General features: G+C 45.2%; 167 protein-coding genes, 2 tRNA genes, 1 other RNA gene and 1 riboswitch (1 of these 171 cut by a window edge). Of the genes, 99 read left to right on the top strand and 71 right to left on the bottom strand.

The features are described 5' to 3' along the window. Positions 1–56: 56 nt before the first annotated feature. The 19 genes from H5T88_03940 to ffs form a co-directional block, all read right to left on the bottom strand. Positions 57–374: a hypothetical protein gene (locus H5T88_03940; GenBank protein MBC7329490.1), complete on the bottom strand. Its 318-nt coding sequence runs from the start codon at positions 372–374 to the stop codon at positions 57–59. 69 nt (positions 375–443) lie between these two features. Continuing rightward, on the bottom strand, positions 444–2,513 hold the full coding sequence (locus H5T88_03935) for a beta-galactosidase (protein ID MBC7329489.1): 2,070 nt from the start codon (positions 2,511–2,513) through the stop codon (positions 444–446). Positions 2,514–2,536: 23 nt separating this feature from the next. Then, positions 2,537–3,982 (bottom strand): alpha-N-arabinofuranosidase, encoded by a 1,446-nt coding sequence (locus H5T88_03930; GenBank protein ID MBC7329488.1) that lies wholly within the window; start codon positions 3,980–3,982, stop codon positions 2,537–2,539. A 6-nt stretch (positions 3,983–3,988) separates the two neighbouring features. Then, complete coding sequence (locus H5T88_03925; protein MBC7329487.1) at positions 3,989–4,537, bottom strand: epoxyqueuosine reductase QueH; 549 nt, start codon at positions 4,535–4,537, stop codon at positions 3,989–3,991. Then, positions 4,534–6,081, bottom strand: coding sequence for a tetratricopeptide repeat protein (locus H5T88_03920; GenBank protein ID MBC7329486.1), 1,548 nt, complete (start codon positions 6,079–6,081; stop codon positions 4,534–4,536). Before H5T88_03920 ends, H5T88_03925 begins: the two co-directional genes overlap by 4 nt. Beyond that, positions 6,065–7,135 carry a tetratricopeptide repeat protein gene (locus H5T88_03915; protein ID MBC7329485.1) on the bottom strand — a complete coding sequence of 357 codons (1,071 nt, stop codon included), beginning with the start codon at positions 7,133–7,135 and terminating at the stop codon, positions 6,065–6,067. Before H5T88_03915 ends, H5T88_03920 begins: the two co-directional genes overlap by 17 nt. Then, positions 7,113–7,613: a Holliday junction resolvase RecU gene (locus H5T88_03910; GenBank protein ID MBC7329484.1), complete on the bottom strand. Its 501-nt coding sequence runs from the start codon at positions 7,611–7,613 to the stop codon at positions 7,113–7,115. Before H5T88_03910 ends, H5T88_03915 begins: the two co-directional genes overlap by 23 nt. Before the next feature lie 323 nt (positions 7,614–7,936). After that, on the bottom strand, positions 7,937–9,100 hold the full coding sequence (locus H5T88_03905) for a DUF1343 domain-containing protein (protein MBC7329483.1): 1,164 nt from the start codon (positions 9,098–9,100) through the stop codon (positions 7,937–7,939). A 6-nt stretch (positions 9,101–9,106) separates the two neighbouring features. Then, on the bottom strand, positions 9,107–12,136 hold the full coding sequence (locus tag H5T88_03900; GenBank protein ID MBC7329482.1) for a beta-galactosidase: 3,030 nt from the start codon (positions 12,134–12,136) through the stop codon (positions 9,107–9,109). Further along, positions 12,133–15,378 carry a beta-galactosidase gene (locus H5T88_03895; protein ID MBC7329481.1) on the bottom strand — a complete coding sequence of 1,082 codons (3,246 nt, stop codon included), beginning with the start codon at positions 15,376–15,378 and terminating at the stop codon, positions 12,133–12,135. Before H5T88_03895 ends, H5T88_03900 begins: the two co-directional genes overlap by 4 nt. Before the next feature lie 474 nt (positions 15,379–15,852). Then, a complete protein-coding gene (locus H5T88_03890) occupies positions 15,853–17,166 on the bottom strand; it encodes an alpha-glucosidase/alpha-galactosidase (protein MBC7329480.1) in 1,314 nt (437 codons plus the stop codon). An 18-nt stretch (positions 17,167–17,184) separates the two neighbouring features. Further along, positions 17,185–17,853 carry an adenine nucleotide alpha hydrolase gene (locus tag H5T88_03885; protein MBC7329479.1) on the bottom strand — a complete coding sequence of 223 codons (669 nt, stop codon included), beginning with the start codon at positions 17,851–17,853 and terminating at the stop codon, positions 17,185–17,187. Continuing rightward, positions 17,850–19,325, bottom strand: a complete 1,476-nt coding sequence (locus H5T88_03880; GenBank protein ID MBC7329478.1) for a rhamnulokinase — start codon at positions 19,323–19,325, stop codon at positions 17,850–17,852. Before H5T88_03880 ends, H5T88_03885 begins: the two co-directional genes overlap by 4 nt. A 400-nt stretch (positions 19,326–19,725) precedes the next feature. Further along, positions 19,726–21,462 carry a DNA polymerase III subunit gamma/tau gene (gene dnaX, locus H5T88_03875; protein ID MBC7329477.1) on the bottom strand — a complete coding sequence of 579 codons (1,737 nt, stop codon included), beginning with the start codon at positions 21,460–21,462 and terminating at the stop codon, positions 19,726–19,728. After that, the gene (locus tag H5T88_03870) at positions 21,449–21,640 is read right to left on the bottom strand and encodes a tautomerase family protein (GenBank protein ID MBC7329476.1); all 192 of its coding nucleotides are present in this window, start codon (positions 21,638–21,640) and stop codon (positions 21,449–21,451) included. The genes dnaX and H5T88_03870 overlap by 14 nt, the downstream gene beginning before the upstream one ends. A 16-nt stretch (positions 21,641–21,656) precedes the next feature. Continuing rightward, the gene (locus H5T88_03865) at positions 21,657–22,763 is read right to left on the bottom strand and encodes a Gfo/Idh/MocA family oxidoreductase (GenBank protein ID MBC7329475.1); all 1,107 of its coding nucleotides are present in this window, start codon (positions 22,761–22,763) and stop codon (positions 21,657–21,659) included. Positions 22,764–22,768: 5 nt separating this feature from the next. Continuing rightward, on the bottom strand, positions 22,769–23,533 hold the full coding sequence (locus H5T88_03860; protein MBC7329474.1) for a sugar phosphate isomerase/epimerase: 765 nt from the start codon (positions 23,531–23,533) through the stop codon (positions 22,769–22,771). A gap of 67 nt (positions 23,534–23,600) precedes the next feature. Beyond that, on the bottom strand, positions 23,601–24,608 hold the full coding sequence (locus tag H5T88_03855; protein MBC7329473.1) for an exo-alpha-sialidase: 1,008 nt from the start codon (positions 24,606–24,608) through the stop codon (positions 23,601–23,603). 93 nt (positions 24,609–24,701) lie between these two features. Further along, positions 24,702–24,968: signal recognition particle sRNA large type (ffs, locus tag H5T88_03850), an RNA gene on the bottom strand. Between the two features lie 129 nt (positions 24,969–25,097). Here ffs and H5T88_03845 point away from each other — a divergent pair. Genes H5T88_03845 through recO form a run of 7 tightly spaced genes read left to right on the top strand, consistent with a single transcriptional unit; the run spans position 25,098 to position 32,126 of the window. Next, on the top strand, positions 25,098–26,261 hold the full coding sequence (locus tag H5T88_03845; protein ID MBC7329472.1) for an N-6 DNA methylase: 1,164 nt from the start codon (positions 25,098–25,100) through the stop codon (positions 26,259–26,261). Positions 26,262–26,287: 26 nt separating this feature from the next. Further along, entirely contained in the window at positions 26,288–26,878 is a 591-nt protein-coding gene (locus H5T88_03840) for a TaqI family restriction endonuclease (protein MBC7329471.1), read from the top strand. Between the two features lie 51 nt (positions 26,879–26,929). After that, positions 26,930–29,113 carry an FAD-dependent oxidoreductase gene (locus tag H5T88_03835; GenBank protein MBC7329470.1) on the top strand — a complete coding sequence of 728 codons (2,184 nt, stop codon included), beginning with the start codon at positions 26,930–26,932 and terminating at the stop codon, positions 29,111–29,113. A gap of 5 nt (positions 29,114–29,118) precedes the next feature. Continuing rightward, positions 29,119–30,159 (top strand): hypothetical protein, encoded by a 1,041-nt coding sequence (locus tag H5T88_03830; GenBank protein ID MBC7329469.1) that lies wholly within the window; start codon positions 29,119–29,121, stop codon positions 30,157–30,159. Positions 30,160–30,162: 3 nt separating this feature from the next. After that, entirely contained in the window at positions 30,163–30,627 is a 465-nt protein-coding gene (locus tag H5T88_03825; GenBank protein ID MBC7329468.1) for a PTS glucose transporter subunit IIA, read from the top strand. A 40-nt stretch (positions 30,628–30,667) separates the two neighbouring features. After that, the gene (gene deoC / locus H5T88_03820; protein MBC7329467.1) at positions 30,668–31,375 is read left to right on the top strand and encodes a deoxyribose-phosphate aldolase; all 708 of its coding nucleotides are present in this window, start codon (positions 30,668–30,670) and stop codon (positions 31,373–31,375) included. A 4-nt stretch (positions 31,376–31,379) separates the two neighbouring features. Then, positions 31,380–32,126 carry a DNA repair protein RecO gene (recO, locus tag H5T88_03815; protein MBC7329466.1) on the top strand — a complete coding sequence of 249 codons (747 nt, stop codon included), beginning with the start codon at positions 31,380–31,382 and terminating at the stop codon, positions 32,124–32,126. On the opposite strand, the gene H5T88_03810 is transcribed toward recO, so the two are convergent. Together H5T88_03810 and H5T88_03805 are read right to left on the bottom strand one after the other, a co-directional pair. Beyond that, positions 32,123–35,500: a hypothetical protein gene (locus H5T88_03810; protein ID MBC7329465.1), complete on the bottom strand. Its 3,378-nt coding sequence runs from the start codon at positions 35,498–35,500 to the stop codon at positions 32,123–32,125. The two genes, recO and H5T88_03810, sit on opposite strands and share 4 nt — an antisense overlap. A gap of 4 nt (positions 35,501–35,504) precedes the next feature. After that, the gene (locus H5T88_03805) at positions 35,505–36,998 is read right to left on the bottom strand and encodes a hypothetical protein (protein ID MBC7329464.1); all 1,494 of its coding nucleotides are present in this window, start codon (positions 36,996–36,998) and stop codon (positions 35,505–35,507) included. A gap of 137 nt (positions 36,999–37,135) precedes the next feature. Here H5T88_03805 and H5T88_03800 point away from each other — a divergent pair, with 137 nt between their 5' ends. The 3 genes from H5T88_03800 (at position 37,136) to H5T88_03790 (ending at position 43,649) form a co-directional block, all read left to right on the top strand. Next, positions 37,136–41,035: a hypothetical protein gene (locus H5T88_03800; GenBank protein MBC7329463.1), complete on the top strand. Its 3,900-nt coding sequence runs from the start codon at positions 37,136–37,138 to the stop codon at positions 41,033–41,035. Between the two features lie 177 nt (positions 41,036–41,212). Continuing rightward, complete coding sequence (locus tag H5T88_03795) at positions 41,213–41,785, top strand: hypothetical protein (GenBank protein ID MBC7329462.1); 573 nt, start codon at positions 41,213–41,215, stop codon at positions 41,783–41,785. Continuing rightward, positions 41,757–43,649 carry a hypothetical protein gene (locus H5T88_03790; protein ID MBC7329461.1) on the top strand — a complete coding sequence of 631 codons (1,893 nt, stop codon included), beginning with the start codon at positions 41,757–41,759 and terminating at the stop codon, positions 43,647–43,649. Before H5T88_03795 ends, H5T88_03790 begins: the two co-directional genes overlap by 29 nt. A gap of 2 nt (positions 43,650–43,651) precedes the next feature. Here the strand turns inward: H5T88_03790 and H5T88_03785 are convergent, their stop codons facing one another. Further along, positions 43,652–47,002 (bottom strand): DUF5110 domain-containing protein, encoded by a 3,351-nt coding sequence (locus H5T88_03785; protein ID MBC7329460.1) that lies wholly within the window; start codon positions 47,000–47,002, stop codon positions 43,652–43,654. Between the two features lie 128 nt (positions 47,003–47,130). Here H5T88_03785 and H5T88_03780 point away from each other — a divergent pair, with 128 nt between their 5' ends. The 15 genes from H5T88_03780 (at position 47,131) to H5T88_03710 (ending at position 60,284) form a co-directional block, all read left to right on the top strand. After that, a complete protein-coding gene (locus H5T88_03780; GenBank protein ID MBC7329459.1) occupies positions 47,131–47,448 on the top strand; it encodes a winged helix-turn-helix transcriptional regulator in 318 nt (105 codons plus the stop codon). 137 nt (positions 47,449–47,585) lie between these two features. After that, complete coding sequence (locus tag H5T88_03775) at positions 47,586–47,735, top strand: hypothetical protein (GenBank protein ID MBC7329458.1); 150 nt, start codon at positions 47,586–47,588, stop codon at positions 47,733–47,735. Further along, positions 47,720–47,986: a hypothetical protein gene (locus tag H5T88_03770; GenBank protein MBC7329457.1), complete on the top strand. Its 267-nt coding sequence runs from the start codon at positions 47,720–47,722 to the stop codon at positions 47,984–47,986. The genes H5T88_03775 and H5T88_03770 overlap by 16 nt, the downstream gene beginning before the upstream one ends. 75 nt (positions 47,987–48,061) lie before the next feature. Continuing rightward, positions 48,062–50,719, top strand: a complete 2,658-nt coding sequence (locus H5T88_03765; GenBank protein MBC7329456.1) for a discoidin domain-containing protein — start codon at positions 48,062–48,064, stop codon at positions 50,717–50,719. Positions 50,720–50,941: 222 nt separating this feature from the next. Further along, positions 50,942–51,664: a DUF1638 domain-containing protein gene (locus tag H5T88_03760; GenBank protein MBC7329455.1), complete on the top strand. Its 723-nt coding sequence runs from the start codon at positions 50,942–50,944 to the stop codon at positions 51,662–51,664. Positions 51,665–51,676: 12 nt separating this feature from the next. Further along, the gene (locus tag H5T88_03755; protein ID MBC7329454.1) at positions 51,677–52,264 is read left to right on the top strand and encodes a DUF5317 domain-containing protein; all 588 of its coding nucleotides are present in this window, start codon (positions 51,677–51,679) and stop codon (positions 52,262–52,264) included. Next, positions 52,245–53,825 (top strand): glycosyltransferase family 39 protein, encoded by a 1,581-nt coding sequence (locus tag H5T88_03750; protein ID MBC7329453.1) that lies wholly within the window; start codon positions 52,245–52,247, stop codon positions 53,823–53,825. The genes H5T88_03755 and H5T88_03750 overlap by 20 nt, the downstream gene beginning before the upstream one ends. Before the next feature lie 35 nt (positions 53,826–53,860). Continuing rightward, entirely contained in the window at positions 53,861–55,990 is a 2,130-nt protein-coding gene (locus H5T88_03745; GenBank protein MBC7329452.1) for a sigma 54-interacting transcriptional regulator, read from the top strand. 25 nt (positions 55,991–56,015) lie between these two features. Beyond that, entirely contained in the window at positions 56,016–56,816 is an 801-nt protein-coding gene (locus H5T88_03740) for a hypothetical protein (GenBank protein ID MBC7329451.1), read from the top strand. Positions 56,817–56,823: 7 nt separating this feature from the next. Further along, complete coding sequence (locus H5T88_03735) at positions 56,824–57,432, top strand: hypothetical protein (protein MBC7329450.1); 609 nt, start codon at positions 56,824–56,826, stop codon at positions 57,430–57,432. Between the two features lie 96 nt (positions 57,433–57,528). Beyond that, a complete protein-coding gene (locus H5T88_03730) occupies positions 57,529–57,903 on the top strand; it encodes an NADH-quinone oxidoreductase subunit A (protein MBC7329449.1) in 375 nt (124 codons plus the stop codon). Further along, positions 57,894–58,373, top strand: a complete 480-nt coding sequence (locus tag H5T88_03725) for an NADH-quinone oxidoreductase subunit B (protein MBC7329448.1) — start codon at positions 57,894–57,896, stop codon at positions 58,371–58,373. Before H5T88_03730 ends, H5T88_03725 begins: the two co-directional genes overlap by 10 nt. 126 nt (positions 58,374–58,499) lie before the next feature. After that, complete coding sequence (locus tag H5T88_03720) at positions 58,500–58,835, top strand: NADH-quinone oxidoreductase subunit C (GenBank protein ID MBC7329447.1); 336 nt, start codon at positions 58,500–58,502, stop codon at positions 58,833–58,835. Continuing rightward, positions 58,819–59,925, top strand: coding sequence for an NADH-quinone oxidoreductase subunit D (locus H5T88_03715; GenBank protein ID MBC7329446.1), 1,107 nt, complete (start codon positions 58,819–58,821; stop codon positions 59,923–59,925). The genes H5T88_03720 and H5T88_03715 overlap by 17 nt, the downstream gene beginning before the upstream one ends. A 285-nt stretch (positions 59,926–60,210) precedes the next feature. Then, positions 60,211–60,284, top strand: a tRNA-Gln gene (locus H5T88_03710). A gap of 115 nt (positions 60,285–60,399) precedes the next feature. Here H5T88_03710 and H5T88_03705 read toward each other — a convergent pair. From H5T88_03705 to H5T88_03695, 3 genes are all read right to left on the bottom strand, one after another. Then, positions 60,400–60,885, bottom strand: coding sequence for a hypothetical protein (locus H5T88_03705; protein MBC7329445.1), 486 nt, complete (start codon positions 60,883–60,885; stop codon positions 60,400–60,402). A 322-nt stretch (positions 60,886–61,207) separates the two neighbouring features. Beyond that, a complete protein-coding gene (locus H5T88_03700) occupies positions 61,208–61,657 on the bottom strand; it encodes a hypothetical protein (protein MBC7329444.1) in 450 nt (149 codons plus the stop codon). Positions 61,658–61,693: 36 nt separating this feature from the next. Beyond that, on the bottom strand, positions 61,694–62,188 hold the full coding sequence (locus H5T88_03695) for a hypothetical protein (GenBank protein ID MBC7329443.1): 495 nt from the start codon (positions 62,186–62,188) through the stop codon (positions 61,694–61,696). Positions 62,189–62,502: 314 nt separating this feature from the next. Here H5T88_03695 and glmU point away from each other — a divergent pair, with 314 nt between their 5' ends. The 4 genes from glmU (at position 62,503) to H5T88_03675 (ending at position 65,710) form a co-directional block, all read left to right on the top strand. Next, positions 62,503–63,891 carry a bifunctional UDP-N-acetylglucosamine diphosphorylase/glucosamine-1-phosphate N-acetyltransferase GlmU gene (gene glmU, locus H5T88_03690; protein MBC7329442.1) on the top strand — a complete coding sequence of 463 codons (1,389 nt, stop codon included), beginning with the start codon at positions 62,503–62,505 and terminating at the stop codon, positions 63,889–63,891. Between the two features lie 27 nt (positions 63,892–63,918). Continuing rightward, the gene (locus H5T88_03685) at positions 63,919–64,884 is read left to right on the top strand and encodes a ribose-phosphate pyrophosphokinase (protein ID MBC7329441.1); all 966 of its coding nucleotides are present in this window, start codon (positions 63,919–63,921) and stop codon (positions 64,882–64,884) included. Further along, positions 64,880–65,449, top strand: coding sequence for an aminoacyl-tRNA hydrolase (locus H5T88_03680; GenBank protein MBC7329440.1), 570 nt, complete (start codon positions 64,880–64,882; stop codon positions 65,447–65,449). Before H5T88_03685 ends, H5T88_03680 begins: the two co-directional genes overlap by 5 nt. Before the next feature lie 186 nt (positions 65,450–65,635). Further along, a tRNA-Asn gene (locus H5T88_03675) sits at positions 65,636–65,710 on the top strand. 194 nt (positions 65,711–65,904) lie between these two features. Here the strand turns inward: H5T88_03675 and H5T88_03670 are convergent. Continuing rightward, positions 65,905–66,528 (bottom strand): polysaccharide deacetylase family protein, encoded by a 624-nt coding sequence (locus tag H5T88_03670; GenBank protein ID MBC7329439.1) that lies wholly within the window; start codon positions 66,526–66,528, stop codon positions 65,905–65,907. 27 nt (positions 66,529–66,555) lie between these two features. Between H5T88_03670 and H5T88_03665 the strand changes: the two genes are divergently transcribed. The 3 genes from H5T88_03665 to H5T88_03655 all read left to right on the top strand — a co-directional run bounded on the left by H5T88_03665 (position 66,556) and on the right by H5T88_03655 (position 69,744). Then, positions 66,556–67,362: a ZIP family metal transporter gene (locus H5T88_03665; protein MBC7329438.1), complete on the top strand. Its 807-nt coding sequence runs from the start codon at positions 66,556–66,558 to the stop codon at positions 67,360–67,362. A 15-nt stretch (positions 67,363–67,377) separates the two neighbouring features. After that, on the top strand, positions 67,378–68,871 hold the full coding sequence (ppcA, locus tag H5T88_03660; protein ID MBC7329437.1) for a phosphoenolpyruvate carboxylase: 1,494 nt from the start codon (positions 67,378–67,380) through the stop codon (positions 68,869–68,871). Between the two features lie 219 nt (positions 68,872–69,090). Next, positions 69,091–69,744 (top strand): hypothetical protein, encoded by a 654-nt coding sequence (locus H5T88_03655; GenBank protein ID MBC7329436.1) that lies wholly within the window; start codon positions 69,091–69,093, stop codon positions 69,742–69,744. Positions 69,745–69,786: 42 nt separating this feature from the next. On the opposite strand, the gene H5T88_03650 is transcribed toward H5T88_03655, so the two are convergent. Beyond that, positions 69,787–70,278, bottom strand: a complete 492-nt coding sequence (locus H5T88_03650; GenBank protein ID MBC7329435.1) for a hypothetical protein — start codon at positions 70,276–70,278, stop codon at positions 69,787–69,789. Between the two features lie 119 nt (positions 70,279–70,397). On the opposite strand from H5T88_03650, the gene H5T88_03645 reads away from it, so the two are divergent. From H5T88_03645 to H5T88_03450, 40 genes are all read left to right on the top strand, one after another. Next, positions 70,398–74,735 carry a translocation/assembly module TamB domain-containing protein gene (locus H5T88_03645; GenBank protein MBC7329434.1) on the top strand — a complete coding sequence of 1,446 codons (4,338 nt, stop codon included), beginning with the start codon at positions 70,398–70,400 and terminating at the stop codon, positions 74,733–74,735. A 2-nt stretch (positions 74,736–74,737) separates the two neighbouring features. Beyond that, complete coding sequence (locus H5T88_03640; GenBank protein ID MBC7329433.1) at positions 74,738–75,298, top strand: sigma-70 family RNA polymerase sigma factor; 561 nt, start codon at positions 74,738–74,740, stop codon at positions 75,296–75,298. Between the two features lie 11 nt (positions 75,299–75,309). After that, positions 75,310–76,965: a BamA/TamA family outer membrane protein gene (locus H5T88_03635; protein ID MBC7329432.1), complete on the top strand. Its 1,656-nt coding sequence runs from the start codon at positions 75,310–75,312 to the stop codon at positions 76,963–76,965. Between the two features lie 2 nt (positions 76,966–76,967). Then, on the top strand, positions 76,968–78,134 hold the full coding sequence (locus tag H5T88_03630) for a hypothetical protein (GenBank protein ID MBC7329431.1): 1,167 nt from the start codon (positions 76,968–76,970) through the stop codon (positions 78,132–78,134). Then, a complete protein-coding gene (locus H5T88_03625; GenBank protein MBC7329430.1) occupies positions 78,131–79,258 on the top strand; it encodes a hypothetical protein in 1,128 nt (375 codons plus the stop codon). The genes H5T88_03630 and H5T88_03625 overlap by 4 nt, the downstream gene beginning before the upstream one ends. 414 nt (positions 79,259–79,672) lie before the next feature. After that, on the top strand, positions 79,673–80,332 hold the full coding sequence (locus tag H5T88_03620; GenBank protein MBC7329429.1) for a hypothetical protein: 660 nt from the start codon (positions 79,673–79,675) through the stop codon (positions 80,330–80,332). Positions 80,333–80,802: 470 nt separating this feature from the next. Continuing rightward, positions 80,803–81,672, top strand: coding sequence for an RHS repeat-associated core domain-containing protein (locus H5T88_03615; GenBank protein MBC7329428.1), 870 nt, complete (start codon positions 80,803–80,805; stop codon positions 81,670–81,672). A gap of 112 nt (positions 81,673–81,784) precedes the next feature. Then, positions 81,785–82,861 (top strand): hypothetical protein, encoded by a 1,077-nt coding sequence (locus tag H5T88_03610; GenBank protein MBC7329427.1) that lies wholly within the window; start codon positions 81,785–81,787, stop codon positions 82,859–82,861. Positions 82,862–82,869: 8 nt separating this feature from the next. Then, positions 82,870–84,174, top strand: coding sequence for an RHS repeat-associated core domain-containing protein (locus H5T88_03605; protein MBC7329426.1), 1,305 nt, complete (start codon positions 82,870–82,872; stop codon positions 84,172–84,174). 148 nt (positions 84,175–84,322) lie between these two features. Then, positions 84,323–85,546, top strand: coding sequence for a hypothetical protein (locus H5T88_03600; GenBank protein ID MBC7329425.1), 1,224 nt, complete (start codon positions 84,323–84,325; stop codon positions 85,544–85,546). A 1,015-nt stretch (positions 85,547–86,561) separates the two neighbouring features. Further along, on the top strand, positions 86,562–88,625 hold the full coding sequence (gene recG / locus H5T88_03595; protein MBC7329424.1) for an ATP-dependent DNA helicase RecG: 2,064 nt from the start codon (positions 86,562–86,564) through the stop codon (positions 88,623–88,625). 40 nt (positions 88,626–88,665) lie between these two features. Beyond that, a complete protein-coding gene (gene rsmD / locus H5T88_03590) occupies positions 88,666–89,184 on the top strand; it encodes a 16S rRNA (guanine(966)-N(2))-methyltransferase RsmD (protein MBC7329423.1) in 519 nt (172 codons plus the stop codon). Continuing rightward, positions 89,181–89,675, top strand: a complete 495-nt coding sequence (gene coaD / locus H5T88_03585) for a pantetheine-phosphate adenylyltransferase (protein ID MBC7329422.1) — start codon at positions 89,181–89,183, stop codon at positions 89,673–89,675. Before rsmD ends, coaD begins: the two co-directional genes overlap by 4 nt. After that, a complete protein-coding gene (locus tag H5T88_03580; GenBank protein ID MBC7329421.1) occupies positions 89,656–90,132 on the top strand; it encodes an ATPase in 477 nt (158 codons plus the stop codon). The genes coaD and H5T88_03580 overlap by 20 nt, the downstream gene beginning before the upstream one ends. A 1-nt stretch (position 90,133) precedes the next feature. Beyond that, complete coding sequence (gene pta / locus H5T88_03575; GenBank protein ID MBC7329420.1) at positions 90,134–91,147, top strand: phosphate acetyltransferase; 1,014 nt, start codon at positions 90,134–90,136, stop codon at positions 91,145–91,147. Next, entirely contained in the window at positions 91,144–92,382 is a 1,239-nt protein-coding gene (locus tag H5T88_03570) for an acetate kinase (protein ID MBC7329419.1), read from the top strand. The genes pta and H5T88_03570 overlap by 4 nt, the downstream gene beginning before the upstream one ends. Position 92,383: 1 nt before the next feature. Continuing rightward, positions 92,384–92,914, top strand: coding sequence for a DUF177 domain-containing protein (locus H5T88_03565; protein ID MBC7329418.1), 531 nt, complete (start codon positions 92,384–92,386; stop codon positions 92,912–92,914). Further along, positions 92,907–93,095: a 50S ribosomal protein L32 gene (rpmF, locus tag H5T88_03560; GenBank protein ID MBC7329417.1), complete on the top strand. Its 189-nt coding sequence runs from the start codon at positions 92,907–92,909 to the stop codon at positions 93,093–93,095. The genes H5T88_03565 and rpmF overlap by 8 nt, the downstream gene beginning before the upstream one ends. Positions 93,096–93,103: 8 nt before the next feature. Continuing rightward, positions 93,104–94,045: a phosphate acyltransferase PlsX gene (plsX, locus tag H5T88_03555; GenBank protein MBC7329416.1), complete on the top strand. Its 942-nt coding sequence runs from the start codon at positions 93,104–93,106 to the stop codon at positions 94,043–94,045. Positions 94,046–94,052: 7 nt separating this feature from the next. Further along, the gene (locus H5T88_03550) at positions 94,053–95,033 is read left to right on the top strand and encodes a ketoacyl-ACP synthase III (GenBank protein MBC7329415.1); all 981 of its coding nucleotides are present in this window, start codon (positions 94,053–94,055) and stop codon (positions 95,031–95,033) included. Between the two features lie 7 nt (positions 95,034–95,040). Continuing rightward, the gene (fabK, locus tag H5T88_03545) at positions 95,041–95,997 is read left to right on the top strand and encodes an enoyl-[acyl-carrier-protein] reductase FabK (GenBank protein MBC7329414.1); all 957 of its coding nucleotides are present in this window, start codon (positions 95,041–95,043) and stop codon (positions 95,995–95,997) included. After that, positions 95,990–96,901, top strand: a complete 912-nt coding sequence (gene fabD, locus H5T88_03540) for an ACP S-malonyltransferase (protein ID MBC7329413.1) — start codon at positions 95,990–95,992, stop codon at positions 96,899–96,901. Before fabK ends, fabD begins: the two co-directional genes overlap by 8 nt. A gap of 7 nt (positions 96,902–96,908) precedes the next feature. Then, positions 96,909–97,652: a 3-oxoacyl-[acyl-carrier-protein] reductase gene (fabG, locus tag H5T88_03535; GenBank protein ID MBC7329412.1), complete on the top strand. Its 744-nt coding sequence runs from the start codon at positions 96,909–96,911 to the stop codon at positions 97,650–97,652. 48 nt (positions 97,653–97,700) lie between these two features. Beyond that, positions 97,701–97,817, top strand: coding sequence for a rubredoxin (locus H5T88_03530; protein ID MBC7329411.1), 117 nt, complete (start codon positions 97,701–97,703; stop codon positions 97,815–97,817). After that, the gene (acpP, locus tag H5T88_03525; GenBank protein ID MBC7329410.1) at positions 97,817–98,056 is read left to right on the top strand and encodes an acyl carrier protein; all 240 of its coding nucleotides are present in this window, start codon (positions 97,817–97,819) and stop codon (positions 98,054–98,056) included. Before H5T88_03530 ends, acpP begins: the two co-directional genes overlap by 1 nt. A gap of 3 nt (positions 98,057–98,059) precedes the next feature. Next, positions 98,060–99,301 carry a beta-ketoacyl-ACP synthase II gene (gene fabF / locus H5T88_03520; GenBank protein MBC7329409.1) on the top strand — a complete coding sequence of 414 codons (1,242 nt, stop codon included), beginning with the start codon at positions 98,060–98,062 and terminating at the stop codon, positions 99,299–99,301. Positions 99,302–99,324: 23 nt separating this feature from the next. Continuing rightward, entirely contained in the window at positions 99,325–101,265 is a 1,941-nt protein-coding gene (locus H5T88_03515) for a cellulase family glycosylhydrolase (protein MBC7329408.1), read from the top strand. A gap of 18 nt (positions 101,266–101,283) precedes the next feature. Further along, the gene (locus H5T88_03510) at positions 101,284–102,048 is read left to right on the top strand and encodes a hypothetical protein (GenBank protein ID MBC7329407.1); all 765 of its coding nucleotides are present in this window, start codon (positions 101,284–101,286) and stop codon (positions 102,046–102,048) included. A 36-nt stretch (positions 102,049–102,084) separates the two neighbouring features. After that, entirely contained in the window at positions 102,085–104,730 is a 2,646-nt protein-coding gene (locus tag H5T88_03505) for a hypothetical protein (protein ID MBC7329406.1), read from the top strand. A 32-nt stretch (positions 104,731–104,762) separates the two neighbouring features. Then, positions 104,763–105,401 carry a ribonuclease III gene (gene rnc, locus H5T88_03500; protein ID MBC7329405.1) on the top strand — a complete coding sequence of 213 codons (639 nt, stop codon included), beginning with the start codon at positions 104,763–104,765 and terminating at the stop codon, positions 105,399–105,401. Beyond that, a complete protein-coding gene (locus H5T88_03495; protein MBC7329404.1) occupies positions 105,394–105,693 on the top strand; it encodes a hypothetical protein in 300 nt (99 codons plus the stop codon). Before rnc ends, H5T88_03495 begins: the two co-directional genes overlap by 8 nt. A gap of 7 nt (positions 105,694–105,700) precedes the next feature. Further along, a complete protein-coding gene (locus H5T88_03490) occupies positions 105,701–106,525 on the top strand; it encodes a sugar phosphate isomerase/epimerase (GenBank protein ID MBC7329403.1) in 825 nt (274 codons plus the stop codon). A gap of 4 nt (positions 106,526–106,529) precedes the next feature. Beyond that, positions 106,530–107,378: a 3-methyl-2-oxobutanoate hydroxymethyltransferase gene (gene panB, locus H5T88_03485; GenBank protein MBC7329402.1), complete on the top strand. Its 849-nt coding sequence runs from the start codon at positions 106,530–106,532 to the stop codon at positions 107,376–107,378. Positions 107,379–107,392: 14 nt separating this feature from the next. After that, a complete protein-coding gene (locus tag H5T88_03480) occupies positions 107,393–108,223 on the top strand; it encodes a pantoate--beta-alanine ligase (protein ID MBC7329401.1) in 831 nt (276 codons plus the stop codon). 2 nt (positions 108,224–108,225) lie between these two features. After that, on the top strand, positions 108,226–108,714 hold the full coding sequence (locus tag H5T88_03475) for an MGMT family protein (protein MBC7329400.1): 489 nt from the start codon (positions 108,226–108,228) through the stop codon (positions 108,712–108,714). Continuing rightward, on the top strand, positions 108,711–109,553 hold the full coding sequence (gene nadC, locus H5T88_03470; GenBank protein ID MBC7329399.1) for a carboxylating nicotinate-nucleotide diphosphorylase: 843 nt from the start codon (positions 108,711–108,713) through the stop codon (positions 109,551–109,553). Before H5T88_03475 ends, nadC begins: the two co-directional genes overlap by 4 nt. Then, the gene (locus tag H5T88_03465) at positions 109,550–110,104 is read left to right on the top strand and encodes a biotin transporter BioY (GenBank protein MBC7329398.1); all 555 of its coding nucleotides are present in this window, start codon (positions 109,550–109,552) and stop codon (positions 110,102–110,104) included. The genes nadC and H5T88_03465 overlap by 4 nt, the downstream gene beginning before the upstream one ends. Next, the gene (locus H5T88_03460; protein MBC7329397.1) at positions 110,083–110,874 is read left to right on the top strand and encodes a biotin--[acetyl-CoA-carboxylase] ligase; all 792 of its coding nucleotides are present in this window, start codon (positions 110,083–110,085) and stop codon (positions 110,872–110,874) included. The genes H5T88_03465 and H5T88_03460 overlap by 22 nt, the downstream gene beginning before the upstream one ends. 6 nt (positions 110,875–110,880) lie before the next feature. Next, a complete protein-coding gene (locus H5T88_03455) occupies positions 110,881–111,867 on the top strand; it encodes a Gfo/Idh/MocA family oxidoreductase (protein MBC7329396.1) in 987 nt (328 codons plus the stop codon). Between the two features lie 43 nt (positions 111,868–111,910). Beyond that, a complete protein-coding gene (locus tag H5T88_03450; GenBank protein MBC7329395.1) occupies positions 111,911–112,687 on the top strand; it encodes a flavodoxin family protein in 777 nt (258 codons plus the stop codon). Positions 112,688–112,956: 269 nt separating this feature from the next. Here H5T88_03450 and H5T88_03445 read toward each other — a convergent pair whose 3' ends face one another. The 3 genes from H5T88_03445 to H5T88_03435 are packed head-to-tail and all read right to left on the bottom strand — an operon-like array spanning position 112,957 to position 118,875. Further along, a complete protein-coding gene (locus tag H5T88_03445; GenBank protein MBC7329394.1) occupies positions 112,957–115,971 on the bottom strand; it encodes a hypothetical protein in 3,015 nt (1,004 codons plus the stop codon). Between the two features lie 14 nt (positions 115,972–115,985). Then, positions 115,986–117,638: an alpha-L-fucosidase gene (locus H5T88_03440; protein MBC7329393.1), complete on the bottom strand. Its 1,653-nt coding sequence runs from the start codon at positions 117,636–117,638 to the stop codon at positions 115,986–115,988. Between the two features lie 16 nt (positions 117,639–117,654). Next, on the bottom strand, positions 117,655–118,875 hold the full coding sequence (locus H5T88_03435; protein MBC7329392.1) for an MFS transporter: 1,221 nt from the start codon (positions 118,873–118,875) through the stop codon (positions 117,655–117,657). Between the two features lie 367 nt (positions 118,876–119,242). Here H5T88_03435 and H5T88_03430 point away from each other — a divergent pair, with 367 nt between their 5' ends. After that, positions 119,243–119,647 carry a response regulator gene (locus tag H5T88_03430; protein ID MBC7329391.1) on the top strand — a complete coding sequence of 135 codons (405 nt, stop codon included), beginning with the start codon at positions 119,243–119,245 and terminating at the stop codon, positions 119,645–119,647. Next, positions 119,644–119,811, top strand: coding sequence for a hypothetical protein (locus tag H5T88_03425; protein ID MBC7329390.1), 168 nt, complete (start codon positions 119,644–119,646; stop codon positions 119,809–119,811). Before H5T88_03430 ends, H5T88_03425 begins: the two co-directional genes overlap by 4 nt. Here the strand turns inward: H5T88_03425 and H5T88_03420 are convergent. From H5T88_03420 to H5T88_03300, 25 genes are all read right to left on the bottom strand, one after another. Next, a complete protein-coding gene (locus tag H5T88_03420; GenBank protein MBC7329389.1) occupies positions 119,798–120,562 on the bottom strand; it encodes an SAM-dependent chlorinase/fluorinase in 765 nt (254 codons plus the stop codon). The genes H5T88_03425 and H5T88_03420 overlap by 14 nt on opposite strands. A gap of 19 nt (positions 120,563–120,581) precedes the next feature. After that, entirely contained in the window at positions 120,582–121,550 is a 969-nt protein-coding gene (locus tag H5T88_03415; protein MBC7329388.1) for a hypothetical protein, read from the bottom strand. Between the two features lie 53 nt (positions 121,551–121,603). Next, positions 121,604–122,314 (bottom strand): hypothetical protein, encoded by a 711-nt coding sequence (locus tag H5T88_03410; protein MBC7329387.1) that lies wholly within the window; start codon positions 122,312–122,314, stop codon positions 121,604–121,606. Then, positions 122,311–127,350: a hypothetical protein gene (locus H5T88_03405; GenBank protein ID MBC7329386.1), complete on the bottom strand. Its 5,040-nt coding sequence runs from the start codon at positions 127,348–127,350 to the stop codon at positions 122,311–122,313. The genes H5T88_03410 and H5T88_03405 overlap by 4 nt, the downstream gene beginning before the upstream one ends. Before the next feature lie 17 nt (positions 127,351–127,367). Beyond that, positions 127,368–128,468, bottom strand: a complete 1,101-nt coding sequence (ftsZ, locus tag H5T88_03400; GenBank protein ID MBC7329385.1) for a cell division protein FtsZ — start codon at positions 128,466–128,468, stop codon at positions 127,368–127,370. After that, entirely contained in the window at positions 128,465–129,679 is a 1,215-nt protein-coding gene (gene ftsA / locus H5T88_03395; protein MBC7329384.1) for a cell division protein FtsA, read from the bottom strand. Before ftsA ends, ftsZ begins: the two co-directional genes overlap by 4 nt. Before the next feature lie 22 nt (positions 129,680–129,701). After that, the gene (locus tag H5T88_03390; protein ID MBC7329383.1) at positions 129,702–130,124 is read right to left on the bottom strand and encodes a small basic family protein; all 423 of its coding nucleotides are present in this window, start codon (positions 130,122–130,124) and stop codon (positions 129,702–129,704) included. Further along, complete coding sequence (locus H5T88_03385) at positions 130,075–130,791, bottom strand: DUF881 domain-containing protein (GenBank protein MBC7329382.1); 717 nt, start codon at positions 130,789–130,791, stop codon at positions 130,075–130,077. The genes H5T88_03390 and H5T88_03385 overlap by 50 nt, the downstream gene beginning before the upstream one ends. Next, complete coding sequence (locus H5T88_03380) at positions 130,788–131,525, bottom strand: FtsQ-type POTRA domain-containing protein (protein ID MBC7329381.1); 738 nt, start codon at positions 131,523–131,525, stop codon at positions 130,788–130,790. Before H5T88_03380 ends, H5T88_03385 begins: the two co-directional genes overlap by 4 nt. Next, the gene (locus H5T88_03375) at positions 131,512–132,456 is read right to left on the bottom strand and encodes a D-alanine--D-alanine ligase (protein MBC7329380.1); all 945 of its coding nucleotides are present in this window, start codon (positions 132,454–132,456) and stop codon (positions 131,512–131,514) included. The genes H5T88_03380 and H5T88_03375 overlap by 14 nt, the downstream gene beginning before the upstream one ends. 13 nt (positions 132,457–132,469) lie before the next feature. Then, on the bottom strand, positions 132,470–133,360 hold the full coding sequence (gene murB / locus H5T88_03370; protein ID MBC7329379.1) for a UDP-N-acetylmuramate dehydrogenase: 891 nt from the start codon (positions 133,358–133,360) through the stop codon (positions 132,470–132,472). Next, positions 133,348–134,706, bottom strand: coding sequence for a UDP-N-acetylmuramate--L-alanine ligase (locus H5T88_03365; protein MBC7329378.1), 1,359 nt, complete (start codon positions 134,704–134,706; stop codon positions 133,348–133,350). Before H5T88_03365 ends, murB begins: the two co-directional genes overlap by 13 nt. Continuing rightward, positions 134,703–135,785 (bottom strand): undecaprenyldiphospho-muramoylpentapeptide beta-N-acetylglucosaminyltransferase, encoded by a 1,083-nt coding sequence (gene murG / locus H5T88_03360; protein MBC7329377.1) that lies wholly within the window; start codon positions 135,783–135,785, stop codon positions 134,703–134,705. The genes H5T88_03365 and murG overlap by 4 nt, the downstream gene beginning before the upstream one ends. Next, positions 135,782–136,876 (bottom strand): FtsW/RodA/SpoVE family cell cycle protein, encoded by a 1,095-nt coding sequence (locus H5T88_03355; protein MBC7329376.1) that lies wholly within the window; start codon positions 136,874–136,876, stop codon positions 135,782–135,784. Before H5T88_03355 ends, murG begins: the two co-directional genes overlap by 4 nt. Before the next feature lies 1 nt (position 136,877). Then, entirely contained in the window at positions 136,878–138,227 is a 1,350-nt protein-coding gene (gene murD / locus H5T88_03350; GenBank protein MBC7329375.1) for a UDP-N-acetylmuramoyl-L-alanine--D-glutamate ligase, read from the bottom strand. Next, entirely contained in the window at positions 138,218–139,165 is a 948-nt protein-coding gene (locus H5T88_03345; protein ID MBC7329374.1) for a phospho-N-acetylmuramoyl-pentapeptide-transferase, read from the bottom strand. Before H5T88_03345 ends, murD begins: the two co-directional genes overlap by 10 nt. After that, positions 139,150–140,520 carry a UDP-N-acetylmuramoyl-tripeptide--D-alanyl-D-alanine ligase gene (murF, locus tag H5T88_03340; GenBank protein ID MBC7329373.1) on the bottom strand — a complete coding sequence of 457 codons (1,371 nt, stop codon included), beginning with the start codon at positions 140,518–140,520 and terminating at the stop codon, positions 139,150–139,152. The genes H5T88_03345 and murF overlap by 16 nt, the downstream gene beginning before the upstream one ends. Continuing rightward, on the bottom strand, positions 140,501–141,994 hold the full coding sequence (locus H5T88_03335) for a UDP-N-acetylmuramoyl-L-alanyl-D-glutamate--2,6-diaminopimelate ligase (GenBank protein MBC7329372.1): 1,494 nt from the start codon (positions 141,992–141,994) through the stop codon (positions 140,501–140,503). Before H5T88_03335 ends, murF begins: the two co-directional genes overlap by 20 nt. A gap of 44 nt (positions 141,995–142,038) precedes the next feature. Then, positions 142,039–143,799, bottom strand: a complete 1,761-nt coding sequence (locus H5T88_03330; GenBank protein MBC7329371.1) for a penicillin-binding protein 2 — start codon at positions 143,797–143,799, stop codon at positions 142,039–142,041. Continuing rightward, complete coding sequence (locus H5T88_03325; GenBank protein MBC7329370.1) at positions 143,796–144,146, bottom strand: hypothetical protein; 351 nt, start codon at positions 144,144–144,146, stop codon at positions 143,796–143,798. The genes H5T88_03330 and H5T88_03325 overlap by 4 nt, the downstream gene beginning before the upstream one ends. 6 nt (positions 144,147–144,152) lie before the next feature. Further along, positions 144,153–145,028: a 16S rRNA (cytosine(1402)-N(4))-methyltransferase RsmH gene (rsmH, locus tag H5T88_03320; protein ID MBC7329369.1), complete on the bottom strand. Its 876-nt coding sequence runs from the start codon at positions 145,026–145,028 to the stop codon at positions 144,153–144,155. After that, positions 145,029–145,487, bottom strand: coding sequence for a division/cell wall cluster transcriptional repressor MraZ (gene mraZ, locus H5T88_03315; protein MBC7329368.1), 459 nt, complete (start codon positions 145,485–145,487; stop codon positions 145,029–145,031). It lies immediately after the preceding gene. Between the two features lie 257 nt (positions 145,488–145,744). Then, positions 145,745–146,818, bottom strand: a complete 1,074-nt coding sequence (locus H5T88_03310; GenBank protein MBC7329367.1) for a GHMP kinase — start codon at positions 146,816–146,818, stop codon at positions 145,745–145,747. A 4-nt stretch (positions 146,819–146,822) separates the two neighbouring features. Further along, complete coding sequence (locus tag H5T88_03305; GenBank protein ID MBC7329366.1) at positions 146,823–147,989, bottom strand: MFS transporter; 1,167 nt, start codon at positions 147,987–147,989, stop codon at positions 146,823–146,825. After that, positions 147,962–152,203: a beta-galactosidase gene (locus H5T88_03300; GenBank protein ID MBC7329365.1), complete on the bottom strand. Its 4,242-nt coding sequence runs from the start codon at positions 152,201–152,203 to the stop codon at positions 147,962–147,964. Before H5T88_03300 ends, H5T88_03305 begins: the two co-directional genes overlap by 28 nt. 208 nt (positions 152,204–152,411) lie before the next feature. On the opposite strand from H5T88_03300, the gene H5T88_03295 reads away from it, so the two are divergent. Genes H5T88_03295 through H5T88_03285 form a run of 3 tightly spaced genes read left to right on the top strand, consistent with a single transcriptional unit; the run spans position 152,412 to position 155,875 of the window. Beyond that, the gene (locus H5T88_03295) at positions 152,412–153,212 is read left to right on the top strand and encodes a DUF72 domain-containing protein (GenBank protein ID MBC7329364.1); all 801 of its coding nucleotides are present in this window, start codon (positions 152,412–152,414) and stop codon (positions 153,210–153,212) included. Further along, positions 153,205–154,428, top strand: a complete 1,224-nt coding sequence (locus tag H5T88_03290) for a methyltransferase (protein MBC7329363.1) — start codon at positions 153,205–153,207, stop codon at positions 154,426–154,428. Before H5T88_03295 ends, H5T88_03290 begins: the two co-directional genes overlap by 8 nt. Position 154,429: 1 nt before the next feature. Continuing rightward, positions 154,430–155,875: a radical SAM protein gene (locus H5T88_03285; protein MBC7329362.1), complete on the top strand. Its 1,446-nt coding sequence runs from the start codon at positions 154,430–154,432 to the stop codon at positions 155,873–155,875. Here the strand turns inward: H5T88_03285 and H5T88_03280 are convergent. The 9 genes from H5T88_03280 to H5T88_03240 form a co-directional block, all read right to left on the bottom strand. Further along, positions 155,801–158,011, bottom strand: a complete 2,211-nt coding sequence (locus H5T88_03280; protein MBC7329361.1) for a hypothetical protein — start codon at positions 158,009–158,011, stop codon at positions 155,801–155,803. The two genes, H5T88_03285 and H5T88_03280, sit on opposite strands and share 75 nt — an antisense overlap. Beyond that, positions 158,008–159,576, bottom strand: a complete 1,569-nt coding sequence (locus tag H5T88_03275; protein MBC7329360.1) for a hypothetical protein — start codon at positions 159,574–159,576, stop codon at positions 158,008–158,010. Before H5T88_03275 ends, H5T88_03280 begins: the two co-directional genes overlap by 4 nt. Then, positions 159,576–160,688 carry a rod shape-determining protein RodA gene (gene rodA, locus H5T88_03270; protein ID MBC7329359.1) on the bottom strand — a complete coding sequence of 371 codons (1,113 nt, stop codon included), beginning with the start codon at positions 160,686–160,688 and terminating at the stop codon, positions 159,576–159,578. Before rodA ends, H5T88_03275 begins: the two co-directional genes overlap by 1 nt. Positions 160,689–160,814: 126 nt before the next feature. Beyond that, a complete protein-coding gene (locus tag H5T88_03265) occupies positions 160,815–162,476 on the bottom strand; it encodes a DUF4091 domain-containing protein (GenBank protein MBC7329358.1) in 1,662 nt (553 codons plus the stop codon). An 8-nt stretch (positions 162,477–162,484) separates the two neighbouring features. Then, entirely contained in the window at positions 162,485–163,096 is a 612-nt protein-coding gene (locus tag H5T88_03260) for a protein-L-isoaspartate(D-aspartate) O-methyltransferase (GenBank protein MBC7329357.1), read from the bottom strand. Between the two features lie 59 nt (positions 163,097–163,155). Continuing rightward, on the bottom strand, positions 163,156–164,277 hold the full coding sequence (locus tag H5T88_03255; GenBank protein MBC7329356.1) for a radical SAM protein: 1,122 nt from the start codon (positions 164,275–164,277) through the stop codon (positions 163,156–163,158). Positions 164,278–164,286: 9 nt separating this feature from the next. Then, positions 164,287–166,176 carry a methionine--tRNA ligase gene (metG, locus tag H5T88_03250; protein ID MBC7329355.1) on the bottom strand — a complete coding sequence of 630 codons (1,890 nt, stop codon included), beginning with the start codon at positions 166,174–166,176 and terminating at the stop codon, positions 164,287–164,289. Continuing rightward, on the bottom strand, positions 166,176–166,391 hold the full coding sequence (locus H5T88_03245) for a zinc ribbon domain-containing protein (GenBank protein MBC7329354.1): 216 nt from the start codon (positions 166,389–166,391) through the stop codon (positions 166,176–166,178). The genes metG and H5T88_03245 overlap by 1 nt, the downstream gene beginning before the upstream one ends. Positions 166,392–166,454: 63 nt before the next feature. After that, complete coding sequence (locus H5T88_03240; GenBank protein ID MBC7329353.1) at positions 166,455–167,243, bottom strand: stage 0 sporulation protein; 789 nt, start codon at positions 167,241–167,243, stop codon at positions 166,455–166,457. A 121-nt stretch (positions 167,244–167,364) separates the two neighbouring features. Between H5T88_03240 and H5T88_03235 the strand changes: the two genes are divergently transcribed. Genes H5T88_03235 through H5T88_03215 form a run of 5 tightly spaced genes read left to right on the top strand, consistent with a single transcriptional unit; the run spans position 167,365 to position 171,863 of the window. Next, entirely contained in the window at positions 167,365–167,562 is a 198-nt protein-coding gene (locus H5T88_03235; protein MBC7329352.1) for a hypothetical protein, read from the top strand. Positions 167,563–167,564: 2 nt separating this feature from the next. Continuing rightward, positions 167,565–168,335 (top strand): nucleoside triphosphate pyrophosphohydrolase, encoded by a 771-nt coding sequence (gene mazG, locus H5T88_03230; protein ID MBC7329351.1) that lies wholly within the window; start codon positions 167,565–167,567, stop codon positions 168,333–168,335. After that, complete coding sequence (locus tag H5T88_03225; GenBank protein ID MBC7329350.1) at positions 168,316–169,380, top strand: DUF763 domain-containing protein; 1,065 nt, start codon at positions 168,316–168,318, stop codon at positions 169,378–169,380. The genes mazG and H5T88_03225 overlap by 20 nt, the downstream gene beginning before the upstream one ends. Further along, positions 169,361–170,893 carry a GGDEF domain-containing protein gene (locus tag H5T88_03220; GenBank protein ID MBC7329349.1) on the top strand — a complete coding sequence of 511 codons (1,533 nt, stop codon included), beginning with the start codon at positions 169,361–169,363 and terminating at the stop codon, positions 170,891–170,893. The genes H5T88_03225 and H5T88_03220 overlap by 20 nt, the downstream gene beginning before the upstream one ends. A 1-nt stretch (position 170,894) precedes the next feature. Further along, positions 170,895–171,863, top strand: coding sequence for a tetratricopeptide repeat protein (locus tag H5T88_03215; protein MBC7329348.1), 969 nt, complete (start codon positions 170,895–170,897; stop codon positions 171,861–171,863). Here H5T88_03215 and H5T88_03210 read toward each other — a convergent pair. The 3 genes from H5T88_03210 to H5T88_03200 all read right to left on the bottom strand — a co-directional run bounded on the left by H5T88_03210 (position 171,853) and on the right by H5T88_03200 (position 181,182). After that, positions 171,853–172,845, bottom strand: coding sequence for a hypothetical protein (locus tag H5T88_03210; protein MBC7329347.1), 993 nt, complete (start codon positions 172,843–172,845; stop codon positions 171,853–171,855). The genes H5T88_03215 and H5T88_03210 overlap by 11 nt on opposite strands. Further along, on the bottom strand, positions 172,842–176,402 hold the full coding sequence (locus tag H5T88_03205; protein ID MBC7329346.1) for a hypothetical protein: 3,561 nt from the start codon (positions 176,400–176,402) through the stop codon (positions 172,842–172,844). Before H5T88_03205 ends, H5T88_03210 begins: the two co-directional genes overlap by 4 nt. An 88-nt stretch (positions 176,403–176,490) precedes the next feature. Then, positions 176,491–181,182, bottom strand: a complete 4,692-nt coding sequence (locus H5T88_03200) for a carbohydrate binding domain-containing protein (protein MBC7329345.1) — start codon at positions 181,180–181,182, stop codon at positions 176,491–176,493. Positions 181,183–181,318: 136 nt separating this feature from the next. Here H5T88_03200 and H5T88_03195 point away from each other — a divergent pair, with 136 nt between their 5' ends. The 8 genes from H5T88_03195 (at position 181,319) to H5T88_03160 (ending at position 199,783) form a co-directional block, all read left to right on the top strand. Beyond that, on the top strand, positions 181,319–184,225 hold the full coding sequence (locus tag H5T88_03195; GenBank protein ID MBC7329344.1) for an alpha-mannosidase: 2,907 nt from the start codon (positions 181,319–181,321) through the stop codon (positions 184,223–184,225). A gap of 47 nt (positions 184,226–184,272) precedes the next feature. Next, on the top strand, positions 184,273–187,239 hold the full coding sequence (locus tag H5T88_03190; GenBank protein ID MBC7329343.1) for a hypothetical protein: 2,967 nt from the start codon (positions 184,273–184,275) through the stop codon (positions 187,237–187,239). A gap of 690 nt (positions 187,240–187,929) precedes the next feature. Further along, positions 187,930–188,742: a prepilin-type N-terminal cleavage/methylation domain-containing protein gene (locus tag H5T88_03185; GenBank protein ID MBC7329342.1), complete on the top strand. Its 813-nt coding sequence runs from the start codon at positions 187,930–187,932 to the stop codon at positions 188,740–188,742. Positions 188,743–188,856: 114 nt separating this feature from the next. After that, positions 188,857–191,685 (top strand): hypothetical protein, encoded by a 2,829-nt coding sequence (locus H5T88_03180; GenBank protein MBC7329341.1) that lies wholly within the window; start codon positions 188,857–188,859, stop codon positions 191,683–191,685. A gap of 3 nt (positions 191,686–191,688) precedes the next feature. Continuing rightward, positions 191,689–193,536: a hypothetical protein gene (locus H5T88_03175; GenBank protein MBC7329340.1), complete on the top strand. Its 1,848-nt coding sequence runs from the start codon at positions 191,689–191,691 to the stop codon at positions 193,534–193,536. A gap of 34 nt (positions 193,537–193,570) precedes the next feature. Further along, the gene (locus H5T88_03170; protein MBC7329339.1) at positions 193,571–194,641 is read left to right on the top strand and encodes a hypothetical protein; all 1,071 of its coding nucleotides are present in this window, start codon (positions 193,571–193,573) and stop codon (positions 194,639–194,641) included. Between the two features lie 18 nt (positions 194,642–194,659). Beyond that, entirely contained in the window at positions 194,660–197,761 is a 3,102-nt protein-coding gene (locus H5T88_03165; GenBank protein MBC7329338.1) for a hypothetical protein, read from the top strand. Positions 197,762–197,902: 141 nt separating this feature from the next. Beyond that, complete coding sequence (locus tag H5T88_03160; protein ID MBC7329337.1) at positions 197,903–199,783, top strand: TonB-dependent receptor; 1,881 nt, start codon at positions 197,903–197,905, stop codon at positions 199,781–199,783. Between the two features lie 326 nt (positions 199,784–200,109). Here H5T88_03160 and H5T88_03155 read toward each other — a convergent pair whose 3' ends face one another. Then, positions 200,110–200,613, bottom strand: coding sequence for a hypothetical protein (locus H5T88_03155; GenBank protein MBC7329336.1), 504 nt, complete (start codon positions 200,611–200,613; stop codon positions 200,110–200,112). A 511-nt stretch (positions 200,614–201,124) separates the two neighbouring features. Here H5T88_03155 and H5T88_03150 point away from each other — a divergent pair. The 9 genes from H5T88_03150 to galT all read left to right on the top strand — a co-directional run bounded on the left by H5T88_03150 (position 201,125) and on the right by galT (position 210,161). Beyond that, positions 201,125–202,120: a dTDP-glucose 4,6-dehydratase gene (locus H5T88_03150; GenBank protein ID MBC7329335.1), complete on the top strand. Its 996-nt coding sequence runs from the start codon at positions 201,125–201,127 to the stop codon at positions 202,118–202,120. Between the two features lie 233 nt (positions 202,121–202,353). Continuing rightward, positions 202,354–203,049, top strand: coding sequence for an N-acetyltransferase (locus H5T88_03145; GenBank protein MBC7329334.1), 696 nt, complete (start codon positions 202,354–202,356; stop codon positions 203,047–203,049). Further along, on the top strand, positions 203,046–204,158 hold the full coding sequence (locus H5T88_03140; protein MBC7329333.1) for a DegT/DnrJ/EryC1/StrS family aminotransferase: 1,113 nt from the start codon (positions 203,046–203,048) through the stop codon (positions 204,156–204,158). The genes H5T88_03145 and H5T88_03140 overlap by 4 nt, the downstream gene beginning before the upstream one ends. A gap of 36 nt (positions 204,159–204,194) precedes the next feature. After that, a complete protein-coding gene (locus H5T88_03135) occupies positions 204,195–205,112 on the top strand; it encodes a Tat pathway signal protein (protein ID MBC7329332.1) in 918 nt (305 codons plus the stop codon). 44 nt (positions 205,113–205,156) lie between these two features. Beyond that, a riboswitch (cobalamin riboswitch) is annotated at positions 205,157–205,343 on the top strand. A gap of 94 nt (positions 205,344–205,437) precedes the next feature. Next, positions 205,438–206,151, top strand: coding sequence for a DUF1559 domain-containing protein (locus tag H5T88_03130; protein MBC7329331.1), 714 nt, complete (start codon positions 205,438–205,440; stop codon positions 206,149–206,151). A gap of 38 nt (positions 206,152–206,189) precedes the next feature. Continuing rightward, positions 206,190–207,068, top strand: a complete 879-nt coding sequence (locus tag H5T88_03125) for a cobalamin-binding protein (GenBank protein ID MBC7329330.1) — start codon at positions 206,190–206,192, stop codon at positions 207,066–207,068. A gap of 110 nt (positions 207,069–207,178) precedes the next feature. Beyond that, a complete protein-coding gene (locus tag H5T88_03120) occupies positions 207,179–208,420 on the top strand; it encodes an ABC transporter ATP-binding protein (protein ID MBC7329329.1) in 1,242 nt (413 codons plus the stop codon). 95 nt (positions 208,421–208,515) lie between these two features. Beyond that, entirely contained in the window at positions 208,516–209,151 is a 636-nt protein-coding gene (locus H5T88_03115; protein MBC7329328.1) for a hypothetical protein, read from the top strand. Then, positions 209,148–210,161 carry a galactose-1-phosphate uridylyltransferase gene (galT, locus tag H5T88_03110; protein MBC7329327.1) on the top strand — a complete coding sequence of 338 codons (1,014 nt, stop codon included), beginning with the start codon at positions 209,148–209,150 and terminating at the stop codon, positions 210,159–210,161. Before H5T88_03115 ends, galT begins: the two co-directional genes overlap by 4 nt. Before the next feature lie 46 nt (positions 210,162–210,207). Here the strand turns inward: galT and H5T88_03105 are convergent, their stop codons facing one another. The 3 genes in view from H5T88_03105 to H5T88_03095 are tightly spaced (at most 3 nt apart) and all read right to left on the bottom strand, a layout consistent with a single transcriptional unit that may run on beyond the window. Further along, positions 210,208–210,387: a hypothetical protein gene (locus H5T88_03105; GenBank protein MBC7329326.1), complete on the bottom strand. Its 180-nt coding sequence runs from the start codon at positions 210,385–210,387 to the stop codon at positions 210,208–210,210. A 3-nt stretch (positions 210,388–210,390) separates the two neighbouring features. Continuing rightward, positions 210,391–211,086, bottom strand: a complete 696-nt coding sequence (locus H5T88_03100) for a hypothetical protein (GenBank protein ID MBC7329325.1) — start codon at positions 211,084–211,086, stop codon at positions 210,391–210,393. Further along, positions 211,083–211,575, bottom strand: the 3' portion of a protein-coding gene (locus H5T88_03095) for an SLBB domain-containing protein (GenBank protein MBC7329324.1). Its footprint extends 602 nt past the window's final position; only the last 493 of its 1,095 coding nucleotides appear in the window; the start codon falls outside the window, past its right edge; the stop codon is at positions 211,083–211,085. Before H5T88_03095 ends, H5T88_03100 begins: the two co-directional genes overlap by 4 nt.

Below are 211,575 nucleotides of genomic sequence, written 5' to 3'. Positions count from 1 at the left end.
CATATTGCCGACATCGGCAATCTGCCCACCCATATTATGCTCCTCTTCTTAACTCGCTACTGTCTGCCTGGTCCAAACTGACCACCGCCGGGTCCAAATTGACCGCCACCCATACGCGGCATCTCTGGGCGTGGCAGCTCGACTTTGTTTTTCTGCTGGAGCGTCTTGGCATCGAACTGGTAGAGAGTGCCCATCCAAACGATGTAAACATAGTCGGCATTAGCTGTCATCGCTGTCCCGCTGAGCATAGGCATCATCGGCATCCGGGGTTGCTGTTGGGCAGGTTGGGCGAGGGCATGGGTAATGGCGAGAACCCCGATGGCGAGGAGCACAGCCAACAAAGCTCCATAAACTGCCCAGCGCTTCATCTTCATCCCTCCTTTCTTTTAAGTTTTTTGATATATCATATATTTAGACGAAATGGACAATGATTTTGTTCACTTTCAAAAAATCTCGTATATGTGTCTCTCGTATCCCCTGAAGGAATCCCTCAAAACGCCATCTTCCACTTTTACCTCTCGTTCCTCAAACCACACTTTCCCTTTCTTTTGCCCTTTCAAGAAGGGCAAAAGAATCTTAACATCGCTCTGCGATTCCCTGCTTGCGTTTATGGAAATGAGGTAGTATTTGCCTTTATATTCTTTCAAGAGAATGTGGATGTTTTTGTTATTCACTTCTATCGTCTTATTGCTATCTGATGCGGTTAGAATGGGGGTTAATGCCTTTATCTCCTTTCCAATTCTTAGCATCGTTTCCCAGATGAGAGGATTTCGCCTTGCGTCTTCGTAGTTCCAATAGAGGATGCCATTCGCACCATGAGTAATGGCAAGATATGTCATAACATATTCCTCTCCCGGTGTTGCCTGGGCTGATGATTCAGTCACTATAAATACCGGTCTTTGCCATTTTACAGCTCTTCGCAAAACATCTGTAGCTTGCCCCACCCTTATAACCTCCCTATGGACATCCATTATAGGGTAGATATCGGTTGCGATTATATCCACTGTGTCCGCATATTGATAAATGTTGCTATCAGCCCAAGGCATTACTACTGTCCAAGTGGGATGATTGGGGTCAACTTTATGGATTAATCGGGTAGCTAAACGCATCTCTGGAGGTGGAACATTCCATTTTGAATGGTCTGGTTCATCGCAGGTATACCAGGCGAAAACGGCGGGATGGTCCATAAGGGGTTTTATGGCTTCCGGAACCTGCCAGGGGAGATGGGCTCTTAAAACTCCCTCTAAATTAACGGATACGAAAATACCGTTTTTCTCACAGCGGTCAAGAAAATCCCTCCCAGGTATGCCTGGTCCTGGGTCTCGGCAAATCAGATTAAAACCAGTGTCCTTTAAAGCCTCAGGCTCGGCGTTATAGAAGCCGAGGGGAAAGAAGGGTTTGCCATTTAAAAAGACGCGTCCCTCTTTAATTTCCACCTTGTTAGGTTTTCTCTTTAGGGTAATTTTCTCTTCTGTGGGCTTTTCTCCTTCCCTTATGAGCGAAACTCCATCTATGAATAGAGTGCCGTCTCCCACATTGAAGAAATACAGGGCAAGGGGACCAATCTCTTTGACGACCTTTACATCGTATTCATATTTAGTCCATTGAGAAGGAACATCAAATCTTTCGGAACGGGCATTTTCCGTTATAGCTTCATCAAGGCTGACTCCATCTTCCCGCATTTTGAGAAATATCCAGAACATCCGCACTCCTTCTCCCTTTCCTTTTGCATGAAAAGTTAGTTTATAGTTTCCTGGCTTCAAGGTGAAGAATGCGGAGGGCGATGTATAAATTCCACCCCTTCCTATCTTCTGGCATATTATCGCTGCTGATGCTCGACCGGAGAAGGCGTCTTCTCCTATACCGCTCCCGAAAATGTATTCGCCACCATCCCATTGCCCCCAGGAGCCCCAATAAAGAAGACCGAGCTCAAAATCTCCGTTCTTTATCATGTTCCCGGGTGTTTGGAGGAGGGGTTTAGGAGGTGTTTTGGGGATGAGCCAGCTGTCATCCTCTTCTCCGCTCACGAGGCGAATATTGTCAATAAAAAGCGTTCCGCTTGGCTCTTCAGAATAGAAAGTCAATTCCCTTATCTGGGAAATATTTAGGGAAGAACTCATCCCCCAGATTGAATATTCAACGACATTGAAGCCGGGACGAAGTAGATAATACCAGCAATTGTAGCGATTGCCAGCTTTGTCAAATATGCGCAAGTTAATCGTTATCGGCTTCCCCTCTCTATACACATCAAGCCTTAGCTTGTCAAAATCTTGAAAATTAAAGGGTTTTTCCTTTGCGGTGAGTGTGAAATAAGGGTTGTCTGACGAAAGCTCTATTTTAAGGCTTTTGTTTCCTTGTGTGGCATGCTCTGAAGAGATTTGGTGAGGTGCCCCGATTATGAACTGGAGTTCTTTTTCGTTTTCAAACGAAAAAAGGAGCTCGCTTTTCTTCGCTTCTTTATCCATCCCCAAAAGGAGGAAGGCGAAGACGAAAACCAGGGGAATCCATCTCATGTTGATGCTCACTAAATTTCTGCTCAGAGGTTCAGCTTACATTCTATAACCGTGAGGGAGTGGGCGGGAGCGGTATATTTGAAGGTAGGTGTAATGGTGATTTTGCCTTTTTCTTTGACTTCTACCTCATCGCTTTCTACATCCTTCCCATTAAGCTCCCAAACCTGTCCCTCCGCTTTCCCCTGCCAATCCCTAATCTTTATCTCGCAATCCCTGCTTTTCTCTTTATCTCTATTTAGGATGAAAATCGTCAATTTAGCCGAGCTTTTATCTAAAGTAGCGGAGACATCTACAAATGGAACCTGTATCTCTCCTCCCCAAGCACGGGATGTATAGCTTTCACCAACCACATCAACTCTCAAAGCGAGGGGACCGGCGTGTTGGCGGTAGAGTTGGAAGACGAAGTAGGAGGGAGTAGGTCTTTCGCCCTTTTCATCAGCGACTATCAAAGGTAAGACATTTACCAGTTGAGCAAGGCAGGCGATGTGGACATCCTTGCAGAGTCTGTGGAGGCCATTGAATATACCGGCGGAGAAGAGGGCGGAAACCAAACCATGGGGACGCCATAAATTCCACTCGTCAAAGGCAATCTTTATCCTGTTGTCTCCCGTTGCTGCGAGAATGGTCGCCGCTAATCTCTTGAGGCTTCTCTCGGCAGCCAGAGGGGAGGCAACTCTCTCGTAATAATCGGGATGGTCGTAATACTCGTGAAGAGAGATATAATCTATGTAGGGACCGGCGATTCTCAATACCTCCCAGTTCCATTGAGGGTCATCGCATCCCACCGCTATTGTCTTAATTGATGGGTCCACCCATTTCATCCTCTTTGAGAACTCCCTTGCGTTGAGGGCATAGGTATGGGCATCGGTGTGACCTATTTGCCAATCGCCATAGACCTCGTTTCCCAATCCCCAATATTTCACGCCGTAGGGCTGTTCGTTGCCATTTTTAACCCTTAAGTCGGCGTAATAGGATGCTCCCGCAGGGAGATTGCAATATTCAACCCAATTAGCTGCTTCCTCTGCTGTTCCAGAGCCCATATTGACACATATATAGGGTTCGCAATTGACCATTCTACAGAGCTTGATGAATTCATCTGTTCCAAAGGTGTTGGGGTCGGTGGTGCGCCAGGCGAGGTCGTATTTCTTTGGTCTATTTTCAATAGGTCCGATTCCATCCATCCAATGATAGCCGGAGGCGAAATTTCCCCCAGGCCAGCGCATTATGGGAGGATTCAGCCCCTTTATTAAATCTATGACCTTGTAGTTGAAATCGTTTCCCTTCCAAATCCCTCCATAGATGCATTTATCCAAGTGCTCAATGAAATGACCGTAGATGTTGGGGTTTATCTCCCCGATGATGTTCGTTAAATCAATCCTCACTTTCGTCTCATCTCCTTTCTGTGCAAATGATAATAGAATTGAGGAGAAAATAGCAAAGAGAATCTTTGAATAAGGTGGTCTAAACATACTATTTCACCTCCCTTTTTTCCTTTCCATTCTTTGTTTCAAAGCTTCTTCCTCGCTGTAAATGCATCCGCAATACTTTTGCCTGTATAGCCCGAGCTCCTTTGAAAGCCTTATTGATTCATAATAGCCGGGACGAAAGTCTCTGTAAAGAAATTTCACACCTGTCTCTTTCTCTAACTCTTCGCCTATCTTCCTTATCAGCTCCTGATTTTGATAGGGGCTTAAGAGGAGGGTGGTGGTGAAAATAGGAATTCCGTGTTCTTTTGCGTAATTGGCGGTTCCCTTCAGCCTGATGAAATAGCAGATTGGACAGCGGTTATCCTCTTGGAAAACAACCTCCCTGAGAAATTGGCGTAAACCGTAACCTTCATAAATCGCCTCTAATCCTTCTTTTTCCGCAAAAATCTTAACAGCCTCTTCTCTTAAAAGGAACTCACCATAAGGATGAATATTTGGATTAAAGAAATAGAGAACGGGTTCGTATCCTTCTTCTCTCAGGGTTTTAACCACATAGGTTGCACAGGGAGCACAGCAAGTATGAAGGAGGACCTTCATTTTGTTTCAAGGAATTTAGCCAATGCGAGGTCTCTTTTAGCGCTATCTATTAGTATATCAGAGAGCTGGAGCTTGTCATCTCCCAAGCCTTCCACATAGGAGTGGAGGGCTACAAAGGCACTTTGTATGCTTGTTATGGCAAATAGGCGGGATGAAAAAGATTTCTTGAAGTCCGAAGGAGGATTGATTTGCTCTATGGAGTTTTTCAATATCCCTATCTCGCTTTCCTCCTCGGTCAAAATCTCCGTTGCCTTTTCTCTCGTTATCTTCCCCGCAACTAACCCGTTTCTGACATTTGTCCAAGTTTTGAGCTTCTTATCAAGAAATTCATCAACGCAGTTCATAATCTTTATGTAGGCGCTATGCGTCATTTTATCCTTCGCAATTCCAATCCATTTCTTCAAGAGGGAAAGAGCTTCCTTGTATCTTTCCAAAGTAAGTGACAATTTGACAACAGTTTCAGCTTTCTCTAAGGAGGGCTCGTTGCTAAAAGAGGCTTTTAGATAAGCATATGCGCTTTGTAATTGTCCTCTACCCAAGTAGCTTTGCCCTAACTCCCAAAGCAATTGAGGGTCATCGGGGTAATCCCTCGCCAATTCTTGTAGCAATTGATTAGCCGCTTCAATATCGCCTTCTTCCCGCAGATATTGGGCTAGCAAGAGCTTCCCATCCTTGCTCTTGGGGAAAAAGTAGAGGAGAAGCCTGAGCTGGGCTATCGCGGCGCTGCTCAAATTCCTCCCCTTTAATGCCTTTGCCAATCCGATATATGCCCTTTCATCTCGCCTGTTCAAGCTCAAAGCAATTCTGAATTGTCTATCAGCTCGCCTGTAATCACCGATTTTTAAATAGCAGTTGCCCAAAGCCACATAAATTTCCTCGTTGCCGGGGTCTATGAGAGAGGCTTCATCTAATTTCGCTAGCGCCTCCGTTTCCTTTCCCACGGAGATGAGCTTCTCAGCTTCTTGCAACATATCTTTTGCCTTATTCTGCCTCTCTTCAGATATAGACCCTATCTCCCTTCCAATCAATCTATCTTGCAGGAAGTAGCAGGCACTGAGGATTGCCCTTTCCAATACCACTCTTTTCGCCGTATTCTCTTCCCCTTTTGCCTCTCCCTTCAATTTAAAGTTTTCCTTTTGCTTCGTTTTTACTTCTAATATGTTCACATCTATTTCAATGCTAGCCTGAGGAGGCGCATCTTTCTCCTCTATTTTCGTTATTTTACCCCATAAAACCATATCCACACCGAAGAGTTCCCCTATTTTTTGGGGGTTTTTCTCCGGATTTCTTGCCTCAATATCCTTTATAACCCCCTGGTCCACCGCTTGCGTAACCTGGGGAGAGTATTGATTGAAAAGGGTAACGGAAAACCATCCAGATGAAAGGAGGATTTGACGAATATTCTGGGTGGTGATATAAGCGGACTCTAAGCCACCCGCTTTTCCCCAAGGGGAAATAGGGATGAGTAAAAGGGAAACAGGCTCTTTTGCCAGTAGGGGGAGGGAGAAAAGTACGAGCAGAAGGGTTTTAAAGCCTTTCCTCACAGAAGCGCCTCCCTTCTTTCGCCAGTTCCAGAAGTTGACGGGAATATGGGTCGTTGCGACTGGATAAAAGGTTCTCGGCTGTCTCGAACTCTGCCTTCGCCTCCTCCAATTTGCCCAGCTCTTTCAGAGAAAGCGCCAAATAAAGGTGAACTTCTCCCTTCCTATCCGCTGGAGCAAGTGCAAGTGCTTGACGGAGGAGTTTCTCGCTTTCGTCAAAAGCCTTTTCGTTCATCTTCCGTATGCCCTGAGAAAAGAGCCCCTCAAAGGAAGGAGGAACTTTCTTAACGCTGACGATTATCTTGCTTTTCCTTTCGGATGGCAGGTTTGTTGGAGGCGGTGAGGTCGGCTGAATGATAATGTTAACTGGAGGATTATAGGGTTGGTTGGTGATTTGCTCCTGAGGAGGCGGAGGCGCAGTTGAGTTTGGGGATTTTCTCGTTGGGGAAGCGGAGGGACGAGGGGTGGTGAGTTGAGCTGGTAGATTAACAGTTTGGGGGATATTTGGTTGGGCGAGGACATTCTCGCTTTGGGGAAGATTCGGGTAGTAAGAGTAGGGCATCTCAAATTGATTATAGGGTGGATATTGCCATTGATTTGTCATCAGTTGATTGTTTAGAGAAGAAGGGATTTCTCTCTTCCTGGGGAGTGAGGTGATTATCAAGACTATGAATAGAACTCCCAGTAGAGCGAGGGCGGGGGGTAGGAGGGGAAGGCGAGAGGGAGTGAATTTCTCTCCCGTGAGAAGCTCAAGCTTCCTTTTCTCTGCCTCGCTTTCCGGGTCTATCTCCACGGCGCGGCGATAGTGGTAAATGGCGGAGGGATAATCCTTGGCTTCCTCATAGAGGGAGGCGAGAAGGGAATGGGCTGAAGCGTTATTAGGATAGCGATTCAGCACCTCCTTGAGAAACTCCGTTGCTTCATCTCTTCTCTCCTCGTCAATAAGCGTTATCGCCCTCTCCAAGCAGTCTTCTACGGGGGAGTTAATCTCTCCCCCGCAGAAGGGGCAGGAGAGCAGTCCTCTATCAATTTCCTTATCGCAGTGTGGGCAGTGCATTTCTCTCCAAAAAATGTTGGAAAAGGAGGTCAACCCTCCAGATATATCTCTTTCCCTCTGGCTTCTCCCTTAAGAGTTGGTAGCCGGAAAGTAGATAATCCTTGGGAATAGAGGATTTGCCATTTAAGATGAGGCTTTCTATTTCCTCTATGTCAAAGGCATAAGCGGAGATTTTCCTGGGATTTCTTTGTCTTATGTTTATGACGATTATAGCTAATCCACCATTTTCCTTTGCCTCTTTGAGGGCTTTTAGTTGATAGGGTTTGAATTTAACGAGAGGGAAGGAACTTTCTTTATTTGTATATTTCAATTCAATGGCGCAGAAGACGCCATCTTTGAGAAGGAAAAAGTCGTAGGGACGGGGAGTATAGAAACGAGTAAAACGATTGCGAGGTGGTGGCGAGGGAACCTTGTAATAATGGCAAAAGGACAGGGTTTTCAGAGAATAGAGAAACTCTTTCTCAAAGATATTCTTCATCTTAAGTTTATTATAACACGCTTTTTATTGATTTGTCTATAAAGTGTATAATTCCATAACATATAGGATTTATTAATGACAAAGGCGCGAATTTCTGAAAATCTCACGGATGAGCCTGCCCGCGGTGTGTGGTAATCTCGTATTTAATCGTAGCTAAGGAATGAAATTGCCAGACCCTCCTTTGTCGGACTCACATTCATGGGTATAGATTTTTCTATGAGCCATTGTTAATCTGATTCATCATTTTTCTTCATTTTTTCAAAGACCTTTATCCATACCAGCAACGACAAGAAGGTTCAGACCTCGCAATTTCGCCTTTTAAATCATTCGTAAAGGAGTATGGGCTTAATTGCTTTAGAAAAACTCTCCAATTTTTCTGACCAAGTCTCTAATATATTGGAGAAACTGCCGAATTTTTCAATTGTTTTTCTCACTTCGTCCGTTCCCGCAAGGAAATCAATAACATATTTCTCCTCGCTCTTTATCCATTCAAGCTTCTCTGGGTACATAACCTTTATAGTTTGCAGGATGAATATATAGAGGGTGAAAACATCCATCTTTGGGTCCAAAATGTGAACCTCTACGCCTTGACATAGCTCCCCTCTATATTTTGAGAAAGTGGGAACGAATCTCACTTCCCGAAAGAACACCCCCTCACTGTTTGAGTTAAGCTCCATTGCCAACTCATAGCCCCTTATCCAAGGAGCTCCCAATATTTTAAAGGGCTTTGTCGTGCCTCTACCCTCGGAAACATTGGTTCCCTCAAGAAGGCAAGCGCCTGGATAATGCCAAACATTTTCTAAATTGGGAAGATTCGGAGACGGATTTATCCAAATTAGACCCGTATCATCGTAGAACATTCGCCTTCTCCAACCTATCATAGGGATAACCAAAAGCTCCAAATCAACAGAATAAACCTCTCTCGCAAGTATAGCTAACTCGCCTGGTGTTAGTCCATGCCGATTGGGTATGGGGAGGGAACCTACTGGAGAACGGAATTTTATATCCAATACATTACCTTCTCGCTTACCGCCTATGGGATTTGGTCTATCTAAAACGATAAAGGGTATTCCTTTCTCAGAGGCGGAGTGCATAGCGAGAATCATGGTTGCGATGTATGTGGAGTATCTCGCTCCTATCTCGGGCAAATCATAGATGAGAACATCAACATTCTCAAGCATTTCCGGCGTTGGCTTCTTCGTATCACCATAAAGGCTATAAACTGGTATGCCGGTGGCTTCATCAATGGAAGAAGAAACTTTCTCTCCCGCCTGTGCTTCGCCGAACAAGCCATGTTCGGGCGTAAATACTGCCGAGACATGCATCCCCCTCTCCAAGAATGCCCACAAGGTGGGCATCAGAGTCGTCGTAACGCTTGCTTGATTTATTATCAAGCCAATTCTTTTTCCCTTCCACTTTTCCGCGTCCTCCTCAAGGAAAACATCCACTCCAAGTGCAACTTTCGGTCGGTGGCCGCGAGGTGCCAACTTTAATCACATCCTTTCCAGTAATAAAAGGCGAAATTCAAGGGGAGATAGAACGAGATTGGAGGGAGAGATTTTCTCTCCAGTTATGAGGTCAATAGCCCTATCTCCAGCCTTCCTTAATTTTATCATCACTTTTTCGTTTTTGTAATTGCAAATATTAACGAGGATTCCCTTCTTGCTGGGCGCGCATAGCCAGGCGACACCCCAGATTGGCTTGCCGCTATTATCAACGACTTCCACTAATGGTTCAACTCCCCAATCCTGTAACTTTGGGCGGAGGTTAACCCAGAGGTCAAGCCAAGTCGTCTGACCATAGCGGTAGGCTATTCTTTCACCCTCCAATCGCTCGCTTCTTTGCCGATTGTATTCGTTAAATTTCAGGAGTTCCCCTTCGCCGAGCAAAACGATTTTGCCCTTAAATTTCTTCAAACCTTCAAAGGCTTTATCCGATATATGAAGCATATCCGGAATAAAAATTATATTCGCTGAGGGAAGCTCTCCTCTTTCCAGTTGTCTTTCGCTGATGAATCCGATTTTAACACCCGAGAAGGTTAAGGCGGTGTAAAGCTTGCCGAGACAATCTGAATAACGACCCATATCCCAGACTTTCGCCGAATTGCTCATAATGATAAAGACTTTTGGCTTGATGTTCTGAATATCTCGGACATACTCGGCGAGGCGATTCAAGTCGTGATTCACTATTCCCACAGCCTCGGCACATAAAGGGCGATGCATAATGCTACCAGCGAAATCGCTTCTTGGGTCAAATGTTCTCTCCCAGACCCAAATCGTCGTTGCAGATTGTCCGTAGATTGCCTCCTGCCAAAGAGCGCATCTTATGTGCTCGGGCGGCACATAGCGGGTTTCCCTATCAGGGATTATGTGGTTCTCGCTATTAAATATGGGTACATTCTTCATAGAGCGCTGGAGGTCGTAGGGAAGGAGGTTGCCAATCCATCCCTGAGCGAATTCCCCCTGAGAGTGGGAATAGAAATTGACGCTGTCGTTCCCGTTTATCTGGCTGAAATGGGAGAATAGCTCTGCATCCACGCCATAGCGAACATCCACATCGTTAACCAATGTCCAGGTCATGGCTTTGGCGTGGACAGGCAAATCGGGGGCTATTTTGTGAATGGCATCAGCTAACATCTTATGCCAGCCGGCAAACCATTCTTGGTTGAATAAAACATAATCCATACCTATGGGGGTTTGGAGATTGAAATCTGGAGAGAATGGATTTGGCAAGGGTATTTCCTCAAAAGAGGAATAGTTTGCGTTCCAGCGTTTATTCAAAGTTGCAATATCTTTATGTTTATTCACCAGCCAGTTATGCCAGTCCCTAATCGCATACTCGCAGGGCTCCTCCAGATTGACGGGCTCGTTTGTGAGGCAAATGCTGTGCAGGGCAGGGTGGTTCTTTAAGGGAGGAATTATCGTCTCAATATAGCGAAGAAGGAGCTCCTTGCTTTCGGGAGCGTGTAAACAATATTGTAAGAACCCACTTCTTCTTTTCCGCAATTCGGGATATTTTTCCAACATCCATCCGGGGAAATAATGGGGGCTGATGAGAAGATTGACCGCCACTCCCGCCTTTTTAGCCCTATCCAAGACCGCCAGGGTTTCCTTTATTGGGGCATCGGAAACCTCGTTTTCCCTTGGAAAGATGCTGCTTGGACCAAATTCTATTTGGATTATGTTTATCCCGTAGTTGGGAAACTTCTCAATGTCCGCTCTAACTTGCCCAAAGGCTCCGTAGCCGGTGAAGAAAACCGGTCTTCTCTGGATGGATTTAGAACCGGTAATTCTCGTGGCAGCGACGAAAGAACTCCCCTCTATTTTCGGTCTTTCCTCTCCCGTCCAGCGAGGGACTTTCGGGAAACGAAGCCTTCCTTTTTCTGCCTCGGATAGCTGATTCCTCAATCTCTCGCTCATCTTCTCCATATCATCTATCGCATAAAGAAGCCTCTTTAAAACCCATTCAACTTTGTTTTGGTTATAATAATTCAAGTCATCCCATGCGTATTTAGTGAAATTCTCAAGAACAGTGTAGGTTACAAGTGGATAAGATATATCCTCTCCCTTGGATTTCAGTCTCTCAAGCGATTGCTTGAAGTTGGGAAGCATTTCCTCAACCTTCTTCAATCGGGATTCAGCATTGGAAGAGGAAATGAATGAGAGGGGGAACTCGGAAGCGGTCAGCGTTTTATCTCCCTCCAAGAAGCCGATACGCAAACTTTTCCTCCCACTCACTCCCTGGGCATTTCCCGATAGAGTAAGAAGAGAGGTCCCTTGGGGGATGGTGATTTCCTGTTTGAATAAAGGAGAATCTCCCATCTCCACAAAAAGGAAAGATTGCTTATCATCTGGTGAATAAACGATAAAAGGAAGGGAGAATTCACCATCGCCAGAGATATCCTTGGAGGTATCAAAGGCAGGCTCAATACCGAGCTCGCTGATTTGAGATGCGGGAGTTGGTTGTTCTCCCTCCTCCAATTTCACATCATCCACCCAGAATCCTTCCGTTGGGCTATCGGTGTTAATGCGGAGAATGAAATCGCTATCCGCTTCAGAGGGCGTGAAGGTCATCCAGATTCTCTTCCATTCACCATTTGTGCTGGAGGGTAGATAGAGGCGAATTTGCCAGTTATGTCCTCCTCCCAGCCATGCAACCCCTGGGTTATCGGATAGGACATAGGCGCTCAAGGTATATGTTTTCCCAGGGGTCAGGCGGATAGGCTGGGAAGTCCAAATCGTGCCATAGATGTGGGCGCCGAAGGGTGTCCCATTAGTGAACTTGAGGGAGAACTTTCCGCTATGAGAACGGCTGTCGTCCATCTCGCAGGTTGCATTAGTGTTTCGCTTATCCCAAATCCATCCAACGGGGATTTTCGTTCCCGGTTGAGCTTCTTCAAAGCTCGGGTTCGGAACGAGATTTTCCCTTACTTGAATTTTCTCCAGTTTGTAGGAAAGAATTCTCAACTCGCTACCGAAGCCTAAAAGATAGAAAAAGGGGAGCAAAATCATAATTTTCTTCATTTCAATTCAGCTCCTTCTTTTAATGTGAGGTCGTAGAAATCGGTGGGATTTTTCTCCAAGCCGATGCCTCTGCCCCATTCCATCCATCCCTTCCTCCCGTTCCCATCGTTATCGTTCACAAGGAAAGAGAAGCCGATGGTTAGCCCACTTGTTGGTTTAATCCCCAGTTCCTTCCAGGGAATGGCGAAAAGATAGACGGCTCTGTTCCCCTCAATCACCATCGTTCCCTTCGTCTCTATTACTCCTTCCTTCAAATCCATACCGAAAGCTCTTCTAAACACGATGTCCTTTCCGTTTGACTTTCCTATATCTATCTGAACGAAAGGCTCATCCTTCATATGCTCGCCTTTGGGAGCGATAGCGAATTGGACACTATCCCCTTGCCAAATACCCTCAGGAGGGTAATTGTTGAAAAACACATCATCAATGACGGCAAGCTTAATGTAGAAGTTCTCCTCATCCCACAGGAACTTTCCTTCTACCCAGAGGTCATTTTGCCCTTTCCAATCCTGGTTTAGCTTCTGATAAAAATCCTTTTTATCAAGCACTATTCCCGTGATTTTCTCCCATTGGGGATTGGAGGGGTCGAGGGGATTGCTCTCTGCTTTCTCAATCGTGAAGAACGAAACCTTTCTTTGATAATGCATAGCTACGCTGTTCTTATCCTTCAGATTAACGCTTATATTGAAAGCCGATGGAACATCCGAAAGGTCAAGGAACAGGGGAACGCTCTGAGTTGATTCCTCGCCAGGCTTCATTATAGGGAAGTAGGCGGAGAGATATTTCAAGATAGCCGATGGGGTTTGCAATGAGGCTACAAGTCCTTCCGCTTTATTTTTCTTGTATAGATTTTTCACCTTTATCTTCAGGCTTTGCTCAAGAGGGGAGGGGATGAGCCAAAGTCTGTAAGGAGAGATAACGGTTAGCTTCTTGCTAAGCTTAAAGGTCTGTCCGCCGACCTTTATATTTGCTATTACTTCATAATTCCCAAACGGAACTGCCTTGACCAAGAAATTGAAGCTCTTTTTCCATTCGCCCTTCTTGAGATTAGCACTCCAAGAAGAAGGCGAGACCTCAATTCCTTTGGGTGTTGTGAAGGAAACGGAAATTTTGAGAGGTGAGCTTAACTTGATTATCAGAGCATCGGAAGTCGGTTCAAGTGGCATAAGCTCAATAGCGCTCTTTTCCCAGCGAAATGCTACGCTGGGTAAGTTATCGCCCTTACATATGAGGAAGACGGGGCTAGGGGAAAGTTTTACCTTAAATAGTCCATCGGAGGAAACCGGCTTTTCGTTCCCCATCAAATCCACTAATCTCCCTTTCCCCTTCCAATTAAATGCGACCTCCTTTTCCTCCATAGCCCACATGACTATTGTTTCCTCTTTGTTTTTTGATTGAAAGACATAGGCGTAACAATCCTCTGGCATATCCAGTTTCTTGAGAAATTTTTTCCCTTCCAAGAGGCGAGTCATTGTTGATAGTGAGACATAGCAGGGTTTGGGTATATCTCCCATATAAACAATCCCGAAGTTATGCTCATTGTAATATGGGTCAGGACCGTTCTGGTAATCATACCAGAATATCTTCTCTACGCCCGCTCCCAAGGCAATCACGAAAGCCCTCACAATATAATTAGCTTGAGTAATTATATCAACTCCGTTTGGAGCGATGTGGTTAGGCCAGCCGTATTCCGTTATCCAAATTGGCTTTTTCTCGTCTCCGTATTTCCTCATAAGCTCCCTGCAGGCATTAATCTGCCCCTCTAGGAATTTCTCCGGTGGCGTTGGATAGCCATAGGGATGGATGTTAACAATATCAAAGGGAACATTTCTCTTGTAAAGCTCCTCAATGTAGCGGAGGTCTGTGCCCGCTGTTCCTCCCATGGCCACTTTTGCTTCTCTATCTACCTCCTTTATCGCTTTATAAGTTTCCCTCAAAAGTTCGGCGTATTCATCCAAAGTTCCCGTCCAAAAACCTATGTTAGGCTCGTTCCAAACCTCCCAGAATTTAACGAAATCCTTGTATTTTCTCACAGATTCCTTTACATACGGAATCCAGTTATTCAAATCGGGAACCGTCCCACTTCCATTTTCTGACTTCTTGCTTCCCCAAGAGGAATTGTAGCAGAGGATAGGGAGAGGATAGACAGAGTGCTTTTTCGCATTTGCAAAGACCTCATCAAAGGTCTTCCAATTGAATTTATCCTTCTCGGGCTCGTTAATCTCCCAGAGGAAATCCATCCTACACCATCTTATCCCCGCCCTCTCCATCATATAGAGCTCTCGTTCGTTGGGGATGTGACCATTTATTCCAAAAGGAGAGGTGATATCCAACTTACCTTTGCGAAAAGGAGGGAGGACGCTCAAAACAATCTGTTTTTCCCAACTTCCACCTTTCTCCTTCGCATTTACAATATAGCTACCGAGTTTATGTAAGGGAATTTTAAGAGAAGAGCTCCTCAAAGATTGGGGAGGGACGCTCAAATTAACATCCTTCAACAATATCGGAGTCTTGAAGAAATCCCTTGCCTCAATGGTTAGAGAAATATTCCTTGTCTCTTCACCCCTATTTAAGGCTATTAAAGAAAGAACAGCGGATTCGCCAGACTTATAAATCATTTGGGGTTTATCAGCTTTGATATCTATTAGGAAGAGCTCTTCAGCCTTTACATCTTCCGTCTGGATATAAAAATCGCCAAGATAGATTTCCCCTTTCAAGGGTAGGGAGTTGGAGTTTTTGTCTATTATCAATTGGGAGAGACGGATTGGATAATCTATTTTATGGTCGTTATTTCCACCCCAAGAGAAGGTCGCCTGCTCGGTTAGTTGGAGGTTTACTTCTTTCCATCCTTTCCAATTTATTGCTCCAATGCCACCCTGAAAGACCTCTCCCGTTTTATCAACGAAGCGATAAGCAAATGTATGTTGGGAAGCATCGCCATAAATGGGGATGATGAGAGCTATGGGCTTACCGGGCAGGGGGATGGCGCAGTTTATGGGGGCGTAAACATAGCCTATTTCCTCTCCCGTGCTGGAGAAATCATAGGAGAATTTCCCCACGGGCTTGCCGTTATAGGATGGCTTTGAAACGATGGAGAAGTTCCCTTTCCCACCCCTATCGCCTCTACCTTCCGAAAAAGAGAAGAAAGGGTGCTCAAAATTGAACAATAAAAACCTGCGCGATTCTCCGCTGAACAGGGAAAAGGAAAGGAGAATCAAGAGGATAGGGACAAATCTTCTCATATAAAACCCTCCTTTTTCTGAGTGCTTTTGAACGAGCATTAAAAATTATCAAGGTTTAAAAGGGGTATGTCAATTAGTGTATAAACCTATGACGAATTTCAATATCAACAATAGTTGCGAGCCCGCCGAAGGCGAGTTCGCAATGAAATGACAAGCCGTCATGTTGTCATTGCTGGCATGGGTAAAAGTTATTGAAAAATAAATAAAAATGATGAATCAGAATGTCTCATATAAAAATCTATATCCAAAGACGCGAGACCGACAAAGGATGACTTGCCAATTTCATTCCTGCCATGATTAAATACGAGATTCCCACGCCTTCTGCTTCGCAGAAGACTCGCAATGACAGTGGGGTTCTTATCCCCCTACGGAAGGAATTGTAACTAAAACCTATACCCCTAAATGTGAGGAGCGGAACGAAGAGGCAATCTATTCGGGATGATACGACCTATCGCCAGATAGTAGGTATTGCCATTACGGAGCAAAAGTAGGGAGCAAATCACTATGGGCTTCGTAGAGGGCATCAAAGACTAACTCCGCTGTGCGGGCGTTAGGGATTACGGGGTCTATGAGCAGAGCTTGAATTGCCAATTTCCTTGAACCCGTTACTGCGGACTCAACAATCAATTCCTGGATGTCCATCTGCCTCTGGCAGAGGCTTGCTATCGCCCTGGGAAGCTTCCCGATATTCAACCCTTCGGGACCATCTCTCCCCACAACCGTAGGCACCTCAACTATGCCATCTGGGAGGTTGTCAATGAACCCTTTGTTGGGGATGTTAACAGCTATCTCAAATTCCCTTTTATCCTCAACTATTGCCTCAACAATATCAATCGCCCTCTCGCCAGACCTATGCTGGAGCAGAACACTTGGGCTCTCTTCCCCAGCGATTATTTTATTTATCAGGGAGTTTAGCCTTTTCCTTCCCTCCTCGTCTCCCTCAAAGTTGAAACGCCAGAATGTATCCCTTGTCTCCTCCCAAGGGTAGCATTCCTCAACCAAGGAGTTAGGTAAATATTCTCCTATGTGGTTATCGCCGGGCGATGGATATAGTCCGAGCTTTTGGAAGAGGAGGTATGATAAAGGTTGAGGAGGGTGGGGGAGTTGGGAAAGTTTCTCTTTCAATAGGGGGTAGGCGTCCTTATTGTTTTCCTTAAAGCGAAGCTCCAGAATCCAGGTGAAGTGATTGAAGCCACCGGCGATAGCGGAAAGTGACTCATAGGGAACGCCCATAACATCGGAGAGCTGATAGAGGACCCCGCGTAATCCGTGGCAGAGTCCAATTGCTTTAATTTTACTGTAGCGATAGATAGCGAGCATATTACAGTGGAGGGGATTGGAGAAATTTATTAGCCAAGCGTTTGGGCATTTCTCCTCCATAGACTTTGCGATATCCAAGAGGATGGGGATAGTACGGAAGGCGTGGAACATACCGCCTGGTCCGCCGTTTTCTCCCAGCACCTGCTTGACGCCGAATTTTTGGGGAATTTCCCAATCTTTTTTCCAAGATTCTATTCTCCTTTTCTCAACAGAAGTAATCACGAAATCGGCGCCATCAATAGAGGTTTTATAATCGGTTGTGGAAGTTATTTTGCACTGAAAGTTGACTGTTTCCTTGAGGCGTTTTGCGAGCTCACTCATAAGATTCAATTTCTCCTCATTGATATCACAGAGAACGAGCTCAGCATTTCTCATTAATGGCGATTGAAAGAAATCGGAAAGCGTGCTCAACCCAAACGACGCGCTTCCCGCTCCAATAACAACGATTTTCAGCTTCTTATCTTTCATTTACAATCCTCCTCCTTTTTAAACTGGCACTAAGTCGCAGAAATAGAAGCGGTTTTCACGGAAAACGATTTCGCCTTTCTGGAAGGCAATCGCACTTTTGAAGAGTGGTCCTGAGTAGACGAAGGTATGGAATTCGCCGTTCTCTCCCGAGGGGTCTATGTCGGAGGGTAGGGAGGAGAGGAAATCCTCGTCAAATTCCCTTCCCACAAGTTCACCCGCTAATCTCTCTCCATCTACGCAGGTTATCACTGCCTTGAAACCCAATTTGATGAATCTCCTCGCCAGCTCTCCGCTATCCCTTCCCCAGATTGGAAATTCCCCTTCCATCCCCACCTTCGCAAGATTCCTTTCTCTATACTCCCTCACATCTTGAAGAAAGATGTCGCCGAAGGCGACTTTTCTAATTCCCTTTTCCTTGAAGAAAATCATCTTCTCTCCCATCCGCCTTTCGTATTCCTCGTTCGTGCAATTTTGGGGTATGAAAACTATGTCAAGAGGGAAGCCAAGAGCGCTCGCCTGCCTCTCCAGCAGCTCTCTTCTCACTCCGTGCATACTCACTCTGTCATAACCTTCCGTAATCGTTGATAGAAGGGCTACGATATCGTATTCTCCCTCTTGGACGAGCTCGTAGAGGGCTAAGGTGGAATCCTTGCCCCCGCTCCAAGCGAGGACTATCCTCTCTTTCATTGGATTTGTTCCATCAGCTTGAGGAAACGCTCGTATGCTATGTCCCAATCGCTGGTATGGACTGGTTCATAGGGTTTGACCTCAAATGAGTTCCTCACTATCGTCCTCATTTCCTCGTGGGACTTGATGTAGCCAAGGGCAAGGGCTTGGACCAGGGCGTTGCCGGTAGCCGTGGCTTCCACTGGTCCTGCATAGACGAGCCTGTTCGTGGCATTGGCAATCAGCTGGCAGAGCAAAGTGTTCTGGGAGCCGCCGCCAAAGATATGGATTCTGTTCAATCTCCTTCCCAGCATATCCTCCAGCTTCTCCAACACCCATTTGCATTTCAGGGCAAGGCTCTCCAATACGCAGCGCACAAGCTCTCCCTTCGTTTGGGGAGGTTCCTGACCCGTCTTCTTGCAGTATTCTGCTATGCGGGCGGGCATATCTCCCGGCGGAAGGAAGACGGGATTGTCGGGCTCTATTATAGCCGAGAAGGGACGAGCTTCCTCCGCCATCTTCGTCAATTCGCCATAGGTATATTCCTCCCCTCTGCTCGCCCAAGTTCTTCTTGATTCCTGAATCAGCCAGAGCCCCATAATATTCTTGAGGAAGCGAAAGGTTCCACCCACGCCTCCCTCGTTTGTGAAGTTCAATTCAAAGCTCTTTTGATTTATTATGGGCTCCTTTACCTCTACCCCCATAAGCATCCATGTGCCAGAGCTTATATAAGCCCAATCGTCGCCCTCTCCAGGAGCGGCTGCGACTGCGGAGCCCGTATCGTGGCAGGCGACCGCGACAACAGGAACGCCCTTCAAACCTACTTCTTCGCTAACGGAGGGAAGAAGCTCTCCTAAAACCGTTCCTGAGGGGACGATTTTTTGGAGGAAATGGCTCGGTATATCCATCCTCTCAAGGAGCTCTCTATCCCAATCTCCCTTGATTGGATTATAGAACTGGGAGGTAGTGGCTTCGCTGAACTCGTTTGCCTTTACGCCCGTCAACCAGAAGTTGAAGAGGTCGGGCATCATAAGGAATGTCTCAGCGATATCAAGGATAGGAGAGTTCTCCACCCTCATCGCCAATAGTTGGTAGAGGGTGTTGAGCTGGATGAATTGGATTCCCGTGCGGAAATAGATTTCCTCTTTTGGAACTCGGTTGAATGCTTCTTCAAGCATTCCATTGGTGCGTTTATCCCTATAGTGATAGGGATTGGAGAGGAGAACATCTCCTCTACCGAGGAGGGCGAAATCCACGCCCCAGGTATCAACTCCGATACCGCTTAATCCTCCATATTTTTGACCAGCAAGTTTTATGCTCGTTTTCACTTCCTCCCAAAGGCGAAGGACATCCCAGAAGAGGCTATCTCCAACCCTCACAGGACCGTTGGGGAAGCGGTGGATTTCCTCAAGCCTAAACTTTCCCTCCTCAAGGAAACCGAGCATACCTCTTCCGCTTTCCGCTCCTAAATCAAGGGCGAGAAATGGATACATAGCCAACACCTCCAGAGATTTGTTAGAAAATATATAAAAGAAAAGCTGGTTTAAATCAAGGGATTTTAAAAACCTTTAGTACAGAATGACATCATTGGCGATACCTTAATAAGTTCATAACTACTGAAAGCAGGATTCTGAAAGACGAAATCGTCTCAGAATGGTGAGCCCTTGGAAAAATGTTATGTAAAACGCTTATAGATTTGCTCCACACCCTCTATGAAGGGTATTTAACTTTTTTGCCGGCTTAGATTTCCACCGAAGCAACCGTTGTTCTTAAGAACACCTAAAAATTAGGGTGTGTTCAAACGGATAACGGAGGTGAATACTCCATTGGGCTGTATAGTCAAAGCAATATGAGAGAGCTCCTGGGGAGTCTCAAATGTTATGGAATTATACATCAGCGGATTCGCCGTGCTTCGGGAAAAACGCTGCGGAAAAGTTTACCTTCCTCGCTTTCCTGCCTTTTGCTTCTCTCTTTTCTCTCCGCCTTTCTTCTCTCTTCCTCCACCTTGCCCTCTTCGCCCTTCTCTTCTTCCTCCTCTACAAGCACAGCCTTTATCTTCTGCGAGAAGCCAGGAAATACAGTCCGCAAAATAACCAATAACTTTTCTTGCTTCTCTCCGTTTCTTTCCAAGTTCTTCTTCAAAAACTCCTTGCTTTTAGGGAAGCCTATTGTGAAGAACTTATCGTCTATGGAAATAGGCTTTACTTGACTCAAGATGACGCCCAACTGCGTATGCTCTTCCTCCGCCATCGCTGTATCCACTACCTCATCCCACTTTTGCTTTATCGTCTCAATATCTATACTTTCAACTACCTTTGGTGCTGGAACTTCCTCAAGCTCTTCTTTTTCCTCTTTTTCCAGCGCTACACCTTCGCTTACGCCTTCCTCTTCCGCACCTATTCGCTCTTCTTCCCCCAATTCTTCCTCCGATACCTCCTCAGTGGAGACCTCTTCAGGGGGAACTTCCTCAGCCTCCTCTTCCACAGCCAACCTCCCTTCTTTGATTTCCTCCCACTTCCCACCTATCTGGATGAGCCTTACCAAGAGCATCTCCAAAGGGAGGCGAGGAGAGGGGGAAAGCCTGAGCCAGCTCTCGCTTGAAAAACATTCCTCCAACATTTTAATGAGAACATCTGGGGAGAAATAGCTTGCTTCCCTTCGCAGTTGGCTTCTCTTCTCGGTCTCCAAAAGGGATTCCGCTCTCATATTTATCAAAAGAAGTTCCCTCAAGCGATTGGTGAGAGCTTTCAAGAACTCTTTCGGGTCCCTTCCCTTATTTAGCACTTCCTCAATTATTTTTACTCCCTCCGCGAACCTTCCTTCGGCAACGGCACGAAGGAAACGAGACAGCGTTTCCGCCTCAACAATCCCCAATACCTCTTCCACATCCTGAACATCTATCTTCTTATTCTGGGTATACGCCCACACCTGTTCCAGAAGTGACAAAGCGTCTCGCCAGCTTCCCTCTGCTTGCTCGGCGAGGAGGGAGAGGGCGGAATCCTCAATTTCTATGCCCTCTCCCTTACATACCCTATTAAGGTAATCCTTTATTTCCTTATCGCTTCCTCGTCGGAAATCAAATCTCTGACAGCGGGAAACAATCGTGGGAGGCACCTTGTTCGGTTCCGTTGTGGCGAGAACGAAAATGACGTTGGGAGGAGGTTCCTCTATCGTCTTTAAGAGGGCGTCAAAGGCGGAACGGGAGAGCCTGTGAACTTCGTCTATTATGTAAAACTTGTAGCGCGCATGGGCGGGAGCGAGCTTGACAGTTTCCCTTAGTTCCCTTACATCATCAACGCTTGTGCTTGAAGCAGCGTCCATCTCTATTACATCCATCGTTGCCCTTCCCTCGTGGATTGCTCTACACATCTCGCATTTACCACAGGGCTCGGGAGCAGGACCTTGCTCGCAATTAAGTGCCATAGCTAAAAGGCGAGCAGTGGTAGTCTTTCCGCTCCCTCTTGGACCACAGAAGAGATAGGCGTGAGCGATGTTCCCGCTCGCTACGGCGTTTTTCAGCGTTTGAACTATGTGTCTCTGCCCAACTACTTCCTCAAATCTTTTTGGGCGATACTTCGTGTAAAGTGCCTTGTGCTTTTCTTCTTTTTCCTTTTGATTATCTGCCTCTATCTATGATCAACCTCCCTCCGATGGCGACATTCTCGGGGAGATTCTCCCTTATGGTGACTATTATCGCTTCCTTTGGCAAGCCAAAAGCCTCAGCTGCCGCATCCGTTATCGCAGCGACCAATTTCCTTTTCTTATCCAAATCCTTTATAGGTGGACCCTCTATGTAGATATTCGGCACTCGCTCACCTCCTTTCCTACACCTTTAAAGCGGTTGATTTAGAAAGCTGCCTGACTTCCTCGGCGGTTACCTCTCTCCCCAAATCATTGGAGAGGTAAATCCCCTCGGAGATAAGCATAGTATTTAGGGCGAGCTCGGCTGTGGGAAGGAGAGGCACTCTTCCCTTAAGGGCTGCTACCCAGTGCTGTTGAGGGCTATCATAAGCGTCGGCGTTTTCCCTGAGTGTGTGCCAGCGCCAATCAGCCTCTCCTAAATCTACTGAGAAGTTGAACGATAGGTCGCCCTCGCTTGTGAAGAAGCCGAAGGGATGAAGCCTTATCCCTCCCGAGCTTCCTACGATAAATGAGCTCTCAAAATTGTCAAGATGAATAGCCCATGCCTCAATTATATCCAAAGTGAATCCGTCCTTACATTTCACCAATCCAACGGCGAGCTCTTCCACATCATATCCGCTAATCTCTCTTCGTTTCTCGTCCATGGGTGTCTCTTGGAAAATCTTCCCGGAGATTCTCTCAACGACTGGGTTTCCGGCGAGATAGAGGATGTTGGCTATATTGTAAACGCCGGTATCGTAGAGGGCGCCGCCACCAGCGTATTCCTTCTTAACGAAATAATATGTTCCATAGCCATCAACATAGGGGCGTCCTCTCCTCCGAAAGCCTGTTGAGCGGGCGAAGTATATTTTACCGAGCTTCCCTTCATCTATGAGAGTCTTCGCTACCTTCGTTTCCCGGGAGAAGAGGGTGGAAAGCTGAATGCTCAACATCTTGCCCGTTTCCTGAGAAGCTTGCCACATATATTCTGCGTCTCTATAGGAACCCGCCATTGGTTTCTCGCAGTAGACATGCTTGCCCGCCTGAAGGGCTTCCACGGTCACTGGCATATGGAGGTTATTATGGAGGCAAACATCAACAGCGATTATATCATCCCTTTTAAGGAGCTCGCGGAAATCGGTGTAATAATAGGGTATTCCATAGACCTCCGAGACCCTCTTCGCTTCCGCTTCGTTTATATCCGCTATAGCTACGATTTCAACATCAGGAATCCGCTTGTAATTCTCTATATGATGCTTTCCGATTTGTCCAACGCCAATTATACCAATTTTTACCTTCTCCTCAGCCATATAGCTTACTCCTCCATTATCTTCTTCAAGTTCTTTAGGCAGAGCTCAACGCATTGGAGGGGTGGGTAGGCGTAGCTCTCCTGCTCAATTATATACCATTCCGTTCCGCCAACGGTCTCGCAGAGGGAGAGGAACTCCTTCCACTTCATATCCCCTTCACCTATGAGAGCCTTATCGTTCGTTGCGGAATATTCCTTCAGATGGACGGTTATCGCTCTTCCGGGATATTTTCTTATGAACTCAATAACCTCATCGGCACTCACTCCTCCATGCATAGCATTGCCCGTATCCAACTGCATAATCACATCGGGGGAGGTGGCTCCGAAGAAGATATCCCATATCATCTCCCCATCGATTCGTTGAAACTCGGCGGAGTGATTGTGATAGCCAGTTCTCATTCCCTCTGCCTTCAGCTTCTCTGCCAACTCGTTGAAGAGCTTCGCCGTCTCCAGAATCGCTTCCTTCGTGCTGAATTTCTCGGGTGGTATCCAGGGAACAATAAGGTTTTTATTCCCCAATATCTTGTGGAACTCCACCGTCTTCTTGAATTCATCCCCAAGAAGGGAATCCAGAGGGATATGAGCCCCCGCTACAACCAAGCCGAGGCTATCCAGTAGCTTTCTCCATTCCTCGGCGCTCCTATCGTAGTAGCCTGCCAGCTCTACTCCCTCATAACCCATCTTCGCTACCGCTTCAATCGTCTTCTCCCACTCCCTTTGACAATCATCACGCACGGAATAAAGCTGAAGTGCAATCCTTGGTTTAGACATCTTACATCTCTCCTTTCTTGAAATTTTTATCTCTCATAGTTTTAAACTCGCTAAAGAATTTTGGCAACTAATTTTTAATATCCTCTTCCTCATAGCGAACGCAAATAGCGTATTCTTTTAACTCGGGATAATCAATATGCTCTACCCCATAATAAATCGTCGCTATCTTTCCATCATCCAGTTGAACTGAACTGGGATATCCGCAGTCCGCGTTCTTCGCTCCCCATTCCAGGAGAAAAACCCTTTCCTTATCCCAGGTTTTCCCTTTATCGTAGCTTATCATTCCTTCAACCCCATAGGGAGGGATACGTCTTCCATAGACCAGCAAAATGTTCCCGCTTTTGAGGAGGATGGCATCGGCGGGAAGCCTTGGACCCTCTGTTAACCTCACTGGCTCGCTCCAACTTTGCCCGCCATCATTTGATACGCTCTGCCAAAGACCAGAGCTTTTCTCATCTCTTAGGAAAGCTAAAACTCTGTTATCTGGCAAAGGAAGGAGGGCGGTTTCATCGTAATGAGGGGCAATCAATGTCGGTTCACCCCAAGTCCTTCCATTATCTTTTGAGCGGAAGACATAGCTGTAAACCTCTTTCATTTCATCATTCCATGCGTAAATATTCATAAGGAGAGTGCCATCGGATAATTGGACTATTTTCCCATAGGGTGAACCGTATTGGAGGGGAGAAATGTCGAGCTTTTGGGGCTTCTCCCAAGTTTCCCCATTATCAAAGGAGCGCGTAATCCAAACGGAATATTCCTGTGTTTTGGTTGTGAATTGACCGTTTTCATAGGGACCTGTCACAGCGAAGGCGAGGATTAAAGTGCCATCCCTGGCTTGTCCGAAGGCGGGATTGCGGGAATCGGGAGGGATATCTGCGATTGTTTTCGGCTTAGACCAACTTTTACCTCCGTCCTTTGATTTAATCAAATCAAGCCTTCCACCTACGCCGAGATGGGGAGCGCCGCCTCTAACGACTGCTGCCAGTTCACCGTTTTTCAACTTTATCAAAACAGGGAAATATCCTCCTCCCCTTACGGCGATTATCTTTTCCCCCTTTATCATCTTCTCTTGCATTGGGAACGCCTCCCTTCCTTGAGAGGGCAGAATTGCAAGGACGAACAGATAGAATAGTTTAAAGGAAAAGCTTTTCATTTTAAGAGCCCTCGGCTGCGCACCCACCTTCGCTACTTCCTTTCCAGCAGGATATTCCTCCCTTCTGGCTCCAGCCAGGTTTGCCGAGCGCGCTTTCCCATCTCCTTACCGTTGCTTCCTTCCGGACCTGGCGGGGTTTGGAGCGGGAACTCGCCATCGGGACCCGACCTTCATCGCCTCTGGAAAGGACCCTTACCACAAAGGAAGAGCTCTTGGTGGGAATTCAGCCCCGCATAGGCGGATTTCGGGTTCAGGGCACCGCCGGCTCCCCGCCTAGCGCAGCCGAGAGCATGAAAATTATAGCCATCAAGAAAAGGTCAGTCAAGGCTGATGGATATTCAAATCACCTTTAATAACATTCCCAATTTATTGCTCTCGTTGGGCTTTTATGGTATGATTTATCATAACAATATGGAAGAAAAGGAATACGAGCTATCTTCTGATGAATATATTTTGATAAAGGAGGAAGCGATCAGGCATTATCTTTCTTCTCAAACTACCTTCCCTGATAGGCTTAAGTCCATCAGAAAGGATTACGGGATATTCTTCACCCCCCAATACATTGTTGATTTGATGGTGAGCTTGATAGACAGAGAACGATTTTCTAATAGAGAAATAAACATCCTTGAACCAGCCTGTGGCTTAGCTCAATTTCTAATAGGGATTAAGAGAAATTTTCCTTTGCTTTATGAGAAGGCGAGGCTTTTTGGCGTTGAAATAAACAAGGAAATAGCCGATTATCTCTCTGCACTTATAAAGAAATCCCTGAAACTTCTCAGAGAGAATGGACAACTTATTTTCATCGTGCCGGCTACATTTATGATATTGGATGAGTTCAAAAAGTTGAGGGGCTTTCTCTCCCAAAATGGTGGAACCGCCATTATTTATCTCGGAGCAGAGGTGTTTAAGCCGGAAGCAGATGTCGCTTGCGTTATTCTAAACTACATTAAATCCCCCAAATTCGCCCATAGATTGGAGCTTTTCGAATACGAAGACGGGGAGATAAAGCAGATAAAATTAAGGACGAATTGGCAGGGCGAGGTTATCACTTTTGAGACAGATTGGACGAAAAAAATGGAAAGCTTGTGTAAATATCGCTTAGGGGAGATATATGATGTCCGTATATCACCTCGCACGCCCGAAATAAAAAACAATCCCTTGATAGTCAAAAGCGATAACCCACCTTCCCCGGATTTTCTCCCCATATTAAATGGGAGAAATCTAAAGCGTAATCAAGTTATTTACGAGAACTATACAGGTTATTGGATAAAAGCGAATGAAATACAGAAATTAAGGGCTTTCTTCGGCTTGCCTCATATTGTTGTGGGATTGGGCTTCCGGGAAGGCGGGAAGGTGGCTGCTGGCTACGACCATAAAGGCTATCCCTGGATGGGAGATGTCTACCATCTCATAAGAAAAAACAGTCTCTTTACATTTGATATGAATGAAAGAGAAGTTGTGGAATATTTAAACTCCGAATATGTATCAAGATATGTCAAAGAAGTGTATAGGGAAATAACTTACCATCTAAGCATAACCCAATTGGAGAACATCCCTTTGCCTACTAGGAATTGATGGGAGGAGATAAGGAAAGTGCTGAGATGATTGACAATTTAACCGACTTCGAGAGGTTTCGCAGATTCTTAGAGAGCATCCCGTTGGATAAATACAGGGAAGAGTTAAGGGACGTTAAATGGGTGGAACAAAACCTTTATAAAGAAATCCTTCCGCTTGAATCAATCTTTAAATATTATTGGGAAAAGAGAGAATTTCTCAGCTTTGAGGATTGGTTTGAAAATTTCTGGACCGAGATAAACACCATTCCTGAGAAAAAAGAAGCTTTAGAGAAATTTAAAAGATACTATTTTAACAGACGGCTGGAAGAAAACGATTGGTTCAAGAAAGGATTTAAGGCGAGGATGTATAGAACTTGGGTTTCTCTTCTCACCCAGCTCGATTTTTGTTATGTTTTTGAATATGTAGCCTCAAAAAAGAATTTGAACTTGCCATTGATATGCGATGCTGAGCTGGATGCGAGAGGAATAGATGCGATGGTTAACGACATATGCTTTCAGATTGCTAAGATAAGCGAGAGGAAAGAAGCAAGAGCTGGTAAAACGAAAAGGAAAATCGTTCCTATCCTTTATGCGGTTTACGATTTGGAGAAAATGAAGAGATCGATCTGGAATTGACATAACGAGAAATCAATTCTTGAAGCAAATTAATTGAGGAGGTATTTTGATATGAAAGAAAAATATGACCTCGTTGTCGTAGGAGGAGGGCTCGCGGGAGTTTGCGGAGCTCTCGCAGGCAGGAGACATGGGCTCTCGGTTTGCATAATTCAGGATAGACCGGTCTTTGGGGGAAATGCCAGCTCTGAGATAAGGGTTCCTATAGGAGGCGCCGCTTCTTTCAACGCTTGGGCAAGGGAAACGGGCATCATCGCGGAACTCTTCTTGGAGGAGCGAAGGAGGAATTTCCAATTTCACAACAGTTCGCTCGCCAACTCCATCTTGGACCTCGTCCTCTACGATGCCTTAAGGGAAGATGGGGTTGATATGTTCCTCAATACCTCCTGCAGAAAAGGAATAATGAAAAGCAAGGATTTAATCGAGGCGGTTTATTGCGTTCAGCTCGGCTCAGAGAAGGAGTTGATAATAAAGGGCGATTATTTCCTTGATGCCTCGGGCGATGGCACCCTCGCCTTCTCCGTGGGAGCGGAATTCAGGATGGGGAGAGAAGGAAAAAAGGAGTTCGGTGAGGAGCTTGCTCCAGATGAACCTGATAACGGGATTATGGGGAACTCCTTGATGTTTCTCGTAAGGGATTGCGGGAAGCCGGTTCCTTTTGAACCGCCCTCTTGGGCTATCAAATACCCCGAGGGGGATATCGCCTTGAAACTTCGTCCCCACAATTATATGCCGGGCTATTGGTGGATTGAAATCGGCTATCCCTACGACACAATCTACGACAACGAGGAGATAAAGCACAATCTCCTCGCCCATCTTTTGGGAATCTGGGACCACTTGAAAAACGAGGGTAATCACGGTTTTGAAAACTTCTCCCTTGAATGGGTTGGAATGGTGCCGGGAAAGAGGGAATCAAGGCGTTTCATGGGTGATTATATTTTGAAGGAGCAGGACTTAAAGGAGAGAAGACAATTTCCCGACGCGGTTGCTTATGGCGGATGGTTCATAGACCTTCACACGCCTGGAGGAATCCTTGCAAGGGAGGATTATCCTGAGCCCTGCACGAGCGGGAGAATTGAGGAATGGGAAAAAAGATTCGTCTATATTTACCAAATTCCCTTCAGATGCCTCTATTCCAAAAACATAAAAAATCTTTTGCTCGCTGGTAGAAATATCAGCGTAACCCATGTAGCCTTAGGGAGCACGAGGCTTATGGGAACCTGTGCCCTTTTGGGGCAGGCGGTAGGAACCGCTGCCGCAATTTGCAAGAAATATGCCATCTTCCCAAGGGATATATTCCCTAATCACATAAAAGAATTACAGCAAGAGCTTCTCAAAGATGGTTGCTTCATCCCGGGAGTGAAAAACGATGATGAAGATGACCTTCTGAGAACAGCGAAAATAACCGCTTCCTCTTCCCTCCCTCTCCTCTTCAAAAATCCGAATAGCGAAGTGGAGTTGACAAATCCAATCGGACAGAAATTGCCCCTTCAAGACTATGTGGAGAAGTTGATTTTGCATATCCGCGCGGAAAAGCCCGCAATCATTTCTTTCCATCTTAAAAGTTCCTCTGACCTCTGGGATTTCACGGCAAGCGAAAGCATAATACAAAAGGAGATACATTTGAAAGAGGGAGAGCAGGAAGTGGAGATAGAACTTAAAAGAGAATTTGAGAGGGGAATTTATTGGTTCTATCTCGAGCCAAAAGAGGGGGTTTATATAAAGGAGACTAACGAGCAGCTTCCCGGTTTGACTGAGATTTATAAAACTGGCGATCTATGGCGTTTCAGGATGGGGAAGAATCTCTTTTTCAAACTCGTTCCCACGCTTTGTCCCTTCACTCCTGACAACATCGTTTCGGGGGTCTCTCGACCGGAGAAATGGACGAATGTCTGGATATCGGATGGGAGGAAAGGATTTCCCCAATACTTGGAGATGGATTTAGGGGAAGAAATGGAGTTCAACATGCTCCAGTTTATCTTTGACGCATCAATTGAAAAGGAATACAGCCAGCTGCCTCCATTTTACATCCCACCTCATATCCCGAAGGATTTCAAAGTCTACGCTCTATTAGAGGAACAATGGAGAGAAATCTTTGAGGTGAGTAAAAATAAAAAATATTTCCTTAGGCTGAGGTTTCCAAATGTGAAAGCGAGGAAATTGAAAGTAGAGTTTCTTTCCTCAAACGGAGGAAGCGAGATTTATGTTTACGAGGCGAGGTTGTATTTGGTAAAATAGTGGATATGATTGCTCTAAAGGGAAAAGCTGAAGAAGTAGGATATTTATTTGGGGAAGTATCTAAGCAAAGCATAGAGGAGATTCTTTCTTCCTTTCATCTTCCCGAGGAATGGGAGGGAAGAGCAGAAAGGTTCAGAAAAATTGTAGAAGAGGTAGCTCCCCACTGGTTGGGGGAAGGCGAGGCTATTGCTAAGGCTTCGGGCATTGATTTCTCCGTTCTCCTCGCCTACAATTTACCCTCTTTTAAAGAAGATTGCACTTCCTTCATAGCCCTATCAAGCAAGGATGGATTTCCCATTTTGCATAAAAACAGGGACTTCGCAATTCAGAGACAGAGCTTTTATATAAAGAAGATAGAGGGCTTTTTTAAATACATCGCTGGCGCTTCTCCTTTGGATTTGGGAGTTGCCTATTTCCTCAATGAGGCTGGTCTGGCTGGCGCGTGCAACACTGGTGGATATTGCGATATTCCTCCCTCCGATGGTTTGTTAGACCGCCATATCCTCCGCCTGATAGCGGAAAGGGCGAGGAATAGAGAAGAGGCGCTAAAGATAGTTGGGGACCATTTAAATAAAGGTTTTCTCTCTACTGAGGGAGAAAATCGTGGCTTCATTCTTTTATTATTGGATGCAGAAGGTGGAATGATAATTGAATACACTCCTAATGAACTCAAATGGACGGAGACGAGGGAAGGATTGCTAATAAGAAGCAATTCTTTTTTGCTGTTAAACGATAAAAAAGAGGATGCCTCTTCTCAGCAGCGCCTAAGAAGAGCGCAGGAGCTTTTGGGAGGGAAGGGGAAGCTTGGATTGGAGGATATCTGGGAAGCGGCAAAGGATAGAAGCGGCAGCTACCCCATCTGTGGTCATCATACTGTGAGCGCCTTCACTGTCCTTCTTCATCCCCAGCTCCCTTCCCTCTCCACAGCCTTTTGTTTTCCCGGTCCTCCCGATCAAGCCATTCCCTTTCCCCTCTCAATAGTCGCTGACGAAACTCCCGAGGAGCTTTTGAGGGGGGACTTCTGGATAAATCCCCGTGGAGAATGAGGGATGGAAAAGATAATATATTCTCCCCTCACTGGAAAGGTCCTGCCATTAGAGGAAGTTCCCGACACCGTCTTCGCCCAGAAAATCGTCGGAGATGGCACTGCAATAGAGCCTTCATTCAACATCGCCTACGCCCCAATTGATGGGGTTGTTTCCGCAGTGGTAAAGGGTGGGCACGCTTTAACAATAAAAGATGAAGATGGATTGGAGATTCTCGTCCATATAGGGATAGACACCGTCAAGCTGAAGGGGGATGGATTTAAATGCTTTGTTAAAGAAGGGGATAAGGTAAAGAAGGGGGAGAAGATAATAGAATTTGATATGGAAAAAATTGAACGTGCTGGGTTGCCGCTCGTTTCTCCAATTGTGGTGATAACGCAAAATTGTGAGATATTGCCTCTTAATCACTTTGGACAGTTGGTTCAGGCAGCTGAGACGCCCATTATCAAAGTGACAATAACCAATTAATTTGACCTTTTTATTGAAAAGTTTAAAATTCAATTTGATTATGGCTTATCCACCTATTGAGGAACTCGGGAAGATGATAGATTACGCAATCCTTCGCCCCGATGCGGGCGAGGAGATGGTGATTAAGGCTTGTGAAGAGGCAAAGAAATGGCATTTCGCTGCGCTCTGCGTCAATCCTTGTTGGCTTCCCATTGCGAAGGAAAAACTCCGAGGGTCGGATGTTAAACTCTGCACAGTGGTGGGCTTTCCCCTTGGCACGAGCACGAAGAGCGTGAAGATAGCAGAAGCTAAAAACGCTATAGCCTTGGGAGCGGATGAGCTTGATATAGTTTCCAATATCGGTCTGTTCAAATCGGGCAAGGAGAGGGATTTTATTGAGGAGATAATTGCGGTTGTGGAAACAAGCAAAATGCACTCACGGACGATTAGGAGAGGGGATATCATAACGAAGATAATCGTGGAATGTGGGTACTTATCAAAAGAGGAAATAAAACAAGCGGCTATTCTTCTCTTGGAAAGCGGAGCCGATTTCATAAAGACCTCCACCGGCTTTGGACCTCGGGGCAGCTCCCTTGATGATGTGAGGATAATAAGAAGCGTTGTGGGAGGAACTTTGAGGATTAAAGCTGCGGGAGGAATAAAGAGCTTGAACGATGTGATTGCCTTCTTGGGAGCAGGAGCGGATAGGATAGGCACGAGCTCGGCGGTGCAGATAATGGAAGAATATAGGAAAATGGTCGGCACTTAGATAAATGCGATTTCTTTCCACCAATGCGATTGTCCTGAGAAGCCTTAACCAGGGAGAAGCAGACCGCTTGGTAATTATTTACACGGAGGCAAGGGGAAAACTCTCTGCGTTAGCCAAGGGAGCGAGAAAACCGAAAAACAGCCTCGCCCCACTCACCCAGCTATTTGCCTATTCCCATTTTCTCTTAGTTAAAGGCAAAACATTCTATATAATCACTCAAGGCAGGCTCAAACATAGCTTTCTCTCCATCATAGAGGATATGGAGAGATTCGCCTTCGCTTCCTCAATCGTTGAACTGATTGATAGGATGACGGAGGAAGGGGAAGCGGATAAAGATGTATTTGATAATTTGCTTGCTCATCTTTATGTTATGGAAAGAGCCAAGGACCCGGAGCTAATTGCTCGCTCTTGGGAGTTGAAGCTTCTTTCGCATCTCGGCTATAAGCCAGAGCTGGAGAATTGCATCATCTGTGGTAGAAAAGTTGAGGGCAACATCTTCTTCTCTCCTTCAAATGGAGGAGTGATTTGCTCTAAATGCACAATTTCCGCGCCAGATTGTCTGTTTATAAGGCAAAAACCATTGGAATATTTAAAGAATCTTCTAAAAACACCCGTTCATCTCCTAAAGGGAGAAGAGCTCCCTTCGGACATCAAGGAAGAACTGCGTTCCATTATCCTCCCTTATATAGACCTAAGAGCGGGCAAAAAAGGCAAAACGGAGAGCTTTTTAAGGGAGATAAGCGAAAGTTAAAAGGGATTCAGTTCTTCTTCCACATTCCACTCTATCCTCTTTACCTCCCCGGGATTGAGGGAAATCTGTCTCTCTGGCAAATTCCCCCAGCTCCAATAGAGAGAACTCTTCAATTTCACATTCTTTTTCTTTGAAGTAGGATTGTGAATATATATTGTGAACTTGTTGTCTTCCGTTTGAACTACATTTATGAACACTTCCTTATCGTCGCAAACGATGGGATGCCCAACGAAGATGTCCTTATCGCCTTCTCGCAGGTCTATCGTTACATAGGCGCTATCTCTTAGCTGACCCACTGGTCTTGCTTTCCTTTCCCTTTCCAAGAGGAAAACGCTCCAACGTTCATTTAATCCCCTGACGACTATGGGAAGAGCTAAGGGCAAATCCGCTTTCCCTATTCTCCCAGAGAATCCTTGACCTTTTCCATCAACTTCCAAAATATATCCCTGCCATCTTATCTCTCCTCCCTCTATCTCCAGACGATATCCCGGTATTCCCGTCAATCCCATATCCTTTCTCACTTTCTCAATCCACCTCTCATCTGGCTCCACTGTGAAAGGAGTTCCCACGACTAAAAGCCTTGCTCTCAACTTATCTCCCTTATTGAAGACCTTCCCCTCAACGGGAAAGCGGATTTCCCAGCTTCCGCTGTCCTTTTGGGCGTAAACATTCAGTGGCTCAGAACCTAAATTGAAGACCGCAACAGAGCCCAGCGGAGAACCGCAAAACGCAATGTATCCCTGCATATCCAAAGTTATCTTCCGCCAATCCTTTAATTCGTCGGGATTTTGCTCGCTTGATAGCAACTGCCCCTCTGAGGTGCGAATGAACCATCTTTTCGCGCCGGCTTTTTGAAATTGTCCTAAAACAAGCCTCTCAACTTTCAGCTTTTCTTTGAAATTTATTTCCAAATCTACAAGGATGGGGGAGAGAAGACCGGGTCTTATGTTGAAGTAAGTGCGAGTGATTTGCGCGGAAATGAGTTTTGAAGGGGTTGCGGGCGCCAATGTGTTCCAGACATTAAGGGCGGGAACACCTGGTGGATAAAGACCGTCGCTTATACCATAGCCCATCATTAAATCGGCGCTGTGCAGGAGCCTATCAGTCCAAATCCTTCCCTGACTTAAATCTTCCATTCCTTTGTCGCATTTTATGGAGGGATTTATCCAAAGGGTTGGGTCGCCACCGGGCGCTCCATCAAAACCGGGAATCATCCCGCCAAGGCGATTATCAGGTTTATAAGTTGAAGAGGGAGCGATTTGACCCGCTCCATTCCAAGGTCCCTTGTTGGGTGTCATTCCCCAGACGAATCCACTCTGCGCTCCCGTTCCATCCTCCCTCTTCTGCATGCTGTAAGAGAGTTGGTTCATCCTATCACCGCACATAAACTCCTCGAGAAGTGGTTGGGGACGGTCGAAGAGCTCCATTGATATGGCTTGCCTTCCCTTTACATCTTTAACGATTACGAAAAGATTGTGTTGTTGCCCGTGATTGAAATCCTCCTCCCAAAGGAAGCGTTTTTGTCCTTTGGGATAGAAATGTCTTATCAACTCCTCTCCATCGTAAACCATAATCTCCTGTAAGCCGACATCCGATTCCGCGACGAGCCTCAATCTCCAACGCCAATGCGTCCAATCAAACCAATCATAATTTTCATAGTCCCTCGGACCTATGAATCTCCATTCCAATATGAGCGGACCGTTTGAGACATAACGAAGATGGCAATAAGGAGGCATAGAAGGATGCCAGGTGGAGAATTGCTCCCTCAAATCGTTTAAATCTGAAGCCTCAAAGAAATTCACATACCCTTCCCTCAACGCTTTTCCCAATTGTTTTGGCTCATTTATCAGGCTGATGGCGAAAGGCCAGAGCGATTCTCCCCTGTTCTGAAGATGCTTGTAGCCCTCAACGAGTTCATCCAGGAGCTTAGCCTTTTCTCCTCTAAAATCCGAACTGAATATAGCCACTGAATCATAAGCCCTGAATTCGTAATAGGGACAGGGATTTTGAGAGTGCAGCCAAGAGCCAATCGTGAGATTCATTCGGTTAAGGTTGTGCATCCAATCCAGTATGACGAGTCCTGCTTGACCCGGTTGCTTTATATCTGGATGGGTTGTTGCGAAACGTCTCTTATCGTCAAGGAGGTAGTCATCGGGATAGCGAGTGCGATAACCGCAGGAGAAATAATGATTTCCATAGCCGTCCTCGAAGCGAAATCCCGGCACGGCTAAGAAATCCTTGCCTGATACAGCTTCGCACTCCTTAACGAGCTTCTCCCAGCCCTCCCTTGGGAGATTCGCGAAATCCTCCAAAAACACGATGAAATCAAGCCCCAAAGAGCGGGCAACCTTAGCATAATCCTCTACCTTTCCCTTTCCTCCCGATAGCTCCGTTTGCACTCCTACTATTCCCTTATAGACTTTCGGAGGCGGAGGGAACCGGGTATTGCTCCAATCCCAGGGAGGGATTGGAGGAAGCTTGGGCTCTTGAAGCAGTTGAGCAGGAGTCTTCGCTCCACCGAATTTTCCGCTCTTCAAAGTTGGCTCAGCGAGCCAATTGAGGGTATTGAGAAGGAGGCGAAGGAAATTGCTTGGTTGATTATTTAACCCGGTCTCCATAACTATTCCCCTTAAAGCTGTTGCATATCCACCCCAAAAATGATAAGATGAATTTATTGAACATAGGGCTATCCTTCCCTCTCCGAAAAAGCGGATAGCGAAGATTGGTGGAGCGGATAGCCCTTCCTCTGGTATTCTTTCCTCGGGAAGCCCTCTCGCATTGCTCTCCCATAAAATGCTTTTCGCGGAAGTCTCTCCTCTTACCACAATTTGCCATTCATTTCCTACATCAAAAGTAAGAGTCGAGGAGGCACCTCCTGCTCCCTCGCTGACGGGATACCAAATGAGATGAACGCCATCGCTGACTGGAGAAGGGGAGATATTGCTCGTAGAGGCGAAGATTATTCCCCAAGGTGTTCCGCCATCTTTCTCCCTTTCCCTATCGTGCACGGTCTCGGGGCGAAGGCGAGCATTTATCTGGTCAAGAAGGCGGAATTGCCCCTCCCAATCCTCCAAATGCTCCCCCTTCCACAGGCTGATGAAGAGACCTCCTCCTTCCTTGACAAAGCGAAGGAGGATTTCCCTCTCCTTATCTCCCAAATATGCTCCTCCTCTTTGTAAAACCACCACATTGAACTGCCTGATATAGCTTTCATCGGGAAAATCCCAGCGGAAGTCAAACTCAAAGCCTGCCTCCATAAGTTTTCTCGCCACGACCCTATCCTCCAATCCCGTCTGGAGGAAGAGGACAGCCGGCTTCTGTTGGGCAAGACAAAAGCTCAAAGAACTAGCGAGCAAAAATAAGAACCTTCTCATACTCTCACCTTTCCTTTGTAGGGTAAACCGAGGGATACATACCATCTAGGTCTATTAATCTAAGCAATGGTTTGTCCTTCACCAACTTCGCCCTATAAACGCTTCCGCATTTTCTCGCCAAGAGGTTGACTCGTCCCAGCTTTGGTATCTCCACGCTAACTTCCTTATCCTTGTCATCAGTTGACCAAGCGGTTATAAGCCACTCGTCCCGCTGGCGATGCTTCCTCACCAAAACTCGGGAATCGGGAACGTTGGTGGGAAATTCGTAGGCGGGCAAATCCTTTGACCAGCGATGTTTATTTGGTCCGGGCAGCAAATCGCCAGAGCGGAGGAAATCCTCAAGATAGGAGAAAAGAGCATGGACATAGGATAAAGCCATCACCTGTTTCAACCAATGCGGTGGCTCGTCTCCCAAATCTCCTCCAAAGCCTCCCTTGGGATAGGCGAAATAGCCAGCAACAGCGCCAATCATCCCCGCCGTATAACAGCACTTCAAGAAACCCATATAATGCTCTATGTCGCTGAAAGCGGATTCACCTAAATGCGCCCTCTCCCATCCTCCGTTTACCCAATTATAGGAGAGGGCGTCGCCGAGACTTATCTGCTGAGCAACTGCGTTGAGGAATTGGGTGAGGAGGTCGTTATCCCCGCTCCAACCGCTGTTGAAATCTCTATAATAGAGGGAACTACTGGGCAGGTCGGAAACCTTGCGCATGTATTTGTAGTCAAAACACCAGTGCCACCATTCGGGATAGCTGTTTCTATTTAGAACTCCGTTGCTGTAATAGATGTAAAGAGCTTTGGGAACGCCCTCGCGAATAATATCGGCGAAGATTGACTCCTGATGCGCCTTTCTTTGGGAGATATAATCAAACCAACTTTTCCCATCCTTCGCTTTGAGCACACGCCCATCCGATTCCCAGATTTTCCCTCCGAAACCGTAAACGGTAAGTGCATATTCCCCGCCATTTAAGATTACCGCTATATAGGCCTTCTTCTCCAAAATCTTTTTCAAAGGTTCAACCGCAAGCTTGCCTGCCCTCTCAAATACCTCATCTGGAGCTTCAGGACTCCAGATTTTCTCCCCGTTTTCGCCCACGCACCAGGTCTCTTTGGGGAGGCTTTCAATGAAATCCTTGTCGTAAAATGGACGATGGAGGATGATGAAGAGAGGATACCTTTTGGGATTGGAAGCGGATAGAGTGAGGATGCGAGATTGGATGCTGTTGGGGTCATCCAATTGGCGAACTGCCTCAGGACTTGCAGAACCGAACTCAAGAGCATAGCCCCAGTTCTCCGCGAGCTCAACTCTCACCTCAAAAGGCATTTCCCAACCCCATCTCGTGAGAGGGGGCAGGGTATGTCCCTGGCGAAATTTCGGCTTGGGAGCTTCCTGGAGGAATTGGAGTGCGGTCTTCGCCTCGCTAAGATGGGGGAGAATCAAGAGGATTGTCGTAAAAGCACAAAATCGAGCTAAGGTTAATCTTTCAGTAGACATATTTTTATTATAATCCTGCGATTCATTTTATGTTATGTTAATTTCGTTATACAAAAAGCGATCATAATCTCCTTTGCAAAAGAGGATGATTTCCTTTAAAATTATTTAAAAAGATTGACGAAAAGGAGGAAGCGAATTTGAGAAGGACGACTTTCAGAATTTTCGCTTTGATTTTTTTATCCCTGACCTGCTTTGCCATTACCTTCAATCCCCAGACCATGATGCGGGTGAAGGATATAAAGCCGGGGATGAAGGGATATGGCTTGACCGTGTTCAAGGGGACGAAGATAGAGAAATTCGATGTGGAAATCCTCGGTGTTTTGCCGAAGGATAACATAACTGGGGACATCATCCTCGCTCGCCTCTCTGGTGGTCCGATAACTCAAAGGAATGCCAAAGTGATAGCGGGGATGAGCGGAAGCCCTGTCTACATAAATGGCAAGCTTATTGGAGCCGTTGCTCTAACCTGGCGATATTCCCTTGAACCCCTTGCGGGAATAACTCCCATAGAGAACATGATCGCCTCGGCAAACAAGATTGTGCCAATCGGCGGTGCTCCAGTAACCATCAAGAGCTCCATATTGAGGGGTATGGGGTTGAAGAACTTGGGTGATGAGGATTCCATAACGATGGTGCCGATTGCCGTCCCCTTGATTGCCTCTGGCTTTCATCCCAAAGTTCTGGAGAAAGCATCCTCTTTCTTCCGGGAAAGGGGGTTCATTTTTATGCAATCTCCCGGTGGTGGGAAGATGAATGTCAAAGTCCCACTAGTCCCCGGTGCTGCTTTTGGTTGTCAATTAATGAGCGGAGATATGCAGATTACGGGCATTGGAACCCTCACCTATATAGACGAGAACGGAGAATGGCTCGCGTTTGGACACTCTATGATGGATATGGGTGATGCCCAGCTGCCAGCGGTAACAGCCTACATCCACGATGTCATACCAAGTGTGAATTTCTCCACCAAGCTTGGCTCACCAGCTGAGACTGTCGGCTCCCTCACTCATGATGGATATTTCGCCATAAGCGGGAAACTTGGTATGGCTCCAAAGATGGTTCCTGTTTCCATTACCGTTGTGAACGGCGATAAAAATCAGAAATTCAATGTGGAAGTTGCTAAGCACCCATCCCTCACCAATTCACTCATTGGAACGGCGATTTCAAACGCGGTATTTCTCTCCTGTCCTGACCCAGTTGATGTTATGACGAAGGTCTCGTTTGATTTACAATTGGAAGGTGGTAAGCACCTAAGCAAAAAGGATGTATTTTATTCCCCTATAGGGGCGGGGATTGAACCAAGCTTCTTTGTAGAGGACATCCTTTCCCTTCTTAGCGATAACATTTATCAAGCAGTCTATCCGGAGAGGGTGAATGTGCAAATAACCGTAGAGAAAGGGAGGAAGGTAGCGAGGATTGAAAAGCTGGCAGTTGATAAAAACATTGTCAAACCGGGAGAAACCCTCTCCCTTACCGTTTATTTGAAGAAGTATGGAAGCGATGAACAAATAACTATGCCAATATCCCTGACCATTCCCTACCAAGCTCCCGAGGGAAGGGCAAGCATCTATGTGGGCGGTGGAAACTATATTTCTCCTCAGGTGATGGGATTTAAATCTCCCACGAACCTCTCTGACCTATTGGAATTCATAGAGGATATACCACAGAGCAATCAAATCGTTGTTTCGCTCGTTATGCCTCGTTCCCGCATTCAGTTAGAGGACAAGCTTCTCTCCCCCTTGCCCTCCGGAATTGAGGAGATGATAACTACGAGCAAGGAAACCGCTCTCCGCCGTGTCCCTTATGTTTCCCTTTCTACCTTTGATACAGAGTGGTTTGTATTGGGCGTTAAGAGAATAAGCATAATAATCTCTAAGACGGGGAAGGTTCCCGCATTTGCCCCTTCCCCAGAGGCTCCCCAGCCCGAGGCACAGCCAGCAGGTGAGGTACCATCGGAGGAAGAAGGGGCCTTCTTCTTCGCTAAAGCTTCTACCTTCCTTTCCTCTCTATTGAAGACAGCCACGCCACAGCAACAAGCACAACCTCCTCAAGCTCCTGCTCAGCCGCCTTCCGAAGCACCCCAGATGCCTCCGAGTCCGCCCACTCCACCCTCAAAGCCTTCAAAGAGGATATGGATACAATCAAAATATGAGGATTTCTCCCAGGGTGACACAGACAACACGGTCTTAACTCGTGGTGGCGAGATAATCCTCGCACCTAAATGGAAGAAAATCGCTACCCTCCCAGGTTCCCTTCTTCTATCAGTGTTGGACGAGGGAGATTATTACCTCGCTTCCACGCTTGGCACCGGCGCCATCTACAAGATTTCCCAGGATGGTAAAGTGGAGCAGGTCATCAAGGCGAAGGAGATAGGGCTTAAATTGCTAAATTGGCAAGGCAAAACACTCGCTATTTCCTTCCCTGGCGGAAATATCTACACGGTTGACATATCTAACCGTAGCCTTTCCCCCTTCGCTAACTTACCAGTTGATTATATATGGGATTTTCTCCCCAAAGGTGACAGGCTTTTAATAGCAACGGGAGGTGAAAAGGGCTTTCTTTATTCCCTTTCTCCAGATGGAAGAGCCGATATCCTATATATCGCTCCCGACCAACATATAGTGAAAATCGGGGAGAAAGAGGATGCCTTGATTTTAGGCACATCGCCCCAAGGGCTTGTAATCTTCTATAAGGAAAATGGTAGCTCCTTTTATTCCTCTAATAGCCAAACCGTTAGCGCTATCGCCTATATAAATGGCGATGTTTATATAGGTTGCGCTCCGGGAGGGAGAGTTTTAAGGATTAATAGCAAGGGAATTTCCGAGATAGTTGATACAAAGGAGCGAGCCATATATAGCCTAACTGGGGGTTCTAATTATATCCTTGCTGGAACGGGAAGTAGGGGAAGGATTTATTTGATTGACCCCTCACAGCAGGATAGATGGGGCTTCGCCTTCCAAGCAGATAGCTCCGATATAACTGGTTTCCTAAAAACAAATAAGGGAATAATCGCATTGGGAAGCAATCCCCCCACAATCTTTCTTTCAACTTCTACCTATTCCGAAGAGGGCACCTTCATTTCCTCCGTATTTGACGGCGCTATTACCTGCCAATGGGGGAGAGTGGTGGTGGATGCGAATGTTCCCAATGCCTGTAAATTGGAGATAGAAACGAGGAGCGGGAATTCCCCTCTACCCGATGAAGGATGGAGCCTCTGGACGCCGCTCGGTCCTCAGGGTGAAATCCTCAGCCCTCCCGCTCGCTATCTACAATATAGAGCTAAACTCTCAACAACCGACCCTTCTCAATCTCCCTCCCTTCGCAGGGTCACGGTCTATCTCCTTCCTCAGAATCTTCCCCCTTCCCTCACGATTTCCTCTCCAAATTGGGGAGACATCCTTTCTGGCACTGTGGATATTAAATGGTCTGCGAGCGACCCAAACAACGATAGCTTGATAACGACGATTTATATCTCGGAAAACGGTAAGGATTGGCAGAAAATCGGGAAAGTTGCGGAGAAAAAACAGCATCAGTTGAACACGAAGGATAAAAAGGATGGAAGATATCTGCTCAAACTCGTTGTGTCCGATGCGGGAAGCAATCCACCACCAATAGCTCTTTCAACGGAGAAAACGGTGGGAGTTACAATTGATAACACGCCGCCTCGCATCACTATATTCAAGGATAGCACTAAGATAGAAGGAGGGAAAATTTATCTTGAGGGGATTGTGGAGGATAGCCTCAGCTCTATAACGGAGGTAGTTTACAGCGTTGGAGACAATATCTTCTACTCCGCTACTCCTACAAAAGGGATTTTCTCCACCACTTCTGAGCCCTTCACGATTTCAGCGACGATTCCCGAGGGCAATCCCTCTCAGGTGAGAATTAAGATAAAGGCGAAGGATTTCGCAAGGAACGAGACGACCTCTGAGCTGATGATAACGATAAGCAAAGAGGGGAAGATAGAGAAAATAGAGGAGGTAAAACCCGAAAAGAAGGAAGCCCAGCCCCCTCAAGCTCATAACGCTAACAAAACATAAGAAAGGGATAACGAGATGAAGAAAATGTTCTTGGTTTTTAGATAGGTACTTGCCCCAAAAAGAGAAACTAATGGTTGTCGTGCTAAAAGGGTTAGTGAAGCGAAATGGACAACGAATTTACCTATATAGAGGCAATATCTACTCCCGCTAAGAGTGCATGGAGAGTTTAAAGAAATCTTGCACGGTAGCTTGCCGGGCTTTGCTGTGAGAGCACACCGCTGGGAAGCTAATCTGCAAGATGCTGAGCAATTGTCGTCCTATGAGACAGTACTCATAGTTACAACGAAGGGATTGAACATAGAGGATAATGGTGAGACTGGCTTTTGCTTCATTGTGCAACCCTTGCGAGTTGACTTGAACGAATTCACAGGGTTGGAGCTATTTGTCTCGGACTTATCTTCAGCTGAAGATAATAAACCAATGGGGTTGCTGAATTTTTACGAGCCAGCAAGTGGATTTAAGTCAAAGATTTCCGGACCGCGATTTCGTCCACACATAGTTTTGCCCTCGCGACAGCAGCTAAAAGATAAAATCAATAATTCTTGCCTATCTCCGCTTTCTAATTGGCGAGTTGTCGTTGATTTGACAGCTAAAGAACGGGGCAGTGAAGACAGTGCTTACTGCTACGCTATTATGGAAAGTGCCTTCTCAGAACAAGTAAGAAGAAAGAAAATAAGGGATATAAGTGTTGTGGGCAACCGCATGAAATTAATTCTAAAAAATGGAGCGGAGAAAAGCTGTAACCTTTAGGGCTGTTTTTATTGGCATCTGCTTCAGTATCTTCGTCAATACCCTCTCTCCTTTAACGGAGAGCAGGGCTTTCAGCAATTTCTCCTGGAGCTATCTGCCCGAGGGTGCCGTCATTCCCTTCCTCTTTCTCCTCTTTTTAAACTTTATCTTATCTCGCATTAAGCCTAAATTGACTTTAACCTCTGGCGAGCTCCTCGTTATCTTCGCGATGGGGCTTGTCGCAAATTCCACTCCCATTTTCCTCATTTATATGTTCCTCTCCGCTGTCGCATCCCCTCTCTATTTCGCCTCTCCCGAGAATAAGTGGCATAAGGACCTCATCCCTTATATTAAGCCGAATTTGTTCCTCAATGACAAATTAGCCGCTAAATGGTTTTTTGAAGGGTTGCCAGACGGAGAGAAGATTCCCTTCAAAGCCTGGCTCACGCCTCTCTCCCACTGGCTTCCCTTTTTCTTCGTTCTCTTCCTTTGTTCCTACATAGTCATCATCCTCCTCCGGAAATATTGGATGGAAAACGAGAAACTTTCCTATCCATTGATGCAAGTTCCCTTATTCCTCGTTGAAAGGGGAAGAGAGGGATTTTTCCGCAAACCTCTCTTCTTCATAGGAGCGAGCATTCCTTTTCTGATAATGGCTGAGCAAGCTCTCCACCTTTTCATACCCGCCCTTCCCTCCCTGCCCGTGGACCACATAGGTTGCCTTGATTGGGGTTGGACGCCTGTCCGCAGCCAACCACTTCTTTGCTTCAATTTTCTTGCCTTCGGGGTGGGCTTCTTTGTCCCTACTGATGTGCTTTTCGGGATTTGGTTCTTCTATGTCCTCACTTTAATAGAGGAAGCGCTTTTCCATCGTTTCGCCATAGCATTAGGCTCGGGTGGTATGTTCGTTTGGGGAAATGCTGCAATAGCCTGGCAATCGCTCGGCGCTTTCCTCGTCTTCACCATTTCCTCCATCCTCCTCGCCAGACGCCACATCCTCAATCTTCTTCTAAGCACATTTAGAAAGGATATTAGAGAAGATGAGCTTATACCTCCACGCTTAATCCTTCCTCTTCTCCTTTTATCCTTCTTCTATCTCCTCCTGTGGGTACATCGCTCGGGAATGCCCCTTCTCATAGCCTTTTTCTTCTTGATATTCGTTCTCCTCATCTATATCGGGCTCGCACGCATCGTCTGCCAATCTGGAATCTTCTATATCGTCCCACCAGTAATTGCCCAAAATATCTGCATTTTCGGATTCGGCAGCAAATTCATCGGTCATAAGGGGATGGTTTCCCTCGGCTTATCCTATTCCTGGCACGGTGATACCCAAGATGTCTTCTCTGTTTTCGCAAGCGAGGGAGCAAGGCTTTGGGATAGGGGAAAGGCAAAGGGCTGGCATTTCTCCATAGCCCTCCTTCTAACAGCTGCCGTAGGCTTGATAGTCGCTCCCCTCTTCATCATCTACACAGGATATAAGCAGGGCACCCTTACTTGGAACACTTGGATATTCAAGAGCTGGGGACCTAGCACATATGGACAAGTGCTTAGCCAAATCAGAAATCCCTTCGGCTTCAAGACGGATTATTTCCTCTGGGCTTTGGGTGGAGCGGCGATGATGCTCCTCTTCACCTTTCTCCATCTGCGATTCGTCTGGTGGCCCATCCATCCCATCGGCTTGGCAATCGCTTCTTCCTTCACGCTCTACGCCGTTTACCTCGGCGCCTTCTTCGCCTGGCTCGTCAAACTGGCTCTCCTTCGCTGGGGAGGGCTCAGGGCCTTCAATAAGGCTGCCCCTTTCTTTATAGGTCTGATAGTTGGGCACTACTTGGGGAGAACAATCTCTCTTATACTTTACTCCACGCTCGGCATAGGAATGATGTGATTTCACATAGGCTCATACCAGTTTAAGAGCCCCTGAAGGGTTTTTCCATCTTTTCCAAGGATTCTCATATAGAAGCCCCAATCTCCGCCTACCTGTCCAACCTTCAAAACCAGCTCGTTCCATCCCTTCTTCAGATGAACGGGAACCTTGTCCTCATCGGGTCTCGCAATGCGAGGAGAAAGATGGGCATGGACTTTTTGCCCATTCACCCAAAGGACACAGCCATCATCGCTTCCCACAAGGATTTGGACGTCAATCTCCTTCGGCGAATACACATATGTGAAGGCATAAGCTACGCTATTGTTTACCCTTCCGAAATGGCTTAAGAGGTCAATATAAACAGGGGCTGAATTTGTCGCTAAATCAAATTTGGGAACCTGCCAATTGCTTCGTTTTTCCTCGGCTCCCTCTATCTGGTTGGGGATTCCCTTCCCAATCCATTCCTCGGGTGGATAAGCTCTTTCCATCCCTTGATTATTTGTATTGTCGTAAACCCCAAAGAGGCGAAAAGCCTGAACATAGGAGCAATCTATAAGCCATTTTTCCCTTATCTTCAATGCTCTTTCGGATGAGAACCTCAATTCAGCTATGACTGAGCCAATGGTGCCTCCAAGAGGAAAATACTTTCCCGTCCATTTCGCCTCAAATTCTCCACTTAAAGGAGAGCCCTTCCCTTCAAACGCGTATTCCCTTTTCCCCAATATCTGCCATCCTTCCTCGCCATCTTCAATCAATATTCGGGCAGATTTTAGATTAAGAGAATCGGGAATTGCCAATCTGAAACCCATTTTTAATCCTTGGTTGAATGTTTGGAAGGAAATCCCAAGCATCTGCATCAATATTCTGTCTCTTTCCTCGCTTTCCTGCATCCTCCAGAGGGCACCAGCTAAACTCTCGGAAAGCTCCTTTCCCTTTTTCAAAGCTTCCTCAACACCGGCGAAATCGCCCACCGATAACAGCTTATTTCCTGTCTCATAGGTATTCTCCAATTTCCTTAAATATCCCAAAGCGAGAGTGGACAGAAAAGAGGAATAATCCTTTAAGTAAGAGACCCTTTCCCCAAGGTCGCTTAACTCTCTGTTAAGCTCGGCAACCTTGCTAACTTCTCCACCCATTTTGACGCTTATCTCCAATCCCTTCCTTATGGAGTAGCGAGGAGTTTGAATGTAAAGCCTCATCAATTCGCTATCGTAGAACCAGCCACCCTTATCCAACTCTTTCACATCTCTTACCTTTTGCACATTTTTCCCTTCTATCTTAACCTCCAAAGGATTTGCTACCCCGTTTACTTGCACAAGGTAGGAACGCATATTGATTTGCCCTGAGTATTCTCCCTTTGTAGCCCCAATTTTAACTATAATATTTTTCCCTTTTTCTCTATATTCGATCTTCGTCGTTGCGAACTTTCCCTTTAGATAATCCAAGCTCAAGCCATCATCCTCATAAAGTTCAAATTCCCCATTCGCTCCCGCATAGATGTTCAATATCAGGGGGTCAATCGGCTTCTCCCCTATGTATTGCATCTCTGGCTGCATAGGAATTATTGCCCCAGCCTTTGCGAAAACAGGCATCTCATCCAGCTTAGCCCGATAAATAAGCTTGCGTGGTCCTTTATAGACTTTATTTTTGAAGAAGTCATACCAGGTTCCAGGTGGCAAATAAACCTCCTTTAGGGCGTAGCCATCATTTGCTGGTCGGTCAATTGGCGCTACGAGCAGATTCGGACCGAACATATACTCGTATTCATACTCGTAAGCCTCGTTTAGCTCAGGGTAATGGATGTAGAGCCCTCGGCAGAGGGGAACACCGGTATCGTGGACTGTGCGTGAGACGGTGTAAATATAGGGGAAGAGGCTATAGCGAATCTGGAAATATTTCTTGGCAATCTCCTCCGCTTCGGGGCTGTAATCCCAAGGAAGACGTCTTCCGTGGTTGCTGTGGAGGCGAAGAATCGGGCTGAAGGCGCCGAACTGCACCCAACGAACATATAGTTCATCGGGGATTTTATCTCCTATAAAACCTCCGATATCATGCGACCAGTAAATGCCGACGTTTCCTCCCTTCACGGTGAAGGGAATCTCGTATCTCAAAACCTCCCATTGTGAGTATGTATCGCCGGAGAAGCCGACGGGATAACGGTGAGTTCCCGAGCCAACCAATCCCTGTCTGCCGAAGATGAGCGCACGCATTTTCTTGAAGTTCTGCTCCGTTTCATAATAGACCTTGTTCGTCCAAGCAAAGTGGTCTATTCCGGGTGCACTCGCTCCCGCCCCATCTATCCAGAGGAAATCAACTCCCTGCTTCAAAACAGAACACAAGAGCACCTTGCCGAAAGCCTCCGCATCCCTTTTGTTCGCCAAATTGTATCCTACCGATTGCCTTCCCTCGGGATTTACGCCGAGCGCTTCGCAGAAATCCTTGAAATGGCTATCCTGAGCGGGAATGGGTGTGCCTGGATGGGTGTTGAGAGTGACCTTTATCCCCTGCTTATGACACCAGTCTATGAACTCCTCGGGACGGGGAAAATATTGGGGATTCCAATCGTAGCTTTCCCAACCGTACAAATGCCAGTCGACATCAATCACTAAGACATCAAGGGGTATCCTCTTCTGGCGAAATGTATTTATAATATCCCTCTCCTCAATGTCGCTATAGGGCCAATAGCGGGAATACCAGGCGCCGAAGGCATAGCGAGGAAGCATAGGGATGCGTCCCGTGAGGCGAGTGTATTCCGTCAGAGCGAGGGGATAGTTATGCCCATAGCAGAAGAAATACCAATCCTGCTGGGAAGTTGGAGGGCGAGGTTTCCACCACTCCTCTTTGACATCCCACAAGGGATGGGGAGTGTCGTCAAGGAAGAAATAGCCCGAGCGACTGAGGATTCCAGGTGGGAAAGGAGGGAGATTGGCTCGGGAAACTCCATCAAGGGCAGCAACCGTGCCTCCCAGATTCTGCTCATCCTTATCCCCGGGACGCCAAATCATCTGTTGATTCCCAATTCGCCAGGATATGTTTAGGTTATCCCTATTGAATGCTCCGCTTCCCAATTTGTATCTCAAGGTCAACATCTTAGTCTTAAGTAATAGCCAACCGTTTTCCTTCCTTACTTCGTAATCCGCCTTCCCCCAATCCCTGTTTTGGACAAGGATGCTCGGCTCATCAATGAATTTCCCTTGTGGAGAATATTCCAACCTTATAAGGGAGGGAGAGATGACGGTGAAGCGAACATCATTAGCTATAACCTTTTGTCCTACTTTTTTTATCTCTACTCCCGCTTTTGTTGGAGCGATGATAAAGGGGAGGAGCAGGAATGTGAGGATAAGATGAGGAAGAGGAAATCTTGACCTTCTCAAAGCCAATACCTCCTTTCTTGTCAGCTTTTAGAAAATGATAACGAAAAGTTAAAAAGTAGAAAAGTTTAAAAAATAAATTGAAGTTAATAAGTTTATAATTATAATCTTATAATTTGAGGTGAGGTTCAATGAAATGCACGGAAGCTTTTAAAGTCTTGAGCAATCCTCTAAGGATGAGAATCCTTGAGGAGCTCCTCAAGGGGAGCAGATGTGTTACGAAGATAGCGGAGAAGTTGGGAGTTAGCCAGCCTGCTATCACCCAGCACATAAGAGCCTTGGAGAGGTTGAATTTGGTGATAGGGGAAAGGAAGGGCAATCGCATTCACTATTCCATAAATGTCAGTGGGTTGGAGGAGATGAAGAAGGTCATCTTCCAGCTTTTAAGCGGGTTAGAGCCAAGGGAAGAGAAATGTGGATATAGGGAGAAATGCGAATGCGAGGAATGAAGGATGACGAATGAGAATGTGAGCCGATTTCCTCGCCGTGAACCATCTTTCATTTACCATCAAAGAGGAGAATAGGTGTTGCTCCCGAGGAATCCAACCTCTACGATGAGCTCACAGCTATAGATAACCTAATCTTTATGCCTCAGCTTTACGGTGCTCCGAGGAAGGAAAGGGCGAAAAGGACTGAGGAACTCCTCAAAATGTTTAATCTCTACGAGAAGAGAAATAGCTCCTATCCCGGAACGAATTCACATATTGGCGAGATTATGGGGTGGACCCCGGAGTAGATGCGGATGTGGATATGACCGTTGCTGATTTTCAAGCAGGGGTTAATCCGGACCAACATGGCGCAAACTACAGTTTCAATACCCGCACGGGCAGAATAAAAACACTGTCCGCCATTGAGGCACCATCACAGCTCAATCCTCAGAAGCTCACCCAAACTTTAACCCCAGTTTATATGTGGGATAACCCAAGCAACGCAAATCCCGACTTCGTCGTAAATCTTTTCGCCAATATTTATCCCGACTTCCGTTGATGTCGTAAAAAGAATGGGGAAATTTTCCTTAAGTAAAACTTCTCCCATCCTCTTCTATACACTATAATTTAGAAAATGAGGCGGAGAGAAGGGTTTAAACTTATCATCTATTCGTTGTTGACCTTAATTTTACTACCTCTCACCTTTGCTGAACAAAGAATACAAGGGGCTCTTTATATAGCTACAATAGATGACAATGGCTTGCTCTCCTCTCTCAAAATCGGGGATTGCGAGGTTATTCGCAATCAACTTGAATTCTGCCCGGTGGTAAATTGGGAAGTGGAAAGTGTTGAGAAAAGCGAAGAGGGGATTGCCTACAAACTTCAAAGTGAAAAAGGAGGGGCGGAAATCAGCTACAGCTTCACTGAAAATCGGATAAAAATCACACTTACCCATCGTCTGGGTGGATTTCAGACCTGGCGCCTGAATTTCAATCAAGATGTGCTCGCCCTGGAGAACCTGCAAAACAACACCGTTAAAGGAGCGGAGGCTATCCAATATTTGGATGAGGGGGAGATTCGCCCCTTGCCCGTACCTCGCCTCTCCCGAGTCCAAAGGGCACGCCTTTACTTGCGAAACGGGGCGCAAATCCTCTTCTGGCATAGTGGTTGGGGGGCACCCTTCAATCTTGATGAAATCGGAAGCTTCTTCGGTTACACCTATCAGAGAAATCTCTTGGAAAGCAATCAGCCGATGAGCATTTACTTTCAAATTGAGGCAAAACCCTCCAAGCCTTTAGAAGCTTCTCCCTCTTTCATCCCCTACGGTGATGCAGGGCATAATCTCTTTTACCAGGGAGAACCGATAAGCTTTACTATAAAATTCCCAGATGATGTTCTGGATAGATTGAGGAAAGCCCAGAAGTGGCGAATTGCTTGGGAAGTAAGGGATTTTTGGGATAAGAAAATAGGGGAAGGCAAAAAGGAATTTGATAGCTCCTTTGCTTTGGAGAATAAATCCGTGAAGATATCTTTTAATATCTATCAGAGAGGATGGTTCAGTGTCCTCTTCTCCCTAATGCCAGTCTCTAAAACAAAGATTGACTTCCTTCCATCTCAATTCAGGGCGAGATTCGCCGTCGTAAGGGATTTGCCCATCTTTCCAAAGAGGGTCTCGCCATCGGAGCAATATAATATGTCTGACTACTATTATTCCTCCCTTCTGGGATTAAGATGCGTTAGGGAAAGCCACAATATCTCGGATTATTTCCCGGAAAAGGGGAAGGCTCGCTGGGATGACTTGGATAGAATATTTGAAAATGCCAATAGGGAGGCGAAGAGGTGGAGTGTGAAGTGGTTCTTCCAAGCCAATTCCCGCCCAAGTTGGTGCAGTGAAGAGGATTATGAACAAATAGCTTTTCAAATCGTCAATCGCTATAAGGATAAATGCAAGATATGGGAAGTTGAGAACGAGCCCAATTTCTCTTATTCCCCTCAGGATTATATCCAAAAGGCTCTTATCCCCTTCTCAAAGGGGGCGAAGAGGGCTGACCCTACCTGCCAAGTGATAGCCCCAGCTTGTGTTTCCGTCCATCACACCCTCCGCTTCCTTGAAGCTATGAGGGAAGTTAATGCCTTGGATTATGTGGACGGAATATCCACCCATACCTACCACGGTCCTGGCGAGCCCTGGGAGATGTTTGGCAATCCTTATCACTTAAATCAAATGAAACGCATTGCGCCCGATAAACCCATCTGGCAAACTGAACAAGGTTATTGGTGGGATAATGTGAGCAAACAAAGATTCGCAAGATATGTCGTTCGCCAGTTTCTCAATGCCCTTGCTGTGGGAATCCCTTTGGAGCGCCATTTTTACTATTATGTAGTGCATCACGGATTTGAGCCGATGTATCTCGTTGAGATGGGTTCAAGCGAAGGATATAATGGAACGCTTGAACCGGGAGGGGTGGCAGTGAGGATAATGAATGAGGAGATAGGTTCCCGCAAATTAGCTTCTTTTAAAGAACCCCTTTTTGGCGTTTATCTTTTGAGATTTGAGGGGAAAGATGAAGATGTTATAGCTATTTGGACGCTTGACTTCAAAGTCAGATTGAAGATAAGGGGCAAAATCTTGTATGCGAATGATTTTATGGGCAATAGAATGGAGCTCAAGAAAGAGGGAGACATATTCTCAATAGATGTTGATGGCTATCCTTGTTATCTTCATTTGAGAAGAGGGGAAATGTTGAGCGTGATTGAGCCCCATCTGGGGAGGAATTTGACGAGCGAGGAGGGATGCAAAGCCTTTGCTTCCTCAAGCGATGAACATCATCCCCCGGAAAACGCCATTGATGGGAAATGGTCCACTCTTTATCCAACTCCACCAGGTCAAGAGGAATGGATTGGGACATTCTGGCAAGCGGGAACGGAGGGAGCGTCTGAATCCAGTCCCGTTTGGTTAACGGTCCAATTCCCCAGGTTGCACACCTTACATTATGCAATCGTTTTGACGCCATTGCCGGCTATCACAGCGGTTCCAAGGGATTTCCTGCTTCAGATTTCCTTGGATGGAAAGAGCTGGAAAACGATTAGTCAAGTGAAAGATGGAGAGGAATGGGCATATTTCTTCTCCTTTCCAAAGACAAAAGCGAGATTCCTTCGTCTTTTGATAACGAAATTGAACGATGGCTGGCACCTGGATGGACGCTGGATGTTTATGGTGAACGAGAATTTCAAAAAATACACAAATATGAAAGCCTCCGTTTTGGAGCTAATGGTTTTCGGAACTCCCTAATCAAATTCCTATTAAAATTATAGCTTTGTTGTAAATTATTATAGCCACATTGGGACCGCTCTCTTTTGACTAAACTCGCTCAAAACATTTACAAAGATTTATAATCAATTACTTTGCTCTTTTTAATGACCGCTATCTGAAAAGGACACCTTTTAATTTCTTTATATAAACAAAACCGAAATTCCCTTTGCCATTCATGATTTCATCCCTATACTTTTTATTATGAGATTAAAGCTGATAGCTTGTGAGGTTTTGGCGAGAGAATTCTATCATCTCTCCGCTCTTTCATCCCATATTATTGATATAGAGCTCGTGACCAAGGATTTACACGATTATCCTGAGCTCCTCCGTCATGAGCTTCAGGAGAGGATAAATAGGTCAAACGACGGCTACGAGTACATCCTTTTGGGATATGGTCTATGCGGAAACGCAACAGCTGGGCTTTCCTCCTCCATCCCCCTCGTCATCCCTCGTGTCCACGACTGCATCTCCCTTTATCTCGGCTCAAAAGAGCGATATCTTGAACAGTTTCTCTCCCATCCCGGCACATATTACTATTCCCGTGGATGGTTGGAGAGGAGAGGAAACAAGGAAAGAAAGGACAGCATCCAAGACGCCTTCCTGCAAGAGCTCCAGTTTCAGGATTTGGCGATGAAATATGGAGAGGATAACGCAAGATATCTTATGGAAGTTATGGGAGGATGGCAGAAGAAATACAATAGAGCTGTCTTCATCTCAATGGAGATTGGGGATGAGGAAGAATTTAAAAAATATGTCGCCTCCTTAGCGGAGGAAAACGGCTGGAGCTATGAAGAATTAAAGGGTAGTTTCTCCCTTTTGGAAAGATTTTGCAATCTAAATCTTGATGAGGAGGATTTTCTCATCGTTCCTCCGGGAAGGCAGATACATCCCTCCTACAACGAAAAGGTTATTATCGCGAAGTAACAGGGGAAAGATATGTCCATTCAGATGCTCTTTCTTTCCCTTATCATAGGTTGGCTGAGAAAGGGAAGCCTAAGGAATTTCATTCATATCCACCTGCGCGCCTATTATCTCCTCTATATCGCCTTCTTCCTCCAGTTGCTCGCCTTCATTATCCACCGCATTAAACCCTCTACTGTCGTCCCTATCCTTTACACCGTCTCCTTCCTCCCTCTCATCCTCTGGCCTATTTTCAACCGCCACTATTGGGAAATGTATCTTCTCGCTATCGGATTGTTTATGAATTTCCTCGTTATCTGTGGGAACGGAGGGAGGATGCCCATATACCGTCCCGCCTTGCAATACATTCACGCAGAGGAGAAGTTCCTTCAGGCGGCGAAAAGAGGTGGATATTTTAGGTATAAGCTATCAAATGGAGAAGAGCGTTTTTTCTTTCTCTCCGATTACATCCCCTTTCCACCTCATTTCCTCGGAGAGGGCGGAATATCATATGCGTTACTAAGGAGAAATATATTCAGCCCGGGAGATTTGATTATGAGCTTGGGGATATGCTTTTTAATCCAAAGGGGGATGCTCGCAAAAGATGAAGGCAAGAAGGTTTAATTCGGTTCTCTTCGGCATCTTCATTATAGCTATAATCCTGCGCCTTTTAGGCATAAGATGGGGATTGCCGAACAGCGAGCATTATTTCTCCTATCATCCCGATGAGATTCTCATCATCGGCGCTTCCTCCAATGTTGATATATTTCGCCTCCAGCTCGACCCCAAATTCTATAACTATGGAAGCCTTTACATTTTCATCGTATCCTTGCTAAATACTCTTGCCCTTGCTTGGGGCTTAATAAATGGCGGTCCCTCTTATATCGCCCTTTCCCAGATGATTTTAGTGGGGAGGATAGCCTCTGCATTGATGGGTGGAGCAACCGTCTTGATTGTCTACCAAATCGCAAAGAATCTTTATAACGAGGATGTCGCCAAGGCGAGCGCCTTCCTTTTAGCAATTGCTCCCCTTCATATGGTCCATTCCCATTATGCAGCGGTGGATGTCCCAACCACATTCTTCCTTACCCTTTCCTTTCTCTTCTCCGTCCTTCTCCTCAAGAGTGGGAAGGATATCTATTTCCTATGGGGAGGTTTGTTTACTGGGTTCGCTACAGCGACGAAATACAATGCCCTACTCATTTCCCTCCCTTTATTCTATCTCCTTTTCAAGAAGGGCTTTTCATACAAGAGGTTAGCACTTTTAGGCTTAGGCATAATCGCTGGATTTCTCATTGGCTGTCCCGGGAGCCTAATTAATTTTCCCAAGTTCAAGAATGATTTCCTTTACGAGCTTCATCATACGAGGCTTGGACACGGAGACCTCTTCGTCAACACCGGTCCGGGTTGGCTCTACAATTTACGAACTCTCTTCTTCACCCTTGGCATCCCCCTTTTCCTTGCCCTAATCCTCGGCTTACTCGTTGCCCTTGTTTCCCACTCCCATGGCGATTTGCTCATCTTCTCATTTTTTATACCCTATTTTTTACTCATCAGCTTCTCCAATGTCCGCTTCGCAAGATATCTCATCCCCCTCCTTCCTTTCATAATCATCTTTGCTTCCCGTCCCTTCTTTCCCGCAAAGAAGAACCTCTTTAGAGAAATAGCTATCTTCACTTTTATATTGATTTCAATCTATACTTCCCTGCTTTCCATCGCTTATCTCAGAAGCCTTATGGGCAAGGACCCAAGGGATTTGGCGGGAGATTGGCTGAGGAGGAATTTGAGAAGAGGAGATAAAGTAGGTTTGCTTCAGCTCCCTTGGTTTTACTCTCCTGCCTTTATCCCCTACAACGGTGGAAAGATGAGCGAGCGAGATTTCTATGAATGGGCTTTGAACTCTCCCTATAAGTTCAGCGTTATAGGTTGGGATAGAGCGAGACTTCTTGAGGAGAGACCGGATTATTTCGTCGTCTCAAATTTTGAGTTCATACATCCCCTTAGGTTGAGGCGTCCCCCTGCGGTTGAATTCTGGAGGGCATTAGAAGGGAAGTATAAATTGGAAAAAGTATTTAAAAGAGAGCTTTGCTTCTTGGGAATCTCCTTCCCCTTCATTCCCCAATTGATTCCCGAAGATGTCCTCTATACTTTCCCAGAAATAAGGATTTACAAAATAAGGAGATAGCATTATACTTTTGTTACAAATGGAGGTGAAAAAAATTGGGTAACAAATTGACGACAAGAAACGCTGAAGAATATTGTAACGAGTTAGAGTTAGTGGCTTATGGGTGTAATAGAAGAGTTTATAAAAAGTTGGAGGAAAAACTAAGCGAGTTAGGAATCCATTCTTTTACTTTTTGCGAATATTTCCCTGTTGAACCGGTCTCTCTTATAAGTGACTTTAAGGCAGGGGCGCGCGCGAAATTTCTATTCCCCTTTGCTCGAAGATATAATTTAAGGCCTGTGTTTCCAGCAATGGTTGAAATTGATGAATTTAATGGGAGCTGGTGGGAACGAATAACGGCGGAACTCCGCCTCAAAAAAAATATCGCCGATTTTTATAAACCTTTAGAAATTTATATGCCTTTAACTGCTAAGGGAAATTATAAACTTCCATTCGATACGCCCAAATTAATAGACACACTCCGTTCTATTATAAGGGAAAAGAAGAAAAAAATACATTCGCAGGAACCCCTAGAAGTAGCAAGTGCTGAAGAAATTTATCATTTTGATAAAAAAGATATAAAAAAATTTGCAAAATATTTAAAGTATAAATATGACAAAGCTGGCCTAGATACGAACCAAATTAAAAAAGAATGGTTAACAATGGATAGGGAATGGTGGTGGTATTTGCAAGGGGATGTAAAAAAAAGGAGGGCAATTTATTATTATATTCCAATTGCATCCAATATTTTTCTTTACGGTATTCTCCAGTTAACAGTGGCGATGGAAGAGTTTGAGATTCCAAGTGGACCCGAATCACAAACTGAAGAAAGCAAGAAAAATATAGCAAAAAAGAAAAGAAAAGAAATAGAAAAGGAAATAGTGCATTTGCTTTGGGAAATTTCAAAGGAGGAATATTTGCCATTACTCATTATCTTTCATAATTATATAAGAGAAAAAAGATTAAAGGACCAACTAAATAAACGCACTCAACTATGCATAAATCAACTTAAAGATATACTGGATGACATAACAAAAAATTGGTTACCAATCTTAGATGATGGAAACAAAAACGATTTACTTCCACTAGAAAAAGCCTTTTTTGACATGTGGGATTTTAGGAAGGAAACCTGTAATAGACATGCAACTAATATAGCAGGTATAAAAGAGGTTATTGAGAAAACACTAATTATGCCGGAATACCTTGTAGCTTCCCCTGGAATGATAAAGCAGTTAGAGACTGCTCTTTCTTTCCAGAGAACTTCTCAACCCGCCGCTGGGGCGGTCCCTTGTGTATTGATAGTCGGTGGCTCCGGCACAGGAAAGGAGAAAATGGCCAAGCTAGTAGCTACGTATGCTCCCCCTTTTAGAGACGCTTTGTTCGAAACATTCAATCTCGCGGAGGGTTTCTACGCCCACGAGCCGCATGCATCACAGCGTCTCATTGAACGCCTATATGAAGTTTTTAAAAAAGCTAAAAAAGAAGGGAAGAAATCCGTTGTATTAGTGTTTGACGAACTCAACAGTCTACCTACAGAAGTGCAAGGCACGCTACTTCGTTTCATAGAAAACAAAGAGCTGCCACCCTTACAAGACCAAAAGCTATTGACTTACAAAATACCATTATTAGAAGCAGTGCTACGGCGGACAACTTTACCCTATCGCCCGACCGATTACGAGAATATAAACAAGTGGTTGAGAGAAACAAACGTATTGATCCTTGGGCTTACAAATGAGGACCCTGAAAAATTAACGAAGGTTGAATATATTTATGATGTCCTTCGTTCCGGCGGGGGTCTATTTGCTGGTTTCCTTGGCGATTTTATATATGAACAGCTTAGAAAGTTAAGGAGAATGAGAGAGGATTTATATTTCAGGATGATTAGAAATGGCAAGATTGTTATACCTGAGCTGAAAAAGCGTAGGGAAGACCTTCCCATCCTTTTTTATTCATTTCTTAAAAGAGAATTAGGAGAGAATGCAACGCTCGTTATTGAATATGAGGCTTTTGACGAGCTGATGGACGAAAGAATAGAATGGCGAGGAAATATAAGAGAATTACAAGCAATCTGTAAAACAGTGGCTCAACTGCTTACAAAGCGTGAGGAGCTAAAAGATGGCGGATATATTGTTAGCAGGTTTAAAATAAGAAAGGCATTAAGAAAACACAATTTGTTGGAAGATTGAAATCAGCGGGATCTCGTGAGGAGAAATGCCGAGAAAGTTCAAGGAGAGGATAAAGAAATTAGGACTTCCGCCGGGAAGTTCCGTTTACCTTGGAGAGAAAAAAGGAGAAGCAAAAATCGGGATAACCACCTATGATAAGGAAAATTTTAAAGAGGAAACTTTAAAGGAGTTTCCAGATTGCTCATCCCTAAAAGAGCTTAATGGAAATGCTTGGCTTGAGATAATCGGCATCCACGAAGTAGAAACAGTTGAGAAGATAGGCAAGTGCTTTGGGCTTCATCCCCTCGTCATTGAAGACATCCTCGAAACAGACCAACGCCCCAAAATTGAGGAATTTGAAGATTATCTTTTCACGACTTTTAAAGTCTTCCACATCGCTAAAAAAGGAGATGATTTGGAGCCAGAGCAGATAAGCTTGATTCTCCTCCCCAACTCCCTCTATTTCTTTATCTTGGATAAATTGGGAGAAGGTTTGGAAAACCTTGAAGAGAAAGCCATAACTTCTCCCGTCCCTCAAACCATCCAATCCATAGACCATATATTCAACCTTAGGGAGACGCCTGAGACAATGAGGGAGATTTTAGCCAGCATATTGGACATCTACCTCTCAAGCGTGGGCATTCGCCTCAACGAAGTTATGAAAGTCCACACCATTATAGGCACGATATTTATGCCCCTCACTTTCATCGTCGGTATCTATGGAATGAATCTCAAAAATATGCCCGAGGTGAACTGGCCTTGGACATATCCAATTGTGTGGGCAGTGATTATTATCACGGCGGGCTCTATGTATTATTATTATTTCAAACGCAAAGGCTGGCTTTAAAGGAAAATTGAAGGGAACTTTTAAATACATCTGTCTCTTATCATTCGCCATAATCCTTCTTTTCCCTAATAGGTGGTTCTTTTCATTTATCAGGCAAATCCACTTTCCTCCTTTTATGACAAACCTGATAACCAGTTTGATGGTTGCCCTAATCCTCTCAATCCTTTTATTTGCGGTCAAGCTTTTCAATATAAGCGAGACGAGAAATATTCTGCTTTTCGCCCTTTCCTCCTGGCTTATCATCTCCCTTCTACCTCCTTTGGTCTTCAGGCTCTTCGTATTGATTTCTCCCAGTGGAAGCGCCATACCTCCCAACCTCATCAGCTATGCAATCCTTTTCCAACCTTATTTGGCTTATTTTTTAAGCGGATTTTTGGGAAGTTTGATTTTAATTTATGCTAAACTCTCAAAAAGATGGATTTACAGCGGGCTCTTGGGTTTTCTCTCTTTCCTTTACTTCTCCCTCTCCGACTATATCCATATTTACGAAAATAAACCAGATTTAATGAGTTTGATAATTATCTTTCTATTTTCTCTCGCTACGGGTCTGGGCGGGATTTTGGGAGGATTACTCGGAGACAAGTTCGCAAGGAAGCGCCACCAATGGATTTTATAGTCAAGCGATGTGGGAAGTTTCCTGATGAGTCTCAAATGTTACGGAATTATACAATGAATTGACTTTCAAGTGGAAGCCATTATAATTAAAAAGAAAATGAACGCACAATTCTTCGGCTATGTAGCCTTTTTCACCTTCGTAGGAATAGTATTCGCCGTTGCCGCTATAATAACCTCCTGGCTTCTTCGCCCTTGGAGGGCAAGAGGAGAGAAGCTCACAACTTATGAGTGCGGTGAGGAACCAATCGGCTCGGGTTGGCATAGATACAATGTCCGCTACTATACCTTCGCCCTTCTCTTTCTCGTCTTTGATGTTGCCGGAGTCTTTCTTCTTCTCTTCGCCCTCATTTTCAAGAAATTCATCCAAGCGGGAGGAGGCTCTTTCCTTTATGGTGAGATGCTCATCTTCCTCTTTATCCTCCTCCTTGCCTGGATTTACGCTTGGAGAAAGGGGCATCTGGAATGGGTTTGATAGAGAAAATCCCTCTACCTCGTATAATCAGAGTGCCCGTCAACGACTTATTCACTTGGGCGAGACGAAACAGCCTTTGGCCTTTAACCTACGGTCTCGCCTGTTGTGCAATAGAGATGATGGCTACGGGTGCTTCCCGCTTTGACTTGGACCGCTTCGGCGCTTCTGTCTTCCGAGCAACTCCAAGACAGGCTGATGTTATGATTGTCGCTGGTACTGTGACCAAGAAGATGGCGAGGAGGTTGCGAAGGCTCTGGGAGGAAATGCCGGACCCCAAATGGGTAATCGCTATGGGAGCCTGCGCCATCTCGGGCGGCGGCTTCTATGATTCCTATTATGTCGTGCAGGGAGTTGACAAGATAGTCCCCGTGGATGTCTATATTCCTGGCTGTCCACCTCGCCCTGAAGCATTGATAAACGGCATCCTTGCCCTTCAAGAGAAAATAAGAAAAGAACCCGCTTTCATCTAAATTTTAGGAGGCGAATCAAAATTGGATAAGGAAACTTGGGAAGAGCTTAAAAAAGAGTTTCCAAAAGCGGAGATAAAGGAGGTAGATGGCAAGCCCACTATCATTGTTGATAAAGACGAAGTCGTTATGGTCTGCGATTTCCTGAAGAGACACGGCTATACCCTCCCCGCTTCCATCAGTGGAGTAGAGCTTCCCGATAGATTCGAGATAGTCTATCACCTCTTCTCAATCTCCAAGGCAACTTGGTGTGTTGTTGAGACATTCACTGAAAAAGATGAACCGATAGTTCCCTCCGTCTATGAGGTCTTCAAGGCTGCGGATTGGCAGGAAAGGGAGATTTTCGATATGTTCGGAATCATCTTTGAGGGTCATCCCGACCTTCGCAGAATCCTCTTAGAAGAGGGAGAGGACGACTTCTTCCCCCTCCGTAAGGACTTCCACGAGGATGGCCCTCCGAACTGAGGAAATAATAGTAAATGTAGGACCCCAGCACCCATCCACTCATGGGGTCCTGAGGATGCTCGTAACCCTCTCCGGCGAGACAATTGTTAAAGTCGACCCCATAATTGGCTATCTTCATCGCGGAATGGAGAAGATAGCGGAGAAGAGAACATATACCCAATATCTTCCCTTCACGGACAGATGGGATTACCTCTCCCCGATGTTCAATAATATGGTCTATTCCCTCGCCGTTGAGAAGCTTATGCAGATAGAGGTGCCTACGCGAGCTCAATATCTCCGGGTAATCGCTATGGAGCTAAACAGGATAGCTAGCCATCTCGTTTGGTTCGCCACTTTCACTTTGGACCTCAGCGCCGTCACGATGTCTGCTTATATGTACGGCTTTAGGGAAAGGGAGGAGATTCTGGATTTATTGGAAAGGCTCAGCGGCGGGAGGATGTTGTATTCCTATATTTGTCCTGGCGGCGTCAGGGGAGATGCTGATGACGAATTCCTTCGCAAGTTGGATAAATTTCTTGACACTTTCCCAAAGAAAGTGGATGAATATGAGACATTTATCACCCAGAACAAGGTATTCCAATTGAGGACGAAGGATGTAGGGATTCTTCCCCTGGAGACGGCGATTAACTATGGAGTGACTGGACCTTGTCTGAGGGCTTCGGGCTTAGCATTTGACATAAGGAAGGCTCAACCTTACTGCGTTTACGACCAGTTCGTTTTTGATGTTCCCGTAGGGGATAGGGGAGATTGTTTTGACCGATATTGGGTGAGGATACAAGAGATGAGGGAAGCGGTGAAGATTACCCGCCAAGCGATGGAAAGCCTTCCGAAGGGGGATATCCTGAAGAAGCTCCCTCCCCAATATAAGGTTCCCGAGGGAGAGACATTCGTTTGGATTGAATCGCCAAGAGGTGCTTTGGGGGTTTACCTCGTCAGCGATGGAGGGACGAAGCCGTATAGATTAAAGATTCGCGCTCCCTCCTTCAGCAACTTATCAGTGATAAACGAGATAGCGAAAGGGATGAAAGTTCAGGACCTGATAGCGATATTGGGAAGCCTTGACATCCTCCTCGGCGAGATAGACAGATAAGGGTTTAAGGACGAATTATAGAGGTTTGAAATCGTCTGCCCTTTTTAATTTTGAGAAAATATTGAGAGCTTTAGCCAAACTTGAATCTCTAAAAGTTCCAAATAGTAGATATGGGTAGGGGTAGAAGAAGCAAAAGAAGCTTTCGGTGTTCCAAGAAGCAAGGAAGGAAGATTCTCCTTTAGATTTTATAGTCAAGCGATAGGGAATTCTTCTGGGGGTTTCAAAGTCATAAAATCTTTCAAATTTTGCAAAAAGGGGAAGACTCGCTATAATTTTTAAATGGGTTGGGGAGTAGTGTAACGGCAGCACACGGGACTTTGGATCCCTTAGTGGAGGTTCGAGTCCTCCCTCCCCAGCCAGTTTTATTTAAAGCCTATCTCAATTGTTGGGTCGTCCATCTCCGAAAGAGCCAGCCTTTCTCTACCAAAGGGAGTTTGGCGAAACTTCGGACTTCCTCCTGAGTCTTTCAAATCTTTACCTACACAGTAAATTATCCCTTTTATAGGCTTTCAGGGCGAAAACGCAAGTGAGCGCTGATGCGCTGAAAGCTCTATTGCATTCCCGCTCAAAGGTAGCAAGAAAGCTTTCATAAGGTATAAAGAGATTTTCCACTAATATCTTCCCGAAAGAATTCTCTTTGAATAACGCTCTCGGTGAATCTTCTTCAAAAGGAGTGAAGTATTTTAAAATTCGGCTCTCCTTTTCTTGTGGAGGTGAGGTAAGCTTTGCCTCCTTATATAGCTTGCCTATACTCAAAATAGCCTCTTTATAAGAAGTGAAAAGTCCCCTATTCGTCCTATTCGGCTTGAGGAGAAAACGAAAATAGGGACAAAAATATGGAAGTATCAGAGCCACATTCTCAATTTCAGCCATGAACTCGCGCCACTTCTTTTTGCTCCAATTGTGCGGGTTGGGAAGTGTAAAATCGTTAAGGGTGTTTATAAGCGACATATAATCCATTTTTATGCTTCTCTTCAAGGAATCGCTTTCAACATTTGCATGATGGGTCAACAATCTATGAGCAAATATTGATAATTATGATGGGGCGAGATGGCTTTTCGGTAGTAAATCTCGCATGGCGCGATAGCTCATTTCGCATAGTGCATTCCCAACGAGATATCCCATTATTCCCGCTGTGCGGGGCTCTATATGAGCTTTTTCCCTATACCGGCGGTATCAAGCAACCAATGGAAAGCTTCTTCCTCATTGCCAGAATAGAAAGGGAAGTTGGCTTTCGCTATGCAGAATCTCGCAATCTCTCTCAACGAGGACAGCTCCGGGTTTAATGTGGAGAAATCAACATTTCTTCCCATTCTCTTTGGGACTGCTGCTCTTGAGGTGTTAATATTCTCCTCTTATTTCCAGGTGGGGGAGATGGTAGGTTGTAGATTTTCTCATAGCCTTCGGGAAGGAAACTTAGTGATTCTTGCCAAGGACTAAACATCTTGGTTGTTGGGAACATAAGGTCGTATATAGCGTTATCGCTTTTAGGTATTTCTACCTTACTCAAAATAAGCTCTCTATCGTCAATCGGGGGTATATCCCTTCCCCAGAAAATATTCAAAAGGGAGAAGATTAAAAGAAAGCTCATCAACACAAGACCCAGGAGAGCGGGAATCGCATAAAAGATTTCCCATTTTATAGTGAGGGCTTTCTCTGGGAGTTCCTTGCTTCGTTTCAAGCTTTCATAAAGTAGGGAGAGATAAATGATGAGGAATGGGGAAAGGAACAATTGGAGAATAGCGAATGTTGAGATAGCTAAATGGACTTATAGGTAGATTTTGTCTATTTTAAAGAAGAAGAGTAAGGGAATTCCTATCCCGATTGCGAGCATGGGGAGGGTGATGGCGGAGAGGTTGAGGAGAGTTCGCCAGAATCTTCCCCTAACAAGGTATTTGCTCAGGAGGAGGGAATCTACAATCTCATAGCCTTCAAGGAGAGGGTAAGGAGAAAGGATGAACCAGCTGAAGGCGAGGATGAAGGGGATGAAACCGAGTATGAAACTGCCAAGGAGAATACAAATGAGGATGAAGACGAGAAGGAGGAAGCGAGGGAGTTTCTTGAAAGATATTTGGAGTGATTGTTTGAAGGGGAGGTTGAGGGAAAGGGAGTGACGAAGTGAGAGGAAGGACAAGGGGAAGAGGAGGAGAGATGTTAGATAAAAAATGAAGGAGAGAATTGAGAAGAGAGGGGAGTATCTGAGAATAGTTTCGTCCAAGAGGTAGAGGGAGGTTGTGGAGAAGAGGAAGAATAGGATGGGCAAGGATAAAAGGTGTAGCGATTTCTTGAAATTACTGCGATATATTTACCAGCTTTCCCGATAGAGTTGGAAAACGCCGAATGGTTTTAACATATTCCCTATTTTACCTCCAATTATTTGACTATTTTGAAAGTTTTAAAGTTTCGCATAGAGAATATTATTTTGGTCCTTTGGAGCTCGCTGAGGTTTGGCGGGCATTTTAATAGGAAAAGAATTTTGACTAATTCAAGCTCTTCATTTAAAATGATAATATCTTGATGAGAGATAGTCGTTTGTTGTCTTTTTTTGATGAAAAATAGGAAAGAAGGTGAGGACGAATGGATAAAGTGGCGGTTATTTTGACCGCTGGAAAGAGCACCAGGATGAAGTCCGATATTCCCAAGGCGCTTCATCCCCTTTTAGGAAAACCCTTAATTTCACATATTATTGATAATTGTAAATCTGCGGGATTTGAAAGGATAATCCTCGTCGTTGGACATAAGGCGGATTTGATAAGAAAACAACTGGGAGATGAATTTGAGTATGTGGACCAAGGTGAGCCGAAAGGAACCGCTCATGCCTTGTTAGCGACGAAGGAAATCCTCAAAAATTTTAATGGGGTAATCCTCACGATATATGGGGATGTCTGCCTCGTTCCACCCGAGATAATCAAGGATATGTTGAACAAGCATTTAGAAACGAAAGCCAAATGCACTCTTCTTTCCGCTGACCTTCCCGGGACAATTTACGGGAAAATCATCAGGGATAAAGAGGGGAAAGTTAAAGAGATAATTGAGCCAAGGGGGTTGAAGCTTCCTCCAGAATTGGAGAGCATCTGCGAGATAAACGCCGGCGTCTATCTTTTTGAGGCTCCCCTGATATTTGAATATCTTGAAAAAATCAGCAACGATAATCCCCAAAAGGAATACTATCTAACCGATGTGGTGGGTCTTCTTTACAGCGATGGACACAATACCCAAGCAATAAAACTACCGGAAAGCTGGATGGCTAAGGGGATAAACGATAGAAAGGATTTAGTTGAGGTAGCGAGAATTATGAGAGAAAAGGTGATTGAGAGGTTATTGAGAGAAGGCGTGACGATTGAGGACCCTCAAAACACATACATAGAGGCTACAGCAGAGATAGAGAGGGATGTGACCATACATCCCTTCACATTCATCAAGGGAAAAACAAGAGTTGCTAAAGGATGTGAGATTGGACCATTTTCCCATATAGAGGATTGCGAGATAGGGGAGGGGACGAAGGTGGTCGCTTCATTTCTTCAGGAGGCAAAGGTCGGGAGGAATTGTTGCATAGGTCCATTTGCTCGCTTGAGACCGGGAACCGTTTTGGAAGACGAAGTTGCCATAGGGAATTTCGTTGAGGTGAAGAACAGTAGAATAGAAAAGGGAGTGAAGGCAATGCACCTTTCCTATTTGGGCGATGCATTCGTAGGAGAGGGAACCAATATAGGGGCGGGGACTATAACTTGTAATTTTGATGGAGAAAAGAAGAATCCTACCTATATAGGTAAGCACGTTTTTGTGGGTTCCGACTCAATCCTTATTGCTCCTGTGGAGATAGGTGATTATGCATATATAGCTGCGGGTTCCGTTATAAATAGAGATGTGCCTCCTTATGCCCTCGGGATAGGTAGGTCAAGGCAGGAAAACAAGGAAGATTGGGCTAAAAAAAGAATGGAGAAAAAGAGGAAGGAGCAGTTATAATTCTTTTATAGAAAGGAGGAATAAGAGATGAAGGACCTTCGTTTATTCACAGGAAACGCTAATCCTAAGCTGGCATACGATGTGGCACAGGAGTTGGGGATAGAGTTGGGGAGGGGCGAGGTTGGCAGATTCTCGGATGGGGAGATAAGGATAAAGATAGATGAATCGGTGCGTGGGATGGACGTTTTCATAATCCAGCCGACTTGCCATCCAGTAAATGAAAACCTAATGGAACTTTTGCTTCTTTTAGATGCTTTCAAGAGGGCGTCTGCGAGGCGGATAACGGCGGTTGTTCCTTATTACGGTTATGGTAGGCAGGAGAAGAAGGTGAGACCTCGTGAGCCGATAAGCGCTAAATTGGTTGCGGATTTGATAAGCGTTGCGGGAGCAGATAGAGTTCTCACAGTTGACCTCCACGCCGACCAAATTCAGGGCTTCTTCAATTGTCCAGTTGACCAATTAACCGCCGTTCCCATTCTCGCCGACTATTTCAACTCCTTGGGTCTTTCAAATGGGGAGGTAGTTGTGGTCTCTCCCGATGTGGGAGGAGTTGCAAGAGCGAGGCACTTCGCTGAGCTATTAGGAGCTCCCCTCGCTATAATCGCTAAAAGGCGTCCCGAGCCGAATAGAGCGGAGGCAATGGAGATAATCGGTGATGTTGAGGGAAAGACGGTGATAATGGTAGATGACATAGTTGATACAGGTGGGTCCTTACTTAAAGGCGCGGAGGCTCTGTTGGAAAGAGGCGCAAAGAAGATATTCGCCTGTTGCACCCATCCGGTCCTCTCCGGTGAGGCGGTCAAGAAGATAGAAGACGGACCGATAGAGGAGCTCGTGGTCACGGATACAATCCCTTTGGGCGAAAAGAACAGCCAAAAGATAAAGGTTCTATCCGTTGCTCCCTTGCTTGCGGAAGCAATAGCAAGGATTCACTATGAGAAATCGGTCAGCGTCCTCTTCCGAAGTGTGCCTCAGAGAAAGATTGAGTATTAAAATCGTTTTTGGTTTAGGCAACCCCGGGCGCTTGTATCAAAAGACACGCCATAATGTTGGCTTTATGGTGGTTTCTCGCTTGGCGAGAAAAATGGGGTTGAAATTTGAGAAGAAATACTGCTCAAGCAGGGTGGCTGAAGGGGAGGCAATCGTTCTTGCTAAACCGTATACTTATGTTAATTTGAGCGGGAAAGCGGCTAAGGCTCTTCTCCAAAGGTTTTCCTTATCGCCTCAGGATATGCTAGTCATCTGTGATGATGTCGCCTTGCCCTTGGGGAGGATAAGGATAAGGAGAAAAGGGTCTGATGGAGGGCATAATGGATTGCGCTCAATTATAAAGGAGCTGGGAACGGAAGATTTCCCACGCTTAAGGGTTGGGATAGGAAGGGAAGGGATAAAGGATTTAGTGGAATATGTGTTGGGGGAATTTGAGAAGGAGGAGATGAAGATTTTGGAGAAGGTTTTGGATGTAGCGGTGGATGCGGTTGAGTGTATTTTAAAGGAAGGGATAGAGGAAGCGATGAATAAATACAATTCCTTTAACCTTCTTGCGGAAACGAGTTAGCGGTCATTGATGGGGCGAAGAGCCATGTTATTGCGGCCAAAAGGCGCTGGTGATTAACTACACGGAGATTAATTTTAGATTTTATAGTCAAGCAATATAGAAAATCTCCTAATGAGTCTCAAATGTTATGGAATTATAAAGAAAATTTGACATGAAATAGTTTTAAATCTATAATTTAAAATGGTTTCCGGGGTAGCTCAACGGCAGAGCGGCTGGCTGTTAACCAGCGGGCTGCAGGTTCGAGTCCTGCCCCCGGAGCCATATGTAACTCAGCGGGAAAGGGAATATGGGCTTTTTAAAGTTTTATTGTTGCTACCCAACACTTTTTCAATGAAATAGCTCAAAGGCGTTCCCCCGTTTAGCCGGACCCTCTTCAATTTATAAATATCTTCAATACAGTTTATCTTTCCGAATATGGTCGTCACCCCTCCGAGATAGCCCGCTTTTTTCACCAATTAAATTACCTGTTCGTTAAACTTCCCCTGTGGATAAGAAATGAAATATATGGGATGCCCTAATCTTTCCTCCAATTTCCTTTTGCTTTCGTAAATCTCCTTCCAATGTTGTGAAGGAGATAAATGGGTGAGATTTAGGTGGCTCATTGTGTGGGAACCAATCTCCCATCCCTGGGATTCCGAAAACTTTATATCCCACCAGTTGAGATGCCCCGGTTTTCCTATCTCATTAACGATAACGAAAATCGTTGCCTTGAAACCGAAGTGGGAAAGTATCAGGTAGGCTTCCGTGAGGACATCTTTATAACCATCATCAAAAGTTATTATGAACTTTTTCTCCCATTTTCTCTCAAAAAGCTCGCTTAATGATATGGTTCTATATCCTGCTTTATATAGCGCTTCCATCTGTTTATAGAAATCGTCGGGAGTAACCGTGAGCAGTCTTTCCAATCTCTTGGCTCCCGCTGGTGGAACCCTTATATGATGATACATCAAAATGGGAACCTTTTCCTCCAGCTTAGAGGGGAGGAAAGGCTTGTTTACAAGTGCAAGTAAAAGATGGGGAATAAAGGAAAGAAGGAACATCTTGATATATATTATTCCTTTTCCTTGCCTTTCAGTCAATTTTTTACAAAAATAATTATATTCGCTATGAAAGAATGGTTTATTCATCTTAACCCAATTGCTCAAGCAACGCTTATGGCATCTCTTAACTGGTTCTTCACCGCTATGGGAGCGAGTGTGGTTTTCGGTTTCAAGAACCTTAGCAGAAAGGCGTTAGATGTTATGCTTGGTTTCGCTTCAGGCGTGATGCTTTCCGCTACATTCTGGTCCCTTCTCCTTCCCTCTACCGAAATAGCCAGACAAAATCATCTCCCCGTTTGGCTACCGGGCTCAATTGGCTTATTGTTGGGTTGGATTTTTATGAGAGGCTTAGACATCCTAATTCCTCATCCTCATATAGGGGCTCCGGATGGGACGGCAGAGGGGTTAAGCACGAACTGGCACAAGACCTTGCTGTTGGTCCTGGCGGTTACACTACACAATTTGCCGGAGGGAATAATCGTTGGGGTTAGCTTTTCCGCTTCTTCCTTAAATCCTCAAATCGCGCCCCTTTCCGCTTCCCTTGCTCTCTCGCTGGGAGTGGGCATACAAGATTTTCCCGAGGGATTAGCGGTTGCTGTTCCGCTAAGGCGGGAGGGTTTGAGTAGGTGGAAAAGTTTCTTCTATGGGCAGTTATCGGGAGTTGTTGAGCCTATAGGTGCTCTCTTTACCGCTTTCGGGACCACACTCGCTAAAGCTGCTCTCCCCTTTGCTATGGGGTTCTCCGCTGGAGCGATGCTAACGGTTATACTTGAGGACCTCGTTCCCGAATTTCACTCCGAGGCTAACGCCCATCTCGCTATGCTCGGCTTGATGATTGGTTTCATCTTGATGATTATGGATTTAGCAATTTAGGAAAGGAGGAATGAGATGTCCAGGGGAAGAAGGACGATTCCTAAAACAATGAGCACTCAACATCCCGACAATGCGAGGATGCCGGATTTCGCGGCCGGCGAGGTTTTCACGGGAGAGGAGGAAATCTTTGAGGCATATTTCGCATATAGCGAGCTTGACTGTAGAGAACAGATGTGGGATTGGGAGGGTAAAGAGGTAGACCCTTTGGTCATAGAGAAACTCCTTATGAGGTATCAGGACTTCTTTAAAGTTAATCCTATTGGTGAGAGATTTTTCCTCACGCCTCGTGTCCCCAATCCAAGCGTTGAGCCCGTTGATGGAGCAAGACTGCCCCAAATTCTCCATAATATAATCTACTCCTCCCTCATCGCGAAAATATTCTATGAAAGAGAAATCGTTCCCGTTTTTGAGATAATTCTCCCGATGACAACATCGGTGAAACAGTTAAATCGTCTTGAAGCTTATTATAGGAATTTCGTCTCTGGTCAGGCTCTTATGAGAGCTTTTCCAGAAGACGATATGCTCATCAAAGAATGGCTGGGGGATTTTAAGCCTGAGAGGATAGGCATCATACCCCTATTTGAGGATAAGGATTCCCTCCTCAATTGCGATAAGATAGTGGAGGCTTTTATGGAGGGAAAGAAATTGGAATATATGAGGGTGTTCCTCGGGCGCTCCGACCCTGCTCTGAACTACAGCAATCTCTCAAGCGTTTTATTCCTCAATGTCGCTCTTCAGAGATTGTATCGTTTGGAGAAAAGGTCAGAGGTGCCCATCTATCCAATTCTCGGCGTAGGTTCTGCTCCCTTTAGGGGCAACTTCAAACCCACCAATGTAGATAGTATGCTAAAAGGATATGCTTCCTGCCATACCTTTACCTTACAATCCTCCTTTAAATATGACTGGCCGAAGAACATGGTGAGAAAAGCCGTTAAGAAGATAAATTCAGCGAAAAGGGGGGAGCCTATGAAGGTGGATGAAAAGAGAAGCATAGAGTTGGGAGAAAAGTCCGCAAAAGCTTATCAGGAGCAGATTCCCGAGCTCGTCCCCTTGATAGAGGAGATATCGCCGTTCGTCCCCAGGAGGAGGTTGAGAAAGCTCCATTTCGGATTATTTGGCTATGCGCGGGGAATTGGAAACATAAAGCTCCCCAGGGCAATTGGCTTTTGTGCTAGCCTCTATTCCATCGGCTTGCCTCCTGAGATATTGGGGCTCCATTGTTTGGATAAGGATGATTTAGCGGTTATTAAGGATAACTATCCTTGGGAGAACTTCCATGAAGATATGATAGACGCTCTCGCTTTCTATAATCCACTTGTTTTAACTATCCTGCCCCTCAAAATTAAAGAGAATGTGGAAAAAGCGTTGAGGTTTTTTGATTTCCAAATAAACGAGGAGCATAGGGATATAACCACGAGGATAATATCCATCCTAAAAAATGGGAAGAGAAACGAGGAACTCTCTGAACTCATCGTTCAAGCTGCTCGCATCAGGCGATTTTTGGGGTAACAAGATTCTGTTTTTATCGCGGGAAAGTAGATTGACTGAAAATCTAATGTTGAAAAATTCCCCGATTTGCCTTTTCCTATCTTTTTGATAAAAATTATCAGAAAGAAATTTGAGGAGTTATATAAATGCAAATTGCGAAGCAGGAGAACATAATAATCAAGAATTTCTCTCCCGCTTGGCTTGCAATTCTTACTCGGAGTTTCTCCCTTTTTTAGGACTTTGGGTCTCTTCCTTTTCTATTTCAACATCGCTCGGGCTTTTATCTTGCTTATCCCTTGGGTTTTGAGGTGGGTGTTTTATCCAAATCAAGCCGTCGCTGACCTTAATCATCACATCACGACGCAATTCTATCCCACAATTGGCGTTGGTTTTATGCTGATTGGTATGGGTATGCTTGTATATTTACAAAATGTCATCGCGGGATTTGTTTTCTGGTTTGCCGGGACCTTGCTGACCATTTTCTTCGCCATTTTAATTCCTTTAATAGTTTTCGAGGGGAAACATGTACAGCTCGACCACATAAATCCCGCCTGGTTCATTCCACCTGTTGCCCTCATAGTCATTCCCGCGGGTGGCTCTTTGTTTCTATCGTATTTCAATGGATTGAGATGGGAATTGCTAATCGTGTTGAATTATTTTTCTTGGGGAGCGGGATTCTTCCTCTGGCTATCTCTTCTTGCTATTACCTTTTATCGCTTCATACTCCACCATTTAGGTGCTTATGTTTTGGCCTCAAATACCTTAGCGAAATTTTTCAATCTATACCTTGTTGATTATATCGGCTATGCGTTGTTTTGGTTATTGGTTATCTTCTGGAGCCTAACTTTTTTGAACTCCTTTAAAGGAATTTATACGCTCAAGCTATTTAAATGACCGATATTACGAGCTTTATTTAGAGGAATAAGCTAATGGAAGTCATTTTTTGTAAGCTTTTTCTATCTCCTGTTTTAAGGCGGATTCTATGTCCACTTTCGTGTAGCCACCTTTAGCGCCAGCTGGCTTTTTGGGCATCAATGGTCCGTGTAGCTCTATCGTTTGGTCTCCAATTTGAAATTTCTGTTTCCCATTGATCACCACGCCAAGGCATGTGGCGGCGCCAGCGGGTGGAGTGCCTGTGAATTTGATGTAAACTTTATCGGGATATTTTCTCGCCAGCTCTTCCGCTATTTGTATTAGCTCTCTATTGTGGCAGGCAAAAGGCGGTGCTACAACCTCCATAACGACTTTTGCCTGGGGATTCCCCAACGGCTTTGGCATCATCTCTGAAGGAATGCTTCCTTTCATCATCATTTCCATAGCTCTTTCTCTTTTTACTTCATAAAAGACTAAGTATCCCCAGCGCCACCATACTATCCCTGCAACAATCAATAGGCAAACCAAAATAAGCAACAATAACCGCAATCTCATGTTTCATCGCCTCCTTATTCAAAGTATAAAATAAATGAAAATTTTTATCAATAACAGTTCTTTCCTTAGCGTGGGGATTGCTTGACCTTTCGCCCTTTATAAGTCAAAATTTAAGGAAAATGGCTTGTGCTCATAAGACAAAAAAGAACAAAGAAAGCAGGGAGTGGATGATTGCGTTTCCCTTCCTTCTCTTCCTCTCCCTTTTCATTTTTCTGCTCTATCTTTTTGCTCGTAATGTGCTTTTCGTTTTCAACAATTTGCAAGGAATGGTATCAAATATAGCGACTGAATCATGGGGACAGGATATCCGAATAGGAAAGGTAAAGATAGAGCCCTTTAAAGGGAGAATCATCTTGAGCGATATATCAGTGAAGGGAACGATGCCAAATCTCCCTCCTCTCGCGAAGATGGATAAAATGACTATATCCATCAAGCCTTTTTCTTTATTTAAGGAAAAGGATTTGTCGCGCAGCATAAAGGATGTGAGAATAAACAACCTGGTTTTCGTTCTTTTTTGCGATGAAAAAGGGAGATGGAACATACGTCCCCCAAAACCGACAAAGCCAACGAAAGGAATTCCCCCTTCCTTTCCCATTTATATTCAAAATCTCCAGGGAAAATTGACCGACCTCTCCTTCAGTAAAAGGGAATGGATGTTGAAGGGGAAAGGAAATATATACCTTTTGAGGGGGGAAACTAAAGTAAAGTTTGAGGGAACGTTAAACAAAGCCCCATTTGTCGTCGTGGGAAGAAATTCCCCTCAGGGCTTTGAAGCAAGACTTTCCCTTAAATCCCTTGCCTTCTCCCTGCCCTATGGGAAAGGGGTTCTGAGCGCTAACCTTTTCTTTAATAGAAGCGGGAAAAATCTTCGCTGGGAGACACAAGCAAGCTTGAAAAACGCTTCCCTAAAGTACAAAAAATTGCCATTTAAGGTCTTTAATTGCTCCTTGAACTTCGTGGGGAATCAAGATGTCTGCGGGATAAGGGATTTGAAAGTGCAAACCGATAACGGGCTGAAATTTGGGATGGAAAAGGCGGTGTTTTCCCTTAAGAAACCCAATCTATTTGAAATCAAGGGAAATATAGAGGGAAGGGCTAAAGCTCTTTCAGATTTACTAAAAAGCGCTTTTAAAGTGAAGGGGCTTGCAAAGATGGGCGACTTTCCCCTAAAAGGGGAAATATACGCCTCCGGCAATTTATCAAATCCGTTAATTGAGGCAAATATCCGCTTTTCTCGCATAATGTTTAGGGGCTTGTCTATTAGCGAGAATAAATTAAGCCTTTTATATTTTAAAGATAAATTGGAGGTCGTGAAAGGAGAAAGCAAGGTAGGGGATGGGGAGGCAAGCTATAGAGGTCTCATTGACTTGAAGAGTTCCGACTATATGCTTGAGGGGAAAATAGAGAACTTTTCCATTACCAAATTGCCAGGAAATTTAAAAAGCGAGTTGATTAGAAAGCTAAAATTGGAGGATTTCCCCAAAGGCGAAATAAAAAGCCTGGCTTTATATGGAAAAGGTAACCTCAAAAAGAAACCGAGCATAGAGGGATATGCTGAGATATCAATGTTTAAGTATGTTAAAGTTTTTGAAGAAAATTTATACATCAATTTTTCATATAAAGAGGGAATTATTGATTTAAGAAGAGTCGCTGTAGAGGACGCTAAGGGGAGATTCGCTTTTAAGGGGCAGGTAGATGTTGATAAGGAGGAGATAAACGGCGAATTTGAAGGGATGGATATTAAAATAGGAGAAATTTCTCACCTATTAAAAGCAGGTGACTTTAAAGGGGTTGCGTATCTAAGGGGATATATAAAAGGTCCAGTGTCCGATCCCGCTTTTGGAGGTGCTGTTGAAGCATTCAATATTGGGATGAGGCAATATGAGGGCGATTATCTTCTCATTGAGTTTGAGGGAAACTGGGAAAAGCTCCGATTCCCTCGTTTGTTTTTCCTTAAAGGGTTAGGTGAAGGTAGGGCAGAGGGGGAAATAAATCTCAAGGAAAGGATTGTCAATTTAAAGGGGAGAGCGGAGAAAATCGCCCTAAGCCAATTGGTCAACGAAAGGGCATTTAAGGGGGGGGTGGGGGAGGTTGATTTCGTAATCAAAGGTCCACTAACTTCTCCCCAAATTGTCCTTGATTTCAAGGCAAGGGATTTCTTGGTTGAGAATACTTATGCAAAATATGCCCAAGGCGAAATTAGCTGGAGTGAAGGCGAAGCTACCATAAAGAATGGCAAACTCGTTATGAAAGAAGGGGAGATAGATTTGGAGGGAAGATTAGTGGGTAGGGAAATTCTCTTATCTCTTGAGGGCAAACATTTGTCCTTCTCGGATTTGCCTCTTAGCAATGAGATTAAGGGGTTTTTCAACTTTCAAGGGAAATTGGCGGGAACTTTAATGAATCCTTATTTTGAGGGAGAAGTGAAGGCAGAGCCTGTATATGAAAATAATGAAGTTGGAAAGTTAGAGACATCTTTATTTGTTAGCAAGGAAAGGTTAGAGGTAAGGGATTTGACTTATGAGGTTGAAGGAGGAAAGGTATCCGCTTCTCTCCTTTATCTATTCAGAAACAAAACGCTGAGCGGATATATAGAGGGGAAAAACATTCCTGTCTCCTTGGCTGAAAGGCTGACAAGAGTTGAGAGAATCCCTTCCTTCCAAGGAAGGCTATCAACAAATGTGAGGATAAGTGGGACTGTTGATAAACCAAACATAACCGGAGTCTTTCGTTGTGAGGATATAGGGAATCGTTATTTCTCCCTATCAACCCTTGAGGGAGATTATTCCTTTGAGAAGAATCTTTTAATAGTAGAGAACTTGAGAGGGGTAGAAAAGGAGATGAGCGTGAATGGCAAGGGAAGGGTGGATTTGGAGAGGATGGATTTCTCGTTGGAAATTGAGACAAGCAAGATGCCTCTCTCTACCCTTTCTTTTCTCCTTCCTTCAATCACCCCAACTGGGGAGGCAAATTTAAAGATAGAAGGAGAGGGGAGTCTCCAAGCTCCCTTATTTAGAGCAAGTTTCAGCTCTCCAAAGATAGAGTTAAACGGTGAGCTGTTAAATAATTTATTCTTGGAAGCGGAGCTTGGGCAAGGAAGCCTCGGAATAAAAGGCTTTTCCTTTTTTGTGGACGGAAAAGAGGTGAAGGGGGAGGCGCAGATACCTTGGGATATGAAGGAAGGAATCAGGCGTGATTCGCCTTTAAAGGCATCACTCCGTTGGGAGAAGCAGAAGATTTCCTTTTTGAGAAGAATCTTACCCTATTTTAAGGAAATTGATGGAGAAACAACCGGGGAAATTCATCTTGAGGGTACATTTAATAACCCAAAAGCTTTGGGATTTGTGAATTTAGAAGACGGATATATGAAACCAAAAGGGTTTGAAGAAGGTCTAAAAAATGTGAATGCACGTATGAACCTACAAGGAAATAAAGCTGTTTTTGAAAGAGCCAGCTTCCAACTTGGAAGAGGGGAGGGAGAGGTTAAAGGCGGTATCTCAATAGGCAAAGGAGGTTTCCAGTTAGAGGCATCGGCGGATTTAAGAAATTTGACATTCAAGGAGAACAATATCTCGGGATATGGGGAAAGATTTGAGGGAAGCTTAAACGGAGTTGTTAGCGTAATAGGAAGCATAAGGAGTCCGCTTATCTTGGGGCAACTCGTTCTAACGAATTCAAAAATTGATGTCTCTTCTTATACCACTCCAAAAGGGCAAGCGGGAGGAGGAAGACAGATATTCAATCCTTCCTTCTTGATGGATGTATCTGTTGGGAGCAACTGTTGGTTTATCTTCTCCGGTTCTCGTGTTCTCGCGGAGGGAAGGTTGGAGCTCGCGGGAACATTGAAAACTCCAATTGTGCAAGGACATTTCTCCTCCCGAAGCGGGTTGGTTGCTCTATCAAACTATGTGTTTAGATTGAAAGAAGGAGCGGCTGATTTATTCTATGGGTTTGATACCCTAAGGTTGAATGTTCTTGCTCGTGCGGAGACAATGGTCAGTGGATATAAAATAACCGCAAACATATCCGGTCCCTATGAGGATTTAAAGATTAGTTTCACTAGCTCCCCTCCATTGCCTCAAAGAGCCATACTTGCGATGTTCGTGCCTACCGAATTCGCAAGTGACCCGGAGAAATTCATAAAAAAGGAGTTAACCAGTGCCTTTGCCATAGGGATTGAGAGCAAGTTGCTTGCTCCTTTTGAATTCAGCTTAGCTGAAGCTATGGGCTTAGAGGAACTCTCTTTTGAATATAGCTTTGAAGGAGTTCCAGTTTTAAGGCTGAGGCAGGAGATTTTCCCCGACACCTACATCTCCTATTCGCGCTGGCTTGCGACTCCTAAGGGACGCTATATTTTAAGCTTTGAAAGAAGGTTGAAGGGAGATGTATTTCTAACCTTCACCACCGATGAGTTAAAAAGGAAAATTTGGGGCGTGGAAGGGAGCTTGAGATTCTAACTATGGAGTTCAAAAAACTAAGCAAAGAAGAATTAGATAAACTATTTGAGGAAATATTGGATAAATATGAGAGAAAAATCTTCAACATGATATATAGAATGATAGGAAACTACGACGATGCGGTTGACCTTACTCAGGAGACCTTCCTCAGGGTCTATAAGAGCCTGAGAAGTTTTAGAGGTGAGGCAAACATTTATACTTGGATTTATCAAATAGCTTTAAACCTCTGCAGGACGAAGATGGCGCAGGACAGAAAGATGAAGGTCACATCTTTAGACGAGGTGATTGAAACAGAGGAGGGAGAAGTAGAGAGGGAAATTCCCGATGAGTCCATGACCCCGGAGCAAGTTTATGAGGCGAAGAGCATTCAGGAAGCGGTTCAAAAAGCTATTGAGAAGCTTCCGGTTCCTTATAGGGAGGTCATTGTCCTTCACGACTTGCAGGGTTTTTCCTATCAGGAAATAGCGAATATGTTGGGGACAAGCGAGGAGGCTGTGAGAGTGAGATTGCACAGAGCAAGAAAAAGGTTGAAAGAATTGTTGGAACCGTTTATAAAAGAATAAGGAGGTTAAAAATGCGAGCTAGGATAGGAGTAATACTGGTCTTGTTCTTAAGTTCCTTTGCCTTGGGGGCAAAGGTAGCGGAAATCCGTATAGTGGGCAACGAGCACATTTCAAAGGAAGCGATTATGGGCGTTATCTCCACTAAGGTCGGAGAGGAATTAGACGAGCAGAAATTAGCTAACGACGAGAAGGCGATAAGCCAAATGGGATACTTCTACCAGGTCAAGGCTGTTAAAGAGGAAAGTCCCGAAGGCGTGATTGTTACCTTCATCACATTAGAAAATCCCTTCATTAAAAACATAAAAATTGAGGGGGCAACCGTCTTCTCTGAGAAAGAAATCCTCTCCTGGTTGAAAACGGAAAGCGGTCAGGTTTTAAATATTAACTCCCTCCGCAGCGACCTTGAGACCATAATAAGCCAGTATAGGCAGAAAGGTTATATAGCCATTTTCACGAGGGAACCGGAGCCTACCCCAGATGGAACCCTCATCATCTATATAACAGAGATGAAAATTGGCAAGATAGAAATCAAAGGATTGCGTAAGACAAAAAGGGTCGTTGTGGAGAGGTTCATAAGAAGCAAGGAGGGCTCTCTATTGAACATAAATTCGTTAGGGGAGGACAGGAAGAGGATATTTGACCTGGGCTTATTTGAAAATGTCGTAATTGACCTCCAGCCAGGAGAAAAGGAGGATTTAGTGAATGTAACATTTGATATCACGGAAACGAAAACTGGGCAGATAATGGTGGGATTGGGTTATAGCGCACAGCAGGGGCTGGTAGGAAGGGCGGAGTACTTGGAAAATAACTTCAGGGGAATGGCTGAGGGATTGCATTTCCTGTGGGAAGTTGGTGGATATACAAGCAAAAGAAGCTACGAAATCGGATATTATAAGCCATGGATTGATATACACAATACATCTTTCAATATTTCTATTTACGACAAGGTTATTTATAGATGGGTAACCGAGGAAGCAACTTCCCGCTACGATGAGTATCGAAAGGGTGTTTCAACGACATTTGAGAGACCCCTTGATGATTGGAGAAGGGCTTCCATTGGTTTGAGGAGCGAGGATGTAGCTATAAATCCCGAGGAAGGAGCTGGTTTACCGATACTTGGATATGTGAAGGGGAAAGTTAATGCCGCAAGATTCAGCTACTATCTTGATACGAGAGATGTAAGGCGAAGCCCCAAAAAGGGTATTTACAATATTTATTCCATAGAGATAGGGAAATCTTCCTCCTTCTTTACAAAGCAGGAGATAGACCTCCGTCGCTACAAACCCTTTGGGAAGAAGAAAAATTATGTTCTTGCCACAAGATTGAACTTGGCAATGGCAGAGGGAAACATACCAGCTTTCGAGTTCTATACCTTGGGCGGCGCCGATAACCTGCGTGGTTATAGGGAAGACCGGTTCTGGGGAGAGAAAATGGCTCTGTTATCCGTGGAATTGAGGGTTCCACTTGAGAAGGCTTTCTTCGGGGCGGTATTCGTTGATTATGGTTCCGCTTGGGGAGGTAAGTATTCAACCAGCAGCAAATTCTCTCCCCATCTGGGAGCGGGAATAGGTTTGAGGTTTGAAACCCCTCTCGGTCCTATAAGGCTTGACTATGCTTGGGGCTCCGAGGGACCGAGAACCCACTTCAGCATCGGTCATCCCTTCTAAAAATGGATTACGAGAGGCATAACGAGGAAGTCAGAAAAGTTTGGGAAGCCTTCAATCAAGGCAAACCCTTCAGGGTTCCTATTGTCTTCAATATGAACCCTCGTTTCTATTTGCTCACTCCCTGGCTAAATGAGGAAGGCTACACATTTGAGCAATACATAAAGGACCCAGAGATTATGTTGAAGGTTCAGCTGAAATTCAAGAAGTGGGTGAGAATAAACGTCCCCCAGGATATGGAAATGGGTTATCCTAAAGATAATTGGGGAGGAGTATATGTGGATTTGCAAAATTTCTACGAGGCGGGTTGGCTGGGAAATAATGTTGTTTTTCCGGAAGGAGATGTTCCCTATGCAGCTCCCTTGACTAGGGAGAAATTGGAGGAAATTATTGAGGCGGGAATTCCTCACCCCCTCAAGGACAATTGGATGGGGAAGGGTATGGAGATATTCTATTATTTCAAGGAAAGGGTGAAGGAAATGGAATTTGAAGGGATTCCCGTGGGTGAAATGGTATATCCTCCAGGCGCGGGAACCGATGGACCCTTCACAGTTGCAGCTGCTCTTATGGGAGCAACGGAACTCTGCCTTGCCCTTTACGAGGAACCCGATTTCGTCCACAAGCTCTTGAATTTCATCACCGAGGCGACTATTGTCAGGATTAAGGCGATTTGGGATTTGATGGGCTGGAGCTATCCAGTGCAAAGTTGGGGCTTCGCCGATGATTCCATAGAGCTCATATCAACCCAGCAATATAAAGAATTCGTTCTGCCATACCATAAAAGGCTCGTAGAGACATTCTCTAAAGGTGGACCAAATGCTATACATCTCTGCGGAAAGGTTCAGAGGCATTTAAAAACCCTCAAGGATGAGCTCAATATAACGACCTTTGACCTCGGCTTTCCCACAGACCTTGGCTTAGCGAGAAGGGAGCTCGGACCGGATGTGCTTCTGAGGGGAAATCTCCATCCCGAACTATTGAGAAGCGGTTCCCCTGAGGAAATAGAGAGGGAGACAAAGAGGATTTGCGAGTCCGGTGTCATGGAAGGTGGGAAATGGATATTTTGTGAGGGAAACAATGTAGCACCAAATACTCCTTTGCAAAATTTTTATGCCATGTATAATGCAGGTAAGAAATACGGAAGATATAAGAAAGGAGATGATTTAGAATGAACTACAGAGAGAGATACTTGGAAACGGCGAGATTCGGAAATCCCGATAGGGCATTCCTGGTGCCCCAATGGTTTTGGCACGAAACCATCCTTCGTTGGCAGAAGGAGGGAATGCCCGTAGATGTGCATATAGTTCATTATTTCGGTTTCGACCGCTACGAAGTCGTGCCCATAAACCTTGGGCTCGTTCCCGCATTTGAAGTGGAGACTCTTCATGTTGATGAGGCGGAAAGGACAACCATTATAAGGGATTCAGATGGAACTATTAAGAAGATTTTCTTGGATAAATCAGAGCTTTCAATGCCTCTCTGGCTTGACTACCCAATAAAAACAAGAGAGGATTGGGAGGAATATAAAAAGAGGTTGAATCCCAAATCTCCCTGCAGATATCCTGCCTGGTGGGAGGATTACAAGAGGTCTGTGAAGGATAGGGATTATCCCTTGGGCATAAGCGTTGGCTCTTTCTATGGCTGGGTGAGGAACTGGATGGGTGTTGAGAGGCTCTCTTATATGCTCTACGACGACCCTGATTTCATAAGGGAAATAGACGAATACATAGCAGATTTCGTCATAGAGGTTACGAGGAAAGCGGTGGAGGAGTTGGATCTGGATTTCGCTCTATTCTGGGAGGATTTGGGAATGAAGGTTGGACCGCTGATTTCCCCCAAGCATTTTCGAGAGATAATGCTTCCCTGCTATAAGAGGGTAACGGAATTCCTCCGCAAAAATGGGATAGACATCATCTGGGTTGACAGCGATGGAAACAATGACCCAATCATTCCCCTTTGGCTTGAAGGAGGTGTGAACGGCATCTATCCCCTTGAGGTAGCGGCTGACCAGGACGCCGTGGCGCTGAGGAAGAAATACGGAAAGGACCTCCTTCTTATGGGGAACATAGATAAGAGGGTTTTAGCTCGGACTAAGGAAGAGATAGAAAGGGAAGTTTTGAAGAAAGTGCCTTGGTTGGTTATGCAGGGAGGATACTTCCCCTTCGTAGACCATTCGGTCCCGCCAGATGTTCCTCTTGAGAACTTCCAATATTACCTTGACCTCGTCAAGCAAGTGATCTCCGACCCCGAGCGCTATTATCACTTGGCAAAAGAGAAAGGCTATGTAGAAGAATAAAGATACCAAGCGCTTCTTTTGATGAGGAAGCTACCCTCTTATTGCGAGCCTCCCTCAAGGGAGGCTCGCAAATATCTTTTTATAACGAGGCAGAGCTTGTCTTTAATATATGTTTCAGAATAATAAGGGGAACAGTGAAGGGGCTATTTGAGTGGGGGTGGAGCGATTACGGAGGATTTGGCGATTAGCGAACTTCCTCCAATGCATAGAGGGAACGGTTAGAAGAAGATTTTGCGAGGTGAAAAGACAGCTCCGCAAATTTTTGAAATAATGAGCGAGCAAAACTCGCAAAAATAGACACATATATATATGGAATACAATGAATGGAATCATTTCAAAAGGAAGCGAGATGCTATTGACAGATAGGCAAAATTATTATATCATTTGTATGGTTTTTAAGGCAGGTTGGTCCAAGTGAGGGATGCCTTGAACAATATAACCCAGTATCAATACGATGCCAATGGCAATCTGACGAAGGTGGTAGATGGGAAATTGAAGGTCAAAACTGACGGAAGAGGATGGAAGACATATTTCTTCTATGATTCGGTAGGAAGGTTGATGCATAAGCTCTACGGTAACGGAACGGGAGAGGGCTGTAACTACGACGCAATGGGGAGATTGACTTCCCACACTAATCCCGCTCTTGGCGAGCTCGGGTATTATGGAGATGGAGATGCTGGGATGTATCTCTTAACGCAGAGATGGTATAATCCTACGATTGGGAGGTTTGTGGCGAGAGATCCGATAAAGAACAAGAAGAATTTTCTTTGTTATGAATGGTATTTAGAATGTATTCGCGGAGCGGCAGAGGATGTGCGGGAATGTATCCTCGTTGTTATGGGACACGGATGGATACCAGTATTGGAAACTGTTGAATGTACCCTCACCTGTGGTGTAGCCTGCATAGCCAGTGGGCCAGCATGGAGTGGTTGTATGGAGGCGTGTCTTGGCGCTTGTGGTTGGGCCTTCGGAGCAATCGATGTGATCGCGCTAAAGCCCTGTTATGAAATTGCTAAAATAGAAAAAGAAAGTTGTGAAGATGCTTACAGGTGGTGTTGTAGACATGCTGAATGATTTTTTGCTGGCCTTTCTTGTCATAGGTGCTTGGTATATATCATCGTTCATTTTAATAGCATTTCGCTCGGGACAACCTATAACACATGTGCTTCTTTCAGGGATTTTATGTCCAGTTTCTGTTTTCGCTTCACACTATATTGGTAGCTTAATATGGCGACTCGGCACTCTATCAGGCATAACGATTATGTGTATACTTACCTCTTTCATGACGTGGTTTTGGTTGTTCTGTTGTGGAGGAGCGGCCTTGCTTATGTCTCCGATTGTTTGGGCAAGGTCTACTATATCTAATTCCTCTTTCAGAACAGAAATTTCAAGACTTATGGGTGTTTTTGGCCTTCCTATCACTACACGCCAGATTATCTATTTTTTTCCTGTTCTTTTCCTTTACCTTATCCCATGCCTTTTCTATTTGTGCTCAATTTCGCTAATTTCCCGATAAAATGGGTAAGAAAAGTCAAATTTTCGCAATGGGCAATGTTGATTTAGCGACTGAAGCTCAAGGAGCGAATATATTGGCTTACTACACGCAAGGTCAAGGGCTTTTAAGCCAGATGAGAAACAACGCCTCTTACTTCAACCATTACGATGGTCTCGGCTCAGCGAAAGCTCTGACAGATGCAAATCAAAACATCCAAAGCACAACAATCTACGATGCTTGGGGAAATATTCTCCAAGCTACTGGCACAATCACAAATCCCTATCTCTATGTTGGCGAGCTCGGGTATTATGGAGATGGGGATGCAGGGATGTATCTTTTGACTCAAAGATGGTATAATCCTGTTGTGGGGAGATTTGTCGTGAGGGACCCGTTAAAGGCAGGGAGGTGCGATCTTTATGTTTACGTGTTAAACGACCCTCAAAATTTAGTTGATCCAGCGGGATTAAAGGAACGATGCCCTACCATTTATGAACTCCCTAAAGGCGCTAAGAAATGTTTTTATAAATGTCTAGGCTTTGGTTGGGTAAATGGAATGCCTACATATTATGTGGATTTAAAATGTTTGGAAAAATGTGTAAAAGATCAGATGGACAAGGTTCTTGCGAACTACATTTGCTGTCTTTGGTGGAAGTATATATATGGAGGCGAGGATATATCTAAAGACCCTTGGGTTATACATCCTTGTGAGGAAGAAACTTCTAACTATGAGTTGGCAGCCTGCGAGAGATGTTGTCATTTTCAAACTTATCTCTGTGATATAAATTCTTTTGCTCCTCCTGTTGTAGGTGGCGCTAGCACTACCCAACGTGGCAGATTCTTTAAACGGTGCTACTGGAATTGTGCCTCTGGGTGCGCTTTAAAATTTTTTAAATTAAGGAGGAAGGTGTATGAGAGGTAGAGTAAAATCACGGTTTATTATATTTTCAGGGTACTTGTGCCTCACGCTGGGACTTTTAGCCCTTTTCTCCTTTCAATCAAAAAAGTCAAAAACGCAGAAAATTGACAATGTTTTGCAAGAATTAAAAGCGCCACAGAACTACTACCATCGCCTATATATCGCCACTGCTGATGTATCTCCAGATGGTAAATTCTTAAGCGTTGTGGTAGTAGGTGGTAGGTCCTCCCGCAACAGAGTGCTTTCGGTATATTCATTGGAAACGAAGGATAAGTGGGAAGTAGCCGATGAGGCTTTGCATTGCTTTTGGGATAAACGAAATGTGCTTTGGTTTGATAGAAAAATAGGGAACAATTGGTCAATCTGGAAATGGCAACCAACACATACCTGGCCTCAGCTCGTGGCTAGCAAAGCCTTTAACCCATTCCCTTCCCCAGATGGAGAGAGGGTAGCTTGTTTCCCTCATGTGGACATAAAAGACCAGAAATCTCTAAAGGAAGCGAGTACCATTTTACTCTTCAACGGGAAGGGAGAGCTTAGAGGAAGAATATCACTTCCCGGTCCTCCCTTTTTTTGCGAGTGGTCTCCTACAGGAAATGGAATGTATGTTATCTGTCTACCGGGACTTTCAGATCCGCCCTATTCCCTTTTCCATATTGTCTATTTAACACTATCTCCCCTTTCGCAAAGAGTGGTGAGCTCTGAGTCCTATCCAATAGCTGGGAAAGGGTCTTGGTGCTTGGATGATGGAGGATTTGTTTTCGTTATAAGGGAAAAATTTCCATCTCAAGGTTTGCCAAGTAGCAAAGTTCCTCTTTCATTTCCAGGCTCACATTCTAAGCTTAGCGACTTTTATTTTTGGAAATATAATCCCGAAGGCGAAAATAAAAAATTAGAATTGATATGGAAAGAGAAGGGTTATAATCGGTCTTTCGCTATAAGCCCTGATGGGAGATTTCTCCTCATTCCTCACGAAGCTATTAACCAACAAAAGAAAGTCTACAGTTATCTGCATTTAGTCGATTTGAAAAGAAAGAAAACATCAAAGATAACGAGAGAGGAAATCAAGGATGGAATAAGGAGGGTATGGTATCATCGGGGATTGGGTGGCTTCTGTATCGCCACTCCATACCAGGTTTTGCTTTTAAAGGAAAGCGGGGAGATGCGAACCCTGGTATCCTTGGAAGGATGAGAAGAGAGATGAGGAGCTGCGCGAGCAACCCATATGTTTGGAAAACCAGAGCTGGGGTCATTTTGAGTTTTCTTCTCTGGAGACCGACTAAAGGCGAATCAGATGAACTGCTTTTCTTATACAAAAAGGAAGGCGAAAAAGTATGGCATTCCATAAGTTTAGGGGAGGTGGGATTTTACGACTATAAAATCTCCCCCAATGGGCAACCCGTTGCCCTCCTTCTGGGAGAGGGAGAAAATACAAGGACTCTAAAGGTCTTCTCCCTTGCTACCGAAGGGGAAATTCGCAGCGCACTCATTGAAGGGGAGAAAAGAAGAAATAAGGAAATCGGTTATATGGAGGGTCTTCACGAACTTCTTTATAAGATGGTTCAAGTGAATTTGCCCTATGGCTTAACAATTGTCTATGCTTATGACTACTCCGGAAAGAGAATCGCAAAGACAGCTGGTGGAACAACGATAGATTACTATTTTGACGGCGATGATTTGATAATTGAATCTCAAGGAGCGAATATTTTGGCTTATTACACGCAAGGTCAAGGGCTTTTAAGTCAGCGAAGAAACAACGCCTCTTACTTCAACCACTACGACGGTCTCGGCTCAGCGAAAGCTCTGACAGATGCAAATCAAAACATCCAAAGCACAACAATCTACGATGCTTGGGGAAATATCTTACAGGCGAGTGGAGCAATCACAAATCCCTATCTCTATGTTGGAGAGCTCGGGTATTATGGAGATGGCGATGCAGGGATGTATCTTTTGACTCAAAGATGGTATAATCCTGCGATTGGGAGATTTGTCGTGAGGGACCCGCTAAACGAACTTGCTCATTACCCTTATGTAGCGGGGAACCCTTTTAACAGAAGAGACCCTGAAGGAACCGGAATTAGAGATTGGTGGCGAAGAAGAAAGGAAAAAGCTTGGGGAAAAATTTTTAAAGAAGCGTGTGAGAAGCTCTGCACTTCTTATACAAGTGAGGTAGGAGTTGTTGGGTGGGCATCTTGCAAGTTGTTCTGTTCTGCATTATGGGATTGGGCGAAAACTATAAAGGATTTATGTAAGTGGATAAAAAAGCTTGAAAGAGAAGCGGACCTTTGCAACATGGCTGAGAGTCAATATAACTATGATTACACCAATTGTGTGATTCTTTGCAAGAATTGGAATAGATGTAGCAACTGCTGTCATATAGTGAGTGAAAATCGTGGTGAATGGGTTTATGGACGCGGTTACGAGTTGTATATGCAGCAATGCGAAAATGTAAGAGGTAAAAAGGCAACCTTAAGATATTTTGTTGGTGAGAACTTTTGGGAGTAAGTGGAAAATGAAAAAGCATTACAAGTTTATTTATATTCCCTCGCTTTTAATCTGTTTAATATGTGTTTTCGTAGTAGCCGCAAAGCACATCCACCGGGTTATTTCACAGCGCTTAATTTTAAATTCATCTACGCATTCCAGTTCACCTATGCCGTCTTTCATACCTGGCGAAGGTGGTTTTAAACCTACTATCCCTCCCGGCGTTCCCTATGGAGCCCAGCTCCTTACATTAGGAGAAAATAGGTTTTTGCTTTTAGCGGATATTGTATCTGGAAAAAGTGCTTCTGTCTCAAATTATAGCTATCCAGTATGCGAAAGGAAGGTTTGGTTTGTTTCTAAGGAGGGAGAAAAGGAATTACCAATAGGACCTATCGGTTATTCTCTTCATCAGCCCTTTGAGATAAGATACTCGCCGCCCTATCTATCTTATGTGGTGAGAAAGGGACACAAAAACTCACAGAAGGTCCTCACTTCCCAGTTTTTCCTCTACGACCTTTCCACTGATAAGGAGAAATATTTAGGGGAATTTAAGGGAACATATTCAGCACGGATTCTTCCATACCACGTCGCCTTCCCTTCGCTTCCCCAATCCTATATCATTGAACACCTTATATCCCTAGCTTCTTCGGATTCCTCTCGCATAAAGCATAGGTTAAATTTTTATATAGGAGTGGAAGAAAAGGGAAAGGGTATTTTATTCAGGAAGTTTGATAGTATGGAGGGCAAAAGAGGAGAGGTTCTGGAACGTCCTTGTGTCTGGGAAACTAGAGTTGGGGTATTTTTGAGTGTTCTTCTTGTGAGACCGACTGATGAACCGCTTTTCTTATACAAAAAGGAAGGCGAAAAAGTATGGCATTCCATAAGTTTAGGCGAAATTGGATTCTTTGACTATAAAATCTCTCCAGAGGGACAATATGTTGCATTCTTATTAGAAGAAGATAATGCGAGAGTGTTAAAACTATTTTCTCTTGCTACCCAAGCAAATGTTTTTATCACAACCGTTGAAGGAGAAAAAATAAGAAACATGTTCATTGGTTTTCCTGAAGGTGAGCGGCAATTCCTTCTGCCCTCTTCAATTCGCTGGGATGAGGAGGAAAAGCATATAATAGCGTTTGCAAGGGAAACCATATTGGAGGGAAAGCCACAGATATTGTGGTTTTTCAATATTGATAAAGGAGGAACGAAGAAGATAGAGCTTCCTTTTCAACGGATATGGGATGTCTTAATTCGAGGTGAAAATCAACTCATTTTGGTGGCAGGAAATCCCTTAAAAGATACACCGGATTGGGGCATTTATGAATTTTATATGGGAAAGAAAGGGGAAGGGATTGCGAAACCGATTAAGGTATTCAAGGTGAAAGAGACGAGATAAAATGCCCTCCTATTCATCTTAATATTGCTGATTCTCTCTGCGTTTAACTTAGCAAAAGGAAGTGGTATTGATTCTTGGGAGAGTTTTCTATATATTTTCTTGTCTATCCTTTGGATATTGCTGAGGAGTCGGTTTGTCGTATCTTACTTCGGGAGCTGTTAAAGGTTATAGTTAAACAACGGTTGTTAGATATTTCCTGGGATATTTAGTCGGACTTTACTATTTGGCTTGTTTAGGGTTTCTAATAGCCTTAAGGGAACGGGTGAGCCAGGACGATTTGGCTAAAGCGAGATAAAAATCATTTTGATAAACTCCATTTTTTCCCTTTTATCCTGATAGCTTCTGTATATCTTCTTTTCTTACCAATAGAAGAGCGTATCTAGCCGCACTGGAAATACATAACATTATTTATTCTTCTGCTTAGGTTCCTCTTCTGTGGTTTATTTGCTCCTTTTTGGTTCACTCAGATGGGCGGCGATGTTCTCTTTCTTTCGCCAATCTTTTATTTCAAAAAGGAATTTGCTGGTTTGGATTTTGTTGAAATTTGTAGACAATATAAAGGTCCATCAATAAAGGCTTTCGCCAAGCTCATTTTTACAAATAAACTCGCCCTTATAGCGTTGATATTTCTAAATTAGCGATAGAGGGGTTTGTTATCCATCAGCAACTCGTTTAGGGATCAGCTTGTATACCCGCCTCAATGGATATGCGTTGCTATGTGGAATCTTGGTTTTATTAAATGTGGTTTATATTTAAAATTCCCTGTTTTTCACTGAATCATTCGGGAATTTTTTCTCTTCTTAAAGGGTCGCTTGCTCTTCTTATTCGCTCTTCTTACTCACCCTTGGGCATATTTGCTGGAGCGAGAATAAAGATTACATCGGCTGGAATTTTTGAAAGTTTCCTTTCCCCATTAGGAGAATTACGAGAGAGTTTGCTCTCTTTATCAATCTTCTAAAAGGCAAAATCCTTTTGACAGAAGCGGACATAAGGACTAAAATTTATTAGCCCCACGATGCTTAAGAATCCCGTTAGATACATAAAAGGTGTTGGCGAAAAGCGAGCCTTCGTGCTCTCCAAGTTGGGCATTCATACGGCACAGGACCTCCTCTATCATTTCCCTCGCAGATGGGAGGATAGGCGTCATTTTAAGAAAATAAGGGAGCTTGTTGATGGGGAGAAAGTGGCGATTCTTGGGAGAGTCCTTGACGCCGAGAGCACTGTGACCCGCAAGGGGCTTGTTATCGTTAAGGCGGTTATTGACGATGTCTCGGGAGTAGCTTATCTCACCTGGTTCAACCAGCCATATATGAAAAAGAGGTTCAAGGCTCTCAGGGGAAAGAGGATTGTAGCCTATGGGACGGTTAAAAAGAACAGATTTGGGGTGGAGATAGAGAATCCTGAGTGGGAAGAAGTGGAAGAGGAGGAAGGGAAGGAGAGCCTGAATCTCGGAAGGATAGTGCCCATTTATCCCTTAACCGAGGGAATCTCTCAACTTCAGATGAGGAAGATAATAAGCAATGCCCTTGATATTCTTACCCCCACCATAGTTGATATTATTCCCCCCTGGATAAGGGAGAAAAGGAAGCTATTGCCTCTTTCCCAGGCGCTGAGGGAAATCCATTTTCCTACAAGCGCTCAGTCCCTCGCACAAGCGAGGAGGAGATTGGTATACGAGGAGTTTTTCCTTCTCCAGCTCATCCTTGCTCTTAGGCAAAAGGAATACAAGGAGGAAAAAGGACGGAGCCTTGAGTTTGATGTATTTGGTGAACTGGAGAAGGTTTTGCCCTTTACCTTAACGAACGCTCAGAGGAAGGTAATAGAGGAAGTGGCAAACGATATGAAGAAGGGGCATCCGATGAATAGACTCATTCAGGGGGATGTGGGCTCTGGCAAGACGATTGTTGCTGTTGCGGCTATCTTGATAGCGGTTCGCTGCGGCTACCAATGCGCCCTTATGGCTCCCACGGAGATATTGGCGGAACAGCATTTCATCGTCCTCAGCAACCTACTCTTCCCCCTCGGCATAAAACTAAGCCTTCTCGTGGGTGGTATGACCCAGAAGGAGAAACAGATGACAAAGAAGCTGATAGCGGAAGGGGAAACGGATGTCGTTATTGGAACCCATGCATTGTTGGAGGAGGATGTGGAATTTAAGAATCTTGGGCTGGTTATAATAGACGAACAGCATAGGTTCGGGGTAATGCAGAGGGCTACTCTCCGCCAGAAAGGATTGAATCCCGAGGTTTTGGTGATGACCGCAACCCCCATACCGAGGACTCTCGCCCTAACCGTTTACGGAGATTTGGACATCTCCATTATAGATGAACTTCCTCCCGGACGCCGTCCGGTGAAGACTTTCTGGGTTCCAAAATCCAAGCGTAAGTGGGCTTATGCCTTCGTGAGGGAGGAGATAAAGAAGGGAAGGCAAGCCTATGCTGTTTGCCCTTTAATTGAGGAATCGGAAAAGCTTCAAGCCGAGGCGGCGGAGAAGCTCGCAAGCGATTTGGCTCGCCTTCTTCCTGATGTGAGGATAGGATTACTTCATGGGCAAATGCGTCCGAAAGAGAAGGAACAGATAATGAGAGAATTTCGGGATAAGAAGATAGACCTTCTCGTCTCCACTCCCGTGATTGAAGTGGGAATTGATGTTCCGAATGCTACTGTGATGGTGATTGAGGATGCGGATAGATTTGGGCTTGCACAATTGCATCAATTGAGGGGGAGGGTAGGTAGAGGAGAGGAGCAGTCATATTGTATCCTCATAGCCACTCCTCGCTCTGAGGAGGCGAAGAGGAGATTGCAGGTTATGACCGAGACAAATGATGGCTTTCGCATAGCGGAGGAGGATTTGGCTATAAGGGGACCGGGTGAGTTCTTCGGCACTCGCCAGCATGGTCTTCCTGATTTAAAGTTGGCGAATATATTAAAAGATGTAAAAATATTAGAAGAGGCAAGAGAAGATGCTCTTGAGCTCGTGGTTCAAGACCCTCATCTCCGCAAGCCGGAACATAGGCTTCTTGCCAAGGAGATAAGGGAAAGATTTGGCGATGCAATTGAGATGTTGGACATAGGTTAAGATGCTAAGAGTCGCAAGCGGAAGAGAAAAAGGAAGGAAGTTGAGAAGCTTGAAAAGCCTGCGTCCCACGGAGGAGCAGGTGCGAACCGCTTTATTTAACTCCCTCGGTATGAAGCTGGAGGGAGCGAGGTTCCTTGACCTCTTTGCCGGGACAGGGATAGTGGGGATTGAGGCTTTGAGCAGGGGGGCAAGGGAGGCTTGGTTTGTGGATAGGGCGTGGAAATGCATTGAGCTGATAAAGGAAAATCTCAAGGAGTGCCATTTGGAGGAAAGGGGAAAGGTTTTCCATACAGATGCGAGGAAAGCTGTATCCCTTTTTTCAAAAAGGGGAGAGAGGTTTGACATTGTATTCCTTGACCCACCTTATAAGAGGATAGACCTCCTCTTGGAGACCCTACAACTTATAGGGGAGGAGGAGATTTTAAGAGAGGGAGGTCTATGCGTTGTTCAGCATCTCTCTCATATTCTCTTGCCTGATGAGATAGGTAAATTAAGAAAAGGGAACGAAAAGAAGTTTGGCACGACGACATTGACGATTTATGGGAGGGAGGAAATTTGATTAAAGCGATATATCCGGGAACATTTGACCCACCGACGAACGGGCATCTGGACCTCATAGAGAGGAGTGCGAGACTCTTTGATGTTTTGATAGTTGCTGTTGGGGAGTCCATGGAGAAGAAGCCCCTTTTTTCCCTTGAGGAGAGATTGGATATGCTAAGGGAGCTTTGTGCTCCATATCCCAATGTTGAGGTTGCCCATTTCAAGGGGCTTTTGGTGAATTTCGCCAAGGAGGTTGGGGCGAAGGTTATAATAAGGGGGTTGAGGGCAATTTCTGATTTTGAATACGAGATGCAGATGGCGTTGATGAATAGAAAACTCGCGCCAAACATAGAGACTCTTTTCCTGATGACCTCTGATCGGTGGTCATTTTTATCCTCAAGTTTGGTAAAGGAAGTCGCGTTATTAGGGGGATGCATAAAGGATTTAGTTCCCCCCATAGTAGAAAACTATTTAAGGGAGAAGAAGAAAAATGGCGGAAATGAAAGTTGAGTTATTCAGGCTTTTAGACCAGTTGGAGGAATTAATGGATTCCTCTCGCCAGATATTCGGCAAGGCTATATTCGTTGATGTTGAGAAGTTCTTCTTTCTTCTGAATCGGATAAGAGTTACACTTCCCGAGGAGATAAAGAGAGCGGCTCAACTGGAGGAGGAAAGGGAGAGGATACTTCAAAAGGCGAGGGAGGAAGCGGAGGCGATTGTGAGGAGGGCAAGGGAAGAGGCGGCGAGATTGACGGAGGAGAGCGAGATCACGAAGAGAGCACAACAAAGGGGAATGGAGATAATAGCGGAAGCGGAGAGGAAAAGCAAGGAGATAATGATAGGGGCAGAGGAATACGCAAAGGATGTCCTCGTTCAACTGGAAAATTACCTTTCCCGTGTTTTAAGCGCTGCCCGCAAGGGCATTAGCGAATTGGAGGAAAGGTTGAAGAGAAAAGGAGGCGATTGAAGTGAGCCCAATGCAGAGACTCAGAGAACTGGCAAAGAGCAGGAAGCAAAAGATAGTGCTTCCTGAGGGACACGATGCAAGAGTGATAAAAGCAGCGAGGGAGGCGACGGATGAGGGGATAGCAGAGGTCGTAATCTTGGGGGATGAGGATGATATATTACGGCTGGCGAGGGAAAACAGCGTGGACCTTGAGGGGATAGAGATAATAAATCCCAAAAAATCTCCAAAGTTGGAGGAATATGCGAAGACATTATATGAGCTCAGAAAACACAAGGGCGTTAGTATGGAGAAAGCCTATGAGATGGCTTCTTCCTATCTTTATTATGGGGTTTTGATGGTCTATTCAGGGGATGCAGATGGAGAGGTATCGGGAGCAACCCATCCCACTAGCGATACTTTCCGTCCTGCTCTTCAGGTAATAAAGTGCCTGCCAGAGGTGGAGATAGCTTCCGCCTTCTTCGCTATGGTTGTTCCCGATAGCCCCTATGGTGAGAACGGTTTTTTCCTTTTCGCGGACTCCGGCTTGGTAATAGACCCCAATCCAAGGGAATTAGCCCAGATTGCGATTTCCACTGCTGATACTATGAGGACCGTTTTCGGTTATGAACCGAGGGTTGCTTTGCTTTCCTTCTCAACTAAAGGCTCAGCTTCACATCCCTTGGTAGACAAGGTCGTTGAAGCGACGAAGATAGCAAAGGAGCGTCGTCCTGACATTCTTTTGGATGGCGAGTTGCAGGTGGACGCGGCGATTATCCCTTGGGTTGCGGAGAAAAAGGCACCGGGCAGTCCCGTGGGCGGAAGGGCGAATGTCTTGATTTTCCCTGATTTGAACGCGGGGAACATCGCCTATAAACTTGTCCAAAGGTTGGCTAAGGCGGAGGCTTATGGACCCATCGCGCAGGGCTTATGCAAGCCAATCAACGATTTATCAAGAGGTTGTAGCGTTGAGGATATCGTCAATGTCATCATAATAACATCCGCCCAGTCTCTTGCTTTAAAGGGTGAGGTGCAATGAAGGTATTAGTGATAAACTGCGGAAGTTCTTCCCTAAAATACCAACTCATTGAGCTTGACAATAACCAGTTAATGGCAAGGGGATTGGCTGACAGGGTTGGATTACAACTCTATGAGAAAGCCTCCCTTACCCATAGGGTGAATGAAAAAGTGTGGAAATACAATGTGGATATGCCCGACCATTACAGGGCTATGGAGGAGGTTGCGAAAGTTCTCACCCATCCCGAAATGGGGGTTATAAAGACCTTGGAGGAGATAGATGCTGTGGGACATAGGGTGGTTCATGGAGGCGAAAGGTTTACAAGTTCCGTTGTCATAGATAAGGAAGTGGAGAAGGCGATAGAGGAATGTGCCAACCTTGCCCCTCTTCACAATCCTCCAAATCTTACAGGGATAAGGGCAGCTAAAGCTCTCCTTCCAAATGTTCCCCATATTGCGGTTTTTGATACAGCTTTCCATTCCACTATTCCACCCTATGCTTACATCTATGCGCTTCCATACGAGTTCTATGAGAGATATCGGATTAGGAGATACGGTTTCCACGGCACATCGCATTATTATGTTGCAAGGCGCGCAATCCAGTATCTGAAGGAGAACTTTTCCATTGAGCCATCTAAATCAAAGGTGATAACCTGCCATTTGGGGAATGGCTGTAGTATAACCGCCGTCTTAGGGGGTGAATCTATTGATACGAGTATGGGCTTAACGCCTGCTGAGGGCTTGGTTATGGGGACTCGCTGTGGTGATATTGACCCTGCCATACTACCTTTCTTGATGGAAAAAGAGGGCTACACTGCGAAGGATATAGACGAGATAATAAACAAGAAGAGCGGGTTATTAGGTATTTCTGGTAAGACAAACGATATGAGAGACATAGAAGAGGAAATAGCAAAGGGGGACAAGAGGGCGAAATTGGCTTTTGATGTTTTCTGTTATAGAGTGAAGAAATATATAGGCGCTTACGCCGCGGTGATGGGCGGAGTGCACGCGGTTGTGTTCACGGGTGGGATAGGCGAGAACGGTCCTATGGAGCGGGAAGCGATATGCTCAGGGCTGGAATTTCTGGGGATAGAGATAGACCCTGAGAAAAACGAGATGATGATAAGGGGCAAGGAAGGAGATATAAGTAAGGAAAATGCTCCCACGAGGGTTTTGGTTATACCCACTAACGAGGAGCTTGTGATAGCGCAGGAGACTGCCAGGATTGTTTCTAATATAAAGAAAAGGAGTGTTTAAAATGAAACTTGACCTATCTGAACTGATAAAATCCCCTGGGGCGGTGATTCCCTTTCACTTGGAGGAGAACATAGAAGTGGAGGGAGTGGAGCTCTTAGAACCCGTGGTCGCGGATTTCAAATTCTCCAATACGAACAGGTCTATTGTCATTGAAGGGGAATTTAAGACCACTATTATGGCGGAATGCGTCCGTTGTTTGAAAAGGTTTCCCTTCCCTTTGGAGTTCTCCTTCCAGGAAGCTTATACGCGTCAGGATTTGATGCTTGACACTAAGGGCAATTTGTTAACGGACGACGAGGATATCCGCTCAATTTTTGAGGGTTATGTTCTTGATTTAACGGAGCTTTTACGCCAAAATATAATATTGGCTCTTCCCTTGGCGCCCCTTTGCTCTCCCGATTGCAAAGGGTTGTGCCCTTATTGTGGCAAGAATTTAAACGAGGGAGAGTGTGAATGTAGCGGTAAAAAGGTCGACCCCCGCTGGCAGAAACTATTAGAATACAAGAAAAAAGGAGGTATGAGAGTTGGCTAATCCGAAGAGGCGTTTCTCTCACTCAAGGACAGCCCATAGGAAGGCGAGATGGTTATCCCTTAATTGGGGAGGAATTTCCATTTGTCCCCATTGCCACGCCTTGAAGCAGGCTCATCGCGTATGTCCTTCCTGTGGCTACTATAAGGGGAACCTCGTCCTGGAAGAAGTTAAGGAGAAGTGAAGGAGAAGATTTCCATAGCGGTTGACGCTATGGGGGGCGATTTCGCCCCGAGTGAGATCATTAAAGGGGCGAAGGAAGCCCTTTCACTTGATGAGAATTTACGAATAATACTCGTTGGAGAGCCCTCCCTCCTGGAGAAAGAGATAGAGGGAGGGGAGGGCATAGAGATTTTACCTGCCTCTCAAACGATAAGTGTGGAGGAAAAGCCCACAGTTGTGAGGAAAAAGCAGGACTCTTCCCTGATGGTGGCTTTAAGGGCTGTAAAGGAAGGGAGGGCGCAGGCGGTAATTACCGCTGGTCATACTGGGGCAGCGGTGCTCGGTTCCCTCCTAACTTGGGGGAAAATAAAGGGAATTTCTCGTCCCGCAATCGCTGCCCCTATGCCCTGTATAGGTGGTAGATTTCTTCTCCTTGACGCAGGGGCGAATGTGGATTGCAAGCCCGAACACCTCCTTCACTTCGCTATCATGGGAAATATATATGCTTCCCAAATTCTCCATATCCAAAATCCACGCATCGGATTATTGAATATCGGTGAGGAAACGGGCAAGGGGAACAGATTGACAACATCAGCATATCAGCTTTTGGAAAAATCATCTCTTAATTTCATCGGAAATGTGGAGGGCAAGGACATATTCAGCGGTAAAGTAGATGTAGTGGTTTGTGATGGATTCGTGGGCAATGTCGTTCTCAAGAGCAGTGAGGGTTTAGCCCAGCTCGCCCTCTATTATATAAAGGAGCTGGGAATGGATGTGGGGAAGTTGATACCTTATTTTGATTACGCTGAGTATGGTGGGGCGCCCATACTTGGCGTCCCACATATATTGATTAAGAGCCATGGGAGGTCAAGGGCGAAAGCGATAAGGCAGGCTATACTTGTGGCAAAGGAGGCAGTGGAGATGGATATGATAGGCAAAATAATTTCCGCTCTTTCCGCCGAAAGGAGTTGATTGGAGGATGAGAAGGGTAGGAATAGACGGAGTTGGTGCCTATGTTCCACAAAGGATTTTAACTAATAAGGATTTGGAGAAAATGGTTGATACTACTGATGAGTGGATTACCACCCGAACGGGTATAAAGGAAAGGAGAATCGCAGAGGATTGGCAAGCTTCCTCTGACTTAGCCTTTGAGGCAGCCAAGGTAGCTTTAGAGAGGGCTAAAATTGAGCCCGAGGACTTGGATTTGATAATCGTCTGCGGTGTAACTTTTGACTATCCCTTCCCCGCTACAGCCTGTATCCTGCAGGATAGATTAGGAGCGAGAAAAGCAGGAGCAATGGACATTGAGGCGGGATGCACTGGCTTCATTTATTCCTTATCGGTTGCTTATGGGTATGTGGCGACGGGCGTTTACGAGAATGTCCTCGTTGTAGGAAGCGATGTTCTATCCAAAGTAACGGATTGGCAGGATAGGTCTTCCTGCATCCTATTCGGCGATGCAGCTGGCGCAGCTGTCGTATCCATTTATAAAGGACAAGGGGAATTGTTAAATTTCTATTTGCGTTCCGATGGCTCCCGTGTGGATGATTTGCTTATCCCCGCTGGTGGCTCAAGAAATCCCGCTTCTCATAAGACGGTAGAGGAGCGTCTCCATTATATGAAGCTCAACGGTCCAGAGGTCTTTCGCTTAGCTGTCAGGGTGATAGAGGACGCGGTTCTTTCCGTCTTGGAGAAGGCGAATATAACAAAGGAGGAGATAAGCTTGTTTATTCCTCATCAAGCAAATATCCGTATAATAAACACAGCAGCAAGAAATCTGGGAATACCCGAGGAGAAATTCTTCGTCAATGTTCAACGCTACGGAAACACTTCCGCCGCCTCTATACCCCTCGCCCTTTATGAGGCTTTGGAGCAGGGAAGAATCAAAAGCGGAGATTATGTGATGCTGGTTGGCTTTGGCGCGGGACTAACTTGGGGCGCTTATCTTATAAGGTGGTGAGGGGAAGATGTTCAGGACGAGAGTTTGTGAGCTTTTAGGCATAGAATATCCAATTCTGCAAGGTGGTATGGCCTGGGTGGCAACAGCTGAACTGGCGGCAGCAGTTTCAGAGGCAGGAGGCTTGGGAATAATTGGAGCTGGTGGTATGCCTGGCGAGATTTTGAGGGAGGAAATCAGGAAAGCTCGTTCCCTAACAAATAAACCCTTTGGTGTCAACATAATGCTTATGTCGGAGTTCGTTGAGGAGCAGATGAAGGTAATTTTGGAGGAGAGACCAGCTGTTATAACGACGGGAGCGGGCAATCCTGGGGTTTATATCCCCGATTTGAAATCAGCGGGGATAAAGGTGATTCCCGTTGTTGCCTCCGTAGCCCTCGCAATCCGTTTGGAGAGAATCGGCGTTGATGCTCTGATTGCCGAGGGAAGCGAATCCGGAGGGCACATTGGGGAGGTTTCCACATTCGCTTTGCTTCCCCAGGTTGTTGATGCCGTCTCCCTACCGGTGATTGCAGCGGGAGGAATTGCAGATGGGAGAGGATTTCTCGCCGCCTTCGCTCTTGGCGCAGAGGGTGTACAGATGGGAACGAGGTTTGTATGCTCAACCGAGTGCACAGTCCATCCCGCCTATAAGGAAGCGATAATTAAGGCAAGGGATAGAGACACGGTTGTGACAGGGCGTCCAACTGGACATCCCGTTAGATGCATAAGAAATAAGCTTACAAGAAAATTTGAGGAATTGGAGTCTCGCTGTGCCCCACCGGAGGAGTTGGAGGAGTTGGGTAGAGGGAGATTGAGAGCGGCTGCTGTTGATGGAGATGTGGAATATGGTTCTGTTATGGCAGGAGAGATAAGCGGGTTGATAAAGGACATTAAGCCGGTTAAGCAGATAATACAAGATATAATAACAGAGGCAGAGGAGCTTTTAGCTAATTTGTATAAAAAATATGGTGAGCGCGATGCTTGAAAGGGAAGTAGCTCTTCTTTTCCCTGGACAGGGTTCTCAATATGTTGGTATGGGGAAGGAACTTTATGAGGGATACAGTGAGGTTAGGGAGATATTCGGAATAGCTAACGAGGTATTGGGGTTTGATTTAACGAGTTTCTGCTTTTATGGTCCAGAGGAAGAGTTGAGGAGGACATCAATCGCTCAGCCAGCAATCCTTACCCTCAGCGTAGCTATATGGAGGCTTCTTCCTCCCCTTAGAGCGAGATATTTGGCGGGACACAGCCTCGGCGAATACACAGCACTTGTTGTGGGTGGTGTCCTTACCTTCCAAGAAGCTCTTAGGTTAGTAAAAAAGAGGGGGGAATATATGGAGGAAATGAAAGAGGGGACTATGGTCGCTGTTATGAGGTTGGGAAGGGAGGAATTAGAGGAAGTCGTGAAAAGTGTTGAGGGAATTTGTGTGATAGCCAATTATAATTCCCCTCAGCAAATAGTTATATCCGGGGAAAGGGAGGCTGTTGAGGAGGCAGCGAGGAAGGCGGAGGCTAAGGGAGCGAGATGTGTTCAGCTTGCTGTTAGCGGTGCCTTTCATTCTCCTTTGATGACGGAAGCTAATAAGAGATTCAAAAGTGAGCTGGAGAAATTTGATTTTCGGGATAGCTCAATTCCCATTGTCTGCAATGCCTTTGCTAAGCCAGTGATAAAGGGCGAGGAGCTCAAGGAGGCTTTGAAGGTTCAAATGGTGAGCCCGGTGCGGTGGGAGGAAAGCGTGAGATTGATTGGGAAAGAAGTCAACTTTTTCCTCGAGGTCGGTCCGGGCAAAGTATTGACTAATCTCGTGAAGAGGATATTACCTGACGCAACTGTTTTCAATATAGGAGATATGAGCACGCTGGAGGAATTTCTAAATGGAAGGAGGTAGAATTAAGATGAGATTTGAAGGGAAAGTTGCGATAATAACGGGAGCTGGAAGGGGAATTGGAAAGGCTATAGCGGAGAGGCTGGCTTCAGAGGGGGCGGATGTCGTGGTATGTGATATAGACAAGGAGGCGGCGGAGCGGACAGCGGAGGAAATAAGAAGCAAATATTCAGTGAAGGCAATAGCCATTTCCGCTGATGTGGCGAAGGAAGGGGATGTAAATTCCATGGTGGAGGAAACGATTAAGAATTTTGGCAGGGTTGATTTTCTAATCAATAATGCGGGAATAACAAAGGATAGCTTGCTCTTGCGGATGAGCGAAGAGGAGTGGGACAAAGTGATAGCGGTTGACCTAAAGAGTGTTTTCCTTTGCACGAGGGCTGTAATAAGGCATATGATGAGGCAGAGGTTTGGAAGGATAGTGAACATCTCCTCCGTTATAGGGTTAAGGGGGAATGTGGGGCAGGCAAATTATGCCTCAGCCAAGGCGGGCATAATAGGCTTCACGAAATCTTCTGCCAGGGAATTAGCGGGAAGGAATATAACCGTCAACGCGGTTGCTCCCGGATACATTCAGACGGAGATGACTGAAAGGCTACCTCAGGATGTAAGGGAAGAGATGTTAAAGCAGGTTCCATTAGGGCGTCCCGGTCAGCCCGAAGATGTTGCTGGAGTGGTTGCTTTTCTCTGCTCAGAGGATGCTTCATATATAACGGGAGAGATAATTCGGGTTGACGGCGGTATGGCTATGTAGTTAAATATTTATTGACCTTTTGAATCAACTAATAAGGAGGTAGATGCAATGGCAACCTGGAAATGCAAGGAATGCGGAGCAGAAAAGGAAGCCAGATGCAAGCCCAAGAAGTGCTCCCAGTGCGGAGCGCAGAATTCCTTTGAAAAAGTGGAGGTGAAAAAATAATGACCGATATCGCGGAAAGAGTGAAAAACATAGTTGCTGAGAGACTGAATGTCAATCCGGAGGAAGTCACCCTTGAAACGACATTTGAAGACCTCGGCGCCGACTCTTTAGATGTGATGGACCTCGTTATGGAGCTGGAGCAGGAATTTGATATAGAAATACCGGATGAGGATGCGGAGAAAATAAGAACAATTGAGGACACGATAAATTACATCCAGTCCCGTCTTCAAAAGGAATAGATAATGCCCTCAAAAAGGGCGGTCATCACTGGCTTATCCCTTCTAACTCCGTTAGGGGTAGGGGTAGATAAAAACTGGCGGAGGTTATTGAAGGGAGAAAGCGGTATAAGTCAGATAACCTTCTTTGATGCGAGCGCCTTTAGCAGTCAGATAGGCGGTGAGGTGAGGGATTTCAATCCTGAGGAGTATATAGATAAAAGGGAAGTAAGGAGGATGGACCGCTTCGCTCAATTCAGCGTTGCGGCGGCGAAGATGGCGCTTGCCGATGCTGGTCTTGAGATGGAGAGGCTGAAGCCGGAAGAGGTGGCCGTAATTATGGGAAGCGGAATAGGGGGGATAGCAACTTGGGAGGAGCAGCATAGGATTTTCCTTGAAAAGGGACCGAATAGGGTGAGTCCCTTCTTCATCCCTATGCTGATCTCCGATATGGCGGCTGCTCACATAGCGATAGCCTTTAAAGCCATGGGGGCGAACTATGCCACGGTGAGCGCCTGCGCCAGTGGAGCAAATGCCATTGGGGAGGCTCTAAGATTGATAAGGGAGGAAAGAGCAAAGGTGGTAATCGCTGGTGGTAGCGAAGCCTGTGTAACACCCCTCGCTTTAGCCGGCTTCTGTTCGATGAGGGCGCTCTCAACGAGAAACGATGAACCAGAGAAAGCCTCCCGTCCATTTGACGCTAAAAGGGATGGCTTTGTCCTCTCTGAAGGGGCGGGAGTTGTGATTGTTGAGGAGATGGAGTTCGCGAAAAAGAGAGGAGCGAGAATTTACGCCGAGCTGCTGGGCTATGGATTATCCTGCGATGCCTATCATATTACAGCACCCGAGCCAAACGGAAAAGGTGCCGTCCTCTCTATGGAGTTCGCTCTGAAGGATGCGGGGATAAGCAAGGAGGATGTTGATTATATAAACGCCCACGGAACATCCACCCAATTGAACGACGCAACCGAGACATTGGCAATAAAGAAGGTTTTCGGGCAAAGGGCTTACGAAATCCCCATCTCCTCAACCAAATCTATGATTGGACACCTGCTTGGCGCTGCTGGTGCGGTTGAGTTTGTCGTTTCCCTTTTAAGCATAAGGGACAACATAATCCATCCCACGATAAATTACGAATATCCTGACCCCGACTGCGATTTGGATTATGTGCCGAATAAAGCAAGGGAAACGAAAGTTGATGTTATAATGTCCAATTCCTTTGGATTTGGAGGGCACAATGTAACCCTCGTAGCCAAGAGGTTTGAATAAAATAGGAGGTGAATTATACCAAGATGGAGAAATTGAATCTGCTCAAGAAAAACGGAAAACCCTTATATCTTTTAGGTGTCAACTACTGGGCGAGAGACGCTGGTCCTTTGATGTGGCGTAAATGGGATAAGGAAAAGGTGAGGGATGAAATAAGGCAGATGAAGTCATTGGGCATGAACACAATTCGTTCATTCATCTATATGCCCGACTTTATGCCTCGTCCAGGGGAACTTGATGAGGAGATGCTGAGGCGCTTCGGGGAATTCCTTCAGCTCTGCAAGGAAGAAGGAATCTACACATTTCCTTCGTTCTTCGTGGGGCATATGTCCGGGGAAAATTGGGATGTGCCCTGGAGGGAAGGGAGGAATTTTTACACCGACCCTTGGATGATTCGTCAGGAAATAGCTTATATTCAAGGGATAGTTTCTCGCTTCAAGGACGAAGAGGCGATTGTAGGTTGGCTTCTCTCAAACGAGATTCCTCTCTATGGAGGGAATACGACGAGGGATATAGGCTATGTTTGGGTGAAAACGATGTGCGAAGCAATTAGGCAGATAGACCCAACACGTCCGATTTCTACTGGTGATGGTTGCTGGTACCTCAGCGGAGACGATAATGGCTTTAATTTGGATGACCTTTCCAAAGTCCTGGACTTCTTTGGACCCCATTCCTATCCCTCGGAGATTGATTCCCTTCGCCACTCGTTTATCCCCGCAATGCTTATGCAGCTGGCTAAAACTTGGGGATTGCCCGTTCTTTTGGAGGAATTTGGTTGTTCAAATGCCCACTGCTCAGAGGAACATCAAGCGGATTACTATAGGACAACTTTCCACTCTGTCTTGATTAACGGAGGGTGTGGGTGTCTGGGTTGGTGCTATAGCGATTTCAACCTCCCTTATCAAAGACCATACTCCCATCATCCCTTTGAGATGCTTTTCGGAGTAACTCGCTCCGATAAATCGGAAAAGCCAGTTGCCCTTGAATTCAAGAGATTCTCCTCCCTATTGGAGAAGTTAGACCTTTCCAGTTTGGAAATCCCCACGCCCGAGGCTTATATCCTCGTCCCCTCTTTCTATTTCAATCCCTACCCATTCTCCTGGATGGACAAAGGGTTGACGAATAGGATATTTCTTCAAGCATTTACAACGGCCAAGATGGCTAAAATAACAACGGGCTTTTGGCGTGAGGAGCCTATTATCTCCGATATACCCTATGATATTGAATTGCGGAAGGAAGTCCGCTTCCCTGAGGGAGCCAAGCTCCTCATTCTTCCTTCCTTGCCGATGCTCACAGCGCCCAGCTGGGAGGCGCTCTATAGCTTCGCTGAAAAAGGAGGCACAGTTTATTTCTCCTATAGATATCAGCCCTGGATACACAACTTTGAACGCCTAACCGGCTGTAGCCATAAGCTCAGATACGGAATACCTGATATCCCAGCCTCTGATTTAACAATCAGTTTCGTAAAATCTATGCCAGGGATAGAGGATGGGGAAGTCTTCAATTTCACTCCTTCAGCTTCCCCCTTTAACAGCGCGTTTTGCCCCTTGGTTCCCAAGTCAGCCGAGGTGATTGCCATAGATGAGGAAGGCAACCCCGCCATAGTTATCAATAGAGTGGGCAAGGGGAAGATATTCTTCTCCGCCTTTCCACTTGAGCTTTACCTCAGCGAGAAGCCGGAGGCGAACAAAACATCGCTCTTATGGAGGTTTTATAAAGCAATGGCATTGGAAGCGGGAATAGACTTCCCCATTGATTTCACAAACCCATACGTTGAGATGGAAGTTTTAAGGCAGGGAAGTGATACCCTTATTTGGTTGGTCAATCATTCCTGGGAGACAGTAGAAGGAACTCTTTTGGGAGATTTTGAGAGGGCTATAGACTTAGAAAGCGGAAAGGGGTTAACCTTCAGCGGAGAAAGGGATATAATATTAGCTAAGAAGGAAGTAAAGGTATTGAAAATATGAGAAAAGAGGTGAACGAAGATGATTGAGTGTAAGTTTTGTGGAGCGGAAAACGAGGAGACGAGGGAAGCGTGCTGGAACTGCTTTGCCCCTCTCAAAGGGGAAGCGGCTGCAGCGATGAAAGCCAGGGTAGGGAGGATAACTGAAGCAGTTCCTACAGGTGGAGCTGAAGCAGCTCCTACAGGAGGAGCTGAAGCTGCGCCTGCCGAGACGGTAGGCGTCGTAGCGCGTAGACGCGGTCTATCCCTTGGTTGGTTAGTAGGCATTGTGGTTATCCTCCTCGTCTTGGGTGGTGGCTTCTTTTTCTACACCAAACTTTTTCGTGAGAAGCCTCAGCAGGTAGCGAGGGATTTCGTTTACGCCTTCGTCCAGGGGATAGTTGCGCAGGACCTATCCTCAATTAAACCTTATATAGACCCTGTTGACGCAGCTACCCTACCAACAACAAAGGAAGAACTGAAGGAGAAGGTTTCCAGTTATCTCAATTCAATGGGGGTAAATCTTCCCTCCCAATTTGCAGGGAAGGACATCCTTGATGTAATCAGCTCACTTAAGCCCACTGTCCAATCGGTTAGCGCCCAGACTGAGAGCTCTTCCTTCAGCGAAGCCAAGGTGCGTGTTCAAGTTTCCCTTACAGCGGGAGGTATTATGTTGCCTATGATGACCCAGCAACCGCTTCAGGGTTCGGTCGTTCTTACCCTCATAAGGCAGGGCTTGAATTGGAGGGTGAGCTTAAGCAAGAGCATGCCCTCGGCATCAGCGCCCTCGTCAAACATGCCTAAATAAATTTTTTGATAAAAATTTTTGAAAGGAGGTTAAAAAATGAAAAAATGGACAGCTATCGTAGTCTCTCACACCCATTGGGATAGGGAATGGTATTTAACTTTCCAGGGGTTTAGAAGACGGCTCGTGAGATTGACGGACCGTCTTCTCTCCCTTATGGAGGCGAACCCCCGCTACAAATACTATGTCTTTGATGGGCAGACAATCGTTTTGGAGGACTATCTGGAAATTCGCCCAGAAAACGAGGAAAGGATAAGGAAGCTCGTGCAGGAGGGAAGGCTCCATATCGGTCCTTGGTATGTTCTCCCGGACGAGTTTCTCGTATCTGGGGAGGCACTGGTCAGGAATCTCTTAATTGGGCATCTCATAGCGGAGAAATTCGGTAGGGTTATGAAGGTGGGCTATTTGCCGGACCCCTTCGGTCATGTAGCTCAAATGCCGCAAATCCTCCAAGGTTTCGGCATAAAATCGTTTATTTTCCATAGAGGATTGGGCGATGAATGGGAAGGACTAAACACCGAATTCTGGTGGGAGGGATTGGATGGGACGAAGGTTTTGGCAATCTATCAAATGCATGGATATTGCAATTTAGCGGGCTTGGGCTACGAGCCGCCGTTTGGTGAGCCCGGAACGGTAAAGGTTGATATGGACAAAGCGGTGGAAACAATAAGGAGAGAGGTTGAATCGCTCAAGCCGTTCGCTTCCACTCGTTACATCCTCCTCAACAACGGCTGCGACCACCTCGAGCCCCAACCCGAGCTTCCCGATATGATAGATTATGCCAACAGCAAGCTGGAGGATATTGAGGTTGTCCATTCAACATTTGAGGAATTTGTTGAGAAGGTGTTGAGCGAGGAGCCGAAGCTGGGGACGATAAAGGGAGAACTCCATAGGGGACGCTACCATCCTCTTCTGCTCGGTGTCTTCTCCACTCGCCTTTACTTGAAGAAGGAGAACTTCGCCACGCAAATGGCATTGGAGAAGTATGCAGAGCCGGCTTCCTCCCTCGCTTGGCTAAAGGGGAAACCCTACGAGGGTGCTTTCCTCCTCCGAGCTTGGAAATATCTTATCTCAAATCATCCCCATGATTCCATCTGCGGATGTTCAGTGGACGAGGTTCATCGGGATATGCTACCTCGCTTCGCAGCTGCCCGCCAGATTGCGGAGATTATGTTTGATGAATCCACTCGCTATATCGTAGATAGGATAAACTCCAAGAAGGAGGGGGCAAGGGCAGCTGTTGTTGTCTTCAATCCCCATAGCTGGACTGTAACAGATGTGGCTAAGTTGCACATAGAATTTCCCGTTTCTCCCGACCAAACCATCCATAATATAATTGTGCGCGATGAGACAGGAAAAATAGTGTCAAGCCAGTTGGAGAACATCAAGGTTTCTCTCCCCTACCATCCCCACCCCCTTAACCAGTTGGTATGGAGCGGAGATATCTCTATCTGGGCGGAGAATGTCCCGCCCCTCGGCTACAAGACTTACTATATTGAGGAGGTCAGGGAGGCAAAGAGGGTTTCCACTCTCCTCGTAGCCACGCCGACGAGCTTGGAGAACGCCTTCTTGAGAGTGGATGTGAATCCCAATGGAACGATTGATATCACGGATAAGAGAAGCGGGCAGGTCTTCAAAGGTTGTAATCTCTTTGAGGACACGGAGGACGTCGGAGACGAATATAACTATTCACCCGCGCTCAATTCTGAAACCATTACTTCCGCTGGTGTAAATGCCCATATTTCCCTCCTGCATAGGGGACCTGTATCCGCGACTATAAAGGTTCAGTTTACGCTTTATCTTCCCGAAAGCATAGACGAGACAAGGACCTCTCGCTCCAAAGACCTTGTTCCCTGTCCAATAACCTCTTACATCACTCTCCACGCAGGCATCCCTCGCATTGATATAGAGACGATTTTTGAGAATAAGGTCAAGGACCATCGTCTGCGGGTTCACTTCCCAACCAACCTCTTCGCCAATGATTGTTTGGCTGATGTCCAATTCGGGGTCTTGAGAAGAAATATCCAGCTGCCGAAAGGGGAAGGTTGGGTGGAGAAGCCCGTAGGGATGAAAGCTATGCAATCGTTCGTCGCAGTTGAGAGTAGAGGATTGGGTCTCTGTGTTGTCAGCGAGGGAATGCCCGAATATGAGCCTATAGATACTCCTCAAGGTGTGGATATCGCCCTTACTCTCCTCCGCAGCGTTGGCTGGTTATCAAGAGGCGACTTGCTCACCCGCCCCTATAACGCCGGTCCCCAAGTCCCCGCGCCGGAAGCCCAGTGCCTTGGAACCCATGTCGCTCGCTATGCTATCATCCCCTTCGTGAATTCCTTTGAGGAAGCAAAGCCCTGGCTCTTAGCACACCAATTCGTTGCCCCCTTGCGTTCCGTGATCACCTTCCCCAAAGAGGGTTCTCTTCCCTCACAGTATTCCCTCCTCAAGATTGAGCCTGAGGAACTCGTGTTGAGCGCTCTGAAGAAGGCTGAGAAGGAAGATGCCCTCGTCCTACGCTTTTTTAATATCGCATCTTATGAGGTTGAAGGTAGGATAACCTTCGCCGAAGCGCCCAAGAGGATAGTGCTGTCCAATCTCGCTGAAGAAGATGTAGAGGAATTGAATGCTGATAAGGAGCTGGAGGTGAAAGTTAAGCCATATCAGATAATCACCCTAAAGCTGTCCTTCTAATAGAAGAGCTTGGCTTAAATATAGACGACCCTTTGATAAGAGAGGCTCTGATTCATCCCTCACTGAAGCAGGGAGGAGAAGGGAGCTCCTATGAGCGATTGGAGTTCCTGGGAGATGCTGTCCTCGGCGTCATAATAGCTGAGCATCTCTTCAGGGAATATAGCCACTTTGATAGCGGGAAGCTATCAAGGGCGAAGGCTTATTTCGTCAGCGAGGAGCGTCTGGCGGAGGTGGCGAGGCATCTCCAATTGGGCGAGCTCATTCAAATGAGCAAGGGGGAGGAAAAGGGTGGCGGTAGGGAGAAGAACTCCGTATTAGCGGATGCTTTGGAGGCGTTCATAGGGGCTATATATCTATTGGGAGGTTTGGGGAAGGCGAGGAAGTTCGTTATGCGTGCCTTCAAGCCCCTCCTCCGCACTATGAAGGGCATCTTTCTAAAGGATTATAAGAGCATTCTTCAGGAATATCTTCAAGCAAAGGGGAAGGGTTTGCCGCAGTATGTTGTAGTAAAAGTGGAAGGACCACCCCATGAGCGAACATTCACAGTCCAGGTAAACATTGATGGGGAAGTATATGGTGAGGGGGTGGGAAGGAATAAAAAGGAAGCGAGCATGAATGCGGCGAAAAGCGCTTTGAAAAAATTGGGTTTAGAGTATAATAATTATGAATGAAGAGATAGAATTCCTCCTCTATTCTAAGGAGAGGTTGAAGAAGAAGGAAAGGGAATTGGAGGGTCTTCTTGGCACGGAAGTTGAGAGGTTACGTAGAGAGATTGAGACGGCGCTGCGATTAACGGGGGTAGGGGAGGAAGAGATTGAAAAGAAAGTTGAAAGCCAGCTGAAGGAAGTTTTGAGAAGTCATCCAAAGGGCGAGAAGGCAAGGAAGATAGCGAAAGAAATAGAGAAAATAAGACAAAAAATGGAAGGAATAGAAAAAATCTTTAGTTCTTTAAGAAAGAGGTGAATTTTTGATGGAAATAGGAATTCTAAGCCTTTCTTATTCCTTTAAGGGGTATACATTTGATGAATTTCTTGCCTCAGCTAAGGAAATTGGCTTTGATGCCTATGAGCTATCAACTGCGCCAGGAGCGCATAAGGGAACTATAAGATTCGACGAGGAAGGAATAGAGGAGATAAAAAGGAAGTCAGCCCAGATGGGTCTAAAGATTCATGCTTTGGGTGGATATACAAATTTCGTTAGGAAGAGCGCGAAGGAAATAGATGAGGAAGTCAAAAAAGTTGTGAATTACCTTGATATAGCGGAAAAGTTGGGAGCCAAGGTTATCAGGGTATTTGGTGGAGAGCCGAATCCTGATATCCCCGAAAACGAGTGGGAGGAGCTGATTGCTAAGGGGCTTAAGGAATGTGCTCCCGAGGCGGAAAAGCGAAAAATTTATCTCGGTATGGAAAATCACGGCTACATCACAAACGATGCGGAATTGGAAATAAGGGTCATTGAAAAGGTTGGTTCACCCTTCGTCAGGCTAACGGTTGATACATCAAACTATTATTGGTATGGTCATCCTTTAGCTACGGTGGAGAAATTTTACAAGCTCGTCGCCCCTTATTGTGTTCACACTCATTTAAAGGACGGAAGCGCAAGGAATGGGGTGAGAGAAAAATACATCGCACTCGCTTTGGGAGAGGGGGACCTTCCCTTGGAGCTCTTCTTGGATGAGCTCCTCAATTCATCTTACCAAGGTCCCTTATGCATTGAGTATGAGGGGGAGGAGGATGCGGAAATCGGTGCTAAAAAGGGTTATGAGTATTTAAAGAATTATTTAGCGAAGAGGTGAAAATTTGGCCAAAATAACGATAAGAACTATTAAGGAGAAAAAACAGAAGGGCGAGAAGATAGTCGCCCTGACTGCCTATGATTATCCCACCGCCAAGATACTTGACTCTCATGGCGTTGATATAATCTTAGTTGGAGATTCCGTGGGTAATGTTGTCCTTGGTTATGAGAGCACGTTGCCAGTGACTATGGAGGAGATGCTCCATCATACAAGGGCTGTTAAGAGGGGAGTGAAGAATGCTCTCTTAGTGGGCGATATGCCGTTCCTCTCCTACCAGCCGAGCATTGAGGAGGGGATAAGGAACGCGGGGTTGTTAATAAAGGCGGGAGCGGAGGCGGTGAAGATTGAGGGAGGCAGGCAGTTCGTTTCTCTCATAGAAAGGTTAACCCAATCGGGGATTCCCGTTATGGGGCATATCGGCTTAACTCCCCAATGGATTCATAGCTTTGGTGGATATAGGATACAGGGGAGAACAGCAAAGGATGCTTTAGCCCTTATTGAAGATGCCATCCTTTTGGAGAAGGCGGGAATCTTCTCTCTCGTTCTTGAGGGCGTGCCTATGCAAGTCGCCAAATTGATTACGGAAAATCTTACCATTCCCACGATCGGCATAGGAGCTGGTCCCTATTGCGATGGGCAAATCCTCGTCTTTCACGACCTCTTCGGGCTCGGGGATTTCATTCCAAAGCACGCGAAAGTTATGGTGGATTTGAAGGAAGTCATCTCTCAGGGAGTGAAGCGTTATATAGAAGAGGTAAAGGGAGGGGTTTTCCCCACCGAGAAGAACACAGTGCTTATGGATGAAGCGGAGGAAGAGACTCTGAGAAAGGAGTGGTCAAAACGAAAATCGTAAGGACGATTGACGAAATGAAGCAGATAAGCAGGGAGGCGAGAGGAGCGGGCGAGGTTATTGGTCTTGTTCCTACTATGGGTTATTTTCATGAGGGACATCTCTCCCTTATGAGAAGAGCGAGGGAGGAATGCGATTTGGTTGTCGTGAGCCTCTTCGTTAATCCAATCCAATTCGGTCCTCAGGAGGATTTTCATAGCTATCCCCGTGATGAGAAGAGGGACGCGGAGATGGCGGAAAAGGAGCGAGTGGATGTTCTCTTCATTCCCTCCGTATCCGAGATGTATCCTGAGGGCTATTCAACTTATGTTGAGGTTCAGAGGCTTACTGAGGGTCTATGCGGCAAGTTCAGACCAGGGCATTTTCGGGGCGTCACGACAGTTGTCCTCAAGCTATTCAACATCGTCAATCCCCATAAAGCTTATTTCGGGGAGAAGGATTATCAACAGTTGAAGGTCATAGAGAAGATGGTTAAAGATTTAAATCTGGATGTGGAGATAGTTCCCTGCCCAATTGTTAGGGAAGAAGACGGGCTTGCGATGAGCTCGCGCAATTCCTATCTATCCGAGGAGGAAAGAAAATCCGCCACAGTTATTTACAAAGCTCTTCTTGAAGCAAAGCGGCTTTACGAAGAGGGAGAAAGGGATGCGAGGGAATTGGAAAGCAGGGTGAGGGAAATCTTAATGAGCGAGAAATTGGTGAGAAAGATAGACTATGTGGAGGTCGTGCATCCGGAAACGCTTGAGGAGCTTGCAATGGTCGGTGAGGATGGAGCTGTTTTAGCGGTAGCTGTATGGATTGGTAAAGCGAGATTAATAGATAATATTAAACTTAAAAAGGAGGTATAGAGATGGAGAATCGTCCGAAGCGCAAATCCTGGCGAGAAAAGCTACACGAAGAGAGAGACCTTCCCAAGGTAGTTGAAGTTCCCCAGAATATGATTGGCAAGTGGGGACTTCAGCCTGGCGATACTCTCTTGATACCATCTCCTCTGGATGTTGACGAAATGATGAAGAAGGTTCCTGAAGGAAAAGTCGTCACAATTGATGAAATTCGCCAGGCGTTAGCGAAAAAGTATGGTGCCACTATCTGCTGTCCCATAACCACGGGGATTTTCGTACTTATGGTGGCGAGAGCAGCTGCGGAAGCTGCTAAAAATGGAGAGAAGGAAGTAACCCCCTATTGGCGAACATTGAAGCCCAAGGGGGCTATAAATGAGAAATATCCGGGCGGTTCGGAGGTGCAGAGGAAGCTCCTTGAAGCTGAGGGGCATAAGGTAATCAAGAGGGGTTATAAATATGTCGTTGTGGATTATGATAAAAAGCTAGCGGAGCTTTGAACCCCTCCCCATTTCCCTCTTTCCTTATAGAGAAAATAGCCAGAGCAGCCTTAGAGGAGGATATAGGCTGGCGGGACTTAACATCCTCCATTTTGGAGGATGTTGAGGCGATAGGGGTTATCTCCGCAAAGGAGGAAGGCGTTCTTTGTGGAATCCAAGTGGCGAGGGAGGTCTTCAAAATCTTGCAGGAAGATTGTCAATTCAAGCCATTGCTTAAAGATGGAGACTCCCTCGCCAAGGGTTCCCTCATCGCTGAAATAAGGGGAAAGGCAAGGACTCTCTTGGGTGGGGAAAGGGTCGCCCTGAATTTCCTCCAGCATCTCTCGGGAATAGCCACTTTAACGAGGAAGTTCGTGGAGAAAATCAAGGGGACAAAAGCGAAGATTTTGGCTACGAGAAAGACAATCCCTCTTTTAAAAGCTTTTGAGAAATACGCAGTTGAGGTCGGAGGCGGCTATTCGCATCGCTTCGCCCTCTATGATGGCATCCTTATAAAAAACAATCACATAGCCATAATCGGCAATATAAAGGAAGCGATTAAGAGAGCCAATGAGATGTTTCCCTATCAAAAAATAGAGATTGAAGTAAGGAATTTGGAGGAAGTGAAGGAAGCAATTGACGCGGGTGCGGATATAATCTTGCTTGATAATATGAGTATTGAGGAAATAAGGGAGGCTGTGAAGATTGCTCAGGGGAAAGTTATGTTGGAGGCTTCGGGAGGTGTATCGCTTGATAATGTTAGGGAGATAGCGGAAACCGGTGTTGATTTCATCTCAATAGGAGCTTTAACCCATTCCGCAAAGGCAATTGATATCCATATGGAGGTGAAAAGGTTGTGAAGATGCTATTGGCGAAGACAAGGGATGAAGATTTTACCCGAAGACTTCTCCTTTCCCTCCTGTTTGCTTTAGCAACGGGATTTGGTGCGCAAATCAGGATTCCTTTGCCCTTTACTCCCGTCCCCATAACTATGCAGACCTTCTTTGTTTTATCCTCAGGCGTCGCCCTGGGAGCTTTTTGGGGCTCTTTCTCTCAAATCCTATATATTTTAATGGGAGCCTTTGGCTTTCCCTACTTCTCAGGCTGGTCAGCGGGAGTGAAAACGATAATCGGACCTACGGGAGGCTACATAATCGGCTTCGCCATCGCAAGCTATATAAGCGGTTTGCTCACGCAAGGCGAGCTAACCCTGAAACGAATATATTTCGCTATGTGCCTCTCTGAGATAGTGATTCTCCTCTTGGGCGCCCTCTGGCTCAGCATATCCCTTCCCCTTTCACCCTATCAAACTCTTCTAAAGGGAATTCTTCCCTTCCTTCCGGGCGATATTATTAAAATCCTCGCTGGCGGTTTGTTCTCTCGTTATCTTTGCCGATGGTCAAGGGGTTGAAGCACAACACCATCGGTAAGAAACTCCTTCATTTTTCATCCATAGACTCCACTCAAGATTTAGCCCTCTCCTTCGCGAAGGCAGGGATGGAGGAAGGATTGGTCGTTTGGGCTGATGAGCAGACGAAGGGAAGGGGACGCTTCGGAAGAAAATGGTTTTCTCTTCCCTCAAAATCTTTATCTTTCTCCTTCATCTTGCGTCCTAAACTGACATCTGATTTAATCCCTTATTTATCGCTTTTCCCTGCAACTGCCTGTGCCAGTGCGTTAGAGAAACTGGGCGTGAAATGCGAGTTGAAATGGCCAAATGACATATTGATAGAGAGCAGGAAAGTCGGAGGGATATTGGTTGATGTGGAGGTGGAGGATAAGAAGATAGTATGGGCGGTTGTGGGGATTGGCATAAATGTGAATTTGGAGCTGGAAGATTTCCCCGCCGATATCAGTCAATCCGCAACATCATTGAAAATAACTTTATGTAAAAGTTTGGAAGTTTCCAAGCTTTTAAAGGAGATTTTAAAAGAGCTAAACGGGAAATACGGCTTTTGCTACACCGAAGTGGGTAGGGAGAGAATTAGAAAGGAATGGGTGGAGAGGGATTTTCTCAGCGGGAAGGAAATTGAGGTAAAGATAGGGGAGAAGGAAAGGATAAGGGGGATTGCGGAAGGGATAGATGAGAGGGGTTTTTTGAAGGTGAGGGCGGGAGAAAAAATAGTTGCAATTTCTGGAGGTGAGGTATATCTTTTGGAAAAAACAATAAAAGGAGGTTGATATATTATGCACAAGATAGGCTTCATTGGATGCGGAGGAATCGCCAATGCCCATGCACGAGCCCTTGCCTCTTTAAAGGGAAGGGTAGAGATGGTCGCCTTCTGCGACATTGAAGAGGAGCGGGCAAGATGGTTCTCCCAGACCTATACGGAGGGAAAGGCAAAGGTCTTCACCGATTACAGAAAGATGTACGATGAAGTCAAGCTGGACATAGTCTATATATGTCTTCCGCCATTTGCCCATAAGGACGATGTGGATATAGCTGCTGAGAAGGGAATTCACATCTTCATAGAGAAGCCTATTGCTTTGGATATGGAGACCGCTAATAGGATGGTAAAGGCTGTTGAGAAGGGAAAAGTGAAGTCGCAAGTTGGGTTTATGTTCCGCTTTGGAGATGCTGTTGAGGAAGTGAAGAATATGCTCAGCACCTATGGACCGGTTGGATTGATGATGGGGAGATATATGTGCAATTCCCTTCATTCAGCTTGGTGGAGGGACAAGACTAAGAGCGGAGGGCAGATAGTAGAGCAGATAATCCACATATTTGACCTCATTCGCTACTTTATGGGCGAGCCCGAGACGGTATATGCGAGATGGAACAACATCTTCCACAGGGATGTGCACGATTACACAGTGGAGGATGTAAGCGGGACGGTGATAACATTCAAAGATGGAGGCATAGCCACGGTCTCTGCAACGAACGGAGCGATTCCCGGAAAGTGGATAGCCCAGCTCGACCTCATAGCGAAAGGGATAACCGCCAATTTCATAGACGCGAATCACGCTGTCATCTATCAGACACTCATGCCTTGGGAGAAGAAGGTAGAGGTTTCCTCAAACAAGGACATATACTTAGCGGAGACATTGGACCTTCTTGACGCGATAGAGAACGACAGGGAGGCGAGGGTTCCGATGATAGAGGGAGCGAAAAGCCTCCAGCTTGTCCTCAGCGCCGCCACCTCTGCTGAGAAGGGAGAGATAATCAAGATTTAGCTTTTATTAATTGGAGACTATAGGTATAAGGAGGGATTGAGAGATGAAAATTTTGGCGGTATGCGGGTCGCCTCATAGGGAGGGTTTCTCTCCCAGATTGCTTAAGTCCGCTGTTGAAGGAGCAAGGGAAGCGGGCGCAGAGGTTGATGTCGTCCTTTTGGCGGAAAGGAAGGTCAAACCCTGCCTCGCCTGTCCCAACCCTCCCTGCTGGACTTCTCTTGATTGTAATATCAGGGACGACGATGGTCTCGCTTTGAGAAGGATGTTTAATGAGTGTGACGCTCTGATTATCTCTGTACCCGTCTATTTCCTCACTATAAATGGTTTGACAAAGGATTTCCTTGATAGGATGAGGAACTACGGGAATAACGGCAAGCCAGCTTTCCCTATCGCCGCTGCGGGAGGGACTGGGAAAGGTTGCGTTAAAGCTCTCCAAGACCTATCCATCTCCCTCACTGTCTTCGGCTTCAGGGTTGTTATGCCGATGCCGGCTACTCGTTATAACGCCGAGGAGGCTATAGAAGAGGCAAAGAAAAGGGGAAAGAAATTGGTGGAGGAATTTAAGGAGAGAAAGCCTTTTTCCAGTCTTGCTGAGGGATATAAATGGCTAAACTCTCAGCCCTATATGGACTGGGATTTGGTGGATGAGTTGTTGTATTTGGTTAGAATAGCCATTGAGGGAATAAGGAGGAAGGGCAGGGAGGATTTAGCTTCTCAATTTGAGGAAGAACTCTTGGAGTTGGAGAAATATCCTGAGAATCTATGTGAGAGAGCTTACGCTCTTCACGAAAGGACGATGAATACTTTCAATTCCATTTAAGAAATGGATAATGGAGATTGCAACGCCCGAGTGCTTAAGCGCTCGGGCGTTGCAATGAGATAGCGTCGAGTCTTTCTCGTCTCTCAAGAAAGGAAAATCAACTAAATTGTTATGAAGGAAATGTTAAACATGATTTTGAAATGATGGTGTTAGGGTGGAATTAAAATAACGAAAAGGGCAAAATGGCTCATGTGAAAACTATACCCATAGATGCGAGCCCACCGTAGGCGGAGGTAGCAATAACAAAATGGTATGGTTCGTGCTACATTTTATGGTCTTTCAAGCTCGCCCCAGGGAGAGCAGGGTGGTGTGCCTATGACTTTCGCCTTCTCCCAATGGCTATCGTTGAATTCCATCCTTTCCCATCCCTCTTTCCCTTCCCCAACTTTCCAATTCCCATCGCTTATGAGAATGACCTTCTTTTCCTTCCCTGCCTCAACTTGAAGCAATAAACCTGCGGGACCATCTTCGTTTACGCATTTCACTGCGATTAAATTCCTTCCCTTTTTAAGCAAGCGACTCACATCGTATTTCTCAACTGTTTCCCATATCCCATCTCTTCCGACGAGCTTGCCGTTAACATAGAGTTCATATCTGTTATCTGCCGTGATGTAGAGGAAGATGGGAGAAGTAAGCGATTGTAGCTCAAAGGGTTTGCGGAAGCATACTGTGCTGGCTTCGTTTTCCCTTCCCTCCATCCATATCCATTTCCCCTTCCAAACGCTTTTCCTTTTCTTCACCTTTGGAAATTCTTTTCCGCCCGGAAGGGATGTAAAAACAAATGTCTCTCCTGGTTTCAACTTCTTAAAAATCCTAAACTCATATCCCTTCTTTTGGCAAGTTATCTCAACGGAATTCCTCGTGACCCTTATCTTCAAAGGGAGATTTCTATAACAGAGATTCTCAACCTCAGCGAATTTAAGGGCGGAAGGGAGGTTCGGCTTTATCTTCAAGCCCTCTACATCGGCGTTTATCCCCATTATTCCATAGAGAAAATATGTGGGAACGAGACCGCTTTCAGGGAAGGGAAGGTCAACTCCAACCTGACCGGGATTTTCTTGCTGGGGGATTTCTCCCCTGAATAATGGTGCACCTCCGCACAATTTATCAGGTAGTGAATATCTGTTCAAAATCTCCCAAAAACGCTTATACGCGTTGTCGGCTCCCAGATATCTTGCCCTGACCATCAAATCATAAAAAGATGTATAGAGAATAGCGCCGCCATCTTGGCATTGGTCTCCATAGGGGGTGCCGAACCACCATTTCACCCACCAACTTGGATAGGGTTCCTGCGGTTCATTTCTCATAGGATTGTGGATTGTATTTGCTCGAGGCGCGAAAATCCATTTGCTGTAGGTGTCGGGCAAGCCGGATGAGGTTGGCTCGTTCTCCATCCAATGATAAATCCTTTTCGCTTTCTCCTCATCGCCCAATCCATAGAAAAGAGCTTCTAAATTGAGAAAAGTGAAGCCGTAGTCGTGTTTACCACCATTCACATCTATACAGCCTATGAAGCGTCCCTTTTCCTCATCCCAGAAATTTTTCGCATAGGCTTCCTTCGCTTTCTTCATCATCTCTTCATAAAATGAGGGTGGATGTCTCAATTCGTATTTATCTCCCTTTATCCCTTTCCTTTCCAAAAGTCCCTCTATCTCCTTCATAGCTTGCAGGGAAGCATAAAAGTAAATGCTACAATATCCATCTCTATAGCCGAAGGGAAGGATGTCCCAATAGTTTGAGCTATGGTCATCCAATCTCCCCATTACATCTTTGGAATTTGTGATGATTATTCCCTCTTTCTCCCCCTGTAAATCCTTCAACTGATATTTCATAGCCATCCTCAATCTACCGATTTGTTGTAATAGGAATTCTTCATCTCCCGTCCAACAATACCAACGCCAGACGGCTAGGATGAGCTTGGCGCAGGTGTCAAAATGCCTGGTGTCGTATTCTGGCCAGCCAAGAGGCCACCCCTTCAAATCTCCCCAAGTATAAACATATCCATCCTCGTCAATCCTTATGCTCTCTATGCTCCTCTTTTCCCCTTCTTTCAATGGGGAGCAGGTCCAATCCCTTATGAGGGCGTCCCATTCCTTCCAAGTAGGAGAACCACCTCCACCGGGAGGATAGGTAAAGGCGCGCTCGTAATAGAAGCGATTTAAAAGGGCGTTAAGTCTGGGGTCTGAGGAGCGGAAGCGAGGGAAAAAATCGGGAAGCCAATTTGAATGGGGAACGACGGTAATTTTAAAGAAGGCTTTGGTGGTTTCTTCTTTTCTCTGAGGGTTGGCATAGAAGTGGAAATGCATTGTATCTTCTTCCATTGTCCAGGAAAGCGATAAGGCTTTGCTTGAGAAGATCAGGTCGTAGTTTCCCGTTCCCGTTGCTCTTATCCAATCACAGGGAGATAGATTTGGGTCGCTGTGGTACCTTCTCTTGAGCTGTTCTATTGGATAATATTGTCCAATGCTCGTGAAGAACCTGCTGAAGAGGATTCCGCTTTCCCTTGAGACATCATATCCTGATTTCTTCCAAGGGGTGGAGAGAGGAAAGTAGAGATTAGATGGCGAAGTTTTTAACTGCCCTTCAATATAAAGCTCGTTTTTCCTGAGCGAGAAAGTTAAATCCGTTTCGCTGATTTTCTCCCATCCATCAAGCCGAATTGTCCTATCTACATCCGATTTAATGACGCCGTTTGTGTAAGCCTCCCCATCGGGAAAGCCATTACGAGTGCTCCACCATCCAATTGTTCCTTTAGGTTCCCTCATCTCAATGTAATAATTTCCAGGTGGAAGGGGAGGGTAGAAGGAGAAGCCGTGCCAGGAATTATCAGGAACATTCTCTAATCTCTTGCTCGCTATTATTTCACCGTTCGGACCATCTCTTCTCAATATTAGGGTCAGTGAGGAATCCTTCGTTCCCCAGGTGGGGATTAAGACCTCTATCTTTTTAAGGAAGATATTGGGAAGGCTAAGGGTTTGCCCGAGGGCACCTTCAAGCATCTCAGCGAACTCATTGCCTAACTTAATTCTTCGTGTTTGGCAATAGGTTAGCCCTTTAAATATAAGCCTATCTTTTTGCCTCAACACGGATTTGGGAGGCAGGACGAACCAGTTTGGGAGAAAATCCTTTAGGATATTTTCTCCATATCTTCCTTTTCCTGTAGGGTCAAATGAGAGTAGGGGCTTTTCTCCGAGGCTCAACCGAATATAGCCATTGGATATTTCCCAACTTCCCTGTCCCCAAAGGAGAAGTGGAAGGCAAAAGAGGAGAACAAAGCGTTTCATAGGCAATGCACCTCCTATTTTGTGAGGAGCTGAAATTCGTATATCGTTGGACCTTCAGTTGCTGAAAGGATGTTCAATCTCCAATAGCGAGCTGTTATGGGGACGAATCTTCGCTTGAAATCCTTTCCTATTTTCGTCCCCATTAAAATCGTTTTCCATTTGCTTTTGTCATCTTCCCTATATTCTATGGCGAACTTATTTACCCTCTCCCCGAATTCCACTGCTTCAACTATTCTCACTCCTTTGATGGTTTTCGCCTTTCCCAAATCGACTTCCAGCCAGGCAGAATAAGTGCCCCAATCGGTAGCCCAGCGAGTTGTTTCGTCTCCATCTACTGCTTTATCAGCTCCGAAGCCGGGCATATTTTGGAAGACATTTGAAGCTGTTGCCTTTAGCTCTGGCAGGCTTGCGCCCGGGCGAGGGCGGATATCCTTTGCTGGACCATCAAGAACAAGCTTGACAACCGTCACCAGCTCGTTTTGATGCTTTTCTGGAACGATGATTCTCAATGATTTCTCATCCTGCTCAACTTTTAAATCGCCACCCGTTAAGAGCGTATATTTTACTACCTTTCTCTCTATTGTAGGAAGCTCTATTTTATCCTCGTCGAAGTTGAAGATGTAAAGATAAATGCTATTTCCTTTATAGGTACTCGCACCCCAAACTCCCGGCATAAATGGACCTCCCCTTGTCCCATAGATTCCCTCCCCGAATTTAGCCAGCCATTTCCCTATTTCCCTCAATCTCTCCGCCTGTCTTTCCTCTATTTCACCCTCGGGCGTGGGACCCACATTTAAAAGGAGATTTCCATCCCCACCTGCGCATCCGATGAGTAGCCGAAGACATTGCTTGAGAGATTTTATGTTATCGTTCGGTTTCCAAGCCCATTGAGTTCCCAATGTAATGCAGCTCTCCCAAGCCCTATTCGTATTGAATGCCCCAACAACTTGCTCCGGTGTATCGTAGTCGGCAGGCAAGCCAGAACGGTTATTGATTATCGCTTTGGGCAAAATGCTATGAATCGTCTTGATTAACTCATCTGCTCGCCATTCCTCAGGGGAATGTTCCCACCCGCCATCAAACCAGATTCCATCGGGATGGTATTTCTCGCATAACTCCCTTATCTGCCCGAACATAAAATCAAGATAGCGATTGAAGTCGGTTTTGTAATCGGGATGATACCAATCGCAGAGTGAATAATAGAACATAACCCTCAATCCTTCTTTTTTGCAGGCTTTTGTTAATTCACCTATGAAATCCCGTTTCGCGGGAGTGTTCATCGCATCGTAGTCGGTTAGAGCGCTATCAAACATTGAAAACCCATCGTGATGTTTTGTGACTATAACTACATATCTCGCTCCTGCTTCCCTGAAGAGCTTAGCCCATTTTTCCGAGTTGAATTTCTTTGGGTTGAACTCCTTATAAAGGTTATCGTAAACCTCTACGGGTATCTGGCTCCCCCTTGACCAACCTATCTCCGTCCCCTTAAGGCTGACCGGTCCCCAATGGATGAAGATTCCGAATCTTCCTTCACGCCACCATCTAATCCTATTTTCATATGCTTCCCTACTTTCTCCCGGTATACTGGAGATTACACTTTGCCCGATGGAAGAAGATACAGCGAGAATGGAGATAAGAAACGCTATCACGAAAAGATATTTCTTCAACCTAATCAACCACCTTTCATTTATTCAATGAACTCGTGGTGGAAAACGCTTTAGCTGGCTCCTTGATAATAGCCCTAACCAGAAGCCAGGAGGTAAAAACGAAGAAAAAGGATAACAAAAAGGAAGCTCTTATGCCTATCACACCAGCCAAAACTCCGCCAGTGGCTGGTCCGATTAGATTTGCCAGCAATGATGCGCTATTTACGAGTCCGTATACGCCTCCTCTTCTCTCGGGGGGAACATTGTAGGCTATTATGGATTGAGTTGAGGGTCCCACTCCAGAGGAAAAAAAGCCGAGGATTATACGGAGAACCCCCAATTGGTAGGCGTTCCTTACGAGAGCGTGGGGGATATAGCAGAGGGATGTGCCGAGCGTACAGATTAGCAAAGTGGATTTATAGCCATTCTTATCGGCTCTTTTCCCCCAAAGGGGAGTTGCGAAGATGTTAACTATGCCGGTGGAGGAGAAAATCAAGCCGGTAACAGTCGCTAAAATGTTTTTCCTAACGCCAAGTGTGGAGATGAAGAGAGGCAAGACTGGTTGAACGAGCATAATGCCGAGCTGCATAATGAAAGTTGTGAAGGCAATTGTTAGTAGCTCCTTTGAATGGAAGAAGAAAGAGATATTTTCTCTCAATCCATATGTATTTCCTTCTCCTAAATTGGATTTCCTCTCTTCTTTAACAAGGATGAGAACCGTTATAGCGCTGATGAGTCCGCAGAGTCCTGTTAGCTTGAATATTTGGCGGTATCCCATCATATCGGCTAAGATGCCGCCAAAGAAGGGACCGACGATACTTCCCGCAATCATTGAAGTTTGCAAAAACCCGATTGAGAAGCCGAGGAATTCCTCAGGCACTGAGGTTGTTATGAGAGCCATAGAGGGACCGACGAAACCCCCAAGGATTCCGTGGAGCGCGCGCAGAATGAGGAGTTGCCGCACATTTTTCACGAACCCCATCAAAGTAATAACCACCGATACCCCGAACATAGCCCGAAGAATCATCTTTTTTCTTCCATAAAGGTCGCCGATAGTTCCCCAGATGGGAGCGAAGAAGGCGGAGAAGAGGAAGGGGATGCCGAAGATGATACCGCTCCAGCGAGCCGAGGATGCAAAGTCCTTAACTCCCAGCTCCTGGATATAGAAGGGGAGGAATGGCATCACCAAGCTCATGCCGATGAAGATAAGGAGTTGGGCAGCCCAGAGGGTATAAAGATTTTTACGCCATTGTTGCATTATAATTAAAGATTAGCCAATGGAACTATTGAAGGCAAGTTTTTTGAAGGGACTTTTATTTTTTGCGAGGCTTCCCGGAAAGGGTGGAATTAAAATAACGAAAAGGACAAAATGACTCATCAAAAATCTATACCCATAACCCATACACGCAGCCCGATGAAGGAGGACTTGACAATGAGAGCGAGGTCAGAACCTCGCTCTATAAGGAATTTTCATTCAGACCTATGCCCCTAAGGGAATTCGGAGTGGTTATTGCGTTATAAATTTTTATTGCTTTTATTTTTCTATTGTTTTATAATCCTTTTGACATTGGTTTAAAAAGGAATATAATTGATAATAGAAGAAACTAAAAAGAAGGAGGCGGGTTATGCCTAAAAAGATTTTAGTTGTAGATGATGAAAGACCGATAGTCCGGCTGGTCCAAGTAAACTTGGAGCATGCCGGCTATGAGGTAGTAACTGCCTATGATGGCAAGGAAGCTTTGGAGAAAGTCGAACAGGAGAAGCCGGACTTAATCATTCTTGATGTTATGATGCCTCAAATGGACGGATTTGAGGTTATGCAAAGGCTGCAGGCTAATCCCAAAACAAGGGATATTCCCGTCATTATGCTTACCGCTAAGGCGCAGGATGCTGATGTTTTCAGAGGTTGGCAATCGGGTGTAACCCTCTATCTCACAAAACCCTTCAGCCCCTTTGAGTTAATAAGCTTCGTGCGCCGAATATTCAGAAGCCTTGAGGAGGAAGAGGTAGAGAAACGCTACGAGATATGAGCACGGATAAGTTGTTGCTTTCTCTCCTCTTGGCGGGAGGAACAATCTGCGGAGTCATCCTCTTTTCCTTGTTTGCTCATAGGGAAAAGAGGGAATTGGATTCTGTATTGAAACTCTGTAGAGAGAAGTTAGAAGCTGTTGAGGCTATGCTCAATCAAATGTAACCTCTACCTCATCTCCCTTCTTCAATTTAAGCGCTGAACGAGCTGAACCCAAATTTAGGGAGATTTCAAGAAAACCACTGCTACCCAAGATAGCTAAAGGGGTTAGCGGTGGTTTTTCAGCATAGGAGGATGACAAGCCCTCTATCGTTCTTACACCAACCTTTATTTTCAATGCTTTTTTATCTCTTATTAGTTCCTCGGAGATATTCGTTATAGCGTTGCCGAAATGGTCGAAGCCGATTATTTCACCGATAATTCTCTTCTCTTCGCAATAAGGGGAGGGTAGTGAAAGTCTCACGATTTCTTCTACTTTTCTTCCCACAGCGGAAGGCTTTATTCCCAAGGATAGGTATCCTGCTACCGGGGCGAAAATATCCCTTCCATGGAAGGTGTGACTTACTTTTTCCAAGACGAAATAGGGATTTTCAATTATATACGCGGAGAATTCCTCCACTATAGCGAGAGATAAAAGACCGTTGTCTGGACCGACAAAAATATAGCTCGGGGTTTCCACCACAATCGGATGGCGTTGGGAGCCGACTCCGGGGTCAACAACTGCAAGATGAATCGTTCCAAGTGGGAAAAATCGGTAAGCGGAACGCAGGATTAAAGCCCCCTGCAGGATATCCTGAGCCCCTATACAATGGGTTATATCTACTATTCTCGCCGAAGGGTTTATGGAAAGTATGACGCCCTTTACTATCCCAACAAATGGGTCCTCTAGACCGAAGTCTGAGGTAAAGGTGATGATTCCGTTTGGCTTCACCTATTTACTGGTTTTGCTCTTCTGGAATGACTATCTGGATTTGGCTTAAATTCTGGGGAAGAGCAGGCTTTTTCTCACTGAAGGTTACCTTGAATTTCATATTCATTTCCATATCCATAGAGAAACCACCAGCAGGTCCAAGCTCTCCTTCTGGAGGGGTCATATTCATTGTCATCTTCAATGTGCCAACTTGGGAGCTCATTTGTCCCTTCTCATAATTGAAAAGCATATCGGATTTTGTCTCCATTTTACCACTCATTTGGAGTGTGGGTACCTGCCCAGCTTCACCACCAGCTTGCGCTCCAGGCATACCTATAGGCATCGCGAAAGTGAAAGGTGTGGGAGGAATATCTATTTTTATTCTGGCGAGTTTTTGGTTTTCCGCCTCAACGAAGCCTACAAGGTTCATCTTGTAAATCATGTTCATCTTTCCAAAGGGCAAGTTGAGCTCCATCTTCTGCTCCCATTTATCTCCAACGCCGACAGCTTCCTCAGGGAAAACGGCGAATCCAGACATAGATTGTATCATCATATTTGGGTCAAAACCTGCGAAAAGGTTCTGTTGTCCTGTGGGAAGAGCCGTTAGAAATCTGATTATATTGCCTTTCTTCCCTATCCTCAATCTAAATGCTTGGGAGTTCGCTTGTTGGGGGAAGGGCATAACCTGTCCCATTATTTCCATTTTACCATCAACAAAACGGGTCTCTATATCAGCTGCTCCGTCGCTGTAAGTCTTCAGCGTCTTCATGGACATAATGAGAGCCATGTTAATTGGGAAAGCAGGTGGCGTTCCTTGTGCCTGCACGCTTTGGGGTAGTTGAAGATTCACCTGTCCCTGGATGATGGTAAGGGTATAAATCGTCTGCCCTTCCTGGAATTTATATTCCAGGTTTATCTTCTCCTGAGCTCTACCTAGGGGGATAATAACCAATGTCAAAGCAAAGAGAAGAATCAAACAAGCAAACCGTCTCATTTTTCATACCTCCCTTTTATTTTATCTCAATTATTTAGATGCATACCGTTTGGCTAAAGTTTCTCTATTTCTAAAATTATCGTGCTTTTTTCGTCTACATTCACTTTTTGTTTTTGAGGATTGTAATAGTAGCCCTTAGACTGAATTAACGTGTTAAATTTTCCCTGGAGAATTCTTACATCGGAGGCGAGGACGAGGAATGTTCCGTTTCCTTTGATTGTCGTTTTCATATTAGATTGAGGAGACGACATAGAATAGCTCATCTCGGGAATAGTCATTGATACCCTCACACATTTTTGACCTTTATAAGTGGACTCGCCGAGATGTCTTAGGATGATATGGGATTTTGGGTTATTCGGGTCCGGAAGCTTTAGTGTGCTACCCTTGGCGAATTTTTTGGGAATGGGCAATGTGGCGGCGAGGAAGGGGACGAAGCTGGGTGGAATGGAGGCAAGCAATGGACTCTGCTGTTGGGTTAAGAAGGAAGCTTTGCCATTTTTGTCTATCTTTATCGTGAAGGACGTGGGCTGTTGAGGTGGTTGCTTATGGGAAGGAGAGGACGGGAATTTGGGTGTTATCTCAATAACAATTGATTTATCCGCTCCCACTGCCTTTATCTTCTGAACCAATGTCAGCTCCATATTAGTCGCATTTCCCTTTTGGGGGACGATGGAGATTTTCACTTTGTAAGTGAACTGTTCACCCACTTTAGGGAGGGCAAGGACAAGCGAGACGATGGATAAAACAGAGAGAATCTTTTTCATCTCAATTTCTCCTCTTTTTCTATTATTATGTCATATCTCTTTGACACTTGCAAAGGGGAAACTTCAACATCGTCTACCAGAACGACTTGGGGACTCCCGATTGCCCAAAGGCGGAAGAAGGGATTGATTTCGGGAGGGAAATAGCCGGTTGGGACCTCTACCTCGTATCTATGCCATTCACCATCGTTTATGAGAGGAACAACGATTTGTTCAAAATCATATTTCTCATTCCAATAAAAGTTCGTCCTTAAAAGTCCTTTTCCTTCCAATACCTTGGCGTAGAATGCAACTTTATATTTTGCATTGGGAGTAACTTTGAGGGAATCGTTCATAATGAGAGAGAAGCCCTGTCCAGTGGGAAGAGGAAGTAAGGCACATCCTTTCCCGCTGTGTGCCTCCTTAGTGTAATATTGGGCGTTATCAAAATGCCACCATTCCCCTTCGTTTTCAAACGAGGGATTTAAAAAGCTCTCTCCTGGAAGCACGAAAGAGGAAAGCTTGGAATATCTCTTGCCACCTCGGGAATAGTAAATTAGGAAATCTCTCGCCTTACCTGCCTCGCTTTTCCCGTTTAGAAGGAAGCGAAGCTCTCCACTTGCCTTATCAAATAGGCAAGGTCTTTCCCCTATCACTTCCATCCTTTCGTTCAACTCAAGAACTTTTAAGGAGCTTTCCACGATATCCTCATTTAGGGGAAGATTCACAGTCGCAACTTCGTTGACGAGCGCTTCTTTTGGGATAACTGTGAGCTTAAGGCGATTTGTGCGATAGGTGTCAAGCCAGGGAGGGGAGTAGGAATAGGTTGATTGCTCCTTTCCCAATGTTCCCTCTTTGGGAATCACGACCAGAGGTGGATTTTTGAGATTTTCGTACTCCTCCTCCGCCACGATTTGATATCCGGGATGAAGCTTTATTAATAGGTCAACGAAACAGCTTTTGCTCTCCTTATTAATGAATTCAACCCAAGCATAGCTGCGTGGTCCCGCTTTCCCTCTCTGGGGAGGGAAGAAGCCATAACGAACATCGCTGACATTTGCTTTCTCTTTCAATATAAGAGAGATGCTCTCGGGGAATTTAGCCGGTTGCATTAAGGTGATGAATGGAGGGACATAGCTTCCCTGCCTCCAACCGAAATGAGGGGATGGTTCGTTGGAGTCAATCCCGATGAAATTTGGGTAAATTTTTGAAAGGGAATGGCGGTTTAATCTGAGGGAGAAGGGAAGAATCTCGGCATATTTCCTCTTCGGCTCTACTTCTGAGCGGACTCGGAAGAAATCCTTGAAAGCGTAGACCTCCACATACTGCCTCGCCATAATGGAATCGTCCTCGTAGGTTATGAGAAGGGAAATCGAGAGGGGCGAGGAATCCAAGATTTGGATTTTCCCTCTTCCTTCAGCTTGATGTTTAAGATTATCCTTAATGAATTTATCCGAAGTGATGGCGGGATTGAGAGGGTCGAATTTACCGAACTCCCCATAGGAGGCGCCGAATATCCCGCCCGCGTAATCCTTGTTCGTTAGCTTGGATATGAAGGAAGTCAAAGAACCTCCTTTATTCTCATCAAAGGCGAGGGAGAAATAGGAGTTTTCTATTCTTACAATGCTTCCTTCTCTTTTTAGAGAGAGGTCTGTGGAGGGAGAGGGTTCTGACTTTGTGATGTAATAGATTGAAAAGCCTTGGGGAGGAGCAATGGATGAGAAATAGAGCTTGCCATTCCTATAATAATGGGGAACTAAAAAGCCCTTTTCGTTCTTTATGCTTGCCTTTCCTTCTTTCCACGGTATAGCCACTATTTCGTTATCAAGAGGGGTAGGGCGAGGGTTGAAAATAAGGATTGGTTGAATCGCTCCCTTCACTGAAGGTAATGAGGTGGGATAGAGGGCAAAATAGATTGTTTCCTTTTTCTCCAACCTCTTATGTCCAGCAAGGTAGCTAATGGTTAATTCCTGAGGAAGGAGGGTGAGTGATTGGGATTGTGAGGAAGGGGAGGGTAGGGGGACTTCTCGTTCTTTGCCCGCCTTCAATTCCCCACCCTTTATCTTCTTGCCAGCTATCTCAATAGAGATGTCCTGCGCAGTTGCGGTTTGGATATAGGGATTAGTCTCGTTTTTGATTGTTAATATCGGTTTCTTAAAATCTATCACTTTGTTAACTATTACTATATTGGGTGTATCCATAACGATGAGTGGTCTAATGAAAACAGATTTTCCCCAATTCCCCTCAAACTCAATGACCACTGTCTTCCTTCCCCAATCTATATCCTTTCTTGATTTAAAGGGGAAGCCGACCGTTTTCCTTTCCTTGGGTTTTAAGGAGACATTTATTTCCTCGCTAACGAGACTGGGAAAACGGGCTCTTAAACGGACTATTGCTTTTTGAGGAACAGCTGTAAGGTTCTGAATCTCGAGAGGGATGGTTGTTTCATCGCCCTGAACGATGGCGAAGGAGGTATTGAGGAGTTTGAGGGGTGAGAAGACGAAGGCGTAGGAAGAGAAGTAGGATATTTTGTCATTGAGTTTCAAAAAACCTTTCTCCTTCTCAACCTTCACCTGTTGGAAGATATTGCCATCCTTATTCAGCGCGATTGCCTCAGCAATCGGCAAATGCTTGGCTGGAAGTCGGATGCTAACGGAGGGTTGCTTCGTGATATCAAAGTTGTAGGCAAGCACGAAAGCGGTGTTTCCATCCCAGTATACATTCCCGATTACATTTTCGCCACATACATATTCGGGTGGTTCAAGACCAGACCATTTGAGGAGAGCTCTCCAATACCTTTTATCCGAAATATCGCTTAACGAGCCATTGATATAGTAAACCTCGCTTTGATAGTAGGGAATCACGATATCACGAGGTGCGTTTGAAAGCTTGTAGTGGGAAATGATGTTACCTTTTGTGATGGTGAGTAAGGGGAACTTTGCGAGAGGAATGGGGAAAGAAAGGGGAAGAAAGTCCTTTTGGAAAACGATGCTATCCTTAGGGATTGAGTAGATGTTCTTTCTGTCCTCGGCGGGGAAATTCGGCGTTGATAATTGCAGCCAATCCAATGCTATATTGCAGACTCTATTCTCGGAGGGAAATCTTTGAGGGTCAAGCTGGGAGGGTATGTTTGCTTTCTTGAAGTCAAAAACGAGCTCGCCAATGTAGTCGTCCACAAGCCGAGAGGGGATTTTCAGCTCGTAGATATGCCAATCGGGAGCTATTTGAATTTTCCCCACTTCTTTACCGTTGAGCCAGACGGTGATTTCATTATCCCAGAGGGCGGTAGCACGAAAGCGAAGGACGAGGTCTCTTGATGGTGAGAGGGGAAGGAGAAAGACGGTCCTCGTTCCGGAACTTGGTATCCATCTAACGGTCAATCTCCTCTCCGATTTCCCAAATGCCTCTGGCGGTAGCGCCCCCCAATCTTCCTGGAAAGATGTTCCTTTGAGGATGAACTTTTCATCACCTTTCTCCCCTACATCAATGAAGACATTTAAATCCTTTCCCTTGGCTAATTTTCTCGGCTCCTTTTTTTCGATTAACCCAAAAATCCTCCCTATCTGAGGGGTGCCGGAAATAATGAGTTTTCTATTTCCCGATTGTAGCCAGCGAAGGAGGATGGTGAGTATTTCCTCATTATTCTGATTATAACCGAAGCCTACACCGCAAGATGGAGCGATTACAATTTTGAATCGGGAGAGGGTCTTTTCGTCGAGGAGGTCATCGGGAATGAGGTCGAAGGGTACATTGAGTTGGCGGAGGGTTTGAATCGTTTGATAGAGCTCCTGTATATCTCCCTCTCCTGAGAGGAGGGGCCATTCGTTTAAGATAAGGGCTACCTTCGCGTTTTTGCCGAAATTCTTTAGAGATGGGAATATCTCCCACATAAGTGTTGCCCAGAAGAGGTTTTTCTCGCAGAATTTCTTCCCATACTCAAAGCAAGGCTCAAGGTTTGAACCTTCCCACCACTCGTTCCAGGAGAGGTGGAGAAGTGCCTCGGAATAGCGCAAAAGGGCGCTACACCAAAACCTATCAAAGTGAAGGGGTTCGGGAGGATAACAGGTGCCGGGAATCCTTATCTCCCAATCAGTGTAAAAATTTTTGAAATGGTCGAAAAAGACCGTATTATATTTTTTGGCAACGATTGATTGAATGAAGCGTTGGACATCCTGCTCCTGTGGTTGACCGAAGATGCCGCCGTAGGAATGGGGACCGCCCAAGGTCTTGGCAAAGAGGGAGTAGCTGAAGCCCATAAATGGCTCATAACCCACATCAAAAGAGACCCTCATCCCTGGGAGATTGAATTCCTCCTGAACGAGTTTATCAAGCTTTTCCCATTCCCTTTTCCATATCTCATATTGATACTTTATGGAAAAAGCCCTTTGATGACCTGTTGTATTGAAATTCATATTAATTTCCTCAAACGAAGGGAAATTGGTGCCCCATTTCTTATTCAAGTCCTCTATTGAGGGGTAAATTGAGCGGAGGTAAGAGCGAAAGCCCTCGTTATCAATCGTGGTTTGGGGGAAGCCGTTGCGGGAATAAATCAATTTAAAGGGAAACCCATTGAGCCTGGCAAGGACGGGAGAGGAGGAGAAAAGCTGCAGCCATAGATAGGTATCTCGTTTTTGAGAGATATTGTTTGAGAAATACTTCGTATCAAAGTTCCAGCCGTCTTGGTAATAGGACATCCAGATGTCGTAGCCCTCTTTTTGGAGGTCCTCCGCTGCCTTAAAGAGGATTTTTTCCCTCATAACGCCGCCCTCACCAAGCCAATCGGGGCTCCAATAATCTATGAAGTGATGGGTTATTCCCCATTCGCAGGCTTGTCTAAGGGAGCGTTTGTTGTCCTTATATGTGCGGGAATCGTAATATCCGCTTAGGGGAGTATTGTAAACTCCGCCAAGCCAATTCCCCAATTTTTTATCATAATCCCAGGTATACCAATAGAAATAAGTATCGCAAATCCAGGGACGTTCAAGGGGAAAGGCGGGAATAATAAAAAAGAGGAGCGCGAGCAAAACCGCGCTCCCCTTTTCTTTCTTTTTGGTGGACATTCATCCCACCTCCTTAATTAAAATCTCTTTCGTAGGAAAGTGGGGATGTCCAGCTCTTCCTCAATAGGAATAGGAATTTCTACTTTTTCCTCCTCCAGTTTTTCCTCTTCTTTTTCCTCTTTCTCTAACTTAAAAGAGGGGATTTCCTGCTTTATTGGTTGGAAGCCCGTGGCAATTACGGTGATTTGTATCTTGCCCTCCAAATCATCCTTTATAACCACTCCATATTTCACATCGCTTTCACCTGCATCAGTGGACTGGGTGAGGAACTCAAGCGCTCTGTGGACATCGTTTTTGAGGGAGAGGTCTTTTCCTCCCGTGATGTTTACGAGCAATTTCTTGGCACCAGTCATTGAGGACTCTAAAAGGGGGCTATTAATAGCCGCTTTCGCTGCTTCCACGGCTCTATCCGGTCCTTCGGCAACACCCATACCCATAAGTGCTGTTCCTGCCCCAGCCATAACCGATTTGACATCGGCGAAATCTACATTTATCAGGCCGGGAACGACGATGATATCCGATATCCCTTGCACCGCTTGACGAAGGATATCATCAGCCAATTTGAACGCCTCTAAAAGGGGAAGGTCATTTTCAACAACATCCAGCAAGCGGTCGTTAGGAATAACGATAAGCGCATCTACCTTTTCTCGTAGTGCTTGGATTCCTTCCTCCGCTATTTTCGCTCGCATTGCCCTCTCCACGCTGAAGGGACGGCTAACAACGGCAACACATAGGGCACCTATCTCCTTTGAGCGGGCTATCTCCGCGATTACGGGAGAAGCTCCTGTGCCCGTTCCCCCTCCCATTCCCGCTGTTATGAAGACCATATCGGCGCCTTCCATAGCCTTTCGTAACTCCTCTTTGTCCTCCTCAGCTGCTGCTTTCCCTATATCGGGATTGCCTCCCGCCCCCAACCCGCCTGTTAGCCTCGCCCCGATTTGTATCTTGCGAGGCGCCTTGGAGAGAGCCAACACCTGCTTATCGGTGTTGACCGCCACGAATTCTACTCCTTCTACTTTCGCCTCGATCATTCGGTTCACCGCGTTGCAGCCGGCTCCACCGACGCCGAGGACAATGATTTTCGCACCTATAATATCTTCTTTGTTAAGCAATTTCAATGCCCCCTTTCAAAAAGATGACTAAAGAAATTATATATGTGATGAAAAAATCTCGCAAGTAGATTTTTCCTTCCCATAGGTTTTTGGTAGAGAAATTGATACCTATAGGAGTAGAGAACCAAACCCACTACTGTTGAATGAAGAGGGGAAAATGGCATTTCTGGTGGGTTTTTAACCCCTTTTGGTAAGCCAACGCGAGCCGGCATATGCAGGGTCTTTTCTGCGAGCAATTCTATGCCGGGAAGGAGGGAGCTACCGCCCGTGAGAACTACTCCCCCGGGCAATAAATCCCCCACTTTGGCTTTCCTTATCTCCTCGGCGGCTAATTGAAACAATTCGGTCAAGCGGGCTTCTATTATCTCTGCGAGAATACGACGAGGATAATAGCGGACCTCGTCCCTTGCCAAAGTCTTAACCTCTATTGCCTCATCTGGATTAACCTCTGAGGCAATAGCGTAACCTTTTTCCTTTTTCAGCCTCTCCGCTTCCTCGTAGGTTGTGCGTAAGCCAACCATTATATCTGAGGTGAGGTGGTTTCCTCCTACGGGAAGGGAGGTGGAGAAATAGATGCTTCCATTTAGGAAAATGGCAAGGTCTGTAGTGCCTCCACCTATATCCAAGAGGGCAACGCCCACCTCTTTTTCTCCTTCATCCAGCACTGCCTCTCCCGCAGCGATGGGTTGAAGAAGCAAATCCTCCACTTTAACTCCCGCCAGCTCCACGCTCTTGATTAAGTTTTGGAGAAACGAGCTGCTCCCAGTCACTATGTGAGCATCAACCTCCAGATGTTGAGCAAACATTCCATAAGGATATTTAATTCCCTCCTCTCCGTCTATAATAAACTGGCGAGGAGTAATGTGGATTATCTCTCTATCCTTCGTTAGGGGTAAGCTTTCCCTTGCGTTTTGAAGAGCTCTCGCTACATCCTCCTGGGTAATCTCTCCCAGGTAACTGGTAATCGTGGCTGAGCCCCGCAAATTATAAGAGGAAATATGTCTGCCCGTTACTCCCACAACAGCAGATGTTATTTCTCTACCCGCCATAGTTTGCGCTTTCAAGATGGAAGCCTTTATATCGGCGCTCGTCTTCTGGATATCAACAACTATTCCCTTTCGCAATCCCTGGGAAGGATGGATACCCAGTCCAATCGCCTGTAGCTCGTTTCCACTATCCACTCTCGCGACCAAAGTGCATATCTTCGTCGTCCCCACATCCAGTCCGACGATAATCTCCCTATCTCGTTCTCTCAGATTTATCCCTCCTTGAAGATAATTCCTGAAGCAGGAGTCTCCTTATGAGGGAGAGATTTTGGAAGATTCTCACGCCGAATGCTACGACGGCTGCAAGGTAAAGGGGAGCTCCCAAAAGGTCGCCAATCCAGGCGAGAAGGGCGGCTGCGATGGAGTTTACGAAGAAGCCGGAGAGAAAGATAGAATTATCAAATTTTCTCTCTAAACCAGCTCTTATTCCACCAATTAATGAATCCATGGCGGCGAGAATGGCAACTGAGAGGTAAGTTGCAAAGTGGAGGGGGACCGCTATATGGGCAAAATAAACAACGAGGAAGCTTATGAGAAATCCTAAAAGAGGGATAACAAAAATCACTTCAACTCCCTCCAATCGGTTGGGCAAAGCGGAGTCCGGTCGTCCCCGCATAGGGTGGTAAAACAATTTGGTCAGCCTTTTTCACGCTCACTTGAAACCCAATCCTCTTGAAATAGTCCAATATACCACCGGGCAAATTCAGCCCACTGTAAAGGACATCAGGGTCGCCAATAGCCTCAATTTTATAGGGAGCGGCTATTGGGACTTGGTTCACCTGTATGACATTTCCCACACAGCGAATGAAGGAATAGAAGGAGAGTCTTTGCCCATTTATCGCTATGGCTTCCGCACCTGCAGATTTCAGCTCGTTTACCAGCTGTAATAAGTCATAATCGTGAACGATGTAATAGCTTTGCAATTCCGGCGAAGGGACACGCACATTACTGTCATTAACTGTAATCACCACACCAGGACCCATTACCTCGGTCAATCCTGCTTGAACTTTGAGGGTCTGTAATTGTTCGTGAAGGGTTTGAATCGCGCCCTTCCCGCTGGCCAACTTCGCCTCGTAATCTGTTATCCTGTTCCTCAGCACTTTTATCTCTTCCTGCAGTTTTTTGTTAGTGTCCTGTAAATCCTTGAGTATCACGGCAAGCTGGCGGGGATTTGTTGTAGGCAATATTGGAGTATAGGTTAGCTGGGTCCTTAACCCAAGTGCCAGTAGAACTCCCAGCACTAAGGAAACGATTGTGAGGGAAATAGTGAGCTCTTTTTTCACTTATTCGCCTCCCTTTTCATTATAACAGGTGCTTGAGGACAAGACAAGTCAATATATAAAAGCCTCTTCTCTATATTGGGAATCCTTCCCCAGAAAGTCTTGAGAAGAAAGAGCTTTTTATACAACTCTTTGGGTTTACCCAATATTATTTTTAGCCCATTTTTGGTCATAATTTGGATATCTCCGTCCTTAGATAAATAAATCCTCTCCACGTTTATAGGTGTCCCTTCCAGTTCCTTTAGGATTTCTTTGACTTCGCTTATTACTTTAGAGGGAAGCTTATTATGTTTCTCCATTTTTATGCCTGAAACATAGAGGCTTGGAAGTCTGTAGCCGGAAGGAGATTTTTCCAAAAGATATCCCTCATCATCCACGAGTAGTGGGTATTGTTCATTGTGATAGACGAGAAGGAAGGGCGTTCTTTCCTCAATCCTTAATAGAAGCGTGTGGGGTGGAATCTTATAAGCTTCAATTTTCTTAACCCAACCAATTTTTGACAGAGAGGAGGAAAGTTCCTTCGTGGTTAGTCTATTGAGGGATTTGCCAAGAAGATGAGAGAGTAGGGCAAGAACTTCTTCTTTGGAAAAGTGATAATTGCCCATAAGAGATATCCGCTCAAGTGGGAGGAAAAAGGAAGGCAGCAATATCCAAAGAAGAAGGATGATTAAAATAAAGACGAGGGCAGTTAAATAGATATTTTTTCTCCTGCTTGCGTAGCTTCTACTCTTCATCATACCCCCTTGCCCGAAGAGCATTTTGGATAATGATGTCTATCAGTTGGGGGAAGGAGATGCCGGCTGCTTTTGCGGAAAGGGGCAGCAAGCTTAAAGGAGTTAAACCCGGAATAGTATTGACTTCCAAAACGAAGGGCTCGTTCTCTTCGCTTAGTCTCAAATCAACTCTTGCGAAATTCCTGCACCCTAAAGCTTTATAGGCAAAAACAGCAATCTGCTTTATTCTCTCCTCCAAAGTTTTCTCCAATGGAGCGGGAACAATCTCCTCCGTTGCTCCCTCCGTATATTTGTGATAATAATCGTAGAATTGTCCCTTGGGGACGATTTCAACAATAGGCAAAGCGGAAGGGATGCCATCTCTATCCAGTATAGGAACGGAGAGCTCCCTACCTTTTATATATTTCTCAGCAATTGCTATGGGGTCATATAGGAAAGCTTTTTTAAGCGCTGAAGGAAGCTCTTCCTCTTTTTGAACGATTGTAACCCCAATTGAAGAACCCTCTCTCTGAGGTTTTATAACTAATGGAAACTCCAAGGGAGGAAGTGGTTTATCCTTTTCCACAATCTTCCAGGGTGGAGTGGGGATTTTATGGAATGTGAAAATTTGTTTTGATTTCAGTTTATCCATTGCCAAGGCGGAGGAAAGGACATCTGAGCCGGTATAGGGGATTCTCAATGTCTCCAAAAAGCCCTGGATGGTGCCATCCTCGCCGTATTTTCCGTGCAGAGCGATGAAAACAACATCCGCACTCTTCAATTTTTTGATAAACGATGCAAAACCTTTACCCTCAAATAGCTCTTTAGGGTCGAGATGAAAGGGGATGTATTTATCCCTCGGGCAGTGCTTTATAACCATCTCCCCGCTCAGCAGGGAGATTTCTCTTTCTGAGGAGATTCCACCTGCTAAAACAGCGACCTTTATCTTGCTCAAGCTTCTCCCTCCTTCAAGGGAATTCTCCCCAAAGTTCTATCTCGAGTTGAAGTTCAATGCCGAGTTTTTCTTTCACCAACTCTTTACATCTCTGGATGAGGAGATAGACATCCTTAGCTGTTGCATTTCCAGCATTGATTATGAAGTTGGCATGTTTGTGGGAGACATAGGCGCCTCCTTCTCGCATCCCTTTTGCTCCTACCTTATCCAAAAGCTCTCCAGCGGTTGCTCCTGCTGGATTTCTGAAGACGCATCCAGCGCTATGACCTCTAATCGGTTGGGTAAGTCTCCTCTTTTGGAGGATTTCCTCTATATTTCTTGCGATTTCGGATGATGAACGAGGGCAAAGATTGAAATGAGCCTCTAATATAATCGCATCTTTAAGGGAGCTATATCGGTAAGAGAACTTTATATCTTCTTTGTTCAGCCAAACAACCTCTCCTTCCTTATAGACTCTAACCGCTTTCAGAGCATTGCTGATTGTGAAGAAGGGAACACCAGCGTTCATCTTGATTGCTCCACCGACGCTTCCCGGTATGCCAGCCAGCTTCTCCAGCCCTGATAGACCAAGTTTACAAAGGGTTTTTAAAAGCTTGGGCAGTGGCGTTCCCGCCAAGATGTGTCCATTGGTTGGGTCAATTCCCACAAGATGGTTGCCAATCTTGATAACCACTCCCTTTAATCCTTTATCCGAGACCAGGACATTCGTCCCATTTCCCAAAAGATAATAAGGGATTTTTTCCTTCTCAAGGATTTTAACCAAGTTTAGGAGGTCTTCCTCATCTGAGGGAAGAAAGAGTGCTTCAGCCTTCCCGCCTATGCGGAAGGAAGTATGGCGAGACATAGGCTCGTCAAAGAGAAGGGTTCCCCTAACGCTTTTCTCCAAAGTTCTTAGTTTTGACATCCTTGGAGTCTATTTAGGAACTCAAATGCTGCACGATTTATGTTTCCTGCCCCCAATGTGAGGACGATGTCACCAGGGGAGGCTACCTGTAAAAGATAATCAGGAAGGTCGGCTATGTTTTCCACATATATAGCCTTTTTCCCCATCTCTCCTAATGAAGAGAGGATTAATCGGCTTGAGACATTCTCTATCGGTCTTTCTCCCGCGGGGTAAATGCTCGTTAGAATAAGCACATCCGCTTCTAAAAGGGAAGCGGCGAGTTCTTTATAAAGCAATTTCGTTCTCGTGTATCTATGGGGTTGAAAAGCACAGACCACCCTCCTATTCGGAAACGCTTCCTTCAAAGTCTTAAGTGTGAAAGCTATCTCCGTAGGATGGTGCCCGTAGTCATCGTAAATGAGGATATCGTTAATGTAGCCAATCTTTTCCAATCTCCTATGAACCCCTTTAAGGCTTTCAAGCGAGCTTTTAATCCCCTGCGTGTTAATCCCGAGGATTAATCCAACGGCGGTTGCAGCAAGGGAATTGTAGACATTCTGTCTGCCAAGAAGCTGGAGATTGAGCTCAAATATCTCCTCACCTCTCTTGTAGACTTGGAACGATGTTCCCTCTTCGCTTACCTTTATCTCGCTCGCCCATATATCAGCTTCTGGTGATAGACCGTAGTAGATTGTTTGGCGATGGAAATTTATTTTCCTTATATTGGGGTCGTCGTAGCAGGCAACGACGTAGCCGTTCTCTTTGATTTTTGAAGCGAAATCGGAGAATGCGGACAAAAGATTTTCCATAGAGCCATAGTAATCTAAGTGGTCGGAATCTATATTCGTGATCACCCCTATCCAAGGAGATAGGAAGAGAAAGGAGCCATCGCTTTCGTCCGCTTCAGCAACGAAGAATTCTCCCCTACCGAGCTTGGCATTTCCTCCTATATCGTCAACCTCGCCGCCAACAACTATCGTTGGTTCAAGGTTGTTCCGCTCAAGCATAAGAGAGATAAGGGATGATGTGGTTGTCTTTCCATGTGTTCCCACAACAACAATCCCCTTCTTACCATTTATGAGCTGGGCGAGAAGCTCTCCCCTTTTAATGGCGGGTATTCCTTGCCTTTCAGCTTCTAACAACTCAACATTTGAGGGGGATATAGCGGAGGAGTAGACTACGAGCTCGGCACCGATGACATTTTCGGGAGAATGTCCTATATAAATCTTCGCACCTTGACTGCGGAGGCGCCTAATAGCTTCGTTTTCCGAGATATCGGAGCCAGAAACCTCATCGCCCCTAGCTAAACATATGGTCGCCAGGGCGCTCATTCCCGCTCCGCCTATACCTATAAAGTGAATTCTCATCTCTCAATCACCTCTCTTATTTCTTTTACCGCATCTTCAACTGCTCTCGGTTTCGCTAACGATGAAGCAGAAGCGGACATCTGCGCTAATCTTTCAGGTGAATCTGCAAGGTATGTAATATTCTCGTAAAGGAGAAAGGGTTCCTTTAAGTTCTCGTCTCTTATCACTACGCTCGCTCCCATCTTCTGGTAGTAAAGTGCATTTAGCAATTGATGTTCAGAGACAGCGTAGGGGTAGGGTATGAGGATAGAGGGAAGAGCGAAGAAGGCGAGCTCGGCTAAGGTGGAAGCTCCCGCCCGACAGACACAGAGGTCGGCGGACGAGTAAAGAAGATGCATTTCCTCCGAGAAGGGAAGGAGGAGATATCCTCCATTCCAATCCTTTGTTTTTTTCCTCAAATCTTGAAAGTGTTTTGAGCCGCATAAGTGGATTATCTGCATTCCATCATTGAGGAGTAAGGGAAGGATGTCTATCAAAGCATTGTTAATAGAAAGAGCACCCCTGCTTCCGCCGCTAACTAAAAGGGTGAACTTATCAGGGTTGAGGCGAAGCTCTTTTCTCGCAGTTTGCTTATCTATTTTCTGCAAAGAAGAGCGGAGGGGCAGACCGATGCACTTGGTTCGGTTTGAAGGGAAAAACCTCTTAGTATCTGGGAAGGAGATTAAAATCTTGGAGGCTAATTGTCCAAAGAGGGAGTTTACCCTTCCAGGGATGATGTTTTGCTCATGGATGATGAAAGGAATTCTCAAAAAGATGGCGGAAAGGAGGGTGGGAACGGTTGGATAGCCTCCCATTCCGATGACTACATCGGGTCTATCCCTCATAAGGGAGAGGAGTGCAGAAAGGAGGCTGATAATAAAGGAAAGCAGGTAATGGATGACTTTCCTCGGGGATGGTCTAAATGGTTTAATAGGGAGGTTTTTCAAGGGGAAGCGGGGAGCAACGAGATATCTTTCCATATCTCCCGCTCCGATAAATGAAACGGATACATCCTCTTCCCTGCTTAAGCGTTCGGCGAGAGCCAAAGCAGGAAAGATATGTCCTCCTGTGCCTCCCGCGGCAATTACAATTTTCTTCATGGGGATTTTTTCTCCTGAGAGGTTATAGCTTCTTTTTGCAGAGCTATGTTGCGAATGATTCCTGTGGCGATGAAAGAACTTATAAGAGATGAGCCGCCGTGAGCGAAGAAGGGCAAGGGAATCCCGATAACGGGGACGAATTTCACTGATACCATTGAGAGATTTAACAAGGCTTGTATGGCAATGATTGAGGTCAATCCTCCTGCGATGAGCGAGGCGAGCGGATTGGGGGAGGAAAAGCTGATGGAGAAGCCGGAAAGGAAAAGCAGGATAAAGGGGCAGAAGAAAAACAAAAGAGAGAAAAACAAGCCGGATTCCTCCGCTGTTACCGCGAATAAGAAATCAGAGTGGGCTTCGGGGAGGTAGCCAAACTTCATCACGCTTCCCAAAAAGCCCTTGCCGAATATTCCACCGGAGCCTATAGCTATAAGAGCTTGCCTTTTCTGATAGCCTTCCGCTAACTCATTTCCACCGTAAGCAGAGCGAAGCCTTTTTATGCGGTATCCTTCCAGGGGAAGAAGCATACCAAGTGCAAGGAGAGCTATTAATGAGGTGATGATGAGGTGTCGTATTTTCACTCCCGCGAGGAATAGCATGACTCCCGCTGTGAGAATAAGGATAACGCAGGCGCCGAAATGGGGTTGTTTTATGAGGATGGCTACGGGGAAGGAAAGGAAGAATAAAGTAAGGATGATGGAGCGCCAGGAATTCCTGCTATTATTTGCCTTCCTTAGAAAAGAGGCAAGAAATAAGACAATAGCGATTTTTGCGAATTCATAAGGTTGAATCGAAATGGAACCTATGTGAATCCATCTTCCGCCATGGAATAAGATAGGAAGTAATAGAAATCCAAGGGAGAAAAAGTATAGAAGCCAGGAAATGCGTGCCCAAAAGCTGTAAGGAATGGAGGAAACAGCGTAGAATAAAATAATCCCTAAAATCAAGTAAAGAAACTGGTTGAAACTTTTAAGGTAAACATAATACCATTCCGCGCTTATGACGAAGACCGTTCCAAAAAATGCCAAGGCTAAAACCCCGATATCCAAGAAAAGTCTCGCTCTACTTTCTATATGCCTCAGCAAATATCCCAATTTAACTTTCCTCCCTCAAAGCGAAGAAGATTTCCTTGAATCTTCTTCCTCTTTCCTCAAAATCTGTAAACATATCAAAGCTTGAACAAGCAGGCGAGAAAAGAACGACATTCCCAGGGGAAGCAAGCTCAGAGGCTTTCCTCACGGCTCCCTCCAAATCCTTTTCTCTATATACATTTGATATGCCCGCAGCCTTGGCTATGTTCTCCAGACGAGAGCTTGCTTCACCGATTAAAATCACCGCCTTAATTTTTGAATTGTTTTCCCTAAACATACCCTCGTAATCAGCTCCCTCCTTGTATTTCCCTCCAGCGATTAGGATAATGGGAGCAGAAAAAGAGGAAAGCGCCTTTGATGTGGCGTGGGGATTTGTCGCTTTGGAGTCGTTGATGAAAAGCGCCCCTTTATGATATCCGATTCTCTCCATTCTATGCTCGAGAGGAGGAAAGGTTGATAGAGCTTTGGAGATAGACTCAAGGGATACCCCAACGAGGAAGGAAGCGAGGGAGGCGCAAAGCATATTTTGAAGGTTATGCTTGCCTTCTAAAGCGGTTTCAGGAAGAGGAAAAAGGAAATCTTCACCTCTTAACCTCATATGGATTTCTCCCTGAGAGAAATAGACGCCTTCACCCTCAAAGGGGGAGAGGGAGAAGAAGAGGATGTTGGAGGTGACGAGATGGGAAAGACGCAAAAGCGTTTCGTCATCTCTATTTAGGATGGCGAAGTCGTCTCCCGTTTGATTCTCAAAAAGGCGCATCTTCGTGAACGCATATTCTTCTAAAGAGTTATAGCGCTCAAGATGGTCGGCGGCGATATTCAATACCATTCCTATTTTGGGGCGGAACTCCTCTATCCATTCCAATTGATAGCTTGATACCTCCAAAACTACGATATCCTCAGGGGTGGTGGAGGGAGCGATGCTGATGAAAGGTGTGCCGATATTCCCGCATGCGATCGCTCTTTTACCCGCCACTTGAAGAATATGGGCGATAAGGGAAACGGTAGTGCTCTTTCCATCTGTTCCCGTTACGGCAATAATAGGGGATTTACAAAGTTTATACGCTATTTCAATTTCGCTTCTAATTGGGACATTATGGGCTAATGCTCGTGAGATGAAGGGTTCGGTCTTGGGAACTCCTGGGCTTATTATTATCAAATCGGCTTCCTCAGCACCAGTGTAATTCGGGTCCCCGAGATGAAACTTCACGGGCAAATCCTTCAGCTGGGGTGGTATCAGAGGTTCCTTCTTATCAAATATGGTTATCTCATTGTGAGAAGCGAGGGCTTCCGCAGTGGCAACTCCCGTCTTTCCCATTCCTATAACGCTTATCTTTTTTCCTCTTATATCCATCTCGCAACCCCCAAAAAGTAAGCCAAGAGCACGAGGATTATATTCACCAACCAGAACCTTGTCGTTATGAGGGGTTCCTCCCAGCCGCTTAGTTCAAAATGATGGTGAAGAGGCGTCATCTTGAAGACCCTCTTCTTCCTTGTTTTAAAAGAGACGACCTGGATGATAACCGATAGTGCTTCCGCGAGGAAGACAAGCCCCATAAGGATGAAGACCAGCTCCTCTTTGAGGAGGATGGAGGAAAAAGCTAGGGAGCCACCTAAGGCAAGGGAACCAGTGTCTCCCATAATAATTTTGGCGGGATAAGAATTTAGCCAAAGAAACCCAAGGCAAGCGCCGCCCAGGGAAGCCAAGAATATGCTGTTCTCCCTATCAATAAGGGAAAGCGAGGTTAAAGCCATCCCACCCGCTACTATGGCTGAACAACCACCCGCTAATCCATCTAAACCATCCGTTAGATTAACCGCGTTTGAGAACCCGACCAAGAGGAGGATAGCGAATAGGGGATAAAAATATCCCAGCTCAAAATATCTTACTCCACCAGATATGTGAAGCTTTGTGTTAAGCTCTGGAACCGATAGAAGGAGGAGAACGGAGAGGACGAATTGGAGAAGCAGTTTGTGTCTTGCCTTCAAACCGAGCGACTTGCCTCGTCTAACGCTTAGGAAATCGTCAATAAAGCCTATTGAGGCGAAACCAACGAGAGAGGCGGGGAGCTTTAAATCCTTTCCACCCATTAAAAGGTAAGCCAAGCAGGCGGAGAGAACTATCGCTATCCCTCCCATATTGGGAGTTCCCTCTTTCTTAAGATGTCTTTGCGGCGCGTCCCTGCTGACCTTTTGACCTATTCCTTTCTTTTTCAAAAAACTAAGCAGGGCGTAAGTGAAGATAAGGGAGAGGATAAAGGCGATGAGGGTTGATGTTAAGATATGCAACATCTCTTCAATTCCTCCACGATTTGCTCGAGTTGAAGTTTTCGTGAGCCTTTTACCAAGACCGTATCACCTTCCTCAAGGAGCCCCTGGATAAAGGAGACGACTCCCTCTTTTTCCGGGAAATACGCTATGTTTGAGGGAGGAAAACCTTTCTCAATTGCTCCATCTCCAATGAATTTTGCTTTTTCTCCAATCAATATTAGGTGGCTAACGCCGGCTTTTTTGACCCAAGCACCAGCCTCTCTATGGAGCCTCTCGCTTTCCTCTCCAAGCTCCAACATATCCCCCAAAATTGCTATCCTCCGTCCCTTCTTTTCACTTAGGTAATTGAGAGCAGCTCTCAGGGAAAGTGGATTGGAATTGTAAGAATCATTGATAATCAATATATTGCCGGGCAATTTTATCTGCTCCAACCTCATGGGTGGAAGGGGAAGGGTAGGGATTTGTTTCTCAATCTCTTCAAGAGATAGCTCAGCGGGAAGTGAAGCGGCTATAGCTGCCAATAGATTGATAAAATTGTGTTCGCCTTGAAGGTAACTTTTGGCTGTTATATTCCCTTTAGGAGTTTTTATTTTCAGGAGGATATATTCTTCCTTATCTAAGACCTCGCAGGAAACATCGGCCTTCGGGGAAAACCCGAAGGAGAGAACTTGACAGGGAGTTCGTTCTCTTAGGAAGGTAAAGAATTGGTCATCTAAATTCAGGACGGCAGTTCCGTTCGGGGGCAAAGCCTGGATGAGCTCTGCCTTTGCCTGAGCTATTTCCTCCAAGCTGTTAAAAAACTCAAGGTGAGCGGGTCCTATATTTGTGATGACGCCGATTTGTGGTTTGGCTATTTTAGTAAGCCAATCTATTTGCCCTCTTCCCCTCATAGCCATCTCTACGATTAATGCAGAGTGGTCTTTCTTCAAGTGGAAGAGGGTGAGAGGAACACCTATCTCGTTATTGAAATTTTTTTCCGTCTTCAAGACCCTGTGTTTCGCTTGAAGGATATGGGCAAGCATCTCTTTGGTCGTCGTTTTTCCCGTGCTTCCCGTGATGCCAATGCACAAAACGGGAAACTTATCCCTATAGTATCCAGCTAAGAGCCCCAATGCCCTAATTGTATCATCTACTTTAAGGAGAGGGATTGGTGGAGGGGAAGGTGGGATATATTCAACGACAGCTGAAACACAGCCATTTTTATGGGCTTCCCATAGGAAATTATGCCCGTCATGTCTTTCCCCTTTTAGGGCGAAGAAAATCGCATCCTTTGCGGGAACTCTGCTGTCGGTTGAAACAGCTTGGATTTTCAAATCCTCAAACTGGGATGTTTCCGCTCCAATAACTTTTACTATCTCAGATAGCGTGAGCTCCATTTATTCTCTCCCTGATGTATTTTCTTGCTATCTCCCTATCATCAAAGGGAACTACTCTATCGGAGAAGATTTGATATGTCTCGTGTCCTTTCCCCGCTATGAGAAGGCAATCCCCCTCACTTGCCATTCCTACTCCGATTTTTATGGCTTTTTCCCTATCGGCTTCAACGATGATTTTCTCCCGCATTTCTGGTGAGATGCCCGAGAGTATTTCATCAATAATCGCCTTTGGCTCTTCTCCTCGTGGATTATCCGATGTGATTATAACTACATCTGCCAACTCGCTGGCGATTTTCCCCATAATGGGGCGTTTGTTCCTGTCTCTATTTCCGCCACAGCCGAAAACGATGATTTTCCGTCCTTTACATATGGGAGCTACCGAGGATAGAAGTTGCTCAATTCCCTGAGGCGTATGGGCATAATCAACTATAACGGCGAAGTCCTGACCTTCCTTGATGTTTTCAAACCTCCCGGGAAGAGGAGGGGAGGATTCCAGTCCTTTCTTAATTATCTCCAATGAGACATTTTCGCTATAGGCGACGGCGGAGGCGGCGAGGGCATTGGAGAAATTGAAAATCCCTCCGAAAGGAAGGCGAATATCTATTTCGCCTATGGGAGTGAGGAGGTGGAAAAGGAGGAAATCAAAACCTTGCTCTAATAAATAGCCCCTTATCGTTGCCTTGCTTGATGTTCCATAGGTAATTGATGGTGTATGGATTTTTTTGAGGATGAGTTTGCCATAGGGGTCGTCTAAATTTATCACTGAGAGGGTTCGCTTTGGGGTATGGGGTGGATAATCCAAGAAGAAGCTGAGTTTCGTTTGAAAATAGGAATCCATATCCTTATGGTAATCTAAGTGGTCTTGGGAGAGGTTAGTGAAGACCGCTATATCAAATTCGCAACCCCAAGTCCTGTATTGGGAGATTGCGTGGGAGGAAACCTCCATAACAACGAAGGTCTCGTCTTTGGGTAGTTGGGAGAAAAATTTCTGAATATAGGTGGCTTCGGGCGTTGTTTTGTTGTACCAAGGAATTGCTTCATCGTTCAGCCAGGCTCCGAGCGTTCCGAGATAGGCAACATTTTTTCCCATGGTCTTGAAAATATTGTAAATAAAATGGCAAGTCAGACCTTTCCCATTTGTTCCAGTTACGCCTATCAGTTTCAATCTGCGGGAGGGATAATTGTAGAAGCGTGCACTGAGCTCGGCAAGAGCTTTTCGGGAAGAGGGGACGAGGATATAGGGAAGGGGACAAGGGTGGATTTTGCTCTCGTCCTCCACAACGAGCGCCGCAGCACCCCTTTTAATTGCTTCTTCTATAAAAAGGTGTCCATCAAATTTTTCTCCCTTTATGGCGACGAAAACATAGCCGGGCGCTACCTCTCGGGAATCATGGGTGATTCCCTCTATCTTAATGGAGAGGTCGCCCTTAAAGCTTATCGTCTCTATTCCATTTATGAGTTGAGAAAATCTCATTTTTTCCTAAAATTATATTAAAACATTTAGGTCCTGATTTCAAATTAAGGGGACCGCTGGGAAGCAACAGCCTGAAGGGTATTAAGGGTAATAGGGGTAATTTGGGGGCTAAATCCCAGGCAGGCAAGGCTTCTTGAGGCTATTTCTTTGAAAACGGGGGCAGCAGCTGTTGCTCCCCAGCGGTTTATTTGCGGTTGGTCAATTAAGACCAAAATCGCTAAGCGCGGGTTATCTGCTGGCAGAAAACCAACGAAGGAGGCAACGACTTCGTTAGTATATCTGCCATTTATAACTTTCTGTGCCGTTCCAGTTTTACCACCCACCTTTACGCCCTCAACATTTGCCTGTTTATAAGCCGTTCCTTCCTTGCTCTCAACCACTCCCACAAGCATATCCCTGACCATATTCGCAACCTCTGGGGAGAGGGGGCGGGATATAACTTTGGGTTCAAACTTTTTAATCTCTCCGTTCGGATATATAACTGCCTTCAATATATGGGGCTTATATACGATACCACCGTTGATGAGGGCACAGAAAGCACTGAGCAAATGAAGTGGAGTTATTGATATCCCCTGTCCAAAGGATACATTCGCTGTTCTCATATTGCTCCAATTCTCAGGTGGAGGAATAACTCCTCGTTGTGCACCAGTGAGCTCATCTGTAGGGCGCATTCCAAAGCCAAAGCCAAGTAAATACTTATATATCCTCTTAGCTCCTAACTTCATCCCCACTTGCGCCGCTCCTACATTGCAGGATTCAACGAGTATCTTCTCAGGTGTAACGCTTCCATGCCCTCCTTTGTGATGAACTACGCAGGAAATAAACCTGTCTCCCACCTTTAGCTTACCAGAACAGTGGAAGCGAGATGTTGGAGTGATAACCCCTTCTTGAAGGGCGGAAGCGATGACTATCGGCTTAAGCACCGAACCTACTTCAAAGAGGTCCGTTACTGCCCTGTTTCTCTTGGCATCGGGTGGATATTTGCTTTGCTCATTAGGGTCAAATGTTGGTCTGTTTGCGAGGGCGAGTATCTCACCGTTTTGGGGGTTCATCACGATAGCCACTGCTGATTTTGGTTTTAGCTTCTCAAAAGCCTTATCAAGTTCCTCCTCCACAATCCTTTGGATATCGCAATCAATGGTAAGAATCACATCCGAGCCATCCTTCGCTTGACGAAGAACCCGAGAGGCTGTGGGTATGAAATTGCCCTTTATGTCGCAAATACCCTCCACTAACCCTTTTTCCCCACTCAAATACTTGTTCAGGCTTTTCTCGCATCCCTCAAGAGGCTCCTCGTCAACGTTGCAGAACCCGAGAACATGAGCAGCAAGCGAGCCGTTCGGATAAATCCTCTTTCTTTCTTCCTGAAGCTCGATTCCCTTGATTCGGTTCTCTTTTATAATTTCCCTGACTTTATGAAAGGTTGCGTAGTCAAGGTTCCTCTGCAAGGCGACGATGGGACGGGGGCTAAAAAGGTTTTTCTCCAAATCGTCCTCCTCTATGGAGAGAAGAGGGGAAAGCTTCGCAGCCAAGAGAGTGGCGTCCTTCACCTCGCTGGGGCGGAGGAATATAGAGCCTCCCAGCGCTTCCTGGGCCAAGGGACGCATCTTCCTGTCCAAAATCGCTCCCCTTCGAGGTTTGATTTCCTTTTGCCTAACGCTGCACTTCTTTGAGAGCTCTTTGTAATAGTGGAATTTAACCACTTGGAGATAAAAGAGGTTGGAAAGGAGCAAGAGGATGCAAATGAGGAAAAAGGCGGCTAAAAAAGATATCCTCTTTTGCTTAGTTTTTTGCGAAACTTTCATTTCTCCCCAATCGTGAGAAAATATTCTATGGTTGCCCTCTTCATATTTCTGCTTTTCGCTATCTTCTCAACATTTACAGGCGAAAGAAGGTCGCTTAGCTGTCCCTTTAAAAAGGCATTTTCCTCTTTCAGGACCTTTTGGGTTGTTGAGTACTTTCCCTTCCAATATTCCTTGGTGTTTATGATTTTCCCCATTACCACCTGCCCCAACAAGAGGATAATAAGGGCAAGAGCTGTGGAAATAGCCGCCTTCCTCAATCCAGGCGACAAGGCTTCCTCCCTTCGGGGGATGCGAGATACTCCTCTTCTATAGGGGCGGTGTCTCTCTTTCGGTAAAGCCATTCCCATCTTCCTCTACCTCCTTTCCACCGCGCGAAGTTTAGCGCTCCGCGCGCTTGGATTTATACTTACCTCTCCCATTGAGGGACGCAGTGGCTTGGGTGTTATGATGTTTAATTCGTCCTTCTTCTCCCTGAAACATTCTTTTACAATCCTATCCTCAAGGGAGTGGTAAGAAAGGACGCAAAGGCGCCCACCTCTCTTTAAAAGGGATATCGCTATGGGAAGAGCGGAACGAAGTTCCTCCAATTCTTTGTTAACAGCTATGCGTAGAGCCATAAAGACCCTCGTTGCAGGATGGATTCGCCCTCTTCTTCTCACGACTCTCTCTATAATCTCCGCCAGTTCCCTTGTTGAGCTAATCTTCTTCCTCTTTCTGTGTTCAACGATAGCAGAGGCGATTCTCTCTGCGAATGGTTCTTCTCCATATTCCATAAAGATTCTCGCCAGTTCCTTTTTTGAAAGCCTATTTACCAAATCCTCAGCGGTTAGGGATTGATTTCTATCCATCCTCATATCCAATGGTCCCTCGCTCTGAAAGCTGAACCCTCGCTCGGGGATTTCAATATGGCGAGAGGAGATTCCCAAATCGAAAAGGATGCCATCAGCCTCATTTAAGCCAAGTTCAGCGAGGATTGGTTGAAGCTGGGAAAAGTTGGCTTTATAAAAATGGGTTTTATGAGGGAAAGCTTTCAATCGCTCCTTAGCGATTTCCAGCATTTCCCAATCCCTATCTATGCAGATTAAGGTGGAGGAGGGAGGCAATTTCTGGAGAAGAGCGAGGGAATGCCCTCCTTCTCCTGTTGTGCAGTCAACAAATATGCCTCCTCTTTCAGGTTGTAAAATCTCTAACACCTCCTTTACCATCACCGGCTGATGGTAAATTTTCATTTAAAGGGGAGGGCGAGTTTCCAGAAAGCCGAGTTTTTCCGCGGCTTTAGCTATTTCCTCAGGTGTGAGTTCTTCCTCAAACTTATCCCATCTTTCCTTGCTCCATATCTCTATGCGGTTGCCTATTCCCATAACTACCGCGTCGGAGTTTTCCTTTAAGCCGGCGTATTCCCTCAAGGAAACAGGGATAGCGAGCCTCCCCTGTCTATCGCAGGATACTGCCTCAGCTCCTCCCACAAGGAGCCTTTGGAGAATAACGGCGTTTTTATCAAAGAAAGAGAGCTTGGTAAGTTGTTCGGCCAATTGACGCCATCCATCCTCGGGGAAGAGGAAGACGCATCCTCCTATCCCCTTAGTGAGGTAGAAGGTTTCACCTAAGAGAAGGCGAAACTTAGCGGGAAGAATTAACCTTCCCTTGTCATCTAATGTATGCACAAAAAGACCGGTAAAGATAGGCATGTTATTTCCTCCACTTTTCTACCATTAGCTACCATAATTATGGGACAAATGCGAAAATTAGTCAATAAATTTTTAAAAATTTTAATTCAAAATCCACTAAGTCTCCACTAAATTTTTAAGGGATTTTTAAGAAAGATGCAAGTGAAAAAATTTTTGTCTGGGGGTTGTCGTAATTAATAAAGATAGGGGGAGCTACCCCTAAAGATTAGGGAGGGGGTTAACTTCTTGGGAAGATTTCCCGAGTTTCTATCCCTTATTCATTCTTCTTCGTAGACGATGCTATGGCATCCTTTATCAATTTTAACCATATATGCCTTCCCTCCCGCTTCTTCTATCGCTCTTGCTACTTCCTCCTGCCTCCCTGGAGCATAGGCTATCATACAGCCGCCACCGCCTGAACCGACGAGCTTCGCTCCCAAAGCTCCCGCCGCCAATGAAGCCTGACAAAGCTCATCCAATTTATCCGTTGATACTCCCAATATTCTCAGCATCTCGTGATGCTTATTTAGAAGCGAGCCCAATCTTTTCTCCTCTATTTTCCCCTTTTTAAACATATCATAAGCTTCCAAGCATATATCCCTATTAATTATGTTCACATAAACCTTATCAGCCAGATGGGATGGCAACTGTTTTAGATATCTCTCAACTTCTTTTAAAGGGGTTTTGCGTATATCAAATGGAGAGTAAATCTCCTTTAGCTTCCTTATCCCTTCCTCAGCCTCTTCATGTGAGCGTCTCAAAACCTCAAGCGTTTCCTTTCTTTCCAGGCTATCCCCGAGGACGAAGCCCTCTGGATTAACAGGTAGGGATTCATAGGAGAAAGGAGGGACGCAATCAACGAAGATGGTATTGCCGATGCTTGAGGTGAAATGGTCCATCATCCCACCTGGTTCATTGAACTCCAAAACCTCCGCTCTATGAGCGAGCCTCGCCAGGTGATCTGGGGGAAGCTCAACTCCCATATGGGTTAGGAGGAACTTAATCCATCCGACAACTAAAGCTGAGGAGCTGGAAACTCCCGCGTTTATTGGCAGTTCTCCTCTCACAACGCATTCCACTCCCGAATCAATTTCATAACCACTATTCAAAAGCACTTTCACGCCTGCCTTCAAATAATCGCGAGGCTTTGTATAGACGATTTCCTTTTCCAAATCAATGGTTTGCTTTTCCTGGATATCGGGCATATTTATTTCAAGGATTTTATCCTTTATCTTCTTTCCTTTTATGTGTATGTGGAGGTCAATGGCGGAAGCTATAACCCATAAGCCAAGGAAATCCTGATGCTCTCCGAAGAGGCAAATCCTTCCGGGGGCAATGGTCTCAACTATCATCTCGTTACCTCCTTTTTGAGTTACCTTTATTTAATGATAGTATACCACAAAGGAAGAATATGATTGCAAACAAAAGGAATACGAGCGGGAGCTTTTTCCAGAGGCTTTCCAAGAGGGCACACATAAGAAGCGATACTGCAACACCAAGTGAATTCCAAGCTAAAAGGGCGCCGGAGGCTAAATGGTAAATCTCTTTCGGGAATCTCCTTCCAATATATGCTGTTGCGGAAATCGGAACGATGCTCATCTGGGAGCCGAGGGATAAAGCAGCGAAGGATAAGGTGAGGGGCGAGGAGAAAAAGGAAGTTATTCCTAATCCTATAGAGCTGAAGAGGAAAGCGAGGAAAAGGGACATATTTTCTCCCCATTTATCGGCTACATATCCGCCGGGATAGGCAAAGAAAATCCTTCCCGCATAGCCGATAAAGGTGATGAGGGAAAGGTAAGCGAAGTTATAATGCTTGGTTATCCATTCCCCGAAACTGCCGAACATAATACCAAGGGATATGGCTGAGATGAAGAGGTAAAATGCCGGCAATCTGCTCTCTTTGCTAAAAGCTATCTCAAATAGCTCTTTAGGTGGAACGCTTTCCATCCTATGGGGGAAACTGGGCAAAAGTAAGAGGAGAACGGTGCCGAGGAGGGAAAGGGAGAAAGCGAAGGAGAACATATGCGTTTCTCCCTTTATCGTATGCAATACCCCTAAAATAGCTACTCCGATTGCGAAACCGGTTTGAAGCCATGTGTAGAGGATACCTGTGTAGGAGCCGTATTTGTTTTCCCTGGAGAGAAGCAAAACCGCTACTGTCCCAGCGGTCCAATAAATAGCTGCTCCCCATCCCCAAAGGAACATCAAAAAGAGAAAGGCGAGGTAGGGAAGGGAGAACAAGAGGGCGAAGGGAAATAAGACATAGGTTAATGAGCCGAGGATGAGCGATATTTTTACCCCGAAAGCTTTCACGAATAACCCTGAGAAGAAGCGGAAAAAGGTGAAGGAGGAATATATTACAATCAATGGCAAATAACTCCTCAATTCCTCAAAGCCCCTTTGGCGGAGGATGGGGATGACGAATTGCTGAAGCGCTCCTGCGCCGGCGAATGTCAGAGCATAGGATAAACTGAGAATGAAAAAGGGGGGAATTTTCAGGGAAGGAGGATTCTCTCTATCCATTCTTTGTCTGGTGCTTCATCTTTATAGAGGATGATTGGCGTGAAACGAAGGTCTCCGTCTATTTTTAGGGATTTCCTCTCGCTCATTTTATCCAATTGCCTCCATTTGCCATCCTCAAGCTCTCCAATTTGTATCTTGAAATTTTGGGGGAAGGTTATCTCCCCTTCCTCCAAGGGAATGAGCAAGATATAGTTGGATTCGCTCAAGGGTTTTCCGTCAATGGAGGAGAGGATTACATGGGGCTGGGAGCGGAAAAGGATTTCTCCGTTTATCCTCATATCCCCTTTCCCAACGAGCTTGACAACTCCGTTTTTCGTTATATGAGCGAAGCCTGGCATATTTGTTCCAACGGTTAACCCTATTCTCTGGGAATCCCCTTCAATAAAAATTCTCTGCTCCTCACCTTGATTGAAGACGACGAAGGCTTTGCCATCCAAGGTATTAACTCGGAAGCGGTGTAGGGAAGGTAAGTCGGGCTTGATTTCCCTTATCCTCTCAATCCCAGCGATTTGCAAGAAGGTGAGAAAAATTTCTCGCATAATCTCGGATGCGGGTCTTAACTCTTCCAAATATGGCGTGAAGAATACCTTGCCCTTCCCAATCTCGTTTTCAAATAGGAGGTCTTTCCCAAGCAAACTTCTTGCCTTAATCGGTTCCACTCTAATAAAAGCTTCCTTTGGGGGGATTTCCTCTAAAGGTTTCGCTACCTCTTCTATAAATCTCACTCCACAAAGCTCTTCCAGTCTCTCCTTTTTATTTCTTTCTCTGGATGGACCAAAAGAGATATCCCCGCTGATGAAGAGATTTCCGCCCTTCTCAACGAAGGATTTAAGCCAAAAGTAAACCCTATCGGGAACGCAGAGGGGAAGGGGATAGATTATGTTTTTAACCGTTGGAGGAATCTTCTCTATTTGGGGCTCATCTATTATCCAGAAATCAACTCCGAGTTCTATCAAGGCATTTATGGAGCGAAGGATGGCGTAGTGGATTCTCTCCCTCGCTCCGCTTACCCTATTCATAGTGGGAATGAGAAGGTATGTGGAAGGAGGAGAGGGAGGGGCAGGGTGGATTTGACGGAGAAGAAATCCGCCAGCCCTCATAACCAAACCGCATTCCTTGGGCACCATATCGCAGGGATAAAAGAGCCCCCATGGGAAGATGGTGGATGAAGGGTCCTTAAAACACCAGTTGTTGGCTCTTGAGGCGCCCATACCGAAGGAGTAGAAAATGGCGGCGAGGAAAAGCTTGTTTCTTTCCTCTTCGCTTCTTTGGATGTGATAACCAGAGCCAGTGAGCCAAGCAGGGTGAGTCTTTGCTCCGAACTCTCCCAAGGAGAAGCTTTTCCCAAGCGAGCGGAGGTCGTGGTATTTAAGGGTGGAGGGAAGCCGAATTATGTCTTCCTTAGGTGGTCCGAAGTAGCCGATGTTGGAGATATCAAGGTTGTTAATCTCCTCTCGGAGGTCAATACCTCCAACAGGCAGTTGATAGAATTCGCATGTTGTGGGATGTTTAGGGTCGACAGATTTCAGGGCTGAGGCCATACAATCAATCCATTTTGAGGATAAAAATCCGTAGAAGGAGAGGAGGTCAGCTGTAGCTGTGTCTTCCCAATTGCCCCATTTCGGTTTTGGCAATTCAATATCTCCCCATTCTCCCTTGGGAGGCGATAGCCTCCAAGCGGATTTCAATTCCTCCATATCCTTATATTTTGATTTGAGAAACTCGTTGAAAAGAGCTTTGTGATATTTCCTCGCGTCGTTTTCGTTGAATTGAAGGTCTCCGTTTATGTAATAAATGAGGGAAGGAAGGATGTGGTAGCGTTGGGCGAATTGAGAACAAACTTGCCTTTGCTTTTCTCTTTCCTCTTCGCTTACCGCGACATTATACCCACAGAGAATGCAAGGGAAGAAAAGGAGATTATGCTTCTGGGTGAGGAAGGCGAGGGCGTCCGTTTTTCGCCAGATATTCTCGGGGATATTGTAGCCATACCAAGCGGGGCTTATCCATAGATTCTCGTATAAGTCCACACCGTAGTCCTTAAGGGTTCTCAGTTCTTTATCCCAAACTAGCGGATTCATTCGGGCGGCGAGCAGGGTATCGGCGTAATCATCCGTTCCAAGGATGAAGCGCGGCTTTCCATCAAACCAAAGGTAATTATCATGGAAGGAGAGTTGTTTCGCGTTCTTGAGAATGGTTTCATCCCGCACCATAAATCCGCTCTCCATATAGTCCCACTTTTCCCCATCCAAATAGAGATAGGCTGAAATTTTGTAAAGGTTATCGCTGAATCGTCCAAGTTGACAAATGGCATGAAATTCTTTCGTTTCCCCAGCGCTCAAAGACAAATCCATCTCCTTTTCCCAGCAAACCCTCCCTTTGTTCCTCTCCTCTACCCTAAAGACGAGCTTAGCTTTGCTGACATCCTCTCCGAAATCCGAGACCTTGACGCTTAATTTCACATCCTCTCCCTGTTCGTAAATAGCATAATCGCTTTTGAGGTTATGGAGGAAAACTCCCTTCAAAAGGAAGCGAGTTACCTTGAGGAAGGCTTTACGCATATTTTCATCTTCAAACAAATCCTTGTTATCAACCCCAAAGAAAGCCCAGCGAGAGCCGGCGTAAAAGCCTGAATAGTGAAGGAGCAGAGCTCCCAAGCTTCCTCTCAATCTCCCATATTTATCGTACCCCTTTAAGAGGGAGACCCAGCGGGCGTCATCCGAACCCGTCACCCCCGATGAGGCATAGCCAGTGAAAGGACCATTGAGACGGAAATCCCAATTCAATATCCCTCCCTCAGCGGGCTTTGCGTAAGCCACCCTCTCCAATTTATAGGAAGGGTCAAATATGCCTATCTGAAAAGGTTGAACAATTAGCCCATCCATTGGCTCCCCTTTAGCGGTGTTTATTCTCGTCTCAAATCTCTCCTTTATCTCCAAAGAGCTGAACCAGGCTTCTCCCTGTCCCTGATATATTCCGCAACGAATGACGATTCGCTTCGTCTCCAGTGGCGGGGAGAAATCCCAGAAGAAATATTGCCAATCGTTTGTCCCTATTCCTTTACCAACATCCCTCCATAGCGTTATGTTTCCTTTTTCATCATAACAGTAAAGGGCGAGGAAGGCATAACCGCCTTTTACATCTTTTGTCTTCAGCCAGCCGGAGAAGCGATAAAGTTTAGCGGGAGGGAGGGTTAATTCGGTAGACCATTCGCTTGAGGAAGGATAGGGGAGGGATACCTTAGCTGAGGGCTTTCCCTGAAATCTGTTTTCCTCGTCAAGTTCACAACCCCTACCTATTTTCCATACCGATAGGTCCGCGAAATCGCCAGCGGGAAGAAGGTTTGGCTTAAGGGAATTGGCTTCCTCTTCTCCCACCCACTTATCCCCCATCTTATAGAGGGGATTTTGAAAAGCATAACCTCCCGTTGTGAAGAGGCAGCCTCCTTCCCTCAAGAAATTGAAGAGGGCTCTTGCTCCTTTCGCGGGGAAGGATTCCCCATAAGAAATGATGAGGAGGTCGTAATTTTCCCTTTTAAGCTCCGTTTCCAGCTGGTCCGCGGAGATGAAGAAGGGATTAAAACCCGCCTGCTTTAGAAGGGAATAAAGGAGGTCGGGAGAGGTGAGAGCTCCCTTCGGTGGGATATTATCCTTTAATATGGCAATGCGTCCCCTTGCTGGTGGGAGCGGTTTATCTTTTGTTGACATCAGTGGCTCATCTCCTCTTGTTAAAGCTATATCATCAAACCAGGCTGTTCCCTGCGCCTGGAATAACCCGCAGTATATGTTGATGTAAAAAGTGCCGGGTGGGGTTGTGAAGGAATAGGAGTAGAAGTTCCAATCTTGGGTTCCCGTTATTTGGACGATGTCCTTGAAGGCGAGCAATCTGCCGTGGAAATCGTATTCGTAAACGGCGAGGAAGGCATATCCCTTGTTTTCAACAGTGGGCTTCACTTCCTTCGTTTTAATCCAGCCGGATAGAGTGAATCTCTCGTTTTCCCCAACGAAGAGGGAGTAAGTTGCTCCATAGCTCCCCTCAATTTTAAGGGATGGCGGATTGGATTTGAAAACTGAGTGGTCTAAGGAAGAGGTTGGTGGGAAACTCCAGCCCGCGGGAAACTCGAATCCTCCTCTAATTAAATTTTCATTGCCTCCAAAGGCGAAGGGAACGAGGCAAACGAGAAGGAAGAAAATCTTTATTCTTGATAGATTTTTCATTGTGAAAATTTTTTAACTTCTCTTTTAGAGAAAGTCAATCAATATTTTGAGAATCTGAATAATTTCAAGAAGGGGAAAAGAGAAAGCAGAGGAGAAGCAATTAACCAGTTAGCGGTAGAGATGAATTTAATAACCAAAGGATTCTCAAATGATGTAGAATTACAACTGTCTTGTAAACAGGGTAAAACTGGTATAAAATATTATTGAAATGAGCTCTTTATACATCGGAACGAGTGGTTATTCCTATGGGCATTGGAGGGGAGTTTTTTATCCTCCTGACTTGCCCCAATCCAAATGGCTTGAATTCTACTGCCGATTCTTCAACACAGTTGAACTGAATGTCACTTTCTATCGGCTTCCTCTTGCCTCTACCTTTAGAAGCTGGAGGAATAGAAGCCCAGAGGATTTCGTCTTTGTTTTAAAAGGCTCAAGGTTCATCACGCACATAAAGAAGCTCGGTGATTGCCAGGAACCATTAGAGCTATTCCTTGAGAGGGCGGAGGAAATGGGGGAGAAGGGGAGAGTGATTCTCTGGCAATTGCCCCCTCGCTTTAAGTTGGATGCGGAAAAGCTGAAAAAATTTTGCGAGCTTTTGTCATCCCATCCAAAGGCGAGAAGATATCTCCACGCCTTTGAATTTCGCGATAAATCCTGGTTCTGCCGGGAGGTTTATGATATTCTGAGAGGGCACAATTTTTCCCTCGCTCTTGCGGATTGGCCCTTCATCCTTGAAACGGAGGGAAAACCGCAGGAAATAGGGATTATAAAATACAGAACGCCGAAAATAGCCGTGGAGGAAACAGCTGATTTCCTATATATCCGCAGGCATGGTGCTGTTGCCCTCTATGCCTCAAACTATTCCGATGAGGAATTGGAGAGGGATGCGAGGTATATAAGGGAATGGTTGAGTGCGGGAAAGGATGTCTATGTTTATTTCAACAACGATGCCCATGGCTATGCGGTGAAAAACGCCCTCTATCTTAAAAAACTTCTTGAGGAGAGTGATTGAATTGACGCCGAGGGAAAGAGTTATAACAGCGCTGAAGCACAAGGAGCCCGATACCATTCCCTGGGACTTAGGAGGTATGCGCTCAACCGGTATTATGGCTATCGCCTATGCTAAATTGAGAAGAGCGCTCAAGCTCCCACTGGATGGGATAAAGGTTTACGATGTCGGTCAGCAGCTGGCCTGGGTTGATGAGGATATTAGAAGAATTTTTCCCATAGATGTCATCGCTCTTGATAACGGTAAGGTTGGGGCGGACTATCTCTATGGCTGGCGACCTTATAATCTTCCCGATGAGAATGGAACAGCTGCTCTTCTTCCCGCTAATTTCAGAGTTGAGGAGGCCGAGGATGGAAGCCGATTTCTTTATGAGGGGAATATGGTGGTTGGCAAGATGCCCTCGGGAGGATTTTATTTCGACGAGGTTCATCACCCCTTGAGCAATGCTGATTCTGTTGAGGATATTGAGAAATGGGAGATGGGAACCCTCAGCAAGGAATTCCTATTGGCTTTGAGGAGAGAGGCAAAGAATCTTTATGAAAACACGGATTATGCAATTATGGGCTCTTTCGGGGGGAATATACTTGAGCATGGTCAATCTCTAATGGGTTGGGAGAACTTTATGACCGCCCTGCTCGCCAATAGGAAACTGGTGGAAGCTCTTATTGAAAAATTGGTTGAAGGGCATCTTAGAAACTTGGAGCTTTACCTTAACGCAGTGGGAGATTATATCCAGATAATACAGATGGGAGACGATTTGGGAACGCAGAACGGACCTCAGCTCTCTCCTCGCCTTTATAAGGAACTTATTTCCCCCGCTCATAAAAAGATATACCAGTTTGTCCATCAAAAGAAGCCTCATATCTTTGTTTTCCTCCACAGCTGTGGAGGGATATACGAGCTTATTCCCTATTTAATTGAAGAGGGCGTGGATATTCTTAATCCAGTGCAGACCTCAGCGGTGAATATGGAGCCGGAGAGGTTGAAGAGGGAGTTTGGCAAGGACATAGTTTTCTGGGGCGGAGGTTGTGATACCCAAAGGGTCCTTCCCTTCGCCACACCTAAGGAAGTGAGAGAGCATGTCAAGGAGAGGATAAGCATTTTCTCCAAGGGTGGCGGATTCGTTTTCTGTCAAGTCCACAATATCCAGGCGAATGTGCCAGTGGAAAACATTATCGCTCTTATGGAAACCGTTAAAGAGGTGAAAGAGAGGGGATAAATTGAGGCTTAGAAGAGCACTTTTAATCAATCCGCCCTCTGGTTTATATATCAGGGAGGAAAGGTGTCAGGTTCCCGTTAAAGGATTAACTGCCACTGCTCCTCGCCCTCCCATAGACCTCGCTTATCTAGGGGCGATTTTGGAAAGAGAAGGAGTGGAATGTTTTATAAGAGATTATCCCGTGGAGGGAAGGGGGTGGCGTGAACTGAAAAAAGATTTGTCTTCATTAGCTCCCGACATCCTTCTCGTGAATGTCACGACTCCAACCTTTGAGCTGGATATGAAGGCTTGCGAGCTGGCAAAGGAGATAAACCCCTCAATCATAACGATGGCGAAGGGGGGACATACAACGGTATTTGATGAGCTCGCTTTGAAAAGTCATCCTTATTTAGACATCGTCTTGCGTGGGGAATGCGAGGAAACTATGAAGGAGCTGGCTAAGGATATTCCACTTGAGGAGATAAAGGGGATAACATATCGGGAGAATGGAGAAATCAAGCGAAATCCCGATAGGGAGTTCATAGAGGATTTGGATTCTTTGCCCTTTCCCGCACGCCATCTGTTGAACAATTCCCTCTATAGGCGTCCCGATACCAACGAGCTCCAAACGACAATTCAAACTAATAGGGGCTGTCCTGGCAGCTGTGTTTTCTGCCTTGCGGGAAGATTATCGGGTAAAAAGCTCAGGCTTCGTTCCCCTAAGAACATAGTAGATGAAATAGAGGAATGTATAAATCGCTTCAATATCAGAAATTTCTTTTTCCGAGCAGATACATTCACTTGGAAGAAGGAATGGGTTATTGATGTATGTCGGGAGATAATCCGGAGGGATTTGAGGATAAAGTGGGTTTGTAATAGCAGGGTTGATACTTTGGATGAGGAGAGGTTGCGGTGGATGAGGGGAGCGGGTTGTTGGCTAATATCCTTGGGGATAGAAAGCGGTTCCCAGAGGATATTGGATTTGATGAAAAAGGGAATAACGAAGGAGCAGGCGAGAAAGGCTGTTGAGCTCTGCAGGAAATTTGGCGTAAAGACATATGCTTTCTATCTCTTCGGTTTGCCTTGGGAGAATGAGGTAGATGTGAGGGAAACTATAGATTTTGCAATTGAGCTGGATTCAGATTTCGCCGAATTCCACCTTGCGGTTCCCTTCCCTGGAACAGAGCTCTACGATATAGTGCATCGGGAAGGATTGGTTGAAGGGAATTTCCGAGGCTACGACCACACATTTCCCATTGCGAGGACTTTTTTCCTCTCACGAGAGGAATTGGTAAAATGGCGGAGGAAGGCGATTCATAGGTTTTACCTCCGCCCAAGCTATATATTCCGCACTCTCCTCCATTCTCCTTCTCCCGCTTCCCTATTCAGCTATCTAAAGTTTGCCTTTGAGAGGCTTATCCTTCTTCCCTCTAACTTTAAAAAGGAGCGAGGAAACGATAAAGGATAAGGCGAAGAGGGAAAGGTAGAGCCCAACTTTATAAGAGAAAGGGCGGTAGCATAGAAGGACTTCGTGTTCGCCCTTCGGCAAAAGCAGGGCTTTAAATAACAGGTTCGCGGGAACGATTTCTTCTTCTTTCCCATCTACGAATCCTCTCCATCCAGGATAAAATGTCTCGGAGATTATCAAGTAAGCTTTTTCATTGCTTTTAACATAGAGCCTCAGCTTCCCCGACCTCTCCTCTAAGATTCTAATACTATATTCCAACTTTCTCCCTTCAAGTCTTTCTCCTCCTTCCAAGACCGCTTTCTCTTTTGAAGCGAGATGAAGTTTTTCAATTGCTTCTCTGATGTTCCTCACATTTATCGTTTCACCAACGAGATAAAAGAGCGGTAGCGAATTCTCGTTTTCTTTTATGCTTCTATCCTTGCTTGAGAAAATGAAGCGCACTCCCATCAAATCAATGAGAGGAGATGAAGGATTCTTTACATATAGGGCATTGCTCCGTTCATCGGTTTGATTAATTTGCTGAACGAAGAGAAGGGAGCGGAGGGGGTAGAGGGAGTCGCCTCCTTGAACTTCCCTCAAATTCAGCAGAATGTTGCAGTTGGGGAGGAGGGTATCAAGAGGGTCTCTTGCTCCCGGAAGCGCAAGAAAGCGACCTTTCTCCGAGATGCTTTTCAACTGTTCAGCTATTGGGACGGAGGGAAAAAGCATTTTGGGAGAGGTGGCGGGATTGAAACGCATGCTGAAGGCGAACATATCAACGATTGCTAAAGCCACCAATGCGTGTTCTTTCTTCAGGTTGAGGAGAACCAAAGAAAGAATACTAATGAAGAGGAAGGAGAGGGTAGCTCGCAAGGAGGGGAAGCCTATTTCCACGCCCTTTTGTGATAAGCCAAGGGCGAAGAGTAGCAAGAGGATGAAGAGGATGAGCAATGGCAAACGGGATTTTTTCTCGGGGAGATTGTCCATTCCAAGAGCGGAGAGAACAGCGAAGGAGAAGGAGACGATGTAGAGGTCCCTTGCGGGGGCGGCAAGGAATTTGAAAACTGGTAGGTAGATGAAAATTTTAAGTAGTGGAGTTCTTAGGGCAAAGAGGATGGCGAGGAAGGAGAGCGATAAGAAGAAGATGCTCTCTTTTCTCTTTTTCAGAGCGAATGGGAGAAGGAAGAAGGGAAGAATTCCGAAGTATCCGCATAATTCCACATAATTGAAAGCACCTCTATAATCGTAATCCACGGGATTACCATAGAAATCGGGAACGAGAAAGGTGTAGAGGTGGTCGAGGGGCATAGCTGTAGCTAAGAGGTCGGAGAAGGAAGTTCCAAGGGAGCGATGGCTTCTGGCGGAGAGCTCAAATGAGGGAAGGAGTTGGGGCGAGGATAGAAGAAAGCCCAAGAGGAGGGAAATGAAAAGCGCGAGAAATCCCGATTTATACCTCTTTTCAGAAAATATTCGGAAACAGGCAAAGCAGAAGAAGGTGAACCAGCCATAAAGGGCGAATTGGGTATGTCCAGCTAATAGGCTTAAAGCTAAAGGAAGGGAGGAGAGAACAGCGAAGAGGAAATTTCCCTTTTTGAGGAAGAGCTGAAAGAGAAGAAGGGAGAGGGGAAGCCAGCACATGGAGGCAATAGGAGTTTGATATTCAGCCCAGGCAACCATAGGACCGGAGAAGGTCCAAATAATGGCGCCGAGAAGGGCAGAGATTTTCCTAACGCCAAGGGAAAGGAGGAAGAAGTAAGTGAATATGGATGTGAGAAGGAAATGAAGGATGATGTTGATGGTCATCAGTATGTGGGCTGATAGGAAAAGCAGGGGCCAATTGAATGGATAGAGGCAGGCGGATGCCATATTCGCCAAGAATGGTTGACCACAGAAATTGTAACTGCTCCAAAGGGGGATGAAGCCGGCTCTCAAGCTTTGCTCAAGAAGGACTCGCCAAGGGTAGAAATAGAGAGTGACATCTAAAAGAGGGTTGTAAACCTTTTGAAAATCTGGGAAAAGAGAATGGGAATAGCTCCTCCAGGGTTGGATGCGGAGGCTCAAATCGGCGGGAAGAAGGACATTTCCGGCGAAAATTTTATAGAAGAACAACAACACCAAGAGGAAAAGAAGGATTAAATAGAAGAGGTTACGCCTCAATATCTAACCCTCCAAATTATCACTTCCTCATTGCGGTAAACTGGCTGAAGGTAGGGCATAAAACGGTTCGGGAATTCTGGCGCCAAAAATCGCTCATAATCCCCATAATAAACATATTTAACCCCATTTTCCCTGAGAAATCTCTCTTTTGCCACTTCCTCTGTGCCCCTAAAGAAGCGCAAAACTTCCTTGTATTTATCGGTATAATTCGGCGTTTCTCCCCAATGTCCCGCATACACTCTCCGCCCACACAAAGCAGGGATATAACAAGCGAAATCCGGAATTGCCAGGATTGGTTCCTCTTTCGTGGTGTAATTCTTTAACCAATCCAAAGCCTGCTCCTCTGCTTGAGAAACATAGTTTGGTTGAGGATAGAGCGGTTTATTTGTCATCAGGCTATAAATATCCGTTCCCAATATGACAGCATTTGAAGGGAAGAGCGCGATTAAAAGGAAGGGAAAGATTCTTTTCTTGACATCTATGTAATTGGGTGCCAAGGCAATTGTAGTTAGAATCGCCAAAGGTATTTGGGTTCCCATAAAGAGCTTCCTTTGGAAGGAGAATGGTAAATATGGGAGGATGAAGCCAGCAATAGACCAAGAAATTAAAAATAGGAGCGAATCATCAATCTTTTTCTCTCTAAACCTTTTAGTAATTCCCCAAATGGCGAGTGGGATGAGGAATCCCATCCCTGATAGATAGAAATAGATGGGAGGTGAAAGTGTGGGGACAGCCGCTCTTGCGGAGAAGAGAGGTTCATTGCGCAGAAGGAAAAGCTGGTGATAGATAGCGGGAGAGGCTATTATGAGAGATATCAGGGCGCTATAAATCTCGGGAATGGGTAGCTTTTTGTTTTTTATTAACAAAGAAATGACGAAGAAAATCCATACTAATCCCACGATGACAACATCATAAGTATGGACATTGGCTAATATAAGGAGGCAAATTCCCGCGATGATTCCACCTTTCCAATCCTTCCATTTCAAAAGGGAGTAGAAGAAAAAGATGATGAAAATAAGTGCGAAAGTGAAGAGGGGATTGACATAAAAAGTGAAGAAAATAGTGGATTCGGGTTGCCATAAATCAACAGAATTATTGGTTCCCCTGGCGGGAGAATAACCGCCAGTTAACCAGCCAATTCCCGAGGAGAAAAGGAGAATCAACAAGCCAGCTCTCTTCATGGAAGTGGAGGGCAAGAAGAAATGGAGGAAAGAGTATAAAAGAAAAACGAGACAGAGAGCGAATAGGTAGCGGGAGAGGAAGAGGAGTTTAAGGGGCGATAGATGGAGGAAGCGGGAAATTCCCCCGAGTAAAAGAGCGAAGAAATTGAAAAACGGGTGTTGTTGTCTAATGGAGGTGAAGAGGTTGACGAAAAATATATTGCCCTGCCTCACTTGCTCAATCCAGGAAAGGTAAACGGCGAGGTCGTCCTTGAGCCTTAGAAGACCGAGGAATTTGCTACCTGGGGGTGTGAGAAGGGCGCCCACTATATAGGGAAGGGAGAAGAGGAAGGCAACTATGAGGAAAACTGCTGATATCCAGGTTATCTCTTCCCTTTTCGTCATCAGAATGAGAGCTTTTTTCTCCTCCTATAGACGCTTTGAGTAAGTCCCAATAGCAAGCAGAAAGTCAATAAGTGGCTACCTCCATAGGAGAGGAATGGCAAGGGTATACCTACAGCGGGAAGCAAGCCAAGCGTCATACCGATATTTACGAAGCTATGAAAAATGAGGAGCACGCCTACTTGAGCGGCTATCAGTTGACCGAGCATATCCTCTGTATTGAGGGCTGTAAAGAAACAGCGCCAAACAATTATAAAGAAGAGAGCCAAAATCGCTATGCATCCGGCGAATCCGAGTTCCTCTCCTGCTACCGTGAAGATGAAATCGGTATGCTGAGCGGGTATATAATTTAAACGGTTCTGCGTTCCTTTAAACAGCCCTTTTCCCAGTGCCTCTCCAGAGCCAATCGCTATCCTGGACTGTATTATGTGATAGCCTGCGCCGAGGGGGTCTGCTTTAGGGTTGAGGAAAGCCTGAATTCGTTGCTTCTGGTAAGGACGAAGGATGTCTAAGTGCCAGGCTGCCACTGCTAAGAGGATGAGGGTAAATCCTATGGCTATTATATGTTTCGCCTTTGCTCCTACGAAGATAAGGGAGGAGAGCCATATTATTAGGAATGTTAGGGATGTTCCCAAGTCGGGTTGAAGGAAGACCAAAAGGAGAGGGATGGAGATGTGAAGGAAGGAGCGGAAGAGAACTTTTAGATTGCTTGCTTCCTGATAATTCTTCGCCCAGAAGGATGATAGGGTTATCAGGGCGATAAATTTTGCGAACTCGGAAGGTTGGATGGTGATTGGTCCGAGGGCGAACCATCTCTGCGCCCCGCTTGTTTTCTTCCCCAAAAGTAGGACTGAGAGAAGCATTAAAAACATTAAGAAATACAAAAGCGAGGAAAAGCGAGGTAATTGTCTATAATCTATCTGCACCATTAAAAAGAAGACAAATAAGGAGATGACCGCCCAAGTCCCCTGTCTTAAAAGCAGGAGAATTGAGGTTGTGTTTGAGGAAGATATGCCAAGGGCGGCGCTATATATCAGTAGAAGCCCCACAAGGATAAGAAGGAGCATAGATATAAAACTGGGGTAATCTATTTCTCGCAGAATCCTTTTCCACATTACAAATTAAATTCTAAAGCAATTGTCCCTTTATAGCAATGAAAAGAGGCATTACCTCCCAAACGGATTTTTCCTTAAAATGAACTTAGTTCCTTAAAGATTGACTAAAGGTGTAGAGAAAAGATGTTATTTCATCAGCTTCTCTATCTCCTCCGCTATCTCTCTCCTTGCTCGTTGAAGTTTCCTCGGATTCTTTTCGTAATCGTTTATATCTCTTATGAAACTCCTACATATCTCAGTCCCTTTCTCCCTTCCGCCCGATAGCTTCTGCAATAACCATAGATATTCGTAATCCTCCATCCCTTGTCTTAACATCTCCCATCTTATCGAGTTCAAGGGTGCGTCCTCGCCTGGGTAGATTATACAACAATCTCCTGGTGGAAGACCACCAGGCTCTAAATCCTCAAACGGTTTATCCGACCAATAGTTCAACCCCCAGTGGAGAAAACCCTGGGTATTGTAGAGCCAGTTAAGCCAATGCAGGAGCCTCACTTTAATTAAGGGGTAATCCAAGAACCTGTTAGGATATTTTTGCGTTGGGGCAAGACAGGTGTAAAACCAAACTTCCTCTTTCTTCGGTCTCTTTCTATAAAAAGTAAGGTAGCGATGGAATTCGTGGAGAATAGGCACCCAGACATCTATGGAGCCGACGATTTGCATCGTTTGGTTCGCCTCTATTATCCTCAATTTCGGGGCATATTTCCTAACATAGGAAGCAAATAGATTATAGGATTCAGCATTTATATCTATGGGTTCATCTGCAAGATGTTGCATATAAATGCCGAGCCATCCCTTCTCCTCTAAGTGCTTCTGTAAAGCAGGAAGGAATTGGGAGAGGAATTCGTCCGCTTCTTTGGAGGAAACCTTGACCTCGGGCATCCGTTTCTCTTTCCCATCTTCCAAAACGGTATATCCCGAAAGGACGAATTCTTTAGCCTCCCAAGCTCCTCCTTCCCTTCCACCTAGGTGTCCTCCCTCTATTCTCCCTATCACTCCTTCCTCCTTAAAGATTTCCACCCACTTATCCAAAAGGGAGAAATCAAAGGAAAGCTTGCCGTTAGTTCTGGTTATTTTCGTAAGCGATAAAACCGGAGTGATGATGACATTTTGCCTATGTTCAGCCATATTTCTTGCGTATTTTCGCACGATTCGCCAGAAATCATCGCTCCACATCTCCACCTTGTGGAACTTGGAGATGTTCCAAGGATTGAACCAATTCGTCAGCCAGAGATGGCTTTCCGCGGGCAGTTCAAAAGGAAACACCCTGAGGAAAACATCTATGCTGAAATCGCCCTGCGAAGTTCTAACCGTTATATTGCCCTTATAATTTCCCGCTTTTGTCCCCGGTGGAACGAAGAATGTCAGCCAGATTGGCTGGGTAGTATTAGCGGGAACGTCTATGCTTTTATGGTTGAGAAGGACATCTGGAATCTCGCAGGGTGCGAGGCGAACGAGCTCTTCCTCGGGAGTAAATGGCGTATTTTTCTTAATGGGAACATAGCCAACGAAGTTGTACTGGAAGTTTTCCTTCCCGACCTTTTCCTTCCCTCTCACTAAATCGCTGAACTCAATGCCGTAGATTTGCAAGGGGGAATCGCTTCTTATCGCTATTTGCGCTGGTTCGTATTCATTAGCGGCGCATTCAAGCCTGATTGTCTTCCTCGGGATGATGGGTTGAGTGTCCTTGAAGACCTTCACCATTGGGTCAACAACCCAGAGGGAAACCGAGCCGAACGATAAGCCAGAGACCGTTAATAATGAGGTAGTGAGCAAAAAAGACTTTAACATTTTTAAAATTACCTCCTTTCTTCTTCTCCTATGAGAGGGACGAAGAGGCAAGGTCCAGCCTCCCTCTTCGTTATCTTTCCCTCTTTCTTTTCAATTATAGTGAGAATTTGCCCGTAGTCATCGCCCAAAGGAAGGACTAAGCGTCCTCCTTCCGCCAGTTGTTCAATAAGGGCGGGAGGAATTGTCTTTGCAGCCGCCGAGACCAAAATGGCATCAAAGGGAGCTTGTTCAGGAAGCCCCTTGGTTCCGTCGCCTACAACTATATGGGCGTTTTTATAGCCGAGTCGCTCAAGGCGTTCCCTCGCTTGCTCAGCAAGAGATGGTATCCTCTCAATACCCCACACCTCTCGGCAAATCTCGGCGAGCAGAGCGACCACATAACCTGAGCCAGCTCCAACCTCCAACACCTTCTCATCACCCTTTAAATGCATCTCTTGAAGCATTATAGCGACCATATAGGGTTGGGAAATCGTCTGTCCTTCCCCAATGGGCAAAGGGTAATCCTCATAGGCTAAATGCCGATAGTTCGGGGGGACGAATTCCTCTCTTGGCACCTTTGAAAAAGCAGATATAACCTTCTTATCATAAATTCCCCTACCCACCAAATCTTCCTCTATCATCCTCTGTTTTGCCAAGGTCAATCTATCAGGTGTGTGGTATGTCTTGTCCCTTTCCAAGGTCAAAAGAGGGAGAGCTGGCTTTCCCTTATTTTGTCAAGAGTTCCAAAATAGCGACCGTTTATCGTTATGAAATGTTTCGCCCTCTTCGTTGCTGCTCCCAGCTTTTTCAAGGTTTCTAAGGAAGTGATTCTCTCTGTTTTCCTTACCTCCAATATTCTCCTGGCGGAGATTGGTCCTATGCCGGGCACTCTCAATAGCTCCTCCAGGCTCGCCTTATTGATTTCCAGGGGGAAGAAATCCTTTCTCAGAAGGGCTGAGGCTAGTTTGGGGTCCTGGTTGCGTGGGAGATTCCCATTCTTATCAAAGGGAAGTTCCTCAAAGGAGAACTTATACTTGCGGAGGAGGAAGTCAGCTTGATATAAGCGATTCTCCCTTAGCTTGGATGTGGGAGGGTAATTCCTAAGAGGTGTCCCCGCAACGGGATGGAATGCGGAATAGTAGGCGCGACGAAGGGAATATTCGGAGTAGAGCATATCAACGAAAGTGAGGATATCAAAATCGCTCTCCCCCGCGGCACCCACGACGAACTGGGTAGTGAAGCCGGCAGGCACCTCAATCCTTTGAGAAAGTTTCCTCAGCCACTCCATCTTCTGCATAAAATCCTCCATGAATTTTTCTTTTGATAGACGGGAAAGGTGGAACTGAGTGGGTGCCTCAAAATTTATAGAGACTCTATCGGCGAGCTGCATAGCCCTCTCGACACTCTGCAAATCCGCCCCTGGTAAAATCTTGAGATGTATATAACCCCTAAAGCCCCTTCTCCTCACTATCTCCACCGCATCTATCATCCTTGTCATCGAGTAGAGGGGAGATTTGTCAACGGCGGAGGAGAGAAATAAACCTCTCACATAACCCTTCTCTAAGAGATAGAAGAAAATATCCGCTAATTCCTCTGGTGTGTAGTAGGCGCGGGGGATATCCCTACCTGCTCTTATTGGGCAATATAAGCAGTTGTTCTGACAACGAGAGGAAAGAAGAGTTTTGAAGAGGGGAATACACTTGTTTCCTCCCTGAACAGCGTAATAGATTGAGCGGAAAGCACGAGAGAACCTTCCTTGCTGAGAACAGATATCAAACCTTGCCGCTTCCCCGAGGAGGTTTGATTTATGGAGCAGGTTCATAGGGATGGTTCAGCGAACTTTGGAACCCAGGGGGACCTCCTTTTCAGGGGAGACGAGCACAACCCCTTGGGGAGAATCAACCGCTAAAACCATTCCTTCAGATATCAACCCTTTAATCTTCGCTGGGGCAAGATTTGCCACAAAGATGACGCTTTTCCCGATAAGCTCTCCGGGCGTGTAGTAGGGGGCAATGCCGGCAACGGTTCGTCTTGTGCCAAGCTCGCCCAAGTCTATCTCCATCTGATAGAGCTTCTCCGCTCCTTCTACGACCTTGCAGGATTTTATCTTGCCGACCCGCAGGTCAATTTTTGCAAATTCCTCAATGCTTATCTCTTTCTCCGGTGTGGAAATCTTTATCACCTCCTCCATACGAGGGAATATGGGTCTTGCTTGTTTAATTTTACCTGTTCTTTCAAGGCTTGTAAATGCCCCCCATTTTGCCTCATTTAGGGAGAAAGAAGGGGCATAACCGAGATGAGAGAGGATTTCCTTTGAGGCGGATGGGAGGAAGGGATGGAGAAGTATGGAAGAGATTCTGAGAAGATCTATAGCCGTGCCAAGAGAACTGCGAACGGCAGCGATGTTCCCCTCTTTATATAGACGCCAAGGAGCGGTCTCGTCAAGGTGCTTGTTTGCCAAATCAAGGAGGTGGAAGGCGGAGGAGATGGCGGAATGAAAGGACAATCTCTCCATTGCTTGAGAGTATTCATTGAGCGCCGTTTCCACTTCAAGGGAGAAGTCAGCTCCTGGTGGAGGGAGCTCGCCTTGGAGATATTTAACAGCCATTGAGGTCAGACGATTTAAAAGATTTCCGAGGTTATTGGCTAAATCGGCATTATAGCAAGCCCTCAGAGATTCATAGGAGAAATCTCCATCAGCCCCGAAGGGGGTGGAACGGAATAGGTAAAAGCGAAGCGCATCGCGAGCGAAGGGTTCCTCGCAACCGGAAAAACGCATTATCTCCTTTAGAGCCGATATGGGATGAACGACATTTCCTTTGCTCTTTGACATCTTTTCCCCGTTTACCGTCCAAAAACCGTGTCCAAATAAGAGGGCAGGAAGTGGTAAATCAAGAGCCATAAGCATAGCTGGCCAAAGGGTAGCGTGAAAGCGAACGAGTATGTCCTTTCCCATCACTTGCACATCTGGAGGCCAGATTGAGGAGAACATCTCTTCGTCTTGCAAATATCCCGCTACCGTGAGGTAATTTATCAACGCATCAATCCAAACATATACTTGGAGCCCATCGTCGCCAGGAAAAGGAATTCCCCAGTTGTTCCATTTTCTCGTTATGTATAAATCTCGTAATCCACTTAAAACGAAATTCAGAACCTCCCTCTGGCGGAAATCGGGCATCACTTTCTCATCTTGGAGATAGGGAAGAAGGGATTCCTGGAAAGCGGAGAGGCGGAAGAAATATCCTCTCTCTGAAACCTTTTGAAGGGGACGTCTGCACTCGGGATTGGGGCATAAACCATCCTGAACCTCTTCTTCCCGGAAATAAGTTTCATCGTAAATGCAGTACCAACCTTTATAATAGCCCTCGTAGACCAACCCCCTTTTCAGTAGTTCCTCTATGAAACTTCGCACAACCTTTTTGTGGCGTGGTTCAGTGGTTCTAATGAAAGCGTCGTAGGAGATGTCAAGTTCTTTCCAAGCCTTTTTAAATTCCTCAGCCATCCTATCACAGAAGCTCAGAGGGTCTTCACCTCTGCTCCTCGCCGCTTCTGCCACTTTGGGGGCGTTTTCATCCGTTCCCGTGGCGAAGAAAACCCTCCTCCCCTTCATCTTCATATACCGTGAAATGATATCAGCGGCGAGGGTGGTATAGGCTGAGCCTATGTGAGGGACATCATTTACATAATATATAGGCGTAGTTATATAGAAAACTTTGCCCATTACAGCTTACAAGTGCTACAAGAAGGCAGTGTACAGGTGGAGCAGGATGAGGAGGAAGTGCTTTCACCGGAGGAATTATTGGAGCCGATTGCGAAAGTGGAGAAAAGCCTTTGCGTTTCCCCTCCACACACGGGGCAGGGAACTTCTTCCCCAACCTTGCAAAGAGTAGAGAACTTATGCCCACAATTCTCACAGAGGAACTCATAGATAGGCATATCGCAGTTCACCTCCAAAATTTTCATTTAAATTATAACCAGATAGCGGATAATAGCCAAACATTAACGAGGGAAATTAATCTCCTCCTTGGGGAAGGGCATCACGCCTTTTTCCTCAATTTCTACGAGGACTAATTCTTTTAGGAAGTTCAAATCAACGACTTTCCCCTTGCCTTGAGGGGTCACTACCTCTGCCCCTATAGGGGGTAGTTCTTCTCTCAATTTCTGATAATACTCCAGCTCGTAAGCGAGACAACACATTAGTCTGCCACAGGTGCCTGTTAGCTTGCTTGGATTGGCGAAAAGGTTTTGTTCCCTGAGCATCTTTAGGGATATGGAGCGGAAGGAGTTGAGAAAGAGATAGCAACAGCATAGCCTTCCGCAGGGTCCGATACCACCAAACCGTTTTGCTTCATCCCTTGCCCCTATTTGCGTCAATTCAATGCGAACCTTAAAGATGCTTGCCAACGACCTCACGAGGGCGCGAAAATCAACTCTCTCTTGAGCGCTGAAATAAAATATAAGGTGGGTTCCATCAAGCGTATACTCCGCTGCTATGAGTTTCATAGGGAGATGGTGTTTCTCAATTTCCTCCTCGCAAATCGGGAATGCTTCCTTAGCCTTCTCTTCTCTTTCTTTATAAAGTGCTAAATCCGCAGGAGTTGCTAAGCGGAGAATTTCCCCTTCGCTTTCCTCACCAGATGCATCATCTCTTATCTCCTCAACTGTTCCCAGCTCCTCTCCTCTGGGAGTTTTAACCACTACACTATCTCCCTCTTTCAAGGGGAGGCCTTTTGTATCGCAGACCAGTGTGTTTTCTATTTTCCCATAGGTAACTATAGCCTTTGCCATCTCAAAAAATAATATTAAAAGATATAAATGGATTGTCAAATCACCGGGATAAGATTTCCTATTTCTTGACTAAATTCTGTTTTGACTATATATTTTCTGAAAAAAGTAAGGAGGGATTTTTATGAGAGAATGCAAGTTGGATATCAATCTATCCCGTTGCAACTGCACATACGAACCTTGTCCTAGGAAAGGAATCTGCTGTGAATGTCTAAGATACCACCTTTCCCATAAGGAGCTTCCTGCGTGTTTCTTCCCTCCAGAAGTGGAGAGGACTTATGATAGAAGCATAAGGAGATTTCTTTCTCTTCAGAAGGGTTAACGATGGAAGGAGAGGAATTCGCCCAGCTGGTTGAAACAATAAGGAGGATAAGAAAGGAATGCCCCTGGGATAGGGAGCAAACGCACGAGTCCATGAGAAAATATCTCATTGAGGAGTGTTTTGAGGCAGCTGAAGCCATTGATAGTAAAAATCCCAAGGAATTGAAAGAGGAGCTGGGGGATATATTGATTCAGGTGATATTCCATTCTGTTGTTGGGGAGGAAGAAGGTTCTTTCACTCTTTTTGATGTTCTAAGGGAGACAAAGGAGAAGCTAATCCGCAGACATCCCCATGTATTTGGGAACAGGAATTTGCAAACTGGTGTGGAAGTTTTAAAGCAGTGGGAGGAGATAAAAAATGAAGAGGGCAGGGATTCCGTCCTGGCGGGTGTTCCCAAGGATTTGCCCGCTCTTCTGAAGGCATACAGGATAACTGAGAAGGCTAAGGCGGTGGGGTTTGACTGGGAAAAGGCAGAAGATGTTTGGGCGAAGGTGGAAGAGGAGTTGAAGGAATTAAAAGAAGCTATGGATAAGAGGGAAGGGTTGGAAGAGGAAATGGGAGATGTTTTGTTTGTCCTCGTCAATCTATCTCGCCACTTAGGAATTGACCCCGAGTCCGCTCTTCGCAAGGCAACGGGAAGATTTATAGAGAGATTTAGCCAAATAGAGGCAAGAGCAAAAGAGAAGGGTGTTAACCTTAAAGATATGAGTCTGGAGGAAATGGACGAGATCTGGGAGGAGGCTAAAAGGGGAAGTGAGAAGGGGAATAGCTGATAGTCCTTTGCATTACGGTGCTTGTCCTCCCTGGCTTTTTGTGAAGATGAAGCGGTTGGGTAGGGGGATAATAGAGGGGATAGCTGAGGAATACGGTAGTGAGGAGGTTTTGAGGAGGCTTTCCGACCCGTTTTGGTTTCAAGCTCTTGGTTGCCTTTTGGGATTTGATTGGCATTCCTCTGGGCTAACTACCACACTATGTGGGGCATTGAAGGAGGGAATAAGAGGGATGGAAAGGGATTTGGGGCTATGGATTGCGGGAGGGAAAGGGAAAACATCCCTCAAAACTCCACAGGAGATAGAAATGGTGGGCGATAAGGAGGGTATGGAGGTGGGACATTTGATATATGCTTCAAGGATGTCCGCTAAAGTGGATAACTCTGCTCTTCAGGATGGTTATCAAATCTATCATCATACATTCATTTTCACGAGGTCTGGGAAGTGGTGTGTTATACAGCAGGGGATGAACGAGAGGACAGGCTATGCTCGTCGCTATCACTGGTTGAGCGATGAGGTATGCGATTTCGTATGTGAACCGCATTCATCCATAGTTTCTCAAATGGTTGAAAAAACCGTCTTGAATATGGTGGCGAAGGAAAGTGGAAAGGCGAGGGAAGCTGTGACTCTTCTTTCCTCCGAACGACCCGAGAAAACCCTTAAGGAGCTGGAGAGAATAGAAGTTCTTCGGCTTCCCAAAGAGCATCCAGTGGTAATCAGAAAAGAAAGCTTAAGGAAGGTGTTGCTGAAAACTTACGAGCGAAAACCAAGGGATTTTGAAGAGCTCCTTGGCATTGAGGGGGTAGGGTCAGCCACGATAAGGGCATTGGCGCTCCTTGGGGAGCTAATCTTTGGAGCCAAGCCTTCCTATCGGGACCCAGTGAAGTTTTCCTTCGCTCACGGCGGGAAAGACGGACATCCTTATCCGGTAAATAGGAAAACTTACGAAAAAACCATCCAGGTATTGGAGGAGGCTGTAAGGCTGGCAAAGTTAGGGAAAAAGGATAAGTGGGAGGTTTTAAGGAAACTTGCCCGGTTTTACGAATGATATCCCTTCTGGAAAAGGAAATGTAACTCGGGGAAGAAGCATCTTCCCTATTGTTATATCCACATTAATCCTCGCTTTAGTGTTTTTCTCCGTCCTTCTTCTCGCAGCGGGCTATGGGGCAAATGTTGGAGAAAGATTGGTTGTTTCTCTTTGCTCCTGGCTTCTAATTTTGCCGGGGATTTATGCGATAAAGAGTAAATCACCCATTAGGTGTGCTCGCTTCACGATGTTCGCCCTATTAATGATAGTTTTGATGGCTCTCGGCTTAAGCACCTCGGATTTCAGATTCCCCATTCATATTATCATAGTCTTTTCTTTGTGGGCGCAGCTTCTCTTTTATCCCATCCTTCATAAGGGGGCAGTTCTTTGGCTAACAATTATTACAGACCTCATCCTATTGGGAGCTTTCTTTCCTTCTTTCCCTGTTTTCCATTATCCTTCACTCCTACTTATGATGTGTATTCCCTTCTCAATCATTACTTGGGAGAGCGGGTGGTTAGGGGGATTGGCTGGCTTCATACCACTCATTTGGGGGATATTATATGGAAGAATTTTAGGATATAAGGACGAAGGGCTGTTCTTATTGATATGGGCACCGATTTTAGGAGGTGGTAGTGCCACACTTGGATTATTTGTTAACGATTATAGGAGATTGAAGAAGATGATAAACAGATTGCAAATCTTCTGGCCGTTGGGTAAGGAGGTTTTGGAACAGGAAAGTTTCAAAGAGGCGATGGGAACAGTTTTGAAATATATATTGGAAAATATTCCCTCAACGAGATATTCTTTATCTGTTGAAGGGAAGGAGGTTGAGCCACTTTCCTTTCAATCTACCCCTCCACCAGGGGATAAAAGAGATGGTGAAACTTTTCGTTTGCGAAGGCGGTTTGCAGGCTCTGATTTCAATGGAGAGGTGATTTTGGAGAGGGACGAGGAGTTCAGCGAAGAAGAGGAAGAGGTTTTGATAGACATATTCGGGGAAGTAATGCCGGCGATTGAGAAAATCCTCTACTTGGAAAAGGCGGTTGAGGTTGCTGCTACCGACCCTTTGACTTCCCTCGCTAACAGGAGATATTTCCTCTATTTTTTACGAGAAGATATCAATAGGGCTAATCGTTATAAGATACCTATTTCCCTGGTGTTTTTGGACATAGATGGGTTTAAAGCTTATAATGATAAATATGGACATTTAGCTGGAGGCGAGGTCTTGCGTAAAATAAGCCGAACTATGAAGAAGCTCGTTCGTAAAACCGATATACTCGCTCGCTATGGGGGAGATGAATTCGCCATACTTTTCCCTCATATCGAGGTTAATGATGCTATGATTGTTTGTGAAAGGATAAGGGATAGCGTAAAGAAGCTCGGGCTCTCCGCAGGAGATAAAGTTATTACTGTTAGCGGTGGCTTAACTATGTATAGAATGGGAGAGGGAATGGGGGAATTTCTTCACAGGGCAGACGAGTTATTGTACAAGGCAAAATCAAAGGGCGGAGATAGAATAGAGGTAGGATGAGATGATTTGTGGGCACTGTGGAGCCGAGATTCCCGATGACGCTGTTGCTTGTCCCTACTGTGGAGCTCCCATAGAGGAGAAATTCGGGGACTCCGGAGACTGGGGAATGGAGAGGGAGGTCTATTCCCTCTTGGCTACAGCTAATTTATATAGGGTTAGAGGACTGTGGCAGGAAGCGGAGAATAAGTGCATAGAGGTTCTCCGTCGTTATCCAAACAATCCCGCCGCTCATTCCCTTTTAGGGGATATATATGCTGACCAAGGGAGGTGGGAGGAAGCGAAAGAGTGGTATGAACTAGCTGTTGAGCTTGCGCCTTCATCACAAGCCGACAAGAAGAAACTGGAAAGGGTGAAGAGGATTTTAGCGGAGAGAGAAAAACAATCCAAAGGGAAGATGATAACTTGGGGAGCCTTAGCATTTGCCCTTATGTTGATTTCGTTCTCTATTTTCCTCTTCATTCAATGGAGACATTCCAAGGCGGAACTTTCCATAAATTATCCATCTTACATCCCCAACTTGCCCCCTTCTTCTCCTACTCCTCCCATTTCCCTTCCTACTCCCACTGAGGAGGCGCCCCCCGCCTCTCCATATACTCCAAGGGAGGAAAATATAAGGCAATGGATAATGAACGCCCAGATTCCGGGGATAGAAAGAGTGAGAGTTGTAGTGGACGCCGTCAATCAGAAAGCTATTATTGACATATTCTCCAGAGTTCCTTTCAATTACCAGGATGTGCTGGCTCTTTTGATGAAAATCTCTCTTCCCGTTTTACAAGCAGCTACGAAGGCGGACGCCGAGATAAAATCTTTCACTTTGAGGCTTCTTGTTCCCATTGATTCATCCACTGAGCAAGCGTTTCAAGGAACGATAAGCCGTGAGGAAATACTGCAAGCCACAGAGGAAACAATCCTCTCCCTCTTCCGCGATGTTTTATGGCATCATTCCTTCTACCAATTTCCTAATCAGTGATTATATAGAGCAAATGTCCTAAAAGTGGAGGGATAAGGCTTAAAAAATCGCTTTCAAAAATCCTTTTGAGAAATAGTTCTACATCCCCGTCGTCTTTGGCCCCTTTCGCCGCCATTCCCCACCAAATTAGCTTTTCGAGGTCGGTTTCATTAAACGGAGAAAGCTTCTCCTTCATTGCAAGGTAAAGTTCTTTCCTTCTCTCCGAGAAGGGAAGCAAAGCGATTGCCATAAGATTCGCCATCTGCTCGGGATACCACCCGCTCAATCCACTTGACCTTTTACCATTTGGGGAAAGCTCCCAGGCATAGCAATTGTGTTCCTTGTCCCAAAGATTCTCCTCAATGCTTTTCAACATCGCTGAAGAGAGGGATGTGAAATTGTCACCATCTTCTTTGTATCCTAATGCGTGGGCTATTCTTCCAGCATCTCTAATACCACGCCAAGTCTCAACATTGTCCATCAGATACTTGATTGGGTAATTTGGTTTTGCATATGTAAGGTTGTCTTCCTGAAGGGTTAACTTAACCCCCTCAACAGCAATCTTAACCGCTTTATATATCTCTTTTAGATAGCGTTTGTCTTGGGATGCTTTATAGAAATACCATACAGCGGTGATAAAGGTTCCAGCGTAGGCATCGCTTGAATCGTAATCTCCCGTTGGCTTGAGCTTTGAGGGTATTCCTTTGTAATCAAAGATTGTTCCATCAGGATTAAGATGAGAAGCATACCAGTTTAGCCAAGCTTTTGCCCCTTCCAAGTATTTTCTGTCTTTCGTTTTGCCATATGCAAGGCAAAGCCCAATTGAGGCATAGTTGGAGAAATAGGGAATGACGATGTTATCATTCCTTTTTAGAGGATAAAGAAAAAGAGCTCCATCGGACGCTTGATATTCCAATATCTTATCCCCTATTTTCCTGATAAATTCCTCCTGTAAAGGGAAGGAACTAACAACGAAAATAAGAGCAAGGAGGAGAATTTTCACTTCTTTAGGCTTATCTCAAGGGTTTTTATTTCATAAGGGGAGAGATTGACCATGATTTGGTTGCCATTGAAGGGAATCTGTTTAATCTTTTTCTCGAGGAGGTTCGTTTCGTTGGCTGAGGAGATAGGGGCGGGGAAAGTGATGGTTGCTCTTGCTTTCCTGCCGTTGAATTCAACGAGGCGGATTATGAGGGAATTTGAATCCTCCGCAAGTTTTATCGCTGTCGCTATCGCATCGCCTTCAACTTTCAAAAATCCCCATTCAGGAGGAAGCTTTCCTTCGTGATTTGTCGTTTGATAGACTATGAGCGGGTTATTGAATTCCCAGCCTTTTTTCAAAACCTCTGCCTCCTGCCAATTCCCCTGATGGGGATATATCGCATAAGAGGCTTTATGATAGCCGATATCCGCTTGAGGGTCGGGGTCAACGGAACCTCTGAGTAGTGTAAGGCGGATGCTTCCATTTTTCACATCATAGCCATATTTGCAATCGTTGAGGATAGCAACTCCATAGCTTCCATCCGTGGAATCTATGTTGGCGAATGTGATAGCGGGAACCTCGTGTCCTCCATCTGGAGGGGGAGTGAATGTGCCGGAGGGAAGCTTTCTCCCATCGGAGGGACGCTCTATGACCGCATAAGGAATTTCAAAGAAAGCCCTTGTGGAGGTCAGTGTCGTGGGGAAAGCAACTTTGAGAAGGCGATTACGCTCTTGCCAGTTAGCATAGAAGATGATGTCTACGCGGGGAATGTCTTTGTAAAATCTTATCTCCCTATCAAAGGAAGAGTTGGAGAAGAGGTGAAGGGTATAGAAGGAGGTGAAAAGCGGTCCATCTTTTCTTATCACATAAGCGGAATCGTTTAGCTCCCACTTATTTCCATCAAGATGAATCACCCAAGCGGACATACCTCCCGGTCCTTCACCAAGGACTTGGAGGACATTTGCAGGAGCGGAGAAAATTTCCCTTTGGGCTCTTTTATCGTATAGGCGAGAGATATTGCCTGATTTAGGGTCTATTTCTCCCAAGTAGAATTGATTATCTATTTTGAAATCGGAGCGGGAGGCATAATTAGGGGTAATATTGGAGGGCTTTGCGTAGAATAGCTTGTAACCCCAGCCGGGTATTCTTTCTGCAAAAAAGGCGACTTTTATTCTCTCTCCTTTTGTGGTTGTGATTGAATCTAGAATCTGGCTATTAACCCTGTTTCCTTGAAAATCAAAGATTTCAAGGTCTTTTGTTCCCGCTGGGGCGAGGACCTCGCCAATGGCTATATCGGTTCTTTCCCAGGAAAGGGGATTGAAGACAAGGAGGGGAATTCCCTCCCCTTGAGTTGATATCTTTCCTGCTATTGAGGAAAGAGCGGAATTGATTGTTTTGCGGGTGAATGCGAAAACTTCATTGTATTGCTTTTGGGCATCTTCATAGATCGCGTGGATTCCCGAGCCTGGTAGAAGGTCATGGAATTGATTGAAAAGGACAAGATGCCAGTTTTTCTCTATGTCCTTTTTGGGATAGGGAATGCCTAGATAGTTCGCTATCGTTGAGAGGAGTTCCGTGTTCAGCATAGCGTATTCTGATTTGCGATTATTGTATTTCTGCTTTGCCTGAGAAGTGTAGCAACCCTCAAACTCAAAGTTCAGTTCTTCCTTCACAACTGGTATATCTTTACCCTCTTTTTCAGCCTGCTTGTAGAAAGTCTCAGGGGTTGTGAAAACCATCTTCGGGGTGACCAAGCTCTTAGAACGCTCAACGATTTCCTCTACATCCTTCAAAGTTGCTCCTCCACCGTGGTCGCCTGGTCCTATCAAATACATATTGCAGTTGAGGTCATACCTTTTCTTCATTTCGTTTAAGCCGCCCTCTCCCGTGCGAACCAGAACCCTTGAACCATCTATTCCTTCCCACCAATAAAGTGGTCCACGAGAACAACGGTAATGGAAATAGTAATCTATACCCGATTTCTTCAAAATCTGGGGCAATTGCCAGCTATGACCAAATGTATCAGGACTCCAGCCTACTTTGACATCCACTCCTAAGGCGGAGAGGAAATACCTCTTTCCATAGAGGAATTGGCGGACGAGCGCCTCTCCATTGGGCATATTCAAATCCGATTCCACCCACATTCCACCAACAACTCCCCACCTTCCCTCCTTCACTCTCTGCTTAATTCTCTTAAATATCTCAGGATATTTCTCCTGCATCCAGAGATAGTATTGAGCGGCGCTTTGCGTGAAAGTATAGCTGGGAACTTTATCCATAATGTCCAAAGCTTGGGTGAATGTAAATCTGCATACATCCACCGTCTCAGGCCAGCGCCAAAGCCAAGCCGCGTCAATGTGCGATTGAGGGATGATGTAGTTGGCAAATCTTTTCATAAGTGAATCCGCTTCCTTTACAAGCTCGGTTGCCTTCGCGAGGGATTGGCGGAAAAGGTGGATGTTTCCCTCTTGCAGAGCCTTCTCGTCTATTGTCTGCAAAGCTGAATTGTAGATTTCCTCGTAGTGAAGGGAGTTTGCCTTATCCCACTCCTTAGCATTTTGTAGTCTTTGAAGGGCGTTCAGCAAATCTTCAAGTTCTTTTTGTTCCTCGGTTTGAAGATATGCGAACATCAATCGCCCTTCCGCAGGGTGGTTTATCGCCCTTACTACTATCAATATCTTCTCACCAGGAACGGCTTTATTCCTCAGCTTCACATTTCCATCTGCCCAACGAAAGCGCTGAGCGAGCTTACCATCCACATAAATTTCCCCTTCGTCATCTATCCCTACCTTAAAATACAATGGTTTACCCTCAATGGGAAAACCGTTTAAATTCTCTGGGACAGTTATAACCTTCCTGAACCAGCCGTGGCTTTCTGGAACATTCCACCTGAAGCCGATATCAGCCATCTGCCAAGAGGAATCGTCGTAATCAAGCTCTGAGAGGAAGCCGATACCCAACCTGCTTAGAACCATCTTATCAGGAGTTATAACGATAGGCGGCTTTCTCGGTCCGCCCCAAACACCCCAATCATTTACCCTTAAAGCGATCAAATTTCCTTCTCCATATTTCACATAGCGAGATATATCGGTGTAAGTTGCGCTTTCGTGGACGCTTCCTATGGATTTGCCTCCATAGTGAGCAATTTTCTGACCATTGACGAAAAGGTCGTATTCATCATCAACTCCTCCGAAAATTACGAACAAGGGGTTTCCCATCCATTCTTTGGGAATGAGGATTACCTTCCTATACCAGGCTATTCCATCGTAATCTTGGTAGCCTTGCTGTTCCCAGGGTCTCCCGCAATCTATTTTAGCCCATTTGGAATCGTCGAGGGAAGGAGAGAACCATTTCTCCTTCAAGCCTATATCATTTGGGTCAGTTTGGAATTTCCAATCTCTACTGATATCAACGAACACATATCCCTCCAAGGAGGAAGGAGTAGGGTCTCTAAGGATGAAACGCCAGCTATGTAGGGGATAAGAGGCTCTCTCCCTTAACAGGGAAATTTTATCCTGCTGGGGAATTAGCAGGTAAGGAAAGAGAAACAGAAAGACTAAGAATTTAAAATGGCGCATATTTTCTACCAGCCTCCTTCTCGCTTTATTAATTGAATATAAAAAAGTCCACAAAGATGGTCAATAATTTTTATCTTTTTGTTTATTTTCACCATCTAAAATAACGGTAGGGGTCATCTCCAAGGGGGAAGTCTGGTATATGGTCTGGATGATAGAAATCCACTGGGAAGGGAGGTTCCTTTAGTCTAATCTTCATCTGCTGGGCTGCACCAGCAAAGCCGCCTCCACCATAATTATCAAACAGCCTAACAGTTATCGTGTTTTTGCCCGCTTTAACCAATCTGCCCGGTATTGTATATGTGCGAGGGGCGGACCACCAATTGGGTGTTCTATTATCAGTTGAACCTATCAACTCTCCATTGAAGAAGGTGAAATCGTAGTCATCAATTGCTCCGAGGGAAAGCAACAAATCCCTACCTTGCCATTGAGGCGGAATCTCAATAGTTGCTCGGAAAACAGCTTCTCCATCTATTTCTTGAAACTCTCTCAACAATCCGGGGACATTCGTCTCTTTCCATCCCTTTTCAGATGGATTTTCTATCAATCTCTTCGCTTTCTCGCTGATTCCGGGGTCGGAGTGAACTTTGTCTGGTGAAGGTGCGGGAAGGAGTTTAAGGGTTATCTGATATTGCCATTTTTCCGGCAAAGGGATATCCCTTGGCATCGGGGAAAAGAAGATTTCATCGCTTTTGAAGCTTGCGCCGAGATTGGAGAGGATTTGGGATAAAGCCCTTGTCTCCCGCCAGCGAGTGAATCTGAAGTAGGTAGCCACGATTTCTTCCCATATGTCTTTCCCCATTTGTTGGAAGGATATAGCTGTAAGCCAATAGGTCGCTGGTTGAATCGCAAGCTGGAACTCTACCCTTACTTTCTCGTCCTTTGTGGCACGTATAGTGAACTGGAAGAATTTCCATTCATTGCTTAAATTGAGGTTGGAGCTGAAGTCAACAACATTGAAAGGCTCGTGGTCCATTATCAATGCGACAACGGCACGGCAATCTCTATCCGCTTTAGCCCAGAAGCTCAGCGAGTAGCTTTTTCCCGCCTCAATTCTTCCCACAGGCTGGCGAAATTGAATATGCCAAGTCTGGTCACTTGCTTGACTCACGGCTATTCTGACTGATTTTGCGGATGGATTAGCTTTCCTTAGCTCTTCTGGGATGTTAATATCCACTACCGCGTCACCTTTTGCTGTTCCATATTGACCGAATGTCCATCCATCCAGCTGGGATGAGAAATCGCCATTTCTCACCCTTTCAAGTGAATTGAAACGGAATGGGTCTATTTGGGAATATATGGCCACCCCCTTGCCCATTTTCACTCTTCCCAATAGACCATCTGCACCAACTTCACAGCCTCCAGTTATCAACCAAGCGGGATAATCCGCTTTCCAGTGAAGGTCGGAAGGGCTTAAACCTGAGCATTCCTCCCAGTTGGGGATATTTAAAGAGCCATGAAATCTCCCCTTTTTCTCCAATTTAACTTCAAAAGGTACGTCTGGATTATCCCTTGGCAGAAAGAGGACCTTACCTCCATTTTCCATATATTCCTTTAACTTTTCCTCTTCAACCTCTGCATCGGAGCCGATAATGACCAATCCAGCATCTTGTCTCAAATCGCTTTCCCTTTGATAATTCACGCCGAGGAAATCCAATAATCTCGCTCCTCTCTCCCCACCTATGTAAATTACCTTTTGTTCCCTTTTACAAGCTGTGCCTCCCTTTTGAAGATATTCAATCAATTGATATGCGAGCTTCTGGCAGGCTGGGTCTAAAAGAGCGTGGTCCTCCAAATCGAGCGTGCAGAGGATGAGAAGCCCTCTGCCATAGTTGAGCTCCATAAGGGGGGAATAGGCTAAATCGAATTCGCATTCCAATATTGGGCGCCAACTGCCCCTATGCGGCTTTTCAATAGCAGCGCTTGTAATAGCTCCCCTGTTGCCCCAATGCCAACCATAGGGTGGTATTTGCTCCATCGGATACTCAGGATACTCCTCAACTAATTTGCTTATGCCATTCCAATCCCTCAAGTCCTCATCATCTAATCCCTTTACCACGGGATGGTAGGAATTCACCATGAACACCCTTCTGGATAAGTGGCGAGCAACGCGTAAGCCAAGGTATTGCCTGAACCACTCTGGGTCTTGAGACATAACCAATGCTCTTCCACCATTTTGAAGGAAACCCCTTAAGTCAAAGGGCAATTTGAAACCATTTGAAAGAACCTTTCTCCCAATCACGATTCTTGATACTCCACTGGGCAAGGCATTCTTTACAAGCTTCACATCGTAACCGAGTTTTCGGAAAAGATTAGTTGTTTCCCCAACGGGGTCGAACAACCAAATCTCTTCTTTTCCTTTTCGGATTGGTCGGAAAGCGCGAAAGGAAAACTCATCTGTATGCTCGTATCCTCCTATTCTCGCTTTGAGAACGATTTTCCCATCTACTTTATCGGATGGCAGTGTATCGGGGAGAACGATTTCTATGGGGAAGAAAAGATTCGTTGCGGGTTCTATTTGCCCCTTCTTTTCTCCCTTGGCTAAGACCTTCTGTCCTAATAAAGCCTCCCAATGGAAGTTATAGGGTAGAGTGTCCCTTTCATCATTTATCAGTACTATTTGCTTTTGGATTTTTTGACCGGCGAAGAAGTTGTGGTCTTTAGCGGTGAAAGCTTCCTTGGGACCAGCTATCCAGGCTAAAGTGGGACCATTAACTTTCTTTAAGGTCTCCAAAGCAGGGTGAATGATGTTCCCCTCGGGACGGCGGTAATATAAAAGGGAGATTGGAATTGTTTCCCTATACACTCCTCTCTTTCCTTCTTTAAATGGCAGCTTGATTTCTCCTGTTTTCTCTTGCCAGAATATTCCATCCCTCCAGGGAACCATTCCTCCCGTTATCCCCCAGGTTCGCCAGCTTCTCCAAGTGTTTTGAATGAAGAGGCTTTCAAGAGCTTGGAGGGCGGGCGCGCCAGCTAAAGCGGGATGTCCCTGCCAGTTGGCATAATGTTGGTCGCCTTGATATCGGTTGACGATTTCCCTTCTATATTCATCCGTTTCCAGTTCGTAAGCTTTTCTCCCTAGATAAATGGCGCAGAATTCAGTAACCCAGGGTTCGCTGATGATAGCGTTTCCGTAACCGTCTCGTCCTCGCATAAAAGTAGTTGTGAGAGGGGTTCCGAATTCAATGGGTAAATAGGGCATATCGCCGTATTTCACCCAATGGCTTAGCCATTCCTCTCTTTCCTGAAGGGGGATGAGGTTGAGATAGGTATTGGGAGCGAAAACATCGCCGTTATACACTCCGTGATGAACGATAACCGGTCGTGTAGGGTCATATTTCTTAATCAAGGCGATGCCTTCCCTTATCGCTTTCCAATGCTTATCAGCGGAGGGATTTTTCCCCTCATACCAGTTTTTCCTCCCAATGAAGCGAGGGTTTTGGTCCTGCCAATCGTAGCCAGCGAAGTTTGCTGTTGTTGTCCACATAACGACTGAGGGGTGATTGCGATAGCGACGCAATTCCGCAAACATTCGTTTTTCGTATGTTTCCTTTACCCCTGCCTGCCACCAGTGATTTAAATCCCCCCACGTGATATAGGGAGCCATATCCAAGGCGGGCGCCATAATTAAGATTCCCTTTCTGTCCGCTATCTCACACCACAGCTCTCTAAAATGGGTGCTTCCTCTCTCATCGTGGTTCCAAGGCCACAACTCAACAATATTGAAACCGGTGGCAAGTTCTCCCTCCAACATAGCCTCAATTACCTCGGAAACTCCCGCACAATTGTTCCATACATCTCCTGCCTCATCTGGGCGAAGACGGATTTCTCTTCCATTCAAGAAAAATTTCTTTCCATCAATCCAAAACTCCCGAAAACCGAAGATTTCGCCCCATTCATCATCTATTTTTTTACCCTTCACTTGTAGCAATAGCTTGTATAGGTTTGGCTGGCGAAAATCCCAGAGGTGAGGATTTTCCCATTTCCATGAAACTTTTAAGTTCTCGCTTGGCTTACCGGATAATTTTTTCCTTGCTTGAAATCTCTTTTCCTCATTGCCTTTCTCGTTTAGAACCCGAGCGATGATTTCTACTTCTTCTTTGATTTTGATATCTGAAATTTCTATTTCAATTGTCAGGGTTTTCTCTCGCACAGAGGTCTGGATGAAGATATCATCTATATGAGCTCCCATAGGTCTACACTCAAGAAACACCTCTCCAATCAATCCCTTTGTTTCCAATTTTGCATTAGTTGAATATTGGGGATTTTTGAGATTCAGAAGCTCTCTCGCTTCCTTCTCGTCGCCGCCCGAGGCTACTAATATTCTTATTTCTGCTTCCTTGCCTGGCTCAACCGCCTTCGCGATATCCACAGAACCATAGGGCCATTCTACTCTCCCGCATTCAACTCCGTTAGCGAACACGATTGCGTCAGTGCTTACCCTGCCCAGAGTCAAAAGAATCGTTTTTCCCTTCCAATTTTTGGGGATTAAAACATTTTTCCTATACCAAGCTCTACCAAGCGTTGAGAGGTCTATATCCTGCCAAGATGGTCCCTTCCCCTTGGTTATTAAGCCCGGTAGTCTCCAATTTCCATTCCAGGTTCCTGGCACCAGTATAATTCCCCAGGATGATTGCGAGAAAGAATTTTCGTCTATTGCGGGCATAAATTCCCATCTTCCATTTAGACAAATCCTCTCCCGCTTTGATGAGAGGATTTCCAAATTGCTTTGGGCTGAACTTAAAATGGAAGCTAATAACAACAAAGGAGCGAGACTTCTCATATTGTGCCCTCCTTTATCGCTTTATATTTTATCATACAACATATCTCAGATCATCACAAAGTGGGATTATTTTATTCTCATATCTGCCTTCAAGTGATAGAATATAGAATTACAAGAAGAAAGGAGGAAAGCGAATATGATAAGACTGGAGACAATAAGAGAGAGAATAAGACAGCTTGAACCATTTACAATCATAAAGAGGATTGAGCCATGGAAAGCGAAAGTAGCCTATTATGAAGCGCCGGGAAAATATAAGTTCTTGGGGGAGAAAACGATAAATATGGGGGATATTTGGGGAAATCCCAATGAGACCGTTTTTCTTACAACTTCTATAGAGCTCCCCGATAGGGATAATCTCGCGTTAGAGCTCGTTTTGGGTGGGGAGGCACTGGTTAGGATAAACGGTGATTCTTATCAGGGATTGGATAACAACAGAAGAATCGTTCCTCTGCCTAAACTAAATGAAGTGGAGATAGAAATTGAAGCTTTTTGTCCTCCCGCCCATTCCTTCCGCTCCGCTGGTCCCTTAACCCTTCAGCGGTCCTTCCTTGTTGGGATAAACAGGGAAGTTTACGATTATTATTTTGACCTCATATCCTTTTTGGAGATTGTGGAGAACGAAACAGACCCCCTGATAAGGGGAACTCTCCTATCAGCGATGGAGAGGTCAATTAAAGAAGACGATTATAAGAAAGCCAGGGAGGTTCTCTGGGAAGGCGTTGACCTACCTAAGCCCCCTGGGGAAATCCACCTTTTAGGGCAATCTCACATTGATATTGCCTGGCTCTGGCCATTGAAGGAAACCGTTCGCAAATGTGGTCGCACCTTCTCAACGATAATCAATCTCTTGAGGGAATTTCCCGAATTTCGCTATGCTCAAAGCGAGCCACAAGCCTATGAATTCGTCAAGCTCCATTATCCCGATGTCTACGAGAAGATAAAGGAGATGGTTAAGGAAGGGAGATGGGAGCTCGTGGGAGGGATGTGGCTTGAACCCGATTGCAACATCCCCTCAGGGGAATCTTTTGTTCGTCAGCTTCTTTACGGTAAGCGCTTCTTTATGGAGGAGTTCGGGATTGAGACGAAGATAGAATGGCTTCCCGATGTCTTCGGCTTCTCCGCTGCACTTCCCCAAATACTGAAAAAGGCGGGCATGGACTACTTTATGACGATAAAAATAGGATGGAATGATACTAATCGCTTTCCCTACACACATTTCCTTTGGAGGGGAATAGACGGAACTACAATTGAAACTTTCTTCCCAAGAGCCTTAAATCAGGACATAAATGTGAGGGAGTTAAGGGAGGCTTGGCAAAGGCTTCAGGAAACGGGACCGGCGCCCGAAATCGCCTATTTGTATGGATATGGAGATGGAGGCGGAGGACCAACAAGGGAGCAGATAGAGAAGGGAAAACGCTTTTCCAAGCTTCCTGCTCTTCCCTCCTTGAAGTTCTCAACGGCAAAGGAATTCTTTGAATCCATTAAGGGAAAGGAAAACCTTCCCGTTTGGGATGATGAGCTCTATCTTGAAAGACACAGGGGAACCCTCACGACGCAGGCGAGAAACAAGCGATGGAACAGGAAGGCTGAGTTCCTTCTTCGAGATGCGGAATTCCTCTCCTTCTTTTCCGGTTCCTATCCAAAGGAGAAATTTGATAGGGCTTGGAAGCTCGTCCTCCTCAACCAGTTTCACGACATCCTGCCCGGAAGCTCCATCGGAGAGGTATATGTGGATAGCGAAAGGGATTATAAGGAAATTTTCAGCATAGGTGAGGAGATAAAGGGGAATGCCTTGAGGATTTTGGGAGAAAGGATAAACACTGAAGGCGATGGGAAAGAGGCGGTCATTGTATTCAATAGTCTTTCCTTCCCGAGGAAATCCCTGGTAGAGATTGAGCTTCCCAGGGGAGTTAAGGTGAACGCAGATTGCCAGCGTCTCGGGGAAAAGCTTCTATTTACAGCCGATGTCCCTCCAATGGGATATAGGGTTTATCAAGTAATTGAGGGAGAGCCGGAAGAAGGTGGGTTGACAGTTAGGGAAGACCACCTTGAGAACGATTTGTTCAGCTTGGATGTAGACGATGAGGGGAGGATAACGAGGCTTTACGATAAGGTGAATGATAGGGAGGTGCTCTCCGCGCCGGGCAACGAGCTCTTGCTTTTCCACGACCTCGGCGATGCGTGGGAGGTGGAGAAGGACTACGAGGTCAAGTCTTGGAAGTTAGGCAAGGTCAAAAAGCAGGTTGTGGAGAGAGGACCCTTGCGCGGTGTTCTCCGCTTGGAGTGGCAGTTCGGAAACTCACGAATGGTTCAGGATTTGACCATTTACAGAGATATCCCACGCATTGATTTCGTCACTTATGTTGATTGGCGCGAAAAGCATAAACTCTTGAAAGTGGCATTTCCCGTTAATGTGAGGGCTCGCTATGCGACTTACAATATCGCCTACGGCAACCTCCAGCGACCTACCCACAGGAACACCAGCTGGGAGCAGGCGAGGTTTGAGGTAAGCGGGCATAAGTGGGCTGACCTATCAGACAGCTCTTACGGCGTAAGCCTTATGAACGATTGCAAATATGGATACGATATAAGGGATAATGTGATGCGTCTAAGCCTGTTGAGGGCTCCCACGGCACCCGATCCGGAAGCCGACCAAGGTGAACATTGGTTCACCTATGCCCTCCATCCCCATAAAGCTGGCTTGGATTCAACGATTGAATGGGCTTATGACCTCAATGTTCCCTTGATTGCCAAGATAGAAAGCATACACAAGGGAGATTTGCCCAGCCAGTGCTCCTTCATGTCTGCTGAGGGAGTGATAATAGGAGCGGTTAAGAAAGCGGAGGATGACGATTCTTTGATAATCCGATGCTACGAGCCCTTGGGACGCTGGACGAGAGCCCAAATCAAAATAACAAGTGATATAAAAGAGGCTGTAGAATGCGACCTATTGGAAAGACCGACGGATGAAGTTGAAATATCCGACAACACCCTCCTATTTGATGTCCATCCCTTTGAAATCAAGACCTTCAAATTACAATAACGTCTTGACTTTTCAACAGCGTGGCATAAATGGAGGCGAGTTTTAAAGTGTTTTTAAAAAGAGTGTTTTTGGGTATAGCTATAATTCTGTTAAGCTTTGCTCTTGCAGAGAATGGGCGGGATACTGGCCACTTATCCCCTTTATCGTCCTCTAGTAATCTCCCCAAAGGGGAATATCAGCTAGTAAAAGTTTGGAATGTAGAGAAGGATTTACTTCATCAAGGTGGTAGCTTGGTAGAGGACCCTGAAGCTAAGAAGGGTAAAGCTTGGGAAGTAAATTCTCTAAATTGCCAGCCTGGTATCGTCATTTACGGCCCTTACATTGAACTCCAAAGCGGAGATTTTGTTGCTTTCTTTCGTCTCAAATTGTTGCAAGATGTAGACGATGAGGTTGTAAGTATATATGTTTATAACAACCTGACAAAATCGTTACTCAATATCAAAACTATTTACTCCTCAGACCTAATAATTAATCGCTATACCTGGGTTTTCTTACCCTTTCGCTATCAGGAAGGAAAGATTGAACTAAGAGTAGGTTGGTTGGGCACAGCCTCCCTGAGAATTGATGAGATAGAATTATATAAAGTTGAGGGCGGAAATGCTGAAGATTTTGTCAGAAAGTTCCCACCCCAACCTGTTCCCTCAGGCGAACCTGGTAACCTAATTTCCCCTCTCCCAAAACATCCTTTGCGCTTTCTTTTCCCACGTTCTTCTTCTCCCAATGAAGTTCTTTATGTATACGACCTGACAAAAGCACCAAGTGATTTGCGATTGGCAACGATTACACTGCAAGGAATAATAAATAGGGAAGAACCTCAAATTTATCTCCTTCTTTTGCCGACCGATGAATTTTGGCTTGAATGGATGGAAAAAAGGGGCTTCGTTAAGCGAGTAGAAGAAATTAAGGAAATAAGCCAACTATTGGATAAATTTAGACATAAAATAAAAGGGGTTATCATCTATGACCCTCGCTTACCAGCAACGAAGAACATTGCCACTATGCTCGCTAGTTTGAAAACTGCAATCGTCGTTTCACCACGCCTAGCCAAGGAGTTAGGTCTTCCCGTGGTCGAGGATTTAAGAGGACGCTGGAAAAGGAGCTTTGAAGCTTACCGCTGGGCTTTTGATAATCTATGGGAAAAGATGAATCATAAGGTCCTTGCTTGTTTATATCCCGATAATTACTGGTTAAGGGATTATCTTGTTGCGAATAAAATATTTACATTTTGGCTCCCAGGGCAAATAGATGGTGCAGAACCCTATTCCAATCTTTCGGAGGAAGTTCATTTCGTGGAGGAACTTTTAAGTAAAGCGCCTCCAAATGTTCCGATATTAGGAGCTCCTTGGGCAGGCATCGGAACACCCTTGGCAGGATTTCCTGGTGTAGGGTGGGGGGATGTTAAAGGATTCGCTTTTTTCTCAGAATTTGCCAAGTTTGGCATTGGTTCAATAGAATGCACAAATTTAACAGTGCACAGCGGTATCCAAATTGAAAACCTTTCGCCACCTCCTTCACCTCCTCCACCCGCATTGGACACGAGCAAAGTTTATATATCCTTTATCATATCTGATGGTGATAATCTCCCAGTTCTAAGCGTGAGCAATTTTCCGCAACTTTGGCAGGATAAGAGAAGGGGCAAGTTCCCAATTGGATGGACAATTGATCTAGCCGCGCCTATGCTTATCCCCTCTATTGTTGATTATTATTTCTCTACCGCCACCCCAATGGATTCTTTTGTTGCTGCTTGTGGATTGGGTGTAGGTGTGCCCGACAACTATGGTGCGCGATATAAAGAGAGAGACAAAGTTTTCAACGAGTATCTTGACCTTACGGCAAAACTTATGGAGCGAATGGGTATAAGAACTATATGGCTCGCGATAGCTAATGAGCTCAGATTGATAAATAGATATGCGGAACATATTCACCATTTAAGCGCGATTTTCCCGGATTACGGCAAAAAGTTGTACGATTATTCTGACATAACTTATATAACCTCAAAGAATGTGCCCGTCTTCCACGCAGCAACTAACTGGAAAGAAAACCTCTCAAGGGAACAGCAGATAGCAAATATTGTTTCCCAAGTGCGCTCTATCACCCCTTCTCAGCGACCTGCTTTTCTAAATGTTTTCATTTGCAACTGGTTTTTTGATATCTCTATGCTAGACGAGATTGTCCAATTGCTCGGGGACGATTATGTCGTTGTGCGTCCTGACCATCTTGGCCAGCTCTATAAAAAGTATGCGGAGATGGAAAAACTTTTTATAAGGGTTCCCTCCATTTTGGTTGGTATCCAGGGGCAGCCTATGGTTTTCGCTTTTAGCATTCAAAACGTATGTGATGAAAGACTAAACGGAATAATAAAAGTTGAGGGGTTCAAAAATATAAAAATTAGCATTGCAAAGTTCAACCTTTTACCATCGCAATCAGCAGATATTATGGTTTATGGAGTGCCGATAAGAACAGAGGGAAAAATTATCTTCGGTACGAAAACTTTCAAAAAAATCGTAAAAATCAACCTCAAGCTGACCGAATCTAAGGAGATAGTAAATCCGTTGGAATTACAACCCGATATCATTATGAAATTCATCAAACATTTAGAAGCTGAGGATTTACTCCACCCAGCGGGAAAAATGCAGGAAGACCCGTTGGCAAGTGGCGGAAAGGTCTGGGAAGTTAGAAGTGGTGATACAGTTAATACTCATATTGTATATGGACCTTATATGCCTTTAGAAAAAGGACTGTATATCGCTCTTTTTAGGTTAAAAAGACTCAGCGAGGGGGAAGGGAGAGTAGTGTCTATTGATACCTGTGTAGGAGGTGGCAAACCTGTGACAAGCTCCCAAGACATTTGGTCCAATGAGCTTCCAATTGGAGAGTTCAAATGTTTCGCTTTATGCTTCGAGCATCCAGGCGGGCCGATTGAGACAAGGGTTTTCTGGGAAGGTAAAATACCAATAGCTATAGATTGTATAGATATATTCCAAGTAATAAGCAAAAAGGAACAAGATGGTTAGCTCCGATAGCGTTTACAGCGGTCACTTTGTTCAAATAATAGTTAGGAAAGACAAATAACAAATCCGAAGATAAAATATGCAAGGTAAAATAAAAAACCGCCAATCCCGTTATGGAATGTGGAGGCTGTTACCATTACACAAGAAGGAGAATGACAATGACCCTGGGCTTGCGAAGAATACGTTTGAAGAACGCTGGGAGGAGGCAATGTAGGAAAGAGTAGAAAAATATTTAACCGATTAAAAAGGGAGTTATAACAAAGAACAGAAACCCCCAAAAAGTACTTCTCTATATATCCTGTTCTTTTTCCTGTAATGTACTTGTTTCTCATCATCTAATATATTCCTTTACCCTACATTTACTTAGTTGAATTTCCTTTTAAGAAGGGTCTATAATGGAATTAATCGTACGGGATGTTTTCTTATTACTCCCAACGGGTTTTTAAAAGGCGCAAGCTCGTTTTCAAATTTTTTTCAGAATAAAGGCGAAAAAATTGTTGTCATATATTTTTAAAAATTTATAATTAGTGAAACTAAAATATTTTAATTTCAAGGAGGTGATATAGCTTGGAGAGTTATAGAAAGGAGGGAAGAGCCTTTGCCCCCTTCTTCCCCGCCGGAAAGATCGGAAAATAAAGATTGGGGGCAAAATACAAAATTTTAAAAACAAAAGGAGGCGATTTAAAAATGTTAATGAAAAGACAAAAGAGCGGTTTTACATTGATTGAGTTGTTGGTCGTCATAGCTATCATCGCCATTCTGGCTGCCATTCTCTTCCCGGTTTTCAGCCGAGCAAGGGATAATGCTCGTAAAGCTGCTTGCCTTTCAAACGCCAAGCAGATTGGAACGGCTATTATGATGTATGTTCAGGATTGGGACGAACACTTTCCAGTATGGTGGACGCCTTGCTGGACAGGTCCAGCTTATGCTCCCGGAAGTTCAATGACAGGAGGAAATAATCGCCCAGACAACAAGCCCTGGTGGGAAAGAATTTACCCTTATGTCAAGAACGGACAGGTGTTTACTTGCCCTTCCCATACCGGCTGGGCTGTTCACCAAGGGTGTGGTGGAGTTGTTAATGACACCACATCCTGTGGACAAAGAGCGTGGCAGAATTTAGGAGAACCGCTAAGTCGGATCAGCTTCGGGTATGATGAGCTTATAGCCAATGATTATCAGGGACGTGCGAGCCTTGCGCGCTACGGACATCCTGCTGAGACATTCCTCATTGGTGAAAGTATGGGAACACAAGTATTTGGAACAGGACTGTGCTGCTCGGGGCATCCGCTTCAAGGAATACTTAGAAGAGTGGCAACAGCAAACTGGGATCTTGAACCCCATTGCTGTGCCCGAGGATTTTACTTCCAAGATGTTGCCGAAGCAAAAACCAGACATAGTGGTGGTCAAGTGATAATTTTTATGGATGGACATGCAAAATGGTATCATTGGAGTAAGTGTAAAGATTACAATTTCGGTGGAACAATTCGTATGAGTATGTGGGAGTAAGACTGTAAATCCAAGGAAACTTCTTTTTATCCCATTACCCTTTCCCTATTATCGTTCACTGATAATAGGGAGAGGGTGTTAATTACCTCTTAACCTGAAAAGGAGGATTGGAAATTGGCTAAAAGTTTAGTGAAATTTTCAATTATAGCACTTGTGTTCCTACCTCAAATGTATTGTACAGCCATAACTTCTAAAGTAGCGATATTTAGAGAGAAAAGTTTCCCTTACTACATTTCGCCTGTAAGTGTCCGGGCAGAACTTGTTTGTGACGCTTTAAAGAAATGTGGCATAGATGCAGAATTTGTCAATGTAGAACAATTATGTGATGAAAAAGAATTTAATATTAACCTATTTTCAGCCCTAATTTATGTCTACGGCAATACTTTCCCGCTTAAAGCCTGGGAAAATCTTCGTCTATTTCATAGTCAAGGAGGGAGCTTCATATTCATTGGTGGGGCTCCTTTTACACATCCTTGCCAACTCGAAGGAAGCAAATGGATAGATGTCACTTCTTCAATGGGTTCAGACTTCTATAGTGATGCCAAAATTGGAACAGCTGGAGTTGAACAAGTGATTCATCCAGAGGAATTCACATATTTTAGAAAGTGCGATGTTATTGGTTTTGGAAATTATAACTGGGAAAACATTCCCAGTATATCCGTAGTTCAATATCCTGTGCCGAATAACCCTGAAGATGAGTTAATAGGAATCGTAGGGGTTAAAAAAGAGGGAAATATAAAAGGTTATCCTTTTGCTGTCATAAAACACAATTGCGATGGTTTCAGAGGCGCGATTGATGTGTGGCTTGGTGTCAATTTATTATCTTTGTTGCCGGAAGATTATATTTACCAGCTCGTTGTCAAAAGCACAGCCTATGTACTGAGAGAAAAGAGAGTTATTAATAATGAAGTTTATAAGACTTATGTTAAGAAAGCTGAGGAAAAATTTCCAACATATGCAAAGATTAATAAACAGCCAAAAACATGTAATTCATGGCTTCCGCGCTCAAAACCCCTTGAGAAGAATCTATATGTTTTAGATATTGGGGCTCTCTCGCAGAGCGAAAGATTGCTCGCAGTTTCTTTACAAGGGATTGTCAATCGTAAAAGACCGAGAATCTATCTTTTATCAAGTAATTTTGATTGGGAATGGCTTGAGCTTTTGAGGAAGAAAGGGCATGAAATACTTTTAGTAAACAATGTGTGGGAATTGCTTAGAAAATTTCAGAAAGAGATTAAAGGTCTTGTGGTATATGACCCCGAGTTTCCAGATACGATAAATATCGCAACAATGATTTCCGCAGTGAAGGAAGCAGTGATAGCGTCTCCTCGTATTGCTTCCCGTTTGAATACGTTTCCTATAACTGAGGATTTAAGGAATAGATTCAAAAATCGCATTGAAGCTTATGAATGGGCATATCAATCTTTGTGGCGTGAGTTAAACCACTCAATTTTAGCTATGATGCATCCTGCTTGGATTTTCCCTCGCGATTATTTAATAGAATTCAAAGCTTTTACTTTTTGGATAGAAGGTGAAGCCAATTGCTGGTTTCCTCCCGAGGATATATCTTTTTTGAAAAAGCTGTTAGTTTCTACTCCTCTCCATATACCCATTTTGGGGTGGTGGGACGATGGAGCGGGTTCGGGCATCGGTGAGTCCACAGGAGTAATGTTTTCCTCAAAATATGGAAAAGTTACTGTAGCCACTGCCCTTTGCCCTAATCTTAGCGTTCATAGTGGTGTTAAGATGCCACAGCATTTGCGACAACAGCCTTTGAAAGTGAAGGAAGTTGAACCCAAAGTATACCTTTCTTTTCTCCTCTCTGACTGCGATAACTTTGGAATGAATCTATCTGGCGTGATTAAGAGCAAATGGAACCAAAAGGAGAGAGGAGAGATACCAATGGGGTGGCCGTTTTGCCCTACCCAAGTGGAGCTAACTCCTCTTGCAATTGAGCATTTTTATGCCACCGCTACAGTGAATGATTATTTCCTCAGTGCCGACGGTATAGGTTATGTTTGGGCTGACTTTTACGGACAAAATTACCAGAATCCGAGAGAAATTTATAAGGAATTTTTGCTTCTTTCTAAGAAATATATGAGGCTTTTATCCCATGACCAATTTTGGATTTTGCAAGGAAGTGGCAGAATTCAGGAAGCAGCGGAGGTCCTGGAGCCTTCAGCAATATATGCTGAATGGACCCCTCCTACTTCAGGGGAAACATCTAGGGTTTCATACCTTAATAGAGGGAAGAGATATTTTGTTTATTGGCCAATAACACACCCATGGGAAGGTTGGCCAGGTGAAGCTTTCAAAAACCCTAAAAGCTACGCAAGTAAGATTAAAAATTCTATCCCTAAAGAGTGTCCTGCTTTTTTGGTTTCATCTGTTAATGGCTTCAGCATCGGCCCACGCGAGATTAAAGAGATAACTAAAGAATTAGGTGAAGACTTTATAATAGTTCGCCCAGATATGTTAACGAGTTTATATAACAAGTGGCTTGAGGAGGGATGCGTGATACGCGAGGATAATGGGAATGTTGACATTAGCGGGTGGTATACAGATCCTTATGGTACGCCTTGGGTTAAAAAAGTCCTTGATTTGTCATCTATAAAAGAGCTTGAAAAATTCGGTAAAGCGGAGGTAGGGGTATTAGTAAAGGGGAAAAATGGACAAATTGTAAAAATCTTGATCAATGGTAAGGAATACACTTGTAGATTAAAAGGTAGCCTCCCTTGGGAATGGGCAAGGGTAAGAGTAGAACCTTCAATTTTAAGAAAGGGAATAAATGAAATCTGTTATACAGGAAACCCTTTTGCAAGATTATATACCGCTGGTGATTCCTCAATAAATCGTGGACATTCCTTTTATCAAGGTGATAATGGAGAATGGTACCCCCTAAATGGTGAGCTGATAGCCCAAATTAGATTGTTAAGAAAATAAAAAATGAGGTTAAGAGTATTCGCCCTATCTCTTATGTTAATCCCCCTCAATTGCTACTTTGTTGCAATGGGCGAGGTATTTTATTACCCCCTTCATTCCACTGCCATTGTTCTATTTTATAATGCCATAATCACCCTCTTCTTGCTGATGTTTATAAATGCCATACTAAAAAGGTTCAACAAGAATTTTTTAACCCGCGCGGAAATTCTCACGCTTTATATTATGCTTTGTATGGCAACCTCCTTATGTGGGCATGATATGATGCAGATACTTATGACTTCATTGGGGCACGCTCATTGGTTCGCTAATGAACAAAATCAATGGGAGGAAAAATTTTTTCAGTATCTGCCTGCTTGGTTAATAGTCTCGGATAGGGAAGCTTTGTATGGTCTATATAATGGCGGCGTTTCAATCTTCGAAAACCTAAAAATATTTTTGCTTCCCATGGCTAATTGGGGAATTTTTACATTGCTTCTTTTCTGGAGCTTTTACTGTCTTAATTGTTTATACAAGGATGGATGGATTTCACAAGAGCGTTTGGCATTTCCAGTTGCACAAATTCCTTTAGAGATTACTGATGAGAAAAGTCAATTGCTTAAAAGCAAATTATTTTGGTTGGGATGTGCTTTCGCTGGTGTATTAGATATTTGGCACGGCTTACACTTTCTCTTTCCTTACCTGCCGGATTTACAAACAAGGTGGGACCTTAGTCCTTATATTGTCAATTTAAGTCCACCGTGGAATGCAATAGGTTGGACCCCTTTGTGTTTCTACCCTTTTGCGGTTGGGTTGAGCTATTTTATCCCCACTGACCTTGCTTTTTCTTGCTGGTTTTTCTATCTCTTTTGGAAATTTCAAATGGTGGTCCGTAGTCTTGTTGGGATTCCACCTATGCCTGGCCCTTACCAAAGTGCTCAATCATCAGGTGCATGGATAGGCATAGGAGTAATAGCTTTATGGGGGGCAAGAAAATACGTGAAGCAAGTTTATAAGGGACCTGGAAGAAAATATTTGTGGGGATTTTTGTTTGGTTTTTTAAGCCTCTGTATATTCAGTGGTTTAGCAGGTATGTCTGTCTGGGTCAGTGTGTTGTTTTTTATTATTTATTTTCTTATTTGTGTGTCAATAGCAAGGATGCGAGCGGAGCTCGGTCCGCCCACCCATGATTTATACTTTGCTGGACCCGATTGGATTCTTACTTCCTTTCTGGGGACAAAAATGCTCGGAAATAGTAATCTTGTAATGTTCACTCTCTATTATTGGATAACAAGAGATTATAGAAGCCACCCTATCGGACATCAATTGGAAGGATTGAAAATAGCGAGCCAGGAAAAAGGGATGAAAAATTTTAATTTAGCCTATCCTATACTTTACGCCTGCGCGATTGGTTTTGTTTCTTCATTTTTCGTGTTCTTGTATATATTTAATACATGGGGGTTGGTAAATAAGCTTACCAATTATTACGGAATTCATTTAGCCGCGGAAGCCTTTAATAGGCTTGATAGATGGTTAACTCAGCCTCAAAGTCCAGATTTTCTTTCAATAAGACATTATTCTTATGGTTTTCTGTTTGTTAGCTTTCTCTTCGGTATGAAGAAAGTTTGGCCATTTAATCCCTTCCATCCAGTTGGCTACGCTGTTGCAGGTTCCTGGACGATGTCTCACTTATGGTTCTCCATGTTCTTAAGTTGGTTAATTAAAATTTTTCTCTTGAAATTAGGTGGTTTGAAAATCTATAAAACATATCTACCGTTTTTTCTCGGTCTTATAGTAGGGGAATTTTCAATTGGAGCGTTATGGATATTTTGGGGTATAATATCAAAAAACGAAGTCTATAGGTTTTTCATTTAAAAATCTATCAAAATGTAAAGGAGAGTGATCAGCTATGGCGATGGAACCGAGAAATTGGACGAAGGAAGCAGAGAATTTCTTAAAGGTCGTAGATTTCCGCTACCCTGACTGGATACCTTGTTCCGTGGGAATCCTCCCAGCTACCTGGAGAAAATATAGGGAGGCGCTTGAGGAAATAGTCCTTAGGCATCCCCGCCTCTTCCCAAATTTCAAGAAGGGAAGAATAGATTTTGACGCTGTTCACGACCCAGGCTATCGCAAGGGGAGGTTTACCGATTCTTGGGGATGCGTCTGGGAGAATATTGAGGAGGGGATGGAGGGAATCGTCGTTGGGCATCCACTTGAAGATTGGAGCGCCCTTGAGAACTATAAAGTCCCAGACCCACTTGTCCAATGGGATAGAGGTCCAGCTCCAGATTGGGAGGAGATGAAGATGCGTTTTGAGAGGATTAAAGCGGCGGGGAATTTGGCTTGGGGCGGGCTTCCTCATGGTGCGATGTATATGAGGATTTATTATCTCAGAGGTTTTGAGAACTTTATGATAGATATAGCCACCGAGGACCCACGCCTGCAAAAGCTAATTGATATGGTTTTGGAGCACAATATGCGCCTCATTGAGAAGTGGCTGGAGATAGGAGCGGATATCATCAGCTTCGGCGATGATTTGGGAGCCCAGAAGAGCCTTCCGATAAGCCCACGCCATTTCAGAAAATATTTCACTCCCTGTTTCAAGAAGATGTTCGGGAGGGTGAGGGAGGCGGGAGCTTATGTATATCTTCACAGCGATGGGCACATCCTTGAGATTATGGACGATTTGATTGAGGCGGGAATGAACATAATAAACCCTCAAATCAGAGCTAATACGCTGGAGGGATTGGTGAAGACCTGTAAGGGAAGGGTGTGTATAAATTTGGATTTGGACCGCCAGCTCTTCCCTTTCGCCACGCCGGACGAGATTAGAGAACATATCTGGACTGCAGTTGAGGCTCTTTATATGCCGGAGGGAGGATTGATGTTGGAGGCGGAATGCGAGCCCGATGTCCCTTTGGAAAACATTGAGGCTATCTGTCAAACCCTTGAGGAGGTAATGGATTATAAAGGGTAAGGGAGGTTTAAGGCAGAATTGAGAGATTTAAGAGGGATTGATTTAAAAACATGGTTTTGCCTTCAACTTTTCCTTGCTGTAGCGGTTTTTCCTCAAAGTTTGAATAAGGGATGGGTGATTTATTCCGAGGACGGAAGCGCGAAGACTGCCTCAGATGTTCCCTCAACTGTGAAGATGGCTCTTTTAAAGGCAAAATTGATTCCCGACCCTTATTTCTCAACAAGGAACGAGGAATCACAATGGGTGGAGGTTCATAATTGGATTTACGAGAAGAGTTTCTCCTTCAAAAAAGAGAAGGGCAGAAGATATTTCTTGAAGATTGGAGGGGTGGCTCCAAGAGGAGAGGTATATCTCAACGAGGAGCTCATCGGCAAAATAGAGGGGATGTTTGTCCAGCCGATTTGGGAGATAACGGGGTTATTGAGAGATGGTGCGAATAAATTGAGGATAAGAATCTTGCCTGAGAAGGAGAGAACGAAAGCGATAGCCTGTCAGATGTCCTATGGCTGGGATTTCGCTCCCCGAATCATCCCCATCGGAGTTTGGCGTCCCGTTGAGATTATGGAGAGTGGAGAGGTCCTCTTAAAAAATCCCTTCCTGAAGTTGATCAAATTGAATGGAAATAAAGCCATCGTTAATTTAATAATGGGATATGATTCCGCAACCAAGGGAAAAGCGGAAATTTACATAAAATTGGAAGGGGTGAATTTCAGGGGTAAAAGTTATAAGTTAAGGAAGGAGGTTGAGGTTGGAAAGGGAGAGGGAATTTTAAATTTTGAATTCGCCATCCCAGATGTCAAATTATGGTATCCTGCTGGTTTTGGACCGCAAAATCTTTACAAAGTCTCGCTTTTCCTCGTTCTGGGGAAGAAAGTTTCTTCAAGCCTTTCATTTATTTGGGGAGCAAGGCAATTGGAATGGGAGAAAAATCCCAATACAAACGAGCTTTATCCTTGGATTGTGAAAGTGAATTGCGTAAGAATCTATTGCAAGGGTGCCAATTGGGTGCCAGCCGATTCCCTTTATGATTTATCCCCTCGGAGATACGAAAGATTAGTAAAGCTAGCGAGCTTTGCAGGTATAAATATGTTCAGAATCTGGGGTGGAGGGATTATGGAGGAGGATATATTATATGAGCTATGCGATAGATATGGGATAATGCTATGGCAGGAATTCCCCCTTGCCTGCGCCGATTATCCCAATTTGCCAAGGGATGCCTTCCTTGAAAATGCAAGAGATTCCATAATCCGCTTGAGAAATCATCCGAGTTTGGTCTTATGGTGTGGAGGTAATGAATTTAATCCCGACAACCAAAGCAATAGGGAATTGGTTGATGGATTGGAGAGGCTCTGTAAAGCGCTGGACGGGACTCGTCCATTCCATCGCGCCTCTCCCTATGGAGGAGATGTCCACGATTGGAGCGTATGGCATGGCTCAGCTCCCTATACAAACTATCGCCAATTCACGGTCTTCCGCAGCGAGGCGGGACTCCAATCACCTCCCCCTGAGGAGGACCTGCTCAGATTCCTTTCCACTTCTGGTATTTTCCCTCCCTCTGAGGAATGGAGCTATCATCTCGCTGATGCGAGGAAGATAGAGATGTATGCAAAGCAATACGGAAGAACCTCTGATTTAAACAATTTCGTTAAAAAAGCCCAGCTCGCCCAAGCGATAACCTATCAGTTCAATTTGGATTCCTGCTTGAAAAACATCTGGAGGAATTCAGGATGTTTGATTTGGCAGTTCAACGACCCTTGGCCTAATATCTCTTGGAGTATGGTTGATTGGTATGGAAATCCGAAGCCTTCTTTATATTGGTTCAAAAAAGCGAGCTCGCCGATAAATCTTGCAATTGATTACGATAAGACGACATTGAGGGTAGGGGAATCGCTAAATATCGGCGTCTATGCGATAAATCTAACGACAAAGAGGGAAAATTGTCAAGCTGAGTTCACCATAGCTTCTCCGAGAAAAGTTCTCAAGCGACTATCTCAAAATATTCCCTTACCTGCCCAACAATCCCTAAGGCTTTGGAGCCTGAATTTTCAGATTCCCCAAGATTATAGAGAAGGGGTAGTATTTCTTATAGCGAGAGTTAAGAAAGAGGGGAAAATAATTTCTGAGAAGATTTATCCCATTCCCGTTAGGAGAGTGAGAGGATTTACAAAGCCTTTAAAAGCCTTGGTAATCCTCTCCACATTTGGACAGGAAGCGGAGGGATGGAAGGAGATAGGGGAATTGCTTATGTCCTTCGGAGTGAAGTTGGAAATAGCTACCGCTGATTCCCTTCCAGATTTGGAGGGATACGATTGCTTCATCATCGGAGAAAGCGAAGGAATTGGCAAGAAGTTGTCAAAAGAAGCGATGGAGCGAATAGCGGATTTAGTGAGCTCGGGAAAAGGGATTTTATTGGACGGCGGTTGGAACGCCTATGGAGAGGGAGGTTTAAAGGGAACAATAATAGAGGAGATTTCTCCATTTGTGATGAAAGAGAATTCACTTAGAGAGCGTAGGGATTTGGGGATTGTCGTTAAATCATCCGACCATCCCATTCTGCGTGGCTTATCCTTCTCTCGCATAAAGATAGGTGGCTATAATGAGGAGGAGGTAAGGGAAGGGGCAAATATCTTGCTTTCCCTCTCTAACGGCTCACCTCTTTTAGCGGAAAGGACATATGGCAAGGGAAGATGCCTTGCCTATACCTCTGGATTAAGGGGTGGTTGGGCTGTGGCTGTAAGGGGATGGGATAAGTACCCTCTTTTTCTCGCAAGGCTTTTAGGATATCTCGCTAATAGGGAAGGGGAGGTGGAAAACTTAGAGGAAGAGGCGATTGGATTGGACAACCTTCCTCCTGTAAATTTGAAAGTTTCGGGAAGAAAGGAAGGTCAAAGGGGTATTATAACCGTTTCAAACCTTTCAGATAGCATTTCTTTTTTCCTCAGGATAAAAGCGGAGGGTATTGACGTTCAACCAATCTTTTCCGATAATTATTTTTTCCTGCTCCCTAGAGAGGGGAAAGAGATAAGCTTTGAGCTTCCTAAGGGGAATATTGTGATTTCAGTTGAGGATTGGAGAGGCGAGAATTTGCACTTAGCATTCGCGAACAGAAGGGGATTTTAAAAAGGTTATTTAAAATATTTTTTAAAAACTTTTGCTCGGAGGTGAAACCTTATTTTTTTTTCAACATAAACCATTTTCATGACAAATTTTTGACATAGAAATTGAGTAAAATAGTCCAAAAAGGAAAAGGAGGTTTTGTAAGTGGTTAAATCAAAAATATTCGTCTCGTTCATCTTGTCTCTTGTTCTGGGCTTCGCCCAGGAACTTCCTACGGTTGAGGTTAAGGTTGAAGTTGAAGCTGAGAAGGAGAAGCCGGTAAAAGTTGAAACCGTATCAGCTGAAGAAGGGCAAAGAATGGTGGCTATACAAAACATAGCCGATGTTCTAAATCGCCTCCCAGGGACGGAGGGAATATATGGTTGCGTTATGGTTTCGCCTCGTCTCACCATAAGAAGCTCCCATTTCGGCTCGCGACAGGTTTTGGTTGAGGGAATGAATGTGAATCCCATCATAAGCTGTGTGTTAGACCGTGTCCCTTGGACCGCAATAGAAAGCGTTGATGTCTTCAAAGCTCCACTTCCTCCTAGGTTTATGGGAAGTCTCTCGGGTGTTGTTTTAATAACTTTAAAGAATGGAAAAGATTACCCTGGCGCTTCTGTTTCCTATGCCCTTGGCACTTACAATACCCAGATATACGAATTATCAGCCAGTGGAGGGGATGAGAACAGGAACTATTTCATAGCCTTTAATCGGATAGTGGGAAATGAGTGGAGGGAGAAGATGAAGACCGACCTCTCAGACTTCTCGTTCAAAATTGTAAACGGTGGAGAGGATGAAAAGTTCACGATAGCTGGCGCTATGTTGCAGGGGGAGCAAGCAGGCTTTAAGCCAACTGGGCCGAATCTAGCTGATAGATGGGAACAATGGTGGCCTCAGAGCCGCCGACCCGCGCTCTCACTCACCTACGAGCGAAGGCTAAAGGAAAATTCGGCTCTTCGTTTTCGCATCGCTCCCGTTTTATTCAGCTCTAATCTATATTACAAGCAGTGGGATTTCCAGAGGAAAGAAGTTGTCCCAATGGTAACATTCTTGAGATATAAATTGCTACGCTCTGAGCTTAATTACAATATCACCACTTCTTCGGGTAATTTATCTTTGGGAGCTTGGTGGCAAGGAGATTGGAGGCGTGCCACTGTTCCCGCTGAGGAACCGAACCTTGGACCTTGGAATAAGCAGAAGATGAAAAGAAAGGGGCTTTTTGTAGAAAGCACCACCAGGTTAGGAGAGCGAAGAAGTATCATGTTTTCTCTAGGACATGAAGAGGCAAGTCCAGGTGGAACTGCACTGGTCCCTTTCATTTCTTACAATGTCAAACCCGACGAGCTCACAACCTTACGGATTTCCCTCGGACGAAACAAGCTATTCCCCTTTTTGGAGCAGCTTTATGGTGGTGGCTGCTTTATAGGCAATCCCCATCTAAGACCTTTCGTTGCTAATAGCATCGGGGTTGACTGGGAAAGAAATCTGCCAAATGGGAGATTCACCGCAACTCTATTCTATTCCAAAGAAAAGGATCTCATTGGGAACGACAAGGATGGTCGTTATATTAATATCAGCAAGGCAATTGAACAGGGATTGGAGCTATCTTACGAAAAGCGATTTGGGAATATATCCCTTTGGGCAAATTATACCTATCTTGATGCTTGGGATTGCGAGCACGAGCGGCCCCTTATTGCCGCTTATCGCACATCCGAGCCCAAGAATACCTTAAAGGCGGGCTTAACTTTAAATGGCAAGAGAGGATTTTCCTATACTGTAGAGATATTCTATTGGGGTAAGAGGGCAACTGATAGTGAGGGTTTGGAATGGTGGTATGGAGCGGAGGGAGGGCCAAAGCAGGTTTTGGTTCCTAAAAGTGTGCCTTCAGCTACGATTTTCAATCTGAAAATCTCAAAGCAATCGGAGAAAGGAAGAAGCTTTAGCCTCTCCATTTCAAATCTATTTGATAAAGATTGGAATGAGATAATATACTATCCCCAGGCGGGAAGATGGTTTCTCTTTGAATTTTCCCAGAGATTTTAAAGTTAAGAGGGCGGACGTTTACGCCTGCCCTCCAAAACTATCATATTAGATTTTTTACTACTTAATTGAATAATTTTTAAAAGATAAATAGAGTTGAATAGAAGGAAGCTTTTAGTGTTTCAAGAAGCACAATCTATAAAATCCAAGAAGAAACGTTGATTAAACGGTGATACAAATACATATAACAAGAGACAATTTTTACCCGAAATTTCCCGGAGATTTAATTCAAATTGACTCTATTCGGGAGTTTATGGCTAAGCAATATGCCAAGTCTCAGAAGAGTCCAATTTTGTTCATTAAGAAATATCCTCACCCCTTATCCTTTTCTACTCCTTGAATTTCAAGTTCTCCTTGAAAACAAGCTCTCTTTTTTCATAAGTAGCAACGGGGAAACCCCTCATGTATATATCCATTTTCACCACATCATCCGTTACATTGGGCATCGGTCCCTGTATCAACTTCATTATGACCTTAACCCCTTCCATTAAAGCCGACCTCACTTCCTCCTCACTCACATCAAAGACGCCGTTGCCCAAATAGTGGTGCCAAGTTGGCTGGCATTTTAAGTCCAAAATAACCTGAAACCATTTCGGATAAGGATAGCAAGAGAAGTGAGTTTGAATAAGCTTATCAGTCAGCCCTTGCTCATTATTGTATTCAGCAGTCAAATGAAGAGATTTCCATTCCGTGGAAGTAGGAATGTAAGGGTCGCTGCATAGGGGAGGTAGATAGGAGATTTTCCCTAAATTAGGCTTTAGCTCAAAGCCCAAGAGAAAACCGAGACAGAGCATAAGGAAAGCTATCCAAATCGTGAGAAGAGTGCTTTTCATACTATGACCTCCTTTTTTGATTATTTTAATCAATTTTATTCACAATTCCTCATTTCGGCAAGTTAATATAGAAAGAATGACAGATTCTTTGGATTCTCATTTTCCATAATGTTAAAAAAGAAATTTAAAGAAATTAGCACATAAGGGAGATGATATATCACGAGAAGGCAGCGTTTTTTCGCTTTGAGCCAAGAACTTTTTTAGTAGAAAATTATGTAATAGAAAATTTAGTATTTGTAAAGTTATAAGAGTTTCTTTAGTCTTGTGGCATAAATAAATTCAAAGGTTTTTGAGAGCAATAGTTTTAAAATTGACTTTTGAAAAAGCTGTAAATATTTCTTTTGAATTTCGGGAATTGGAGAATAGTTCCCTGTCACTTTGTAAATTTTGCAACAAAACCTTTTGTTCAAAGATAAAAACCTCTTTCTTTAAAAAGTGGCGACAAATGTGAATCGCTTTGTCATTGCAAGAATTGAGGAAGGTTTGTAATATTGAAATGAAGGAGGTAAAGATGAGAATTCTGATAACTGGCGGAGCGGGATTCATAGGCTCTAATTTGGCTCGCTTTATCTTGAATAAAGAAGGACCTCAATTAGTTATTATTATTGATAACCTCTCAACTGGGAGGCTGGAGAACATCTCCCACCTTTTGCCCGACCCTCGCTTAAGATTCTTTCAGGGTGACCTAACAAAGGATTTTCCCCTCTTGGATTTCATCTTTCGTCGCTATTCTCCCGATATAGTCTTCCACTTCGCCGCTGAAGCCCATGTGGACGAAAGCATTAGAAATCCCCTCATCGCTTCATCTAACTTTCTCATGACGAATGTTCTCCTCGAGAAGGCGAGGGAATATGGAGTTGAAAGATTCTTCCATATCTCAACCGATGAAGTATACGGCCCTATCCCCACTGGTTTCGCCGATGAGAGCTATCCCCTCAATCCCTCCAGTCCCTATTCCGCTTCAAAGGCGGCCTCTGACCTTCTATGTCTCGCCTACTTCAAGACATATAAAGTTCCCGTGATAATAACGAGAAGCACGAACAATTTCGGACCCTATCTTGATGTGAGGCGTCTCATAGCTCGCCACATAACAAATGCACTTCTGGGCTATGAGCTACCGATTTGGGATGGTGGTGGGCAAGTAAGGGATTGGCTCTTCGTGGAAGACCATTGCTCCGCTTTATGGCTTCTGCTTGAGAAGGGGAAGGAGGGGGAAATATATAATATAGCGGGAGGGAATCTGTTTAGAAACATAGAGGTAGCGGAGGCGATTTTGCGCCTGATTCCTAAATCAAAAAGCAAGATAGTTTTCCGCGGCTCTCGTCCCGCACACGATATTCGTTATGCTTTGAGGGCGGATAAGGTAAAAGAGCTTGGTTGGGAGCCGAAATATGGATTTGAGGAAGCGCTGAAACTGACGATACAATGGTATGAAGAAAACGAAGATTGGTGGAGGGAAAAGAAGAGGTATATTGAGGAAGAATTCTACAAACCCCTTGGAAGATAAGGGGAAGTTGGTGGTAGGCGAATAAAAAGTAAAAAGATTTTTGTTATTGTGAAGCTACGAGAAGCCTTTTTAACCCCCTTACACTTGCCAGAAATGACAAAATGCAAAAATCAATTCCATCTTTTCCTTGCATTTGCTAAAATTATCCTAACAATTTTTTAATCGCCCCCAAAAGGAGGTTGTCTAATGTGAATTATATCAGCGATAAAGCGAAGTTAGGTAAAGGCATCGTTATGGGAGAGAATGTCGTCATTCAGGACGATGTCGTCATTGAGGACGAAGTGAAGATTGGGAACAATGTGGTGATTTACCCTGGCTGTTTCATCGGGCATCATACTTTTATAGGTGATAATGTGGTTATCGGTAAACAGCCTACTCCTGCTCCCACCTCCACTGTTAAGATAGAGAAACCCCTACCTCCCACTCAAATAGGTCCTTACTGCCTAATTGGGACATCTGCTATCATTTATGCGGGAGTTAAAATCGGAGAGAGAACGATGGTCGCCGACCTTGCCTCAATAAGGGAGAACTGCGAGATCGGAAGTTATGTGATTGTTGGCAGGGGTGTCGTGATTGATAACGATGTCAAAATAGGAAATTATGTTAAATTGCAATCCCTTGCTTATATCTGTGCCCTCACAACAATTGAGGATTATGTCTTCATTGCTCCCTGCGTGGTCACAACCAACGATAACTTTATGGGAAGAACGAAGGAGAGATTCAAGTACAAGGGGGGAGCGTATATTGAGTTTGGGGCGAGGGTGGGAGCCAATTCCATCATCTTGCCAAATATAAGAATAGGGAAAGAGGCATTCGTCGCTGCGGGCGCAATTGTGACTCGTGATGTCCCTCCTTATAAGCTCGTCAAGGGAGTGCCCGCAAGAGCGGAAAGGGAGGTCCCTCCCGAGGAGTGGGTGGAGAACCAATGAGGAGAATCCAGCTTGTAGATTTGGTTGTCCAGTATCATACAATAAAAGACGAGATAAAATCGGCGATTGACAGGGTTCTGGAGAGTGGAAGGTTCATTTTGGGTCCCGAGGTGGAGGAATTCGAGAGGAGGGCAGGGGAATACATAGGAACGAAGTTCGCGGTAGGAGTCGGCTCGGGAACCGATGCCATCCTTCTCGCCCTTGACGCCTTGGGAATTGGTGAAGGGGACGAGGTGATAACCACTCCCTTCACCTTCATAGCAACCACTGAGGCTATAAGGAGGAGGGGAGCGAAGGTCGTTTTCGCCGATATAGAGGAGGAAACCTACAACATAGACCCTGAGGAGATTTTTAAAAAGATAACCCCGAAGACGAAGGCTATCTTAGTTGTTCATTTATATGGTCATCCAGCGGAGATGGACAGGATAATGGAGATTGCAAGGGAGCGCAATTTGAAGGTGGTTGAGGATTGCGCTCAGGCATTTGGAGCGGAATACAAGGGAAGGAAGGTGGGCTCAATCGGGGATGTAGGTTGTTTCTCCTTTTTCCCAACGAAGAATCTCGGTTGTTATGGGGATGGTGGGCTCGTGACGACGAATGATGAGGAAATCGCCGAGCAAGTGAGGGCGTTGAGGGTTCACGGAGCGAAAAGCAAATATAGGGAATATATAAGGGATGGATACAAGAGCAGGCTTGACGCCTTGCAGGCGGCGATTTTGAGCGTGAAGTTGAAATATATAGACGAATGGAACGAGAGAAGAAGGGAAAACGCGAGGATTTATAACGAGCTGTTGAGGGATTTGGGCTTTCGGTTGCCAGTAGAGAGGGAAGGGTGCAAGCATATATATTATTCCTATGTCATCGCACTTGAGGGGAGGGATGAGTTGCAACAGCATCTCAAGGAGAAGGGGATTGAGACGGCGGTTTATTACCCCGTTCCCCTTCATTTGATTTCTATTTATAGAGATTTGGGTTATGGAGATGGTGATTTTCCTCGGGCGGAAAGGGTTGCGAGGGAAGTGCTCTCCCTCCCGATGTTTCCCGAGCTCAGTAAGGAAGATATAAGATTCATTTGCCAGGCAATAAAGGAGAAAGTAGAGTCAACTTAAGCTCGCAATTTTGCTTTTAAAGAAAGGAGGATTGTTATGGAAAAAATATGGGCTTACCTTCTGCATCTCGGCTATAATATGTGGCTTGACTGGGAGCATCCCAACTATAGGGGGAGCGACTCAGTATACACAACCTCCCTTCGCTGCGAGAAGGAAGTATGGGACAGGCTTGTTGAAGAGATGCCGAAATACGGTGTTAATATGGTCGTAATTGACCTGGGAGAGGGAGTGAAGTATAGAAGCCATCCGGAAATCGCTATTGAGGGCGCTTGGGAGGTGGACACATTAAAAGGAGAATTGAAGAGGATGAGGGATAAAGGACTGGAACCAATCCCCAAGCTCAATTTTTCTACAACCCATGACCACTGGCTCGGCAAATACTCCCGTTGTGTTTCAACCGAGGAATATTACCAAGTTTGTAGGGACCTGATAAACGAGGTGATTGATATATTTGGTGGACCGAGGTTCTTCCATCTTGGGATGGATGAGGAAACCTACGAACATCAGAGGGATATGCTTTATGTTGTGGTCAGGCAATATGATTTGTGGTGGCACGATTTTCTATTCCTCGTCAATGAGGTTGAGAGAAATGGTGCAAGGGCTTGGATATGGTCTGACCATCTTTGGAGGCACAAGGAGGAATTCCTGAAGAAAATGCCTAAACAAGTAGTGCAAAGCAATTGGTATTACGATAAAGAGTTTAGCTCGGAGATAGTGTATGTAAGGGCTTATTTAGAACTTGCAGAGGCTGGTTATGACCAGATACCCACTGGAAGCAATTGGAGTTGCGAGGATAACTTTCCTTTGACAGTTGAGTTTTGCAAAAAGAACATCCCAGATGAGCATCTGTTGGGTTTTCTTCAAACCTCTTGGCGTCCAACAACCCAGAAGTGGTTTGAAACTCATATAAAGGCTTTGGAGGCTGTTAAAAGGGGAAGAGAGATTTATATTTGACAAAGATATAGGAAAGGGATATAGTAAATAAGTAGAAACCCTTAGTGGTTTCAATAAAAGTTGATTTTTAGGGAGTGGATGCCGGGAAGAGCGGTGAAAATCCGCCGCTGCCCCGCAGCCGTGACCGGAACGAAACCTGCATTATGCCACTGGGACTTTAAGTCCTGGGAAGGCGCAGGGAGTAGGCTCAAGCCGGAAGCCGGAAGACCGATTCACTCCCTTTAAGCCTACCTCCGCATCGCGGGCGTGCGGGAGGCTTTTTCCTTTATCCCCTGCCCATCGTGCGGAGCACGATGGGTTAATTTTTTAAGAAGGAGGTGTTTTTATGAAAAAAAGAGGTTTTACATTGATTGAATTGCTGGTGGTGATAGCGATAATCGCTATCCTGGCAGCAATTCTCTTTCCCGTTTTTGCGAGAGCACGGGAAATGGCGAGAAAAGCATCTTGCCAGAGCAATTTGAAGCAATTAATCACTGCTACCCTGATGTATGTCCAAGATTGGGACGGTAAATTCCCACCCTTCTGGGCTGGAAGCGATGGAGGCGGTTCCTACTACTGGTACGGCTATAGAAGAAACGACGGGACAGTAGACCTCACTCGTGGGCTCATCTATCCCTATCTTAAAAACAAGGACATCAGGACCTGCCCCACCTGGTCAGCGACATCCCCCAACCCAGCTACAGGAGGATGGGGTTACGGCTACAATTGGTTTTACATAGGTGGCAGACCCGACCCAAATCTCTGGTGGGTGCCAATCCCCGCCTCCGATTCGGAGCTTTCCCATCCTGCTGAGACAATCTGCTTTGCTGATTCCGCAGTTAAAAACTGGATGGGAGAAGGCTTGATGGAGAGCGTTGCTATCACTCCTCCGAGCCAGACCTGGGGTTGGTATGATATGCACTTTCGCCACAACGAAACAGCCAATGTCGCCTTCTGCGATGGTCATATCAAGGCTCTTAAGCCCGTCTTAAAGGACCCCGATTTCAATTCCAACTTCCTGGGAGAACCCTGCGAAGACGATAGCCTATTCCTCAAGTGAACTAATCCCGCACGCCCGTGATGAGAGGATTAAAGGCATTGATAGGAAACTCAATCATTAAAATTCTCCTGATATCCCTTTCCCTTCACCTATCCCTTGCTGACTATAAAGCGAGGGATGATAGAGGCAAATTAATTGTTTTAAAGAAGGCACCAAATAGAATAGTCTCCCTTGCACCTGCCACTACGGAGATGCTCTTCGCGATAGGTGTGGGCAATAAAGTAGTGGGAGTTACCACATACTGCAATTATCCATCCTTAACGAAAAATATTCCAAAAGTTGGAGGATTTATCAATCCAAGCTTGGAGAATATCGTAAAGTTAAAGCCTGACCTCATCGTCGCAATGAGGGGCAATCCCCTTGTTCTTCTTGAGAGGTTGGAGAAAATGGGCTATCCCGTCTTCGCGCTTAACCCTAAAAGCGTAAGCGATGTTCTCAAGGGAATGAAGAAGTTAGGTGAGCTAACGGGAAGCAAAGAGGCTAACAGGGTTGTAATGAATTTGATGGGGAGGTTGGAGAAGATTAGGAAGGAGGTGGCGAAAATTCCCTATGAAAGGCGTCCCAAGGTCGTGATTGAGCTTTGGTATAATCCCTTGATAGTTTTTGGGAAGGAAAGCATCGGAGATGAGGTTATAGAGCTTGCAGGTGGCAGGAATATAATGGATGGGAAGGTTGCTTATCCTCAGATAAGCCTTGAGACATTAATTGAAAGGCAGCCCGATGTAATTATATTAGCTCATATGACAAAAGTTCAAAACCCCCTGAGCGAAGTAAAAAGAAGGGCTAATTGGGACAAATTGAAGGCAGTGAGGGAAGGAAGGGTCTATGCGATAGATGCGGATATAATAGACCGCCCTGGACCTCGGCTAATTCAAGCTGTTGAGATTCTACACAGGTTGCTTTATCAAAAGAGATGAGATTGATTTAAAATAGCTTCCATCGGAATACGAGAGGATTTTCTCGGGGAAAATCTATATGAGGGAACTTAAATTGAGGTTATCTCATAATCTCGCTAAAATAATATTAAATGAACAAGGAAATTTTAAAAGTCGTTAACGTTTCCTTCTCATACAATCAAAGGGAAACTTTAAAGGATATCTCTTTTGAGGTTGATAGAGGGGAAATCTTAGGACTCTTAGGTCCTAATGGGGCAGGTAAAACCACCCTCATTCGCATTATCTCGGGAGCTCTCCAGCCAAGCGAAGGGGAAGTTTTATTTGAAGGAATAAGCGTCAACAAAATCCCTCCTAAAGAAAGGGCAAAGAAAATAGCTGTTCTTCCCCAAAACGAGCCTTTGGTTGAGTATCTCACCGTTAAGGAAATGGTTATGCTGGGAAGGGCTCCTTACTTCTCCCTTCTATTGGGACCGAGGAAAGTTGACGAGGAAATTGTGGAAGAATGTCTTGATATGGTGGGGATGAAGGAATTTTCCGAGCGGAAGTTGGGAGAGCTTAGCGGTGGGGAAAGGCAGAAGGTTCTCATAGCCAGAGCCTTAGCTCAGCAGCCTTGCCTCCTTCTCCTGGACGAACCAATCGTCCATTTAGACCTATCGCACCAACTGGAAATCCTTTTCCTCCTCAAAAAGTTGAAAGAAGAAAAGGGTTTGTCTATAATCTGCGTCCTCCATGATGTCAACTTAGCTTCATATTTCTCTGATAGGTTGCTTTTAATGAAAGATGGGAAGATATTCGCTTTCGGGGAGCCAGGGGATGTGATAACGCAGGAGAACATGAAAAAAGTTTTCAACATCCACGCGATGGTTAGGAACAACCCCCTGAGTTCTCGTCCTTATATAAGTATAGTTCATAAACGTCCTACTACCGGTAAGAGAATTCATCTAATAGCAGGAGGGGGAAGTGGGAGGGAGATTATGGAGAGATTGGTTGGTGAAGGATATTCCCTCAGTTTGGGGGTTGTTAATGTAGGGGATAGCGATTACGAAACAGCCGAGGGATTGTATATAGAATGTGTTGAAGAGGCGCCATTTGCTCCCATATCCGATGAGGCGTTTGCGAGGGCAATGGAATTAGTTAAGGAGGCGGAGGCGGTGATAATAGCCCCCTTGCCCTTCGGAATGGGTAATTTGAAAAACTTGGAGCTCGCAGAGGTGGCGCAAAAAGAGGGGAAAAGGGTATTAATCGCCGGAAATGACATAGAAGAAAGAGATTTTACGGGTGGAGAGGCAAAGAAAAAGGTGGAATCTATTCTCAAAAATGGCGCAAGCCTTTTCAGCTCCATAGAAGAACTTTTAAAACTTCTAAACGAGTAAACATCGGGAGCAGCTTTGATAATTTTACAAAAAATTAAAATTTTCCTTTACATATGTTTTATTCCATCCTATAATTTAAGATGGAGGTGATAAATTTGAAGAAGCTTTTGCTTCTCTTGGTTCTCTTTGTTGTTGGTGTAGCCTTTGCCCATCCCTCCTTCAACGGTTATACGGGGCTTTTTTATACCCCAACTGCTGAGGTCCTTGCTCCGAATACCTGGTCAGCAGGAGCTTATAGCGTGGAGCTGGACGAGGTTTTCCCGGATAGATACTGTTTCAGCTATGGTTCAACCGGCAATATAGAATTGAGCTTGCTGAAACTGGCACCGGAGAATGGGGAGAAGGAGACGATAATCTCGGGAAAATATCAAATTTTCCCGGAGAGCAAAGGAAAAGCTGCCCTATCAGTGGGAGCAATAGATATAACAAAAGAGACGGAAACGACTGTATATGTAGTTGCCTCCCGCACTCTCACGGGGGCATTTGAGGTGAAGAAGAGGAGAGTGTTTGAAACGATAGGGCATATAGGGATAGCTGGGGGAGGAATGGACGGGATATTTGCTGGGATAGAGTTCGTGTTGGGTCCCTCACTTCGTATAATTGGAGAATATGATACAAGGGACTTTAATATTGGTGGAAGAATTATAATAAACGACCAATTGGCGATAACGGGCGCTGTCTTTGATTTTGATAAATTTGGATTGGGGGTGTCCTTCAGCAAGGCGTTTTGAAGAAGAAAAGCCCTGAATTAAGACAGGAACCCTGCACTAAGCGTTGGGTGATAATTTCACCCCAACGAGCCAAGCGTCCCCATAGTTGGGGAAAGGAGGAAGGGGAGAAGTTTGAGCTACCGGAATGGGATGCCAGTTGTCCATTTTGTCCCGGGAACGAGGCTCAGACGCCGCCAGAAATCTTCTCGTTAAAGGATGAGAAAGGCTGGAGGACGAGAGTTATACCCAACAAATACCCTGCATTAAGTCCGAGTGAAGAGCCAGTTCAAATAGAGGAAAAAGACCCTTTTGTTTGGTTAACGGGAAGGGGGAGGCATGAGGTAGTCATAGAATCGCCCATTCATAACCATACATGGGGAAATATGGGAGTAAGGCAGATGGAGGATGTTATTTTCTGCTTTTTAGAGAGATATCGCTCCTTGCGAGAGGACAAGAGAGTAAAATACATCTGCATATTTAGAAATCACGGAGAAAGAGCGGGAACGTCTATAATTCATCCCCATTCCCAAATAATAGCCACTCCAATAGTTCCCGAGCAGATAAGAACAGAGGTTGAGGAAGCGAGGAGATATTACGATGACAGGCTTCGTTGCGCTTATTGCGATGTCACAAGAAGGGAGTTAGAAGAAGGAAAGCGATTGGTTTTGGAAACGGAGCATTATGTTGTCTTTGCTCCCTTCGCCTCTCGGATGCCCTTTGAAGTCTGGGTAGTCCCGAAAACGCATAGACCTTCTTTTGATTTCATAAATAGGGAGGAGGAAAAGGATTTAGCATTGGTCTTAGAGAATTTATTTAAAGCTTTTTATGAAGGGCTTAACGACCCCCATTACAACTTTCTTATTCACTCTGCTCCTCTGCGGGATTCCTGTGAGGATTACTATCATTGGCATATAGAGGTGCTTCCTCGCATCACAGTTCAGGCAGGATTTGAATTGGGAACGGGGATATACATCAACACGACTTTCCCCGAGGAAGCCGCTGAGTACCTCCGGGGGTACATAAAGATTTGAAGTGTGGATGGCGAGGGGTCCCTTCGGCGACCCCTCGCCATCCTTTCTACCATTTTAAGGTGAGTATTGCAAAAAGAATTGATAGTAAAGCGATACCGATAGAGATTCCCCAAATTACCCCTCTCTTGAGCATAGAAAGAAAACTCCTTCTATGTTTTTTCTTCCTCCTTTTCTTCCTAATAACAACTTTCCCCTCTTCTTTCTTTTCCGTTCCTTGTTCTTCCAACTTCTATGCCTCCTTCCTTAGGAGAGGTTCAATATTAGTTCTCGTCATTGCCTCTGCAAGCTCATTACCCCAGCGCTTAGCGATAAGCGATATAGCTTCCTTGAAATATTGGTAAGCCTCGGGATTGTGGGCGTCACTGGCGAGGATGTCAGCCAAACCCCATTCTATCAGTTGTTCCGCTGACCTTGTTATTTCTCTTCCTTGAATGCCCACAAGAGAACTCGCGTTTATTTGAAATAAAGCACCCATATTTTTCAAATGTTCTAACCTTATTCTGTCTTTTACAAAAGAGGGATTTCTTTCGGGATGGGCTATTACGGCTCTGAGCCGTTTCAAGGCTAATTTAAAAACAAGTTGTTCCAATCCCAGCAATCCTCCTATTGGAGGAGTGTCAAGAAGAACGATTTTGCCAGTTGAAATTATCTTCCCATCTTCAAGTAATTGAGGCGCTTCAAGAAGGGGTATTTCGGAGCCTGGGTACATCTTGATGAAATTGGGTAGGAGACCGATGGTATGCTCTATTTCTTCTATGGTTAATATCCGGTCTTCCCATTTTAGATGAGGAGTAGCAACTATCTCCCTAATCCCGATTTTCTCCGCTTCCTCAAGCATTGTTTTAGCTTCTTCCAAGGAAGGAGCTCCATCATCCAAAGCGGGTAGGATATGGCAATGAATATCTATTATTCCTTCTTTTTTCAACGCTTGGTGATGTAGGTGATGTAATAAAGGATTGAGAAAATAGGAAGATATTTAGACCACTCTATCTGCTTCTTTGCTGGAACGAAAACTATATCGTTATTTTTCAGCTCAATGTTTTGAGATGGGTCCCCTCTGGACGCTCGGCGTAGGTCTATGGTTATCTTCTCGTTCCCTTCTTCTTTTTGACGGGTTATCGTGATTGCCCTTTCCTCTGCTGTTGACCTCAAACCACCTGCGAGTGCAAGGACATCAAGGAGATGTGCATTCACCTGGGAAATGGTGTAAATTCCCGGTTTTCCCACTTCACCCATCACGACCACCTTTATATTCCCCCTTGGGACATAGATTACATCGCCAGGTTGAAGCGTTAGTTCATCGGTCTTTGACGACTTTAGATTTGAGAGGTCAATATATATCGTCTTTCCCGCCCTTGTAATTGATATATTTGAGATGTCGGCGTTTTCCGTGAGTCCTCCACACTTTGCTATT

This window comes from bacterium (assembly GCA_014360495.1).
Lineage (GTDB): Bacteria > Armatimonadota > JACIXR01 > JACIXR01 > JACIXR01 > JACIXR01.
This window is presented reverse-complemented; position numbering and strand designations above follow the sequence as displayed.

Coding starts and splice junctions, on each gene's coding strand:
- H5T88_03940 (MBC7329490.1), bottom strand. CDS start 374: ATGAAGATGAAGCGCTGGGCAGTTTATGGAGCTTTGTTGGCTGTGCTC.
- H5T88_03935 (MBC7329489.1), bottom strand. CDS start 2,513: ATGAGATGGATTCCCCTGGTTTTCGTCTTCGCCTTCCTCCTTTTGGGG.
- H5T88_03930 (MBC7329488.1), bottom strand. CDS start 3,982: ATGTTTAGACCACCTTATTCAAAGATTCTCTTTGCTATTTTCTCCTCA.
- H5T88_03925 (MBC7329487.1), bottom strand. CDS start 4,537: ATGAAGGTCCTCCTTCATACTTGCTGTGCTCCCTGTGCAACCTATGTG.
- H5T88_03915 (MBC7329485.1), bottom strand. CDS start 7,135: ATGCACTGCCCACACTGCGATAAGGAAATTGATAGAGGACTGCTCTCC.
- H5T88_03910 (MBC7329484.1), bottom strand. CDS start 7,613: ATGAAGAATATCTTTGAGAAAGAGTTTCTCTATTCTCTGAAAACCCTG.
- H5T88_03900 (MBC7329482.1), bottom strand. CDS start 12,136: ATGAAGAAAATTATGATTTTGCTCCCCTTTTTCTATCTTTTAGGCTTC.
- H5T88_03895 (MBC7329481.1), bottom strand. CDS start 15,378: ATGAGAAGATTTGTCCCTATCCTCTTGATTCTCCTTTCCTTTTCCCTG.
- H5T88_03890 (MBC7329480.1), bottom strand. CDS start 17,166: ATGAAAGATAAGAAGCTGAAAATCGTTGTTATTGGAGCGGGAAGCGCG.
- H5T88_03885 (MBC7329479.1), bottom strand. CDS start 17,853: ATGAAAGAGAGGATAGTCCTCGCTTGGAGCGGGGGCAAGGATTCCACC.
- H5T88_03880 (MBC7329478.1), bottom strand. CDS start 19,325: ATGTATCCATTTCTCGCCCTTGATTTAGGAGCGGAAAGCGGAAGAGGT.
- H5T88_03865 (MBC7329475.1), bottom strand. CDS start 22,763: ATGGCTGAGGAGAAGGTAAAAATTGGTATAATTGGCGTTGGACAAATC.
- H5T88_03860 (MBC7329474.1), bottom strand. CDS start 23,533: ATGTCTAAACCAAGGATTGCACTTCAGCTTTATTCCGTGCGTGATGAT.
- H5T88_03855 (MBC7329473.1), bottom strand. CDS start 24,608: ATGCAAGAGAAGATGATAAAGGGGGAAAAGATAATCGCCGTAAGGGGA.
- H5T88_03845 (MBC7329472.1), top strand. CDS start 25,098: ATGGAAGAAAAGGAATACGAGCTATCTTCTGATGAATATATTTTGATA.
- H5T88_03840 (MBC7329471.1), top strand. CDS start 26,288: ATGATTGACAATTTAACCGACTTCGAGAGGTTTCGCAGATTCTTAGAG.
- H5T88_03835 (MBC7329470.1), top strand. CDS start 26,930: ATGAAAGAAAAATATGACCTCGTTGTCGTAGGAGGAGGGCTCGCGGGA.
- H5T88_03830 (MBC7329469.1), top strand. CDS start 29,119: ATGATTGCTCTAAAGGGAAAAGCTGAAGAAGTAGGATATTTATTTGGG.
- H5T88_03825 (MBC7329468.1), top strand. CDS start 30,163: ATGGAAAAGATAATATATTCTCCCCTCACTGGAAAGGTCCTGCCATTA.
- deoC (MBC7329467.1), top strand. CDS start 30,668: ATGGCTTATCCACCTATTGAGGAACTCGGGAAGATGATAGATTACGCA.
- recO (MBC7329466.1), top strand. CDS start 31,380: ATGCGATTTCTTTCCACCAATGCGATTGTCCTGAGAAGCCTTAACCAG.
- H5T88_03810 (MBC7329465.1), bottom strand. CDS start 35,500: ATGAGAAGGTTCTTATTTTTGCTCGCTAGTTCTTTGAGCTTTTGTCTT.
- H5T88_03805 (MBC7329464.1), bottom strand. CDS start 36,998: ATGTCTACTGAAAGATTAACCTTAGCTCGATTTTGTGCTTTTACGACA.
- H5T88_03790 (MBC7329461.1), top strand. CDS start 41,757: ATGGAGCGGAGAAAAGCTGTAACCTTTAGGGCTGTTTTTATTGGCATC.
- H5T88_03780 (MBC7329459.1), top strand. CDS start 47,131: ATGAAATGCACGGAAGCTTTTAAAGTCTTGAGCAATCCTCTAAGGATG.
- H5T88_03775 (MBC7329458.1), top strand. CDS start 47,586: ATGCCTCAGCTTTACGGTGCTCCGAGGAAGGAAAGGGCGAAAAGGACT.
- H5T88_03765 (MBC7329456.1), top strand. CDS start 48,062: ATGAGGCGGAGAGAAGGGTTTAAACTTATCATCTATTCGTTGTTGACC.
- H5T88_03760 (MBC7329455.1), top strand. CDS start 50,942: ATGAGATTAAAGCTGATAGCTTGTGAGGTTTTGGCGAGAGAATTCTAT.
- H5T88_03755 (MBC7329454.1), top strand. CDS start 51,677: ATGTCCATTCAGATGCTCTTTCTTTCCCTTATCATAGGTTGGCTGAGA.
- H5T88_03750 (MBC7329453.1), top strand. CDS start 52,245: ATGAAGGCAAGAAGGTTTAATTCGGTTCTCTTCGGCATCTTCATTATA.
- H5T88_03740 (MBC7329451.1), top strand. CDS start 56,016: ATGCCGAGAAAGTTCAAGGAGAGGATAAAGAAATTAGGACTTCCGCCG.
- H5T88_03730 (MBC7329449.1), top strand. CDS start 57,529: ATGAACGCACAATTCTTCGGCTATGTAGCCTTTTTCACCTTCGTAGGA.
- H5T88_03725 (MBC7329448.1), top strand. CDS start 57,894: ATGGGTTTGATAGAGAAAATCCCTCTACCTCGTATAATCAGAGTGCCC.
- H5T88_03720 (MBC7329447.1), top strand. CDS start 58,500: ATGGTCTGCGATTTCCTGAAGAGACACGGCTATACCCTCCCCGCTTCC.
- H5T88_03715 (MBC7329446.1), top strand. CDS start 58,819: ATGGCCCTCCGAACTGAGGAAATAATAGTAAATGTAGGACCCCAGCAC.
- H5T88_03705 (MBC7329445.1), bottom strand. CDS start 60,885: ATGGATTATATGTCGCTTATAAACACCCTTAACGATTTTACACTTCCC.
- glmU (MBC7329442.1), top strand. CDS start 62,503: ATGGATAAAGTGGCGGTTATTTTGACCGCTGGAAAGAGCACCAGGATG.
- H5T88_03685 (MBC7329441.1), top strand. CDS start 63,919: ATGAAGGACCTTCGTTTATTCACAGGAAACGCTAATCCTAAGCTGGCA.
- H5T88_03665 (MBC7329438.1), top strand. CDS start 66,556: ATGAAAGAATGGTTTATTCATCTTAACCCAATTGCTCAAGCAACGCTT.
- ppcA (MBC7329437.1), top strand. CDS start 67,378: ATGTCCAGGGGAAGAAGGACGATTCCTAAAACAATGAGCACTCAACAT.
- H5T88_03650 (MBC7329435.1), bottom strand. CDS start 70,278: ATGAGATTGCGGTTATTGTTGCTTATTTTGGTTTGCCTATTGATTGTT.
- H5T88_03645 (MBC7329434.1), top strand. CDS start 70,398: ATGGCTTGTGCTCATAAGACAAAAAAGAACAAAGAAAGCAGGGAGTGG.
- H5T88_03640 (MBC7329433.1), top strand. CDS start 74,738: ATGGAGTTCAAAAAACTAAGCAAAGAAGAATTAGATAAACTATTTGAG.
- H5T88_03635 (MBC7329432.1), top strand. CDS start 75,310: ATGCGAGCTAGGATAGGAGTAATACTGGTCTTGTTCTTAAGTTCCTTT.
- H5T88_03630 (MBC7329431.1), top strand. CDS start 76,968: ATGGATTACGAGAGGCATAACGAGGAAGTCAGAAAAGTTTGGGAAGCC.
- H5T88_03625 (MBC7329430.1), top strand. CDS start 78,131: ATGAACTACAGAGAGAGATACTTGGAAACGGCGAGATTCGGAAATCCC.
- H5T88_03615 (MBC7329428.1), top strand. CDS start 80,803: ATGGGCAATGTTGATTTAGCGACTGAAGCTCAAGGAGCGAATATATTG.
- H5T88_03605 (MBC7329426.1), top strand. CDS start 82,870: ATGAGGAGCTGCGCGAGCAACCCATATGTTTGGAAAACCAGAGCTGGG.
- H5T88_03600 (MBC7329425.1), top strand. CDS start 84,323: ATGCCGTCTTTCATACCTGGCGAAGGTGGTTTTAAACCTACTATCCCT.
- recG (MBC7329424.1), top strand. CDS start 86,562: ATGCTTAAGAATCCCGTTAGATACATAAAAGGTGTTGGCGAAAAGCGA.
- H5T88_03580 (MBC7329421.1), top strand. CDS start 89,656: ATGGCGGAAATGAAAGTTGAGTTATTCAGGCTTTTAGACCAGTTGGAG.
- H5T88_03570 (MBC7329419.1), top strand. CDS start 91,144: ATGAAGGTATTAGTGATAAACTGCGGAAGTTCTTCCCTAAAATACCAA.
- H5T88_03565 (MBC7329418.1), top strand. CDS start 92,384: ATGAAACTTGACCTATCTGAACTGATAAAATCCCCTGGGGCGGTGATT.
- H5T88_03550 (MBC7329415.1), top strand. CDS start 94,053: ATGAGAAGGGTAGGAATAGACGGAGTTGGTGCCTATGTTCCACAAAGG.
- fabK (MBC7329414.1), top strand. CDS start 95,041: ATGTTCAGGACGAGAGTTTGTGAGCTTTTAGGCATAGAATATCCAATT.
- fabD (MBC7329413.1), top strand. CDS start 95,990: ATGCTTGAAAGGGAAGTAGCTCTTCTTTTCCCTGGACAGGGTTCTCAA.
- fabG (MBC7329412.1), top strand. CDS start 96,909: ATGAGATTTGAAGGGAAAGTTGCGATAATAACGGGAGCTGGAAGGGGA.
- H5T88_03530 (MBC7329411.1), top strand. CDS start 97,701: ATGGCAACCTGGAAATGCAAGGAATGCGGAGCAGAAAAGGAAGCCAGA.
- acpP (MBC7329410.1), top strand. CDS start 97,817: ATGACCGATATCGCGGAAAGAGTGAAAAACATAGTTGCTGAGAGACTG.
- fabF (MBC7329409.1), top strand. CDS start 98,060: ATGCCCTCAAAAAGGGCGGTCATCACTGGCTTATCCCTTCTAACTCCG.
- H5T88_03515 (MBC7329408.1), top strand. CDS start 99,325: ATGGAGAAATTGAATCTGCTCAAGAAAAACGGAAAACCCTTATATCTT.
- H5T88_03510 (MBC7329407.1), top strand. CDS start 101,284: ATGATTGAGTGTAAGTTTTGTGGAGCGGAAAACGAGGAGACGAGGGAA.
- H5T88_03505 (MBC7329406.1), top strand. CDS start 102,085: ATGAAAAAATGGACAGCTATCGTAGTCTCTCACACCCATTGGGATAGG.
- H5T88_03495 (MBC7329404.1), top strand. CDS start 105,394: ATGAATGAAGAGATAGAATTCCTCCTCTATTCTAAGGAGAGGTTGAAG.
- H5T88_03490 (MBC7329403.1), top strand. CDS start 105,701: ATGGAAATAGGAATTCTAAGCCTTTCTTATTCCTTTAAGGGGTATACA.
- H5T88_03480 (MBC7329401.1), top strand. CDS start 107,393: ATGAAGCAGATAAGCAGGGAGGCGAGAGGAGCGGGCGAGGTTATTGGT.
- H5T88_03475 (MBC7329400.1), top strand. CDS start 108,226: ATGGAGAATCGTCCGAAGCGCAAATCCTGGCGAGAAAAGCTACACGAA.
- H5T88_03455 (MBC7329396.1), top strand. CDS start 110,881: ATGCACAAGATAGGCTTCATTGGATGCGGAGGAATCGCCAATGCCCAT.
- H5T88_03450 (MBC7329395.1), top strand. CDS start 111,911: ATGAAAATTTTGGCGGTATGCGGGTCGCCTCATAGGGAGGGTTTCTCT.
- H5T88_03445 (MBC7329394.1), bottom strand. CDS start 115,971: ATGAAACGCTTTGTTCTCCTCTTTTGCCTTCCACTTCTCCTTTGGGGA.
- H5T88_03435 (MBC7329392.1), bottom strand. CDS start 118,875: ATGCAACAATGGCGTAAAAATCTTTATACCCTCTGGGCTGCCCAACTC.
- H5T88_03430 (MBC7329391.1), top strand. CDS start 119,243: ATGCCTAAAAAGATTTTAGTTGTAGATGATGAAAGACCGATAGTCCGG.
- H5T88_03425 (MBC7329390.1), top strand. CDS start 119,644: ATGAGCACGGATAAGTTGTTGCTTTCTCTCCTCTTGGCGGGAGGAACA.
- H5T88_03415 (MBC7329388.1), bottom strand. CDS start 121,550: ATGAGACGGTTTGCTTGTTTGATTCTTCTCTTTGCTTTGACATTGGTT.
- H5T88_03410 (MBC7329387.1), bottom strand. CDS start 122,314: ATGAAAAAGATTCTCTCTGTTTTATCCATCGTCTCGCTTGTCCTTGCC.
- H5T88_03405 (MBC7329386.1), bottom strand. CDS start 127,350: ATGTCCACCAAAAAGAAAGAAAAGGGGAGCGCGGTTTTGCTCGCGCTC.
- H5T88_03390 (MBC7329383.1), bottom strand. CDS start 130,124: ATGCGGGGACGACCGGACTCCGCTTTGCCCAACCGATTGGAGGGAGTT.
- H5T88_03380 (MBC7329381.1), bottom strand. CDS start 131,525: ATGATGAAGAGTAGAAGCTACGCAAGCAGGAGAAAAAATATCTATTTA.
- murB (MBC7329379.1), bottom strand. CDS start 133,360: ATGTCAAAACTAAGAACTTTGGAGAAAAGCGTTAGGGGAACCCTTCTC.
- H5T88_03365 (MBC7329378.1), bottom strand. CDS start 134,706: ATGAGAATTCACTTTATAGGTATAGGCGGAGCGGGAATGAGCGCCCTG.
- murG (MBC7329377.1), bottom strand. CDS start 135,785: ATGAAGAAAATTGTAATTGCCGCGGGAGGCACAGGAGGACATATCTTT.
- murD (MBC7329375.1), bottom strand. CDS start 138,227: ATGGATATAAGAGGAAAAAAGATAAGCGTTATAGGAATGGGAAAGACG.
- H5T88_03345 (MBC7329374.1), bottom strand. CDS start 139,165: ATGTTGCATATCTTAACATCAACCCTCATCGCCTTTATCCTCTCCCTT.
- murF (MBC7329373.1), bottom strand. CDS start 140,520: ATGGAGCTCACGCTATCTGAGATAGTAAAAGTTATTGGAGCGGAAACA.
- H5T88_03335 (MBC7329372.1), bottom strand. CDS start 141,994: ATGAGATTTTCTCAACTCATAAATGGAATAGAGACGATAAGCTTTAAG.
- H5T88_03330 (MBC7329371.1), bottom strand. CDS start 143,799: ATGAAAGTTTCGCAAAAAACTAAGCAAAAGAGGATATCTTTTTTAGCC.
- H5T88_03325 (MBC7329370.1), bottom strand. CDS start 144,146: ATGGGAATGGCTTTACCGAAAGAGAGACACCGCCCCTATAGAAGAGGA.
- rsmH (MBC7329369.1), bottom strand. CDS start 145,028: ATGAAAATTTACCATCAGCCGGTGATGGTAAAGGAGGTGTTAGAGATT.
- mraZ (MBC7329368.1), bottom strand. CDS start 145,487: ATGCCTATCTTTACCGGTCTTTTTGTGCATACATTAGATGACAAGGGA.
- H5T88_03310 (MBC7329367.1), bottom strand. CDS start 146,818: ATGATAGTTGAGACCATTGCCCCCGGAAGGATTTGCCTCTTCGGAGAG.
- H5T88_03305 (MBC7329366.1), bottom strand. CDS start 147,989: ATGGATAGAGAGAATCCTCCTTCCCTGAAAATTCCCCCCTTTTTCATT.
- H5T88_03300 (MBC7329365.1), bottom strand. CDS start 152,203: ATGAAAAATCTATCAAGAATAAAGATTTTCTTCCTTCTCGTTTGCCTC.
- H5T88_03295 (MBC7329364.1), top strand. CDS start 152,412: ATGAGCTCTTTATACATCGGAACGAGTGGTTATTCCTATGGGCATTGG.
- H5T88_03275 (MBC7329360.1), bottom strand. CDS start 159,576: ATGACGAAAAGGGAAGAGATAACCTGGATATCAGCAGTTTTCCTCATA.
- rodA (MBC7329359.1), bottom strand. CDS start 160,688: ATGTGGAAAAGGATTCTGCGAGAAATAGATTACCCCAGTTTTATATCT.
- H5T88_03265 (MBC7329358.1), bottom strand. CDS start 162,476: ATGTTAAAGTCTTTTTTGCTCACTACCTCATTATTAACGGTCTCTGGC.
- H5T88_03260 (MBC7329357.1), bottom strand. CDS start 163,096: ATGATAGAGGAAGATTTGGTGGGTAGGGGAATTTATGATAAGAAGGTT.
- H5T88_03255 (MBC7329356.1), bottom strand. CDS start 164,277: ATGAACCTGCTCCATAAATCAAACCTCCTCGGGGAAGCGGCAAGGTTT.
- metG (MBC7329355.1), bottom strand. CDS start 166,176: ATGGGCAAAGTTTTCTATATAACTACGCCTATATATTATGTAAATGAT.
- H5T88_03245 (MBC7329354.1), bottom strand. CDS start 166,391: ATGCCTATCTATGAGTTCCTCTGTGAGAATTGTGGGCATAAGTTCTCT.
- H5T88_03240 (MBC7329353.1), bottom strand. CDS start 167,243: ATGGCAAAGGCTATAGTTACCTATGGGAAAATAGAAAACACACTGGTC.
- H5T88_03235 (MBC7329352.1), top strand. CDS start 167,365: ATGAGAGAATGCAAGTTGGATATCAATCTATCCCGTTGCAACTGCACA.
- mazG (MBC7329351.1), top strand. CDS start 167,565: ATGGAAGGAGAGGAATTCGCCCAGCTGGTTGAAACAATAAGGAGGATA.
- H5T88_03215 (MBC7329348.1), top strand. CDS start 170,895: ATGATTTGTGGGCACTGTGGAGCCGAGATTCCCGATGACGCTGTTGCT.
- H5T88_03205 (MBC7329346.1), bottom strand. CDS start 176,402: ATGCGCCATTTTAAATTCTTAGTCTTTCTGTTTCTCTTTCCTTACCTG.
- H5T88_03200 (MBC7329345.1), bottom strand. CDS start 181,182: ATGAGAAGTCTCGCTCCTTTGTTGTTATTAGCTTCCATTTTAAGTTCA.
- H5T88_03195 (MBC7329344.1), top strand. CDS start 181,319: ATGATAAGACTGGAGACAATAAGAGAGAGAATAAGACAGCTTGAACCA.
- H5T88_03185 (MBC7329342.1), top strand. CDS start 187,930: ATGAAAAGACAAAAGAGCGGTTTTACATTGATTGAGTTGTTGGTCGTC.
- H5T88_03175 (MBC7329340.1), top strand. CDS start 191,689: ATGAGGTTAAGAGTATTCGCCCTATCTCTTATGTTAATCCCCCTCAAT.
- H5T88_03170 (MBC7329339.1), top strand. CDS start 193,571: ATGGCGATGGAACCGAGAAATTGGACGAAGGAAGCAGAGAATTTCTTA.
- H5T88_03155 (MBC7329336.1), bottom strand. CDS start 200,613: ATGAAAAGCACTCTTCTCACGATTTGGATAGCTTTCCTTATGCTCTGT.
- H5T88_03150 (MBC7329335.1), top strand. CDS start 201,125: ATGAGAATTCTGATAACTGGCGGAGCGGGATTCATAGGCTCTAATTTG.
- H5T88_03145 (MBC7329334.1), top strand. CDS start 202,354: ATGGGAGAGAATGTCGTCATTCAGGACGATGTCGTCATTGAGGACGAA.
- H5T88_03140 (MBC7329333.1), top strand. CDS start 203,046: ATGAGGAGAATCCAGCTTGTAGATTTGGTTGTCCAGTATCATACAATA.
- H5T88_03135 (MBC7329332.1), top strand. CDS start 204,195: ATGGAAAAAATATGGGCTTACCTTCTGCATCTCGGCTATAATATGTGG.
- H5T88_03130 (MBC7329331.1), top strand. CDS start 205,438: ATGAAAAAAAGAGGTTTTACATTGATTGAATTGCTGGTGGTGATAGCG.
- H5T88_03120 (MBC7329329.1), top strand. CDS start 207,179: ATGAACAAGGAAATTTTAAAAGTCGTTAACGTTTCCTTCTCATACAAT.